The following is a 230,478-nucleotide window of genomic DNA, read 5'->3' on the forward strand; positions in this document are numbered from 1 at the left end:
GCACCAGAAGGTTCAAAATCATCCGGAATCGGCAGTGGCACGCCAGACTCGATAAATTCCTCTACATCACGGGCTGCTTTAACTTGATTGCACTCGTTGCAGGCGCATACGCAATTTACTGGCGTGGTGTGTCCACCTTTAGCCCGAGGAAGTAAATGATCAATCGTGTCGCCATAGCCACCGCAAAAAAAGCACGTATAACGGTCACGTTTAAGCACATATTGGCGGAATTCCTTGTTGCTATAAAGTCTGCGGACCGTGTACGGATTTACAATCACCGCCATGCGTTCTCTGACCAGAGTCATCGCCAAATCAAGCTCAATCTCCTGATGCCAGCGTCTCCCTTGGTCGGTTTTGCCTCTTAGTCGAATCATACCATTGCGATTAAGCCGCAACGCACGGGTATCCGCAGGCTTCAGCCTGCTAAGCAAATGACGAACCCGTTGCCGATGGCGCTCACGCGCTTTGTCCGTGACGGGCTTCCTACGGGGGCGTTGGGAATCATTAGAAGGCTGCGCGGACGCTTCCAGACCGTACGCAGTCGTACCTGCTTCGGAGCTATGCCGCTCCACAGGAGCAGCCAAGGGCTTCATTTCCTCATGGGAAGGAGCGGACGCAACCGCCCGTTCTTGCGGGACTAACCCCCGACAGGAACGACAAGGACCACGCCGGGAATAAGGCCCCGCCCGGCGACCGGTTCTGCGCTGAAAGTCTGTTAATGGTTTTATCTCCTGACAATACGTACATTTTTTCATCAGCGGTTCTCTCGCTTCATCCTTATTCTGCTGCGGATCTGTCACGTTCATCCCTCCTTCCCTTTCTTGTTCGAGCTTATGGTTTGCCCGAAATCCGAACTATAGCTAAGTTAGATTCATTTTACCGTTTTCACGTTTCCTTTTCTAGCCATCGAGTCGTTGCCATCACTCAAGGTATAACAAATTTTAATGATTTAGCATACGTTATATAGCGATCCATGTTCTTCATCAACATCATATTGACCATCAGACGTTTAGCCCCCCTCACTTGGTGGGTAACTTGTTATATATGAAGGAGGGACGCACATGAAAAGGAACCATACGATGATGCAATTTTTCGAGTGGAATGTCGCAGCTGACGGTTCTCACTGGAAAAAGCTTGCCCGCCTGGCACCGGAACTAAAAGCCAAAGGAATTGACGCGATATGGATTCCACCTGTCACCAAAGGTCAATCTCCTGAGGATACGGGTTACGGCGTCTATGACCTTTACGATCTGGGCGAATTTGACCAAAAAGGTGCAGTACGCACCAAATACGGAACCAGGGAAGATCTGCTGGAAGCTGTCGCATCCTGCGTTCGCCACGGCGTAGCCGTCTATGTCGATCTGGTCATGAACCATAAGGCTGGTGCAGATGAAACCGAAGTATTTAAGGTCGTCGAGGTCAACCCGGATAATCGTAATGAGGTCATTTCCGAGCCCTTTGATATCGAAGGCTGGACTAAATTTACATTCCCCGGCCGGCAAGGGAAGTATTCCACATTTCAATGGAACTTCGAACATTTTAACGGAACGGATTACGATGCAAGTCAGGACCGGACAGGAATCTATCGTATTTTAGGTAAAAATAAAAACTGGAGCGATAATGTAGATGATGAATTCGGCAATTATGATTATTTAATGTTCGCCAATATTGACTATAATCATCAGGATGTGCGTAAGGAAATGATCCGCTGGGGCAAGTGGCTGGTGGATACTCTACAATGCAACGGATTCCGTCTGGATGCAATCAAGCATATTAATCATGAATTTGTACGAGAGTTTGCTACAGAAATGATTAAAAAGCGTGGGCAGGATTTTTATATGGTAGGCGAGTTTTGGAAACCGGATCTGGAATCGTGTCAAAAGTTTCTGGATACCATCGATTATAAAATCGACCTGTTTGACGTATCCCTCCACTACAAACTACATAGCGCTTCCTTGGGTGGTAAGGATTTCGATTTAAGCACCATTTTCGAGGATACGCTGGTTCATACCCATCCCCTGAACTCGGTTACTTTTGTCGATAATCATGATTCCCAGCCGCATGAAGCGCTCGAATCCTGGGTGGAGGACTGGTTTAAGCCCAGTGCCTATGCACTCATCCTACTGCGCAAAGATGGTTATCCCTGCGTATTCTACGGGGATTACTATGGTATCCAGGGACAAACGCCTGTGAAAGGCAAGCAAGCTGAGCTAGACCCGCTCCTATATGCTCGGTACCACAAAGCTTATGGTGAGCAAAAAGATTATTTTGATGATCCCCATACGATTGGATGGGTTCGTCAGGGCATTCCTGAGCTGCACGGCTCTGGATGTGCTGTGGTGATCACCAACGCAAATGACGGAGAAAAGCGCATGTTCGTGGGTAAACAACATGCAGGAGAAAAATGGACCGATTTGACTGGGCATCACGATCATGCCGTGAAGATCGAACAGGATGGCTACGGTGTATTTCCCGTTCGTGCTGGCAGTGTATCGGTATGGGCACTTCCTACCGAGGAAGACAGCCTGGAAACAGAGGATACCGCGAACGCTTGATGTACATCAACTCAAAGAGGACAGGATGCAAGGAAGCGCCCTGTCCTCTTTGTATATGGAAAATCACTCCGTCACCTTGCTTTGGTTGGCCACAGCCTGTTTTTTTGCCTCAACATGACTCGGATCCCCAAGATAGAAGCGCCGTATAGGATCGATATGCTCATCCAGCTCATACACCAGTGGGATACCTGTCGGGATGTTCAAATCCAGCAGTGCAGTTTCGTCCAAATTCTCCATGTACTTGATCAAGGCTCGTAAAGTATTACCGTGTGCGGAAATGATAACCCGGTCCTTTTTGAGAATCAACGGCACGATCCGTTGCTTCCAAAACTCACCAACCCGATGCACAGTGTCTTCTAGGCTTTCCCCGAGCGGCAGCTCCTCCGGCTTAATATGGCGATAACGCTCTTCCCGATGTGGACTCCGTTCATCCTGCTCATCCAACATGGGTGGTCGCACCGTCAAACTACGTCGCCAAATATGAACCTGCTCCTCGCCGTATTGCACGGCGGAATCCAGCTTGCTGAGCCCCTGAAGAGCACCATAGTGGCGTTCATTCAGCTTCCATGACTTCTGCACGGGTATCCACAGATGATCCAGCTCATCCAAGATATGATACAACGTGCGGATAGAACGTTTTAGCACAGAAGCAAATGCCAAATCAAACGTATACCCAGCCTCCTTGAGGATACGTCCTGCCTCGATGGCCTCATGAGTTCCCTGTTCAGTCAGATCGACATCCGTCCAGCCTGTGAACAAGTTTTGTCGGTTATACACGCTTTCTCCATGCCTCACCAGCACCACTTGATACATATACCTCACTCCTCACCTATCTATCCTCTATGTTTTACCCAACTTCTATGTATTTAACGTAAAATGCATTTTTTAAACCGCCTTTTTCATACAAAAAAGGACGACATTCAGCCGCCCTTCTCTTCTCATCCTACTTAAACCATATGCAATAGTCGCAGATCTTAGTCCCTATTACTAAGCTTGGCTAACAGATCCAATATTCGTACATATAGCCACACTAACGTTACCAGCAATGCAAAAGCGCCATACCATTCCATATATTTGGGTGCACCTTGATCAGCTTGTTCCTCAATGAAATTAAAATCTACGAGCAGATTCAAAGCGGCAATGATGACGATAAATAAACTAATGCCAATACCCACCCAGCCCGTTTCATGGATATACGGAACATTCATACCGAAAAAATTCAAAATAAAATCAACCAACGTCACCAGAAAAATCGCCATCGTACATAGGACAACAAATGAGATAAAGCCACGTGTCACCTTGATGATTCGTTGTGTATACATAAAGAGCATCAAGAACAAGATACCCACAGTCAGCAAAATGGCATTAACTACAATTCCAGGGTACTCATACTCCATAAAAGCGGAAACGCCACCCAAAGCAAAGCCACTCAGAATCGCATATACAGGAGAAAGCAATGGAGCCGTTTTTGGAAAAAAGGATATCGCAAGTGCTACGCCTGCCATCCCAATAAAGCCTGCCGTCAGCAACGATAGCACTTCTACGGTTCCTTGGTAGGTCATATACCAGGTAATACTGCTAGAAACGATAAGTAGGACCAGCAGAAGTAACGTTTTGTTCACCGTTCCTCCGATGGTCATACGTTGTTCGCTAGCTTCTCTTTCATCTTCACGTAAAAAGATGTCATCACGTAAAACCGGATTGCTAAAGCTCATACAGGGTACTCCTTTTCGATGTGTTATTTACGATGTCATATGTATATATCGGCACAACCTGAAAAAAGTTTCAGAAAATTTCAAACAATAAAAAAACTCTAACCTTGCCTTTCGGCAAAGCTAGAGTTAGAGGGTCAAGTCGTTACAGATTAAAAATCAGCGGTAGCAATTTGGATAGTACCTGTTACTGCTCCAACTGGAGTCGCCTGAAGAGCAGCTACCAGCAGCAAAGCAACTTCTAACGTAAGGCTGTTGCCCGCTGGGATTACATAAGTGATCACAGGAGCATTGACGCGGGTAACCACAAGATCAACCGGATTGGCACCTGTATTATTCACAGTAATCGTAGCATTACTACCGCCTCTCAGGTTTTCAAAGAAGGACTTACCCACACCAGCAGCAAGATTGTAGAATTGCGAAGGTAAAAGAATCGCCATAGTCTTCACCTCCCTTGCGTTTGATAATGTATTCTATGCTCCCAATCTATCAACGTAACGTTAAGTGTCTCAGTAATAAGACACAATTTAAAAGACTTCTAGATTAACGTACTCTCTATATATTAAAAGGAGTTGCCCTCTCAGATCCTTTGCCTAATCTGCGGACAACCTGTCATTTTGAAAGGTTAAACCATTTTTTTCATATTATAAGCCTAATCATGATAAAATACGTACCATAATGAAAAAGACCCAAGGAGGATAACCACATGAAACAGGAACTGATTGACCGCCTGACTACATATGTTCAGGTGGATACCCAATCCGACGAAAGCAGCCACACTTGCCCCACCACACCTGGACAGCTCACATTGGGCAACCTCCTGGTAGACGAACTGAAATCCATCGGTATGACAGACGTAACCATTGATGGTCATGGTTATGTAATGGCAACCCTTCCCTCCAATACGGATAAAGAAGTGCCCGTCATTGGTTTTCTGGCACACCTTGATACGGCTACTGAGCTAACCGGCGCAGGAGTGAAGCCACAGTTGACGGAGAATTACGATGGAGGCGATATCACGCTGAATGCCTCGCTGGGTGTAGTACTTTCTCCACGTGAGTTTCCCGAATTGACTCAATATAAAGGCCATACCCTAATCACAACAGATGGTACCACCCTGCTCGGTGCAGACAACAAAGCTGGCATCGCAGAAATCATGACAGCAATCCACTATCTGATTGATCATCCAGAAATTCAACATGGCAAAATTCGCGTTGCTTTTACACCGGACGAAGAGATTGGAAGAGGACCTGAACGCTTTGATGTAGCCGCTTTTGGTGCTGAATATGCTTATACAGTAGACGGCGGACCGCTCGGAGAACTGGAGTATGAGAGCTTCAATGCCGCAGCTGCTCATATTACCATTCATGGTGTGAATGTACATCCTGGTACGGCTAAAAACAAAATGATCCACGCTGCCAAAATCGCTATGGAACTGCACAGTAGATTACCTGCGAATGAAGCCCCGGAATATACAGACGGGTATGATGGCTTCTATCATCTGTTGGAGTCTACAGGCACAGCAGAACAAGCCAAACTGTACTATATTATCCGCGATTTTGATCGCGAGAGCTTCGAAAACCGGAAAGCTTATTTGACAAATATCGTAAAAGAGCTCCAGGCTGCCTATGGAGATAACCGCATCACGCTGGAGCTGAGAGATCAGTATTACAACATGAAAGAGAAAATCGAGCCTGTCAAACATATCGTCGATATCGCACATGAAGCAATGACAAAGCTGAATATTGAGCCCATTATCAAGCCGATTCGTGGAGGCACAGACGGTTCACAGCTGTCTTACATGGGACTGCCTACACCGAATATTTTCACAGGTGGGGAGAACTATCACGGTAAGTATGAGTATGTGTCAGTGGACAACATGGTGCTTGCCACCAAGGTTATTGTGGAAATCGCACAATTGTTCGAGCAACGCGGCAAGTGAACCACTTTTACACACACTGACACGTTTAGATTAAATATGAAGGCATATCGTTTCGTAATGGAAACGATATGCCTTTTTTATTGAAGCTCTCATATCCCCTTTAAATTTTCGATACCTTTATAACTTTTATCCGTCTTCAGACCGACAATTATATAAGACTATAAAAAATATATTTAGTAAAGAAAGGTAGGCAGTCCACTTGAATACAATAGATGCATTAATTGTAGCCATTCCCTACATACAACAGGTTATGCGTGAGAAAGTAACCCTTGCTCTCTTCGACCGCACTCACGTTCTTGCTTACACCCAATCAGAGGGTATGGACCTCGGCTTTGAAACAGGCTCGGAGCTGCTGGAGGACTACAAAAATTTTGCCATGCTTAAAAATGGACATGAGGCCAGCTTGACCCACATTCCGGCTGAAGTCCTGGGATATCCTCTTGATATGATCAGTATTCCTGTGTTTGACGATAAAGGGGACGTCATCGCAGCGTTTGCCGCCTCCTATAATTTGACCAACAAAAATCAACTGGATCAAATCGTATCCGAAAACCTCTCCATTACCGAGCAACTCATTGAGATGGTGCAGCATGTAACAGCGCATTCGGAGGAGCTACAGGCTACCAGTGAACACATTTTGAAGAACACCCAAATTGCCGTACAAAACTCGGGTAAAATTAATCAGGTTGCTGTATTTATCAAGGAAATTTCCGATCAAACCAACCTGCTTGGATTGAATGCTGCGATCGAAGCCGCACGTGTCGGTGAAGCAGGAGCAGGCTTCGGTATCGTTGCTCAAGAAGTACGCAAGCTGTCCGTAGAGTCCAAAAAAGCGACGGTCGATATCGAGGGAGCCCTTAAGGATGTACAGAACTCCATTCGTCAGATGGAGCAGGAAATAGAGCAAATTGTTTCTTCTTCTCAAGAGCAGGCGACTCTGGTAGGCTCTTTCACCGAAGTCATGGAGCGTATGCAAAAGGCGAGCGAAACGATGCAACATCTGGCCGATAACCTGACTTCCTATATTGTAAAATAAATAACATCGTTTCTTGGCATGAGAAAGGGGAGCGCACTGATCCGCAAATGGCGAAAAAGTGCGCTCCCCTTATTTACACAATCCCTACTGGGTATGACGATCGAAGTCTGAAATCAAGCAGTAAAAGAAAAAACACCATGATTCGAAGGATGCACGGAGTCTAAATCTCCCAATGTATTTCCTATCGGAAGAGCAACACTAAGAAACGCTAAGACCATAGTTATCGAGCTTAATGCCTTTTTCATTATGAAGCCCCCTTAATAAAATGGTTTGGTATTGCTCTTGCTGGGACGGTGTTGCCAAATCTCGGTAAGTTTCGAATAGTGCAACCAATGTTCTAAAATCGGCATCGGCTTCTACCCCAATAGAGAATTGCAGAGAAACAAGGATATAATTCAAGGCAAAGATATACTGTTTCTTTTTCAAATAGTAAATAGCTAATTGGTTGACCAATTTTAAATAATATACGCGGTTGGCTCTATCTTCATAACCTTCAAATATCTCAATATCATCGGCAAACTCGTTCAGCAGTTCATCAATATCCCAATTGTTCAAGTTAGCTGCTTCAGTAATACTAACCAATCCTGGTAGTAGCTCCTCGTCATTGCTATGAAGAAACTGAACATATTCCGGTAAAAGTGCCTTCTTCCCCGAAAGTAAATCAATCATATATAAATTGGCCTTGGCGAGAAAACGGAATCTCTCTACTTCTTCGTGACCGCTTTGATCCAGCCCCATAAACCAGCCCATTTCGCTATACTTCATAATATAATCTCTGGCTTCCTCATACTGGCCTATATTCTGATAATAAATCGATTTCGCTAGATAACTGTAAGCATAATAAAACACCAGCGGGTGTTTGGTGTCCAATGTCTCATACTTGCCGTCCGCAGCATTTCTCAGTTGGGTGTGATACAGGCTTTCAGCCAACGAATGCAAATAATCCGCAACCTTGTTCGCTTCATCCCAATCATTATGCGTGTAGCTGATTCTAAATAACTCGCAAGCTTTATCAAGCGCGTGGCTGTCCGACAACAAATAAATAGCTCCCCTTTGATTCAGGACCTCTTCCACTAAACCCCGCCTCCCTATCCTGAAAATTACGGTCACCCCTAGCCTTGTGGCTATTCTTCAGGGTAGTTATGCTATTAGCCCCATTTTTACATGCCAGTATATTACAAATATAGTCAAAGCCTAACTTGAAGTCAATTTAATCATCGGTACATTCATATTTTTGCAATCTGACATGGATATGTATATTTACGAGTCACGAATAGAGGATTTTCATTATTGAAATAATGCTAAAGAAGACAAAAGATGGGCTCTCTTATGGGTGGTTTTTATGATCTATAGTATCGTCAGGGTAACTACGTTACGAATTAGTGCGTACTTTTCAACCGAATACTGGGGCCTTACAATCAAACCTGTGCACGAAAGCAAAGTATAGAGTACGACTCAACAAAGCATGTACCTGTTCATCCAAATACAAATTCACTTAAGGAGTGAAGTTAATAACATGGAACTTCAATTGGCTTTAGACTTGGTAGATATCCCACAAGGTATTGCATTGGTAAAAGAAGTGGAATCGTATATTGATATCGTAGAAATCGGTACGCCGATTGTCATCAATGAAGGACTTCACGCTGTAAAAGCAATGAAAGAAGCATTTCCCAATCTAAAAGTACTGGCTGACCTGAAAGTTATGGACGCAGGGGGCTATGAAGTGCTGAAAGCTTCCGAGGCTGGTGCCGATATTGTGACGATTTTGGCTGTAGCTGAAGATGCAACGATCAAAGGTGCTGTAGAAGAAGCTAAGAAACAAGGCGGCAAAAAAATCCTGGTGGACATGATCGGTGTTAAAAACCTGGAGCAACGTGCGAAAGAAATTGATGCTTTAGGCGTTGACTACATCTGTGTGCATACAGGCTACGATCTGCAAGCGGAAGGACAAAGTCCGTTCGAAGCATTGCAAACCGTCAAAAAAGTCGTAAAAAACTCCAAAACAGCCGTAGCTGGCGGCATCAAGCTGAGTACATTGGCTGAAGTGGTAAAAGCTCAACCGGATCTGGTTATCGTAGGCGGCGGTATCACTGGCGAAGACGACAAAAAGGCTGTAGCCTCGCAAATGCAGCAGCTCATTAAACAAGGTTAATCCCAATGGAGACCTCTCAATATTTATCCGAGGTAATCAAGGAGCTGCAATTCGTTCCACAGCTAATCAGCGATACCGAATCGGAACAGCTGATCCACTCCATCGCTGCTGCGAATAAGGTATTCGTAGCAGGAGCGGGGCGCTCAGGGTTCATGATTCGCTCGCTGGCCATGCGGCTGATGCATATGGGAATTCAAGCTTACGTCGTTGGGGAAACCGTAACCCCTGGTTTAAGCGAGGGTGATCTGCTGATTATCGGTTCAGGCTCTGGTGAAACCAAAAGCCTAGCCTCCATGGCAGACAAAGCGAAAAAACTCGGGGCCTCACTGGCGCTCCTTACCACCTCCCCCGAGTCCACCATCGGCAAACTGGCCGATATCATCGTTAAGCTGCCCGGCGCACCCAAGGACCCATCCAACAAGAATTACCAAACCATTCAGCCCATGGGCTCACTGTTTGAGCAAACCCTGCTGCTGTATGGCGATGCGTTGGTACTCAGAACGATGAAGCTGCGCAAGCTGACTTCCGAATCCATGTATGGTCAACACGCCAATTTGGAATAAAACTGCTTTTTCCTTTACGATAACAAAGCAGGCTGTCCCTACATGTCCGAGCATGTAAAGACAGCCTGCCTATTGTGTTTAAATGAAGTAAAATCTTAGTTTTCTACTCCTCTGTCTCAAATCATTTATTCATTACTCCCTACTGGCAGCGGCGGCACTTTGGATGGATCAACCAGCGCCCAATATGCATATTTGGCCTTTAACCGTTCATTGAACAGCAGCGGCTTATCCAGCCGGGCAATCGGGAATGTAGTAAGCCACGTATTGCCATCATCTGTCCCCCAAATCGTCACATTGCTGAGATGTTCCTGCTGTCTTGTAAACATATCGAACAGCGCCTGATAACGATGAGCCTGCCGGATCAGTAGAGCTTCAGGAATCGTTTCGTAGCGATCCGTATCATTAGAGTAGAGGCCCATATCCAGCTCTGTGATCTGATTATCCAGCCCGAGTGAAGCAAACTTTTCGATGGATTGCTCGATTTCGGCAATAGTAGGGAACTCCAGGCGGATATGCGATTGGTGACCTACGCCATCAATCGGTACACCTTTGGCAAGCAAATCACGCACCAGATTGTACAGAAAATCCCGTTTCTTCGGTTCATGGGTATTGTAATCGTTAATGAACAACCGCGCGTTTGGCCCCGCCACTTCCCTCGTGACACGGAACGCTTTTTCAATATAATCGGTTCCTGTAATCTGATACCACTTGCTACGGCGCATGCCGTCTGGCTGATCAGGATCAATGACCTCATTCACCACATCCCAATCGGTAATAACATTTTTATAACGAGCGGTAACAGCACGAATATGCGTCTCCAGGCGGTCCAGCAAAAGCTTTTTATTCTCAGCAGTCGGTGTCATCGGCTGTCCATTTTTGTCCTTAAACATCCAATCCCCGGTTTGGTTATGCCACACTAAGGTATGGAAACGAATTTCCAATCCGTGCTGTTTTGCAAATTGCACAATTTGGTCTGCTTCCTCCCAATGGAACTGCCCCTCGGATGGTTGCAAGGAGACAGGCTTCATCGCATTCCCTGCAACGACGCTGTTAAAATGCTTCTGTACCAGTTCCCCGTAAGCCCCTTCGGTCTGGAAAGCCTCAATCGCTGTGCCGATGCTGAACTGTCCCTGATATAATCCATGCAAAGAAGGTATGTCCTTCTCAATCGCCAGCGGCGGCACCAGGGACAATTCGAAATCATCCATATAAAAGGAAGACGTCCCTTCTGGCGATTCCAGGTACATAGAAACGGCATCTGTGTCATGTGCGAGCGTATACGTGCCAGCCAAATGCATCCATCCTCCTGTCGTAATCGCCGTATCGCCTACAATCGTTTCATATGCACTTTGTCCTTGGTAATCACGCTGTACGCTGAGCCTCACCTTGGCAGGCTGCTCACCCGGCGCCAGCTTCACCCAGGTGCTGACCGTATAACGGTTGCCCTTTTGCATCGTGGCCGTCACGTCCAGCTTGGGACCGGCATATGCCTTTTGTCTGCCTGTTGTCAGCAGACTGTATGAGCCGGTCCGTGCATCGGCATTCGAGACCTGCACAGTCTCGGCTCCTAAGCGGGATACCCAGCCTTGGGCTGTGCCATCTTCAAACCCAGATACAATCCCACTTGTAGGATTCGTTGGTGTTACTGATACCTGCCTAATTTCCACCTCATCCACATAGTAGGCCTGAGCGGGATTCGAGTTCTCCACATACAGCTTCAATGCATTCATCTCCCCGGTAAACGTATATCTCCCCTGAAGTTTAATCCACGAAGTATCTGCTGTTTCCGTCTGGGCTACAGTCTTCCATGCTGTAGTCCCCCCTGTCGGCTGCTGCTCCATCGTAAGCTTAATCACGCTTGGAATTGCCGCATTGCCGTCCAGTTTCACATACCCGCTAATTTCATACTCCACATCCGGCAGCAGCAGCGGCTTCACATCCAGCTCTGCTCCGTTCCAAGCCGCCGTACGAGCGGTTGCCTTCAGACTGTGCGTACCGCCATAGGCCGCTTCCGTGACGGATGCAATTTGGGTATAAGCTCCCCGGGGCTTCCAGCCTTCACTGTTTCCTTGCTCAAATCCATACGCTCCAATGATCTTCCCTGCCGATAGCACCTTGTCCGAAACCGACGGAGAATGTTCCATAGACGAAGCTGCCTTCGCTACAGACGTTCCCCACCATCCGATAGGTGATAACAACAGCACTCCAGCCAGTACCAGACAAAAAGGCATATACCAACATGACCGCACAGCAATCCCTCCTGCACTCAAATTTTTGAATTCATATTTGGCACTCTTGGATTATAGTTATCTGCGGATTGGAAACGGCTCTTAGAATGAATGTAAAATATTCACTATCCTTTGACGCCTCCCAAGGTCATACCCTTCACAAAATATTTTTGTAAAAACGGATAGACTAAAATGATAGGCACTGAAGCAACAATCGTCATCGTGGCACGAATAGAGGTAGGCGTAACCGCCTTTGCCAAATTTTCCGACCCTGCAAATTGGCTGGCATAGTCCTGAGCGTTAACGGACGTATTGGAATTTTGCAGAATTTTCATCAGCTCATATTGGAGAGTGCTCCATTGCTCATACGACGAATTGTACAAAAATACATCGAACCAGGAATTCCATTGCGAGACCGCCGTGAACAGGGATACCGTTGCCAGCACTGGCACACACAGCGGCAAAACAATGCGCATAAAAGTAGCAAACTCCCCAGCCCCATCAATACGCGCCGACTCCAAAATTCCCTCTGGCAATCCCTCAATAAAGGAGCGAATGACTATGACATTAAACACCCCGATCAAGCCCGGCACGATGTACACCCAAAAGGTTCCCAGCATCCCAAGCTCACGAATCAAGAGAAAATTGGGGATCAATCCACCGCTAAAATACATCGTTAAAATAAAAGCAATCGAAACAAATTTGCGCAGCACATATTCCGGTCGGCTGATCGTATACGCCACCATTGCGCAGCAAAACACTGAGGTCACTGTACCCGCGACCGTACGTAATACAGAAATCAACGTAGCATGAAAAATCGTCGCTTCCTTGAATACAAATTCATAATTACTCCACGTGAATTCACGCGGCCACAAATAAATCCCGCCCCGAATCGAGTCATTCGCTTCATTTAATGAAACCGCCAACGTATTTAAAAATGGATACAGCGTGAACACCATTAGGCATAGCATAAACACAACATTGCACGCATCAAAAATCCGATCCGAGGGCGCCCGAAATCGCCCGTGTATGGCCTTCCCTTTGCCCATGACTTCCTCTCCTTTCTAAAAAATAGCCTAGTCCTGCACTTAAATCCGATTGATTATTCTTAGAGTTTGTTGGTACTGTTACTTGGAACTATCATTTTGAGTGGTTATATCTAGTGGCAATTGGAGTGAATTATGTGGATTATTTTTGGGACTATAAGAAGTCGTGTTGTAGTTCGTTGGTAAGGTCTTGATGAGGTCCGCGAAGCGGCCTGTTAAAAATCCACTGACCTTCCCTGTAGAATGCATGGGCACGCCCTCTGCTACAACCCTCAGTTCTTAAAAAAGTGACTTTACGGCGGGGTAGTAGCGGAGCGGGCGGAATTGTTCTAAAGAAGCGGAGCGTTCACCTTTATTCCCGGATTTTAACCTATGTTTTTTATTCCAATAAGAAAATCCGGGGATAACAGTGATCGGAAGAACAATCCGCACGCGAAGCGACCTTCTCCCCCGTAACTCACTCTTTTTTAGAACAACCGCTCCTCCCCTAACCGCTTCGCAATATGATTGGCGCTAAACAACAGAATGAAGCTAACCACCGTTTTGAACATTCCAGCAGCAATGGAAAGCGAAAAGTTCCCCATCTGGATACCATATTTCAGGACGAAAATATCTAAGTTTTCCGAGTAATCCACGTTCATGCCGTTGCCCAGTAGATATTGCGGTTCAAAGCCTGATTCCAGCAGATTGCCAATGTTCATAATGAGCAGGATGATAAATACAGGCTTTAATCCCGGCAAGGTCACATGCCAAATCCGCTGAAACCGCCCTGCTCCGTCCATCTCGGCCGCTTCATACTGCGAGGGGTCAATCGTGGTCATCGCGGCCAAATAAATGATGGTATTCCAACCGACATTTTTCCATACCTCCGACGCTCCGAGAATCCCCCAAAAGTAGCTTCCCTCACCCAACCACAGAATAGGTTCCTTAATGAGTCCAAGCCACATCAGCACCTCATTGACAATGCCGCCGTCTGCTGATAGCGCCGTACTAATAATACTGGCCGCAACTACCCACGAAATAAAATGTGGCAAGTAGCTGATCGTCTGCACCACTCGCTTAAATACAATCTGACGAAGCTCATTCAGCAAAATTGCTAGTGTTATAGCGGTAACAAATCCCAGCACCAGATTAATAAAGCTCATCGCCAGCGTATTGCGCATCACCCGCAGAAAGTGTTCATCCTGAAATAGAAAACGGAAATGCTTCAATCCAACCCATTGCTGATCAAGCAGCTTGCGGGCAGGCTTAAAATCCTGGAAGGCAATCGTCCAGCCCCAAAGAGGTAAATATTTAAAAATAAGCAGCCAGATTAAAAAAGGGACGGACATCCATACGAGTGCACGCTGCTGATTCAGCTTGTGTATAAATCCCCTAAAGCCGGTTCGCCGTGAGAGCGGCAAATGGCCCGAGGAGGTCGTAACAGGTGGCGGTGACGTGTAGCTCATAGCTGCTTCCTCCTTTATTTTTTCCCGACCGTCTTGATTTTTTTGGCAACCTCCTTCGTGATCAGCTCCTCAAAGGCCTTCACATCCAGCTTGTTAAACTCGGTGGTGTATTCGTTCCAAATGGCATCAAATTGTTCCGGTGCAGACAATACCAAGCGCGGGAAATATTTGCGCTGCAGGTCTCCTTTCTTTTGCTGGAAAATCTGCGCAGGCGAGCCTTGATCAACCTGAATGCTCCAGGCTGGGAACCATGGACGCTCGTCAGGTGCGGAAAACATCTGCGAGAAGGACTCTACACCGTTCGCTTTAAGCAGCTTTTTATCACCTTCGGTATACGACATCCGCGCAACCTCAGCCTGCCGTCCGGGGCTAGCCGAGTTGCCGTCGGGCAAGGAAGAACCGTTACCGTACCGCGGCCAGCTGTATTCAAAATATTTGAACCCAAATGAGTCACGGAACGCATCCTCACCCGTCTTCTTAATTTGCTCCTTGGTCCGATAAAAGCGCCCATTTTTATCTACATCATAGGTTTCACCTTTGATCCCCCAGTTGGATAATACCTGGTTTTCGTCGGTCAGCAGATTGTTGAAAAATTTGATGATACGTACCGGGTCCTTGGCACTGACTGTAATTCCGATGCCTCGGTTATTAACAAATGACGACGGATCAAGATACTGATCCTTTATATTCCGGTCGTATACAACAGGCAGCCCTACATATTCCAGATCATCATTACCCGAACGCTTGGAAGCCTCCTGCAGGTTATTTAGAGACTGCCCTGCCTGCCAGCGATAATCGAAAAAGCCCAGCACCTTACCCGAGGTTAGCTTCGCCAAATATTGATCGTAATTGTCTACAAAGGAGGATTTATCGAATAGGCCCTCTGCGTTAAGCTGATTCAGTTCCTGGAGATACCGCTTTGTGATTTCCTCATCTCCATAATCCGTCGCCTGGTGTGTTTTCATATCAATAATCGTGCCGCCATCATTGGGATAGCCTGCCAGATGCATCGGCGCATTCGTAAGCGCATAAAACCTATCCTGCGTGGTTAACGCCAAGTACCCGGTTAATCCCTCGTCTGCATGCTTTTTCGCATAGTTCCGAATCAGAGCCAAGTACTCATCTAACGTTTTTATTTTTGGGTATCCCGCCTCCTTCAACACTCTACGCTGTATCCAAAAAGCTCCCTGCTCTATATTAGGAGCAGACAAATAATCACCGACCACTGCACTGAACGGCAGGAAATAGATATTCCCATCCTCCGCTTTCATCAGATTGTAGTACGGTCCATATACACGCTTGATATTTGGCCCATATTTATCGATCAAATCATTCAGGGGAATAAAAGCCCCGGCATCCAGCAGTTTATCAATCGTGCCATCAGGTACAATCACGTCTGGATAGTCATTACTGGCAATAAACGTGCCGATTTTCGTATTCGAATCCCCTACCAAATGCTCCAGCTTCCAGTTCACGCCGGTCTGATCTTCCAGTATTTTTCCGATCCGCGTTTCATTGGTATTAATGTCTCTTCCCGCCGTGGCATTAAAATACGTGAATGTGACCTTCTCCTTGCTATCTCCCGACGCAGGCTCCTTACCCGAGCTCCCTGAGCAAGCAGCGATCATAGATGCCATCATAACCATTACCAGACTGATGATTCCGAACCTTTTGCTTGTCATGCCAGACCTTCCCCTTTCGGCCTCTTTTGTCGATTGTGTGTGAATACCAAATTGTAAGCACTTTCATTTTATAAAATGCCGTTCATTTTGTTCACCTGTCAATCTATAGGTGTTACTTAGGAAACTATAGGTCCCGATCCGCAGGAATCATTATACGAATTTCTGTACCCTCGCCGGGTGCGCTGCGAATGACCAGCTTAAAGCGGTTGCCGTAGTAAAGTTTTAGACGATAGATGACATTTTGCAGACCTATACGCTCACCCATTTCTTCCTGCCTTTGCATGTAGCCATATAAGCGCTGCACCTGTTCCGCAGACATGCCCACCCCATCATCCCGAACCGTTAGCAGCAGTCGTTCTTCCTCATGCTCAAAAAGAATCTCAATGCGTCCCCCATGCTTTAGCGGCTCAATGCCGTGGATACTTGCATTTTCAACCAGCGTCAGTACGACCATTTTGGGAATCAAATTGTCCAGGTCTTCGGAGCGTGCCTGTACATCGTACTGTATTCGCTCACCAAAGCGATATTGTTGGATTTCCAGAAAACAACGGATCAACTCCAGCTCGTCCCGCAAAGTAACCCGATCCTTGTTCCACACCAGCGAATTGCGGAAAATCCGTGCCATATTATGAATAATGCGGGCTGTCTCATCCTCATGCTTCATCAGGCTTCGCATACGAATCGTCTCCAGCGCATTGAACAGAAAATGGGGGTTGATCTGGCTGTGAAGTGCATTCAACTGGGCGTGCCTACGCTGAATCTCCAGATTTTTTCGCTGAATATCGGCCATATAGACATCGTTAATCAGTCGTTTGATTCTCAGCGTCATCCGGTTAAATTCACCTGTGAGCTGTCCGATTTCATCACTCGACTCCATACCCGGAATGAGTTCAAAATGCTGATTTTTCACCTTCTTCACATGTTTCAGAATGCGATGAAGCCGCACGTTCAGCGAACGTGTAATCCAGATAATGATCAAGGTGGGCAGCAGCATATTTACACAGGTTAACAAGAGCGCAAAATTGCGAGGTTCCTGCATTTCATACAACACTTCATCTCTGGATACCGCAGCCACAATGCTCCAGCCGTTCAGATTATTCGTAAGCACATAATGAGTCTTGAATTCCATGGTGTCATTGGGTAGATTGAGGGTGCTATAGGCCACGCTCTTATGGTTTATATCAACCTTCGGGTCATTTGTATATTCGACTTCTCCCCGTTCGTTAAGCAGAAAGAGACTCCCCTGCAAGTTCAAGTTATTGAAAATCTCCCGAATGGATGACATTCGCAGCTCTATTTTCAGTATTTTTTCACGACCATTTTGGGAATAAAAATAGTTCATCCGTCGAATCAGGCTGAAGAGGTGTAGCTGCTCAGCGGTACTGTCGTCAGTACGGACAAATATAGGCTTGGACTGGCGTCCAGGCGGGATTTGGGTATACCAAGGGAAGCTTTTGACCCTCTCATCTATAAAGCTGATTCCCCCGGAATCCATTAGCGTTGGATTATCTGTATAGATCGTAATTCCACCCACGGATTGGTACACAGGACTGTAAGTATTGTTTAAGATACGACGTAAATAAGAGTCATAGACAGCAATATAATCAGCAGGGTGGGGATATGTTTCTTCCAACACCTCATTGAGTCGATAATCGGTATAAAAGATAGACGAGATTTCCATCGCATCTTCAAATTCCCGGTAAAATTCAATTTTAATTTGTTCCAGGGCGCGCGTAATATCCTGAATACGCTGTTCTTTCACATTTTGCGAGGTAACATGGTAAAAGATCAGATTGGTCAGCACGATAGGTGTAAAAACACAGAGGAAATAAAGCAGCAGCATTTTATCTCGCAGCCGTATATGATCCAGGATAGTTCTCAGCCTCTTCATTCGCCGGACCTCTCTGGCTCGTACCCAGCACTTAGGCTATTGCGGTATTCACTTGGCGTGACGTGCGCCAGCTTTTCAAACTGAGTCACAAAATAGTCTGAACTGCCGAAGCCCACTCGCTCCGCAATTTCATAAATACGCAGGTCCGTCTGCCGCAGCAGGCGTTTCGCCTCCTGAACGCGCAACTTCAGCAGGAATTCGTTAAAGTACACCCCGTATGTTTTTCTGAACAATTGACCGAGGTATACCGGATTCATGTAAAAGTGAGCCGCAATACTTTTCAGGCTTATATTCTCGGCAGCATGCTGCTCAATATAAGCACGGATGTGCTGGATTCCTCCCTGCTGACATTCCTTGCGCAGCGTCCCAATATATTTTCCACTTTCTTCGGCAAAGGCTGTAAACAATCGTTGGAGTTCACCCAACGACAGATTCATATCCTGCCAGTTTATCATCGGTTCCAGTGACTGAAGTGAGCGCTCATTTCCCTGCATGTTTTGAATGACCCGCACGATACTAAGAACGCATTGATGCAGACTCATTTTCATAGCCTCAGGAGCATAATACTCTTCCCGAAAGCTGCTAAATAAATAACCTATGGTCGCACGTAGCTCTTCCAATTGGAGCTCCTCCACCTGCTCTGTCAAGCTATCCAGTACGTTCTGACGAATGGTCCTATAGTGGAGGGATGGCATTTCATCCTGCAAATAGACAACAATACCGCTAGGGTCATGAATGTATTTATGAAGCACTGCTTCCTTTGCACTGGCATAGGACTGCTGGATATCCCGCAACCGATTCACAGGACTTCCCGCATAAACGAATACCCGAATTCCCAACTGGTTTTTTACTGACTCCATCCCCTCTATCTCCTGTTGTAGCGCTTTCATAAACAATTCTACTTTGGCTCCAAAACCCTCTAAAAAGAAGTCCGGTACGATAAGACCAACCCGGTTACGATGCTCATGGACATAGAGAGGGTACTTGCCGTCCATTAAACGATGAAGCGCTTGCTCTATAAGCTCCCTGAACTGGAAAAGCGATAGCATGACACCATCGTCACCGGAGCGCCAAGGATGCTGATCATTCAGCTCGACGAGTACATAGTACATACACGTGGCTTCTCCAAGTCGCAGCTGCTGCTCCCAATGTGTCACCACTGCATCATCCACTGGGTTCATCATCATCGTCTCTAACAGCCCGCCTGTAAGGTGGTGTTGATATCGCTGCGCGTTCTGTTGCTCACGGTGCAATCTTTCACTCAGCTTGCGCAGTGTAGCCGAAAAGTCATCATCATCAACCGGCTTGAGTATAAAATCATGCACTCCATAGCGGAGTGCCTGCTGTGCATAAGTAAAATCACTGTAACCACTCATGATAATAAAAGCAGGATGTTGGGTACTCCGTTCGAGTACGGATCGAATCAGCTCTAATCCATCCAGCACAGGCATACGAATATCGGTAATGATCAGATCCGGGTGAAGACGACTGATTAGCTCCAGCGCATCCTCACCATTATCAGCTTCTCCCACGATTTCGAAGCCACAGGTTTCCCAATCCACAAGTTGAATTAGCCCTTTGCGGGTGAATATTTCATCATCCACCACAATGGCTCGATGCAGCTTCATAACCTGCCTCCTCCTTTCGATGAAACGTTATTTTATTGGGGTTGACTACTTCGCGGGCCTTGTACGATATCCCAGCTGGAGAAATATGGCCTTTGCAACGTATTGTGGCACTTCGAGAGCAGTTTGTACAGACGAGATTTCATCATAAGGTCGCTCCAAAGCGTGAATGCCATTGCCTCCGGCTTCTTCTTCACCGAACGCAACCGTAGCCTGCTGTGACTTGTAGATGAACAGACATCCAGCGTTGTCACAGATACAGTCATCCAGCTCAGAGGGGAATGCATAGTCTATTTCGGGGTGTGGCTCTCCAATAAGAAAGCCGCTTGGTCATTTAAACCAAGCGGCTTTCTTATATTTGGATTGCGTTTTCTCTTCTTGTTATTTCTATACTTTATACATTTTGTGCGTAGCTTTCACTTGGCGTTTTGGTCAACACCACATGCAGGCTGGAGTTCGCTCCCGCACCACCACGATAGGAAAAATGCTCATCTCCGGTAATATGGATCATATCCCCTTGGACAACTTCCGTTTCTTCACCATTTACAGTTACAGTACCGCTTCCTTCAAGAACGAGCAAATATACATTCGCTCCTGGATGATTATGTGTTGGCAGTTCAGCATTAGGGGTGAAGTTGAGGATAAAAATAACATTGTCAGCTTCCTTATGCACAATTCGTTTTGTAAATGCAGCTTCTTTATATTCCTGAAATTGAATGAGGTTTGATTTTTTCATGTAGATCACTCTCCTGTTTGTAATTGGATTGGGCCTATATAGTCTTATTGTATTTGATTATTACGCTCGTCTTGTGATTGCGATCACAAACATAAATTTAAGTCATAAATACTTTGAAATATTCAAAAATTTGATTTCAATCATCTTTTTCACCATCACATCTAGCTAGAATTAAATTATGTTAGACAAACCAAAACAACAGGAGGTTATTCCTATGAAACCAGGATTTAAGCTGGCAAAGAATATATATTGGGTAGGAAAAATCGATAATCGTGAGGTACCCTTTCATCGGCTTACCCTATCTAAGGGTACAACCTATAATGCATACTTACTAAAAACCGGAAAACCAACCATTATAGATACCGTAGATATGGCGTTCGGTAGAGAATTTGCCGAAGCTGTAGCGGAATTGATCGACCCGTTGGATATTCAATATATAATCGTCAATCACACGGAACCGGATCACTCCGGCGGGTTGGCGGCCCTTGCTTCCAAGGCAGCAAACGCCACCATTGTCTGCACTGAGATTGCCGTTCCAGAAATTCAGCAGATGTACAAGCTCCAGCATCGGAACTTCCTCGTAATCAAGGATGGGGATCAACTGGATATTGGAGGCAAGACACTGCTATTTAAGGAAACACCTTACCTCCATACGGAGGAAACCATGATTACGTATTGCGTGGAAGATAAAATCTTGTTCCCTTGCGATATTTTCAGCACACACGTAGCTGTAGAGCATCTATTTGCCGATGAGGCCGGTTTTGATATTACCGAGGATTTTATCGGATACTACCAGGCTATTATTCATCCACATCGCAGATATGTGCGTACATTAATCGAAGCTGTATCTGACTTGGATATTGAGATGATTGCTCCTTCCCACGGCTTCGCGATCCGACATGATATTGCCAAATTTATTGATTTGTACGCATCGATGAGCACCGAAACCAAGGATGATAAAAAAGTAGCGATTGTTTATGCCACATTGAAGAACAATACCAAAAAAATGGCAAACATTCTGAGAGATTGCTTTTTGGAGAACCAAATCAAAGTGGAGCTATGGGATGTAGATAAGGCGGATGAAACCGAGATATTAAAAAGTATTGCCTCAGCGGATGCTGTTTTCGTCGGTAGCTCTACCAAATATGCTGACATGACAGGCAAATTGGAAGAGTTGCTGCAACAAATGCAAAAGATGAATCTGGAAGATAAGCTTGCTGCCGCCTTTGGTTCCTACGGCTGGAGCGGTGAAGCCATTGAGGTCGTACAGGATTACTTGAACGGTACTAATATGAAAGTCCAAAGCACTTCAGATGTAATCAAGTCAACGGGTATGACGCATGTGGAATTTCCGGTACGCATTCGCTTCTCTCCTACAGAAGATGAAAAAGTGAAAAAAATAAAAAATGCTGCTGAATTTGTCTCAGATCTGCTGCTTAGTGTTATTTAGCGCAGAAAGCTAGAGGAATAGGAGAGATGCCGAATGGATAACCAACATTACGTTATAATCGGAGGCGGCGTGGCCGCTATCAACGCGGCAAAAGCAATTAGAGATCATGATGAGTTAGCCGAAATTTCGATTTACGGGGAAGAATCCTCCCTTCCGTATAACAGAGTCAAGCTTTCCAAGGCGCTATTTACTGACTTGCATAGCGACAAAATCCTGATCAAAAAAGAAAAATGGTTTGCCAATCAGCGGATTAAGGTTTATTCCGGCACAAAGATCACCGCGATACACGCAGAGGACTGCACCATCGAAACAATAAATGGACAAACCGTTGCTTATGACAAGCTGTTGCTGTGTACAGGAGCCCATAACCGTAAGCTTGTGCTGGACGGGGCTTCACTAAGGAACGTTCACAACATTCGGTTTCGACAAGATGCAGACAGACTTAAAGCGGAATTGCGAGAGGGAGACCGGATATGTATCGTCGGGGGCGGTATTCAGGGTGTAGAAACCGCCTGGTCCTTCCAGCAAGCCGGATATGCCGTCACCATTCTGGAAGCTTCGCAACGGCTGATGCCCCGTCAGCTAGATGAAAAGGCATCCGCTATTTTGACCCGCCGAGTAATCGAACAGGGCACCCAGGTATGCCTTGGACAAGGCGTAAAGCGTATTACAGGCACGGAGCATGTAGAGGGCGTAGAACTGCAGGACGGCACTGTTATTCCCTGTGAACATGTCGTGTATTCTATCGGCATTGTACCTAATACGGAGCTTGCTCGCCAAATCGGTCTTGATATCAGACAAGGCATTCAGGTGAATGCGCAGATGGAGACCAGCTTCCCCAATATATACGCAGCAGGTGATGTAGCCGAGTTCCACAATAGAGTAGATGGATTATGGGAAAGTGCTATGGAGCAAGGGAAAATAGCAGGCACTAATATGGCGGGTGCCTCCGCAGCTTACCAGCGTCTCATTCCTGTCACCCTGTCCAACAGCTATGAATGCCCCTTGTTTTCCATTGGTCTGGTAGATGAACAGGAATGCGACACCAGCCTGACCTGTGGAAATCAAGGTTCTTATACACGTATGTTCATACAAAATGGCTCTATCTGTGGCGCGATTGGCTTCGGAGATGCTCTTGCTTCACTTCCATATAAAGCAGCCATTACCCAAGGACTCAGTCCGGACGCACCAGAGCTTACAAAAATTTTAGATGACAAGGAGAATTAACAATGAAAAAATATGTATGTCAGCCCTGTGGATACGTTTATGATCCTGCTATAGGTGACCCTGATGAAGACGTGATGCCAGGTACAGCGTTCGAAGACCTTCCAGAGGACTGGGTTTGTCCAGTCTGCGGTGAGGATCAAAGCCATTTTGCCCCTATAGATGATACAAAATAACAAGAACACACTATACTTTTTAGTTTCCGGTTGATGAATGGAGTGAATGAATGTGAATGAAATGTCCTGCCCCTGCCAGTGCGAACAGGAGCCCTGTGCCCGCAAAGTGCCTATCTTTTCCTCTTTGTCCTGCGAAGATTTGTGCAAGGTTAGCTCCATGATCCGGCATCGAAAATATCAGAAAGGCGAGGCCTTGATTGTCGAGGAACAGGCATCGGATACGCTGTACATTATTAAAAGCGGGCATGTCAAGCTGCTGAAGATGACACCTCAGGGGAAAGAGCAAATTCTACACATTCTGACTACTGGCGATTTTTTTGGTGAGTTGAACATATTTAATAACGACGAGCTGAGTAATTTTAGTGCGTACGCCTTAAAGGATACTGATATTTGTATGCTCACCAAGGATGATATGGAGGAGTTGATCCGCAACAATCCCGATATCTCTTTGAGGCTGCTTAAAACGATTACCAAACGCTTGGCACATACTGAAAACCTGGCTCAAAGTCTGGCTACCAAAGACCCGGAAATCCGTATTGCCTACATGATTCTCGAACTCGGACATAAATACGGCAAGCCAGACGGCTCCAATATTAAAATAAATCTCCCCCTCTCACGCGAGGAAATGGCTAATTATGTGGGTGTGACACGTGAAACCATCAGCCGCAAGTTCGGAAAATTTGAACAACTGGGGATTATTCATATCAAAGGTACACGAGAGATTACCATCTGCGATGTACAGAAACTGAACGAATATATGGATTGAGACACATAGATATCAGGTTACTCTGGCATGAGGACAAAAAAACCGCCCCTGCAAAAAAACAATAGAAACCGTAGGCCTGTTTTTGCGTAGTAATACAAAGTTTATGAGCCTGAAATCAAGCCAAGATTTCTGTTCTTCACGCTCTTTATAAAATAAGCAAAATGGAGAGGAATAGATATGGCGGATCACCAAACCGGCAAGGATATTTTTCGAGAATGTTGCTCTAGGATTGCTGCGGCCTGTGAGCCTTGCGGATTCAAATACTATAAATCCAGGAGAAGCATGGTGCTAATCTCGACGAGGTGCTTGAACAAGCCATCTTGACCGGATGGTTTTTGCCACAGTCGAATCCCATGGAGTTTTATGTGCTGGATGTGCTGGATGTGCTGGATCTGGTGGTTGATTTCGGATCGCCGGCACAGGTAACCGCATGTGCGCACCGATACATCCGCCATTTACCGGAGGAAATGCAGGACACATTCAGGAAAGAATATGAAGCCTACCAAAGGGATGAACAGGCTGCAAGCACGATAGCATTCCGCAAATTGATCCCTCTTATGGTGGAGAGAAACATTTCCTTACCCGCAGTGAAATGAACGGATATTGGCGCGCCGTATTGAGACTGTGCCTTCATCGCTGAAGATGGGCGATCACCTGTGTGGTGACCGCCCATCTCTCATTCTGCGGATAAAGAAGCTATATTGGTGGCCTTGGGAAGCGCAGCCTGATTTGTAGCCGGTCTGGAACAATCCCACACTATCTTGACCAAATATACAAACAACAGCACGTTTAGCAATGATGTCACACACAAAATAATACCGTAATGATCCTGAGAATTGGAGCTATAGAAAATATCAAAGGTGTTCAGGAAAATCGTAAGACTGAATCCACCCGCAAGCCACAAAAATCTGCGATCTCGCAAATACAGGTACGCCAGTACAGCTAACGCGGCCGCAGGGAACAGGTACCGTTCATGCATGCTGGAAGCGAAGGTAAATACACCTGCAATGAGTACCAGTGCAGCTGCTGCTGCGAACTGTGGTTTCCGACTGCGGATATACATCCACCATGTAAACAAAGTCACCAGCACAATGCAGATCATACCCCATGTATGGTAACTGAACAGGAACAGCGTTGTAGTGTCCTGCGTATAATTGCCACCAATGAGTGCGAAGAAGTTATACGCGTTCACCGAAGCATATGGATATTCGCCAACTGTCCCCTTGTATAAATCAAGCAGCCATAATGGCTCCTGCCCCCATGAAAATGGCAATATAACCAGAATGGTTGTCACAACGGCGCCGCCAATGGATAACAGCCAAGGCTGTATTTTGTGCTGTCTCAGCAGCTCGAAGAACAGAACCGGCCCATAAATAATGCCCTGTGGCTTCATCAATACCGCTATCGTAAACAGTACAGCGGACCAGCCAATTCGGTTTTCCACCAGCAGCACAATCATGCCTACAATCAGCATGGTAAAGAATGAATCTACCTGCCCCCAGAAGGTCGAATTGATAAATACAGCCGGGTTAAACACGTAGAATATAGCCAATCCGAGGCTCACTCCATAGCCGACTCGTTTGCTTGCCAACCGGTACAGCATGTACGCTGTCACGATATCCGCTAATATATTCGGAAGCCGCAGCAGTACGGTCATATAAGGACTGAAGGCATCCGTAGAGCCGATTTTACCGATCACATATAAAATATAAATATAGAACGGTGGATAGTCACTGGAACCATTCGTGTAAAAGCCTGACAAGCTATTCGCTGCTGTCGTAGCCCAGTTTCGGAATAGCATTAAGTCCATGTGACCCGAGATCCATGGGGCGATCGCCATTCTTAAAAAGAACCCTGCACCCAGCACAGTCCATAGCATCAGTCCCCGGTTACGTTCCCCGAGCTTCCATTCTTGAGCCCGAAAACGGTACGCAATAAACACGAACGCACCGAAGAACAAAGCGGCGAAAATCGCCATCGGAGTAGCATAAGCAGATGAAGAATTTCCATTCCTCCCACCACCCATACCACCGCCTGGACCGCCCATGCCCATTCCAGATCCGTTACCAGACATGCCACCCGGACCTCTGTTGTGCTGTCCGTCTCTAGCAATACCACTGCCGCCCGATGCAGACGTATCATTCCCGGCCGTTGTGCCTTTGTCACCTGATATCGGTGGATTCTTAGTAGTGGAGTTGGTCGTCTGACCTGTCGTCCCCTGATTCTTGCCGTCAGAGCTGTTCGTCGCATCCGTAGATGCTGAGGACGAATTCTGCTGGCCCTGTCCTACATTTCCTGTTCCACGGTTCCCCGCAGTCTGACCGTCAGAGGAACGTTGCCCCGGCCCTCCCATGCCTCCGCCTGGTCCTCCTCCAAACCCGCCGGATGGACCTTGCCTCACTGCCGCAGACTGAGACGCGGAACTACCTGAGTAACTCCATAACGACACGATACTAACGGCAGCACACAATATGAGACTAAATAGAAGTATATATTTCAGACCGTTCGCTTTCCAAACGTTCAAATCCGATGCACCTCTCTCTGTTTCTATTTTCCTCATATTGTATCTGCCTTAGCTTAGGACTTTGTGAGTTCTGGCTGAATGTTGGCTGAATACGTAATCATCGTCGCACTGAACATTGCTGCTCCAACTCCATAATCGCTTTTTCCAGCTGAGATTGTGGATGCTTCAGCATGTTGCCATGACCGGCTGCTAATAGAGACGGATTGTAAGACGCCAGTTTTTTGGCGCTTGCCAGCGAAATTTCCTTGTCCCAGGTAGCTAGTGCCGGAAAAGGAAACAGCGGCTTGAGCCTTCCCGCCACCGCAACACCGCCCCGAGTCTGGAAGGCATCACCTGCAATTAACGCACGGGTACGGGTATCCAAAAACCCCATCGAGCCTGGCGTATGTCCCGGTGCGCTGATTGCCAGCAGCGAACCCACGTTATCTCCATCCTCCAATAAAATGTCAGGTTGGGTAAGGATATTCTTTGGCACGCTGCCCCGAATAGGAGTGTCCGGTTCGCCTGCCTCCAACGATACATCACCCTTCAGCAGCCGAGCATCCCGTCTTGAAATGAATACTTGTGCCTCAGGATACTTTGCCTTCAGCTTATCCAACGCACCTACATGATCCCCATGCGCATGGGTAAGTACAATTCGTACAATCGTCTGCCCAATGCGCGCCGCAGCTTGTTCAATACCCTGAGCACTATATGGCAATCCGGCATCGATCAGGGTAAGCCCCTCTTTCTCCTCCACCAAATAACAGTTCACCGGGAACAGCCGGGGCATAAACGTCAATTGATACACATGCTGCACCTGAACGATACGCATTTTATCTCATCTCCTTTTCTTGATCAAAACTAATTATATTAGTATTATAATTAATATAATTAGTTTTAGGCAAATTTTTTAGTAATATGCCCATCGGAACGTTGGTTTTTTGGTCATATGTAGCGTTAAAGGAAAGGATTATACAAAGCAAAAAGCAGACCCGGAATCCTACCTCTGGGTCTGCCTTTATCCATATTATGCACATGTCTTTCAATTCATTAGCTCTACCGGATGGCCTCAGCAATAGGCGTACTGCCGGACACCAAATCAATCGCACGATGATACGTCTGTTTTTCCTCCAGTGCTGCTACCACCGTTGCCGCTACATCTTCACGTGAGATGGTATGGCTGGTAAGATCTTCACCAGTAGCAACCTTGCCAGTACCCTCATCATCTGTTAGCCCGCCGGGACGAAGAATCGTGTAATCCAGATTGCTCGCTTCCAGCAAGCGATCTGCATAATGCTTTGCCACGTAATACGGCTTAATCGATTCGGGCCACTGCTCCCGGTTCTCCGCATGTAGAGCGCTGACCATAATAAAGCGCCGGATACCCGCTTGCTCAGCGGCCTCCATCGCCTTGACTGCTCCATCAAGGTCGATAAGCAGCGTTTTATCCGCTCCTGTTTTGCCGCCGGAGCCTGCCGTGAACACGACAGCATCGCTGCCTTTTATAGCTGCAGCAATTTCATCAACTGTCCCTTCAAGGTCAGCTACTACCGTTTCTGCTCCCAAACGTTCAAGCGCTTCGGCCTGATCCGGTTTGCGAATCAACGCCTTTACGCGATGCAATTCATGTTGCCCCAGTAGGCGAACGAGATGTCTGCCTACTTTTCCATTGGCACCAATCACCAATACGTTCACTCTTATCCCTCCTGTATTCACGGTCTCTCATCTACTTTATACTGATATATTTTACCCTTTGAGTCCAGGACGCAATCATATGGGCTATATCAGATTGAACTCAGTTTTTTTCTGAATGCTCCACATCTCGCTTTTGCTGTAACACGCGAAGACCTGCCCAAAAGGTGTCCATCATCACTTCGATACTCCGATCCACATCCACAGGTAAACCAAAACCACCCTTTTGTTCAAGTGAGGCAAAACCATGCAGAAGACTACGGAATCCCCTCGCTGCATGAATGCAATCTGCTTCGTTGAAACCGTAGCCACTGGATAGCACGGTAATGACAAGTTCCGCTACGCGATCCGCTGCATGTCTCAGCTCGGTATCACTTCGGTCAGTTGCATACAGCATCGCTTCATACAAACCAGGTCGCTCGCGCGCATACTGCATATACGCTCTCCCCATAGCAGTCAGCGCATCTTCGCCTGCTCTGCCTACGGCTGCGCTCACCAATGCCTCCTCTAACTTTTCGAGGCTATGTAATGCTAGCACATGACGCAATCCGTTCAACCCGTCCACATGGTTGTACAAAGATGGAGGACGAATATGCAGCTTTTGCGCCAGCGTAGTGAGCGTGACATCTCCCATCCCACGTTCATTGGCAATATCCTCAGCAGCCTTCAGGATATCTTGTAGCTTTACTCCATGTCTAGGTGACATCATCCTGTCCCCTTTCGTTGAATTCCTATGTAAGGTGATTTTCATATGGATATACAGACTAAGTTCTTATTTTGTCTTAACTAATCCTGTTAGTTTATACAAAGAGGGTCCCGTTTGCAACAGTTCCATCCCCCGGATCTTTTTTTAGAAGAAGAGCCAGTAGGATATTACTGATATAATACAAAGAGATTATAGAGCGGATCTGGTATCTTTCCGATTCCCTGCAAAGGAGAGCTAGCTATATCTATGAAACCCCAGCCACTATCAGCTATTGAATTCAATCACGCCACCAAATATTTCACTGGATCGGGGCAGCAACGCGCTGTCCTGAACGGGATTACAGCAAAGGTTCCTCGCGGAAAAATCACGACACTGGTTGGCCCGTCAGGCTCTGGTAAAAGCACACTGCTTTCATTGTGCAATCTCTTGCTAACATCGGATGAAGGAGAAATCAGCGTCCTCGGCAAGCCTATAACCGAGTGGGAGATCCCTGAACTGAGACGAAAGGTAGCATTGGTTTTTCAAGATGCTCCCATGCTTCAGGGGACGGTCCTCTACAATCTCCAGACTGTAGAGCGGCTGCATGGTACGGTACTGGAAGATCCGGTTGGCCTGTTAGAGCGCGTAGGGCTTACCCGTGACCTGCTGGAACAGAAGGCGCAGGAGTTGTCCGGTGGACAAAGACAGCGCTTGGCCTTGGCACGGACGCTTGCGAACCGCCCGGATATTTTACTACTGGATGAGATTACTTCTGCACTGGACCCCGCCTCAGTCAAAGAGGTTGAGGAACTGCTGCTTCAAATGAACAAAGAAGAGGGAACAACAATGATCTGGATTACGCACCATATGGAACAAGCCCGCAGAGTAGGCCACGAAACATGGCTGATGATTAACGGAAGACTGGTAGAGCAAGCGGATACGGAGACATTTTTCAATAATCCACAGCATAGTGAAACCCGCAAATTTGTAGCAGGAGAATGGGTATGACGATTGTTGCCTTGATTCTCTCTCTTGGTTTTGTATTTATCGCCATCGTCATGTCCAAGTCCTTCAAACTCGGTTTGGACCGAGACATTATTATTGCCACGATCAGAGCATCCGTTCAGCTACTGGCGATTGGATATGTATTGCATTTGATTTTCGGGATGCAAAGCTACGGATTTATCGTATTATTCATTCTGCTCATGATCACTGTAGCTTCTCAAAATGTTGCACGCAAAGGACGGTTTATCCCTCGTCTCATGTGGAAGTCATTCCTGACGTTGCTGTGTGTGGAAATCGTTACACAGGCATTCCTGATTGGCCTGCATATCATTCCGGCGACAGCCCGGTACATGATTCCGATTAGCGGCATGATCATTGGCAGCTCCATGATTTTGTCCAGCCTGCTGGTATCACGGCTCAAGTCGGAAGTCCTGCTGCGCAAGCCTGAAATCATGCTCATTCTCGCACTGGGGGGAACCCCGAGACAAGCCATCTTCCCTATACTGAAGAATTGCATACGTTCCAGTATGATTCCAACCATTGAGGGGCAGAAAACACTCGGGCTTGTTCAGCTTCCCGGTATGATGACCGGACAAATCATTGCAGGTGCCAATCCGATTGTCGCCGTGCGTTTGCAATTGCTCATCGTATTCACTACCATGACCTCTGCCATTTTGACCAGCGTGCTGCTCAGCCTGTTCATTTATCCGACATTATTTACCCGCCAGCAACAACTGCGCACAGAGTCTTGGGAGGTCTGATAGAGACGGATACACCTAGTTATTTACCAGTAATTTTCCATATATCAAAATAAAATAAACATGTTTAATTCCTGACACGAAGGTTAATAGATACACGTAGACGCTTTACTAAAATTCGATGAGGAGTGATTGAACATGGCTAACAACAACCAAAATGGCAAAATGAGTCGCGAAGAGGCAGGACGTTTAGGTGGAGAAGCTACTGCTAAAAATCACGACAAAGAATTTTATCAAGAGATCGGCGAAAAGGGTGGCGAGGCCACATCCAAAAGTCATGGCAAGGACTTCTATCAGGAAATTGGTGAAAAAGGCGGAGAAGCCACTTCCAAAAACCATGGCAAGGAGTTCTATCAGGAAATCGGTCGCAAGGGCGGTGAAGCCCGTGGCAATTCGGACCAAAGTGATAGCGACGGGAAAATGAGCAGGGAAGAAGCAGGCCGCAAAGGCGGCGAAGCTCGCGCCCGTCAACGCAAAAATAACTAAAATAGATTAGGATACATTGTCGGTGCAGTTGCAATACAAAGGCACAGACTGCATAGAATGCGAAGTAAGTGAATGTTTATGTTATAAAAGCCTACCTGCCGGTGTTCCGGTAGGTAGGCTTTTTGTGTGAATAGTTACTTTTATCAAAAGGCCACTTTCAACATCCGATCATACGTCATACAATATACATATTCAGGTTAAATAACCATCTTACATATATTATTACAAATGAAAGAATGGAATAGTCAGATTCTTTTCTCTTGTCGTCTTACTTATTACGTGGATTATGGGGTGGTGCGCGAATGTTGATTACTTAGTCATACAGAGTGAGGCTTCTAACGGAGGTGAATATAAAGAATTACATTTTTCCTCAAGGTCTATAATCCCTCCGCTGGTTGTAGGAAAACAATATTATTTCGTGTCTGATCAAAGGTACTTTCAGCACCCATATATCCGTTATGTAGAGGAGTAAACTAGAACGAGACAAAAGTGTGCATGCAACTCAGGTCAAATATTCGTGCATCCTGGCTGCTAAGATGGAGTCGAAAGGAGGGAACCCCCGTGTACGAATGGAACGAAATGGTCCAGCTTATGATTGATTGGATTGATAATAATCTTACTTCAGCACCATCGTTGTTGAGAATGTCCGACCAGTTAGGCTATTCCCCTTACTACTGTACAAAACAGTTTCATTCTCTAACAGGAATGACGTTAAGGGATTATGTATGGATGCGCAGGATTAGTCGTGCAGCCCTTGAACTCCGGGACAGCAATGTCCGCATCCTCGATGTTGCCGTAAAGTACGGGTTTTCTTCACAGGAAGCTTTTACACGAGCATTTGTAAAAGCGTTCGAGGTAACTCCGGCTGTATACCGGAAGGAGCCCCGTCCTATTCCATTAGCCATTCGCGCCGAGGTATTCTCTCCTTATCATTACCATTTGAAGGAGCGGAATAAGATGGTTAAGGAGCATTTACAAGAAGCCGAAGTCAAAATTGAGCATATACCAGCACACAAATTTATTGGAATCTGGGATATCTCTTCTCGAAACTACGGCGATTTCTGGAGAAACGGCCATAATTGTGATGAAATTTGCGGAACCCTGGAAAGTATGTCTCACCTCAAGCTTCCCGGACAATTAGGTCAAACTGCAGGCTGGTTCTATCAGAATGGTCAGAAGGGCTATCTGTATGGAATACCGGTTGCTGCTGACTACAATGGAGAGATCCCAGCAGGTATGGAGTGCCGAAACATCCCCGAATCAGATTACCTGGTGTTTTTCCACCCGCCCTTCCATTATTTAAAAAACAATGGAGATGTTATGAGAGTGGTGGAGGAAAAAGCTTGGAGCTTTGACCCACGCAGTATGGGATATACATGGGATGAGGAAACGAAGCAGGATTATCAACGGCATTTCCCTGAGGGATACGGCTACGCAGTGTTACGCCCTGTAAAAGAAGTGTAGTAAAAAATCACCAGAAGCCGCCACGATCTCAGGATGCGGGTAATCGTCTCGCGGCTTCTCTTTTAAAAGGAATGGAGGTATAGGCTATGAAATCCTTTCGCTTTTGGCTGGTCCTAGTCTCTTGTATAGTTATTGCTGTAAATCTTACAGGGTACGACGACTATAATATACTATTGGCTATGATTAGCCCGTTGGTTTGGATGTATGAATCTTTTCAATTTGTGCGAAAAGCACATATCCCTATAGCCGTTGTATACTTTACTACGATAGGTTTCTGGTATCTCATTGGATACGTTGTCGATCGTTTGATTAGAAAATCAAAAAATTAAAATCAATTGAAATTATTTTCTAAATCATCATCTACCTTCTCAGGCTCGTACTCGACTGTTTTATAGTCAGGTGAAGAAGGAATCATATTGACCACAACATTCCTCATTTGTAGCTTGTACTTTCCTTCTTCAAAAGCAAGAATATGCTTGATAGGAGGTAACTCCATATCCTTATACTTCGTTTTCGAAGAAACAACAATCTTGGAAGGGTCAGAATCATCCACAGACATGATACGATAATCTATCGGTGTCCCTTGGGCTTTTAGAAAATTAAGTCGTGCCCTCTCTGTTTTAAAACGATAATCATCAGACAGTGAAAGCATCTTATCGTAGTCACGACTCATAGAAGCGTTCATATATTCTGAAAATGTAGAGACAGCAGCCTCTTTGGGCTTATCGGGAAGTTTATAAGGTTCCTTATCCCCTCCAAAACCAGTAGCAACTACGGTCAAAATCCCTCCAAGAACAATCAAACAAGCCAACTTCTTATGTAGCGCAATCTTCAATGAAGAAAATCTCCCTCGCTAAAATTCAACCATATATTTGCAACATATACAGAGTTGTCGCCTTTCATAATAAGTCAACTTTTACTTAGATGCGGCTTGATAATGTTTACATGTATAGTCTTATTTATTAGGGTACTATTTACAGTCGCGCCCATAACCTCTGAAACCCATCTGAGAGGCACCATCACACGATTGGGTGATACTGGCATAACAGGCGCACTAGGCATTATTGTTTCTTTATCATTTACATAAGCTACTTTACTGCCAATAGTCAGACGTACGATTTCGCCATGCTCAGAAAAGATTGTAACCTCCTGCTTCTCTCTATTCCAGCTTACACTTTCGCCCAAACTCTCGGATACAAATCGAATAGGGACATACGTTGTATTGGTTGCTCGTTCGATATAAGGATTTGCATCAGATGTGACTTCAACATTGTTTACTGTAAGGACAAGATTGTACAGATATTTAGGAAGTGCAGCATTTGCTTGATCTACGGTTACAAAGCAAATCACCGCAAATAGTATAGTATTAACTGCTCTTTTCAACATGTGATATCTCCTTTTTCAGGTAGAAACGAATTTATGAAACTCATTGAAACTTGAAATTCTACGGAATATGACTATGCAAATAGCTTGCATATCACAAGAATGTATACCTCAACTAAAAGCATACCACATTACCTAATTTCCCCCAATATTAGTTGTGGGCATGCGGGCCTGATTTTGCAGTATCTGTAGAATTTTATAATCCACTTGATCCATTCACTACATCTCCTTAAACACAAGATCTTAATTGATTTATAGAGTAAAAAGAAAACCAGTCCAACACATTGTAAGCGTGTATTGGACTGGTGGATGTGTACACGTTGGCTTCCAGACAAATTAGATCAGCGTATAACCGCCATCCGGGAATAGCACGCTTCCGGTGGTGAACTTGTTAGTCATCAGGTACAACACCGTATGTGCGATTTCCTCATTATACCCCACTCGCCGTAGCAAGGTTACTTCCTTGTATTCCTCAAAAGCCTGCGCCCGCTGCTCCCCCTCGGGGCCGTCCCGCCAGATCGTGCCGGGAGACACCACATTGACCCGTACTGGAGCTAACTCCACCGCCAACGCCTTGCCCAAACTTTCAATCGCCCCGTTAGCCGCTCCATATGTAGCACCAAATCCCATCGGCCGTTGACTGAAGGCTCCAGACATGAGAACGATTGAGCCATCCTTGGAGATATGCGGTACCGCATGCTTGGCAGCAAAATACTGCGGCCAGAATTTTCCCTCGAATGGAGTCTTCGCCTTTTCCGTATCTATGGTGATCGGACCACGTGTATAGCTCGCACCCGGAGTAAACAAATGATCGAATGCGCCGACCTTTTCAAAAAACGCCTGTACTTCCTCTTCCTTTTGATTGTTCAATTGAAAGGTCTCCACCGCTTCTGTAGGAATGACCTTCTTCGCCTGCTCCAGCTTTTCTGCAGAACGGCCAGCGATTACGATACTCGCTCCTTGCTTTGCTGCTTCTATGGCTGTTGCCAGCCCTATCCCTGCACTGCCGCCAATCACGACAACACGTTGATTATGTAAATTCATACTATTATCATCTCCTTTATAAGGATTGTATCATAACTATTTTATAAGCATATATATTTTTATTCGGGTGAACTTTCAAGGGCTATATTCTTGCGATAGGATGTCGGCGACTGACCGGACCAGCGTTTGAATTGCCTGCTAAAATGTGCAATATCCCCATAGCCGAGCAAATCAGCAATTTGCTGCACTGACCATTGCGGATCAGCCAGCAGCAGCTTGGCCTCATGCAAGACAAGCTCGGATAGATACACCCGCGGAGATACGCCAAAAACGCTACGGAATACACGATTACAATGAGATACGCTAATACCCAGTTCGGATGAAATACCCTCGATCCCATCCTGTTTTTCCAACGAGCCGGCCTGTCTATAAGGCTGATTGACCCTGCCCTGAAGACGACTTGCAATCTGATGGGCAAGCTCTGCCTGCACATATCCACGCCCTGGCAGATGAGCGGCTTCACTGGATACAGCCTCCCACAACGTTGCGAACAGTTCGAACACAGCAGATTGAATCCGCATACGCTTTGCCACTGAATCACCATCTATACCTTTGTCTTCAAGCGCAGAAAGACCGAGCAGCTTGCCTAGCGCTGGTCCCATCTGCTTCGCTACTGTGCCATCCGCTGGAAAAAGTACTTGCTCCAAACGACTCAGGAGCGAAAGAAACAATTTATCATCAATGTCGAAATGCATGCAAAAATACGTAAACCCCTCCCCGTTACTACGGCTGGAGTGGATAACTCCCGGGCGCAAGAGCATCAGATCCCCCTGTCGCTGAATATAGCTGCGACCATCCACAACCATGATCTGCTCTCCCGCAAGCACGATGTTAATTTCATATTGCGGATGTTCATGTGGCGGATAGCTCCACTCTCTTCCGACACTTCGTGTATGAATGGCAAACAGATTGACCGTAGTCCGCACATCGGGAAAGAAGAATTCCTCTCCGGCGACCGTAAGGTCTGGATCATGGGGTCGCTTTGGCAAACGTGGTGACGGCATGTTCTCCCTCCTGGCTTACATATATCGATATACTCCAGTATATCGTTTCCAGCGCGATTTGGATAAATAGTTGAGCGATTTGACAATGGTTCCTCGGCACATGTCATGCTAGGCTCTAATTGAAGTTAGTCAATGTTAAATTTTATCATGAAAGGGGTTTCAATATATGTCGAAAAATATATTTTATAACACGCAGCATGCACCTATCGGTTCATTCTCCAGCTTTACACTTGGGTTTAAGGGTAATCGCGGCGGACTCGGCCTGGAACTGGGCAAGCCTGCTGATGAAAATGTATACATCGGGCTGCAATCCAGGGATGGCGGATCGTATGAGGCGCTTCCCTTTTTTGCATCCATACAGGATGAAAGTACCCGCTATGATGTGGAGAAAAAGGATAAAAAAACGGAGCCTCTGCTCGTTGCCTTTGCCGATCAGGACATCACCCGTGAGCTAAAAGCAGGAACCGATACATGGCAGGCAGGCGATTTGACATTCCGGCTGTACTCCCCCGTTCGCCCGGTGCCCGAGCCGGGAATTGCGGGCATAGATGAGCTGCGGGCAGCGTTGGTTCCGGCTGTATTTGCCGAGCTGACGATCGATAATACACAGGGTGCTGCTGCACGGAGAGCCTTTTTCGGCTACCAGGGCAGTGACCCGTATAGCGGCATACGCATTATAGGAGAAGATCCACGCAGGGACGTTATGGATTCTCCTCAATTGGGGGAAAGACTCACAGGCATCGGTCAAGGACGAAGCACTGCTATTGTGACCAACAGCAGCGAAGCGGTACCTGCCAGCGGATTTGCGATGGAGAAGCTACTTGGGGAGACCATGGCTGATAACTTATCCTTTGGCTTAGGTGCAACGGGTGCGCTCCTGATGGACGTTCCCGCAGGGGAGAAGCGCACGTACGCCTTCGCTATATGCTTTTATCGCGGCGGCATTGTGACAACAGGCATTGAAGCATCTTATTACTACACCCGGCTGTTCAAGGACATCGAAGACGTGGGAAGCTATGCGTTGAAGCATTTTACCAACCTAACCGCAGCCTGTGTTCAGGCGAACGACTGGATCGAATCGGCGAGCTTGAGTCTGGATCAGGAATTTATGCTCGCACAGGCCATTCACAGCTATTACGGCAGCACTCAATTGCTCAGTCAGCAAGAGGATGGCGAACCGATCTGGATTGTGAACGAAGGCGAGTACCGAATGATGAATACACTCGATCTGACGGCAGACCAGCTTTATTATGAATTGATTTTGAATCCATGGACGGTGCGCAACGAGCTGGAGTGGTTTGTCCAAAGGTACAGCTATCGGGATGAAGTACGCTTCCCGGGGGAGGAACAGGCCTATCCCGGTGGGATCACGTTTACACATGATATGGGCGTGGCCAATGTGTTCTCCCGGCAAGGGTATTCCTGTTATGAGCTGGCAGGGATTGACGACTGCTTCTCTTACATGAGCCACGAGGAACTGGTGAACTGGCTTTGCTGCGCCACGGTATATATCGAGCAGACACAGGATCAGTCATTTACGACACGTATGCTGCCTGTCTTGTGCGACTGCTTTGAAAGCATGCTACGGCGGGATCATCCAGACCCGGCGCAACGAAACGGCTTAATGGGTCTAGACAGCTCAAGAACCCAGGGAGGGGCAGAAATTACGACTTACGATAGTCTGGATGTATCCCTGGGTCAATCCCGCAATAACATTTATTTAGGCAGCAAATGCTGGGCGGTATATGTTGCGCTGGAAAAGATATTTGCCTCAAAGGGGCTTAACTCCCTTTCACAGGAAGCTGGCTTACAGGCAGACAAATGCGCAGCTTCAATCACCACTCACATGACTGACAAGGGCTATATTCCTGCAGTCATTAAGGAAGGCAACGACTCGCAAATCATTCCTGCCATTGAAGGGCTGATCTTCCCCTATTTTACAGGATGTGAAGATGCGCTTAAGAGTGATGGGCGGTTCGGTGGATATATCCAGGCACTTCGACGCCATTTGCAAACCGTACTGGTACCAGGAGTTTGTCTATTTGAAGACGGAGGCTGGAAGCTATCCTCGACCAGTAACAACTCCTGGTTAAGCAAAATCTATCTGTCACAGTTTATTGCTCGTGAGCTACTGGAGCTGCCTTGGCAGGAAACGGGGCAGGCGGCTGACGCAGCCCATGTCTCATGGCTCCTCCATCCTGAAGAATCCTATTGGTGCTGGAGCGACCAAATGCTCTCCGGTATTGCCCACGGCAGCAAATATTACCCACGCGGGGTTACCGCTATTTTGTGGCTGTATGAAGGCAAAGGGAATCGGCTGACCCTCCCTCAGCATATGAGTCAAGATGAGAAGCAGCATGCCTGAGACGAACGAACCCTCACTCGTCCAAAGGAGGCCCAAATAATATGAGCAAGCGTATGGATATGCCCAAAGGGAGCGGCTATGACGCTTGGCTGCACTATCACCGCGACCAATTTGTAGAAAAGATGCCTGCTTGGTGCAGAGTCATCGTAGTTCATGAAACAGATGATGAAGTGCTTCAAACGGCTGCGAGTGAGCTTCGGCAAGGATTGGCTGCCATGTTCGGACAGCAGCCGAAGATAAGTACCGCTCCTGTCCATGTACCATTCGTTGCGCTGGGTACGTTCCAGGACCATCCATGTGTCGCAGAACGGTTTAGTGCAGAAGAACAGGCAGAAGTGAGCGCAGAAGGCTACCGAATTCGTGGAGTAGAAGTGCCGAAACTTGCAGATTCAACTGGGCAAGATCACGATGATATCAAAGGACAGTGCGTTACAGTCGCGGGTCAGACCTCCAAAGGAGTATTGTACGGAGTCTTTCATTTGCTGCGCTACCTGCAAGGAGGACTAGACGGCAATCTGAAGCCCACTGCCGGGGAATCATTGCACGCTCCCACTCTAGACCTGCTGTCTAATCCGGGTAACTCCATTCGCATGATCAACCACTGGGATAACATGGATGGTAGTGTTGAACGTGGATATGCCGGGGCATCTATTTTCTACAACCATAATACCTTTACTACAAATATGGAGCGCCTTCGAGACTATGCCCGTCTACTCGCTTCTGTAGGCATTCAGGCGTTATCCATTAACAATGTGAATGTCCATCAGGTAGAAACTGAGCTGATCACAGAGCGGTTTTTACCTGATGTAGCCAAAGTAGCAGCCGTATTTCGCGCCTATGGTATCCAAATCTACTTGAGCATTAACTATGCCAGCCCGATTCAGCTCGGTGGATTAACCACAGCCGATCCTCTGGATCCCGGTGTAGCTGAATGGTGGCAGACCAAAGCACAGGAGGTTTACGCAGCCGTTCCCGATCTGGGTGGTTTTGTGGTCAAGGCCGATTCTGAAAATCGGCCCGGTCCCTTCAGCTATGGGCGCCATCACGCCGATGGAGCCAACATGCTGGCGGATGCGCTACGGCCCTATGGCGGGCGTGTGATTTGGCGCTGCTTTGTCTACGACTGCAAACAGGACTGGCGTGACCGCAAGACGGATCGGGCTCGCGCGGCCTTTGACCATTTTAAACCACTGGATGGGCTGTTCCGGGAAAATGTCATTTTACAGATCAAAAATGGCCCGATGGATTTTCAAGTGCGGGAGCCTGTATCCCCCCTATTCGGCGCGCTGAAAGCCACTCAGGTACTGCTGGAATTTCAAATTGCGCAGGAGTATACCGGACAACAAAAACATCTATGTTATCTGGCTCCGCAATGGAAGGAAGTGCTCGATTTTGATACCTACTCACAGGGAAAAGGCTCCACCATCAAGCGTATCGTGAGTGGCGTTTTGCATAGCAACAGCGGTTCTGATTCTCCTCGCAGGGAGACTATGGTCCATGCAAACAGCGGTAGTTTCCAGGAGGAGCCAACACATCATGTTCCCAAGCACAACAACTTTGGAATAGCCGCTGTTTCCAATATTGGTGCAGACACCAATTGGACCGGGCATTTGCTCGCCCAGTCCAATCTTTACGGCTACGGCCGGTTGGCATGGAACCCGGATCTATCCGCAGATGAAATCGCAGATGAATGGGTTCGGCTGACATTTAACAATAAAGGTAAGGATGACGATGATACCGAGTTGATTTCTACCATTAAACAGATGCTACTCGATTCATGGAATATTTACGAATCTTACACCGCCCCCCTTGGGGTCGGTTGGATGGTCAGTCCCAATCACCACTATGGGCCGGATGTGGACGGGTACGAATATTCGATGTGGGGCACCTACCATTTTGCCGATTGCCAGGGGATCGGAGTAGATCGGACGACTGCAACTGGAACGGGCTATGCAGGACAATATTTTCCTCCTGTTGCCGGGATCTACGAGTCTACAGACACCTGTCCGGATGAACTGCTCTTATTCTTTCACCACGTCCCTTATACGCACATGCTCCATTCTGGACAAACGGTCATACAGCATATTTATGATACTCATTTTGAAGGTGCAGAACGTGCGGCCCATCTCCGAGACACATGGGTTAGCCTGCATGAGCAACTAAATGAAAGGGTGTATGAACAGGTGCTGGCGCGACTAGAGCATCAGGCTGAGCACGCCAAGGAATGGCGGGATCGAATCAATACGTATTTTTATCGCAAAAGTGGTATTCCCGACGAAAAAAATCGTCCTATCTATTAAGAAGGTTGTCTCATGCAATACTTGCATACACACTGGGGTTTTCTTTCCCTTATTTTATTGCGGGAATTTACTATCTATAAAAGACACGCGTCTTATTCAGACCTGTGTCTTTTTTTCTTGGTCTAATTTAAGCACACGGTTGCTAACGCAAAATGTCATATTTGTCCACCTTGAGTGTGCAATAAATTCTTCTTTTTATGCAACCGCTTGCTCTATACTATTTTTGTAGACGTTTACAAAATGTTGTCGAATTAGACTATGCTTTGGGGAGGATGATCGGTTTGACCTTGTATCGAAGTCTATGGAAAAAAGGGTGTATGCTTCTACTAAGCCTTGTGCTGTCTCTGACCGCCTTCATTGGCTCACCCTCTAATACGGCGAGCGCCGCGGTTGCAGATGATTTTCAGGCTTCCGTTATGGGACCACTGGCGAAAATCAACGACTGGGGTTCCTTCAAAAAGCAACTGCAAACGTTGAAAAACAATGGCGTGTATGCCATCACTACCGACGTCTGGTGGGGCTATGTGGAGAGCGCAGGAGATAACCAGTTCGATTGGAGCTACTACAAAACCTATGCAGATGCCGTGAAAGAAGCGGGACTGAAGTGGGTTCCTATTATCTCTACGCATAAGTGTGGAGGAAATGTGGGAGATGATTGCAACATCCCACTGCCAAGCTGGCTGTCAAGCAAGGGTAGTGCAGATGAAATGCAGTTCAAGGACGAAAGCGGCTATGCCAATAACGAAGCCCTTTCCCCATTGTGGAGCGGGACTGGCAAACAATATGACGAGTTGTATGCCTCATTCGCTCAAAACTTTGCCGGGTATAAAAGTATCATTCCCAAAATTTATTTAAGCGGCGGTCCTTCCGGGGAATTGCGCTATCCGTCCTACTACCCGGCAGCGGGCTGGAGTTACCCGGGACGGGGCAAGTTCCAAGCCTATACTGAAACAGCCAAAAATGCATTCCGTACAGCTATGAATGACAAGTACGGATCATTGGACAAGATTAATACTGCTTGGGGCACCAAGCTTACCAGCCTTAGCCAAATCAATCCACCGACCGACGGGGATGGATTTTACACGAACGGCGGGTATAATTCCGCGTATGGAAAGGATTTTCTGTCGTGGTACCAAAGTGTGCTTGAGAAGCATCTAGGTGTCATCGGAGCAGCTGCCCACAAGAACTTCGATTCTGTGTTTGGTGTCCGGATTGGGGCCAAAATTTCCGGTCTGCACTGGCAGATGAACAATCCTGCCATGCCGCACAGCACAGAACAAGCAGGTGGATATTATGATTACAACCGTCTCATTCAGAAGTTCAAGGATGCCGATCTAGACTTGACATTTACTTGCCTGGAGATGAGTGACAGTGGCACAGCACCGAATTATTCGTTGCCGTCCACCTTGGTTGATACCGTCTCCTCCATCGCGAATGCCAAGGGTGTTCGCCTGAATGGTGAAAATGCACTCCCGACAGGCGGCAGCGGATTCCAAAAAATCGAGGAGAAAATCACGAAGTTCGGTTATCACGGGTTTACGTTATTGCGCATCAACAATCTCGTCAACAATGACGGCTCACCAACCGGTGAGTTGAGTGGATTTAAACAATATATCATCAGCAAAGCCAAACCTGACAATAATGGCGGTACAGGCAACAAAGTAACGATATACTACAAAAAAGGCTTCAACTCGCCTTACATTCACTACCGCCCGGCTGGCGGAAGCTGGACTGCTGCGCCTGGTGTGAAAATGCAGGCTGCCGAAATTAGCGGCTATGCTAAAATTACCGTCGATATCGGTTCTGCCTCCCAATTGGAAGCCGCCTTTAACGACGGCAATAACAACTGGGACAGCAACAACACCAAAAACTACTCGTTCAGTACAGGCACTTCTACCTACACGCCTGGTAACAGCGGCAATGCAGGAACGATTACATCAGGCGCTCCAGCGGGCACGAATCCCGGGGATGGCGGCGGTACAGCTAACAAGGTAACGGTATACTACAAAAAAGGCTTCAACTCACCTTACATTCACTACCGTCCGACTGGCGGTAATTGGACTGCTGTGCCTGGCGTGAAAATGCAGGACGCCGAGATTAGCGGCTATGCTAAAATTACCGTCGATATCGGTTCTGCCTCCCAATTGGAAGCTGCTTTTAATGACGGCAATAACAACTGGGACAGCAACAACACTAAAAACTACCTTTTCAGCACTGGAACTTCTACCTACACACCCGGCTCTAACGGAGCCGCAGGAACCATCCGAACAGGGGCACCTTCAGGGAGTGTCCTCAGCGTAGTGACTTCCACCTACGCCACCGACCTCAACGAAGTTACAGGACCTATCCAAACAGAAAAACTTTCAGGTGTATCCTTAAACGTAAGCACTTCTACCTACGCACCCAACTCTAACGGAGTTGAAGTAACAGCTCAAACGGAGGCGCCTTCGGGCGTCTTCACCCCTATGGATCTGGGTACCCTCTCCAAGCCCACCTCCCTCAGCACAGACTGGAGCAAACAGAGCATTTATTTTATCATGACAGATCGTTTCAGCAACGGTGATCCATCCAACGATAACTACGATGGCTTCAATTCCAACAACAGTGATCAGCGCAAGTGGCATGGTGGCGATTTTCAAGGTATTATTAACAAACTCGACTACATTAAAAATATGGGGTTTACCGCGATCTGGATTACTCCAGTAACGATGCAAAAGAGTGAATACGCTTACCACGGCTATCATACGTATGATTTTTATGCAGTAGATGGGCATCTCGGAACAATGGACAAGCTCCAAGAGCTGGTTCGCAAGGCACATGACAAAAATATTGCTGTGATGCTGGACGTAGTTGTGAATCACACAGGTGATTTCCAACCCGGGAACGGGTTCGCCAAGGCTCCTTTTGACAAAGCAGACTGGTATCATCACAATGGTGACATTACAGGTGGGGACTACAACTCCAACAATCAATGGAAAATCGAAAATGGTGATGTAGCTGGACTGGATGACCTAAATCATGAAAACCCTGCTACCGCAAACGAGCTTAAAAACTGGATCAAATGGCTGCTTAATGAGACAGGCATCGACGGGCTGCGGGTGGATACCGCCAAGCATGTACCGAAGGGTTTTCTAAAGGATTTTGACCAAGCTGCCAATACCTTCACCATGGGTGAAATTTTCCATGGCGACCCTGCTTATGTGGGCGATTACACCCGGTATCTTGATGCTGCACTAGATTTTCCGATGTATTATACAATCAAGGACGTGTTCGGACACGATCAATCCATGAGAAAAATCAAGGATCGCTACTCCGATGATCGTTACTATCGCGATGCTCAGACCAACGGTGTATTTATCGACAATCATGATGTAAAACGTTTCCTGAATGACGCATCTGGCAAGCCGGGTGCTAACTATGACAAATGGCCACAGCTCAAGGCCGCTTTGGGCTTTACTCTGACATCTCGCGGGATTCCAATTATCTACCAAGGCACAGAGCAAGGCTATAGTGGCGGAGATGATCCCGCCAATCGGGAGAATATGAATTTCAACGCCAACCATGACCTGTATCAGTACATCGCTAAGCTGAACTATGTGCGCAACAACCACCCTGCTCTGCAAAACGGTAGCCAAAGGGAAAAATGGGTGGACGACTCCTTTTACAGTTTCCAGCGCTCTAAAAATGGCGACGAGGCCATTGTATTTATCAACAACTCCTGGAATAGCCAAACCCGCACAATTGGCAACTTCGATAATCTGTCCAACGGAACCCGCCTGACTAACCAGCTGAGCAACGACTCCGTTCAGATTAACAACGGCTCGATCACCGTAACTCTCGCTCCAAAGGAAGTTAAAGTTTTCACCAAGTAACAGTCACATTCAGTTACATTGATTATTCAGATGTGCTAAAATAAGTTATAGAAGGATATACTAAAAAAGAGCAAGGATGCTGGTAACATCCCTACTCTTGGCAACAGCCGCTTTGAAGAGCGGTCGGCTGAAAAGGGCTAGCTATTAGAAATAGACCGTGTTTCCCTCTCCAGGGCGGTCTATTTCTTTTTGTTTTGGTTCAGTGCAATAACAATCGTAACGATTAATCCAATCAACGCTATTAATAGCGTGCCGAACATCATCATTAATGTCAGAGCATCCTTAACCTCCACAGGCATCACCTCCCTTCCGGGAGACTTAGCCGACCGCCCACCTAAGCCATTCTGTTGTTACTGGAATTATAGCACGTAAATCCATCCTTTTGCGACAACGTTTTACAGCTTTATCAAACTAATCTCATGTGAACACTCATCGTCCTTTGTTGCTTACACATTCTACTTTGTCTCTATACGGATATAGCTTCTTAACGCCAATAAGAGCCCCAACACAAAAATGAAACAAATACTGATGACTCCTCCAGGGACATTCGTAAATGTTCTGCCCAGTGTGCCGTGCGGAGAAAACAATAGCGGCACGGTCCATGGATAAAAGGTATTTCCAGGTGTATTAACCAAAACAAAATTTAAACACATAACCGTACACATCCCCATAATGGCGGGCACAAATTTTCTCCAGCGAATGGCGAAGAACGTGATGATCGGGATGAGCATAGCGTGCATAAGAATCATTTTTGGCGAAGATCCCCAGCTGATATATAACGATTTCAAAGGTTAGCGGTCTGGTCGTAATTAACATACCCAACAGCGCAGATAGCCCAAATGCCAACAGAAGACTGACAGCGATGTACATATAAATAACAAGCAGCTTGCTGAAGTAAAGACGACTCCGACGAACCGGGCTTGTGAACAAGGCCATATGGGTCCTCTCTTGATACTCCCTCGCATAGATATAGCAAGTCAAAATATAGTAGCTCATATACCCAGTCAAAAAGTTAATAAGAATAACAACACTCATAAAGTAGTCATTCCAACCATCACGGTCAATGGAATATTTGGTACTTCCCGTATAACTATAGAATTCCAAAGCAATGGTTAATGCTAAAATAATAATGCTTAACCAAAGAATTTTAGTACCTTTCAGTTTCAAGCACTCTACTTTGAACAGGGCAAGCATAGTAAACCTCCTTTGAAAAATACTCTCCCTCTAATTTCTTCTTTGATATGCCCATAAGGATAAAAACAATCCAAGAAGAAAAGTTATGGATAAACTCAACCACGCTATGAGAGTATTGACGTATATGATCGCACTTCCTTCATTGGGAGACAAAAGATAGGGTACAATCCACGGATACCATTCACTTTTGTACATAAAATTCAAAAATATAACAGTACAAACTGCGAGTACAACCACCATAATGCTTTTCCAGCGTATAGCAAAAAAAGAGGCGACCGGGATGAGCATCGCATGCATCACGCACATTTTGGCAAATACCTGGATTTGATATACCCAGATAGCCATCGTTAAAGGCCGATTTGTAATGAACATGCCTAATACTGCAGACAGAAACAGAACGATAAATAGCGACACAATAATAAACCCATAAATAATGATCAATTTACTAAAATAAAATTTAGCCCTGGTGACAGGCGTGGTAAACATAAAGATGTGCGTGTTTTCCTGGTACTCTCTCGCAAAAATATGACCCGTTAAAATGTAATAACTGACAAATCCGGCTGCAACATTAACGAAAAGGACTATGCCTTCAAAATAGTAGGTCCAACCCCGTTTATCAATTGAATATCTATAAAAAATAGCGCTCAAAGCGAATTCCAGCAGTACAACAGCCAGCAATATAATATAGCTTAACAGGAAGGCTTTAGAGCCTTTAAGCTTAATAAGTTCTGCTCTAATCACGTCGCCCATCCTCTCCTGAAATGAGAGTCAGAAAGTACTCCTCTAGCGTCTGTTTTGAAGTGTGTATCTCATAGACGGAAAATTGATGATCTATTAACTGTTTATTTAACGCAGATGTATTTTCAATCGGACTATAAATTCTTAGTTGTTGTGGAGATAATACCTGAGATTGTAGCTGCTTCATGTGCTCTTGTAGAAATGTCTGTACTACTTCTGCATCGTCTACTTTTAGATCTGTATATTGTTCAAAACCTTCCTCCAACTGACTCAGTCGATCTTCCGCTAACAGTTTTCCATTATGTATAATCCCGATCTGTGTAGCTAACTGCTGAATTTCGCTCAAAATGTGGCTGGAGATAAGAATGGTTTTTCCTTCTTCCTCGCACAATCACTTCAATAGCTGACGAATTTCCCTAATTCCAGATGGGTCCAGTCCGTTCGTCGGCTCATCTAATATAAGCAACTCAGGGTCATGAACAAGCGCCCTTGCAATCCCTAATCTTTGCTTCATTCCTAGGGAAAAATCCTTAAACTTTTTTTTGCCTGTATGTTCTAATCCTACCGTGGTTAAGGTTTGTTCAATTCTCCTATCATCCTGCACTCCCATGTACGTACAGCAGATTCTCAGATTATCGCGTGCACTCAAGTTTTCATATAGACCGGGTGTTTCAATAATTGTGCCAATCTTGGAAAAGATGGACGGGTAGTTTTTCTCCAACCGCTCGCCAAATAAAAAAACCTCCCCACTTGTAGGCTCAATCAGCCTCATCAGCATGCGGATGGTCGTTGTTTTGCCAGCTCCATTTTCACCTAGAAAACCGTAGATGCTGCCCCGTTCTACATGTAAGGAAATATCGTCTACAGCTATCGACATCCCAAACTGTTTGCGGAGTTCCTTCGTTTCAATAACATACTGCATTTCTTTCATCCTCCTATACACACCAAATACAACTATTATACAGATTTATCTATCCACAAAATGTAAAACTAATCACTATTATTCATTTGCGATCATTATCCCCATAAATACAAAACAGGCACCCGACGAAGCGTACACTTCGTTGCAGGTGCCTGTTTATATATAAACAACGTGGGAATACTTAGGCCTCAGTAGCCACGTTGATATTGTTCAGGTACGGAGGGCTTTTCGCCGCGCAGCGCCACCGCTGCATGAATCGCCCAATAAGGGTCGCGCAGCAATCCGCGTCCTACAGCGACCAGATCGGCATCCTTATTGCCGATTACAGACTGCGCTAAGGCTGGGTCATCCAGTATGCCGACGGCGATTACTGGGATGTTCAGCGCCTCGCGGATTTGGCGAGCAAACGGCACTTGATAGCCCGGGTAGTTGCCTGGTTTTCTGGCTCCAGCCGGGCCTTCTCCGCCCGAGCTGACATGGATCATATCTACGCCTGCAGCCTGATATGCGCGGCTCAGTTCAATAGCATGATCCACATCGTATCCACCATCTACGTATTCCACCGCGCTGATGCGGAAGATTAACGGCATACCCGCAGGCATTTGCTTACGCACAGCCTGAACGACTTCTACGCCGAAACGGGATAAATCCTTACCATACTCGTCATCCCGTTTGTTCGTAACTGGCGAGTGGAATTGGTGAATCAGGTACCCGTGTGCACCGTGAAGCTCGATTGTATCCACGCCTGCTTGAACCGCCCGGCGGGCAGCGTCTCCGAATTTTTGTACCATACCACGGACTTCCTCTGTGGTCAGTGCGCGCGGCTGTTTATAATTTGCATCCGGGTATGCAATGGCCGAAGGAGCCACCGGCTCTGCTGCATCCTCAGCTTTACGGCCTGCATGAGCAATCTGAATGCCAACCTTGGCCCCGTGCGCATGAATACCGTCAACCAGCTTTTTATACGCCGGAATATGTTCATCTGACCAAAGCCCCAGATCGTAATCCGTAATCCGCCCATCCGCTTCCACGTCCGTCATTTCTATAATAATCAGACCCGTGCCTCCAATTGCCCGGCTTAGGTAGTGGACATGATGCCAATCATTCGGAATTCCGTCCTTGGCTGTCACCGAGTATTGGCACATTGGGGCCATGACCACACGATTTTTTAACTCCAAATCTTTGAGTGTGTACGGTGTAAACAACGAAGTCTTCAAAACGCTCATCTCCTTTTTATCTCTACCACATAACTAAAAATGCGTTCCAAATTACACGGTCTATTATAAGCATAATCGGCACAGTCCAAACGAAACAAAGAGATTCCCCCAACCGGGGTATCCCTTCGTATTTGCACCTTGCAGTCATTATGTATATCGTAAGATTGTAGATATATTGCACACAATCTATTATCCACAACTTAATAACTTTTTGCAAGTAAATATTTAAATATTATTAAATATTTTTTTGTCTACATTTTTCCCGGCTCTTAGCCATAACACAAAAAGACGCCCTTACGGGCGCCTCTGCAAAACCAATTTTATTGCGCTGAGCCTAATTGGACCCATGCCTTCTCAATCTCTGCAACCGCCTGATCCTTGTTCATGTTACCACTGATATAAGCCTGCATCAGCTCACCAAATTTTTGGTGAAATGTATCCAGCGAGTAGTTGACAGACAGATCACCGGACTTGGATGTTTTCAAAATGCTATCCATTTCCTTAGGCATTTCCAGATCAGGAAGCGGTGCATCCTTAATTGGAGGAATCACCTTCGCTACCTGGGAGAACCAGTTCTTACCGTACTCCGAAGTGTACAGCCAGTTGAAGAATTCAATCGTTTCTTTGGATACTTCGGAGTCCTTGTTGATACGTAGCGCCTGATCCGCACCGGTAATGATGACCGATTGGTCCGCTTTGTCACTCACCGGATATCCCATGATGCCAATCTTGAGATCAGGGTTAATTTTCTTGATCGCTTCCTCATCCCACGCACCTTTACCCGTCATAAATGCAGCTTTTCCAGATGCAAAATCACTTACTCCCGCATTGCTGTCCCGTTCCAGCGGCTTATCTGTGCCATGTTTTACTGTCAGATCAATGAAGCTAAAGAAGTTGTTGTAGAGCACTGGATAGTCCTTGATTTTTGCTTTACCTGCAATAAAATCATCAACGAGCTGCTTTGGCTCTACCCCGGCATCCTGCGCAGCAGCATCTACATAGTGTTGGAAGATATGCTTCCATACCCACCACTCTTTATATGCATTAGCAAATGGAGTAATGCCCTTCGCCTCTAGCTTGGTAACAGCATCCTGCATCTCGGCAATCGTCTTCGGCGGAGAGGTTATTCCAGCCTTGGTAAGCAAATCTTTATTGTAAATCAAAGCAAACAGGTTCCCCTTGACTGGTAATCCCAGCACTTTGCCGTCACTGGAACTCATATTGGCCCGGACGGCATCCGTCATGGCTGCTGCCAGCGGTTCATTGGTCAGATCAGCGCTATAATCAGCATAGGTGTCGATGTCACCTCCGGCCGTGGTCTGGAACACATCCGGTGTACTGCCTGAAGCTATTTTTGACTTGAGAATGGTGTTGTAGTCTGCCTGCATGATCTCCAGATTGATCTTTACATTAGGCTTGACCTTTTTATACTCCTCAATATACGCGTTAAAGGCATCGGTATACTCCGGTGAGGCTGTAAACATGTTTATTGTAACCGTTTTCAAATCATCTTTGCCGCCAGTGCTTTCTTTAGCCGCATCTGTGCCACCACTACTTCCACATCCGCTCAACAAACCGACCGTCAAAAGCAAACTGCCGGATAACGCCATCATCTTCTTTAACATGGATACTCCCCCATCTGTTTGTGATCAACGTTCATGCGCTCATTCTAAAAAATATTGCCTCATTTAAAAAGGCAGATTAGTGAAGCGTTAAGGGTAAAAAAGTGGTTTATTGCAGGCTCACGCGATACTCTGAAGGTGACACCTGATAATAATTGCGAAAAGCCTTGCTGAAATAGTTTTTATCCTTGTAACCGAGCATATCGGAAATTTCCTGAATTTTCAGGCTGGAATCACCCAGTAGCTCCTTCGCCTTGTCCATTCTGACCTTCTGTACATATTCGTGAATGCCGTAACCAAATTGCTGCTTGAACAACTTCATCAGATATTCCCGGCTCAAAAAATAGGTTTCGGCAAAAAACGAGATTTTGATATCTTCAAAATAGTATCGCTCGATGTATTTTTTGATCTCTGTAATATCAAAGGGTTGGTTACCCGCCTGTGCATGTTGGACCCCGGCAATGTAGAGCTCCAGTATCTGGTATAGTCTCTGGCTGTAGTCGGCAAAGCTCACAAAATCAGCAGATAGCTCGCCTTCAATCACACGACCCAATTCCCCCAAAGTTCCCTCCTGATTAGACGCAGACATAGGCGTACCCAACTCAATCGCTGCTTCTCTCAGTAAAAAATGAAACTCCCGCAGCAATCGATCCGCATCCTGTAAACGGAAAATAGGACCTGTTGCCAATTGTTTCAGTAGATCGCCCAGGAGTACCTTTGCTCGGTTGGCCTGACCGGTCTGAGCATCCTTTTGGATCGACAACAGCCGATCCGTCCATGGCATTTCCTCTGACGTCCCCATTTGCCGCGGTACCGTATGGAGAATAGATTCCCCTTCCAGCTTCAACACATCTGTATTGTGAATGAACCTCTTGGCATCCCTATACGCAGAAGCCAGCTCCACTACGTCTGAACAGAGCTTGCCCACTCCGGCTGCTACCACCATACTGAACAGCCCATGCAGGTTCGCAACCGCCTTCTGTGCCACTTGTGCCAGTAGGAGGGACATATGTTCTTCTTGTCCTGGGGCCAGGGTACAGATCGAAACGACCTCACGCTCTCTTCGCGGATGGGGGAAGCTAAAACAACGCAACCGTTCATCTGATGTCTGCGCTAATACATTAGTTACGGCAAAATCCATCAGATCGACATCGCCATGAAAACGAGTCCTACGAATCTCATCCCTGTTCAGCAGCCGCAGCACAATCACCCCAAAGCGGTTCCCTAGCTGATCCGCTCCGATTAGTGGAAGCAACGCCGTATTGGCCTGCCTTTTAAAGCTGCCATCCAAAATGGATACATACAGCTTCTCTTTCAGCTTCGGCAAAGACATATTTAGCGTAATGTTTTGGTTAATGAACTCGTCTTGGCTTTGCTTGCGGGTTTCCAGAATGTCCACCGCCTTGCGCAGTGCCTGATTCAGATCCTGGCGATTGATAGGTTTGAGCAGATAATCTACCACCCGTGATTGAATCGCTTGTCGCGTGAACTCAAAGTCGTTGTAGCCACTAATGACAATGGTCAGCAGATGAGGATATGCCTTTTCGATCACACGAAGAAATTCAATGCCGTTCATCTCCGGCATTTTCATATCCACCATCACCACATCGATAGGGTGCTGACCGAGCAGTTCCATCCCCAACCTTCCATTCGTCGCCTCATAAATATGTTCGATGCCCAGACGATCCCAGTCTCCAACAATACGAATGGCCTCTCGTAACGGTTCTTCATCGTCAATAATCAATACGTTATACATGGTCGACTCCTCCCCGGGGAATTTGCATTCTCATTTCCGTTCCCGTTTCATCCGTAAGTATGAATAATCCTGCCTGATCTCCATACAAAAGCTTCAACCGTGTGTTCAAATTCTTCAAGCCAATATGCTCGCTCTCCCGCTCTTCCCATTTTTCGTGGAACGAATCCAACACTATTTTCAGCTTGTCCTCTGAAATTCCAGGTCCGTTGTCCCTGACTGCAATTGTAGCGTCTGTAGCACCCGATTCGGCTGAAATGACGATCAGAATGTCACTTGATACTTTTTCTAGTGCATGCTTGATAGAGTTTTCTACCAACGTTTGCACGGATAATCTCGGAATTGGCAGCTCCATCAGCGTGTCCTCCCATACCACTTCGACCTGAAGTCTCGCCCCGAATCTTGCCTTTTGCAGACCTATATATCGTTCAATATGCTTGAGCTCCTCGCGGGCAGCTACGATATCCTTGCCGTTGATGGAATACCGCAAAGTTTGGGCCAATGCATCCACCATATCCGCCATATCGAACATCTTCCGCTTTAATGCCTGTGTAGATATGGCTTGTAAGGCATTGTACAGAAAATGAGGATTAATCTCAGCCTCCAGCGCCTTGAGTATGGCATTCTTTTCAACCAGCTTCATGCGATAGCGCTCATTAATAAGTTCTTCGGTTCTTTGGACCATTTCGTTAAAGTGCAGCGACAAATATGCAATCTCGTCATGTCCCTTCACAGGAGCCCTTGCCTCAAAATCTCCGGTGCTGAACCGTTTCATCTGGGTAGATAGCTTATGTAAAGGTCGGGTAATTGCGTTCGAGGTCAGGGTCACCAAAATAATAGACACACCTAAAAATAAAGCCCCGATGACATAACTCCAATTCCGTGTGGTCGTAGCTGCCTCATAAATTTGGCGATATGGAATCGGCTTGATGAGCTGCCACCCGTCCTTTTCACCTGCATCATACACGACTAAATACTCCTGGTTGCTGTTGCTGTCTGACCACGTTACTTGTCCGCTTCCTCCCTCTCCGATCTGGGCCAATACGCCAGAATCACGCATTCGTTCATACAGCGGAAGGCTGTTCACATAAAAGGGAACCCGCTTGGGGCTGATTAGCATCAGTTGATCCCCTTTACCCAGTGGAATATTCCGCATGATTTCATCTACGGCGCTCGTGTTGTAATAAAAGGACAACACTGCCTGCGGGTGACGGGATGCAATCGATCTCAGCACTCGATGGTAAGCCATAAAGCTGGCTTGTGGCGCCACATAGCCCATATCAGAGCGGGACTCCACAAAGGATTGAAAAGATTCGTTAGCAGTGCTAGCCATCGCCTCTTTATACCAGGGAAGCTTGGGAATATCCGTGTTTATTCCTTTGCGTACTGTAATATTGTACGTTTCCCTAGTCACCACGTAGTATTGATGCCGGTCCGCCACATACAGATAAATCGCTTCCAGATCATTGCGGGAATAGAACATGTTGCGCAAGTAATTTTCAATGACCATTCGTGCAGCGTAGTCCCGGTTCTCATTGGCAATCGCGTTCATGATATCGTTATAGCGAAGCTGTGGAAGGGCCAACTGCTGCATTCCCTCCAAGTAATCCTCCAAATTCTGATTGACCAGCAGCAGATTATTCGTCGTGCTGGCGATGCTATGATTGACCGACTCCTTTTCAATCATCTGATAGGAAATAATCGTGAGTGAGCCCACCACCAGAATAATCACCGAGGTAAAAAGCAGAATGAGCTTGTTCACTAATTTTTGCGTAATCCGCCTCCACATGGATCGAAGGATTGTTCCTACATGCCCTGACATCATGATAACCGCCCCTTTTGAAAGCGTACACATTTTTACCCTCAACTGTTTTCTTAAATCCATTGGTCCGGCCCTAGGGGCTATCCTATACTTTCATTATATCTTAAACAGCTTGGAGCGAAAGACCGGAAAATGCTGAGAAAAAGAGGTGCGTTATGCTGAAAAAAAGGGGAACATGGGGCGACAAGGGCAGTAAGCTGGAATTTGGTTTATTCACACTGCCCGTAATTTTGTGCATTACAATTGCATTTTATATTCCGTTTTTGATGACGATACGCTATTCCCTGACCAAGTGGAACGGCATATCCAAACATCCGAAATTCGTAGGTCTAGATAACTTCAAGCAAATCCTGCTCGGAGACGCTAACTTTGCACATGCAGCCTGGTTTACGATCAAATATGCCATTCTGTACATTGTATTGGTAAACGTGCTGGCCATTTTGCTGGCGCTCGTCCTCGACATGAAGCTCAAAAGCTCGGCCTGGCTGCGCGCGGCTTTCTTTATTCCTTATATCCTCAGCCTCGTCATTGTCGGCTTTATATGGAAATTCATCTTTATGCAAGGTTTTGAATCACTGGGGCACAGTACAGGCTGGGGCATCTTCCAGCTCAGTTGGCTAGGCGAGGAAGGGCTCGCGTTTATTTCCATTTTGGCGGTATCCATCTGGCAATCCATTGGCTTTTACATGGTCATTTATATTGCAGGCTTGCAATCTGTACCTGAGGATCTAAAAGAGGCTGCCATCGTGGATGGGGCAGGGCCGATTCGGAGATTTTTCAGTATTATTTTACCGATGCTCGCACCCTCGATTACGATCTCGGTCTTCATGGCACTCACCAACTCGATCAAGGTGTTCGACGTCATTTTATCGCTGACTGGCGGTGGGCCAGGAGGTACGACATACAGCATTGCGTATGATATTTACCGAGATACGTTCCAAAACAATCTGTATGGCTACGGAACAGCCAAAGCCTTGATTTTATTCGTTGCAGTGCTGGTCATTACGATTATTCAATTGTCTATTTTCAAACGCAGGGAGGTTGAAGCCTGATGCAACGCAGCCGTACGGGACGCATTTTGCTGGAAGCGGGCATGATTGTATTGTCGCTGTTATTTTTGTACCCGCTGTTTCTCGCCATTAACAATTCGTTCAAAAGCTTCGCTGAGGTCATGACCGACGTCATTGCGCTGCCTAAGCAGCTTTCGCTGGATAACTACGTATATGTATGGAAGTTCATTGACTATCCACGCTTATTTCTGAATAACACGATTATTACTGTGCTCGGGCTGGCAGGCATTGTGCTAATATCCTCCATCGCTGCCTATAAGCTGGCACGGACGAAAAGCAAGTGGAGCTCCGCCATTTACATGCTGTGCATTATGCCGATGCTGATCCCATTTCAGTCTATTATGCTGACCGTCTTGCGCCTGGCGAAAGACTTGAATTTGGCAGACAGCACTTGGGGGCTTGGCCTGCTGTACTGGGGGTTTGGAGCCCCGCTGGCAGTGTTTATCTATCACGGCTTCGTGAAAGGCATTCCGGTCGAGATTGACGAAAGCGCCAAGATCGACGGAGCCTCAGGCTTTCGGCTTTTCTTTTCCGTCATCTTTCCCTTGCTGAAATCGGTCACCGCTACTATTGTTATTATCGACGTGATGTGGATATGGAACGATTTTCTGCTTCCGCTGCTCATGGTTAACGGCTCACCCAGCACCAAAACGCTTACGCTGGCTGCCTATACCTTCGTTGGCCAATATACATCAGACTGGCAGTATGCCATGACCGCAATGGTAATGGCTGTGCTGCCCTCCATTATCGTATTTATCTTTCTGCAAAAATACATTGTTAAAGGCGTAGTGGCCGGGGCCGTCAAAGGCTGAGGCAACTACACCCCTACAGATGACCCACAGAGGACTTGCGTAAAGTTTACGCAAGTCCTTTTGACTGATTGGCTCCACCTTCCTTGACATTTTTCCACATAAATGATTTACTAATTTCATTATTCGTAATTATTACGATTAAGTTATCAAACAGAAAGTGCTGCTGCTTTCCTATCTCGCATTACAGTTACTACTGCACAGTCAACATTTTATGAAACTTTCGAAGGGATGAGTGATTACGTTGGCAAACGCTATGGAAAGAGATGAGAAAATACCGGTCACGGTACTAAGTGGTTACCTCGGTTCCGGCAAAACTACACTGCTGAACCATGTACTGAATAACCGGGAAGGCTTACGGGTAGCTGTCATCGTCAATGATATGAGTGAGGTTAATGTGGATGCTGATCTCGTTCGCGACGGTGGAGGATTATCCCGTGTGAATGAGAAGCTGGTGGAAATGTCCAACGGTTGTATCTGTTGTACCTTGCGCGAAGATTTATTAAAAGAGGTAGAGCGACTGGCGCTCGAAAAAAAGTTTGACTATATTCTTATTGAATCCACAGGTATAGGTGAGCCCATTCCAGTGGCCCAAACCTTTAGTTATGTAGATGAGCAAAATGGAATTGATTTGACCAAGCTGACCCGATTGGACACAATGGTCACTGTCGTGAACGCGCCAGAATTTTGGAAAGACTTCTACTCTAGAGACTCCCTTAAGGATCGTGGGCAGGAAGTGGCTGTGGAGGATGCACGTGGCATCGTTGATCTGCTCATAGAGCAGGTGGAATTTTGTGACGTGCTAATCATTAATAAATGCGATCTGGTATCCTTAGAGGAACTCGAACGATTGGAAAAGGTGCTGCGCAGCATTCAACCGAACGCCAAAATCATCCGTTCCGAATACGGCAGAGTGGACCCAAAGGAGATTTTAAACACGCATCGCTTTGATTTTGAAACTGCTAGTCAGGCGGCGGGTTGGATACAGGAAATGAACAAGGATGAACATGTACCGGAGACAGAGGAATATGGCATTGCTTCGTTTGTGTACAAGCGCAAAATCCCATTTCACCCTGAACGTTTGTTAAAATGGCTGGCTCAATGGCCTACTGAGGTTGTACGTTCCAAGGGATTAGTGTGGCTCGCCACGCAAAACCGTACTGCCTTTACATTCAGTCAGGCGGGTAGCTCCAAACAATTCGCACGCGCAGGACTATGGGTGTCTGCTTTGACTGAAGAAGAACGACAATACTATCTCGGTGAAAATTTTGAAAAAACACCCGATTGGGATGAGAAATATGGTGACCGGGTTACCAAACTCGTATTTATTGGTATCGATATGAACCGGGAAGAAATCGAGCGTAGCTTAGATGAGACACTGCTAACCCCTGAAGAATTGGAACAGGACTGGCGCAAGTTGCCTGACCCGTTTACGAAAAACATATAATGAGTTTGAAAAAGCGCCTAAAGTGAGCAACTACCTCCCATCTTAGGCGCTCTGGCCTTATTTATGCTTAACCCATTGCGCGTTATCGATCGGCCAAAAGATCACATCCGCACGTCCGACAATATCCTTGATGGCAACAAAACCAATTGCACGACTATCCCTACTATTATTGCGGTGGTCACCCATTACAAAAATATACCCATCAGGAACCTTGGAATCGGTTATGGTACCGTTTGGAAAGTCCACATTGTTATATAATTCTCCCTTGGCGTGAGCATCTTGGATAGCCTCTTGAATGTATGGCTCCTCTACTTTCTTACCATTCACATAAAGATGATCACCTTGATACTGAATCGTATCTCCAGCCACTCCAATCACACGCTTAATAAAGTCCTTTTGTTCCTTTTTTACATGAAATACAACAACCTCACTTGCCTTGGGGTCACGAAAATCGTAAATCACCTTATTCACGACCACTCGTTCATCTGTTTTGAAATTCGGTTCCATGGATGCTCCCTCAACAATAAATGGCGCAAATAACAGCCAACGTATAATGAACACGAGCACAATGGCAACAATAATTGCCTTAAGCCAATCGATCATCTCCTTGTTCATTCGCGGTCGCTTTTCCTGCAATGGTTCGGAAGTTGAACTTGTCAAATGCTTCCCGCTCTCCATGCGCTAAACCCACCTTTTCTCACAGTTTTATTCCTATTATATGTATAATGTTTAAGTATAATCAAATTTTCCCAGTCTAGCAAAACTGTATTTTTAGTTGAAACAAAAGTGTGAACTTTTTTTCACAATATTAAAAAAACAATAAAAAACTGTTGATGCAAACGTTAACATATATTACACTGTGCATATACTTCTTAGAGCGTTTTGGACTTATGATAGATCAATCTGTCCCCCCAGGAGGTGTCCTGTTTTTTTAATGGAAAGACAGCATGAGCGACTTTTATATGTGCTATCTTCTTTTAAAATATGAGCTCAGATAAGGAGGAATTTACATGTTTAAACGGAATGATCGTTCAAAAAACGGCTTTAACGCTCTAAGACTCGGTGTTTCTTTTGTTTTTGCTTCTTCTTGTCTTATTGGAACCGCTTACGCGGATATTCCATCCAACAACCTCCCCTCTACCACACTCACAGAGGAGGCAGTTAGTGCAACCGATTCAACAACTGTTTCCACCACGTTAGCGGCAGGCGATTTGTATGTGGCTCCAAATGGTAACGTGTCCAATCCGGGTACCATATCTAGTCCTACCACCCTCGAAGCAGCACTGACACAAATTGCTCCTGGCAAAACCATCTACCTGCGGGGTGGTAAATACGCCTACTCCTCAACGATTACAATTCAGCGTGGAAATAACGGCAATAACGGCTCACTCAAAGGATTAGTCGCTTACGGTAGTGAAAAACCCGTACTTGATTTCTCTGCTCAGGCCTTTGGTTCAGCTAATCGGGGACTTCAGCTTAACGGGGACTTCTGGCTGGTGAAAGGTCTTGAAGTCAAAGGTGCCGGAGATAACGGTATCTATATTGGCGGCAGCAATAACCGAATTGAAAACGTCGAGACCCACCACAATCGGGATACCGGGCTCCAACTCGGACGCTACTCCCCTAACGCTTCCACCAGTGAGTGGCCTGCAAACAATTTGATTTTGAATTCCTACTCTCACGATAACGCCGATCCCGATAATGGCGAGGATGCCGATGGCTTCGCGGCTAAACTGACTGTAGGATCAGGCAATGTGTTCGATAACTGCTTGGCAGCATACAACGTAGACGATGGCTGGGATCTGTACAGCAAAACGGAAACAGGCCCTATCGGTGCCGTAACCATTTTGAACAGTGTGGCCCATCACAACGGGCAAACCTCTGATGGAACGTCTACTGCGAACAGTGACGGCAACGGCTTTAAGCTGGGTGGAGACAAAATCAAGGTCAACCATATTGTAAAAAACAGTATTGCTTTCCAAAACAAAAAACACGGTTTCACCTACAATAGCAACCCTGGCACCATTACTTTGACCAACAATACTTCATGGGACAATGGACAAAGCAATTTCGCCTTTGATAAGGGTGAACACGTGTTCATTAACAATCTTTCTTTCGAGGGAACAGCAAGTGATAAAACAAGTGGTACGGATCAAGATAACTCTAACGTCTGGTGGAAAAACAAAAAAACGACGAATGCTAAAGGTCTCGCAGCCAGTGCAGACGACTTTGTTAGTCTCGTGCCTTCCATCACTCGAAGTACAGACGGTTCCATCCAGCTGGGTGATTTCCTTAAGCTGGCCAAAGGAAGCGATCTGATTGGCTCGGGTACTCCGAGCGGAAATATAGGGGCACGGTAAAAGCCCCACCTAATCAGGACGCCTGGCCCATCTACCAACCTAGACCATTCTGCATAATATAGCGACCGGTGATTGTCCTCATAACCAGACAAAATATGAGGTGAACAGATCATGGAACGAAAAATCACATTGAAACATACACTTGCCTATGGAAGCGGTAACATGCTGGGAAGTGGTGCACTTGCTATTAGCGGTGCATGGTTAATGTACTTTTATACAACCTTTTGCGGACTGTCTCCTGTTCAGGCCGCAGCCATTTTCTCTGTTGCCAGCATCATAGATGCGGTCAGCAATCCGATCATGGGCTTTATCAGCGATAACTTTCACCGAACCCGCTTAGGTCGTAAATTCGGCAGACGCCGTTTTTTCATCATGATGGGTATTCCGCTGATGCTCGTGTATCCGATGCTTTGGATAGATGGGTTGGGCTTCTGGTATTACCTGAGTACGTACGTGCTGTTTGAACTAGTGTACACCTCTGTCATGGTGCCGTATGAAGCACTAGCGTCCGAGATGACCCGGGACTTCGGTGCACGCTCCAGATTGACCGGATGGAAGGCCATGTTTGGTAAAATCGCCAATTTTGCCGCCGCTTTTATCCCTGGTCGCTTTATTGCTGCGTACGGCAAAGACTCTCCATTGCCTTTCTTGTATACCGGTCTTGTTTTTGCAGCAATCTTGCTGATTGCCATGGCATTCTTGTACAAAAACTCCTGGGAGCGTCCAAGTGAGGAACTACAAAAGGAACTGGAAGGTGAAGCTCCGCTTTCCTTTATAGATTCCATGAGAAAGTTGTTTGTCGATATTTCCTCTACTTTTCGGGTCAAGACGTTCCGTCATCATCTCGGGATGTACCTGGGCGGCTTTTCCGCTGAGTGGCTGTTTACTTCAGCTTTTACGTACTTTATTGTTTTCTCCTTGTTCCAAAGCTCTGAAATGGTATCCAATCTCAACAGCTTCAACTCTGTCATTCAACTGATTTCTACCTATTTCTTCATCCAATTCTGTGTGCGTAAAGGGTTTCGTATGCCTTTCATCGCCGCACTCGTCGTCGTTTGCTTTAGCGTAGCAGGTTATGGTCTGCTCTATCTCACAGGAGCCTCTAATACGATGATGTGGCTATATGTCATCACACTGTTCATGGGGCTTGGTACGGGTGGCGTCTACTACATTCCTTGGAATCAATACACGTTCCTTGCCGATGTGGATGAAGCGTTGACTGGTCGTCGCCGGGAAGGTATTTATGCGGGTATGATGACTTTTGCCGGAAAAATGGTGCGGGCTGTTGTCGTTTTCATTCTCGGCTGGGTGTTACAGCACTTTGGCTTTGTATCCGGAGCTGAGAGTCAGCCAGTCTCTGCTCAGCACGCTATCTTCTATGTACTCGTGGTGGGTACTATTGTTCTCGCAATCATCGGGATGATTGCTTCTGTCGTAATGAAGCTGGATATTGACAGCCACAAGAAGCTAATCGCCGAGATTGACCGCCTCAAAAACGGTGGCTCCATGAAATCAGCCAAGCCAGAGGCTCGAAAAGTGTTCGAACAACTAACAGGCTTCAGCTACGATCGGTGTTGGGGCAACAATAATGTGGGCTTTAAGAACAAACCCGTTGATCCTAAGACACACACTCCGTCTATGTAACAACAATAACATTACAGATTAAACTTTACTGAAGAGGTGACTGTATCATGGCAAATTCAACATCGCAACCAACAACAAATCCTACAAAAACAGATTCCTGGGCTGTACGTATGAGCGATTCCGTGATTAAACGGAGTCCGGAATTTTATGAAAAATGGGAATATGACCATGGCGTGATTTACAGAGGTTTGGAATGGGTTGGCGAATTGACAGGCGATCCCAAGTATATGGAATATATAAAAAAACATATGGATCACTTTGTTGATGAAAATGGTGTGATTCAGCGCTATAAAGTAGATGAGTATAATATTGACCATGTGAATAACGGCAAGCTGCTCTTCACTCTGTATCGTGCCACAGGCGATGAACGCTATAAAAAGGCAGCCTTCCAATTACGCAGTCAGCTGGAAAAACATCCACGCACAAGCGAGGGCGCATTCTGGCATAAGCAAATTTATCCGTATCAAATTTGGCTTGACGGCTTGTACATGGGTGCCCCGTTCTATGCTGAGTTTATTCGCGAATTCGGAGATCCGTCAGAGTTTGACGATGTGACCCTGCAATTCAAGCTATGCTACAAGCATACGCGTGATCCTGAAACGGGTCTGCTCTATCACGCTTGGGATGAGAAGCGGGAACAGCATTGGTGCAACCCGGAAACCGGCTGTTCCAAAAATTTCTGGGGCCGCTCAATGGGCTGGTTTGTCATGGCACTCGTCGACGTGCTGGACTACATTCCAGAAGATCATGCAGATCGTCCCGTCTTGATTGATATGCTGAGAGAAACACTGGAAGCCTTGCTGAAAGTGCGTGATAAAGAAAGCGGCGTCTTTTATCAGGTGCTCAACCTGGGCCATGTGAAAGGCAACTATCTGGAAGCATCTGCTTCCTGCATGATTCTATACGCTATGGCCAAAGGTGTTCGCAAAGGTTATCTGCCAGAGCATTATCGCCAAGAAGCAGAAATCATCCGTAAAGGTATTATTGATGAATTTATTACGATTACTGAAGAAGGACTTGTGAATCTGAACAAAACAGTACAAGTAAGCGGTCTAGGTGGTAAAGATCGCCGGGATGGTACCTTCGCTTACTATATCAGCGAGCCGATTATAACTAACGATCCCAAAGGTATCGGAGCTTTCATTCAGGCGATGGGTGAAGCAGAGCGCATCTAAATGATGCGGACTATGTACTTTTAAATAGCACAAAGGACGGTGGCGATGAGCCCCGTCCTTTTCTCATATATATCTTACTTCATAACCTTAAATTCATATCCCTGTTTCTTCAGATATTCTATAATTTGCGGCAATGCTTTGGCTGTTTCTTCTTTACCATAAGTGTCATGCATGAGTATGATCGCTTTTTCTCGGCCTTTGACTGACCTCATAAACTGATTAATTAGTGCGGGTGCTTTCTTGGATCTTCCCTCTGCATCCTTCGTTAATACATTCCAGTCCACCTGATGGTAATCCTTTTGAAGTAAAACCTTATCCAGAGCAGCCATTCCTTGTGGATCTCTTCTGTTCCATGTCATGTGCCCCCCGGGGAATCGGATCATTCTGGTGGAGAATTCTGGTCCCAGAATGCTTTTTAAAACCTGATTGTTCTTCTCGATCTCCTGCATAACATGATCCGTATTTACTCGTCTGTTCGGATATAAATACTTATAGTTATGTGAGTACGTATGGTTTCCTATCGCGTGACCCTCTTTGACAATTCTTTTGATAAGGTTCCGGGTATGCTCATTCTCATTGGCTTCTTTTCCTACAATAAAAAAGGTTGCCTTGACCTTTTGCTTTTTCAGAATGTCTAATATTTGGGGTGTGACCGTCACAGATGGACCGTCATCAAAGGATAAGTAGGCCACCTTTTTACCATCGGCTCCATCAGGCATCTTTCCTAGCATTTGCTGATTTAAATATTTTTCAACAAAGGCACCGTCTTCTACACCGGGATCATTTTTTGGAGAGGCTGCTTTATCGTTTGCCCCTGCGCTGGCTTTAACTTTGGATGAGTCCTTGGATACAGAATCTGTTTTTTTAGCAAGCTCCTGAGTCGGCGCATGTGGTTTGCTATCTGAGACCTTTATCGTAATAAAAGTAATGCAGCCTGCCACAAATAATACAATAGCAATCAGCATCAGCCTTCTTTTGTTCCTCTTCAAGCGGTGCTCTCTTGTTCTACTATGTGAATAACCCTTTTCCATTAGATTATGTACCTCCACCCTAAAATAAGAAAAACCACCGGAGCAGGGTGAAAGCGCACCTTACAACGAACATTGGAAAACCGGGAGGTTTGGCCGATGAAAGTTTAAGGTTGCACTTCAACCAGGGGACAGACAACCTACTCCCGGTGGTTTCTTATCTTGCATTTGCATAATTTATGAATATCATTGCGGTTCTGTTCATTAAGATTGCTTCGTTAGGGCCTGAGCCAGTAAAGACGCATAGGCTTTAGCGCCTTTAGGTTTTAAATGTACTCCATCATGCTCAAAATATGAGTTTTTACCGGAGCTTGCTGCATACCAGTCAATCATTGTAATTCGTGGGTCTTGGGATGCAGCTTCAGCAAGATGCTTGTTCACAATGCTCTCCCAAGGCCGAGGTACACGGGTATTCACAAGTATAATATGCTTTGTATCCTTCAGACTGGCGAGCAGATTGGATAGCTGGTCCTTGGTGAAAGCGCCGTTCGTACCCAGCTCAATAATAACCGTCTTGCCCAGCTGTCCGTTCTGTCTCAGTTGCTCCAGTACGGCAGGCGCTTCCGCCATTTGGCGGCCGATCCGTCCATCCACAACAGCCCCTGGGAAGGATTCCTGAATGTACGACTGTACATCGAGCATGACAGAGTCTCCAATGGCAGTCACACTAGAGCCATCGCCTGTCATAGGCTTAGCTTGTTGGGATGTGGTCGAAGGTTCCGTCTGCGTCGTAACGCCATCCGTAGTACCAGCCTTGACTGCCGTATTTTTAGGCGCCTGGGCTTGGGACGAAGCCTTGCTGTCCTTGACTCCTTGCGGCTTGGTGGCTGTAGGCTCCTTGGAAGCTACGGACACCGTTCCGTGAAGCGGCGACATCGCCTTTGCCTTGGCAATTGGCTGCTCATCACTAGATGCTGCCTGCAACGTTGCGTCAGGAGATACCACGTACAGGTGAACGGTACCCACACCAATACCTATACAAAGCATTGCTGTTGCGGTTGTAGAGATCCATCTCCACCGCATCTGCCGACGAACCGCTGAACGAATTCCTGCAATCCAGTGCCGGAATCCATCATGCCGAATCGGTTCCTCGATATATTTAAACGAGAGAGACGCCAGCAGTATGGTAGCCAGCAATTGTATAACGATACGCATCACATGCACACCATCGGTATCCACCTGAGGTGTCGTTAGCGTGATAACTGGAAAATGCCATAGATACAGTCCGTAGGAACGGGCGCCGATCCAGCGCAGCGGCTTGCGTCCAAGCAGGCGACCGAGATGGCTCACCGGGTGTGCCAATGCTGCAACCACAATAGCAGTGACCACCGCAATCCCCAGCAAGCCGCCGCGGTACAGAGCTGGGTCATATTCATTCGAGGCCCACGCCCAGTGGCATAGCAGCAGCAAGCTGATTGCACCGACGCCATCTAGAAGCAAGCGCGCCTTCGCCGAAGCATGCTCTTTCAGCTTGCCGCTTGGCCATACCAAGGCCAGCGCCGCACCAATCAGTAGAGCGAAGCCGCGTGTGTCCGTGCCATAATATACCCGGCTCGGATCGCTTCCCGGTACGTAAATCACGGCCATCAGGAGCGCGGATATTAACGCCAGACAAATCACCCATCCGGCCAGTACAATACGCTTGGGCATGTACTTCAGCCCAAGCGCCAGCAGTAAAGGCCACAGGATATAAAACTGTTCCTCCACCGCCAGCGACCACAGATGCCCAAGCGGAGAAGGAGGACCGAAACTTTCAAAATACGAAACCTGATGGAAAATAAACCACCAATTGCTCATATACACCAATGCGGCAGGTACATCTCCGCGCAAGGCCGTAAGCCGTGACGGATCGAAGAGCAACGAGCACAGGACAATGACAGCCACCACCGTCAGCATGGCAGGCAGCAACCTTCTGGCACGACGCACCCAGAAATCTTTCATTTTAAAACTATGATATGTATCCCACTGACTGACTAGAATATCTGTAATCAGATACCCCGACAACGTAAAAAACACGCCTACACCCAACAAACCACCCGGCAACCAATCCGGATTCAGATGATACACAATGACTGCGATGACCGCCAGCGCTCTTAAACCATCCAAACCTGGCATATAACGACGTTGTGACGACAACCGATTAGACTTCATTTCAGCCGCCGTCCTTCTTGCAAATTCAAGCTCCCTGTCTGTTTCAATGCTCTTCTGCCCTTTCCCTCTCCTGCACACCGTCTGTGCGATGCCCTGTAGCCTTTTCATTCATTATATAAAACTTCATAATCGTAATGATTTCATTGAAGTTAAAATTAATGACAATGTTTTTATTATATCATTCCTTTCCACAGTTAGGTAACCACTGATAGATATACAAAAAAAGGTATCTCTTCCCTTAGGAAGAAAATACCTTTTTTTTAATTCGTGTCTATTAAAATTTGATGATCCCTGAAGTATGAAGGAAGACCAACAACATCAGGATCGGTGCAACATACCGAAGGCCGAACAACCATACACGGAACCAGAAAGGCTTGAGATTGGCATGCTCGCCAGCAGTTTTCCAGTAGTACCCTGTGAATATAACTATCAGTAAGCCGCCCAATGGCAAGAAGATGTTGGACGCTGTGAAGTCAACAAAGTCAAAGAAGGATTTGTCGCCCACCTTTAACTCTGGAACCAATCCCATAGACAATGCAGAAGGAACACCCAGCAACAGACACAGGATCGATACGATGACAACCGAGCGTACCCGGCCCCAACGGAACCGCTCCATAACATAAGCTACGGGTACCTCCAGCAGGGATACCATAGAGCCTAATGCTGCAACCGCCAGCAATACGAAGAACAAACCGCCGAAGAAAGCTCCGAAAGGCATGGCAGAGAATGCAGCCGGTAAAGCAATAAAAACCAAAGACGGTCCTTGGGCAGGGTTAATACCAAAGGAGAAGGTTGTAGGGAAAATGATCATACCTGCGATAAATGCATAGATTAAATCCCCGCCACCCACTGCCAGCATAGCTCCCCCCAGCGATTGTCGACGATCTACATAAGCACCATATGTGACCATGATCCCCATCCCTAGTGAGAGGGAGAAGAAGGCATGTCCCAAAGCAACCAATGCAGATTCTATACTTAACTTAGAAAAGTCAGGATTCAAAAAGAAGGATACACCCGCACCAGAACCTGGCAGCATGAGAGCGTTAATCATCAGCACGAGCAACAGGATGACCTTAGCAGGAATCAAAATTTTATTGAACTTTTCAATTCCGTTCGATACCCCAAGGGTAACCACGACTGCTGTAAATGCAAAAACAATTAACAACCATACCAACGGTGCATAGCCGGAGGAAAATGAAGCAAACTGACCAGCAAAATCATTATTCGAAAACAGACTTCCGCTAAATGCCTCTACGGCATAATGCAGTGTCCATCCTCCTACAATGGCATAGAACGACAAAATAACAAACGGCACGATAACAAACATAATGCTCATCTTGCCCCAAATTGGATGTCCGCCTACTTTCACCATTGCAGAGGCAGCACTTCCTCGACCTGCACGACCAAGCGCAAGCTCTGCTAAAAGCACAGGCAAACCAACAAGCAACAAGCAGACAATAAACAACAAGAAAAATGCAGCTCCGCCATATTGTCCGGTAATATACGGAAATTTCCAGATGTTACCTAGTCCTGCCGCACTCCCGATCGCTGCCAAAATGAATCCAGCCGACGAGAAGCGTTCATTCTTATCAGACAGGTTATTCTGCCCCTTGCCCAAATTCATGGTATCCCCCTCATTCTCTCTACTTACGCATAAACTTGAGCATGCGTACATAAATAATTTTTTCTCATTATAGCGTAAGTAGGATGCGAGGTCATGCATAATTTTTCACTATTTCCGGATTTATTTTCATAATGTTCGGGATCTACACAATACAACAAAAAACTACATTTTTTCTTCAGTATCCTTCTTTATAATGGTCTCTCCCATACGATTGGATACTTTTTGGTAAATATACGAAATGGCCAGCAATACAACCCCAAAGGAGAAATAGGCTACAATCGTACTTCCCGACGTTAATAGGTGTAGATCGTACAATAGCAGCTTACCTGTAGCTAGCAGAGTCAAGCCCAACCCAAATCGGCGGATGTAGACCACTCGCTTGAGGAAGCCGTATACAATATACAAAATGGCCAACAGGAGATACACCAGACTGAACACAAGACCTGCGTCTCCCAGATGGAACTGAACTCCGAGAAAGGCGGTAATGATGCCCAACAAATATACACCCATAATGACCGGATATAGCTCATTACTTCTATAATGTCGCGTCATCAGTGCGTTTAGGAAGTCCTTGCTGCTGAAGAATACCAGTACATTAAAGGCTGCCAGTACAATTAACGCCACATAATCAGCAGCCGTATTCTGCGCATAATCCTCATGCAAGGTTGGAATCGCTACGGTTACCACCAATGCCAGCGCGTAGCCTATGACGTACAATGCCAAGCTATAATATTTAATCACCCGATCGTACAACAGCTTCACTTTAGGCAGGAAATAAGCTAACACCAGGGATACGCAGGTGAACAACAATACCTTGTACAAGGTGTAATGTGCAAACTCATCGGATACGACGATGTTATACCAATGCCCAGCTTCGTACAAAAGATAGAGGTACACGTTCACCAAAGCTACATACTTAAATCCTTGCATGATATGCATTTCGTACAAACGATTGTTTTTGAAAGCATTCGGACGACTATATTCAATCGCATAGAAGACAGTAACGATCAACATTCCCAGTGTAATGAGCGTATATTTGAGCCCAAAATAATCTGTCTCAAAGCCTGACAACAGATATATAGGGAAATCAATGAAAAAGAATGCGCCCAGACACAATCCTAGAATGCCCCATCCTGCACGCTCCAATTCTTTCAAGCGATAGCGATGTCCATACAATGTAAGAAGCACAGCCTCGATTAACCAGCCCATGGACAACCATCTGACTCCAAACTGGAACGGAATCATGAGAATGGCAAAGGTCAATGATGTCGTATAAAACAGTATTTTGGTTTGTTTCTCCTCTGGAATATATCGCCGAACCCATTGGCCCAAGCCCCCATACACCAAGCAAAAGACGAGTGCCAGTAATCCTTTGTAATCATCCAGACCTGCATCGCTGAACAGAGAATACAGAACGGAACAGCTCACAACTGTATTCAGAGCCAACAAGGAGAAATCCAGCCATGATAGTTTAGTTTTGAGTCGGAACGGCACCCACAGTGTCATCCCGAGATACATCGCAAATGTAATGATTGCATATAGCATGCTGGCTATATTGCTTTCTGATAACCACGCGAGTACAACCATTAATGGGGTATTGAGCAGAAAGCTGATATATTGCACGATGACCCACCGTTTGCGGAAGGATACAAGCAGGATCAGCAGGTTCAGCAGGAATAGATAGCCCATCGCGATATACACGGCGTTTCCTTCCAGCCCGTTTGCTGCCATATAGGAAAACAACGGGAGATATCCCCCTACTAAACCGAAGGAACATATCGTTCGAGACTCATATCTAAATGACAACAGCACAGCGGTCACCGTAACTAGAACGGACAAGCCTATGCCTGTATACATTCCTATGATTTCTAGCAAAAAGTAGCTATAAAATATGGACCCGTACAGTACAGAAATACCGCCGCCCAAAATACCGAGCGCAAAGGTCTGCTTCTGCTTGCGATACAACCACTCGCCGCCGCCCAGCATCAGCGCTCCTAGCAAAAAGAACGCAACGCCCTTCATATTCCCTGTAAACCAGTTTGAGTATGAGTATTTAAAAGCGGCTCCCACACCCAAGATAATGAGCAAAATCCCCAGCTTGTTAATCCAGTTCAATCCCAGCATCATTTCAAACTGATTCTGCTTCATGCGCTTCTGCATCGTTTCTTCGCTGATCTCTTCTTCCCCGAGCTGATGAAGCTCGTTTTCCGTCTGATGAAGCAATTTGCGCTCTGCTTCCTGAAACCGCCTGCGTTGCTCCATGATCCGGTCACGAATCTCCTCCGAGAACAGTCTCAGTCTAGCGACGATCTCATCCTGATCCTCTTTAAGCTCATGAGTGGTTTGCTGAATAAGCTGGTCCACCCGGTTTTTAGCCCCATATTCAATGGAAGTCAGCCGGTTTTCCCCTTCTGCGGTTCTGGAAGCAAAATAGGTCTCCAGCTTTTCCCGCGAAATGCGAATCATATTCGCCTTTTCACTCAACATCTGCTCCGTCAGCGCAGTACGCAGCTTTCCATTTTCCTGCTCAATATGTCGTACCCGCTCTTCCAAGTGAATGCAGCGAGCCTGATAATCCTCGAACTTTTTTCGCAGAACCTCGTTTTCCAAAATGATATCTGAAGCCTCGTAATCTGCGATTAATGTTTGATACTCCTTGAGCAGCTTGTTCTGTTCTTGGCGGATCGTATGTAAACGATCTTTAAAATCCTCCATGTTCCCCTCCATCGCTGTCGTTTTGGTAATCATTACATTTTACATGAAATTAAAATAGCATTATAGAGACTATAGCCCATTTTGAACGCTGAATTAAGGCTATTACTTAAATATTCTTCCAGTTTCATTATCACAGATGAAGTAGAATGGAAATACATAAGAAATAAAGCCTACCTTTCCCCTTCGCAAACATGAAATCGAAATTGAAAGGAGAAATATACATGTATTCAGTAAGTGGTACTATAGCTTTGATCGCAAGCATGTCCATGTTTTGGATTTTATACGTTCTAAGAGTCAGCCATTCTGTAGGTTACAATGATGCTTTTCACTTGTTTCCACTTATCTTAATCGCATTGTGTATTTATTTTTATTGGAAAGATCATGTTGAAAAAAGGAAGTAATCCAGTGTACTGACTCATGCCCTTGATTAACCTGCCAAAAATTCGTATACTTACAAAAAAGCAAACGACATTGTGCCTGTGAAGAGCATCCAACTCGGAGGCGTTTACGCCAAGGATTATACGTTAGTGTACGATATGGCGATATGTTCCTAAGTAGACCGGACCCGCCCGTTAAAGCGGAGCAAAGTGGATTGGAGAGTATGACTTCTGTCATGCTGTCCGGTCAATTTGGGTGGCACCGCGAGATCAAAGCGCTCCTCGTCCCATGTGGATGAGGGCGCTTTTTGTATTTTTATCCGAAAAGGAGTGCGGTGTCATGTTAGATATCAAGTGGATTAGAGAGCATCAAGAGCAGGTTCAGAGAGCGGCAGACGACAAAAGAATACAAGTATCGGTCGCAGAGCTGTTAACCCTGGATGATCGGAGAAAGCAGCTGCTTCGGGAAGTGGAGCAGCTTCGCCAGATGCGTAATCAGTGTAGTCAGGATATTGGGGCGCTAATTCAGGCCGGGAAAAATGAACAGGCGGATGAGGCTAAGCGGCAGGTCAAAGAAATTAACGGACGGCTAGATCTTCTGGAAGCCCCGCAACAGGAACTAGAGCAACAGTTTCAACAGCTCTTGCTTCTAATGCCTAATATCGTATCCCCGGATACGCCGCGAGGCCAGTCGGATCAAGATAATATAGAACTGGAACGGGTCGGAACGATACCTGACTTTGGATTTGAACCCAAGGATCATATGATGCTCGGCCAGCTTCACAACCTGATCGATGTGCCTCGCGGTGTCAAAACAGCCGGTACCCGTAACTATTATCTGACGGGAGCTGGGGTCGCGTTGCACCGGGCTGTACAGCAGCTTGCTGTTGATCTGCTGAGCGAACGAGGATTTCAGCTGCTGGACGTACCATTAATGGTACGCTCTGAGGCAATGCGCAGCACTGGCTTTTTCCCGCTTGGACTGGATCAGACGTACCGTATCGCTGGAGAAGATCAATGGCTTGTAGGCACCTCGGAAGTTCCGCTGGTCTCGTATTACAGCGGTGAGATTATGGACGTTACAGACCCGATTCGGCTGGCGGCGGTATCCGTATGCTTCCGCAACGAGGTTGGCTCGGCCGGAAGGGACGTGCACGGACTGTATCGTGTGCACCAGTTTGCCAAGGTGGAGCAGGTCATCATCTGCGAAGCGAGTCTGGAAGCTTCAGAGCAGATGTTTCAGGAGATTACGCGCAATGCGGAAGATCTGCTTCAACTGCTGGAGCTCCCCTACCGTAAGATGGCTGTCTGTACAGGCGACATGTCGCAAAAAACCTACAAGCAGGTGGACATTGAGACATGGATGCCTAGCAGACAGGCTTACGGCGAAACACACTCGTCGTCCCAGTTGCTTGATTTTCAGGCGCGTCGTTCCAACATCCGGTACCGTAATGCGGACGGCAAGCTACAATATTGTTACACACTTAACAATACAGCGGTCGCTTCGCCTCGGATCTTGATCCCGTTGCTAGAGCATCACCAACAGGAGGACGGTTCGATCCGCATTCCAGAAGCTTTACGCCAGTATATGCCGCAGCATATAGAATTTTTGCGTCCTCCCATGTCATGAAAATATGGGCACACTTTGAAGAAGCGTAGAGCCAATGAGTAGGATTTCCTCATAGTCATAAACACAAAAAAGACGAAGGACAACCATCCTTCGCCTTTTTTTAATGTCTCACTGCGCTTCTGCTTCCCATGCACTAGCAGGGCCAAAAAATTCATAGTGGATATCCGATGCAGGGATATTCCACTCTTTCAACTGGCCGTATACCGATTGCATGAATCCCACAGGGCCACAAAAATAATACTGAGCGTTACGTTCCGGTATCACGGATTGCAGCCAGGCCAGATCCAGATGTCCTTCCTTATGAAAGGCCTGAGCTAGACGATCCTGCTCGGTTGGTCTGCTGTAGCACCACCGAACAGCCGCCTGTGCATGTGTGGCGACTAGTTCTTCCACCTCATTACGCAGAGCATGGTTATCTCCGCTGACTGCTGCGTGGACAAAAGTGACGGGCCGATTCGGAGCAGTTTCCACCAGGGAAGCCAGCATGCTGACCATCGGGGTGAGCCCGACTCCACCACTGATTAATACAACAGGTCTGCGATCTGTCCGATCCAGGGTAAAGTCACCCGCCGGTGCAGATACCAATAGTACATCGCCCTCCTGCACGTGCTCATGCAGATACACAGATACCTTGCCCGCTGGACGAGACCCTACAGCATCCTCTCGTTTTACGGATATCCGGTAGTAAGGTTTTCCTGGTGCACTAGAAAGGCTATATTGACGGATATGAGTATTATGTTCACCCGGAATCTCCATCTTCAAGCTGATATATTGCCCAGGCTCGAATGCAGGCAGCACCTGTCCATCCTGCGGCACCAGGTAAAAGGACGTAATTCGCTCGCTTTCCTTAACCTTTTTCTGTACAACAAAGTTCTTAAAGTCTGACCAACCTCCCTGCTGCTGTTCAGCCTCCTTGTACATTTCAGCTTCCACATCTATAAATACATTCGCAATCACACCATAGGCTTCGGCCCATGCATTAATGATCTCATCCGTTGCTGCATCCCCCAGCACGTCTTTGATCGCAGCTAGCAGATATTTTCCGACGATCGGATAATGCTCTGGCTTAATCCCCAAACTACGATGCTTATGTGCAATCTGGCGTACCACCGGAAGAATTTCCTCCAGACGGTCAATGTGCTGTGCGGCCGCATATACAGCATTGGCCAGCGCCCCCTGTTGACGTCCTTGCTTCTGATTCGCATGATTAAATATATTGAGAAGCTCGGGATGGGCCTCAAACATCATCTGATAAAAACGCTTGGTGATTGTAGTTCCGTGTACCTCCAAAACAGGTACAGTCGATTTGATCGTTGCAATGGTTTGCTCACTTAGCATTGTTGTATCCCTCTTTTCTCCAAAATAATGATGAACAAAAGGCGTTACAACATAGCTCCCTTTTGTTAACCTTCAATTAAAGCAAGTATACCCACATAAAGTAACCGTTTATGTGATTCCAGTCACTTTAAATTTGAAATAATGTGAACGTGTCAATGACAAAACGCACAATTATATACATTCCTGGTGTAGATAATAGGACATCCACAAGTAGGCAAAGAGACGCTTCTTTTAACTCAGCCGACCAACATTCCCATTTTCATTCAGTACCGATTCCAATTTATGATTCTAAAGACTTCAATTTATTCCACTTGTAAACGCTTCCAATTAAGATAAAATCAAAGGTGAGGTGCCGGACAAGCCCTTCTGGCCCATCCTATCCGTGTTAAAGGAGGCAGATGATATCGTGAAGTGGATCAACAACAGCAAATGGTTAGCCCCATGGATTTGTATTATAATCGCAGTGGTCGGTGCAGGCCTTCAACCTGATGCAGTACATGCCAATACAACAGGCGTTACGCAAGCAACCTATGGGAGCGAGATGAACCCATCGCTGAATGGTTTGGACGCCGCTAATGCAGAACTGTCCTTGAGTGCAACAGCAAGCACAGCCATTACGAATGGAACGGATTGGAAGGACACCGCAGGAAACCCGATTCAGGCGAACAGCGGCAATATCCTAAAAGTAGGTTCCACTTATTATTGGTACGGCGAGCACGCTGAGAACTGGAAATTTGAAAAAGTGAACGTATATACCTCAACCGATCTGAAAAATTGGTCTTTCCGCAGTAGTATTCTCACCAAAGATTCCGCCCCTGAGTTGAATTCAAGCAAAATTGAGCGGCCTAAAGTCATTTACAACAAATCTACCGGAAAATATGTACTATGGGCACACTATGAAAATGGCACAGACTACTCACTCGGTCGCGTAGCTGTTGCTACCAGCGATACGCCTGACGGGAATTTCACCTATCAAGGCAGCTTCCGCCCGCTGAATTATGAGTCCCGTGATATGACGGTGTTTACGGATACCGACGGTAGCGGTTACCTCATTACAGCTTCACGTAAAAATGGCGGCGCCAACGATACGATGGCGATCTTCAAGCTGACAGCCGATTATACAGGCGTGCAGTCATTCGTTGGCTGGATTTTTGAAAATGGTTATCGTGAAGCGCCTGCTGTTGTGAAAAAGAACAACACCTACTACCTGTTCACCTCGCAGGCATCCGGCTGGTATCCGAATCAGGGTGCTTATGCAACCGCCAGCTCCATGACTGGAAGCTGGTCTGCTTTGTCGCCTTTCGGTGATCCGGCGGCTTACGGCTCGCAAATCCATTCCATCGCCACAATTACAGGCAGCGCAGGAACCAGCTACATCTATATGGGCGACCGCTGGAACCCGCTCAATCTGAGCGATCACAAATTCATCTGGTTGCCATTGACCCTGAATGACTCCAATAAAACGGCTACTCTAAACTGGTACAGTAGCTGGGATATGGATGCTGCTACAGGCACAGTCATCCTGCCATCCCTTGTGAATCACGCGCAAGGCAAAACAGCTACTGCCAGTTCAGCCGCATCTGCTTCCCCGGCTTCACTGGCGAACGATGGCAATCCCCAAACCTCATGGAAGGCTACATCTGCATCCTGGCCTGCTTGGTGGCAGGTGGATTTGGGCAGTACCAAGACGATTAACGAAGTGGATATTTCATGGTTTATGTACAAAGGATCTGAGGCATATTACAAGTATAAGATCGAATATAGTACGGATGGCGTTCATTATTCCACCATTGACCGTACGAGCAATACTGCATACGGCTTTACCAGTGACAAAGTTAATTTTCAAGCCCGTTACGTAAGAATTAATCTTGTAAATGCAGTGCTATTTAATAATCCGAACAACTGGTATACTCCGACGGTGCATGAAGTGAGATTGCTTGGCAATTAATTTGCTTCATTAAAAAGAACATGGCAGGAGAGTGCCCACATCAGTTAGGCCTTCTTCTGCCATGCTTGTGCTTTACCATCCGTTTCTTACTCACTGGCTCAACGCATCCGATTCACTGTGGTGAACACAAATTTATCATACCGATGGCGCGAGAATGAGTATTCAAATGGTATCCCCGTATCCAGATAACCCACTTGCTCAATTTCCAAGATTGGGTCATCTGCTGCACAATCCAGATGCTCCCGATCCAGTTCCGTCGACTTGGATGCCCGGATGGTACGATGTGAACCGACAATATTAAGGCCCAGCTCCTCCTTAATATGTTTGTACACCGAGCCATACAACACTTCCTCGGTAATACCGCTAATCAGCTTCGTTGGCATGTACGTGCGCTCGATAACATAGGGTTCGCCCTCCACAACACGCAGACGGATCACATGATATACAGGAGAATTGACGTCAATAAACAGATGAGTCGCTACTTCCTCGGATGGAAATTGAACGTCAAAGGCTATGATTTTACTTTTGATTTCTTTCCCGCGCAGTACGTTGGTCAGCCCCAGCATTTCATTTACAACGACATTAACCGGGCCATTGTAGACCGATTTAACGATAAAGGTTCCGTGTCCTCTTTTACGATTCAGCAGTCCGTCCATCACCAATGTGTCCAATGCCCTCTTAATCGTCATTCGACTTACACGAAACTCTTTTGCCAATGAGATCTCATCAGGGATGGGATCATCACTGCAGTAGGTCTTATTCATAATACGCTCTTTGACCTCTTGTGCAATCCGCTCGTATTTGTTCATCTGTCTACCACCTGTACTAAAAATTGTTTTATGTCAGCATTTTACCAAAATATCGGTAGCGCTGGTTTTTCTGTTCTGCAGGCGGGACGTTAAGGTATGACGGTATAGTAAGTATACCGAACATTATACTTTCTCACCAGCGGTATACAGCACAGCTTCCTTTCAGCAATGAAGAAAAAAAGGCGGTCCAAAGGACCACCCCCCACCTTACCTTAGAATCCGTTATTTTCGATCACTTGTTTGAACCAGTACCCACTCTGCTTAACGGATCTTTTACCCTCGTTCTGAAGATCCACGGATACAAAGCCGTAACGATTCTTATATGCGTTCGTCCAGGACCAGTTGTCCATAAACGTCCATAAGTGATAGCCTTTCACATTGGACCCTTCTGAGATAGCTCGTTGGACCCATTTGAGATGCTCACGGATAAAATCAATACGATAATCATCGCAGATCATACCCTGCTCATCTCTGAATTTTTCTTCACCTTGTACGCCCATTCCGTTTTCTGAAATGAAGCATTCAATGTTGCCGTAATTTTCTCTGACATTGGTCAGAATGTCGTAAATGCCCTTCTCATAAATCTCCCAGCCTCGCATCTCATTCATCTTACGACCAGGCATGGCATAATAATCGAAGAATCGTTCCGGCACAAAAGGTGCGTCTGGATTTGGGAGACTTTCGCGAGCCTTGACTCTGCGCGGCTGATAATAGTTAATCCCCAGCAGGTCTACAGTACCCTGGCGTATAATTTCCCGATCTCCATCTTCCATGCTCGGTACAAATCCCTCTTGGCGTAACAGCTCCACAAGCAAAGGGTTAAATTCTCCCGTCACAGATGGGTCTAAAAAGGAACGGTTAAAGAACGCGTCGCATATTTCAGCAGCCTGCACGTCTGCCGGATGCTGACTACGCGGATAGCTCGGCGTCAGGTTCAAAATAATACCGATTTTGCCCTTATAGCCGCCTTCTCTGTAAGCCTTAATGGCACTGGCGCTCGATAACAGGGTATGATATCCCACCTGTACAGCTTTACCGAAATCCACTTCATTGGGATAGTGGAAATCGTATAGATAGCCGCCTTCCACCGGGACAATTGGCTCGTTATGCGTAAACCATTTGGCTACACGATCCCCGAACAACTCAAAGCAAGTGTTCGCGTAATCCACGTAAGCTTCGACCGTCTCGCGGTTTACCCAGCCTCCTTTTTCCTGTAAAGCCATCGGCAAATCAAAATGATACAGATTCACAAACGGCTCAATGCCCACCTGGTGCAACTCTTCAATGACGGAATTATAAAATTGAACCGCCTGCTGGTTTATTTCACCTTTCCCTGCCGGAAACAGGCGTGACCAGGAGATAGAGAACCGGAAAGAGTTGTGGCCAAGCTCTTTCATGAGTGCAATATCTTCTTTATAACGGGTATAGAAACGGGATGTATCAGCAGGACCGACCCCGTCATAGAAACGGTTCGGCTCCTGCTCAAACCAATAATCCCAAATGTTCGGTCCTTTGCCGTCTCCCTCCACAGTTCCTTCTGTCTGGGTAGCCGAAGCTGAGGAACCCCACCAGAAGTCAGTCGGAAAACGGTATTGAATGGCTTGCTGCTCTATATCTTTCATTTCGGTATGATTCACAGCTCTACTCCTCTCTCTTTTGCAAAGAACAAGTCCACTACACTAGCAGCTCATTCATGTTACATTCCAACAGTTTGATCCTTACCTGCAACGGCTGCTTGTTTAAGCTCCTCTTCCTGCTCCTTACGAACGTTCATCCGATCAATAATTTTCAGGAACGGGAACCAGATGACAAAGACGACAGCCATATTAAACAACTGCAGTATGCCTCCCATTAGAGAACCCGTAGCCATCATTCCACTAAAGAACAACGGCATCGTCCAAGGAACCTGTATCCCGTTGGGCGGCGGTACAATCCCCGTAGTCATGGCAAAGTAAGTAATCAGCGTAACGATCATTGGAGAAATGACCCACGGAACAAAAATAAGCGGATTCATCACAATCGGCAGACCGAATATGACGGGTTCGTTGACATTAAACAGACCTGGTCCAAGGGCCAGCTTACTGACCTGCTTCAATTGCTTACTCTTCAGGAAGATCAGAATCGAAAGCACGACAGCCAATGTCATACCTGTACCACCGATACCTACTGTATAAATATCCACAAACTGCTTGGTGATAATATGCGGCAGTTCCGCTCCTTTGGAGTACGCTTCATAGTTTTCAAGTGCCAGTGTATTCCAGATTGGGTCCATAACTGAGTTGATAATAATCTGACCATGAAGCCCAAAGAACCATAAAAGCTGAACAAAGAAAATAGCAATTAATGTAGGTATAATACCACTGCCCAAATGCACCAGCGGTGCCTGTACGGCATGATAAATCAGATCATGCAGGTTATTGTGAAGGGTCAGTGTAACTACAACATTAATGATCAAAAATATGCCCAATGTGATACATGCCGGAAGCAAAGCGGCAAACGATTTGGCAACGGCTGGCGGAACACCTGGAGGCATTTTAATGACAAAATTTCGCTGTGTCACCCTCCGGTATATCTCAGCCGCGATAAAGGCGACGATCATACCAAGGAACATGCCTTTGGCACCAATCCGGTCCACCGGAATGACACCAGCAATCGTGGCACCGCTTTCTTGTGTCAGTACAAAAGGGGTGAGCATTAAGAAACTGGCCAACGCGATCATACCGCCGAATATGGGCTCGACCTTATAACTTCGAGATAGATAATAACCAATCCCGACGATGACAAATAAGGTCATAATATTCAGTGTGGCATTAGGCGCAATGTTCAGCAGACTGCTAAAAGTCGCATAATTGCCGTCGCCCATCCACCCTTTTAGAAACGGCAGATTAATAATAACTACAATAATGGAGCCAAAAACTGTTAATGGAAATGACAGCATGAATGCATCACGCAGTACAGTAAGATAGCGGTTGTTGTTCAGTTTACCGGCAATAGGTATCAGTATCCGGCTTAATTTTTCAAACAAAGCCTATTCCTCCCCGCGAAGTGACTTGCATCAATAGGGTTGCAAGCATTTCATGTCCCAAAATTCACAAATTTACAGGTCCAGCTATAAACTTCTGGATTTGAACAGCTCCAGCAGCTCTTGAACCAAATCCTTCATGGTAGCCGTGGACATCAAATGATCCTCGGCATGCATTAGAAGGAGCGAGAAGGGAGTTTGGGTTCCTCCCGCTTCCTTCTTAACCATTTGAAAATGGATATCATGCGCGGCACGTAAATCCTGCTTGGCTTGTTTGAGCAAATCGTCCGCACCTTCTACATTTTCATTTCTGTATTCAGTCAGCGCCTGAATCACTTTGCTGCGAGCGCTTCCACTATGCAAAATAAGTTGGAAACTAATTTGTTCTTCCGTCAGATCAGCTATATTAACTTTATCCATTTTTACGTTCCACCAGTTTCACAGCCTGTTCGTAGGCTTTCTTACCGTCAACCATTCCGTAGGCCATCATGTCAATCACTTCTACATGAATACCATATTGGGCTGCTTCCTTTTCCAGCTGTCCTTTAAGAAAACTCATTTGCGGGCCGATCAATACAGCGTCAGCCTTAGCCATGTCCTCTGCGGCTTGATCTTGACCTACTGCCCAAATTTCAGCCTCGTCTCCAATGGACTTAGCATAATCCTGCATCTTAGTAACCAGCAAACTTGTAGACATACCTGAGCTGCACGCCAGTAAAATTTTCTTCATGATTGTTCCTTCCCTTCAAGGTCTGATTGGATGATAACTACTAGAAAACGTTTACAGCGTAATTATAAATCCGCTTTTTGAATTTGTCTATACATTTAACATATATGTATAGACTTTTTTTAAAATGACACATTTTCTTCTTTTTTTTTTGAAAGTGAACTGATCCCTCATCTTTAATCTCTCAATAATAATCGATTTTCACTATAAGAGATTCTGCCAATGATATGTTATTCGATTCTGTAAATTGTTAACATGAGCTACGGAATAGGCTTGATAGCCCCTCCGTAGCCAAAGAATAGCTGAGGTCAGAAGAGATGAGTAGAGACGAGATGAACAAGCATCCTACATGAAAGTAGAGCTTTCACGCACTGAAAATTAGAAAAATTTTGAATATCAAGAAACATTCCTACATTTTTATCGTCTATATTATGGAAGGCCCTACGTATGAGGGCAGGATTCTTTGAAGCCCGAAGTTAAAAATCAACTCACAAAGGAGCTTATGCATGTTGAAAAAGTTAGGATTAGCTGCATTAATTTTGATTACTGGCATCTCTGTTATTGGAACAGGCTGGGCCGCACCCAGCATAACAACCATTGAAGTCTCTAAAACTGCTGTAGATTACAACATTGCTCGTCCTTCAAGCGATGGTGCTTTTCATGATGGCTTATTGGCTGCTGAAACATCTGCCGGAAACCTTGTGTATTACAATACCAAGGGACAAAAGGCTTTCTCTCTTCCCGCCGAGCTTAAACCTGTTGGTGATTTTCAAGAGCAGCGGGCTGTAGTCAAAAATACAAAAACCAATCTCTTTGGGTACATTAATACGAAAGGGACACTGGTCATTCCTTGCCAATACACCGAAGCCAATGTCTTTTCCGAAGGCAAGGCCAAGGTCACCATAGCAGACACCAAAGAAAATGCAATTATAGATCGAACGGGAAAAATCCTTTCTCATTTTAAAGAACATGTGGATTCAGAATATGTATTTACAGAAGGGCTGGCCCTTGCCTATGCCCCTAACACTGGGAAGATTGGTTTTGTGAATGCTTCCGGTAAGCTAGCGATTCCTTATCAACACAAATACAGCCGTAGTTTCTCGGATGGCTTGGCTATTGTTCAAAATAGCAAGGGACTATACGGTTATATCAATACGGCAGGAAAAGAAGTCATTCCACCTCAATACAAATCTGGCGGAGACTTCTCGGAAGGATTGGCTCCAGTACAAAATGCCAAGGGTAAATGGGGATTCATCAATAAACAGGGAAAAGTCGTGATTCCCTTTAAATTTACGGATGCACAGGATTTTAGCGAGGGCTTGGCCAGTGTGAAAAATGCGAAAAATGAGGTTGGGTTTATTGATAAAACCGGAACATTGGTCATTAAATATCAACAAAAATATGACGTTACATCTCCATTCAAGGAAGGCATTGCTTTAGTTGGTAAACAAGCAAACTCATCTGTCTCGAACGGAAAATTCGGTTACATCAATCGCCAAGGGCAACTGCTGACCAAGCTTGAATACAGATCGGAATCTTCTTCCTTCTCTAATGGTTATGCTGTTGCTTTTGTCAAGCCAGGCAAAGCCTTCATTGTTTCTAAACATTCTGCTTCAAAATAAAAAAATAACCCTGGAGGCAGATCGAATGGATCTGCTTCCAGGGTTATTTTGACTGCTAATATCTCAAAACCACTTAGTCGTGTGTATAGAATTTTACGCCAGGCAGATCAGCTGCCACCCAAGAGTAATTAATAGTATTACTGTTGTAATTTTTGGTTCCCGCCTGAGCGATCTGTACTTCCTTCAAGATCGTGATCGATGAACCCTTTGGTCTGACGACGACGACATGACCATGTCCGTCCGCTTTTTTGATCCCGATGGTTGGGTACCCGAGGTTTGCTCTTTTTTGAGCATCCTGAAAAGTTACGGAGTACCAGCCCGGCGTGTTGTTACCCAGTAAAGCATCAGCCATTTGATTGGCTAAGCCACTTGGCAAGGAAGCCGACATCGCAGCCATCACGTCTTGTGCAAAAATATTACATTTTGTTCCACCTACTGGCGAATACTTTTTGTTCGTTTCTACCTTAAAACCGTCGATTACAGATGCGTATGTGCTTGCACTTCTAGCCATTGAAAATTCCCCCTGAATATAAGTTGTAGAGGAAATGACGGAGTCGCTTGAACATCTGAATGGCTCCACATTCGATTGATATTAGCTTCAATTCCCTCTCAACTATTAGGGTGATTTCCGGCTTACTTTAACAACGCAATACCACAGAAAATGAACTATATTTTTTTAATTTCAATCGAAACCAGAGACTTTGCTCAAAATCAACTTAACAGCAGCCATAATGTGACCCTTATTGTTTAGTCATCACTTAGCTGAAGGCTTTCTTCACTGATTACAGTTGGAACGATAAGCTCAGGAGTAGTCGCAGGCTTAGCTGGTGTAAAATAGTCTGCAACCCCCACCATTATAGCAATGCCAATAAATAGCACGATCCAATTACGATTCTTTTGCATCATCTATACCTCTCATTCTTCACTGCGCCCATTCAACCACTTGAACCAGTGGAGCAAATGACTGAATCGGTATTCATGCTGGGAAGCATACGTCCATACCTCCGGCTCTTCACCAGGTTCCTTCCAGACGAGCATGGAAAAGTGACCTTCTTTCTCGCTTGCGACCGACAGCAGCGAAAGACGATCATCCCCGAATCGGTAAGGGGCCGATTCCACCCAGTAATTTCGCATATCGCTGATCCAGCTGCGAAAATGCTGTGTACCTGCGATCCGGAGCACTTCATCAGGAAGGAGCAGATGCTCATGGATGTCCTTCCAATCCCCTGCATATTGGTACCGCATTGCCAACATTGGACTGAGCGGTCTCACTTTCCCTAGAGCCAACGTAGGCATACAGGTGACGGGAACGACCGGGCCAATACGCTGGATAGCATAAGCATGGGCTTCCTCCTTACTCATTCCGTAGGATATAGCCTCCACGAGGAAATCGTTCCGTCTTACACCAAACTGATGCTGGTAGTGTGACATTTCATCCCGTAGCTCTAGTACCATACCTTGTAACGTATCTGTTCCGATCATTCCCAAACACCTCTCATTCCAAAATATAGGCGTGCAATTCCTGTTGCGCTCGATACTTAGCCCAATTGAATTCGGGCCAACTCGATTCTTCTCTCGTCATGCTCATCAAGCGGGCTTGTAAAAACTCATCCAGCGCTCCGTGTTCCTTACGGCTAAAATCAATCAGTAGTGGAATCGCGTCCGCTGATAGCTCACTCAAATATTCCTTGTCTATCACCGATGTTGTACGATACCGTTCGAGATTATTTTCAGCTATCCGTACATCAATACCCACATAATTCACGACGACATAGGCGATTAGAGCGAGTACAATATAATATTTCGCCAGCGGAAGCTGGCGGACATGAATACGCACGGCCGCAACGAGCAGCAGCAAGCCTAGAAAAATCATAAATGCGTGTACCAGATAACGGATATACGTATATCCGTATGCTTCTTCGTACATAACCAGCCGGGTATATCCCGAGTACAGCATCACACCCGAACAACCGACGAGTATGTACAGCAGGCCGCTGTTCAATGTTTGCACTATACCTGAGCCGAATTCAGTCCATTTCAATACACTGATCATCAGCACAAAATTGATACCTGTTACCATAACCAGCTCCCCGAATCCTCTTCTCGCATATTCAGCATACGAGGTTCCTTCTGGCAAAGCACCTTCCCATGCACCAAACAGATATCCGAACTGCAGCACGACGAACACAACATACACCAGGTTCATGACAATCAGCACTGTAGCGGTAATAACAGGATCAAACTTGATTGCGACCGGCTCGTGGTAAGGTACTGCTGCTGCTGACTGAGCCTCTCTTTCCGTATTCCGCGGAGCAGGCTGTACGAATCCCCACAAGTAACAGAAAAAACAGAAGGTAAAAAAGCAGGCCCAGATCAGCCGCGGCAAACCACTCCCAAAGGTCAATGTGCCAATCCATGCGGGTATGCCAGATAACAACTCTTCGAACACCCCATCTGCGGAAGCCAGCAGAGATATAATAATGAGTAGCAACGGCAAGGCAATAAGTAGACCGATTATCACTTTACCCAATACACGCTTACGCTCATCCTTTACATTCCGAAAGGCTGCCGTCTTAAACATTCGAAACGGAGTCACGATATGGCGAAAATTTTGATAAAACCAATGGCTTAGCGCCTGACCGATAATACCGATTTCTGACCAGCCATGCCTTTTTTCCCCGAACAGCAACACCATATGTACGCTAATCAGAGCAGATATAGCCAGGGCATTTAACACATAGAAGATCGGGTTATCGAACAGCACATATGTCAGTGCCAGCATCATAATGACCACAAACAGCAGACGTCCTATCCATGTAATGGGCTGGCAACGATCTCGATTAAAGGAATACATATACACGTAAAATACAATAACGAAAATAGGCATAGACACGCCCAGCCCATGTTCGAAGAACAGATATTGATGGACCAGCGCCAACACAATGGCGCCGGCAAAGGCGGACAACAACGACGCTTTCGGCAAAGACGATCCATTCACCTTGTCATGCATGGTAAATACCTCCACAACTATGCTTTATAACCCTTATTGTAGATGATAAAATAAGAAGATAAAGAGAAATTAATCAAAATAAAATTTCCTATTTTATAAAAGCAGTTGCGCTTTTACTCAAGCATAGGGGAAACGGAGCATTCCTGAATGAAACTTCACGCCCAATTTTTACGGCTTCACTCCCACGCAGCTGACGACAGGGACGAGAACCATACCATAGAGACTACGCTGGATGAGCTGGCGGCTATTTTTGACTGCACCCACCGCAATGCCTTGATGATCATTCAGAAAATGGAACAGCACGATTGGATACAATGGACTCCTCGCCGAGGCAGAGGCCGCCGCTCCAGTCTGCGCTTCCTTATTCAGCCGGAAGACATTGCTGTGCAATCCATGATGCAAGCCATAGACCGCCATGATATCAAACGCGCACTGGATGAAATCCGAGTTCATTCACGCTCCTCCACCATGCAGGAGCATTTACAGGGCTGGCTGCTGAATTATTTCGGGCATCACGCGGAGGTGCGCAGTGATCAGCAGCAGATCGACACGCTGCGTCTGCCCATTCGCCAGCAGCTCTATACGCTGGACCCGTTGTACTTGAACTGGCTCGCCGAGTCCTTCGTATCCAGTCATGTCTTTGACGGGCTGGCCCGCCGGGCGAACGAGAGCGGTGAGATTTTGCCGGGACTGGCGCACGCTTGGGAGGTGGACACTACTCGTACGCAGTGGACCTTTTTCCTGCGTAAAGAAGTGCTGTTTCATAACGGCAAAATACTGACCGCGGAAGACGTCGTCTATACCTTTGAGCGACTGAGTCGGGCGCCGGGAAGGAGACTTTACCATTTTATCGTCCGGCAAATTCAGCACGTTCAAGCGTTGAGTCCGACGATGGTACGCTTTGTACTAAAGGAGCCGAACGAGCTGTTTTTATCCTTCCTGTGTACCAGCCGGGCTGCCATTGTACCGCGTGAGCTTAATCAGGTGGGTGAAGCCGCCTTTGGCATTCGTCCTATCGGTACGGGGGCTTTCAAGGTCACGGAAATGAACGAAAGCTTGTGCTTACTTGAGGCTTTTGCGCCTTATTTTCAGGGTCGTGCTCATCTAGATCGGGTGGAAATCGTTCAACTCCCGTGGGCGACTAAGCTGGAATCGCCGGATATGGAAGATACCGCTTCTTCTTTTCACATTATCCATAATCCTATACTGGCAAGAGACACGGATACCGCATGGAGCCAGATTCACTCGGCGGCTTCGGTACGCAAATTTATCACATGTAACACACACAAGGATGGACCGCTGCGCAACCCGGAAATACGTGCTCGGATTGTAGCATGTCTGGATCATCGTCCCCTTCCTTCAGCAGTGGATTCATCTAACGCTAACGATTCATGCGAACCACTGGCGGCGTTACAAATTGCCACCATTCCCGAGTATAGAGCGGATGCAGAACGGGTCGCAGCTCAGCTCGAATCCTGTGGATATACGTGTAACATTGTGGCCGCATCCATGAATGAATTCAAAAGTTCATCTATTCGTATGGAGTCAGACTTAATCATCTTTTCTCTGTTTCGTGACCGTGATGAGCAATTGCGTCTGTTTGATCTGTATCTCAATGTATCCGGGCATGTGGAGCCGCATAGCCGTGTGGATATCGAAAGACTGCTGCGCGAAATTGCACGGGAAGCCGATCATACCGTTAGAGCACAGCAATTTGAACATATCGAAACTCGGCTCATGGATGAGCACCAGCTGCATATTTTATATGAAAAGCCCGTTCAGACGGCCTATCTTCCTACTGTTCGCGGCGTATCCTTTAACAGCCAAGGTTGGGTGGATCTTCGTCATGTCTGGTTTCCGCCTGCCCAACCTCCAACTCCTCACACTTGACGGCAAGGACGCTCCTTCAACCTTCAAATGCACTTGCAAATAAAAAAGGTATCCTCTTCATAAGAGAATACCTTTTTTAATGTTATCTAGACCCTCTAAGCCGATGGTTCAGGAGATGACAATGCCCATCCCCCCAGCCCATGACTGTGGACATCGCTAGGGTCTTCTATAGGAGGGGTGACGGGTGGAAAATTCAATAGGATAAAAACATTAAATGCGAGCAGAGAAAAAACGATCTTTTTTATCATAGATGTACTCTACCTCTCCAAGTAAGTTTTTATATTCCTCTTTGTCCTCAGAAGTGGCAGTATGCCGATACTTTTCAAATAGTCCTACACACTTGATGGTGACAGGATTACCATTCAGCACGACAGAATAGGAAAGGCTCTCAAGCAGGAATTTCATACCTTTGGAATAACGATGTTTGTTGAGATCGTAACAAGCCATCTCTGCCAAAAATCGTGCATAGAGATCTGCTGACATTTGCTCGGTATAGGTGCCTACCTTGGCATGCTGATCTGCAAATGCCACAATTTGTTTTTCAAAGTGCTGCAGTACATGATCTACATTAAAATCATAACGGTTGGCCGCTACCATTATCTTATGTAACCCCACCAGAATTTCGCCCTCATTTTTTTCCAAATAATTCACATACTGTGGAATCACATCCAGGCTACCGGACATCAACTGATACAAATACCTGTTGGCCTCAGCCCAGTTGCTACAAAGGGCCTTCAAATGCCGAGCTTCCTCCGTGTCCTCTTGCACCCAGCTCAAATCAGAGTATAGGGATACATATTCCAGTGCCTTCTGATAATCCCCGCGCTCATCCCACACCCCGGCACGGAGTACGTAAGAGTATACAATATACATAAACAAAGGGCCCTTAGGTTCCTTGCCACGCTCTGATTTTCTGGTATTTCCGTATTTTTGCTCGTATTGTACTTTGGCTTTTTGAGCCATTTTTTCAGCAAACCATTCTACTTTATCCCAACGCCGCAAGGAGGCATACGTATTAGCCAAATCTCTTAAGGCATCCAGTTGGTCTGCCTCACCCAATCGCTCTACAAAGCTTTCAAAATGTGTGGCTGCCCATAAATTTTCATCCTGATCATCGCCAACGGTAATCGTAAATAAACGGTATTGGCAGAGCGCCAGCCGCTCCGAATGTTGATACTTCTCACTTTCCGCGACATTTTTATAAATAATGGCCGCAGCCTCCAACCTACCTTCGCTGAATAATTCTTCCGCTGTCTCAAACAAAGCCGGGGCGTATATGAGATAGTCCATGATAAACTCCACGACTTGCTTAATACAATCGAGTTTGTTCAGCTCTGCACAGCGATGCAAAAAGGGCCGAACCCGTCGCCAATTCGGTGCCGTATTCCGTATAAATTCATCAATGTATAGCTCATAGAGGCTTCCTTCTTCAAGCCCCATACCTGCAGCAATCCGATCCAGCAGCAGCATCGCAATTGGCCGGTTACCGTTGATAATGGCACTGATTGTTCCTGCATTAATACCTGTGTTCTCCCCAAACTTACTAATCGTAATTCCTTCTCGTCTGATGTACTGCTCCAGCTCTGCGCGAATAGTGGTTGTTTCCTTCAAATCAGGCACCCCCAGGGATAACTTGCATGATTTCAATACAAAAAAAGAAAATTCCCGTGAATATTCCCTTAATTATACAAAAGAAAGCCCACTTAGCCAACTGCATAAGTACATTTATATCAAAAAATTCAATAATTCTCCGAATTGCCGTATACTACAGGAGGCGAGCTGAACAGCTACAACCAATCGGTCGCAGGAAAGGATACGACAAATGGACAACACTCCAACTATAGAACAACAAATTGCACAATGGATGGTCGCGCAAATCCGTGAAGTGGGCACTCTGAAACAAGAAGATGCCATTGCATATGTACGCTCTGAATACGGAGAGCAGTATGTGTTTATAAGCGAGCATGGTCATGTATCTTTGGAAAAAGAAATCAAAAAGGCATTTCGCAAACTACATGGTGGCCGAATCGCCTGGGATCGCGATGCATTCCTCTGGGCCTGGACTTAACAAGCAAAAGCATCTGCTATAGGCAGATGTTTTTTTGATGATTTAACCGTATATCCTCTGGAGTCGGCTAATTTCCTCCTTCACAAACTGTCGGAGTATTGCAGGCTCCACGATTTCAACCCGGCCGATCCAATCCATCGCATCGCGGCAGGCCGCTTCATAGCTATACATGTTGACGGTTAGAATGAAGTGATTGCCTTCCTGTACAGACTGGATGATTTCCATCCTTTTCGCTAGTATTCCAGCTTGCTTCTTAGTCGCTCGGACCAGAACAGGATAGTATTCTTTCTCTCTACAAAGCTGCTTAAACGCGCTTTCTTGCTTCATCCAATGATGTTCCAGCGAGAAATCCCCAGGAACCTCAAAGACTTCGGCAGACGGCTGAATTTCCATAATTCGCTCACACTTAAAAGTCCGAATCTCCTGCCCGACTTCACAAAAGGCTATAAGATACCAATCTCCTTTTTTCACCACCAGTCCATAGGGATGTACATGGCGAGAAGTGCAAGAGCCGTCAGCTTTCTCATATTGTATAGTTATTTTATAGGACCCCCATACTGCCGCTCTCACGGCTTCCAGACAAGGAATCGCTATACGTTCCGTCCACCACGGTGTATCATCAAAATAAAACCGAGCTTTGGCTTTTTGAATATCGGATTGATAGGGGGCCGGCATCGTCTGTTCCAGTTTGAGCAAAGTATTCTTTAACTTCAAACCCGATTCCGTGGACCCGCCCGTATAAATGCCCATCCCCGTTAAATACAACTGAATGACATCCCCGCCATTCAACTGCTTCAGGTTTGCCGTATAACCCTCCATTAAATAAATTCCGCCCTTCGGACCGGATGCGGTAACAATCGGAACTCCGGCTTCAGCCAGAAGGTCGATATCCCTGTAAATGGAGCGTACAGAGGTTTCCAGTGCCAACGCCAATTCCCTGGCCTTCATTCTCCCTCTAGATTCGATACATAATAAAATCGCGATTAAACGATGCAGTCTCACAATCATACCTCCACAATAGATGGTTAACCCGAAATGAAAAGATGATGCAAAGATTGTTGACACCCTGTTGGCAGCAATAGGTGTGTATCATAGAAGTAAGGGGGTGTAATGGATGATGAATATTGGAATTTTGGGGACGGGATTCGGCGCGTATCATGCCTCGCTGTTAAACAACCATCCCAAGGTAAACAGACTCATTGTATTTGGAAGGAACGAAACCAAGCTGCAAAAATTGAAAGAGGAGCTAAACGTAGAAGTCACACAAAATATAGAGGATATTCTGCTGGATCCGGACGTGGATATCGTCGATCTATGCCTGCCCTCCCACCTGCATAGGTCACATGCCATTGATGCGCTAAAGCACGGGAAGCATGTATTTTGTGAAACACCGGTTTGCTTTCATCTCGAAGACGCTCTTCTTATGCAACAAGCTGAGAAGCAATATGGCAAAAAAATTCTGGTTAACCAGTTCATTAAGTTTGATCCTGCCTATACCTATCTGTACGAGGCTTATCGCCAACAAAAATACGGAAAACTCATTTCCTTGTCCTTAAAAAGAGAAACCCCTCCCCTGTGGGGAGACCTTGGACTAAGTTCCATCCCTACGCAGTTCATGATTCATGAACTGGATCTATTCACCTGGCTATGGGGTCCATGTGATCCATATACAGTGTGGGGTACAGAGGTAGTCCATCCCGAACAGGCACAAGTTCGGGCTTATTTTCAGCATCGGGATACATTCACAGAAGTCATCGCTTCTTCCCATATGCCGAAAAGCTATCCTTTCACGGTGGCCTATGAAGCTTATTTTGAAAAAGCCAAGCTGGTATTTCATGAGAGTGACGAAAACGATCCCATACCCACCGCATTATTTGAGTATACCGCATCAGGACAGCAAAAAATCAACCTCGAATCCGCCAATCCATACGAAAAAAGTTGGGATCATGCACTTGATTGCTTTGGCGGACATGCGGAATGTCTGATTCCATTGGAGTCGGCCGTACAAGCACTGGAAATGGCCATTGAGATTAAAAACAGACTGGAGCAAGCTCGGCGTTAGCCGATAGTTAGCCCGTACCTTCGGAAATCAGCTTCCTATCAGGAAGCTGTATCCGCAGGCAGGGACACTTCGTCCGCGTAGTTCGTTGCCATAATCTTGGCTACCTCAGCCGGGTCAGTTGTCTGGCCCAACGCCCACATCATTTTCGTTACCAGCGCTTCTGTTGTCATGTCATACCCCGGAATAACACCCTTTTCCAGCACCTTCTGCCCTACCTCATAAATCGTCAGGTCCCCGCCCTCATAAGGACATTGAGTGGTAACAACAATACTCATACCGTCCTTCATCAGATCCTCAATTTTACTGATGAGGCTCCTTTCTTTAAAAGGCACGCCGCCCATGCCAAAGCCCTCAATGACGATACCTTTATAGCCCAAGCTCTGAATAGCATCAAAAATCGCCGGGTTTGTACCTGGAATCAGCCTGAGCAGAAATACTTCAGAAGCATACCTGTCATTGTATGGGTGACGAACGGTATCACGATTTGCAAATACGCCCTCCGTATAGACCACCTTGCCATTCTCCACGAGACCTATGTACGGATAGTTAATACTCTCAAAAGCATTATAGCTGCGTGTTCTGATCTTCGAGCTGCGGCTGCCGTTGATAATCTTGCCATTAAACACGACAAAAACCCCTGCTACCTCGCCACATGCGGTCAGGAATGAGTCAATTACATTTTTTTTGGAATCGCTGTGCTCCGCCAATATGGATACTTGTGACCCTGTCACAACGACGGGTTTGTCCACAGTCCCCAACATAAAGCTCAGGGCTGAAGCCGTATAAGCCATCGTATCCGTGCCATGGGCAATAACAATACCGTCGTATTGATCGAGCGAACGATGTACCATCCGGGCGATGGAAGCCCAATCCTCTGGTTGTGTATTGGTGCTATCAATGCTCATCAGATTGTAGGCATCAATCTCGCAAATTTCCTGGAGCTCTGGAATTTCAGCCAAAATATTTTCAGCCGATTGAGTTGGAGTCAGGCCGTTTTCCTGATAGGAGGAAGAAATTGTTCCTCCGGTATTAATGAACAGAACCTTTTTCATTTGCCAATGTTCCTTCCCGATTACAACTTCACTTTATTGTTCTTAGAATTTATCATGAATAAGGGTGATTAGCTACTTTGCTAAAGAAAAGAAATAATGAAGGATGGTGCATTCATGAATCTGGAGCAGCTAGCAACCGTCATCCCGTTGCTGGAGCATATCGAATACGGCAACACCTCTCAGACCCTGCATCCTGGCTCCGACAGCCATCTCCTGATTGTTGCGCTGCACGGACATGTCACTCTCTCAGCTAAAGACCAAGAGCCGGTTATTTTCACGCAGGGCTTTGCCTTTCATAATCAATATGGCGCTTGCAGCATTCAGGTCCCCAAAACCCGGGAAGCCGAATATATCGTGCTTACGTATCGTGTGCTGCAAGGCGAATCCACGGATTGGACGCTGCATGGTCCGTTGCGTACCTTGAGTGAATACAAAATCAAATATATGCTGGACGAGCTGCTACGAACAACAGCCCCAAGCATTCAGGATGAAGCTGGCGTGGAAAAGGCGGCCCGGCAATTTCGAAAAAGACTACTTCTGGAGCGCTTGCTATTCATTTATATCTATGAGACGCATATGGTGCAGGACAACCACAACTCATCGGTATCTATTGAACAATCCCTGTCTTATATCCATGAGCATTATATGCTCAAGCTGACCTTGCCGCTTCTGGCTGATCGGGCGGGCATGAGTGAAGGACATTACACGGTGTTGTTCAAAAAAGCCACTGGCGTGACCATGACCCAGTATTTACGTCATCTCCGTATCCAAAAAGCGAAGCAAATGTTCCAGCAGACCCGACTTCCAGCCAAGGAAGTCGCCCAACGGGTCGGATTTACGGATTATTTTCATTTTAGTCGTATTTTTAAAAAAGAAGTCGGCTGCTCCCCCACCCAGTTTGAAAGAATCTAATAATATAACATGTAACGTCTACAAATCAGACATGGTATAAAAGAGAGGTTGCCGCTAAAATTCAAATGAGAATAATTATTATTATCAGGAGGAAACAGGATGCATCATTGGTTTACACGTATATTGGGTCTCACCTTCACCTTACTGCTCGCTATTAGCTTGGCAGCTTGTAGTTCATCCTCCACGAATCAGACTGCGGCAAACGACAATTCGACGGGTTCCCAACCAGCGAACAGCTCATCTGACGGAGACCGTATCACCGTTCAGGACGCACTCGGAACTGTCACTTTACCAGGCAAGCCTGCACGTATTATTTCAATGGATTTCAGCTTTACGGACATGCTGGTGACTCTGGGTGTGCAGCCTATCGGAATTGCCGATGACGGTACGCCTGAGCTGTTCATGGATTCCGTGAAAAGTAAGCTGAAGGACTACACTTCCGTAGGCTCCCGTTATGAACCCAACATTGAACTGATCAGCTCATTGCAGCCTGATCTGATTATTGTGGATATTAATAAGCACAAAAATGCCCTAACTCAATTGAAAGGCATTGCCCCAGTGCTGGCACTGGACGATTTTCAGGCAGACTATGAGCATATGCTAAAAAACTACACGATCCTCGCTACGGCCGTAGGTAAAAGTGAAGAGGCTCAAAAACGCCTAAAAGAACATCAGGTCAAAATGGATGCAGCCAAAAAGAAGCTGAAGAACACCTCTTTGACCGTACTGCCTGCTGTCGTCAATCCTAAAGGCTTCTTCGCCCATTCGGACCATGCGTATACTGGCTCCATTGTGAAGCTATTAGGCTTTACCGATCCGGTACACAGCGACAAGGCATATCCCGAGCTGACGCTGGAGCAGTTGGTTGAAGCCAATCCACAGGTACTGTTCCTGATGCCGACAGACCCTGCAACGATCGTGAACCAGTGGGAAAGCAATCCCTTGTGGCAAAAAATAAACGCAGTTAAAAACAACCGTGTATTTACGGTAGAACGACGTAATTGGTCCTTGTCCCGCGGGATGCTGGGAAGTGAAAAAATAGCCGAGGACATCGTAAACAGCCTGGGAGAGAAGTAAAATGATCTATTCCATATCCTCAAAGAAGCAGAGCAGTTCGCGGTTTCTGCTCTTCCTGTTTTTAGTATCTTTGATTTTATTAATCCTGGGCTTGTTATTCAGCCTCAAATGGGGCCCCGCCTCTATATCGTGGGCTGAACTGTATCAGGCATTGACCTATCAGCGCAGCGACAAGGTACATCTGTACATTCAGACGCTGCGCCTGCCGCGCACCCTGACCGCCTGCATGGTCGGTATCCTGCTGGCGCTGGCGGGGCTATTGACCCAGCTCACCACACGAAATCCGCTGGCTTCACCACATGTATTTGGCATTAACGCTGGGGCTTCTCTCGCCGTGGTGCTGGGACTCGTCTTATCCGCACAGCTATCGGCAACATCCACGATGCTGATGGCCTTTGCTGGGGCAGCGGCAGGTGCATGGCTGGTCTGGTCGCTGGCTGGATTCGCAGACAAGCAGCCTGTTCGCTTGGCGCTGGCGGGCATCACCATTCATTTCATGCTGTCGTCACTAACAGAGGGCTTCATTATATTAAATCAGTACTCTACGGAGTCCATGATTTTCTGGCTGGCTGGCTCTGTCAGTCAGGCGGGCTGGACAGAGGTACGAATGATACTTCCTTTTTTCATTGCGAGCCTTGTGCTGCTCGTTATGCTGTTGCCAGCCCTGCGACTGCTGCTATTGGAGGATGAGATCGCAGCCGGACTAGGGCAGCGCGTCCCTCTTGTTCGAGCGCTGGCTCTGCTGCTGGTTATCGTAATGGCAGGCTCAGCCGTGGCGGTATGCGGACCGATCGGCTTTGTCTGTCTGATCGTACCCCACATCGCCCGGGCGCTGGTTGGAACACGTCTCTCGTTGCTCGTTCCGATGACAGCGCTTGGCGGAGGACTGCTGCTGGTGTATGCGGATCTCCTCAGCCGCATCATTTCTTTTCCGTTCGAATCGCCCGTGGGAATTGTAACCTCTGCTATCGGGGGGCCGTTTTTTATCTATCTGGCCCGTAAAAAAAGGAGGGGGACACGATGACCAGAACTTTCTATCTTGTGGCCGCCTTGCTTTTGCTGCTCCTGCTCGGCATCGTTTCGGTCAGTGTGGGAGCACTTCCTATTCCCTTGCGTGATGTCAGCTCGGCTCTGCTGGATACGCACAGCCGTTTTCATTTTATCGTATACGAGGTTCGCTTGCCCCGGACGTTGGTTGGACTGCTGGCAGGCATGGGACTAGCCGTGGCAGGAGCTATTCTGCAAAGTCTGTTTCGCAATCCGCTAGCCAGTCCTGACGTGATCGGCATTTCCAAAGGAGCCGGATTTGCAGCGGCGGCTGTGATTTTCCTGTTCCCCCAGTCTCCAGCCTATATCCTGCCCTTGGCGGCGTTTGGCGGAGCCGTGGGAACATTCCTGATTCTGCTGCTGCTCAGCCGTAGACTTACGCTGGCGCCAGCAGCTCTAGCTCTGGTCGGGGTCGCTATGGGGGCCATCCTCATGGCAGCCACGCAGTATCTCATCGTAACCCATCCGACCAATGTGAACACGGCTTTGCTCTGGATGTCAGGCAGCCTATGGGGCCGGAGCTGGCGGGAGGTCATCTCACTGCTGCCCTGGATCATTGTCTTGCTGCCCTTGGTCTGGGGCAGCTACCGAAAGCTGAATGTTTACCAGCTTGGCGATGAGACCATTACTTCCCTCGGGGTACATATGACTCGCCAGCGCCTGCTGCTTCTATTGCTTGCCGTTACACTGGCCGGAATTTCAGTCTCGGCGGTCGGCGCCATCGGCTTCATCGGACTGATGGCACCCCATATGGCTCGAAGATTTGTTGGCAGCCACAATCAGTGGCTGATTCCGCTGGCTGCCCTGCTGGGAGCGAATCTGATGCTGCTGGGCGACATCTTGGGCAGAATGCTCATTGTTCCACGTGAAATACCCGTCGGGATCATGACAGCACTTGTGGGCGCTCCTTATTTTGTGTATTTACTGCGGAAGGAACGCAGCAGAAGATCATTCTGATTCCCCGATACCCACAGGAAAAGACCTTTCATCCTACCTGAGGATTCTCCGGGTACATCCACTAGTAGCCTGATGCATCTATATATAGCACGCCAAAAAGCACGTCAGACATACGACAGGTTTCCCTTCTCCTGCGATAAGTCTAACGTGCTTTTTACTCTAAGTTCTACCCCTTTCCGCGTCACTTTACGGATTACGGTTGCTCCTGTAACGTTCTTTGCCCCAAAGCTTTGCCCAAAAATTGCCGTGTCCGTTCTTCCTTCGGATGATTGAAAAACTGCTCCACCGGTCCCTGTTCTACGATCGCACCATGCTCCATCAGCACGACCCGATCCGCTACATCCCTCGCAAAACCAAGCTCATGCGTGACAATAATCATCGTATTGCCTTCACTCGCCACCTTTTGAATCACGGACAGCACTTCATCCACCAGTTCAGGATCAAGCGAGGATGTCGGCTCATCGAACAACAGCACCTGCGGATTCAGCGCCAAAGCGCGGGCAATCGCAACACGCTGCTGCTGTCCACCCGAAAGCTGGGCAGGATAATAGGTCATACGATCCTTTAACCCGACCTTTTCCAAAATGCCTTCACTGATCTCCCTTGCCTGCTTGCGATCCATCTTTTTCACACTGGTCAGACCAACCATCACGTTGTGGAGTGCATTCAAATTTTTAAACAGCTGATATTGCTGAAATACCATTGCCGTTGCCATCCGCAGTCCGAGAACGTCCTTTTTTCCGGCCTTGGCTGCATCTACCTTCAGGCCATCAATTTCAATGGTACCGCTGGTCGGCTGTTCCAAAAAATTAATGCTGCGCAGCAGTGTGGACTTCCCCGATCCGCTTGGGCCCAGAATGACCACCACTTCTCCCTTACCTACTGTCAGGTCTATGCCCTTTAACACATGATGCTGCCCAAAATGCTTATCAATTTGATGAAGTTGAATCATGCCCTTACTCACTTCTTTCGTATATTCGGATACGCTTCTCCAGCACAACAAGCCCGCGCTCAATAATGATGCACACCAGCCAGTAGATCAAAGACACCGCAACATAGACCTCAAAAAAAGCCAACGCCCGCGCGCCCATAATTTTGGCCTGTCCCATCATATCGACGACACCAATCATAAAGATAAAAGACGTATCCTTCACTGTACTGATCAGCGTATTTCCCAGATTGGGCAAAGCCACCGTTAGCGCCTGCGGCAATACAATTTTAAGCATAATCTGTGTTTGGCTCATTCCGATGGAATTGGCCGCCTCAAACTGTCCCCGATCGACCGAATGAATCGCTGCCCGGAACGTCTCCGACAAATACCCCCCCAGGTTCAATGAAAATGAGAGCAACGCAAACAGCTCGGGTGGAATGACGTAGACATTGAATTGCTGCAAGAAGCCATATTCGCTCTGAAAATAATACAAAAACTTGGGTATTCCGTAATATACGAGAAACAGCTGCACAATGAGCGGTGTTCCCCGGATGTACGAGACATACAATGTAGACAAGGGTGCCAAGACAGGCACCTTGTATATCCGGATTAAGGCCGTAGCTAACCCGATGATCGCACCCAGCAGCATGGAGACAAACGCAATCCATAAGGTAACGGGGAGATACTCCACGATCTGGGGAAGGCTTTTCAGCATATAATCTAAATCAAACAGCTTTTCCATAGGAACCCCACTCTATTCTTTACATTGTGATTACTGAGGAATAAATTCTCCACCTGTCCACTGTTCAGACAATTTTTTCAGTGTTCCGTCCGCTTTAAGCTCTTTAATAATCGGGTCGATTTTAGCTTTCAGTTCTTCACCCTGCTTATCCTTCTTGAACACTAGATTGATGTTATCGCTTTGCACAGGCTCGCCCACAGCTTCCACCTGTAAGCCTTCCTTCTTGATCGTTGCTGCCGCCATCACTGGATCATTCACATAAGCGTCCACTCGGCCATTTTGCACATCTTGAAGGTTGTCGGACGAAGTGCCTGTATCATTATATTTTAAAATAATTTTGTTACCGTTCTTCGCATTATACTGCTCCAGCAACTGCGTATAGGAATCGCCTACCGAGGCGGCTACCTTCTTGCCCTCCAAATCCTTGAGAGAATGGATATCCGTTCTACCCTTTTTCACAATAATAACCGACTGAGCCGAGAAATAGGACTCATCCGAAAACAAATACTTCTTCTCACGCTCAGGATTTTTGGCAACTTCATCTGCGATGATCTGCACTTTATTCGCATCCAGCGCAAGGAATATCGCATCCCAGCCCGAAGGTACAAATTCAATCTTATAGCCGTCCAGCTTCTTATCGATCTCCTTGACTACTTCCACATCGTATCCGGTCAGCTCATTTTTATCATTCGTAAAGGCAAACGGCGGGTAGTCATTTTGTGTCCCCACATAGAGTACCTTATCCCCTGATGCCGCTTCCTTCGAGGAACAACCACTCAAGGCACCCGTTATTAACACAAGAGATAGCCCAATCGCTGCTACCCAAGCAGATTTCTTCATAAATGACATCCCCTTTTAAAATCCAAGTAATTTACTATGATTTTATATTATAACGAGTTATTCAAATAATACAACTAGCAAATTTCATTTTGATTATCTAACCAGATGCCGCACAAAAAAAGACCCTTGCGGGTCAGTTGTTATTCATGAAGCGGAAGGCGGTCTGCTGGATGCTCCGGCAAAATGGACGAAATTAAACATTGTACAGCCGGGTGAGCAGATTCAAAAATCTGATCTTTCTCAGCACAGTGCTCGACTAATTTCCCTTGTTCCATCACAGCAATGCCATCACAGACGGCGTAGGCCGCTCGAATATCATGTGTGATAAACAGATATGACAATCCAAATGAAGTTTTCAGCTCTTCCAACAGGGATAAAATGCGCATCTGATGAACCATATCCAGACTGCTGACGGACTCATCCAGTACGATCAGCTTGGGTCTGAGCGCAATCGCCCGTGCAATGTTAATCCGCTGTAATTGTCCGCCGCTGAATTGATGCGGATATTTATTCCGATCCTCCGGCTTAAGACCCACCCGCTCCAGCAGATTTTCTACCGTTCTTTTTTGTTCCTGCACTGATAACCGCTCGTAATTGTCCAAGGGCTCTCCGATAATCTGTCCGGCGGTCATGCGAGGGTTTACAGCAGAATAGCAGTCCTGGAATACAACCTGCATATCCCGTCGCAATCCCCTGCGTACTTGAGGACTTCCATTATAGATGTCCTGCCCCTGAAACAGCACCTGACCCTCCTGCGGCTTCTCCAGCCCCAGAATAACCTTGCCCAGCGTGCTCTTCCCCGCTCCACTGGTTCCAAGCAGTCCTAGGCAAAATCCGCTCTCTATGGTAAGCGACACATCAGTGAGCACAGGGAGACGTGATTCGGAGCGGCCCAGCCATTTGCGCTTTCTATAGCTATGAGTTACTTCCTTCACTTGCAGCACATGCATTTGCTCCCCTTTTGAAAGTATCCAACAGGCAACTCATCGCCCTACTGATTTATGCCCTGAAGGGACAACTTAGGCCTGGCCTGCAACAGCATTTTCGTATATTCATGCTGTGGATGGTCGAACAACTGAAACACCTCTGCCTGCTCAACAATACGCCCCCGCTGCATCACTGCCACTTCATCCGCCATTTGGGAGATGACACCCAGATCATGCGAGATCAGCAAAATAGACGTGTCATATTCCGTACGTAAGCGATCCAACTCTCTCAGCACCTGTAGCTGATTAACCACATCGAGTGCCGTCGTCGGTTCATCCGCAATAACCACTGCTGGCCGCAGGCACATGGAAATGGCGATCATGACCCGTTGCAGCATCCCGCCACTCAACTGAAACGAATAACACTTCATTAGCTTGGCTGGATTGGGCAGATTCATATTTTCCAGAGCCGCTATAGCAAGATCACGGGCCTGTCGTTTACTTAATCCGGTATGCGTGCGGATCGTTTCCATAAACTGATCCCCAATCGTATATACTGGCGTAAAAGCCCTCATCGGATTTTGCATAATAAAAGCAATTGCCTTGCCCCGAATGCGGCGCATCTCCTCGGCTGGCATTCCATTCAACTCACGTCCGTTCAGACGAACACTGCCTTCCACATCCATCGTCTGGCGATCCAGTAGCTGGAGCAGCGCGTTACAGGTTACTGTTTTACCGCTACCACTCTCGCCGACAAGACCCAGAACCCGCCCCTTTTTCAGTTCAAAATGGATAGGTTCCAGCAGAGATACCGCCCCTGCATCAGTTTTGAGCTTTACCTGCAAGCCACTGACCTCCAGCACCTGCGTCTTGGCTGTGTCCTCCATCGTTGTCCCCACTCCTGTTTTACTGACGTTTGGCAATTCCATATCGGTCGGACAACGCCTCTCCCAATATATTGAAGGCCATTACCACCAGCAGAATCATGATACCCGGATAAATCATTAATTCCGGATGACTGCGGATGTATCCCGTTCCCTCATGAATCATGGCTCCCCATTCAGGAGTCGGCGGCTGGATGCCTAGACCCAGGAATGACAACGCGGAGATATCCATGATCGCCCAGCCCATCTCCAGCGTACCAATGACCACAATCGGCCGCAGCACATTCGGAATGATGTGCCGCCGGATAATGGCCCCTGAGGAGGAGCCGCTAATCCTTGCGGCCGCTATAAAATTCTGCTCTTTCAGACTGACGACCATATTGCGGCACATTCGGGCATAGTACACCCACTGCACCAGCATCAAGGCAAACAGCACCTGCATGAGACCTGGCCCAAAAATACCAACAATGCCGAGCACAAGCACCAAGTTGGGAAACGCCATAATGCCTTCGCAAAACCGCATCAGTACACTATCGACCCAACCGCCCAAATAACCTGCAACTGATCCGATCACAACACCGATACTAAGCGAGGACAAGAAAATTAATGTCGCAAAGCCGAGCGAAATTCGCGCTCCATACAGCAGCCGGGATAGATTACACCGACCCAGATGGTCCGTTCCCAGCCAATACTCTTTTGAGGGGCCTTCCAGCCTATGCAGTAAATTGACTCTAACCGGATCATGAGGAGCTAGCCACGGAGCCAGCGCCATTATGATAAAAAGGGCTACCAGCACGACAGAGCAAACCACGATTACCTTTTGACCTTTGAACATTTTACGCAACCTTATCATCACTGCTCTGCTCGTCCCTTCGAAGAAATTCGGGGGTCCATATACAAGTGCACCAGATCAACGAGCAAATTGCATACGATGAACAGGCATGCCGCCAAAAACACATAGCATTGTATGACGGGAATATCCCGGTTAAAAATGGCTTCCACGAAATAACGGCCAAACCCAGGCCATGAAAACACCTGCTCCACAATAATCGTTCCAGTCAGCAACTTGCCCAGGTTCATGCCCATACTTGTTATTAGCGGAGTAATGGCCATTTTGAGTATGTGCCTGAGCATAATCACACGCTCGCGTATTCCTCTGGTTCTGGCATACTGGACATACGTTTCCTGAAGCTGTTCCAGCACACTGGAGCGCAACAGGCGCGTATATAAAGCAATCAGAACCAGCGACAGAGTCAACGTCGGCAACACCAGATGCTGCCACGTTCCCCGACCCTCTACAGGTAGCCAGTCCAATCGTACAGAGAAAAAGAAGATTAACAAATATCCCAGCCAGAACTGGGGAATAGATGCCCCGAAATACGAAATCCCTCGACTCAGTATGTCGATCCAGCCATTTTTACGCATCGCCGCCAACACACCCAGCGGAATGCTCACCACGATGGATAATGCCATGCTGCTTAAGGCCAGCTCAACAGTGGCAGGCAATCGAGCCTTCACCTCATCCCACACTGGCTTGTTGGTCAGATACGAACTACCAAAGTCCAACCGACTGATTCTTTGAAGTGTATGCATATACTGTGTCAGCAATGGCTGATCCAGCCCGAACTCATGCCTTTTCTGCTCCAGAATTTCCGGGGTAGGATAAATATGAGCAGCCGTCAAATAAGCTTCAGCCGGATCAACCGGTGAAATGTGAATGAGTGCAAAGGTAACAAGGGTGGCAAAGAGAACAATAGGAATGACCGCTACCATTCGCTTCCCGATATAGCTAATCATAGTTGTCCTCCTATCCTGTAAATTAACGTTACCTTCCCGTTTCAGTTACTTTCCAATTTCAATTCCCTCAAATGGATTTTCATCCCGATTAGCTGGGAATACAAAATTAGTAATCTTTTTCTGATACACTGCCGTCTTCTTAATATACGAAATAGGTACAATTGCAGATTGCTCCTGAAGTGTCTTCAGGATTGAGGCGTACAGCTCCTGACGCTTTGTTTCGTCTGTCGATGAAAGTGCTTCGTGTACTTGCTGATCCAGATCCTTCTTCATCGGAAGGGCGCTCAGCACCTCAGAAATTCCGAAGCTCTTCTTGGCAATAACATTAATAAAGGAATGCGGATCATAAGGCGCACCATAGTTGTACCAGAAATACAGATCAAACTGGTTGGATCTAAGCCGCTTGATTTGAACCGTCAGCTCCAGTCCGGTCAGATTCACTTTGACACCCAGCTCTCCCCATTCAGCCTGAATGGTTTCAGCCATCGCCTTTTGGATCGGATCGGTCTTATCGAAAATCAGCTCAAAATCCAGCTGTTGTCCGTCTTTCTCCCGTACTGTGCCGCCTGCGGGCAGCTTCCAGCCAGCCTCATCCAACAATGCTTTGGATTTTTCCACATCATAGCCTATTGGCTGTAAGTCGACATTCGTATACGGGTAGTTTTTGGATAAAACCGTATCCGCTGTTTCCTCGAGCCCCGAGGTTACGCCTTCCACCATCGCCTGCTTGTTAAATCCATGCTGGAGTGCCAGACGTACCCGAAGATCTGCCAGCTTGGGATTGGACGAATTGAGCAACAGGCTTCTTGTGCCGACAGGCTCGGACAGCGTGGTAACATACTGATTCGCGTCGCGAAGCTGTTTGAAAGCATCCAGGCTAATAACACCTTCTCCATAAATCAGATCCAGGTCGCCTTTTTCAAAGGCCATTACACGTGTTTCACCATCGGGAATAATTTTGACCGTAATTTTGTCCACCTTCGGTGCAGTACCCCAATAATTCGGGTTACGCTTAAAGGTTGCATACTCATCCTGCTTGTATTCATCCAGCATCCAAGGTCCTGTACCTACAGGTTTCTTAATTCCTTTGGACGTATCTCCATCATCCGGGAACCCGGCTTCACCCAAAAAACGGAACGGGCGAACGACAGACAGATCCTGAATAACTGGGTAGTATGGCTCTTTGAGCGTCATTCGGAACGTACTGTCATCTACAGCTTCAGTTTTATCGAGAACGCCTACTATACCAAGCCAGCTATGCGTTTTCTCATTTTTCATAATAGCGTCAAAGTTCTTTTTCACAATCGCCGCATTAAATAGCGTTCCATCGGAAAATTTCACACCTTTACGCAGCTTAAACGTATATGTCTTGCCGTCCTTGGATATGGTCCAGGATTCAGCCAAAGCAGGCTCTAGCTTGCCTCCTTGCTTGTAGCTGACTAACGGCTCATAAATCATGGATTGTGCAAATAGCTGGGAAGGGTTGTATACGTGAGGATTCATTGTACCAATGTCCCGTGGCCACGATAGCGTGATCGACTTTTCATTGGCAGCTCCGTTAGTAGAGGTGGATGCAGGTGTGTTCTCCTGCTTCGCGCAGCCCAGAATAACGGATAATAAGAGGAGCGTCACCAACATAAAGGTGGCAGTCTTGCGGTGTCGAACGGACATCAATGTATTTCCCCTTTTCTATATATGTGATAATGATTATCATAATCATATTTAGAATAGGTACCACATTATATTTTGTCAACAATATTCGACAAGCAAAGCTCTTATTTATTTTGAATTTGTATAATATTAAATTTATGGATTAATCCGCCAACGTTTGAAATAGAGTACGCGTGTATTCATGCTTCACTAGCTCTTCATCCCAATCCTCAAATATTTCCACGATCTCTCCCTGAACCATGACGGCAACACGATCACAGAACGTACGGGTGGATTGAAGATCATGGGTGATGAAAAGATAGGACAACTGACGTTCGAGCTGCATTCTTTTGAGCATGTTCAGCACGGAGGACTGGGTTGTCGTATCCAGATTGGCGACGGATTCATCGAACAGGATGATTTCTGGTTCAACGGCCAACGCCCGAGCAATGCACACCCGCTGTTTTTGTCCACCGCTTAGCTGCGCAGGGTATTTTTTCAGACTGTCAGCCTCTAACCCTACCGATTCCAGTAAGGAAAGGCAGATATCCAGTGCCCTTACTTTTCGCTCAGGAAAATAGTTGCAGATCGGCTCCATCAGAATATCTCGAATGGTCATACGGGGATGCAGTGAGGAGGCCGAGTCCTGCGCGACTAACTGGATTCGTTTGTACAGATGAATATCTTTCATCCTTCCGGTATGTATGGGCTGCTGATTCAGCCAGATTTCCCCCGAGGTCAACGACTCTAGCCCCAGGATACACTGTGCCAGCGTACTTTTGCCACTTCCGCTTTCTCCAACCAGTCCAAGGCATTCTCCCTGTCGTAATTCCAAGCTCACTTTCTTTATAGCCTGCTCACTGTGTTTCGTATTGAACCAGCCTTTTCTCCGTCTGCGGACAGGATAAGCTTTGGTGACGTTCTTCAATTCCAATATCACGGTTGCATCCTCCCTTCCGGGGTCATCTCCAATACTCGATCTGCTACGCGACTCATACCCTGACGATCATGTGAAATTAACAAAATAGTGAGCTCGAAATCCTCTCTCAACTGTAAAAGCAATGACAGAACCTTGTCGCGGTTGATCACATCCAGCGCTGTAGTGGGCTCGTCGGCAATAAAGAGGCGCGGGCCGGAGCTTAACATTGCAGCCAGCAGCACCCTTTGGCACATACCTCCGCTTAGTTCAAAAGGATATGATGACAGAATATACTCAGGATCGGCAAAACCGACCTTGCGGAGCAGAGAACACAAATAAGCTTCCTGCCCTGGAGTAGTGCGGCCTCCAGCCAGCTCCGTGACACGGTTCAGCATCTGTCGCATCCGTGACATTACGCCCTGTCGTCGATGGGTCTGCTGTGATGCAGTGTGGGACGGGGCAAGATCAGCCTGTCCCTGCTCCTTCTGGGCGTGCATTTGGCGCCGCCTGTGCAGTCTAAGCGTATCCGTCAGCTGGGCGCGGACGGTACGGATCGGATTCAGCCCGCTCAGCGATTGTTGAATGAGCAGGGCAATATCCTCACGGCGCAGTCTTTGCCAGCGCTGTTCATGGAATGGGATAATGTCTTCCCCGTTATAGTAGATGCACCCTTGCGTAACACCAACACTTGGGTCCAGCATACCCGCGATTGCGTGTGCGGTCAGGCTCTTGCCACATCCACTTGGTCCAGTCAGAGCCACAATTTCCCCTGGGTAGACGGAAAAGTTCACATCTCGCAGTAGCGGATTGCTCTCGCTTCCGCTTGCTCCTGCACCTGTACGACTAATCTCCAAATGTTCCACGTGTAACAACGGTTTTTGTACGTAAGCTCGCTCTATCGTATCCTTCCACCCTATGACTGGTCGTTTTCCCACTATTTCGCCGCCCCCTTTTCTGAAAAATGATCACCCAGAAGCTGGCAGGCAAGCACAAACAGCATAATCGCCAAACCCGGAAAGATCATAACATGCGGAGCCACCTGAAAATACGAGGTTGCATCATGCAGCATCACGCCCCACTCTGGCTTGGGCGGCTGTACACCCAATCCAAGAAAGGAGAGTCCAGCGATCATCAACACCACGTGTCCAATATCCCATACCGCATATACCAATAATTGCGGCCATACTTGTGGCAATACATAACGTCTTAGTATGCGCACGTGTGAATTGCCGGACAAACGGGCATACCGTACATAGTCCTCCTGGCAGGCTTTTTGAACCAAACTACGGATATAGCGGACATAGCCCGCCCACCGTACCGCAATAATCGCTAAGGTCATGTTGACGAAACCCGGCCCCAAAATACCCACAATCGCCACCGTTAAAATAATATCGGGAAAAGCCAGTACGCCATCGATTCCCCGCATAATCAGCTGATCCACGCGTCCTCGCACATAACCAATGAGCATGCCTGTGGGCAGACTAATACACAGCGTTGCTACCGTAATCGCACAAGCGATTAACACGCTTGTCCGAATTCCATAAATGAGCCGTGACAGCACATCCCGACCCAGATGATCCGTACCGAAAGGATATTTACGGCTGGGTGGTGCCAAACGGTTCAGAAGGTCCACATGCAGAGGATCATGCGGAGCGGCCCAGGGAGCCAGCAACCCAAGCAGCACGATCAGGCCAAACAGTGCGCCCCCTGCCAGCAAGCTTCCTCTAAAGGAAAGCCGTATCTTTTTCATTTTCAGCTTCCCCCTTAACGCAAACGCAGCCTTGGATCTATCACCGTCTGGACCACATCCACCAAACACTGAACACCTACAATTAAAAACGCGGCAAACATAACATATCCCTGAATCACCGGGTAATCCCGCTGCGTAATTGCATCTATAAAATACTTTCCTAACCCTGGCCATGAAAAAATGGTTTCTACGATGACGTTACCTGCCAGCATAAATGATAGATTCGTACCTAATAGCGTGATCATAGGCAGAACGGCATGTTTAAATATCTCAAAAAAGAGAATATGCATACGTGAAAAACCGCGAGCTCTCGCTGCCTTCACAAAATTCCGGTCACTCAGCTCCAGCATCTGAGCACGCAATACACGGGCTTGCACCGTTCCCAATCCTGCACCAAGCGTCAGCGCTGGGAGCACTAAATGTGTCCAGTCCTCCCTTCCCATGGATGGGAGCCAGCCCAAGCGAACGGAAAATAGATAGATCAGCAGAAACCCAAGCCAAAAAGAAGGAATTGACGATCCCAGCAAAGCGAACAGCCTGCCCAGACGATCTAGTGGACCGCTGACTTTTAGCGAGGCAGCCAGTCCCATCCCAAGCGTAAGCACCGCCATGACGGCAAAGCCCGCCAAAGCTAGCTCCACCGTAGCGGGCAGTCTGCTCCATAGTTCGTTTAGCACTGACTCCTTGGACACATACGAGGTTCCCCAATGTCCTGTGAACACATCCCTCAGCCAGTTCACATATTGAATATGAAGCGGCTCATTCAAGCCCAGTTCGTTTCGCAGCGCGGTTAGCGCCTCCCCAGAAGCAGGAACATTATGCGCGGTGAGCAAAATGAGAGCAGGGTCACCAGGGGCCAGCCTCATCAGTACAAAAGTCAGCGTAGATACAACGAATACAATGATGGGCAGCTGCGCCACACGTTCCAATATAAAACGAATCATAGGATACGTTGCTCGTTATTCCGCAATATCAGATTGCGCTGTAATGTAGTAATACTCGATCGGATGCGGTGTAAAGCCCTTTACTCCTTTTTTCACACCAAACACATTGTCAGGGTGCACAATGAACGACTGCGGTAAATCTGTATTGATGATATCCAGCGCTTGCAGTGTTACCGCATTACGCTGTGCGGTATCCTTCGCCAACTTCAGGCTGTGAAGAATATTCTCCAGCGGTTTGGAAGCATAACGGCTTACATTCGCTTCACTTGTAGAGGAGTAGAACATGTCCATAAAATACTGCGGCTCCCCTGTATGGGCCGTGAGCATGCTGTACATAGCAAAATCCCAATCATTTTTGGTCAATGCCTCGTCGATATTTTCCACCTTGCGAATCTTGACCTGGATTCCCTCATTCAGCAATTGGCTCTGAATCACCTCAGCCATGACGGATAGCTCCGGACGCTGTGGGAAGGTCAGCAGCGTAACCTCGAATGGCTTGCCCTGCTTGGTCCACGTACCTTGGGCATCCTTCTGCCAGCCATCCTTCGTCAACAACTGCTCCGCCGTTCCGTCCAATGCTTTGCGCTCAATCTTACCGAAGGGAAGAATGCTCGGAAACGGGCTGCTTGCTTCCGTACCGAAGCCTCTCATGACGGCGCTCACAATGGATGCGCGCGGAATCAGACTGTCCACCACCTTACGGTTGGTTGCATCCTTGAACACAGGTGATTCCATGTTGTACACAATCATATGGGTGCGCAAGGATGGAGCCGACAGCACTTGTAGCTTGTCGTTCTTTTTTAATACCTCTGCGTTATCTACCGGAATATCCGTCGCTACATCCACCTCACCAGATTGTAACGCCATCAGGCGCGAATTACCGTCCGTAATGAATTTCATCGTCGCTTCGGCCAATCGCGCCTTTTCGCCCCAGTATCCGTCATAACGCTCGACGACCAAGGATTGATCCTTGTTGAAGGCTTTGATTTTAAAAGCACCTGTCATTGCAGGGTAGCTTTGCTCATCTTTCATGGATGCCACATCCAGTACAATCGTTGACGGATCAGCCAAATTGGATACCAGCGCTGCATTCGGCTGGTTTGTCGTAATTTTCAGCGTCAGCGGACCAGTTACATCAATGGACTTCACATCCAGTAAATCCTTCGCCAGATGGCTTTTTTCGATTGAGCGCAGCAAAGATGCTTTTACACTTACTGCATCCATGCTCTTTCCATTATGAAACGTGACCTTATCCTGCACGCTGAACGACCACACATTAGGACTATCATGCTTCCACTCCTTGGCTAGCCAAGCTACAGGTTCCAGTTTTTCATTCAAACGAATGAGTGTCTCACCGGCACCGGAACGCATCACATCCCAGCTATTGTCTCCATGCGGATCGACGCCTGACGGTTTCCACGTATACGCCATCACCAGCTTTTTATCTGCTTGAGTCTGTTGTGCAGACGTGTTCTCACCCTTGCCCGAGCTATCCTCCGTCTTCGTGGCTGCGCCACATCCCGAAAGAGTCATAACTGCCATCAGCAGCAGCAATCCTGTACATATGAACCATGAACGCCTATTACGATTGCCTATCATCCCACATTTCCCCCTCTATCTTGTAAAATCGTATAAACCTAACGCAAAACGCGAAAAAGCATTCCCAACCACTTGATCAGCAGTCAGAAATGCTTTCATTATAAAATGTCAAAACTCACCTCAAAGCCAGCTCCAAAAACATAGAAGGGATCAGATCGGTTTCAGACATTCCGTATGCAGCACGCCTAACCACCTCCCCAGCATCCCGTGGGTCTGACAGTGATGTCAAAACAGGCAGGTCTCCTGACTCCAAGCGTATCTTTCAGGCCTTCCCGGTTCCTCACAGTTCCAGTGGCTTGTTCTGAAAGCTCCAGCAGTACCCTGCTGATGCCTGTATACAGTGGCGGGTCCGTGTCGGAATCTACCGAACTTCCCTTTTAAGTGAACACGCTCAACAACTATCTACATCGTCTCTACGAAACTTCGTATATAGAGTTGTCCGGCTCACACCTGTTTTCTTCCTTTATTCCTTTTTATTACGATTTAGGATTATCTTATTTTGTTGCTACTGGCTTGTCAACAAATGTTGCGTAATAATTTAAATTTGAATGATATAGTGTGAATCAAGACCAAGGCTATTCATTGCTTGCGCGCAATTGAAGGTATGTCTTAACGTTGCGTGCACACAATTCACGTGTTAAAATTAGGTATAGAGATAACCACCGTATCCGTATACTAAAAAGAGCCTTCGCCGCTCCAACGGCAAAGACTCTTAGGACTTGAAAGGCTGTGGATCACCACCACGGCGCGCTGCATAACTGAATGTTAATGCGAACGAAACCCACCGTTAGGGGCCAACCTAATTACGCGGTGGGTTTTCGCTTGTTCCGAAATTTCCGACGCAGCCAGCGATAAAGCTTACGAATACTAAACACCAGGCTTAGTAACGTAACCATCCAACGCAGCACATCATAGCACGACACAAGGTTGACCATCGGCTTCACCCCCTTTCGGGAAGCTGCGCCGTGATCCGAAAACATCCACCACTATCCAAAGTCCTTAAGGTAGATTATACCATGCCTCTTCCTACCACTCGAAAATCCAAACCCCGATCTTCATACAGAAAGAGGGTTTTATCAATAATTTCATGCTGCTTAATAAATAACTAGTTCTGGATAACCCCATGCCAAACAGCCGGAAAAGAGGCTACGCCCTCTCTCCGGCTGTTTTTGTTTATTTCCTATTCATCAAACCTTCTGTGGAACTTCTGAGACATTAACGCCTTTGACCGATTCACCCTGTTTTCTTGCCAAAACAATGTTCAAGACAATTGCCGTAATCGAGCCAGATACGATGCCGTTTTGCAGCAGCATTTTGGCAAAGCTCGGCAGTTGGTCGAACATTTGCGGCAGAACAGCTGAGCCTAGGCCCACGGCAATACTGCATGCTGCAATCAGCAGATTGCTTTCTTTCCGCAGATCCACTTCTGACAAAATAGACATGCCTGATGCAGCAACCGAGCCAAACATGACGATCATCGCCCCGCCCAGCACAGCGTTAGGAATCACTGTCGTCAAGGCAGCCAGCTTAGGCAGCAAACCGAGGACGACCATGATGCCGCCAGCAGCAAAAATAACGTTACGGGATTTGACGCGAGTCAGCGAGATTAAACCCACATTTTGGGAGAAGGCCGTGTAAGGGAACGCATTAAAAATACCGCCCAACATAATTGCAAGTCCTTCCGAACGAAGTCCATTGACGATTTGCTTTTGCTCCACTTTCTGATCAATCGCTTTACCTACTGCTAGATAAACCCCCGTAGACTCGACCATGCTCACAATATTGACGATAATCATCGTACATACTGCCATAATGCTAAACTCCGGCTTACCAAAATAAAACGGCTGCGCAATACTCACCCACGAAGCATCCGCTACGGGAGCAAAATGCACCATTCCCATCGCATAGGCGACTACAGTACCTGCGAACAGACCAATAAGAACGGAAATCGAGCGTAAAAAGCCCTTGGCTACTCGATTGACAAGCAGAATAACCAGTAGTGTAACCAGCGCCAGCAGCAAATTACGCGGCTGTCCAAAATCCGCGCTGCCCTGACCACCCGCTACATTGTTCATCGCCACCGGAATAAGGGATAGACCGATAATCGTAACGACCGAGCCGGTAACCACTGTTGGGAAAAAGCGTAACAGTTTGCCATACAACGGTGCCGCAAGCACCACAAATATACCGGACAAAATGATGGCACCGTACGCTGTCGCCAGATTTGATGTCGAAGCAATTGCGATAATGGGTCCTACTGCCGTAAACGTACAGCCCAAAATGACGGGAAGTCTACTACCGAAAAAGCGTGTGCCCATAATTTGTAATAACGTAGCAATCCCGCAAGTGAATAAATCAGCAGCCACTAGATAGGCCATCTGAGCTGGCGTCAGGTGCAGTGCTCCCCCTACAATTAGAGGGACAGCAATGGCTCCGGCGTACATCGCCATGACATGCTGGAAACCCAGCGCAAATAATTTTTGTTTACTTAACATCCCACATTCTCCTTAACGGGAGGAATTACCGTGCCAGCTTCCTCTATAAAATGGACTTCGCCCGGTGCCATGGAAGCGATACGCGCTAGAGAACGTACGGCAATACCTCTTTGCTCCAACAGTCCACGGCCTTCCTGAAAGCTCTTTTCAATTACGCAGCCAACTCCGGCCAGCTCTGCTCCTGCTTCCTTCACAATATCGGTAAGTCCGACCAAAGCTGCACCAGTTGCCAAAAAATCATCCACGATCAGCACATGGTCGCTGGCATCGAGATATTTTTGGGAAATGCTCACCTGATAGGTTTCCTGCCGAGTGAACGAATGAACCTCTGCGAAGTATACCTGTTCATTCAGCGTGATCGCCTTCTTTTTCTTCGCATAAATGAACGGTACTCCCAAAGCAATAGCAGTGGCCATAGCAAATTGAATACCACTAGCTTCAATAGTAAGCACCTTGGTAATTGGAGCACTGCCGAACAGACGTGCGAACTCCTTACCAATCTCCAATGCTAATGCTGTATCCACCTGATGGTTCAAAAATGAATCTACCTTTAACACCGTATCGGATAAAATTTGTCCCTCTTGACGAATACGTTCTTCCAAAGCTTTCATTATGCGAATATCGCTCCTCTGTACTTAAAATAGAATAAAACCTGCAAAAACCAAAAAAGGACAAGCTCCCTTGAGTCGTTTCTCAAGTGAAGCCTGTCCTTGGGGTCGTAATCCCTGACGGATTGGCGCACAAATAAAATGCCCGCATTCATCCGAAGCTGATGCGCTATCACTCATAGTCGGACGATTACAGTGGTCATCCGGTAGAAACTTTTGGGCCATATCCCCAATATTATACGAGTCATATGAAATTGATATCTTGTATACTACACCCTCTGGCGGGCGGTTTCAAGACTATTTTTCATACAAACAGCGGCATTTGGAGAACCTTCCACAATTTGAATATCGCAACAACACACCGATCCCTGTTTGAGGTATATATATAGTAGAAAGCAGATATTAAAAAACGAAAAACAATACAAAACAACATTTAAAATTAATTTCATTTTTAAATTCAAAAGAAAAACCAAAAATTATACTTCCGTTTATGTTGACTGCACAGACAAACGGAAGTAGTATGGAATTAGTTAAGAAACAAAAGGCAGTCTTTCAGGCTGCCGGGATTTCATCCATGCAAGGAGATTAGATATGAACAACTATCTTGCTGTTGATATTGGAGCTTCAAGCGGAAGACTCGTGAGTGCAACTCTACAAGGTGAACAAATTCACTTGCAAGAACTTCATCGTTTCAACAACTCCTTTACTGAGAGGAACGGGCACGATTACTGGAATATAGACAATTTATTTGATGAGATCATCCAGGGACTACAAAAAGCCAAACAAAACGGGATTGACTCCTGTACGCTCGGCATTGACACATGGGCTGTAGATTACGTGTTACTTAATAAGGAAGGTCATCGCATCCATGAGGTGTACGCATACCGCGATGCACGCACTCTACATGCCCCCGATAAGCTGCACCAGCTCATCAGCCGAGAAGAGGTATATGAGAAAACGGGCATCCAGGAACTAAACTTTAATACCCTATATCAACTGTTCGCCCATGATCGGGAACAACTCGCCCAAGCAGATAAAATATTGATGGTACCCGATTATCTGTACTATCGCCTGACAGGCATTATGGTCAATGAAATGACCAATGCATCCACGATGCAGCTTCTCAACGTGAACACCCGAGAGTTTGATGAGGACCTGCTCTCCCTGCTCCAGCTTCGGCGTAATCAATTTTCGGAGCTGGCTGAGCCTGGACGTGTTCTGGGCTCCATCTTGCCGGAGCTTGTTCGGAAATACGATCTTCCCGACTGTCAGCTCATCCTTGTGCCTACACACGATACCGCCTCAGCGGTTGCAGGTGTTCCATCATCGCGAGAGGAGTCTTGGGCTTATATCAGCAGCGGAACATGGTCGCTATTGGGTATGGAACGATCCCAACCCTTGAATACCAAGACAGCTATGCAGGCGAACTACACCAATGAATGGGGCGCTTACGGCACGTACCGTTTTTTGAAAAATATCATGGGCTTATGGATGATTCAGGAGGTTAGAAGAGAAGGTGGTTCTGCACATAGCTTTGCCGAATTGGCCCAATTGGCTTCAGCAGAGACACCGTTTGTCAGTCTCGTCCTCTGTAACCAGTCCTCTTTCTTAAATCCGGATAGTATGACCCTTGAGATTCAGAGGTTCTGTGAAAAAACCGGGCAGCCTGTCCCACGCACACCTGGCGCGCTCGCCCGCTGTATTTTTGACAGTCTTGCCTTAAGCTACCGGGATGCTTTACATGAGCTACAACATTTAACAGACGAAACGATTACCAGATTGCACATTGTCGGCGGAGGCGCTAACAACGAATTACTATGTCAGCTAACAGCCGACCTTTTAGAAATTGAGGTTCAGGCAGGACCTTCCGAATCGACGGCCATCGGCAATATTGTCGTGCAATTAATCAGCTCTGGTGCTCTTGGAGATCTGAAAGCTGCTGGCCGAACCATAGCCAATTCCTTCCCGACTCGGCTATATGAGCCGCAATCGGTGGAAGGCATGGGAGAGCTTCTGGATCGCTGGGAACGCCTCAAGATACAAGCAACACCCCCTATTCACATATCTCAATAAAGGAGTAAAGCCATGAACGAAGCCATTGAAGCGAGTTATAACGAAGCGAAAAAGCTGTATGCCCGCCACGGTATTCAGGTGGATGACGTTTTACGGAAGCTCTCACAAATCAAAATATCACTGCACTGCTGGCAGGGAGACGATGTGCAAGGATTCCTGTTCAAAGATAAACAGCTTAGCGGGGGAATTGCCGTAACAGGTAGCTACCCGGGCAGAGCAGGTACGCCAGATGAACTACGTCAGGACTTGGAAAAAGCCCTATCGCTCATCCCCGGTAAACACAAGGTTAATCTGCATGCGATCTATGCGGATACTACAGAACAAGTAGATTTGGATCAACTGGAGCCACGCCATTTTCAGAACTGGGTAGACTGGGCCAAACAGCAAGGGCTTGGACTTGATTTTAATCCGACCCTGTTCTCCCACCCCAAAGCGGAGGACGGCTTCACCCTAAGCCACAAGGACCCGGAAATTCGCGATTTCTGGATCACACACTGTAAGAAATCACGCAGAATTGCAGAATATTTTGGAAAGGAACTCGGTCAACCTTGTGTCACAAATCACTGGATGCCGGATGGTTACAAGGATACCCCGGTGGATCGCTTGGCTCCAAGAGAACGTCTGCGGGATGCTCTGGACGAGATTTTCAGCGAGGAAATTAGTGCAGATTACAACATCGATGCAGTTGAAAGTAAACTGTTCGGCATCGGTTCGGAAAGCTATGTCGTCGGCTCTCATGAGTTCTATATGGGTTACGCCCTGACACGGGGGAAATCTATCTGTCTCGATTCTGGTCACTTCCACCCGACAGAAGTCATTTCGAACAAACTGTCCTCTGTGCTGATGTTCACCGATCAATTATTGCTACACGTCAGCAGACCTGTTCGTTGGGATAGCGATCATGTCGTGACGATGGACGACGAATTGCTGGACATTGCCCGTGAGCTCGTTCGCGGTGAGCTGCTTTCCCGCACTCATATCGGCCTTGATTTCTTTGATGGCAGTATCAACCACGTGGCTGCATGGGTCATCGGAACACGCAACACCATCAAAGCGTTGCTTCGCGCCATGCTGGAGCCGATTGAGAAACTGAAAAAAGCCGAAGAGGAAAGAGACTTCACTACGCGACTTGCCCTGGTGGAAGAGTTTAAATCCTATCCGTTTGGGGCTGTATGGGATTACTATTGCGCTCAAAACGGCGTTCCCGTTCGTGAGGAATGGCTAACCGAGGCTAAAAACTATGAACAACGAGTCCTGCTGAAACGGTAACTACTGCACTGATCATTTTATATTCATATCATCCAAAGGGAGAGATCATCCATGACTACTGTGCTGGAGAATCAAAAAGAACGAAAATCAGGACTGGATATCCCATTTGTTCGCGAGATGGCGGAAATTACGCAAAACATGTGGAAATTCGGCTGGGATGAACGCAACGGAGGAAATGTAAGCTATATTCTGGATGAAGCCGAGGTTGCCAAATATATTGATATTCACAAAATCATTCGAACGATTAAACCTGCTTTCCCCGTGAATGAACTGGCAGGCAAATATTTTATCGTCACTGGATCAGGCAAGTACTTCAAAAATGTTATTGCCGATCCGGAAGCCAATTTAGGAGTCCTGCGTGTATCCCAAGATGGTGAGCAGCTAGAAATTTTGTGGGGCCTCGAGCATGACGCGGTTCCTACCAGCGAATTGCCGTCTCATTTTATGAGCCATATTGAGCGATTGAAGGTCGATCCTAACCATCGGGTTGTAATCCATAATCATGCCACCCATGTCATTGCCATGACCTTCATTCATAGTCTGGACGAAAACCAATTCACCAAAACGCTGTGGGAAATGTGTACCGAATGTATCGTAGTCTTTCCAGACGGTATCGGTGTAATCCCTTGGATGGTGCCAGGCTCCAGCGAAATCGGCCGTGAAACAGCGAAAAAAATGAAGGATCATCACGCTGTATTATGGCCTCATCACGGCATTTTCGGAACAGGTAGCTCCATTGATGAAGCGTTTGGCCTAATTGAAACGATTGAAAAAGCAGCGCAAATTTATATGCTGATTGCTAAGCATGATATCCAGCAACGGATTACAGATCAGGAGCTGTCGGATCTGGCTAAAGCCTTTAATGTTACTCCAAAAGAAGGAATCCTGAACGTATAAACACAGGCTAATCGTATAGCGCAGGACTCTATAAGGCTCCACGGCTCGTCTCAAACCAGCCATGGAGCCTTTACCGTTTTAATTTTATAACCCTAAATTCCAATGAATTAACTTGTAATTGTACTTTCCTTTATATACAATAAAATCAAAATTCCCTTATCTCCACCAAAGGAGAGGTGACAATGATGAGAAGAACAAAGAATGAAGATCACTTCGACATCGTGGAAGACCATTATTTCACAACAACCGAACTGGAAAAATCCAGTGCCATTTGGCCAGTCAGACTGGGTATGGATATTTCGAAGACAAGCTGTCATGTCGGCCCCAAGGCTGTCCCTTATTTTTATTTTATTTTTGTACTTGAAGGTCAAGCTGAGTTTATTTATAAGGAAAAGAAGTATCGTGTGCAAAAGTCTGATGTATTCTGTTTTTTTCCGCATCTTGCCCATGAATTTTACACCGACCAAGAGCACCCGTTACAAAAGGTATGGATTGCCTTTGAGGGACCGAAATCTCTGGCGTTGCTGGAGCGGATCGGGATTAACCCCTCTAAGCCATTTATAGCTAACGCAGTGAGCGAGGAAATCCTCGAACTGATCTCCAACCTATTTTCCATCGTCAACGACCACAACAGACAGGGCAGCGATCTGGCCCGCTTAATTACACTACATCAGATCTTCGAGGAGTTGTCCCGCAACACATCTGGTGCTCTGCGCAACTCTGTATGCTCTGATTATTGGCTCCAGCAGGGGAAGGATTACATCGAAATGCATTATTGTGACCGTGTTACAATTGAGCAAATTGCTGAGCATGTAGGTGTGGATCGTGCGCATTTTTCACGTAAATTCCATTCTACCTTCCTTATCTCCCCCGCCAAATATTTGCAAACCCTCAAGATTAACGAAGCGAAAAGATTGCTGGAACAGACCACTTACAATCTGTCGATCATCGCCCAATCTATCGGTTATACCGACATGTCCACCTTTTCCAAGGCATTTAAGAAAACAGCAGGAATCCCACCCCGAGAATATCGCTTCCGGCATCAGCCCCGGCAAGAGATCCGCACTGCCAACGCTTAGTTGGAATCCAGCAACGATACAGGAGAACCACCATCATACGGCGGCTCTCCCTTTTTTATGACCTGATCCTAATTTGTACTTGGTTCTGAGCGCTATCAACGCTATAATAGGCATCAAACCAACAGGAAAGGTACGTGAATTCCATGCTGCGATTTAATGCTATACGTACAGGTTATCTGCTGGGCATCTCACTGATACTGGCTGCGATTATTTATTTTTTCGCCTCCAATTGGGGCGGACTGGATCGGACAGCCAAAATTGTGCTAGCTATTGCGCTTATTGTTTTGTTCTATGGCTTGTCTTTTGTATTTGCACGTGTTCGTGCTGTTCCCGGGCAACAAGCTTTTCTGTCCAATATATTTCTGCTGGCTGGCTGTGTAGCCTTCGGCGTTTCCGTGGCGTTGCTCGGTCAAATTTACAACTCCCATGCAGACAGCTATGGATTGTTTCTCATTTGGTCAGTGCCGGCTTTACTGCTTAGCTGGATCACCCGCTATAATCCTTTTTATATGCTGTCTTATGTATTGATTCATTTGGGGGTATGGCTTTATTTTTATCCAACGATGCAAAGCGCGGCTTATAGCCAACTGGAATCGTTGTCCATTGCTGGAGTGTTCGCAATATTCAATCTGGTTCTATTTCTATTGACGTTCCTTCATCGTATACATTCTGCTCCACTACAATATATGAGCTTTACTGTTCTCCATATAGCTATGTTGGCGATGACCAACTCCTTTGCATTCGATGGGTATGGCCTGATCATGAATATACCGCATATCGCTGTGATTGCTTTAGGATTTTATATATTTATCAAGGTTCGGCTAAATAAAACGTTACTGACCTTAAATGCATTGGCGCTCTCGGCTTTTGCTGTCTTTAAATTTATAGAGCTGGCAGAGGCGTACTCTTCATCTCTATTCTTTGTTTTCGGTTTGATTTTTGTGGCACTGCTACTGACGGGTAACGTATGGTTTTTTCGTTATTTAAATCGTTTGGGAAAACCGTCCCCGGAGGCTGGAGAAATACCCAATGAGAACAAAGAAGATATCGCAAAATCCGATGCGCAGACAACTGATTCCGAAGACCGCAGTAGTGAATGGATCAGCAAAACCGTATCCCGTGTAATCAAAGTGGTTGGAGTATTGATTGGCAGTATATCCCTCATTGGACTGATTGTGATTAGCACAAACGTAAATCACACCGAATATGTACTGCTGAGTGTGTCTTTGCTGCTGATGATTACGATGATTGTCATACCGGAGTCCAAGCTGGAGTCTGTAGTCCGTTATACACTGCTGACCATCAGCTATATTACCGGTCTGGCGGCCATTCTATGGTCAGACCAGACGTTACTTTCAGTATTATTTCTGATCGTTTCCATCGCCGGGTGGTTTCGCTCCAAGGGGAAAAGGCAGCAATTTTTTGCCTATACTTTTGTAAACCTGAATATGGCGACTGTTTTATTAAAGCAGTATCAAGAATGGTATGGTTGGAACTGGACCTATGAATTCACCATCTTCGCCTTATTCGTGCTCAATGCCGTGTTATATGGGGTAAGCTACTTTGTGCTCAAGACAGAGTTAAAAGAACATCTTCGGGATAGTTCATTATTCTTTAGCTTATTGTTCCTGTTTTGGACGACGTTTTTCGAGGATGTCATTCCACACTCTTATATGTTCATTAATATTTTTTATTTTGTTATCGTTACATGGATGGTCTTTGCCTTTATTCGTCACAAACACAAATCGCAGGCCATTACGAGCGTCGTATTCTGGTTCATTTTTATCGGCTTCAAATACTATGATTTATTGTGGACGCTGCTGTATAAATCTTTTACACTGGTGCTGCTGGGGATCATTACACTCGGAATTACCTGGTGGTTCGATCGACGAATGGCTCATAGCGGCAAAGCAGCATTCGATGCCGATCACCGCAGCTTTAGCTTTATGCGCTTAAGCCCGTTACTCATTGCCATCGTCATCGTACTACAGCTGGGGATTATCGGCTATCAGACGGCGAGAAGTGAAACCCTGCTCGCCACAGGTGCCTCCGTTAAGCTCAAGCTGGCTCCTATAGATCCGCGTTCCCTGTTGCAGGGCGACTATGTGGCACTGAATTACGATATTTCTACCCCTCCTTCCAAGGACCCTCTTCAGGAGAAGGATTGGAACCGAGGCAAAGTTAAAGTCGTTCTCACACCAGATAGCCAAGGAGTATACATCTCTGATCGTCTATATCAAGATGGTGAAGTGCTTGCCAATCATGAAATCATTCTTAACGGACAATGGAATGGTTCTCGTATTCTGTACGGTATTGAGAATTATTTCATCCCTGAAGGAACCGGGCGTACTGTTGAACAGAACGCTCGTTACGCCTATATTCGAGTCAGCCGCAATGGAGATGCGTTGCTGGAACGTTTGGTGGAAGGCTGATCTGGATTGGCAAAGAGATAGAGAGGTAGAGAAATAGCGAACGAAGCGAGGCTTTAGAAATTCATTCTTTACAAAAAGCAGGCTGAACCAGGTTTCTCCATTACTGGAGTATAACTCGGTTCAGCCTGCTTGTTCTTTTGCGGCAATGGAGGAAAACTCCATGATAACCTTCCCTGAAAGTTTATCCTCGTTTATACCTCTCTCGACCATGCCACGATTTCTCTAATATCCTGTGGCTGAGTCCGACAACAGCCACCAATCATACGCGCTCCTGCTTCATACCACTGACGGGCACTCTGTCCGAACGTCTCTGTACAAGTATGGCCTTGCCATGTTTTGGTGACCGGGTCATATTCCTCCCCCAGATTGGGATATACCACCACCGGCTTATCCGTATGACTGTGTATTTCGTGAATAAGGGATGGAATGAATTTGGGCAACGTGCAATTGATCCCTACTGCAGCCACCTGCTCGTGATCATTCAGCCACTTTGCACATGCGGCGATAGACTCACCGTTACTGATATGCTGCTCATCCTTTGCACTAAAGCTGATCCAGGCATACGTGCCGGGGAATTCCTTCAGCAGCCAGGCGATGGCCCTGGCTTCAACCATGCAGGGTATCGTTTCACAAGCTAAAATGTCTGCTCCCGCCTCAATCAAAGCTTTCATGCGCGGCCTGTGAAACTCCATAAGCTGCTCCTCGCTCAGCTTGTAATCACCGCGATACTCTGATCCATCAGCGAGAAACGCCCCATAGGGTCCGACAGAGGCCGCAACCAGCGGCTTGGGACGAGTCTGCTGACTCGCAGTAGCCGTCACATCGGCCCAAAACTCATCTCGTGCCTGTACAGCAATCTGCACCGATGACTGAATAAGCTTCATTGCCTCATTTTTGCTCAGCCCGCGTTGAACATAGCCCTCCACAGTGGCCTGATAGCTCGCCGTAATCGCACAGTCTGCCCCAGCCTCAAAATAATCTCGATGTACACGCTTGATCGAATCTGGATGTTCATAGAGGATTTTGGCTGACCATAAGCTATCGTTCAGATCATGCCCATGACGTTCCAATTCAGTCGCCATTGCGCCGTCCAGCACGATCAGCTGAAATTTGTTCACTATACGTTGTATCGGATTCATGCGGCCCCTCCTGCTTGTCTAATCTATTTAACCCACTGACTAGGTTGGATTTAATTTTTTATATTATAGCATGTATGTTGATGAGCACCTTACATTTACATCCTGATGTGACGTATAAATTTTTTAAATTAGTTTCATAAGTTAAATTAATTAGATATTGTTCTTTTTTTCACAAAGTTTTTTTACTATAAAGGTGCAAACCAAACACTTTGGCCAAAAGATCAGGGAATTGCATTGTCACATTTTGCATCGACATTTATGTGAAAAAAGGTACAAGAGAGGGTTTTATCTATGTCTTTACTAGAAATGATTACAGCGACCTTAACAGATAACAGTATTGTCAGTTCTATCGCTTCTACCGTTTTTATTATCCTGCTCGGCTTCTTTTGCCGCAAGAAGGGGATTTTTACCGCAGCCGTAGGAAAGATGCTATCTAAGGTTGTTCTCACTGTGGCTCTACCAGCACTAGCCTTTAATTCTTTCATGCAGGATATCAATCCTACAATATTAAAACAAGGCATGAATGTTTTAATATGGGGGATTCTCATTTATATCATTCTCATCTTTATCTCCAAGCCGTTCTTCCTAAGCTACAACAAGGATAAGCAGGATGTTTTACGGGTACTAACCATTTTCGGTTCTACTACTTTTTTCGGAATTCCCATTGTCGGTGCCATTTACGGTCCTACCGGAGTGATGTACAGTTCCATTTTTAATATAGGCTACCGCATTTTCTTATATTCTTATGGCTATATCAAAATGAGCGGCTTAAAAATGGAGCTTAAAAATCTCAAAACTATGTTTTTGAATCCGATTGTTATTGCGACTTTTATAGGCTTGTTTGTTTGGTTATTCCAGGGTTATTTACCACAAATGAATGTGGCTACAGAGGATGGGACCATTCAGCAGTTTGCTTTTCTAAGAATTGATCAAACCGCTGTCTGGTTGTTCAAGCCCATGACCTACCTCGCCGGACTAGCTTCACCATTGGCCTGGTTATCGATTGGTTCAACTTTGGGTGAAATCAGCTTCAAGTCGGCAGCTACAGACAAGACATCATGGTATTACAGCCTTGTTAAAGTTTGGCTGGTACCTATTGTGAACATCGTTTTGCTGGCTTTGTTGACTATATCTCATATTCTGTCGGTCGATACTGTCGCTTTATCTACCATTGTCATTATGATGGCTACTCCTACAGCTACCGTAGCCGCAGCCTATGCCATCAGTTTTGATAAGGAAGCTGTACTAACTTCTAATGCATCGCTTCTATCAACTATTACTTCCGTCGTCATGATTCCGGTGTGGATTATTACGCTCAATGTCATCGATAAAATTGGAATTTTCTAAATCAGGGGGAAAACAACATGTTAAAAATCATCTGCTATGGTGCCCGTTCATATGAGAAGCCCTATTTCCATGAGCTTAATAAATATAACTTCCAGCTAACGCTGGTAGAAGAGCTGCTGACCTCCAGCAATGCAGAACTGGCCCAGCATCACGATGCTGTTTTGTTAAGAGGAAACTGTGCTGCCAATCGGGAAAATCTCGCAAAATTCAATCAGTACGGCATTCAATATATTTTCACCAGAACCGTCGGAATCAACCATATTGATTTGGATGCCTGCAGCGAATTTGGAATGAAGGTCGCACGTGTGCCATCCTACTCTCCGAATGCCATTGCAGAGCTTTCCTTAACGCTTGCTATGATGCTGCTCCGTCACACCGCTTATATGACTACCAAAAGCTCTTTCAAAAATTTTATTGTGGACGAGCATACGTTCAGCAAAGAGATTCACAATTGTAAAGTTGGGATTATCGGGGTCGGTCGCATCGGCCTGACGGAAGCCAAATTATTTAAAGGATTAGGAGCTTCTGTTATCGGCTATGATGTGTACCAATCGGAGGCTGCCAAGGCCGTCATTCCATTCACAACCTTGGATGAACTACTGGCAGAGAGTGATATCGTCAGTGTGCATGTTCCTTACCTGCCGGGACAGAACGACCAAATGATTAATGCCAGCTTTTTAGCAAAAATGAAAAAGGGAGCTATTCTCATCAACACCTCACGCGGGGAATTACAAGATAACCAAGCCATTCTGGATGCTTTGCTCAGCAATCATTTGGAAGGGTTCGGAACAGATGTCTTTCCTAAAGAGGAAGAACTATTTTTCAAAGCATTTGACCCATGGCAAATGCTCCCGGACCCAACGATCCAGAAGCTTGTGGAGCTGTATCCAAGAGTGTTGGTCACACCTCATGCCGGCTCGAATACCGTTACTGCGTTATCCAACATGATTGAAACCAGCTACGAAAACTTCCATGATATCATTACAACTCATTCTTCGGACAATCTGGTCCCACTTCCTGTTCTCGCTATGAAATAGGGTAGGAAGCTTGGCACACTCATTGGACAGTAAAGAACCGCTATCTCCAGATCATACTGGAAATGGCGGTTCTTTTATATCCGAATTGATCTGATAGAGCATTAGCGGCCTTCCAACTTTGTGGTATTCTATCGATTCAATCAGGAAGCCATCGTCTACCAGGAACTGAATATATTTTTTGACTGTAATACGGGACAAGTCCACTTCTCTGGCTAATGTTTCAACCGAAAAAGGTCCGTCCAGCTCTTGGATACTCTTCAGTATGGTAGTCATGGTCAATTTGGACAAGTTTTTAGACAGATTTTTCGATAGATTTGGGGATAGTTGTTTAGCAGGTTTTTTCTTTTCTACACCCATAGGCTCTTCTTTATTAAAATATTGATCAATGACAGCTTGATTAATTCCGTTCCCTTCCTCCATCACCGTGGCCAAACGCTGGATTTTCTCAACAGCCAGCTTAAAGCGTTCGAATGTAAAAGGCTTAATTAGATAGTCTGCCACTCCATAGAAAACAGCTTCCTTTACCGTTTGGATATCTTTTGCAGCCGTAATTAAAATAACCGAAGCATGGTACTGCTGCTCCTGCATATGGGATAACAAGGTTAATCCACTTTTCCCGGGTAAATAAACGTCCAGCAATACCAGATCAGGTGTGAACTTCTGGAGACAATCCTGTGCCTTCTGGACAGTATCTGCTTTACATACCACATCCAAGTTGTCCATACGCTCAATAAACTGTTGATTGAGCTCAGCAACCATAGGATCATCCTCAACAATGAGTACCTTCATTCACTCGTCACCTCCAATGTACAGGGCAACTCTACATAGATACTTGTTCCCAGACCAGGTTGGCTGTCAATCTCAATGATGCCCTGGTGATTGTCCACCATGGTTTTAACCAGATTCAAACCGTACCCCCTGTCCTCTCCTTTGGTTGAGAAGCCATGCTCGAATATTCTTTGTTGCATTTCAGAGTCAATTCCCATACCATTATCCTTCACTTTCAAAATGAACACATTTCCCTCACACTCATAATTCAATTTCAATTCAATTTTGCCGGGTTGCCTTTTTTGTAAAATGGAGTCTATCGCGTTGTCAAAAAAATTGCCCAATATGTGTATGACATCATGAACAATGTCCTGCATCTCTAGATTGGATACATTCGAGCTTTCTTCCAGTAACACTGAAATATTCTGCTCGCGTGCTTCGTTGATTTTCCCCATAATAAAACCTGCTAAAGCCGGAACCTTAATCCTCTCTGTTAGAAAGCCTACTTCATTTTGATACCGGTGATTTAGCTGCTGAATATACTGACTGACTTCTTCATATTTCCTCATCTCAATCAGTCCGGAGATCACGTGCATTTTGTTCATAAACTCATGCGTCTGTCCGCGAAGAGAGTTAATATAATATTTTGTGCCACTCAACTGATTGCTAAGATGAATCATCTCGGATTGGTCGCGCAGTGTAGCAACTGCCCCAAAAAACTCATTTTCTACATGTATAGGGGTTACTGTCGCAATGACTTCTATACCATTCACATAAAACGAGCGGTCCTTGATCTTCTTCTTACTATCAAACACTTTCTTGAAGAGCGCGTTATAAAAGTTGGTATCGATCTGCTCGCCAATCGGGGCTTTTCTGTCTTGATTCGCCAGTTGGTACTTAGCCTGAGCTTCCTTGTTCATAAGCATAATTTTCTTGTCAGCCGAAATGGCTATAATTCCTTCAGCGACCTCATTTTCAATAATTACTTTTTCACGTAATCGTGTTGCTATCTCTTGTGGTTCCAGACCAAATAAGATCGTTTTGATTTTTTGTGCCAGAATGATCGCGCCCAGAACTCCACTAAAGAGTCCCAGCATCAGTCCTCCAAAAATGGTATACTGCGCCTGCATCAAATCATGATTTAGCGTTCTCATGGTCAGTCCTACACATACAATGCCAATGACCTCTTTCTGTTGATTAAATATCGGCGTAAAATAACGGTAGCCTTGGCCTAAAACACCGATATTTTCAGAAAAATGTCCCTGACCGGATAGTGCTTTTCTGGCATCGTCCAAATCAGAGAATGGCTTGCCAATCATGGTTTCATTCGGATGGGAAAGCCGAATTAAATCGTGGTTCAGTATGACTACAAAATCCACATTAACGTTATGCATTACTCCAAGAGAATAGTCTTGGATCTGCTTCACAGGGACTCCCTGCTCAACATTACGAATAACATCGTTGTCACTGGCAACCACCTTGGCAATACCTGAAAGTTTTTCCTTCGTATTATCAAAATGCTTGTTAATCACGAAATTACGAATGAGAAGCAAGGATATAATCAAGGAAATAATAATAACTAAAACAACCAAAATAATAATCATGAATTGTAGCGAAACTTTGAATTGTCTTCTCGGTTTCAACTTACCTTTTAACCGCAACCGTATCACCCAGCTTCTTTATCAAGCTCTCCAATGGGAAGAAGAGCCTATCTTGCCCCTATAACCCCTTTTTATTCGACATAGTTTGACAAAATCCCTTCTTATTTTACAAGCTTTACGCGCCCCATTAGTGGATAACGCAGCCTTTATCTGAAATAAAACAATATGCTGAATAAGGAAAGGTCAATTCTCCATAATAAGGACGTATACCTGACGAAAGGGAGGATAACGGATGATTGACAATCTCGAGAGCAATTACGACTGCGCTCATGCAGGAGAAGACCTTCATCAACTCAAGCAGGAGCTCGCTACGCTTCAGGCCCAAGGTGCCAATGACCAGGCATCCAAGGAAGCCATTCATCGGCTGGAAAATCAAATTTCGTTCATCTTGAACAAATGCGATATTAACCATTAGTCAAGTCTGGCTGGTTCGGTAAAATAAAATACAAAACCGGCTTGCCTTAGAAGACAAGCCGGTTTTGTATGCTCAAGTTTATACACATATGAGTGCTAAATTTACAAAATTCCTCGTATCTCATCCAACGACTGCACCTTTTCCTGCTGCATCCATTGTTCTAGTCCATATACCAACTCAGCCCCTGCATGTAAATGGACAAAATTATACGTTCCCACCTGAATGGCGGCGGCCCCTGCCATGGTGAATTCAATAATGTCCTCCACAGAGCTGATCCCGCCCATCCCGATCACGGGAATCGATACCGCCTGCGCCACCTGGTGAACCATGCGCAAGGCAATCGGCTTGATTGCCGGTCCGGAAAGGCCTGCATACGTGTTGGCGAACACACTGCGGCGCCGACGTATATCTATTTTCATTGCAGAAAATGTATTGATCAGCGAAACCCCGTCGGCGCCTTCTTCCTCGCACATAACCGCCATCTGCGTGATGTTCTCTGCATTTGGAGACAGCTTGACAACTAGCGGAAGCGCCGTCACATTGCGCACCTGACGCACCACCTCCCGCGCTACCTCTGTCTGGATACCAAATTGCATTCCGCCCTGCTTCACATTGGGGCATGAAATGTTCAATTCCAGCATGTCAACGCCTCTGCGGTTCATTGTACGGCGTTTTTGCGCGTTTTCCGTAATCATAGCTACGGCGTGTACGTATTCCTCCAGATTGGAACCGCCCACATTGGCAATAACAGCCGTATTCCAGCGAGTCATGTCATCCAGTTCATCCTTTAAAAAAGCCGCCACACCCGGATTTTCCAATCCTACACTATTCAGCATACCGGATGCTGTCTCATGTATTCGTTGCCCCGTATTCCCCGCCTTCGGATGAAGGGTTAGTCCCTTGCCGACGATGCCGCCGAGTAGCTCAGGAGAATAGAATTCTGCATACTCACGCCCGAACCCAAACGTACCGGATGCCATGATAATCGGGTTTTTGAACGGTACACCTGCTATATTACATGCCATGGAGATCATCGAACTCCACCTCCTCCACCGGGAATACAGGCCCTTCCTTACATACCCTCCGATTGCCTCCACGGGTACGCATGGTGCAGCCCAAACATGCGCCAATACCACAGGCCATATGTCTTTCTGTTGAAATATATAAGCGGGACGCTGTACCCGCCGTTTTCAGCGCGAGTGCTTGCAACATCGGAGCTGGCCCGCAGGAAAACATATTCGCATAGCAAGCCGGATCGACCTGCTCGACGATGCTCCCCCCTACCTTGACCTCTACAGATGCTGCCGCAGCCTCGAACGCTTCAACCCCGAAGGCCTGCTGTGCAAACCCCAGATAAACGTCTGCATGCGGGTAATATTTTGCAGCCAATAACAATGGTGCTGTACCCATGCCACCGCCGATTAAAGCCAAACTGCCCTCAACCTGCGGAAACCCGTTTCCAAAGGGTCCTTCCAATTGAATCTCCTGACCAGGCTGTAATTGGGAAAATAGATGGGTCCCCTCTCCAACAACCCGGTACAAAAAGGAAATGCTCTCTTCCCCAATATCATAAATGCTGATGGGTCTGGGCAGCAGTGGGTAACCATTCCCGCTGCGCAGCATATAGAACTGACCCATCTTCCCCTTAAATTTCCCCTCTATCTTCATCACATAAATGCCCGGAACGAGCGCCACATTTGAAATTACGTTAGCCATATAACCCCTCCACTAACCACTCACTATAACGTAAAAGCAGCAACTATTACGTGACTATTTTCACATTTACAGTTGACGTTTTGTTCGATGGTTCATGTATACAAAAAGCGTACTCCTGTTAGAGAGTACGCTCGTATATTTTAACTAATAGCTTCGCGCTCCGCATTGCGGCTGCTATTCGCATCCTTGCGAATTTGCTTGCTGCGCAGCTGTCCGCAGGCCGCATCAATGTCGACTCCGTGCTCCAGCCGAACACTACAGCTAATACCTTGTTTTTTCAGAACATCATAGAAGCCAGTAATCGATTCCGACTCACTCCGCTGGTATTGACTATGCTCATCCACCGGATTGTATGGAATCAGGTTCACGTTCGCCAGATTGCGACGATGGCCCACCAGCTCAGCCAGTTCGAGCGCATGCTCCTTACCGTCATTAACATCCTTCAGCAAGATGTACTCCAGCGTAATCCGACGATTGGTTTTGTCCAAGTAATAATCAATTGCCTGCATGAGCTTCTCAATCGGGATCGCCCGGTTGATCTTCATTATGCGGGTACGAATCTCATTATTCGGAGCGTGGAGGGAGATCGCAAGATTGACGTGCAGATCGGAATCAGCAAATTCAATGATTTTATCGGCAAGGCCACTTGTGGACACGGTAATATGCCGCGGCCCAATCGCCAGCCCTTTGTGATCCTTAATGACCCGAATAAAATCGGACAGGTTCACAAAGTTATCAAACGGTTCGCCAATTCCCATTACCACAACGTGACTGACCCGGTCGCCCGGACGTTCCTGGTCCAGATACAGTTGCACCTTCATAATTTGTCCTACGATTTCACCACTGGAAAGGTCACGGCTCTTCTTCAACAGCCCACTTGCACAGAAGCTACATCCAATGTTGCATCCCACCTGTGTCGTCACACATACGGATAATCCAAACTTATGCCGCATTAATACCGTCTCAATCAAATTACCATCCTGCAAACGGAACAAAAACTTGACTGTCCCGTCTGCTGATTGTTGCTTCACGTGTTCTTCCAGGGTTTCAATAGAGAAGTTCTCTGCCAACAGGCGAGTACAATTCTCATGAACCTCTGTCATCGCCGCAAAATCAGTAATCCGTTTCCGATACAATGCGTCCCATACCTGCAATGCCCGAGATTTTTTATGTCCATGCTCCATGAGCCATGCTGTCAATTGGTCTAGCGTTAATCCATAAATGGATTCCTTTTTCATGTTCGATCCTCTTTTCAAACGTTAAAATTCGTATTTCTATATATAAACCCTAGCCATCACGACTCGTCTCAACTATCATTGCATCATAGCATGTTTGAGCGCTCTGCGCTATTCAAACACTTCTTGTATTGTCCCAAATTTTAATTATGAACACAAGGGGCAGGCTGATGATATCCTGTTCGACAAAAGCACGCAAAGACAGGATGACGGACACCGTGAATGATATGATTACAACCAAGGAAGGTGATGTAGTTGGAATGGTTGCTTCGGATCAAGAACGCACTCGATCTAATGGAAGAAAGAATGCAGCAGCCCCTCGATATTGATGAAATTGCAAAGGCGGCCTACTCGTCGCCCTTTCATTTTCAACGGATGTTTTATATGCTGACTGGCGTTACGGTAGCAGAATATGTGCGCAAACGTCGATTGACCCTGGCTGCTCAGGAATTGAGTCTTTCTACCACCAAAGTACTAGATGTTGCGTTCAAGTACGGATATGATTCCCCCGAATCTTTTTCTAAAGCGTTCCGAAAGGTACACGGTATTTCTCCCTCTGAGGCCAGAAACCCGGGAGTGAACCTGAAAGCCTTTCCACGCATCACCTTCCATCTATCACTGAAGGGAGATCAGGAAATGGATTATAAAATTGTAGAGAAGGCGGCCTTTACGGTCATTGGGAAGTCCATTCAAGTTACTACTAAGAACGGTGAAAACCTTCGGGAAATCCCAAAATTCTGGGATCAACTTAACGCAGATGGCACATCGGATCGCATTCATGCCTTGGGGACAGGCGATGATATCCTCGGTATATGTCTGGACATGAAGCACGGTGAGGAAACGTTTAGCTACCTTATCGCCGCAGAGGGCAATGAAGACGTAGCAGCCTCGAACGGATTAGAAGCCAGAACCATCCCGGCTGCAACCTGGGCCGTGTTTACATCCATCGGTCCTATGCCTCACTCGATCCAGAAGGTATGGCAAAGAATTTACCAGGAATGGTTCCCTGCCAGCAACTATGAGCACTCAGGCGGGCCTGAGCTAGAAGTATATACCATGGGAGATACTCATGCTGAGGAATACCGAAGTGAAGTATGGATTCCGATTACGAAAAAATAAACAAACGAACCGGCTGCCTATTGCAGTCGGTTTGATATCGTATGCTCACGACAATTGCCCAAGCTCCTGCTTTAACACAGAATATAGCCTTGAGCTTGCCAGCTTCAGCGGTGCCTCGTTTGCTTTACAAAGAAGACCAAAGGTCATATCGATCAAGCTGCCGCTTAATTGCCTCACTGCTGTTCCTGCCGGGACAGGATGGACTAGAATTTGGGGCACAAGGGCAATCCCTAATTCACATTCTACATAAGATTTTAGAGCCGTCATGCTGCCAATTTCCATCGTGTCTAACGTAGTTATTCCATATTCTTTCATGACCATTTCAAGTTTGCGCCGATAAGGACAGATGGATGACGTAATAAGTAGGCGATGCCCCTGTAAATCTGCGGGTCCAATGCACTCCTTTTCTGCAAGAGGGTGATGTTCAGGCATCAAAACTACAAAATTCTCCTTAAATAAGGGTTCAAAATATAGCTCTGTACCCAAATCGGGAGCAGAGCATAATGCGATGTCCACGTCCCCTTGGAGAATACGCTCGCTTAATGTAGGTGTATTTCCAAACTCAACAGAAACCCGAATGTGAGGGTAATGGTTTAAGAATCGTTTTAAAATTTCGGGCAGTCGGTAACTGGCGGTCGGTTCAGTCACTCCTATACGAATGTCACCTGCGGTTCCCCTTTGCAGGTTCTCCATATTTTCCTGCAGTTGCTCCATGTCTTTTACAATGGGCAAACTTTGCTCATAAAACATCCTGCCAGCTTCAGTTAACTTTATTTTCTTGCCCCGCTCAATTAGTTGAACTCCTAGATCGGATTCCAGCTTCTGTATTTGCATCGTCACAGTGGATTGCGCATAATTCAACGCTTCCGCCGCACGCATAAAACTCCCGTAATTCACAATCATCTGAAATGTTTTGAGTGCTTTAATATCCATTCTCCTACTCCCAAGTCGCTTGTTTAAATTCAGTTTTATTGAATTACAAGTTCAGTTAATTCAATTATACAAAATATAATACATCCTCTACAATGATCCATAACAGATTTTATTACTTTTCTCACACAACACTAACGAGTTGGCTAAGGAGCGGATATACATGGATTTACATCAAAAAGTAGCCCTAGTTACAGGCGGCGGTACAGGAATTGGGAGAGCGATATGTATAAAATTAGCAGATCGAAAGGCTACGGTAGTCGTAAACTATTCCCGTTCTAAAGACGATGCAGAGGAAACCGTACGTATGATACTTGAACAGGGAGGAAGTGCAATTGCATTACAGGCAGATGTTTCCCAAGATCGGGAAGTTCGGGATATGGTCGAGCAGATTGTTCAGCAATACGGCACGGTTGATGTACTGGTGAATAACGCCAGCATTACACATCATATTCCAATGGACGATCTAGAGGCCGTTACGGAAGAGGTGTGGAATGATCTCTTGGATGTCAATGTGAAAGGCATGTTTTACTGTGCTAGAGCCGTAGCTCCTTATATGAGGCATCGTCAACAAGGAGCTATCGTCAATCTGGGAAGTATAGCTGGACAAACAGGGCTAGGTTCCTCACTACCCTATGCAGTATCCAAAGCAGCCGTCCACGGGCTGACCAAATCGTTAGCACGATCCCTGGCCCCTGATATTCGAGTCAATTGCATCGTGCCAGGCGCGGTGGCGACAAGATGGTGGGCAGGTAGGGAAGAACAAATGAAACAATTGGCTCCTCATCTGCTGCTACAGCGCATTTCCACACCTGAGGATATTGCTAGCATGGTCTGCTCTGCTTTGGAACAGGAAGCCATGACAGGCCAGATCATTACGGTAGACAGCGGACAAACGCTATAAAGGTACTGAGCTTCTGGGTAAAAAACAAGCCGCCTTCTCAGACAGAAGGCGGCTGTTGAGCTATCGAATACCGTCGTTAACTACGTTTTTGCCTAATGGCATCCCCATACTTGTACCTTTCACGAATCTAACAAATAAATAGCGAACAAGCGGCCCTACAATGCAGAGCTGTAGAGGAAAAGCAAACGCAAAATTCTTAACAACTAAAGACAAGTAATTTTTAAATAATGAGCCTTCTGAAAGACTATTAAAAAAGTAAGCCGTCCCCAAACCATAAAGTGACATACAGAGAACCATGCCAATGACCATACAACATGAAAGGGATAGAATTACAAATAGCCTTTTGGATTTGTCGTACGGTAATGAGAAGGCTATTTTCTTTGCTACTGGACCGACAATACATAATTCCAATACGAAAGCAGTGATAAAACATAAAATAAATTGAAGAAGCATTGCCTTTAGAGACATGGTGCCAATCAAGCCATTTGTATATAGATTATACAATGTCATGAATACGACCATCCCCAAGCACATCATTAAACCAAAATAAAAATTTTCTTTCTTCGTTGTTGGCAATTCCATCATCCCTTCTTTTGCTTTGCTAATTATATAAATAGTCGAAACCCGAACATAAGTGAACATTTTGTGAACAATTCGATAGACACTCTCTTTTAGAACACAAAAAAGGCATCGTTCATCTCAACGATACCTTGCATGTTTCAGTTAAATCCTCAATGATCTGCTTTTAAATCTAAGCCAAATCTCTTCAGCTCAATAAAAATACCTTCCAGGCGCTTCCCTTTTTCCGTTAACGAATATTCAACCCGCGGGGGAACCTCCGGATAAACCTTTCTTTCTAATAGACCGTTGTCTTCGAGTTCCCTTAGGCGCAGAGAAAGCGTCTTGGGACTAATTCCTTTCATGGATTTCTGAAGCTGGCTGAATCTCAGTGTTCCTTCGATCAGAAGGTCACGAATAATTAAAAAAGTCCATTTGGTTCCGATTAAATCAAGCGTTTGGGCAATAGGGCACGGCTGGCCTGGTATTCCTTTCGTCAATTCAATAGGTTCTGGGACATGCATAGGAACTCCCTCCACAAAAAAATCTGCTAAACCCAATGGTATCACAATAGTTTCCTTTAGGAAACTATATGAATTAAATATCACTACTTCCATAAATGAATTTACTACATATACAATATCGTCGTAGCTAATAACGTTTTCTCTACTACGAGGAGGTGAAGAGTTGAAAAATATATTAATCATTAATGGTCACGAAAAATATGACTCTTCTGAAGAAATCTGAACCAATCATTGATGGACCATATGGTGCGTCTCTTAAGCGAAGAGAACAAAATTAAGACAACTTCTGTTCAGAATGGTTATACCATCAGCGAGGAACAGGAAAAATTTATTTGGGCGGATGTAGTCATTTACCAAACACCTATCTATTGGTTCAGTGTTCCTGGATTATTAAAAACCTATATGGATGAGGTCTATGCCTACGGTGTATTCTTTACGGGTTCTCGCACATATGGGGGCGGAGGTTTATTAACCAATAAGAAATATATGTTCTCAACGACCTGGAATGCTCCAGAAAAAGCCTTTAATGATCCAACTCAATTTTTTAAGGGCAATGGCCTAGAGGCAGCACTCCGTCATTTGCATTCTGCACATGCATTTCTCGGTATGGAGCCCTTAAAAAGCTTTGCATGCTACGACGTCATTAAAAACCCGAATATATCTCAGTTTATTACTGATCTCGCAGTTCATTTGAAAGACGTATTCCATGAGTAACAAATCCAGCTAAACTATAGGAGGGATTCATTTGCAAAACCAAAAGATTGTGATTATAGGTGGAAGTTCAGGTATTGGTTTAGAAACAGCTAAGCAAATCATTTCGTTAGGAGGAGAAGTGATTATTGCCAGCCGCTCTGAAGATAAATTGCACAAGGCCAAAGAGATGCTGGGCCCTCGTGCAACAATATATGTGCTGGACACGACAGATGAGCAGCAGGTAAAGTCTTTCTTCGAAAAAGTGGGCTCCTATGACCATCTTGTAGTGAGCGCGGCAGAAACATCAGGTGGATCATTCCTTCAATCGGAAACGACAGATGCCCGCAAACTATTCGAAAATAAGTTCTGGGGCCAGTATTATGCAGCTAAATATGGGTCTTCTCAACTCTCAACCCAGGGTTCCATTACCTTATTTTCAGGAGTGGTGGCATACAAACCGATGGTCGGGTCCTCAGCGCTTGGGGCTGTGAATGCAGCAGTTTCGAATCTTGGTCAGACTTTGGCGTTAGAGCTTGCTCCTATTCGCGTGAATGTCGTCTCCCCTGGCATTATTGATACACCTTCCCGCAGTAAAATGTCTGAAAACACGCGTAATCAATTCTATGGTACGGTGGCGAATAGGCTTCCTGTGAAACGAGTTGGACTTGCGGAGGATGTGGCACGAGGCGTACTTTATTTGATTGAAAATCAGTTTGTGACCGGGACAGTCCTCCATGTGGATGGCGGGCACATTTTAACATAAAAGCTTTGGCTAAGATCGATCAGTCATACAACAAAAGGAGGAGAACGCTCCCGCACCTCTGCTTGGGCGTTCTCCTCCTTATCTTATTCATAAATGATTTAAAACACTTTATCCTAATGATGATGAATACGACGTTTGTTTCTCAAAATGTTGCGAATCATCTTATGATTAGGGAGCTGCCTGAATAACATATGTCCGGGATGCGGATTGGCCTCGATAATCCAGATTTGGCCACTCTTCTCAACAGCAAGATCGATGCCCAGCTCGCGAACCGGATGATTTTTGTCAATCGTGTCGGCAATAATTCTAGAAAGCTCGATGATCTGGTCCAAAATCTCTTTCATTTTTGCTCTGTCATTTTTAAAAACCCTTAAAAGCACTTTGGATAACGGCGCCGCATGTCCTCCCTTCCGATAATTGGTAACCACTTTTCGGGGTGCAGCGACACGACCGGTTACCCCTGAGATAACCCATTCCGAGTTTGGCTTTTGCATATACACTCTAGCATCAAAAATCGAACCTTTGTACTTGGCTAACTTGAGTCCTTGCTGTACCAAATAACGACGATGAGGTCTTCGGTAGCTTCTAATTGCTCTTCTTACGGCGTGGGATCTAACGACTCTGCGACTGGAGCCGCAACGAACTTCATATCTCCTCCCTACCTTTTTCGCGCGTATGATGCCGGTTCCCCCACTCCCATAATTAGGCTTGATAAAGACTGTGCGATAGGTATCCAGCATCCGTAAAGTCCTTGCATTCGTAATCCAGCGGGTTTCGGGCAAGTGCGAGCGTAAAATGGGATGTTGTCGCATTTCCTTGTATTGAATCATCTTTCCAATGGGCACGAATATCCCTCGATTCTGTTGGGTTTTTGCACACACTACATGAATATGCATCTATATTCTATCTTGGTAACGGCGAATGCCACAGTTTGCTATGTAAGAAGCAAATCTCCTATTTCCTATGTCGAGCCTTCTTTGATTTCAAAAGATAGATGTACAATGTATCTTTACATGACGGGGTTATTGTAAATGCCTATAAAGTTGATTCCAATAATATATTAGACCAATAGCAATTCTGGATATACGATGTGTATAAAATAACGTGAGGAGGAATGTTAACGTGTCTGTTTATGATTTTCAAGCAACCTTAATCAACGGGAAACCGATTAAACTCTCAAACTATAGAGGTAAGGTTCTCCTTATTGTAAACACTGCCAGCATGTGTAGCTTCTCCAGTCAATTCGCTGATCTGCAAAAGCTCTATGAAAGACGGAGGGAACAAGGTTTTGAAATCCTTGCGTTTCCTTGTAACCAATTCAATGAAAAAGAGCCGGGTAGCAATTCGGAGGTTCAGACATTCTGCCAAAATAACCATGGATTAACCTTCCCACTATTTGAGAAGACGGATGTAAGAGGTTTATCTGCTCATCCTTTATTTCAATATCTGACCCAACAGTCACCTTTTCAAGGCTTTGATACCCAGACCAAAGACGGTCAATGGATGGATGATTTCTTACGGGATAAATATCCAGAAATATACGTCGGCGACGGTATCAAGTGGAATTTTTCCAAATTCCTGATTAACCGTGATGGCCATGTAAAAGGCAGATTTGAAGTAACAACAGCGCCCTGTGCTATTGATCCTGTCATCGAATCGCTATTGTAGTTTTTCTGGTCACTTCTTTGGATTCTTTTAAAAAAATGAGTATCAAATGACAAAAACGAATATTTGTCATTTGATACTCTTTGTGTTATCCTGACTTCAAGGAGGTGACTCGCACGGTAAGTCAGCCGTGTCTCTATGGAAAAATCCTCAGATATACTGACCAAGGAACAGATTCTTATCGCGACAGAAGACACACTTAGGCGATTTGGTGTAGCCAAAAGCTCCGTGACGGATGTTGCTAAAGTATTGGGAGTAAGTCATGGCACCATTTACCGACACTTTAAAAGTAAAGCCGAGCTTCTTGAAGGTGTGACCGAAAAATGGCTAAATGAAAAGATTATTGATCCATTGACGGAGATATGCCAGGATTCATCTGTGCTAGGAATACCGCACTTAAAACGATATATACAGACCTTGATTGAGCTTAAGCAGTATTATGCCCGCGATGACGAGGAAATGTTCGGGATGTATACCCGGGTCACCGAGCAAGCCGCGGATTTAATCGACCAGCATATCGCCCACATTGTGGATCAGCTCGCTGATATTATTGCGCGCGGGGGCATCACAGCGGATCAGCCGATCCAACTGGCGCGTACGCTTTTCTATGCCACAGCCCGTTTTCATCATCCCGCACATGCTTACGAATGGAAGAGTCCGGCGATTGATCGGGAGTTTTCAGATGTGTGGATGCTTTTAGAAAAAGGGATATCTTAAAAATATTTGGAAAGAAGGCTGAGCACATATGAAGCATTTGGATGGGAAAATAGCAATTATCACTGGCTCATCCAGGGGAATTGGACGTGCCATTGCTGAGCAGCTGGCTGATCTAGGTGCTGCTGTAGTTGTCAATTATGCCAACAGTCCGGATAGAGCTAAAGAAGTTGTAGCAGGCATTATTCAAAAAGGCGGAAAAGCCCTGGCTCTCCACGCTGATCTGAGCAAGATGAGCGATATTGAGGCCTTATTTACCAATACGATTGCTGAATTCGGCAAAGTAGATATTCTGGTTAACAATGCCGGGCTGATGATTACCAAACCTCTGGCTGAGGTGACCGAAGCTGATTTTGACCAACAATTCGCGCTGAATGTAAAAGGTACCTTCTTTGCCTGTCAGCAAGCGATGAAATACATGGAGAACTACGGAAGAATCGTGAATCTGTCCACGTCCGTGATCGGACAAATGTTTCCGGCTTATAGCGTGTATGCGGGAACGAAAGGCGCGGTGGAGCAATTTACCCGTCAGCTAGCCAAAGAGTTCGGAAGCAGACAAATTACGATCAATGCCGTGGCTCCCGGCCCTGTCAACACAGAGCTTTTTCAAGCAGGAAAAACAGAGCAGCAGATCGAAGGCATGAAGAAAATGAATGCTATGGGTCGTCTCGGTGAACCGGAAGATATCGCTGATGTGATTGAGTTTCTGGTCAGCGCTAAATCGCAGTGGGTTACCGGACAGACCATCCGCGTCAATGGCGGGTTCATCTAAAAGCTGGAATACATGAAATGGAGGCTATACACGTTCATGATATTACACAAAGGCGAGACCTTATTTCGACAAGGGGAAACTGGCCCTTTATATCACTTAAAAAGCGGCCTGTTAAAAATTATCCGAGTCCATGAAGACGGCTCGCAAATTTTAGTTAATGTAATTGTGCCCGATGAAATCATCCCGCACCACTCCCTCATCAGCCCCAATCCCTATTATGGTACCGCGATGGCGCTGGTCACCTCAGAGATTGAGGTTCTGTCGCAAAAAGAATGGTACCTGAAGCTGGAGCAAGACCCGGCTCAATGTCGAGCCATCGCTTTGCAGCTACAGGATAAGCTACGCATGATGCAGCAACGAATTGACCAGCTCACAGAGGTATCGCCTGCCGAGAAGCTTCGGAAGCTTCAACGCTGGTTTCACTCCTACATCGCACCCGCTACGTTAACAGACGTATTGACGCAGGAGGAAATCGGACAGTTCATCGGGCTACGCCGGGAGACGATCAACCGGCTATTGCGTGCTTCAGGCGCTCCATCTGCAAAAGATGGTGACGATAATGCATCTCGATGAGTCTAAACCACTCTCCCGCATTCAACGCGCCAAATCCGGGATGAGGAGAAGTAGACGACCCTGTTGATTTCTCAACGGTTGGCTCAATCTCTCTCATTTTACGGATCACCACGTTTAATCCTTCTGCAATCTCTTCTTTGCTCGTCGGTTGGGGGGGAGTATACTGCGGAGATGGTGGGACTTGAATACGTATGGGTGGATAGCTTCCCAAGTTAAATGCGGTTGTGCCCGCCTCCGTTTTAGTCCCTTTTTCTCCATTAGACTGTAGACAAAGATCTATATTCCTAAGATGCATATAAAGAGCAGAGTTCACCAAATGAAGATACATTTGTCCAAGCGACCATTGTCCCTCCTGCGGTGTGTACTGCAATTGCTCCAGGCTAAAGCTGTCCAATTCAAGAATATAGTGCTGTGCCGTCTCTTCAAAACGCTGTAATGTTTCGCTTGTATTCATATAGTAGATGCCCCTCTCTATCAAAGTAGCTTTACTATACAAGAATGCTACTGACAGCATTATGTCAGTAGCATTTCAACATTTTTTCCACTTCTGTCCGGACACGCTCGCGAAGCGATTCAGGCTCCAGCACTACCACATCTGCACCCCAACCAAGTATCCATGATAGTAATTCCTCTGGGTGTCTAACACGGAAAAATACATGGATTCCATCCTCACGCTCCTCCATGGACTCCATGTAAAAATGGTTCGCTTCCTTCACTTTATCTACAATATCCGAACGGACTTGTATGTGAACATTTATGTGGCGGTCATCGGATTGCTTGTAATCCTGCAAATTAAAATCAATAGGCAACTGATAACTGTCCTCCAGCATGATCAGATCGTTCATACGCGACAAACGGAAATGGCGCAGCTGTTGCCGCAATTCGCATTGTCCAATCAAAACCCACGAACCATGAAGTAGTACCAGACCATAAGGAGCGACCACACGTACGCTTTGGCGATTCCCGTCAGCCTCTGGCATTTTTTTGGAGTAACCAAACCGAACCTTCTGTTTAGCCAATACAGCGATGCGCAGCGTTTCCAAATAGGCTTTCTCTGTATGGTTTGTTCCTTTACCCACCGCCAGCAGTCTGATAGTCGTTCGCACCTGGGCAACTTCCCTGCGAACGCTCTCTGGTAAAATAGCTTCGATTTTTCTGCGTGAAGTTTGCGCCTTCATGCCATAGTCTGTATCAAATTTTTGTTCGACAAAATCTGTTCCGATTAGCAGCGCTACAGCCTCTTCTACAGTAAAGCTTACAGGAGGCAGGAAGTATCCCTCCATCAAAGAATATCCAATACCCGGTGCTCCTACAATCGGTACGCCCGATTCGCTGAGAGCCTGAATATCCCGATAGATCGTTCTCACACTCGTTTCGAAAATCGCCGCTAAATCCTCGGCCCGTATAATATCCTTACGTTGTAACTCTAGCAAGATAGCCAGCAAGCGGTCGGTTTTGTTCATACTATATCGCCCCGTCCTTGAGAGGATCTAAATGCACGAATTTAAAAGAGCAATAAGGGCAGTGCACGACTGCGGCTTATTGCTCTTTTTTTATAAGACGTAGTTGCTTCTTTACTTAAAAAACACTTTTTCAACGTTATATTTAGCCTTTTGCGAATTGATGATGTAGGTTTCATAAATTTCACGATCTACCGCATCTTCCACAATACAGACCTCAATAATCGCCACTTCGTTCCGATTAGCCTTGATCGGCGATACGTTATCTTCAAAATGCTTTTTGATTCTGGGTCTTAACTTCCTTGCTTTACCAACGAACAGTAATTCCTCCTGTGCATTGTAGAACATAAAGATACCAGCCTTATCTCTAGGAATCAGGTGGAAATCTGTAAATCCATAAATATGGCTGAGCTCAGGGTTAACCTGTTTGGTAATTGTGATATCCGGAGTTGGAATCGTTATATTAATCACTATGTCACTTCCTCATTCTATATAGGTGTAAATATTACCACAAAGATGAAGGTAACACCATTCCATAAATTCTTGCCCCATTACTAACAGATCGGGAGGAATTTTATGATTTCCCTACTATGCGGAGTAGGTTGGTTTCCGTTACAATATGTCAGTGTGATTCTGGCATCGGCAGATTGACACGTACTTAAATATTATTGGAGGCTTCTATTTTTTCATGCAAAATGAATCTCATTCTAACGTAAAAATCATAACGGCCGATCCGAGCGCGATCGGCCTGTTTGGCTTGGCCATTGTAACGCTTGTAGCTTCATCCCAAAAGCTTGGTCTCACCGAGGGCTTGAGCTTTATTATTCCTTGGGCTATCTTCCTGGGTGCCTTTGCACAGCTGTTTGCCTGCATTCAGGATGCAAAGCATAACAACACCTTTGGCATGACGGCATTTGGCGCTTACGCCTTCTTCTGGTTAGCCGTAGCTAGTAGCTGGATGATTAAAATGGGCGTATTCGGCTCAGAGCTGGCATCAGCGGTGGATGGTAGGCAGCTCGGCGTTGCCTTTGCCGGCTATCTCATCTTTACGCTCTTCATGACCATTGGAGCCATGGAGACGCACAAGGTTCTATTTTTTATTTTTGTGTTGATTGATTTTCTGTTCCTCGGCCTTAGCTTCGATGCATTCGGCATTGCCCCAGAGGTGTTCCACACCATCGCTGCTTATGCTGAAATGGGCATTGGTCTACTCTCGCTGTACGGTACAGGAGCTGCTGTTCTGAATGCACATTTTGGCCGTACATTCCTGCCTGTAGGACGTCCTTTCGGCATCTTCAAACCACGTCCTTAGCTGCATATGTATGCCCCCCAAAGCCACCTTTCGCGCCGATCCGCGTTAAGACAGCTTTGGGGATATAAGGCTGGAATTACTCGGCTTGCTACTAGATGCTGCTTATTAAAGTTAACTTGAAGTCAAGTGCTGCCTTGGATCGCTGTATCTGAACTAAACTGCCAAGTATAATATTGGTATAATAACAAAGTGAAAGGGGATGATATCGTTGAGAAAACGGCTGAACAATGGAGTTAATTGCACGCCGACTAAAGGCTGTCCGGTGGAAGTAACCTTGAGCATTATCGGCGGAAAGTGGAAAGGAATCATTCTGTACGAATTGCTGGGTGGAACTAAGCGGTTTCAAGAACTGCGGCGGGCACTTCCCACGGTCACTCAAAAAATGCTGACCCTCCAACTACGAGAGTTAGAAGCAGACAATCTCATTCACCGTGAAGTTCATCACCTTGTTCCGCCTAAAGTGGAATACTCGCTAACCCCGCTCGGAGCTTCGCTTGAGTCAATACTCACCCAAATGAAGGCTTGGGGAGAACGGTTTCAGGCCGAGCATCATCTCTCCGACTTTTCAAACCTGAAATAACGAACCGGTGTAATAAATGAAACTGAGGATAAAAAAAGTGCCTAATTTACAATCTCCGCGTGTCGGATTAAGCTAAAGATGCTCGCCGGCGAAATCCTAGGACGTATGATCACCGTCCGACATACAGAGGAGAATGGATATGAGCGCATATGTTATCGTAGATATAAAAGTAGAGGAAGAAGCTGTTTTCAAACAATACGCAGAGCTAGCAGATGCGCTGCTGCAGGAAGTTCCGGGATTCCGCAACCTTACGCTAGATCCACAGCCCGAGACACTGGAAGGCACATGGAAGCCGTCAATAGTCGTAGTTCACGAATTCCCGACTTACGAGGCTGCCAAGCAGTTCTATTATTCCGATGACTACGCGCCCTTAATTAAGCTGCGTCAATCAGGAACTCAAGCTAACGTTATTCTGGTTAACGGAAGAGCATAAACTTCTGTTCTGCTACTTTTCATATACTAGGACAATTCGCACTCGAATTAGGTAACTAGCTTGTTTTATTTCATACTCATTAAATAAAACAAACTCCTACGTCCTATTAAGAACGTAGGAGTTTGTAATACAACGTAAAGAATGTAACCGCAACCAATATATCAACCGCCTCCGCCAGCATCTTGTTCTCCTCCACATGAAGGTAACACCATTCCATAAAATTACAGAGTGTCCCCTGCGACAGGCTTCATCGTTTTTTCCGCCATTCTGTCGAGTGTCCAGACTAGTACCCCCATGGCAAGAGTGGCGATGACCGCTATAATTACTGTTCCGCCTACATGTAGCAACAGCACGGGAACCCACAGCAGTCCAAGTATACGATGGATGGTTCGCATCCACTTGTTACGTACTTTATTAATATAGAAGCCGTACCCGGAGATTGCCAGTATAATAGCAAAGGCTGCTAGGCCGGAGTAGGTTTTGTGATCTTGAAATTTGGTAATCAGGAAATAGACGCCATGAACGGCAATAAGAATCAAGGTCGCCCAACCCAGCAGTTTATGCAAGGAGTGAAACAACTTTCCGGCCTTTCGAACCAACATTGACGGCGATCTCAGTTTCTTCTTAAACCAGAACCAACAGAAAGAGGCCGCCCCAAGAAAAACGGAGATCGTGCCCAAGGTATTAAATATTTCCCCGTTTCCCCCACCACCTTTTCCGCCGGGACGTCCGCCCATGTGCCCTGGTACACTGCCGCCTCCCGGAGGTCGCATGCCAGGCTTGCCGCCGGAAACCGAGGACATGTAGTAATAGTAGATTACGAGTAGAGCCGCTACCGTAACTGCGATGATTGCCGGAATCCAAACCGTCTTTTTCATCTTTGTTTTCATTGTTATGCATCCTCCCCGGGAAAATTGCCTTGATTGTACCCGGTCAAGCTGAAAACAAGATGAAAGCTGGCTGAAAGTATCCCTTTTTTGGGTATATAAAATCATACAATGATAACAATGTATACAATAATTGTAATCAAAGGGGTGCTTGTGAAAATGAAACAAGACGAGTGTCGTACGACCTTCCCGCAATTTCCAGAATCGTATTGGTTAGCTTCAACTGACGTCCCCAATTTCCCCAAGCTTAATGAAGATATTCAGGTGGATGTTGCTATTGTAGGTGCGGGGATCACCGGTATTACCACTGCTTATTTACTTTCTAAAAAAGGACTAAACGTCGCAGTCGTTGACGCAGGGCGGATACTTCATGGAACAACGGGCCATACCACCGCCAAAATTACCGCACAACATGATTTGATCTATAGCGAGTTCCTCTCACATTTTGGTAAAGAGAAAACCCAACTCTATTATGAAGCTAACCGCGATGCTCTTGAATTCATCAGACAAACGGTAGAAGAGTATCATATCGATTGTCAATTCACAGAAGAAGATGCCTATGTTTATACATGTGCGGATACGCATGTGGAAAAAATCAACGACGAATATAAAGCTTACAAGGAACTTGGCATCCCGGGAAGTTATGTCGAACAAACGCCTCTGCCCTTTTCAACTAAAGCAGCTATTATGATGGAAAACCAAGCTCAGTTTAATCCGATTCCTTTCTTAAGGTATCTAGCCAATCAAGTCATCCGGCAAGGCGGGAAGATTTATGAACAGACCACCGTTGTGGGTGTGGATAAAGGAACCCCCTCTATTATTAATACAAGCGACGGGCACAAGATTACCTGCAACTATGTCGTATCCTCCTCTCATTTTCCGTTCAATGATCCAAACAGTCTTTATTTTGCGCGATTGCATGCCGAGCGGTCTTATGTACTAGCGGTCAAGACGGACAAAACCTATCCGGGTGGTATGTACCTAAGTGCGGAAACCCCCAAACGTTCGCTTCGCTCTGTACTAATAAACGGTGAACCGATGGTCATCGTCGGTGGCGAAGGCCACAAAACGGGTCAAGGAATCTGCACATTTCAATACTATGAAGCTTTAGAAAAGTTCGCAGAGCAAACATTTGGATTAAAGGAAATTGTCTATCGCTGGTCGGCCCAGGACCTGTACTCGTTAGACAAGCTCCCTTATATTGGGCAGGAACTATCCGATGTTTCCAACATCCTCGTTGCTACGGGTTATAGAAAATGGGGGATGACCACAAGTGTCGCGGCGGCTTTATTAAATACGAATCTGATTACCAGAAGGGAAAGCCCGTATCAGGATCTTTTCTCCCCTTCAAGATTTCATGCAGACCCTGACATTAAAACATTTGTAACACAAAATGCGAATGTGGCGAAGCACTTGATTGCCGGTAAGCTGGAAATCAGCTATAAAAAAGCCGAAGAACTCCAGCAAGACGAAGGGGCAGTCGTCCGGGTAAACGGCAAAAGAGCGGGCGCCTATCGAGACCCACAAGGAGCTTTGCACCTGGTGGACACTACGTGCACCCATATGGGCTGTGAAGTTGACTGGAACGAGGCCGAAAGAACATGGGATTGCCCATGTCATGGCTCACGCTTTTCATATCAAGGCGAAGTAATTGAAGGACCCGCTAAAAAAGCACTTGGCAAGGTTGAAGCCGAATAGCACGATCCTTTCGGAATAAACCTAGTTATGGCTGGACAACATACCTTCTAGAATCATAAAAGAAAGGTGAGCCTATGATAAGCCAACAGCCTACATTAGCGGCGCATGAGTCCCTAGAGATCCATGAAGTGCTTAACTTCAAAACGTTATGTTTAGCAAAGTCCAAATTAATGCAGGGCTTAGTATTCGATCAAGAGCTAAAGGATTTAATGGAAAAAGATGTTCAGCAATCTATTCAGGCTATTGCCGATTTGCAAGCAATCTATGCTAAAGCACCGTTTCAAGCGCCTGTTCCTGACTTCCGCCCCACACCAATTTTAAATTGAGGTGAATGATGTGACACCTAACCAGACCCAGTCCGCTAAAATGGATTATGTGGACCCAAAAAACTCATTAAATATGCCGGAAATGGCAGACACGACACTTGCAATGGATTTTCTGGTTCGCGTCAAGGAAGGGGTTCGGAACACAGCAATAGCTTTGACAGAAACTGTCTCTAGCGATGCCAGAACCCTATTGCGCAATCAACTGCATCAAGGCATTGCGCTCCATCAGGAAGTTACCGATCTTATGGTACGAAAAAAATGGTTTCATCCCTATGATCTGCAAAAGCAATATCAATTGGATCAACTGTCAGCCAATAAGACGGTGGACATTAGCAAGATGAAACTGTTCCCAGACGATACCTCTCGAAAAGGTATGTTTGATCGCACGCCGGACGAACATATGGGAGGAAACCGGGCATGAAAGCAGTGACCTACCAAGGTATCAAAAACGTTGTGGTTAAAGATGTTCCGGACCCGAGTATTCAAAAAGCCGATGATGCGATTATCAGACTGACAACAACCGCTATTTGTGGTTCAGATCTGCATCTCATTCATGGAATGATTCCGAATCTACAAGAAGATTATGTAATTGGGCATGAGCCGATGGGGGTTGTAGAAGAAGTCGGCAGCGGCGTAACCAAATTGAAAAAGGGAGACCGCGTGATCATTCCGTTCAACATCGCGTGCGGTGAATGCTTTTATTGTAAAAACCAATTGGAAAGCCAATGTGATCATTCGAATGAGCATGGAGAAATGGGCGCTTTCTTTGGCTATTCCGGAACAACTGGGGGATATCCAGGTGGACAAGCTGAATATTTGCGTGTACCTTTTGCCAACTTCACTCACTTCAAAATTCCGGAGAGTTGTGAACATCCTGACGAGAAGCTTTGCCTGATTGCTGATGCCATGACGACTGCATTCTGGAGTGTCGATAACGCCGGAGTGAAGGACGGGGATACGGTCATTGTTATAGGCTGCGGGCCGGTAGGTCTGTTGGCGCAGAAATTCGCCTGGTTCAAAGGGGCAAAACGAGTCATTGCGGCAGACTATCTCGATTATCGTCTGCAACACGCGAAGCGCACCAATCACGTGGAGATCGTGAATGTGGAATCGCAAGAAAACGTCGGCAACTACCTCAAGGAAATAACCAAAGGAGGCGCGGACGTAGTTATTGACTGCTCCGGCATGAGCGGCAAAATGTCTCCGCTGGAGTCCTTGGCTTCCGGGCTTAAGCTTCACGGTGGAGCTTTAGGAGGGCTGGTCATAGCTACACAGGCTGTCCGCAAAGGCGGCACCATTCAAGTTACCGGGGTATACGGCGGTCGATATAACGGTTTTCCTCTGGGAGACATTTTTCAGCGAAATGTTAATTTGCGTACTGGACAGGCTCCTGTGATTCACTATATGCCTTATATGTATGAGCTGATCGATACGGGGAAGGTTGACCCTGGGGACGTTGTCACACACGTTATTCCGCTAAGCGATGCCAAACGGGGGTATGAAATTTTCGATACCAGACAAGACAATTGCATCAAAGTTGTACTTAAACCTTAACCATATATTGGACTGGAGGCAAATGTCGTATGGTGTATGGCCTGCACGAAACACTTGAAGTCCATGAATTGTCAGCATTCAAAACAGTGTGCCTTACCAAATCTAAAACCATGCAAGCCTTGATCTCTGATCCGGTTCTCAAAGCTATATTGCAAAAGGACGTTGACCTAACAACACGCCAATTGCAAGAGTTGGGTAACATTTTAAATCAAGCCTCGTCATCACAGGAGGTAAAACAATGAACATACTCTTGGAGCATTTGACCGGACTAAATATTTTAACCGACCAAGTGATTGCTGCCGATTTCTTAAACACCGCCAAAAGTGGTGTGAGAAATTACGCTATGGCTGTAACGGAAGCGGGAACTCCAGAAATTAAGGCTATGCTTATAAAACAACTGGATGAAGCTATTGATATGCATGAGCAAATTTCAACGTATATGATCGAACGCGGCTGGTATCACCCATGGAACGTAAACGAGCAGCTGTCGATGGATCTGCAAAATATCAATACCGCATTGCAAGCTCCTGTTTTGTAAAAGGATGCCTTCGGCATTATACGAAGCACGTTCTTGCATATATATAAAGCCCCCAAAGCCGTCCGTCGCGCTGATTGGCGTTAAAGACGACTTTGGGGGTTATTTCGTGGTCTTATTCCGCTTGCCAATTTGGCATCCGCTCTGCCGGGTAACGAAGGCCCGCTGCCATTCCTTTGGGGATAATGGCGTTAATAGTCTCCATTTCCTCTGCGGACAAGCCCACATTCACTGCTCCTGCATTTTCCTCTAAATACGTGACCCGTTTGGTGCCGGGAATCGGTACAATTCCCTCTTGTGCAAGCAGCCAGGCCAAAGCAAGCTGAGAAGGCTTGACTCCTTTTTGAGCCGCAAGATCCTTAACATGCTGCACGAGATCCAGATTCTTCTGAAAATTCTCAGGCTGAAAACGCGGCACCGTGCGACGGAAATCATCTTCTGCAAAATCATCAAACTTCTGAATTTGCCCACTCAAAAAGCCGCGGCCCAGTGGACTGTAGGCCACAAATTCGATGCCCAGCTCCTTACATGTGGGTATAACCTCATCTTCCGCTTCCCGGCTCCATAAGGAGTATTCTGTTTGCAACGCTGTAATCGGGTGTACCTTGTGAGCACGTCTGATCAGTGCAGGAGACGCTTCGGATAGCCCCAGATAGCGGACTTTTCCCGCTTGAACCAGATCACTCATCGCCCCTACTGTTTCTTCAATAGGCACATTCGGGTCAACACGGTGCTGATAGTACAAATCAATGACATCTACACCCAATCTTTGCAGGCTGCGATCACATGCCTGTTTTACATATTCAGGACGACCGCTGACACCCAGGAATCCCCCATCCTCTCCGCGCATAATGGAGAATTTGGTAGCCAACACTACCTCATCCCGGTAGCTGCGCAGGACTTGACTGATCAGTTTTTCATTTTTCCCCACACCGTACACATCGGCTGTATCCCAGAAGTTGATCCCCAACTCCAACGCACGATGAAGCGTTTTGATCGATTCCTGATCATCCAACTCACCATAATACTCGGACATTCCCATGCAGCCCAGACCCAGTGCAGATACTTGAAGCTCGCTGTTACCCAGTTGTTTCTTTTTCAATTCTATCACTCCCAAATTGTCAGAATAGTTACGTATTTCCTAATCACCACGTCACACCCAGTATGTTACTACTTAAAGTTAACTTTAAGTCAAGTGGTTTCTTGTATATGATGTTTCAAATTTTTTTAGAAAAATTTGATTTCCGGGTTGTAAAAGACAGCTGTAAATTTCCTATATATATGAGAAACGAATTATCGCGCGAGATTCTGTTTCAAAATCATCTAATTGGAGGTTTCCCATGCCAGCAAACTACTCTTACACCAAAACGTCTGATGGTTTCCATGTGATCATTACGCCAGCTTCGAATATCCAAAATAAAAATATTCGAAGCCGGATCACACAGCAAACCGATTACGGGATTAATGGGGGCTTCTTTTACCCTATCAGCACCACAAAACCGCCGACTCAAGGTTTATCCATTGCGGTGACACCTAATAACACTCACGATATTAAGGCAAATGCCAAAGAGAATAGTCGAGGTACTGCATTTATTTTTACGGAAAGCAACAAAACAAAAATAGGGATTACCCGTACTTCAAGTGTGGCGGATCTCAAAAAACAAATGGGAACGGCCATTAAGTACAAATCCATTATTAGCGGCGGTAGTCTATCATTGAAGAATGAGGAAGAAGTATGGCTCAAGGAGCTGAAAGAGATTGAAAATTTCGATCTGAACGGAACCTTGCGATACACCGAATCCATCGGACGGACAGGCTTGGGCTTCAAAGTCGTCAATAACATTTGGCAGGTCTACCTGGTTGTTCATGAAAATGCGACGCTGAAACAACTTCGCAACTATTTTATCAAGCAGGATTGCTTCGAAGCCATTCTTCTGGATGGTGGAGGCTCGTCCGGCATTCAGGTCAAAAATTCTGCAGGCACTATGGTCAAATATGAGCAAACACGTTATATCTACAACATGGTGAAACTTATTAACATCACCTAAGCCTTATGACGTGCTTCCATAGGAGTAAGGAGGCCTTACTGGCCTCCTCTACAAATCATCCAGCACGACCACTTCCAATGCTAGGAAAACAGGTGTTGCAGGGTACACATAGGAGACTTCAATGGATTGCCCCACCTGTAATTCTGCCGGACGGATTAATTGCCTCCGCTGACCATCCATCTGCTTATAAATATGTGTATCTGGGATAGATATATAGACTGATTGGATAGGTTTTTCCGCTGGATCATCACTTTGGGGTAGTTCTCTAGCAAATTGAACAGGCCGTTCAAATCGGATCAAATAGTCCATGGTAGGGGCTGCTAAGGGTTGTTCTACTTCTTTTTTAATCCTTTCAATACTTTCGATCTTGGCACGCCCTGTATATACTGTTGTACTTTCCAGATGATCCAAGTCAAAAATAGATCGAACCACCGCTCCATTAGATTTGTTAACCGGCGTAGCCGATTCTTTTGTAGAACATGCAGGCAGTAAAGCTGCCGCAAGCAAGGCAAAAACAAGAGCAGAAGCTCTATTTTTCATAAGTGATCCTCCCGAATCTGGTTTAAAGAATATATTCATTATTACGACGCAAACAGGAACAATTTGGTTGCTTTAATCTGTATTTATCTATTACATTCTGAAAGGTGTGCAATTATATGTTAAAAAAACTCGGTTTAGCAGTCCTCACTGCATCAACACTTCTAGTAGGAAGCTCTATTACGGCAAGCGCTGATTCTACTGTAAATTACGATCATTTGCTCTCGGCAGGGACCACTAACGCTTTTCTGGCCATGGAAGATGGATCTTCATTTTACGCAACGGGAAGTAACGGCAATGGCAAGCTCGGTGTAGGCAATGGCGGAGGGAATAATAAAACAAGTCCGATGCAAGCAGATGTATCTGACATCGCTATGATTGATGCTGGTGATTTGCACTCAACCTTGCTCAAAAAAGACGGAACGATCTGGTCTTGGGGTTTTGCAAGTTACGGCGAGCTAGGGACCGGGAACAAGCGGGATACAGCAAGAGTCCCTGTGAAAAACAAATATATTGATCATGTTAAGGAAGTGAGAGCGGGAGGTCAATTTACGCTTGCCCTCAAAAACGACGGCACGGTGTGGGCTTATGGAGAAAATAATTTTGGACAACTGGGCATTGGCACAAAAGGGGCTTCCGCCTTTTCCGTTAAGCCTGTTCAGGTACAAGGCTTAGAAGATATTGTAGCCATTGACGCTGGTGATAGCTTTGGCGCCGCTCTGGACAAAAACAATCAGTTATGGGTATGGGGACGTGGCTTTGATGGCGCTCTGGGACAGGATGATAAAGAAAACCAGCTTACCCCTGTTCAATACCGAATTGATGATATCAAAAACTTTACCGCTGGAGCTGACCGCATTTATGTGTTAACGAATAGCGGAGAAGTATACGCTTCCGGTAGCAATACTTCGGGTAAGCTGGGGGATGGAACCTCTACCTTTAGAAGATCCCCCGTATTGATTAATATTTCCGATGTAAATAGACTGAAAGCAGGCAAAACCCAAACTTTCGCACTGAAAAATGACGGAACCCTTTGGGGGTGGGGAACCAATAATGAAGGACAAGTAGGTGATGGGACTGATGTGTTTTCGATTAAAGTCCCGACTCAGGTTGTAGATGAGATGAATACGCCTCTAACCGATGTAGTCGCTTTCAGTGCAGCAGGCAACCATTCGCATGCTTTGACAGCCGATGGAACAGTCTGGTCCTGGGGATTTAACAGAAATGGTGAACTGGGCATTGGCAATACCAAGCAACAAAATGCAGCCACTAAAACCAATTTCCCTAATCCATTTTCGAAATAAATAATATTTTTAGTATATTGTTCAAGAAATACGCATAGTCTCTTATGATTATCGAATCCAAAAGAGCAACAAGTAGCAGTTCATCAACTCTACTTGTTGCTTTTTATGTTCACATTTATGAGCTTGAGCTTCTTAATTACATCCACACTATTGTTATGTATGAACAGAAGCGCTTCGCGGCTTCTGAAAGACGGCGAGAAAATTCATTTACAGAGCTAAGGCCTCTTCCGTGATCTTTTTAATATCAATGGATGAAGGCGTTTCTTCCTTAACCATATCCGGCAGGATATTTTCCAAAAAATACTCAACGCATTTCAAATTAATATTTTTGATTTTTACTAGCGCATTGCGATACATCACGATAAATTCCTTTTCGGTATTCCCCCGCTGAAGTTCGGCAAACGCTTCATACACCTGATCCATTTTATCCGCTACTTCTAAAATTAAGCCTTCAACAGAATCATCTTTACCTTCTCTTAGCTGCTTGCGGAAAATGGCTTTAAAATCCTCGGGAATATTCTCTTCTATAAAATACTCAATCATACCCTCTTCGACTTGCTGGATTAATAACCGTAGTTCCTTGGAGGAATGCTTAACAGGCGTTTTAATGTCTCCAATAAAAATCTCGCCGTAATCGTGACTGCTGGTAATCTCGTATAGCTTTTTCCAATCAATATTGAGGCCGTTTCTCTCTTCGATATCAGCCAGGGTTTTGGCATATTGTACTACTTTCCAGGAATGAGCCGATACACTATGTTCCTCGAATTTAAACTTGCCTGGACAACGAATAATTCTCTCCAACTCATTTAGCGATCGAAAATAGGTGTGAATTCCCATCAATACATCCATCCTTTAACGGTATGAAATAGTAGATATAAACCAACTATAAACCTCAACTATTAACAGCAGATTATCGCAATATCAAGTTGATTCTTTCACATATAGCACATAAACAAATTTTGCTATACACTTTATATAAAAAAGTTAAAAGTGGTGAAATCGTTGTTTAAAATCTTGCTGATTGAAGATGATGAAACTTTGTTCCATGAAATAAAGGACAGGTTAACTCAATGGGCCTATGATGTGTACGGCATCCGGGATTTTAGTAAAGTCATTCAAGAATTCACAACGATAAAGCCCGATCTGGTCGTGATTGATATTCAATTGCCGAAATTTGATGGTTTTCATTGGTGTCGAATGATTCGATCCCACTCTAACGTCCCGATTATCTTCTTATCATCGCGGGATCACCCTACAGATATAGTAATGTCAATGCAGCTTGGAGCGGATGATTTTATCCAAAAACCCTTCCATTTTGATGTACTGATTGCAAAATTACAAGCGACACTTCGCCGTGTATATAATTACAATACCGAACCTGTTTCCCTGAAAACATGGCGTGGAGCGACGGTCGATTATGAAAAAAATGTAGTAGCCAATGAGGCTGGCTCCATCGAATTAACCAAGAACGAGATTTTTATTTTGAAGCTGCTGATTGAACAAAAAAATAAAATTGTCACACGAGAGGAATTAATTAAAAGCCTCTGGGATGATGAACGTTTTGTCAGCGACAATACCCTGACCGTCAACTTGAACCGCCTGCGTAAAAAATTGGACGAGTTGGATTTGGGCTGTTTCATTGAAACAAAAGTGGGGCAAGGCTACATGGCTACAGAAGAGGCACCTGCCTATGATTAAAAAATACCTTACAGAGAGGCGGAGCTGGATTCTACTTTTTGTATGCCAACAAATGCTGATCCTTCTCATTGCTTATGTGGATACGGCCATCCCGTTAATGCCGATCCTGTATGTCGTTTTCTTATCTATGTTGGTTTTCCTGGTTTTTTTAATCGTTCGCTATCCCAAGGAAACCAAGTTCTATAGGGCCTTGGAAGAATGGGAGGGGCCTCTCCAATTAACCGGAATGGGCGAACCTGAAAGTCCATTTGAGCGAATCATTGAACACAAAATTGTCCATCAGACCGAACGACTACAACAGATGATCTCGCAAAATCAATTGACTCTGGAACACGAAAAGGATGAACTGTTATCATGGATTCATGAGGTGAAAACACCTTTAACCGCTATGCATTTGATGATTGAGCGACTGGATGACAAATCTCTTAAGGCTCAGCTAACTTATGAATGGCTGCGAATTCATTTACTGCTGGACCAACAGTTGCACCAGAAGCGCATATCTTTTATTGAAAACGATTTGTACGTCGAGCAAGTAGATTTAAAATCTCTGGTTTTTAAAGAGATCAAAGCATTACAGTCATGGTGCATCCAAAAAGGGATCGGTTTTGACATCCGACTTGAGCACATAGAAGTGCTAAGTGATGCCAAATGGCTAGCTTTTATCATCAGACAGCTCTTAACCAATGCCATCAAATATAGCGATGCCAGTGATATTATCATTCACAGCTATGAACATAAGGATCGAATACAGCTTGAGGTTCAAGACTTTGGGCGTGGGATTGATCCGAAGGATATACCTCGTATTTTCGAGAAAGGTTTTACATCCACGACCCAACATTCCGATCATACTTCAACAGGCATGGGGTTATATTTAACGAAAAAGGCAGCGCAGTCCTTGCTCATACATATAGATGTGCACTCCAAACCGAACACGGGTACTACCTTCACTTTAATTTTCCCCAAACGAAATGATTTCGTAAGTATGATGAGCATGTGACAGAGATGTCACATGCTTTTATGTATTGTTCGCCCAATCAAGGGAAAAGCATCGGCACGATTTTTATAATAAGGCTACAAGAACAATAAGGAGTGCATCGAAGTGAATATTTTAGAAGCCCATAAGATTCACAAAAGCTATGGTAATAAGCTAAATATGCAGGAGGTTTTGAAGGGAATAGATATCGTTATTGAGGAAGGTGAATTTGTCAGTATTATGGGAGCCTCCGGTTCAGGTAAAACCACTCTGCTAAATGTCCTTTCCTCCATTGATAAAGTAAGCCACGGTTCCATTAAGATCAATGATATCGAAATGACGAAAATGAAAGAAAAGCAACTGGCTGAATTCCGCAAACAGCATTTAGGCTTTATTTTTCAAGAGTATAATCTGCTGGATACGCTCACCGTGAAGGAGAATATCCTTTTGCCCCTATCTATCACCAAAACGCCTAAAAAAGAGGCCAACCGAAGATTTCAGGAGGTGGCTACAGAGCTGGGGATTTATGAGCTCAAGGACAAGTATCCCAATGAAATTTCGGGTGGACAGAAACAGCGTACATCTGCGGCTAGAGCGTTTATTCATGAGCCTACGATTATTTTTGCCGATGAACCTACGGGTGCGCTTGATTCGAAGTCGGCTTCTGATCTATTAAACAAGCTGGGTCAGCTGAACCAAAAGCGCAAAGCAACTATTATTATGGTCACGCATGATCCTGTTGCAGCCAGCCATTGCAGCCGAGTCATTTTTATGAAGGATGGGCAAATGTATACGCAGCTTCATAAAGGCGTGCAGGAAAGGCAAAGCTTCTTCCAGGATATCATGAAAACCCAAGCAGTCTTAGGCGGGGTCCAATATGAACATTAATCTGCTCATTCTAAAGAATTTGAAAAAAAACCTGAAAAATTATTACCTTTATGTTTTTGCTCTCATTTTCAGTGTTGCGCTCTATTTCGCCTTTGTCACATTACAATACGATCCCTCCATGGACGAAGTGAAGGGCTCTGTTAAAGGCGCAGCTTCTATACGGGCAGCATCCGTCTTACTGGTCGCTATTGTATGCATTTTCCTTTTGTATGCTAATAATATTTTTATAAAAAGACGCAGTAAAGAAATTGGCCTATTTCAACTGATCGGAATGACAAAAAGTAAAATTTTTCGCATTCTAAGTGCTGAAAACTTAATTTTATACTTCGGTTCTCTTTTCGTTGGAATTGGGGTTGGATTTTCTTTTTCCAAATTAGTGATCATGATTTTATTTAAGACGACGGGCGTCGAGGCTATTGCCACTCTATATTTCTCGAACCAAGCACTGACTCAAACACTCATCGTTTTTGTTGTCATCTACTTGCTGATTATGGTCATGAATTACTCTTTTATCAAAAGACAAAGTATTTTGTCTTTGTTCCGAGTGACCTCAACCACCGAAGGGAAAATCAAGAAAATAACGACCTTTGAGATGATTATCGGGATCATTGGCGTCTCACTCATCGCGTTAGGTTACTATGTTTCCTCCAGATTATTTGGTGGAGACTTTACATCCCTAAATGAGCTATTTATGGCAATGGTGTTTATTTTGGGCTCTGTCATCATCGGAACATTTCTCTTTTATAAAGGGTCCATCCGCTTTATTTCCAATATCATCAGAAAAAGTAAAGGCGGCTACTTAAACATTCATGAGGTGCTGTCCCTCTCATCCATTATGTTCCGCATGAAATCCAATGCTTTGTTGTTAACCATTATTACGACAGTATCGGCACTTGCTATCGGTTTACTATCCTTAAGCTATATCGCCTATTATTCTGCGGATCAAGCAGCTGAGGATAATGTACCTTCCCATTTTGCCATGACGAATGTGCCGGATGCGGAGAAATTCAAAGCGTTACTTCATGAGCATGATATACAGTATCGAGAAAAGAAAATTGAAGTGATTCAAGTCAGTGTGAAGACAGCGCAAATTATGGAGACTCCTATGGAACAATTAAATAAGGGTGCGGATTTCACGACACTGCCTGTCGTAAGCGACCGATCTGTGGAGGATACGGATGTATCTCCAGGCCAAACGGTTTTAACGGGCTATAATGATATGTTACAGAAATTCATGTCCTTGAAAGACTTTGGACCCTTGGATTTGAAGGGGAAAACAGAAGTCATACCTCAACAATATGTGGGTCTAAAAAAGGATTATGTGATTCCCTACTATTTTGCAGCTGGGGGAGTACCCACTGTCATTGTAGACGAAACCATTTTTGAGCGGTTAAAGAAAGATGTAAATCCAGAGATCCAAAAGAAGTCATCCTTATATATTGGAATTGATATGCTAAACTCAGCGCAGATTGAAGAAGCCGATCGCCTCTTTGCAGCTGCCAATTTTAATGATCAACAAACATCACAGCTTGAAATGAGCAGTAATCAGAAGAGAAATATGGGAGTGATCATGTTTGTCGTTGGCTTTTTGGGACTCACCTTTCTCATTACATCAGGCTGCATCCTTTATTTTAAGCAAATGGATGAGAGCGAAGACGAAAAGGCCAATTATACTGTATTGAGAAAGTTAGGCTTCACCCAAAGTGACCTGCTGCGAGGCATTAAAATAAAACAACTCTTTAACTTCGGCATTCCGTTAGTGATCGGCCTATCACACAGCTATTTCGCCGTCCAATCCGGCTGGTTCTTGTTTGGGACCGAAGTTTGGATGCCTATGATCATCGTGATGGTACTGTACACAGCCTTATATTCCATCTTTGGAGTGCTATCCATTCTGTATTATAAAAAGGTCATTAAATCAGCATTATAACTGGCAAAAAATCAAAAAATGCCCTCAGCACAGGTGCCGGGGGCTTTTCCAAATATTTGAGCATTTTTGTTCCTGCGTGTACAATAAAATAACTATCATCGTAACCCCAAGGGGGGGGGGAGCTTATTTTATTATTAATCATCAATGGCATCGGCATCATAGCGAATATTATACTGGGTTCCTTTATAGGCGTGGCTATTTTTATGGGAATCGTTTTTTTTCTGATTGGCTTGCCTGAGTTTAAAAAATCGCCAAAACTTACGAAAAAGGCCAAAAAAGATATCATCTACATTATGTCAACACTATTAACTCTTCTTATATTCGTAGTTATTGTTTCTTGGAATATTCATACTTCAGGTGACCTGTTTCTTGAAGGTCCGCTAACACCGCAAATGAAGCTTCACTGGGGGCAAAAGGTATTGATACTAGGGTTACTGGAGGGCCTATGGGCTGTTATCACCCTAAAATGGCTGTTGCCCATCTTTTTTGATCCCCTGGATCTCAGCAAGAAGCAAATCCTTGTTTTAGTGAGCGGAATTGCATTTAGTGTGGTTTCAGGCATCTATGCCATGCTTGATGCCAGTTAAAAAGTCTCGCCCTTCTCTGTTACGGACAGGAAGAGTGAGACTTTGTTATTGATGGCTTCCCTCTAGGGAGACTCGTGTGAATGCTTAGCGCAAAGGCTCAAACCCTTCTGTTTGCTTCAGAATCTGCTCAATTTCCGCGCAGGTCTCCGGTTGCAAAGTCACCTCGACTGCTTTCACATTTTCTTCGATTTGTGCCGGTTTAGTAGCCCCAATCAGTGCAGCGCTGATCCCCGGTTCTCTCAGAATCCAGGCAAGCGCGAGTTGTGACAAGGTGATACCCAAGTCCTTCGCCAGCTGATCCAGCTCCTGAACGCAGTTTAGAACAGTATCGTTCATATAACTGCTGATGACATTATTGACAGAGGCATCAGCCCCGCGGCTACCCGTCGGTATAGGCTGTCCCGGCTTGTATTTACCTGTGAGGACGCCTTGGGCCAGAGGTGAAAATACAATTTGGCCGATGCCTACCTGACCGGATACGGGAAGTACCTCATGCTCGATATAACGCTCGAACATATTATAGATCGGCTGATTGGCAATCAGCGGGCGCAGATTCAGCCGTTTTCCAATACCATAGGCATCCGTGAGCTGGGCAGCACTCCATTCACTAACCGCAGCATACAGGATCTTGCCTTGAGCTTGAAGATCATCAAGCGCCCGCAGTGTCTCTTCCAACGGAGTGTCTGGATCATAACGATGGCAGAAGTACATGTCGATATAATCTGTGCCGAGGCGCTTCAAACTCGCCTCACATTGCTCCATAATGTGCTTGCGTGACAGCCCTCTGTCATTGGGACCAGAATCCATAGGAAAGAAAACCTTGGTAGAAAGTACATAGCTCTCTCTTCGATAAGGCTTCAAAGCGGCTCCCATAGCCTTCTCGCCTTCTCCACGGTTATACGCGTTCGCGGTATCAAAGAAATTGATTCCAAGTTCAAAGGCTTTGGCAATACAGGTATGAGCTGCTTCCTGCTCGGCGGCTGTACCGTACGTTAACCAGCTCCCCAGTCCGATTTCGCTAATTTTAAGACCGCTATTGCCTACATTTCTATATCTCATATCTACTCCTTCTTTCCTAAGAAGCTCGCATTTTTATATATTTTAGCATGTAAACCCTTTCATTAAAACAAATAATAAAGGACTCATGGAGTTACATGAAGGACATCTACCACCCTGACTGCTAGGGTGGTAGATACCGTAGTCTCATAATCTCAAATCATGTCTACTTGCTTCCTACAGGAAAAAGCGCATCATATGCAGGACAAGGCAGTTTGTCGAGAAACTCCTGAAGCTGCTTCGGTTTATTTTTGTAAATATCCTTTAGGGACGTTCCGTTATAAATATTACCGATGACCACAGGATGACAAAGTTCACAGATTAGAATATCCCCGTTCCCGTGAAGATGAAGCTGCTTCTTACCATCAACACAGTTGGAAAAATATACACCTGGCTCTTCCTTGAAGCCCAGCTCCTGAGCAAAACGGTCCATACAGGTGAAATACAGCACGGTATCGTCTTTTTTATGAGCGATCAGGTCATGAACGGAACGGACAAGTGCTTCCTTGGTGGAGATCGCGTTCCAATTCGTATGATCCATCACAATGCTGTTTTGGATTTCGTGGATGCGCACACCGAGTTCGTATACTTTTTCACTGATTGCTGGCATATTGTTCTGTGTCTCTGCAAATAGCAAAGTTTCCAGCACCGTTTCCAACTTGGCTTCGGTACACAACCGAATATTTTGAACGATTTTCTCATACATGCGAGGGTGAACATGATAATACTGTGCATATTTATCGGCATCCGTAAAGTTGAAGGAGATATGAATGTTGGAAAGCCCCGCGTCACGCAGCTTCTCAATTCGTTCAGGGCTGAGCAAGCTGGCATTGGTATTGAGCTGGGTAGCGATTCCTTTGCTCGAACAGTGAGCCACAATATCCAGACAGTCCTCATACTTCAAGGTCACTTCTCCCCCGGACAGTCGCACACGTTTTAACGTTGGAATATCATCAATGATACTTTTGACCTCTTTACTGCTAATGCATTGTCCGTCGTTCCGCTGATATGCGCAGCAGTAATCACACTTGAAGTTGCAATTAGAGGTGACCCCGACTTCCAGTCCCTCTAGCTCATAAATGCCCGGCTTCTCCAGCTCAAGTGCTTTATATTTATTCTCTATACTCACTTTCTTATTGTCCTCCCGATCTCAGGCTTGTGTCTTGAATTCCCTTGAGATTATACAGAATGGGAGCGGTTTGTAGATATGACATTGGTAACGGTGAGCTTACTTTACCGGAGTAAGAAATTCTTTATCTATATACTTATAAGTCTCAAATAAACCTTGAGAGCCATAAGGCACATCTAATTCATGTCCATTTAAAGTAATATAGGATTGCCCTGTTACAGCTAACTCCTGATGAAAGGGATCTATCTTTTTAATGTTTTCTACATTTGTAAATGAAAAAACCCATATCTCAGCATTCGTAGCTAAGTCACCCGCTGCAATGACTAATTCGTTGGTTCCATCATGATCAAAATCGTAAACGCTCGCTTGAAACCTATAGCCTGCTTTCAATTCACCAAACTCGTCAAAGGCTTCCGATTCTCCAGTTGAAGACAAGTCGAGTGGCCAACCTGTAGACTCGGAAGGGAATACCACCAATGTTTTCACTCCGTTAGGATGATCCATCCCTAATACGAGTTCAGCCTTAGTTGCCCCCATTTGAAGGGGTAACTCCACATCAGGTTGGCCTGACGTCCAATCTGCATGAACTAACGAATTTCCCTCTTCTGAACGTATTATAGCTTTTTCTTTAGATACGACCACTTTCATAGATTGGCCTGCATCAGTTGCATCTTCCTTCTTCTCTTCAGAATTTATCGGTTGCTCGGAGGACATATTTTTGGAGATTGAGGCTTTTGAAAATGAATCCGTATTCTTCTCTTGATGGGTTCCACATGCTGTCACAATCAGCAATAAAAACAAAAACATTATAGACGATGTTTTTCTCATAAATTTCAAAACCCGTTCCTTCCTCATTTGTTCTTATATTCCATAAACAATGGTGCTATGTAATTTCCATAGATAATAATAACATATATTGAATAGTGCTCTTGAATCCGACACATCTCCTACAATTGTGATCAATATGTGAACTGGGCATAGTTCTCCTTTCCAAATCCATACTGAATATATCTGTTGGTAATGGAGGCGGAAGATCGTGGACAAAAGGATGAATCTGCTTATGTTCAGCGGCGATTATGATAAAGCTATGGCTGGACTGATTTTGGCCAATACAGCTCGGGAGCTGGATGTCGAGGTTACGATGTTTTTTGCATTCTGGGGATTATCATTGGTTCGTGATCCCGATAAAATGACGCTTGAGGACAAGACCATTTACGAGAAACTTATGGATCTGGTGACTCCCAAGGGGCCTGAAGCTTTACCGCTATCCCATATGAATTTTAGCGGTCTGGGCAAGCTGATGCTGACGGAAATGCTGGAAGACAATGAGGCACCGAAGCTGATCCATTTCCTGAAAGGAGCCCGGAAGAAAAACGTCAAATTTTATGCCTGCAAGCTATCGGTGGATATTATGGGTTTTAAACCGGAAGAATTCATCCCTGAACTGGAAATTATCGAGGCAAAAACGTATCTAAAAGATGCGCTTGAGTCGGATATGCAGCTTTTTATCTAATATATCCTCATGCCTTATCCTGCTATTGGATGAGGCTTTTTATTTTGACTAAATGATGACATTCGCCTATTTTTTTTAACCTATTCCAGCCTCCCTACGTACCCTAAGAAGATAGAACGACTTGGGAGGCGCCGTATGCTCATGGCTCGAATCGGAAGTAGTAACTGTAGGTATCAGCCTTCTAACGAGGCTTATTTCCAAAAGTATCGCGAAAATACAATCGGTTATCACCAGACCTTTGAATCTCCATATGGGCTTAAAAAGCTGATTTATGCGGATTGGGCAGCCAGCGGTCGTCTGTATGGCCCCATCGAGTCGAAAATAGTTCATGAATTAGGTCCATTTGTGGCGAACACGCATACGGAGTCTAATTTGACAGGTACTCTAATGACCCAAGCCTATGAAAAAGCAAAACAAATCATTAAGAACCACATTCATGCCAATGAACATGATATCATTCTATTCGCCGGGTCCGGGATGACAGGTGCGGTGAATAAGCTTCAGCGACTATTAGGATTGAAAATACATGAAAAATTAAAGCCCCTCTACCCCATCGCTAAAAAAGACCGTCCCGTTATTTTTGTTACACACATGGAGCATCATTCCAATCATATTTCCTGGGCAGAAACCATTGGAGACGTTGTGTGTCTTCCTCCAGGTCCTGGAGGAATGGTCGATCCAGCTCATCTCGAACGACTGCTGCTTCAATTTCAGCATCGCCCGATCAAGATTGGCGCTTTTACCGCCTGCTCCAATGTTACAGGGTTTGAAGTGCCGATTCACCAGCTATCCCGCAAAATGCATGAACATGGCGGCGTATGTTTCGTTGATTTTTCGGCAAGCGCACCTTATGCGGAGATCGACATGCACCCTACAGATCCCCTTGAGAAACTGGACGGAATTGTATTTTCCCCTCACAAATTCCTTGGTGGCCCCGGTACAAGCGGCGTTCTCATTATGGATTCGCGGCTGTGCCTCCATTGTGCTCCCGATCAACCCGGGGGCGGTACGGTGAGTTGGACCAATCCTTGGGGTGGATACGAGTATAAAGATAGTATTGAAGCACGCGAGGATGGAGGGACCCCTCCTTTTCTACAGGCTGTTCGAACCGCGCTCTGTATTCAGCTGAAGGAACAAATGGGATACAGCCGCATGTTGGAGCGTAAAAAGGAGCTGACCTCATTATTGCTAAAAGGCTTGGGCACCATACCAGGTCTGCATATTTTGGGAGGAAACAGCCAAGATCGGCTGGGAATCGTTTCTTTCGTTGTCGGTCATATTCACTATAACCTGATTGTAAAACTACTAAATGATCGATTTGGCATTCAGGTCCGAGGCGGCTGTTCATGTGCAGGCCCCTATGGACATTATTTGCTGGGCATCGACCAGCAAGCATCTAAGCAAATGACAGACCTGATTCATGAGGGAGACTTATCTCGAAAGCCGGGCTGGGTGCGTCTGTCGCTTCATCCCATGATGACCAATCAGGAAGTCTCCTATATTGTCTCTTCCATACGGGCTATCATGGAAAACATCATAACCTGGCAAAAAGATTATACCTATCAACCGGAATCAAACGAATGGCGATCTATGAATGAACATCACAAAATAGACATCAGCAAATGGTTCAACTTTAGCAATTAAAAGACTCTTGTCCGTTTCCTTCTTTCAAAATACTCATAAGCTACACTGTAAGATTACTATATGAGGAAAGAAGGGGCGACAATGGGTGTCAATTTTCGCAACAGCACCAATGCGGCTATCTTTCTAGTTTTTGCCTATCCGGACTTCAGCTGTACTCCTGTTAACTACTCTAAAGCAGGCTGGTTTCGTGTGAACCCCGGTCAAACGATTCAAGTATGGAGCGGCTTCGCCGGAGGTAATACGTTTTTCTATTATGCCGAGGACGACTTTGGACGTACATGGCGAGGTTCATACTTCACTCAAGTTCCTGAAAATGCCTTCGATTGGTGCTGGGATACAGGCTGTACCACTTGTAGAAACGTGGGACTGCGGAGAATTGCGGTTAGCCCGTTCGTCTTGAACTATACTATCGACTTTATAACAAGCAGCAGTCAAAGAAAACCTGCATCAACCACACTCCGCATGACGCTGCCTTCCAAAGCAACTCAAGAGAAACCTATCTTGCGCAGAGTTCCTGCAAAACCTAAGAGACTAAAACAAGGAAAGCCTCTCCTGCAAAGACGCATCACGCATAAAAAACGGACCAAATAAACAATGATCTGATCGGCCCCACCTGTACAGATTATTTAGAACCAAAAAAGGAGCGACCTCCTCACATGGTCTGCTCCTTTATCTTTCTCGATACTGAGGTCAATCCGCCTATTTGTTCTCGGATTCCCACTTGGATATCTCTTCACGCACCCGTGGCGCTACTTCTGTTCCCAATAATTCAATAGCTCTCATGACATCATCATGCGGCATCGTGCCGACGGGCACATGCAATAGAAACCGTGTAATGCCTACCTGTTTACGGAGGTGAATGATTTTCTTGGCTACCGTATCAGGATCGCCCACATATAATGCTCCTTCAAAGCTGCGCGCGGCATCGAAGCTGGAACGAGTATAAGGACCCCAACCACGTTCACGCCCAAGCACATTCATGCTCTGCTGAGTGGAAGGGAAAAACTTATCCGCTGCAAGCTCGGTAGTCTCCGCGATAAAACCATGCGAGTGGGATGCAACTGGAAGCAGCGATGTATCATGACCTGCATGTTTAGCTGCCTTTTTGTACAACTCCACCAATGGTGCAAACTGCATAGGGCTGCCTCCAATAATGGCAAGCACCAACGGCAATCCAAGCAAGCCCGCACGAACCACTGATTCCTGATTGCCTCCACTCCCAATCCATACAGGCAAAGGATTTTGCACCGGACGCGGGTACACGCCCAAATTGTTGATTGCGGACCGATGTCCGCCTTTCCAGGTCACTTTTTCGGATTCACGTATTTTCAATAACAGCTCCAGCTTTTCATCAAACAACTCATCGTAGTTATCCAGGTCATATCCAAACAATGGGAACGATTCTATAAAAGAACCTCGGCCTGCCATAATCTCAGCTCGTCCATTCGAAATACCGTCCAGCGTAGCAAAGTCCTGAAACACACGCACCGGATCATCCGATGAAAGCACCGTAACCGCACTAGTTAGGCGAATTCGTTGGGTTTGTGCCGCAGCAGCAGCCAGTATAACAGCCGGAGCAGATGCTGCATAATCTTTACGATGATGCTCTCCCACGCCGTACACATCCAGTCCTACCTGATCAGCAAGTACAATTTCCTCGACCACTTCACGTATCCGTTGTGCGTGACTGATGACCTCACCGGTTTGGGGATCCGGTGTTGTTTCTACAAACGTGCTTATACCTATCTCCACTTATGCTACCCCCTATTGTATGTTTCACTTTTATTCGGCTGCTTCCAAAGTAAATCATTTTAAAAACCGATATCTTTATATTGAACCTTTTTCACATCTTTTTCAAGCTCTCCTTTTCTAAGTCTGAAAATCAGGCGAGAGAAGTGCCGAGATCCACGCAGGAAAAGCAGTCTCTTTGTCGAATTTATGGTATGGAATAAATAAGATTTCCATCCCCACACCATGAAAACAACAAGGAGGCACATACATTATGGCTTTTGTCATTAATAATTTAAAGGATAACAGCAATGTTGCCATCACTGACCAATTAGGTGGATTTACGGTACTGGAATACATAACAGATTTGAGTTGCACCTCGGTTGCAGCTGCAAAAGACAATTACTATATGAGCAAAAGTAACATGCGCCGCAAGCAGCTCATGATCGAAATCAATAATAGTGAGATTATGATGAGGGCAGGTGCCATGCAATATACTGTAGGCAGCATGGAAATGACTACCGGTGTAAAAGGCGTCGGAGGCTTAATGCGAAACCTGGTATCCGGTGCTGTAACGGGGACAGGTGCTATTAAACCGCATTATAAAGGCACGGGGACCATTATGCTGGAGCCTACCTACCAATATATTTGGCTCATTGATGTGGATAATGATGACATTGCCATCGAAGACGGATTGTTTTTAGCTTGCGACACCACGCTGGACATATCCGTCGTTGCACGCAGTAATCTTTCTTCTGCTGCACTGGGCGGAGAAGGGTTATTTAATTTAAGCGCCCGTGGAAAAGGAGTGCTGGCACTTCAAGCGCCGATCCCTTCTGATGAAGCGGTCGTTATAGAATTGCAAAATGATGTGCTCAAGGTGGATGGCAACTTTGCCCTTATGTGGTCCAACACCCTACAGTTCACCGTCGAAAAATCGGGAAAAACCAAAATGGGCTCGGCCGCTTCCGGCGAAGGGCTGGTTAATGTATACAGGGGAACCGGAACTGTATGGCTAGCACCACTATGACATCTATGTGGGCATGAGCATTGGAAGCCCAATGATGCCAAATGCTAGTAAAAAAGGATAAGCCTCGGCTTCTCCTTTTTTTAATCCTCATGGAACTGAATAGTTTCTCTGCTGTACACTTTAATTCTTTTTGACAAACTCCGATTTTAGCTTCATTGCTCCAAAACCATCGATTTTGCAATCAATATTGTGATCGCCTTCCACCAAACGGATATTTTTTACTTTGGTGCCGATTTTCAAGACGGAAGAGCTTCCCTTCACTTTAAGGTCTTTAATGACCGTTACAGAGTCACCATCCTTTAGAATGTTACCATTCGCATCTTTGACGACTTTTACATCTTCACTGCTTACAGATTCTGACTCGGCAGACCACTCATGAGCGCATTCCGGGCAAATGAACAGACTGCGGTCCTCATAGGTGTACTCTGAATTACACTCAGGACAGTTTGGCAAATTAGACATGGTATTATGTACTCCATTCATATATTATTTCTATTCCAAGCCTACCTTGGAGTTCCCTACAAGTATATTGGATAATCAGTCGCGGTTCCACTTATGAATGTAACTAAACAGATGCTAACCTTCCTAGGTAGCATCCGTTTTTGACAGTACGGTTATTATGCTTGAATTTGCTTGACTAGTTCACTAATCCCTTGGTTAAGCGGTGTAAGGGGACGCTTCAACAGCTTCTCTAAATCGTTGCTTGCGACATCCAAGGCTCCTTCGCGAATCGCCTGTTGAATGCCTACCACAATAGGGATGGCACCTTCCGGTACTCCCGCACCGAGCATAATCTCGGCATACGCAGCATCGTCCACTTGCTGTACAGGAACGTCTTTACCTAGGACCTCGGCAAGTATGGCTGCCAACTCTTCTTGGGTAATCGGCTTACCGGAGAGCTCGTATATGGTATTCTCATGCCCTTCGCCAGACAACACGGCTGCAGCCGCTTCCGCGTAATCAGCACGGGTTGCCCAACCTACTTTACCGGACCCTGCCGAGGTTAGCCATGGAGCTCCCGCGAGTACGGATTGGATCGTGCCTGCTTCATTCTCAAGATACCAATTATTACGCAAGAAGGAATAAGGAATACCCGACTCACGTATGAACTCCTCCGTAATACGATGTACAGGTGCAAGGAATAGAGTGCTGTCAGCGGCATTGGCAGCACTGGTATACGCGATGAAGCCCACTCCCGCACGCACAGCAGCATCAACAGCCGCTTTATGCTGACGAATTCTAGTATCATTATCTCCGTCTGCGGATATAATCAACAGTCGGTCTACACCAGCAAATGCCTGATCCAGCGTTTCCGGCTTATCAAAATCGCCATGACGAACGTCAACGCCACGATTACGTAACCCCTCGGCTTTTTCCGGATTTCTTACGCTAACAATAAGATCTTGTGCCGGAACGGATGCAAGCAATGTATCTACCACAATGGCCCCCAGCTGCCCCGTTGCTCCTGTTAATGCGATTTTCATACGAAATCCTCCATTCATATTTTTATTTACTTTTATATAGTAACTAAAAATATGATACATGTCTAATTTAGAGTCTAAAGGTATGCTTTACGGGTAAGGGTTGGTAACCCTGGTAACCCAGACCTTCCACAAAGAGAGGAATATGTATATGAAGAAAGCTATGGTCATTGTAAATCCCTCTTCCGGCAAAGAGGAGTCCCTCCAACATGTCAGAAACGTAGAAGAAATTCTACGTGAGCAAGGATACGCTGTTACAGTCGAAGAGACGGCACGAGAACTTGATGCCACCCGTTTTTGCGTCACTGCTTGTCAGGAAACTTATGATCTAGTCGTTTCCCTCGGTGGAGATGGCACGCTCCACGAAACCATTAATGGTTTCATGGATCAAGACCATCGTCCAAAACTGGGGGTCATCCCTCTTGGGACGGTCAATGATTTTGCCCGTGCCTTACAAATTCCGCTAAATCCCGAACTGGCGATCCGTACACTCACTTCTGCTCGCGTGAAAGCCGTAGATATGGGCCTCTTAAACGGTCGAATGTTTGCAAATGTTGTTGCCACTGGCTCGCTTGCCGAATCGCTATCCGCTGTGTCGTCAGACGATAAATCCATGTTTGGCACATTTGCCTACATTAAAGAAGGTATGAAAGAACTGATCAACCATCCTGCCCATCCGCTTATCGTTCGCTATGATGACAAGACTTGGGAAGGCGAATCCCCACTCTTTCTTGCTGCTTTAACCAACTCAGTTGGCGGATTTGAGAAACTGGTGCCCGGGGCAGCTGTTGATGATGGCCTGCTTCACTGCTTTATTTTCAAAAACCTCAATATATTGAATACGGTGACAGCCAGTATATCCTTATTTTTAGGCAACTTGAAGGATCATAAAGACGTCGTTTACTTTACCGCAAAGCATGTAAGTGTCAGCTCCGCAGAATCGGTCAGTACGAATGTAGATGGTGAGGAAGGACCGTCTTTGCCTATTGAGGTTCGTATTCTACCGCGTCATATCGAGGTGATTGTGCCTGAGGAGTCTGAGTAATACGGTGCTTATCCTCAGGCTTGAGGCTCATACTCGCTCAATTTTCCTTCGTAGATCAAATGGAATCGGTCACTTTGCCGAAAATCGTCTGGTGTGATAAGGGCAGGCAACTTGTTCCATATTTTTATGCCGGATCGCTGTAAAATTTCCGCGACGAATTGCGAACAAAAATAAGAATTACTGAACTCGACGGGTTCTTTGAGTGCAACGCCAATCAAGCCCAGTAAGTTATACATATATTTTTGTCGGCTTCGGATAAAAACGTGTAGAACTCTCTTCATTTTTTCGACTTCGCGATTGGTTACTTGAAGCTCGTAGATAACACATGTTGTATTCGGAAATCTGCTGTATGTACCTGTCTTAATATCCTCTTTCACGAAACCACCATCCAGAGGGTTACTGGGGGTCTTTCTCCCGAAGCTGTATAACTCCGAAAGTTCTCGGTCGAAGGAAATGGAGGCGTGATTGTATGGCGCTCTTGTATAGCTTTTAATAACTCTCGTAAGAAACGTTCCCGTATTCGTAAGCAAGATAAAAACGGACTGATCAGCTACCATTTACGAAATTTCCCCTTATCAAGTTTGAATTATTCCTTCATAATAACATAGGACCCCCTTCATGGAATCCTATTTTGCTATAAGTTGGTGAGTCGCAATGGACAGTTCGTTATTCACGTTAACCCTCATTTGTATAGCCTTATTAATCATCCATCTGATTTATATAGTGGTAGCCAAAACACAGCCAAACAAAGACTATGCAGCTATTGGGCTTCGCATCAAGACCTGGTGGGGCATGTTCTTTATCTTTTGCCTGGCAACACTTTTCAATCCGATCGTTTCACTGCTTTCCTTGATGGTGCTTACTTTCTTTGCGTTAAAAGAATACTTCTCCATGATTAGATCTAGAAAAGCTGACCGCAGGTTATTTTTATGGGCATACTTGGCGATTCCTGTACAGTTTTATTGGATTTATATCGGGTGGTATGGAATGTTTATTGTCTTTATCCCTATCTATGTGTTCTTGCTGCTGCCGCTCCCTCGATTGATCAATAAAGGAACCGTTGGTTTCTTGCGCAGTGTCAGCTCGACTCAATGGGGACTCATGCTGATGGTTTTTGGACTGAGTCACCTGGCATATTTTCAGTTTGCTACGCCGCAATACGGAGCGAAACTTGTACTTTTTCTAGTGGTACTGACACAACTCAATGATGTCGCACATTATCTGGCATCGCTCTATTTCGGCAAGCGGAAAATCGTCCCGACATCCAATCCCAATATCACTTGGGAAGGCTTTGCATTCGCTTTTCCCGTAACCATAGCGGCTTCCTATCTAATCTATCCGTACCTGACGCCGTTTGATCTGAAATTTGGGATTATTTTCGGCATGTTGATTAGCTTGAGCGGTTTCTTCGGGAGCTTAACGGTTTCCGTGCTGAAGCGAGATTTATTAATCGGTGATGATGATAAGTTCGATGCTTTGAAAAAAAGCTACTTAAGCCGGGTGGATAGCTTGACCTACACCTCGCCCGTCTTTTTTCACGTAATTCGTTATTTTTTCGACTTTATGTAGCAATTGTCTCCCCTGCACTCCGCTTCTCACCGTTTTCATTTTAGTGAGCCGGGGTAAGTACTACTGTACCGCAAGCAGTCCTTATCCTAGAAAACAATCTTGAGGAGGCGTTAGAAATGGCAGAGCACAATCATGTTGTAAATAAGGAAGGCGAAGTGGCACTGAACAAAGTAGATGACGCGTTAAATCGGATAGACGACAGCAAAAAGGATGACATTTTGGGCAGCTTTGATTCATTCAAAAGTTATTTGAGCGACAAAATTGAAATGGCTCAAAAAATCGGCTTGAATGAAGAAGTGATGGCAAAAGCAGCTGAGAAGATCGCAGGCTATCTGGCAGCCAAGGAAGAACCGCGCAATAGCGAGGAGAAGCTTCTTCAGGAATTGTGGAAGGTAGGGGACAAAGAGCAGCAGCACGCGCTTGCTCATATGCTCGTACGCGTGGCTCAATCCTCGTAGAAATATTTAATTGATGAAGAATAATATTTTACTATAAAAGAGCAGTCTATCCTTAAATGAGGATAGACTGCTTTTGCGTTTACTATCGTTGCAGCGCGTTCCGTTAGGGATTACAATATGTTCTGCTTAGCGTATGGAATTAATGTACCTGGGACAACAATTCATATGCATCTTCCTTGGTAGTAACCGCCTGAAGTGCTTCTCTGAAATGATCGTCCATCAGCTTACGAGACAGCATTTGCAGCACCTTCAGATGTGCATTGTCCTTGCTATTACGCGGAACAGCAATCATGAAGATTAGTTTCGCTTCACTGCCGTCCAAGCTTTTCCAGTCCACTCCGCTCCGCTTCAATCCAAAGACCACGCTTGGCTTCAGTACAGCTTCCGATTTACCGTGAGGGATGGCAATATTCATTCCAATGCCTGTGGAGCTTTCCTTCTCTCGGTCCAATATGGCCTGTTTAAAACCACTGGCAGAACTTACGGCTCCATTTCTCTCAAGTGTTCCGATCATTTCATCAATCACGGCATCCTGTGTCGTTCCTTCCAGATCCAGATCAATCAGATCCATCGTTACAATATCTGTCAACTTCTCCATGTGAATGGCTTGCGAAGATACGGCTGGATCGTTATTTGCAGTTGCTACAGCTGATGACTCGGCGGCAGTCGTAGTCATCATAGATTGTTCCGTTACTGCGGCAGAATCTCCAGATGTCTCTTCTCCAGCAACAGCTGGATTTGCAGTTGCAATATCTCTTTTCAGCAGACTCACCAGGATGACCGACACAGCTGCGCCGACAATAACGGCAATGAAGAACATCAATACATTGTCCACTGCACCAAGGACGGCTACGATCGGTCCACCATGAGCTACTTTATCCCCTACATTTCCCAACATCGCAATGACTGAACCGACCATAGACCCTGCCATGATACTAGGAATAACACGCAATGGATCTTGTGCAGCGAAGGGAATCGCTCCTTCAGTAATACCGAATAGTCCCATCGTGAATGTCGCCTTTCCAGCCTCGCGTTCTGCTGGTGCAAATTTACGCTTGTTGATCATTGCTGCAAGTCCCATTCCAATCGGTGGAATACAAATCGCAACGGCGATCGGTCCCATAATTTCGTAATTCCCTTCACCAATCATGGCCGAGCCAAATAAAAATGCGACTTTATTGACTGGACCACCCATATCAAAGGAGATCATCGCACCTAAAATCAGTGCCAATAAAATTGAACTTGTACCTTGCATACCTGCAAGCCAACCCGTTAAAGCTTCAAACAATTGTGCGACTGGAGAACCGATGATAAAGACAAAGATTAATCCTACAATTAAAGATGACAACACAGGGATAATAATAATAGGCATGATCGGCTGTAACGCTCGCCCAACCTTCATTTTCCGAATACCCAGTGCAACATAACCTGCCAGGAAACCAGCGATAATTCCGCCGATAAATCCGGCTCCCGCCTCACTTCCATAAAAACTGCCGTTCGCAGCAATGAATCCGCCAACCATACCCGGTGCAAGCCCCGGTCTATCTGCAATACTCATCGCGATGAACCCAGCGAGGATGGGTATCATAAAGGTAAATGAAGCCGAACCGATATCCTGAACCGTCTTCCAAAATGAACCGTCCGGTATAACTAGACCGCCTGGTGTCTTCTCACCGCCAATCGTCAACGCAATGGCAATGAGCAATCCTCCAATGACGATAAAGGGTACCATATAAGATACACCATTCATCAAGTGGCGGTAGATAGGATTTTGCTTCGGTTTATTCTCCTGTGAGCTAGCTTCGGAGGTACGTGACTCTGCCTGGTACACAGGCACATTCCCCTTCATCACCCGCTGGATCAATTCTTCCGGACGGCGAATCCCATCCTGTACTCCAACGACCAGCAGTTTCTTGCCGACGAAGCGGTCTTTGACCACCGTCTTATCCGCTGCAATAATAATGCCATCCGCTTCACGGATCTCCTGCTCAGTTAGTTGATTTTCTACTCCAATGGAGCCTTGTGTCTCGACCTTCATCTCGATACCCAGCTTGGCTGCTGCCTTTTGCAAATTCTCAGCTGCCATATACGTATGTGCAATTCCGTTAGGACATGAGGTAATCGCTAATATCTTCATAGTCATTCCCCTTCTCTCTGGTGTTTCCGCTTACATTGATAGTATAACCGCCTTTTTTGCTGTTATCGGGCGAACTTTTTACCGGAACTTTCGGAAAAATAGAATAATACGGACAAAAAAACAGGACTTATCTATAAGTCCTGCTCCAAAGCATGGCTTTTAATTTAGTTTATCCCTTTAGCTTCCCTAATAGTCTCATCGCATCGGTCTCCTTGGATAAAGCATGAACTAGAGCTGGCTGCTCACTGATTAGGGACAACTCCTTAAATAACTGCCGCATTTCTTCCCGCCCATCCTGTTTTACCGCAAGCAAGAACACAAGCTCCACTTTCTCGGTTCCCCAAGTAAGTGGCTTCTTTAAAGTAGCGACTACAATGGCGGACTGCCTTATCCACTCTGAGCCGCCATGCGGGATGGCTATGCCTCCCCCGATCGTCGTAGCCGACATTTTCTCTCGCGCCAATACGCTGTCCACATAACCTGTTTCCACATATCCTTTGTCCTCCAGTATTTGCGCCAGCTTGGAAATCAATTGTTCGGGACGCTGCACTTCTTGCTGGGGAAAGACTAAAAAAGGGGTTGTGTACTTAAAAAATACAGATTCATCTGCGACTCTAGGTTCCGGCTCATCCATTCGTCTGATCACTTGCTCCAGTTGACGCTCATCCTTGGCATCTAGCAATGGAGAGACGAGAATATGCGGAACACTAAGCTCTGGAAGATCCACGGTTGTAATGATCAGATCCAACTCCCGGGTTGCCAGATAGTCCTGGACTTCTGCCTTCGAAAGAGTTGTCTCCACATGTACAGCCGGAAACTTACGTTCCACCTTTGTGCGCAATAGCTGGGACATACCAATGCCCATGTGACACACGATAATGGCCCTCTGAGGATGACTTTCTTTCTGGTGAAGTCGCTCCACAGAAGCCTGAAAATGTAGCGTTAAATACGCCGCTTCCTCCTCGGGGAACGATAACCGAACCAAATTCCCTACCTCTTCCAGCGTAATAATAACCCGGTCGAACATGTAAGGGTACATCTTCTTGATCTCAGTCAGCATAGGATTAGACACCGTCAACCCATATTGAAGCCGATTCAGGGTCGTATATAAATGGACTTTCAACCCTTTCAGCAACATCTTATCCTTGGAAAAGTCAATCATATTCAGCTCCGACATCCGCCGGACTAACTGCTCAATCAGTTTAGGCAAAAGCGGATGGCTGTCTGCCAGATCGCTGTGTTTCCCCTTGCTATCCTCCTGCTGATAACGAAACTTTCCGCCCAGCAAATGCAGGGTTAGATAGGCCGTTTCTTCCTTGGAAAAAGGTACGGAAAACAGCTTTTGCAGCTGCCGTAAAAACGCAGTAGCCCATGTAAACTCAACCTTCTCCTGCAAAAAGGCAATGTCTTGTTCGGAGAGAGAAATGGGCTGTCCCAGCTTGGTTCGTTTGACCATTAAGAGAATATGGAGCATGAGACCCTCAAAGGCTTCATCCGTAAAGCTGAGTTCATGATGCTTTTGAAATACTTTTAATTCATGATGGATGGTGGCAATCTCGTGTGGCTCAAACTGCTTGCGCATCATCTGTCCCGTCAACTCAGGACTATCAATCAGCTGATTCATCCGCGCCAAAGCGATCCGCTTGTTTTTCTCAGTGCCTTGAATGGTCAAGCCTACGCGCTGCTTGGTAATCAAGGCAAGATCAAAGCTGTGCAGCCAGTCATCAATCTTTTCCATATCTCTACGGATCACCGTCTTGTTCACATAATACTGAGAGGCCAGATCTTGTATCGTTACAGGCTTGGCATCCATCAAGAGCCGATAGGCGAGATGCAGCACCCTCTCCTCATCCGATTCATGCTGGGCTGTACTATCGCCTGCATACAGCCGGTGAAATAAATCAGCCTGCTCCGCTTCACTGATCTCCAAATAAATGCCACGTCCCGGTCTTCTCACCAGATTGGCATTGGAGTGCTTGACTAGATATTCTTCAATTACTTTTAGATCGTTTCGAATCGTCTTTTCTGAGCAATCCGTTTGATCGGCCAGATCCTGCACTAACCACAGTCGGTTCGATTCAGTTAACAACTTGCGGAAAATTTCTACTTGCCTTTTGTTCATTCCAATCTCCTATCTTCCAACAATAAAGAATGTCCAGGCATACCGGGTTATATTTTGTTAGCCTTATATTAGCTTATCGATATACTCATTGTAACCCTACAGCAACATACGGAGTGTATAATAAGACAATCCCAATATACTGGATTTTCAGGAGGAAGAACAGTGATCACCTATTTGAGATGCAGTGAAGTCAGCATGGAGCACATTTTCCAGGCATTTTCGCTCGGATTCTCAGACTATTCCATTCGCCTGACCATGGAACAAGACGATTTCGCGGCACGTTTTTTCGGTCCAGAGGGTAATTCACGGAGCCACTCTTTCCTTGCCATGGATGAAGATCAGCCAATTGGCTTGATTCTAGGCGGTATCCGGCAGTTTGACGGGTATAAGACCATGCGTTGCGGCACGCTATGCATCGGTCCAGCTTACCGTGGCCAGGGTATTAGCAACAGGTTGCTCGAATTGCATAAACAAACGGCCATCTCCGAGAACTGTCAGCAGCTATGGCTCGAAGTCATTACGGATAATGATCGGGCTGTCCAGTTCTATAAAAAGCACGGCTATGAGGTATGCTATACGCTAAAATACTACAACGGTACTGTCCCATCAATCTCTCCCGCTCCCTCATCACCGTACATGTTTAAGAAACTAACATTTGATGATGTCGCAGATTTTCGTACAACTCTTACCGACTGTCACATCCATTGGCAAAGTGACACACCTTATTACGCTAACAGCACACAGGAAGTTTTTCTCGGCATCTATGCGGTGAATCAAACCCGAGTCGGTATGATTGCTATGAGTGCTCAAGGTAAAATCAACTTTCTTTGGGTCGATCCCAAACATCGAAACCAAGGCCTTGGACGTACCCTACTTCATAAAGCGGCAGAAACCCAAAAGGTCGAGAAGGTATATATCTGCCTGTCCGACAATCACTCTCTTGAAGGCTTTATCCAAAAAACAGGCTTCTCGAAGGACCCTATTGAGCAATATGAAATGTGTATACCCCTTGATCCAACTACTTCTCTCATTTCTGAGAACGATTGATATATTCTGATTTAACGAGTGCGCACATGCAAAGATCATCATATTTCCCGGATGTAAATTCATACTGGGACAGGATTCCTTCCTGCCGAAAGCCTGCTTTTTCAAGCAAACGCAAGGATTGTGTATTCTCCGGCTCTACTAGCGCCTGAATGCGGTTCAACGGTAGGGTATGAAACCCATAGTTGATTACAGCTGCAAGTACCTCTGACATTAACCCTTTGCCCCAATAGGCTCTGGACAATTCATAACCCATTTCTGCTCGGTGATGACGTTGATCCCAGTTATGAAATCCGCAAGAACCGATGATTTTACCTTCCTTCGTTTGAAGAGCCCAGCGGATTCCCTGATCTGTCTCAAAAATCCGATCATACCAACGGATCTCATCCAGTGCCTCCTGTTCAGACTCAAATGGGCTCAGCCCGTAAAACTTCATCACCTGCTCATCTGAAAAGTATTCCAACATATCCTTGCTGTCCGTCGCTACCATTTTTCGTAATACAAGACGTTCGGTTGTTATAACCGGAAACTCACGTTTCATATTCTCACCGCCTTCTCCGTTGTTCACTTTCGCAAGCTTTTCCTTGCATACCTACGCCGCTAAGTTCAATATTCGATGATCATTACTTGCTTCTTCCAATTATAAAGTAAATGAAAGAATACCTCTAAAGGGATATTTATAATTAGTTCTTTGTTTATAGAATGTTTTCCTAATCATGGATGATAAAAAGACCGTTATATAAGGAGTGTGTTTTTAAATTATGGATTATTAAAATGAGGTGTACGATTTGGAAGACCAGCACATACCACAGAATTCACAAGTAGCAGTAAGAGAGAAGTACATTCGGCATGGGCAAAACTATGGGGAAACAAACAGAATGGCCGAAATATCAAAAACCTACGGTTCGTCTATTTTGTTTAGACGTTGGGGAGCAACCCTTTTTGATTTTATATTTTTTATAATCGGGTATATTTGTTTCTTTATCTCAGTCATTCAGATAACAGACAGATGGTTGTTGCCCTTAGCGATTGCTTCCCGTTGCATTCTGATTATAGCTTTCTTCTGCTATTATTTGCTCTTGGAAGGTTACACAGGCTATACGCTTGGCAAATTCGTTTTTCGTATTAAGGTGGTTACCGGAGAAGGAAGACCTCCTGGTTTTCTTAAATCACTCATTCGTACGCTGCTCAGGTTAATAGACACCAATCCATTGCTAATGGGTTCACTACCTGCTGGTATCAGCGTGTTAGTAACTGCCTCTAGACAACGAATTGGTGATTTAGCTGCAGGTACATATGTGGTAAAGGTGCGGGACTTGGAGCCGATTAGCAAAAAGACAATGAGACGGTCGCTCTTCATATTTATTACCGCAATGGTGATCTTGGGAGCCTCGTTTGTAAATGCTATTTTTGTACTGGCAAACAGTTACAAGTCCAGTGAAGCTCCGGTAAGCAAGCAGGAGCAGAGCTTTGTAAGTAGAGATGGACATTTTCAGATTTCTGCCCCATTAGACTGGTCGACAGACCCGGACCGGGAAGGAAAAGCAGATATTGCGATATTCAATCCCTACATTGAAAAGTCTGTTATCGTACGATCCAATTCGAAGGAGAAATTGGGTAATGTAACGCGCCAGTACTACACAAAGAAAATTCAAAACAACATGACCAAAGAGTTTAACCTCTCTACAGTAGGACCTTCATCCAACACTACGATTCAAGGATATCCTGCCACTCAGTTCACGATTAAAGGACAGAAGGATATAAACCATTATCTCACCCATGTAGCTATTATTGAGACTGAAAATAATTTCTATCAGATCATCGGGTATACGCCTGCATCAAAATATAGCCGTTTAAAGAAAGAAATTCATGATATTACCTATAGCTTTCGTGAGGTTCGACCTTAGACAGCGTGACGGACCAGGACGAATAATGAAAGAATAAGACGCAAAAGACAGGTGCTCCTTGGAGCCCTGTTTTTTCGCATACAACTACTCTTGATATCTATGATAAAATAGGCTGACATGTTCGGCGCCCTGTTTTATTATATTGTTCAGATGCACAACAATTTGAAAGCCCTTTCAATTAATGTGATGCAGTAAAACACCTTACATCACTAGATAAAGGAGGAATCCTGATCTGTTTCCGCTCTCCGAAAGACAAGCCCAAGACATCGTAGACAAAATGATGAAGGATATTCCATACAATATCAATATTATGAATGAACGAGGCATCATCATTGGCAGCGGCGAGAGTGAACGAATCGGAACCATTCACCAAGGGGCTGTTCAGGCGCTCGAAACCGGGAAAATGATTGAAGTGTGGCAGGACGGACATTACGAGAAAAAAGGAACCAATGAACCGATTGTCATTCATCATGAGCTAGTTGGTGTCATTGGTATTTCAGGCAATCCTGACGAAGTTCGTCCTTTTTGCAATATTGTTAAAACTACGGTGTCTCTCCTGATTGAACAGCGTATTTCCTTGGAGCACTTGGCCCATGAGGCCAACCGCAAAAAATCTGTACTGGAAATGCTGTTAAATCATCAGGGAGCCTATACCCAAAAAATAAAAAAAGAAGCTGCTCAATATCACATTGATTTGCTTCTCAAAACTTCGGCCGTATATGTAAAGCATCTTCCTTCCGATCCTGCTCATTTCGCCGAATTATCCAATATATTCATGCAGCATCCATCCTTTCGTATGGAGGAAGACAGTTATCTCATCCTGATGCAAAATCAGGAACCAACGACCAAGCTACTGGAACCACTTGTACGCAGCCATCCTGATGTGCTGATTGCCATCAGCAGACAAGAGCACAGCATTGCGGATGTTTATATGCAAGCCAAGTCCGCTATGAATGTTGTACTAGCTCTGCGTCCACCTGTGCAGATTGTCTCTTTTGCAGAAGTCGAATTCTTGGTCAAATTAAGCCAAACCAACCTGACTAACACAATCCACCTGGTCAGCAAGCTGGAAGATACCGTGGATTTGCTGGATACGCTGCGGAGCTTTATTAATCATAATGGCAGTGTCTCCTTTACCGCAGATGAATTAAACATTCACCGAAATACACTGCAATACCGCTTGAAGCGCATCCATACCTTAACTGGCAAAGATCCCCGGAATCTCCTTCAGCTTATTGAACTTACGCACGGCTTATTGGCGCTGCATCAATGAACTGCTGTATCACGCCAGATCATGCTGCGATTATATCCTATTTTCGCTCGCCGTCACTCCCGAATTTTTCTGCCAATCTCCATTGGCTAATGAAAACCGGGATTACAGGCGAGCGCTCGTATTCCATTGTAATTATATTATGCCGTTTTATGTTCCTCGCTTATCATCTGTTCATTACTCACTGATTTGAAGCACTCTTGCGATATTCTCGCATGTGCGCTCTACGTTTTGCGGCCCTTCGGCCAGCAGCTTACCCAGCTCCGAGGCTCCCGGCACGATGCCAAACACCGCATCTATTCCTTCCTTGTATAGCGTGTCGATCCCTTCCCCGATATAACCTGCAACCGCAATGACCTTTTTGCCTGATTGTTTGGCTGCCTGAGCTACTCCATACGGAGTTTTACCGAATTTGGTCTGAAAATCAATGCCGCCTTCTCCCGTCAATACGATATCAGCCGTGGCGAGCTTCTGTTTTAAATCGGTGTATTCAATCACGATTTCAATGCCCTTTTGCAGCGCCGCCTGAGTAAAAATCAATAAACCGGCGCCCAATCCGCCTGCTGCACCCGCGCCTGGAAGATCGCGCACATCCTTGCCCAGCTGCTGCTTCACCACATCCGCATAATGGGCAAGATTAGCATCCAGTTGCTGCACCATTTCCGGGGTTGCTCCTTTTTGTGGGCCGAATACACGAGATGCCCCATGCTCCCCACATAACGGATTTGTCACATCACAGGCTACAATCAATTGCACCTGCTGCAAGCGGTCATCCAGTGATGAAATATCAATACTGTCCAGCTCGCCCAAACTGCCGCCGCCGCGTGGAAGAGTATTGCCTGCCGCATCCAGAAATCTAGCCCCCAGCGCTTCCGCCATACCTGTACCGCCATCATTCGTCGCACTTCCGCCAATGCCGATGATAATTTTTCGAATTCCCTGGTTCAGACACTCACGTATTAACTCACCCGTACCATAGGTTGTTGTCTTTAACGGGTTTTTATTGTCCTTATTAACCAGATGGATTCCACTGGCCGATGCCATTTCGATTGCCGCAGTGGTGCCGTCTCCCAGCAAGCCATATGCCGCTTTTACAGGTTCTCCAAGCGGTCCTGTCACCTCCATGTAACGAAGCTGCCCGCCTGTCGCATCCACCAGTGACTGCACTGTTCCTTCACCACCGTCTGCCATCGGAACGTGGACATAATGGGCTGTCGGATAGACCTTGCGCAATCCTTTCTCCATTGCGATGCACACTTCCTTTGCCGTCATGCTTTCTTTAAAAGAATCCGGTGCCAGTACAAATGTTTTCTCTCTCATTTTGTCACCCCATCGTGAATATTAAAGTATGAATCCATACAATATGGTTGCTACAATCGCCATAGTTCCGCCCACAATAGCTTCATAAGGGATTAATCCCATCCGTTGCTTAATGCTCATTTTCATGCTGTCTGCCGTAACGTGGAAATAGTTTCCCTGTGGTAAGGAATCAATGACGGTAGCTCCTGTATGCACCATCACAGCGGCAGCTAACGGGGCTGTCCCCATGTTCAGAATGGCTTCCCCAAACGAGCCAGTCGCCAAAATAACGCCAGTTGAAGTCGATGCTGTGGCGGCCGCCATCAGAATCCCTGCAAGCGGTGCCAAAAATGTGCCAGAAACTCCCGAAGCTTCAATCAAGCCAACTACCTGAGCAGATAAATTAGACGCAGAGATCAAACCCGCAATCCCACCTGCACCGATCAAGATGAGCACGGTTGCCGTCATTTTATTCAAACCGGAAGCCGAATATTTCAGGATATTGCGCCCTTGTCCCATGGCCAGCATACCTACAATCCCGGCGATCGGCAAAATGTACATCGCGTCGACCTTGAAGTTCGACAGTGCTTCAATGCCAGAGAAGGAACCAATCGGGTTAATCATCAGCAAAATAACGGCTACCACCGGGGCTACAATTGCCCGTCCCAATGCTGGGTACTTCGACGTATCGACATCACTATCCATAATATCCTGTTCGGATACCTTCACGCCCTTGTTTTTCAACATAGACGCCACCAGAACAGTCATAATTAATCCGCATATCGCAGGCACCACACCCGCCAACATAACGTGGCTTAAATCCAGATTAAACCCACGCGCCGCCGCAATCGTATTGGGATTCGGAGAAATAATGTTCCCCGCCTTTCCGCCTCCAGACAAGGCCAGCAGAAGAGCCAGCTTGGAAATCCCCATTTTGTTCCCAACCGACAAGGCAATAGGTGCCACAATGAGCACGGCTACGGGAATAAATACGCCTACAGCTGTAATAATCATCGTCGCTAACGCTAGTGCAAGGATCGCTTTACTGCCGCCAAACTTCTTTACAATGGCCTGTGCAATTGTCTCCGCTGCCCCAGACTCCATCATCACGCCTGCCAATACACCTGCCGCGAGCACACGAATGACCGTCCCCATCACGCTCTGCGTACCACTAATTAGCACGCTGATCGTCTGCTCCAGATTGGCTCCGCCCAATAAAGCGCCTACAATAGCTCCCAAAAATAAAGCGTAAACCGGATTCAGCTTTCTTAATATCAAAATAATTGCAATAGCCAGCCCTGCTAGAGCTCCTATCCAACTGATCGTTAACCCTTCCATCTGTCTAACCCCCCGGGCAATTTTTGATTACGCTTTCATTATATCGATTGCAACGTGTGAATTATATTGAAGAACAGACGAAATTGATTGTGCATTTGCACAAAAAGGCCCGAACAGGCTTACAAAATCAATTTAATGAATACGCTTGCAAATTTAAAATTTTAGATTATAATACTTGTATACAAGTATACTTGATTAATGAGAAGGTGAATTTATGGTTCTGTCCAGTGAATTCCTATATCCCTCCAAATGGCTTCTCAAAGCCTCTGCTGGGGATCGTGTAACATCCGAGCTTAGAATGCGTATTATTTCCGGCTCAATTGAAAGCGGTACCATACTATCTGAAAATAAATTAGCTGCTGATTTTGCTGTAAGTCGCTCACCCATTCGTGAAGCGTTAAAAATATTGGCTTCTGAAAATATAATCCGACTCGAAAGAATGGGTGCGGTCGTTATTGGTCTATCAGAGAAAGAAATAGAAGAAATTTATGATGTTCGTCTACTTATAGAATCCTTCGTATTTGAACGTCTTATAAAGATGGACACTCATGATTTAGCAAAGGAACTTAGTAAAATACTCGAAATGATGAAAGTCGCAGTCAAATATAGTGATGCCGATGAGTTTTCATATCAAGATGTCTTGTTCCATGAAACGATTATTCGTGCAGTTAATCATTCATACATTCTGATGATCTGGAATAACCTAAAGCCCGTGATGGAAAGCCTCATTCTGTTGTCGATGCGTATGCGTTTCAATGAAAAGTATGAAGACTTTACACGGATTGTATCAAATCATGAACTTTATATTGAAGCAATCCAGGCAAAAGATAGAGACCTTATGATTAAGTCTTTACATGAAAACTTTGATGATGTTCAAGGTAAAGTAGAAGACTTATGGATGTCCCAACAACTGCTGTCCAAAGGAGTCGTGCCACAAAATGACTAACTACATGTTAGGTATAGATATCGGAACCACCAGTACGAAAGCCGTTTTATTCAGTGAAAAAGGCGAAGTTATCCAACAAGAAAATATCGGGTACCCGCTTTATACACCAGATATAGCGACAGCTGAACAAAATCCTGAGGAGATTTTTCAAGCAGTCCTACAAGCGACTTCGAATATCATGAAACATCACTCACAAAAAAAACTATCGTTTGTTTCATTTAGCAGTGCCATGCACAGTGTCATTGCCATGGATGAACATGATCAACCACTTACGCCTTGTATCACTTGGGCAGATAATCGCAGTGAAGCGTGGGCACATCAAATAAAAGAGGAGTTGAACGGCCAAGAGGTCTACAGACGAACAGGAACACCCATTCACCCCATGTCACCCTTAACTAAAATAGCTTGGATTGTGAATGATCTTCCTGAAATCGCCATCAAAGTTAAAAAATATATCGGAATTAAAGAATACATTTTCAAAAAACTCTTTGATTTATATGTTGTTGATTATTCCCTGGCTTCAGCCATGGGCATGATGAATCTCGAAAAGCTGGATTGGGACGAAGAAGCATTAAAAATTGCGAGTATAACCCCTTCTCAATTGTCTGAGCTTGTACCCACAACCAAAATATTTACCGACTGCAATTCAGATTTAGCAAAAGAGATGGGGATCGATCCACAAACACCATTTGTCATTGGGGCCAGCGATGGAGTTCTCTCTAATCTAGGTGTCAATGCGATACGAAAAGGCGAAGTTGCCGTCACCATTGGGACAAGCGGTGCCATTCGAACCATCATAGACAAGCCGCAAACAGATGAAAAGGGAAGAATATTTTGTTATGCCTTAACGGAAAAGCACTGGGTCATTGGCGGACCGGTAAACAATGGCGGGATGGTTCTTCGCTGGATTCGTGACGAGCTTGCCTCATCAGAAGTAGAAACAGCGAAACGACTAGGAATTGATCCATATGATGTGTTAACCAAAATTGCTGAACGCGTAAGACCCGGGTCTGATGGATTGTTATTCCATCCCTACCTAGCTGGTGAACGTGCTCCCTTATGGAATCCAGACGTACGTGGCTCATTCTTCGGTTTAACGATGTCGCATAAGAAAGAACATATGATTCGCGCAGCCTTAGAAGGAGTCATTTACAATTTATACACCGTATTTTTGGCCCTAACCGAATGCATGGATGGTCCCGTGACCCGAATCCAAGCTACAGGAGGCTTTGCAAGGTCAGATGTTTGGCGGCAAATGATGTCTGATATATTCGCATCTGAAGTCGTTGTTCCAGAAAGCTACGAAAGTTCTTGTCTAGGAGCTTGTATTTTAGGCTTGTATGCCACTGGAAAAATCCAATCATTTGAAGTGGTTTCTGAAATGATTGGCAGTACCAACAAACATGCACCCAAAGAAGAAGCAACCAAGGAATATAGGAAGTTGCTACCGATTTTCATTAACCTATCCAGAGTATTGGAAGAAGATTATACACGGATTGCTCATTACCAAAGAGGCTTAATTAAACACTAAAAGGATAAATACAGGGGGTAATTACAATGCCATTAGTCGTTGTAGGGATTGGAATTTTAGCATTACTCGTTTTAATCATGGGCTTCAAATTAAACACCTTCATTTCCTTAATCATTGTATCGTTCGGTGTAGCCTTAGCCCTTGGAATGCCATTAGAGGAAATTGTTAAAACCATTGAAGCTGGATTGGGCGGAACATTGGGTCACTTAGCGTTAATCTTTGGACTCGGAGCGATGTTAGGGAAGTTGATCGCGGATTCTGGTGGTGCCCAAAGAATTGCCATGACCCTCGTTGACAAATTTGGTGAAAAAAATATTCAATGGGCGGTCGTAGCTGCTTCATTCATTATCGGGATTGCGTTATTTTTTGAAGTAGGATTAGTATTGTTAATTCCAATTGTATTTGCCATTTCAAAAGAATTAAAGGTTTCTATCTTATATCTCGGTATTCCGATGGTCGCTGCTTTATCCGTAACACACGGTTTCTTACCTCCACATCCGGGACCGACTGTTATTGCTGGTGAATATGGCGCGAATCTGGGTGAAGTTTTACTCTATGGCTTCATTATTGCTGTTCCAACTGTTATTTTGGCTGGCCCTGTATTTACGAAGCTTGCCAAAAAACTCGTACCTGCCTCATTTACGAAAACCGGTAATATTGCCTCTTTAGGAGAACAAAAAGTATTTAAGTCTGAGGAAACTCCTGGATTCGGAATCAGTGTATTTACGGCAATGCTTCCTGTCATCTTAATGTCGATTGCTACGATTATTACTTTGCTTCAAAAAACAATGGGGTTTGAAGATAATAGTTTACTGGCCGCGATCCGATTTATTGGTGATGCATCCACTTCCATGTTGATTTCCTTACTGGTTGCCGTCTACACCATGGGAATCGCAAGAAAAATTCCAATCAAAGATGTAATGGCATCTTGTACAACGGCTATTACTCATATTGGAATGATGCTCTTGATCATTGGGGGAGGCGGTGCCTTCAAACAAGTACTGATTAATGGCGGCGTAGGTGACTATGTAGCCGATTTATTCAATGGAACTACATTATCACCAATTCTGCTAGCCTGGATCATCGCTGCAATCTTACGTATTTCCCTGGGTTCTGCAACTGTTGCAGCTTTAACAACCGCTGGTTTAGTGATTCCGATGTTAGGACAATCCGACGTTAATCTTGCTTTAGTCGTGCTTGCCACGGGAGCGGGTAGCTTAATAGCTTCCCATGTTAACGATGCCGGGTTCTGGATGTTTAAAGAGTATTTTGGTTTAAGCATGAAAGAAACCTTTGCCACATGGACATTGCTTGAAACCATCATTTCTGTAGCCGGATTAGGATTCATCTTAATACTAAGTTTATTCGTATAAACCATGATTTCCGGGCGGTAGATTTCCCACTTATCATTCTTAGAATCTTCTAAGTCGATAAGTGAGGAACTACCGCCTATTTACGAACTGGAGTGATATCACCTTATTTCACTTTTGAACGATTGAACTGGTTGCTTCTGTTGTTCCTTTTGCCTCACCATGTCCTGCACCAAATAGGTTCAATACCACCACGCCAATAACAATTAAAGCAATCCCTACGATACTTCCTGTGTTGATTTTCTCCTTCCAGATCAATACTGAAATCACCGTTGTAGCAACAGCCCCCACCCCTGACCAGATGGCATAGGTCATATTAAGAGGAAGTGTCTTGAGGGTTAGTGAAATAAAGAAGAAAGAGATTACAAACGCGACAATCGTGAATAGAGTCGGATACAGTCTCGTAAAACCTTCTGAAGCTTTTAGCATTGAAGTACCAATAAGCTCACTAGCAATAGAGATTGCCAAGAAAAAATAAGCCATCATTCATTCTCCTTTATATATGTCTTTAATTCTTCTATAATTTTTTGCTTCAATTCTTCATTGGGAAGAGCGAGTCCGAACATTTCGGCAAACCACAAACCGTCTATAGCTAATCGGACGATCGTAGAACGGACCGGGTCCAATTCGTCGTTTTCGATTTTATTTTGGATATTCGCATACTCATCCTGAAGCAGCTTGAGCATGTGAGGGTTCGTAAATTGTGCTGCCGAGAGAGCGGTATACAGGTCACTTGCATCCTGATCCCCGGAAAATGACGTATTCATATAAGCGCGAGTCCATCTACCTTGGGAATGTGTATCGTTTTCTGCCCTTTCATTAAATTCGGCGATAAAGCTGGTCGATAGCTGTTCAACCATTCCCAGAATCAATTCATCTTTATTCGGAAAATGGTAAAGCAATCCTCCCTTACTTACTCCCGCTTTCTTAGCCACCGCTTCTAACGTTAATTTTTCTACTCCTTCTTCTTGTACAATTATAGAAGCCGCTTTAAGGATTAATTCTCTTTTTAATGTTTTTTTAGTTGTGTTCATTCTGATCACCGCCCATTTAACTATACCGTCCGGACGGTTTTATTTCAATCAAAAGATACGTTTAAGCTAAATAAAAAGAAGCCTTGGGCGTGTAACATTTCAGCCAAGACTTCTTCAAATAAACAACTACCCAGCCCGGATATTTAGCAAAAGTCCGCATCTGTTGGGTTTTAAGTGCCACCTATAGCTTATCTCTTCAGATACTGTCTCAGCCATTGGAGCGCAGGGCGTTCCGTGCCGTTAGAGTTCAGCAGATGTGTACCATCTTTCCAAGTTTGTCCTTGGATATACCCCCAAAGCGTAACTCCCTTCACTGAGGGGTTTTGCCAAAGGACTGGAAACTTCTCTTTGTATCTGGCAAGTTGGGTGTTATCATCCCCAGTTATATCCAGTTCCGACACATAGATCGGCAACCCGGTCGCCGACAGCTTATTTAGTACAGTATTCATCGTGTTGACTGAGACGTTGTCCATACTGAAATGGTGGCATTGAATGCCAATACCGTCAATCAGGCCTCTACTCTTGAGCTGATTAATAATATTGACATATTGGTCGGCTAAAGAAGGGTCGTTGATAATACCATAATCATTTATATGCAGTTTGGCATTCGGGAAAGCTTGTCTAGCCTGTTGAAACGACCATATGACCCAATCCCATCCGGTCGACCCGTCACCACCAATGGCATTGCGGTAGGACGGCTTCTGATGCAACGGCTCATTCACCACATCTACAAACGCCGCATTCGGATAGCGCTGACCTGCTGCTTTAATCCACTGAGTCACTTCCGCTTTCTGATCAGCAGCCGACAGTCCTTTAACCCATCCTGGCTCCTGGGCACCCCATACCAACGTATGGAACTTGAACGGGAAACCATTGCTACGGGCATAATTGTAGGCGGTATCCGCCTGCGACCAGTTCATGTTGTTACGACTGCCTTCAACCGATTCCCACTTAGTCGAGTTCTCCGGCGTCACTTGATTCCAGTATGTCCCGTAACTAGGAGGGACACTGCCCGCAATGATATTCCCCAGAAATTTGCTTCCATTTGCCAGGCCAGCATCAGCCTGGTTGACCAGAACAGATGATAACAACACACCCGCCAACGCCAAACTGCTCACCAGCTTGCCCACTTTAGTTCTTAACATAAAATCTCCTCCTCACACGTATAATTTGATAATACTCTTCCTCAATAATTTAAGCGCTTACATTTCCAATTATAAGAATGAATAGTTGTTTTCTGCTACATGTGAAAGTATAGATTTTACCCGAAAAATCTTACATCATTGCAGAACAGCCACAACACGAATCCCAAACAACTCTGAAACGATAACAAAAGGCTGCTGCGAAAAGTGATATACTCCCTTCACAGTAGTAGGATTTATTATTCAACCTGTCTATCTTCTTGGGAGCATATCACCTGAAGACCGCTCCTTAATTATTTAAGGATTAAGCGCTCTTGCAATCGCGTCTACATAACTTTGGCTGGCGCGTTGACTTACTTCTGCTTGAGGAACCATCCCTTCAAAATTGTGGAATGTGCCGGGATACAGATGAAATTCGACGTCAACGCCCGCTTGGGCAAGGCGTGCCACATATTCGATCGTCTCATCTCGGAATAGATCGAGCTGCCCTACGCACGTGTAGGTCGGCGGCAGACCAGCCAAGCTTTCTGCTCTCGACGGCACCGCATATGGGGAAACCTCGCTATCTTCGGTACGATTACCCAAGTACATGTTCCAGGCCGTCAAGTTGTTCTTCCGGCTCCATGGTGCATTATCGGCCGTAATTTCATGACTTGATGCCGTAACATTGCGGTCGTCGATCATCGGATATAGCGGCATTTGGAAGATAAGGGCTGGTCCGCCTTTGTCACGAGCCATTAAAGCAAGTGCTGCGGTTAGACCGCCACCCCCGCTTGCACCAGCAATTGCGACCCGGTCCAAGTCGATGCCCAGCAGCTCAGCTTCATCGGTCATCCACGTCAAAGCGGCATAACAGTCATCGATGGCAGCTGGGTAGGGGTGCTCGGGAGAAAGTCGATAATCGACCGATACGACGACGCAATTAGCCGCCTGCACGAAGCGTTCGCACAAAGCATCGTCCATATCAGGATGCCCCATTACATAGCCTCCCCCGTGAATCCACAGCATGGCCGGAAGCTTAACATCAGTTCGCTGGGCAGGTTCGTAGATTTTGACTAATATCTCGCCTGCAACGCTCGGAATCATCCGGCTTGTCGTGCGTACGTGTTCCGACTGCTCAATAGGCGGACTCGACAAATAACTTCTGCTCAGTTCTAAATTCTCCTCCAGTTGGAAACCGGGGAATTGTGCAATTACTGACCTTAGTTCTGGTAATAAACGATTTTCAAAATCCATGCGAATCACTCCTATGTCAGGTTATTTTATAGTCTTTTTTCCGTCTCCGCTTCCCACTTGGCTATTTCCTTCCGCACTCGGGGTGCTACCTCTGTTCCAAGTAGCTCAATGGCTCTCATCACCTCGGCATGCGGCATCGTGCTTAACGGAACATACAGCATAAAGCGTGTAACACCTACATGCTTGCGAAGATGAATGATCTTCTGGGCAACCGTCTCGGGATCGCCAACATACAGCGCACCTTCAAAGCTGCGCGCGGCATCGTAGCTGGAACGATCATAATGCGCCCAGCCTCGCTCCCTACCCAATCTATTCATACCTGCCATCGTAGAAGGGAAATATGTATCTGCCGCTTGCTCATTATTCTCTCCGACAAATCCTATCGAGTGCGACCCAACCCTAAGCTGCGATTCATCATGACCAGCGTGCGCTGCTGCTTTCTTATAAAGCTGGACAAGCGGTGCAAAATTTATCGGGTTTCCTCCAATGATCGCCAGCATCAAGGGCAGTCCTAACAGACCTGCACGAATAGCAGAATCCTGCCTTCCCCCGCTGCCTACCCATATTGGTAAAGGGTTCTGAACTGGCCGTGGATACACGCCCAAATTGTTAATGGCTGGCCGATGACCGCCCTTCCAGATTACCTTTTCGGACTCCCGTATTTTAAGGAGAAGTTCCAAATGTTGTTCAAACAGCTCATCATAGTCATCCAAGTCATAGCCGAACAGAGGAAAAGATTCAATAAAAGAACCCCGACCCGCCATAATCTCGGCACGTCCATTTGAAATACCATCCAGCGTAGCAAAGTCTTGAAAAACGCGCACCGGATCAGCTGAAGAAAGCACCGTCACTGCACTGGTTAGCCGAATCCGTTGTGTCTGCGCTGCAGCCGCGGACAGCACCATTGCTGGTGAAGATGCCGAATAATCCTTTCGATGATGCTCACCTACACCAAACACATCAAGTCCCACTTGATCAGCAAGGATAATTTCCTCGACAACTTCACGCAACCGCTGTGCGTGACTTATCACTTCGCCTGTCTGAGCATCAGGCTTTGTCTCTACAAACGAGGTAATACCTATCTCCATGGTCTATCTCTCCCGTTCTAATAGCTTTCTTTGTATGCCAATTGAATAACAATAAAATATCATACCAACTGGTATGTTATTTTCCCCAGTAAATATAACTCACAAAAAAGAATACTGTCAACAATCATAGTAAATTCACTTTGATTATTCTTTCATATTCACCTCCTCTTTTCGGGAAAGACCAACCCTCATTTGACAATTTTAAGGACTAATTATAAGATAATAACGTACCAATTGGTAATCAAATGAATGTCACTGAACATTATAATCAGATACATGGAGCCATTAAGAATAAAATCATTAGTAACGAGAGGTATTGTTATGGGACGAATCCGCGAATTTGACGAAGAGAAAGTTTTAGATGCAGCTATGCAAATATTTTGGGAAAAGGGATATGAAGCCACCTCATTAAGTGATTTAACTTCCAGAATGGAAATTCAACGCCCCAGTATATATTCCACTTTTGGGGGCAAAAAAGAATTGTTCGAAGCCGCGCTACGCAAATACACGATGTCCCGTGCTTCTCTGATCCGAACCAAACTTCAAAGCATTCCATCTGTAAAAGAAGCATTTCGTACCTTTTTTGAGGGTGTGGTTGAAGAGGAGTATGCGGAAAATCCTAGAAAAGGATGCTTTTGCATTAATACAATGGTTGAACTTGCGCCCCATGATGAGAAGTTTGAAATTCTTACAAGGGAGCATCAAATGTACCTAGCAGTCATTTTTCAAGAAACCATTGAACGAGGGATACAATCAGGTGAGCTTGAGATCGGACTAGATGCGAAGGCTGTATCACAGGCATTAGTTGTATCGTTAATTGGTCTGACCGTCATGATAAAGTCTCGTCCAGAGCGATCATTTATTGATAATACAATAGAAGTGACACTGACACTGCTTAAGTAATTTGGAATGGATTCATCTTAGCGGATAGCAATCTCTATACGACAGTTTAAAGGGCACCCAGTCGGGTGCCCTTTGTGTGTAACACATGTTTTCACATATGCCGAGATAAAACATGCGTTACAATTGCGGATAAGTATGGAGGTTTTATTAATGTCCGCGATGTTTTTCCTTCGCTTTTTTCTCCTTTAATTCCCTTATCCGTGCCTTCATAGATTCCCTTTGCTGTTTAGAGTAGGTATGTTTCTCCAACTTGCGCTTCTCATACTCTAACTTTAAAGCCTCTTGTGCGTTGGAAGAGACTCCCTTCCGCCTTAATTCATACGCTGCCTGCCTTGCTAGCCGCTTCGGATTGACCTTCTTCGTTTCAGACCACTTTATAGCCACCTCTTGTGAAAGCCGACTAACAAGTTCCCACATTTCCTCACGGATAAAATGGAGAATTTCTTCGTCTTTAGGCTCTGTCCCAAATACCTGGCTGCCTTCAATTTCCCTTGGTCCTGCTCCTCCACGACTCCAACCCAATACTGTCCATCATGATAAATCGTAAGCTTCATTTGAATCCCCCTCATTTTAAATCGAAACGATGGACATCCCGAGGGGGGAAGGTTACTGACATGGCACTCTTGCTAATATAGAGTCGTCCATGCGTCTGGACTACCAACCAGACTGTGTTTTTTCGTCTCAGAAAAAGTATAGTTGCCTTACTGGAAAACAGCAAGTTAATCGCTGATATGTATTAGAGTGTAGCTGGAATAGAGTATACTGGTTGAGTATAAGTTCGATACACGATGACATGATATATGTAATGGTACTTAAATACAGCGCAGAAGAGGTTGAGAATGAGTCAAAAGCATTTTGCAGATTACCCATTAAGTGAAGAAATTGTGAGGGCTCTGAATAGCCTGGGCTATGAGACGCCAACAGAAATTCAAACGGAGGTTATTCCCGTTGCCCTTGAGAAGAAGGATCTTGTGGCCAAATCGCAAACAGGCAGCGGCAAAACAGCAGCATATGGTATTCCACTGTGTGAGCTAGTAGATTGGAATGAGAATAAACCCCAAGCTTTAATCCTGACACCAACCCGTGAACTCGCATTACAGGTTACTGAAGACATCACGAATATTGGACGCTTTAAGCGGATAAAAGCAACGGCTCTTTATGGGAAACATCCTTTTCATATACAAAAGGCCGAGCTAAAACAAAGAACACATGTGGCTGTAGGTACGCCCGGACGTGTACTAGATCATATTGAACGAGGCACGCTATCCTTAAATCGAATTGCCTATCTCGTGATTGATGAAGCTGACGAGATGCTGAATATGGGCTTTATCGAGCAGGTTCAGTCGATTATTCAGGCACTGCCTAATGACCGGGTTACGATGTTGTTTTCCGCTACTTTTCCCGAAGATGTAGCCAAACTATCACGTAAATATATGAACGATCCTGTGGAAATTGAGATTAAGGCGACAGGTGTAACCACAGCCACGATTGATCACTCTCTTATTCAGGTGCGGGAGGCGGACAAGCTGGCTCTGCTACAGGATCTGCTCATTGTTGAGAACCCTGACAGCTGCATCATTTTCTGTCGTACGCAGGAGCATGTAGATACACTATTCAGAGCATTGGCTGACCTCGAATATCCATGTGATCGCATCCATGGCGGCATGGAGCAAGATGAGCGATTTGAGGTAATGAACGCATTCAGAAGGGGTCAATTCCGTTACTTAATCGCAACGGATGTAGCCGCCAGAGGGATTGATATCACGAATATCACCCATGTCATCAACTACGATATTCCCCTTGAAAAAGAAAGCTATGTTCATCGTACAGGCCGTACAGGACGTGCTGGCAAAACAGGGAAAGCCATTACTCTAATCACTCCTAAAGATAGCAAAAGATTAGCTGATATTGAAGCATATATTGGATTTGCAATTCCGCAAATAAAGGCTCCCTCAGAAGAGGCTGTTGATCTTCACAGAGGAGATTTTGAGCGGAAACTACATGTAAAAACTGTACTCAAAAACGACAAGCGTGAGCAATTAAACCAACAAATTATGAAGCTCAATTTTAACGGCGGTAAGAAGAAAAAACTTAGAGCTGTCGACTTTGTGGGTACCATCGCTAAGCTTGACGGGGTAACGGCAGATGATATCGGCATCATTACGATTCTGGATAATGTGACAGATGTTGAGATTCTGAATGGCAAGGGCCCACTTGTGCTTGAAATAATGAAGAATACAACCGTAAAGGGCAAGCTGTTAAAGGTACGCAAAGGGCATAAGTAAAAGGTACGCTGCATAAAAAGAGTGAGGCCATCCCGTCCAGAACAGCCGAAGGTTTTCGTAAGCTATACAGGCGGGATGGTCGAGTTCATCTCTTGCTCCTCTAATTCATCCTTCCATTTACCGATATTATAAATGACTTTGAATTTCTCTTTTAACTGAGTAACACCTTCAACTGGCACATAGCTGTCCAATTCCATATGGAAGTCCGAAACATCTTTTTTTGGTTATACATCTCTTTTAAAATATCAATGATTGTGGAAAGTATAGATTTAAATGATAATTTACAATTATCTTCGTCCTCGTCGAGTATACATAGATTTTCTACCCCACTAAAAAAGGAATTTCCTTTAAAATATAGCTTGTTACAGGTCATATGGACCTGCATCAATGGTTCGTATATTTGCCAATCTGCCTCCAGCATAGCGGTTTCGAGCGATACACGTGCTCCATTAATGTAATAATAATCTCGATAAAAACACATTGAACAAGAGGCCTTCATTATTTTAATTTTTGAATCTACAGCAGGATACCCTAATACAAATCCTTCAGCTAATAATTTCTTGGAAAAGTAATCTGACGATTTTACGAATAATTGGTATCCAAGCTCCTTACCTTCCTCATCATCTTTATGACAGCAATAATGAATAATATCTTCATTCACTTGTTTATTTTCATATCGAATCCCATTCCAGCCTCTAAACGATCAATATGAATTTCGACTCCTGCAAAGAGGTCATTCAAACTTGTTATTCTGGAATGATTGCCTTTAAAATTTATATTCAAGTCAGCAGTACATTCTCTATAGAGTATACAGGTGTCTTTGATATCCAGTTTAATGTCTTGTCTTTTCATAAAATCAGCGATTCTCTTGAGGTGCAAGTAATCCGTTCCTATAAAAATTATTTGGAATATCTTAATTTCATTTTACCATTCCCTCACTTCCACAATATACCTTTAACTCTATAAAACTAACTACGTGGGTGATAATTGTTCTGCTTTATCGTATTCTCTTAAAAAGTTGATAGCACACTTAAAAAAATTTTAGACAAGGTGTCCCTTTTGGTCATCTTCGTTTGTTATACAGATATAGTTTGCTTTTTGATCAGAGGGGGTGCCTAAATCCTTGAATGAGGACATCGAATACAGAATCAAACGAGTTCAAGCCGGCGAAATCCAGGATTACGCCTACATTGTAAAGGAGTATCAGCGTCAGATTTTTGTATACTGCTGGAGGCTATTAGGAAGTGAGCAGGAGGCAGAAGAGGCTGTGCAGGATATGTTCGTCAATGCTTTTGAGAAAATCAGCAGGTACAAGCCGACAGTGGGCTTCTCCTCCTGGCTGTATAAAATGGCCTATCATCACTGCCTGAACCTAATTCGCAGGAAGAATCTACAACGCAAATTTAAACTTACCCTGTTCACCTCAGCTGACATGACTTCAGACAGTGCAGCGCAGGTTATGGAACGTCAGCTTTTCAGTGAACCGCTGAGCCGAGCGTTGGACCAACTGAACGCGGAGGAGCGTAACCTGCTGGTGCTGCGCATTTTTGAAGAAAAAACGTTTGGAGAAATCGGGGAAATCATGAACAAAAGCGAGGATGCTATCAAGAAAAAATACGGCAGGACAAAAACAAAGCTCAAAAAAATAATGGAGCCCCTAAAGGAGGACCAAAAATGCGTGAGTTACAAGACAGAATTCAAAAACAAAGCCTGAAATACACCGATCTGCAAGACAGGGGGTTCAAAAACATGGACAAGCTAACCGAGCCAGAGAACGCTTTGAAAATTCAGGCTTTTGACGTCTCTGACAAAGTGATGGAACAGGTCTACCAAAAGGAGATGCCCAAAAAGGGAAATATCAGAGAAATCCATTTCCAGCCTCGCTTGACTGTCCCCATCATGATTTTGCTTTTTGTAGTAGGGGCCTCTGTGACCGGATACGCAGCTTCACAATATCTTGAGTTCCGCAACAGTAAGGGCGCCGTTGTATTAAATACCGCCAAAACACCTACCGAAACGGACGCCTCCAAAACGTATACCTCCACCTACGAACGGTGGAACGAAGAGGTGAAGCGCCGTTTGCAACCAGGAGAATATGCTGCTTATTACGTCAAAGACGATTCCATGAATCAAAACAACCTATCTAATCCGGCCCTGTTTGCGTACAAACCGGCTGAACTTTCAAGTTTCAACAGCTTACAAGATGAAATCAAGCGGACTGAGGCTCCTTTATTCAACAACCCTACTCACCTACCGGATGGCTACAAGTTTGAATTTGGATACGTCTATCCAGTCGCTGCATATCCTGGAATGATGGATAAAAAGGAATATCGCGCTTTAACCGATCAACTGATGCAACAGGCCAAAGCTGCACCGGAGGGTGAAAATCTGTTTATTCAAAAGCTAAGCTGGGACAAGTCAGACTCCTCCTTTGCCCGGTATGCGAGAGAAAACGACTATGTAAACATTACCGTCACCAAATACACTCCTGAAGTCACGAAGACGACCATCATGCAAAATGAACAGGATTCGGCTGAGCAAGTGACAATCAAAGGAACCAAGGTCTATTACATCAGGGCAAGTGAAGCAAGCAAGCCCTTGGAAGCAGGAAAAAACCGACTGGGATGGCTCGATGAAAAAAGACATTTACACTACAACATATCCGATAACCAAGACAGCCCGCTGACCAAAGAAGATTTGGTTAAAATAGCCGAAGATTTGCTTAATGGTTCACCACAATAGCTGCAATGGTAAGATTTAAAAAGAGACTGCCCTTCGCCAAGGGTAGTCTCTTTTTAAAGAATAGTCCCTATACCATTTCCTCACAAACCACTACCGCATACACCATAACCTTTTTACCTCGACTAACTCCTGATCGTTGAACTTCATTCTGTATACATCTGGTTTGGATGTGTGTAGTAGAAAATCCATGTCGTACTGCTTGTCATAATACCCCATCATTAAAGTCATAACTGCCCCATGAGTGCCTAATGCAACTTTCTGTCCTCGATAGGTTTTTAACAATTCTTTTAGAACTGCTATACTTCGGTTCTGACAAATCCTATTAGACTCTCCTCCCTGTAAGGCAAAGTTTGGATCAGAAAATGACTTATCTAATAAAGGGAATAATTCCTCATCGGGCATTCGGTGGTCTTCATTCAAAAAGATCCTTTCTTTAAGATCCTCGAATACCAAAACTTCTTGTCCTGAAACCTCCCATTGGTTATAATTCTAGAGCAAATCCTTTGGTATGACCAATCCAGTCTGCACTCACCATACACGAACTGATAATTGCTGTTACAATGTCATATATTATCTTTTTCTTTCATGCATAACGCTTTACCACGGAAGCTGATCATCCATGTAATAGAATCCGCCTGTTGGACCATCCTCTGGCAGGGTCGCCAGTCGGACCGCCGTTTTTGCTCCATCCTCCACCGACAGTTCCGCCTTTTCCCCACCCATCTGCGTTTTGACCAAGCCGGGGTGTACGGAGTTAACCTTCAGATGCGTCCCACTGTTTTTTTGCGCCCAGTAGGCCGTCAGCATATTCAAAGCTGCTTTAGATGCGGCATAAGCCGGGGTAGCAAGCCGCTGCACCCGTTCATTGGAAAGTTGGAACTGAATCGAGCCTATAGCGCTGCTTTGGTTGACGATTCTGCCTGCTTTGCTCTTTAGCAGTAACGGCAACAGTGCTTCTGTAATCAAATAGGGTGCGAATGTGTTCACCTCAAAAGTATCTCTGAAAGCATCCCCGTCATAACCCGCTTTTTCTGCCAAAATGCCTGCATTGTTGACCAAAATGTCCAGCCAACCGTAAGTCTTCTCAATGAATTGCGCCAATTCCGCGATATGTGCAGAATTCGTCACCTCCAGCTTCACGCCGACTGCCTGAATGCCATCTTGCAATAGCCCGGCCGCTGCTTCATCTGCTGCTGTTTTCGTACGCGCAGCAACCAATACCGTTATCCCTTGCCGCCCCAATTGTCTGGCAATCTCCAGTCCGATTCCTTTGCTTGCTCCGGTAATTAACGCGATTTTGTTTGTCATGATTTATTTCCTCCTCATTTTTATAAAATTGAGAATGATCGTTCTAATAACATGAAAAAAATTTGTTTTCGTGTATCGTCTATGTCTCTAAAATACGTAGATTTAACTCGGCTATCCGTTGCAGCTTTTCTTTCGGAACGGAAGTCCGCACCATCACCCTCAGTCCCGCTAAGGCATTTTGCAGATACTCAGCCAATTCCTTCGCTTCGTACTGCTGTGTGAATTCGCCGTTTTGCTGTCCCCACGTTACGATTTCTGCAAGCAGCTCCTCCGATTTTGCAAAGGCCTTCGTCGCTATCGCATCAATCTCCTCATCCCGAACCGCTAATTCGACAGCCGAATTCACGAACATGCAACCGGGCGGTACGTCCTCTTCACCATTAATGATAAAGTCGAAAATGAACTGAAGTGCCTGCTTAGCCGTCTGGGATTGCTTGATCCCTGCCGCCCATCTACCACTAACTCGCTCTCCGAATCGGTCCATCACTTTGAGAAACAGGGTGTGCTTGTCGGTAAAAGTATCATAGATACTTCTTCGATGGATCCCCATGTGCTCGACAAGATCATTCATCGAGGTTTTCTCATACCCCTGCTCCCAGAACAGCCTCATAGCTTTTTCCAGAACAACGTTTTCCTCAAATTCTTTGCTCCTGGCCATCGTAGCTACCCCCTGACCACTTAGAATAGGTTTGGATTAATTTGCATGACCTTTTGGAAACGATCGTTCTACATTGGTCGCTGATATGTCTTTCTTCTCTGTCTGGCTTTATCCTAACATATCGGGAACGATCGGTAAAGAATTACTTTTCCCCCTTTATAGCCCGCTCCATGATTACTGTAATCACTATAGCAAACACCAATAAACACAGAAGGATTCCAAAGTTTCGCACTCGTAAGCAAGCATTTTAGCGGTGGGAACTCCCCACCGCTTCACGTTGTTGCTTATGCGACTGAATACGTATTGTAAGATTACTTTGTATTTTATTAAAATATTTGGATGATCGAGTTACTAGCCATGTAAAATTAACGATGCAACGGTTCTTTTTCGCCCAGACCCAGCACCTCTGTAGTGGTATTGTGGATCTGTTGGTAAAGCTCTGAGTTTTCCGCTAACGACAATCCATAAGAAGGAATCATCTCTTTTATTTTTGGTTCCCATTTTTCCATATGTTGTGGGAAGCATTTCTCTAATACCTCCAGCATAACGTGAACAGCAGTAGAAGCCCCCGGAGAAGCACCGAGCAATGCAGCCACCGAGCCGTCAGCGGAACTAACCACTTCCGTACCAAATTGAAGGGTTCCTTTACCGCCCTCTGTATCTTTGATCACCTGCACACGCTGACCTGCTACCACGATATCCCAGTCCTCAATTTTGGCGTTGGGAATAAACTCGCGTAATTCCTCCAGGCGCTTTTCATTCGATAACATCACTTGCTGAATCAGGTATTTGGTCAATGCCATCTCTTTTGCCCCTGCCGCCAACATCGTGATGAGGTTATTGGGTTTTACGGAACCAATCAGGTCCAGATTTGAACCCGTTTTCAGGAACTTTGGTGAGAAGCCGGCAAACGGTCCAAACAGCAGCGCTTTTTGGTTACCGATGTATCTAGTATCCAGATGCGGGACAGACATAGGAGGAGCACCGACCTTCGCTTTACCGTATACTTTTGCATGATGCTGGGCGACCACTTTAGAATTGTTACATACCATAAATAGTCCACTTACCGGGAATCCCCCGATATATTTGGACTCAGGAATGCCAGTTCTTTGGAGTAAAGGTAGACTTCCGCCACCACCACCGATAAAAACGAATTTGGCAGTATGATATTCGATTTTTCCGTTATCCAGATTATGCACTTTGACTTTCCACGAGCCATCGCTCGCACGTTTAATATCCTTTACACTATGCTTGTATTTAATCTCGACGTTTTTGCTTTTTAAATGGTCAAACAACATGCGTGTTAAAGCACCAAAGTTGACATCTGTTCCAGAGTCGATTTTGGTTGCCGCAATCGGTTCATTCAATGTACGACCTTCCATAATTAGCGGAATCCATTCCTTCAGCTTTTCAGGGTCATCGGAAAATTCCATGCCTTGAAATAGCGAAACACTTGAAAGCGCTTTAAAGCGCTTTCTTAAAAAAGATACGTTTTTTTCACCCATTACCAAACTCATATGGGGTATGGGCCTGATAAAGTCCTGTGGATTACGAATCAAATTACTGTTGACAAGAAAAGACCAAAACTGTCTTGAGAGCTGAAACTGTTCGTTGATATTAACCGCTTTACGAATATCTACAGATCCGTCCGCTTTTTCGGATGTGTAGTTCAGCTCGCACAGTGCAGCATGACCCGTGCCTGCATTATTCCATTCGTTAGAGCTTTCTTCTCCTGCACTTGCCAGTTTCTCAAACACTTTAATTTCCCATTCCGGTGCTAACTCTTTCAGCAATGATCCCAGAGTCGCGCTCATGACTCCGGCACCAATTAAGATAACGTCTGTATTTTTCTGAATACTATTCATAAAAACCTTCCTTATCTCTTATATTTGCAAAAAAGAGCAGGCCCTCCTGCTTAACTGACTCAAGAAGCAAGGCTCCACTCAGGAACATACCTTTTCTATCTCCATTATAACTTAAATATAATCATTTAAAAATTATATCTACTTTTATCTGATAATTATAAATCATTTCTGCTAAAAAGTGAGAATTTTCTTGCGAAAATAAAAATTGAACTCAGCTTTTTATAAGAAACATAGCTGATTTTGTTACTCTCGTGGAATACAGCTTCCCAATAATTAAATCAACAGTTTATGTATATGAATAACCAGGAATTGTTATGTAGGATTTCAAGAATTAATGCGCGATCCATCTTGGGACTGTACGCAAACTGTACAATGCATAGAAATCAAGTAAAATAAGGGACATAAGGCGAAGATCCCCCATGACCTGGGCTATTGTTGGAATATTTTCTTTTGTCAGGGAAGAACGGTTTTCGGACTGAAATGCTAAAGAAGCAGAATCTGTAATGATTCTGCAAACCTTGTAGGAATGGGGACTAGAGTGCTATGAGGAAAATAGTAGTTAGTGGGAATACGTACTTGTGGAGTTATAAAACAGTCAGAGATATTTACTGTAGATCCAAGTTGACTATTATTTCTGAAAATAGAGATATAAAATTTATAATTCAGTTTACTACTAAAGATACAATTGTCACCGGTAGCCCTTTGAATGAGGGATTACGGGTGATGAAAGAGGGTAAACAATATTCTATTAATCTGAACCAACCTAAGTATGTTGCTGAAGTGTTGCAGTATATACTTGATATGGAGTTAGATGTGACAGTGAAGAAAGTGCATGAGCTAAATGGTAATGAATTGTTGGTTAGTATGGGGTATCAGGATGTGACTGGACTTTTGATATGAACTAAGCCTGTTCCACATTCTAAATCAAGCAAAAGGCCTTCCCCGAAGGAATGGCCTATTTGTTATGGAAAGACACCTCATTTTTCATGCCTCACTCTTAGTCACTTTATAGAGAACTTGCTGTTATTTAGGATAAGTTACGTATACACCAACTGCTTTCCCTCTGAATCCCAACGCCATGCCAAATCACCTTGCAGCCATAAACCACCATAGCACTCGTCTATTCCCTTTATCTTCACCCAGTCATGTACTCCCTCCACTGTATTCCTCCCTACTTCCGATAATGCAACAACGCATTGGTCAAAGGATGGGGTTGTTTTCTTTTGATGATCAGAAAATGAGTGGCGACCTTGAATCTCCAATAGTGCATGTGGTTGCTCCGACATATTCCTCAAACGATACCAAAATTCCAAATCACCCATGCCCAGACCACTTAGCTGGTTCCCGATCTGCTTAAACAGCGCTTGCGGAGTATTTACTCCTTGCTGGATGAGTTCTAAGGTTGTCTGTTCTACGATGCCCAGCCCATTCATGGTAGAAGGTAGACGAGATAGGTGCAGTTCAAGTGCCGCATGAGTAAAAGGCAGAGCAGATGTGTCTTCGTGCAAAATGTCAATATGCCGCACTATATCCGGGGAGGCGTATGCTTCCCAGATTTTTTTGCCCGTCTCAAGCTCCTGCTGACCAATCTGCTGCCACGTGCCTGACAATTTTTCTAATTGCTTCATTGTAAGCTGTCCCAAGCCCCTAAACGGATCAATACCTGGGTAGTTGCCGATACACAGCAAGCTCAGTTTGGTTTGGCCTAGGGTTTGCGTTGAAAACCAGTGCAACAAGTAGCTTAGCATCAGCTGGTCGAACAAGTCGTGCTCAAACCATAGCACGACTTCGTCGTACTTATGAAAGTTATGCAGAGTCTGCTCCTGAGCCTTGCAATTGGATACATAGTCTTCTGCCGGAATCCCAAGAGTTCTCTCCAAATATTCCACTCTAGCTACTCTAGATGAGGGCTCGCCCATTTCAAGGAAAACCGGACCTACCGGATACACTTCTCTCCAGACCAGGATATCTCCGCGAATGTTCCCTTTCCTCAGCTTGTCACCAACATGGTCACCGTTGACTATATGTAGCACCGATTCTCCTCCTTCGTAAATATCGTTAAACATGGATACAAAGTCGCTGACAAGCAGCGAGGCTCTCAGCTTATTGCGGGCATCGAACAATCGTTTTTTCAGCACGGATGGAGATACACATAGATAGCTTGATATTTCACCGATTGAATACCCTTGAAAATAGTACAGCTGAACCGCCAGTTTTAACTTGTCAGATAAACCCTCGACGGATTGATGAAGCTTTTGGTGCCATTCCCTTCTTTCAGCGATAAGCTCCACATCAAATTTCTCTACATCCATGACTATAGTTTCGTCCAACGGCATCATCGTCGGCTTCTTGCGGCGCAGAAGACGATGACATTGGCGTTCGACAATGATCTTGAACCATCCAGGGAACGCCTCTGCTTCCTGTAATTTATGGAGATTGGCAAAAGCCTCAGCGAACGCCTCCTGAACTGTATCCTCAACCAGACCCCAATCCCCCAACCTCGTATATGCTACTGAAAAAGCCATCCCACTGAAATGCTGTACAATTTGCTCCCATGCGATTTGATCGCCTAGCCCGGCTTCCTCAATCCAACGCTGCACCTCTTGCACCTCCTCTGTATGTAAATTCTATATATAAGTGCCGGTATGGCTGCAAATGGTTACTTTGTCTAATTAAACTATCGTTTCCCGAGATTATAAATACTTCATCATGATGTTCGAAATAGTCCGCTGTTGATTTTCCCAGTCATAACTGGAGTTATCCAGTATAAAGGATTGAAAAGGAAGTTGCTCAATAATGTGCAATTCTAGCTCTCGTCGATGCTCAAGGAACTGTATATATCCATCGTACCCGTGCAACCCCTTATTCTTTCCATAATCCTGCTCCGTATGGTACCAAATCACAAAATCTAGCCACTCTTGAGGCCTCATCGTTTTCACTCGCTCAATCGTCTCACGGACACTAGGTTGCTTCAAATAAAACAAAATTGGAATAAGGTCCTGAATTTGCTCCGCAATCTGTAATACGTGCTGAACAAATCGATCATTTCCAGCATCATGTCGAGCGAGTAATGCACACCCTGGGTTCTGTAAAAAACAGCATTCGAGTATGACCAGCTTATCCTTTTCTCGCTGATTCTTAGCAAAAGAACTCCAACGTTGAACCATCAACTCGCAATATTTTTCTACAGGTATTCCATCGTAGATTTCATAGCGCCGGATTTCCTCATACAAACTAGAAGGAATTTCATTTTGAGCTGATTGCTGCGCAAGCGCGTATGCGATTAATGAGTCGTTACCGCTTAGCGATACAAATGGATCAATATCATGAAATACATCGGCATAGCTAGACCGGAGCCTATCAAGTTCCTCATTCGGCACACATGCAACCGATTCATAATCAGCGGGATGTCGTAAGTTCCCTTCTAAAAATAGCTCCGATTCTATTCGATGCGTGTTTAAGGTGTCCTGTATATATTGGGATAATGTAGATTTTCCAGAGCCAGGTATCCCTTCAACCATAACCAATTTTGCTGCCGCAGATGGTAAATTCGCCATAGTATCACATCCTCATGAATTAAAAATCCTCTGAGAAACAATAAAAAGCATTGGGTCCTGAGGACTGACCCAATGCTGTTATAGATGATCTATAATTATTTAATAATTACGTATTCCAGGTTAACCAGTTTTGCATAAGCAACAATTTGGTCTGTAGTTAGATTCAAGGAAACTACAGTATGGTGACCACCACCGTTTTCAATCCACGCTTTAACTCCATCTTGGAAGTTTGGCTTCACATTCCACAGTACACGAGCCACTGGAAGTTTGGGAGCAGGAACTGTTGGTTCAAATGCAGTAACCTCATTGATCAGCAGTTTATAATGTGTGCCAAAGTCAGCCATGGAAACAACCACACCGTCTCCTGCCTTACCGTCAAACACCAGACGGGCTGGGTCTTCACGATCGCCGATACCTAACGGAGAAACGATAATTTTAGGCTTGTTGCTTGCCAACGTTGGATCAACTTCAAGCATATGCGATTGAAGGATCGATTCCTGACCAGCTGCTAATTCATAGGTGTAGTCTTCCATAAAGCCAGTGGATTGATTATGGCTCATGACTTTAAGCAGACGATCGAGCGCTGCAGTCTTCCAGTCTCCTTCACCAGCGAAGCCGTATCCTTGTGCCATCAAACGTTGAACGGCAAGACCAGGAAGCTGTTTCATACCGTAGAGATCTTCAAAGTTTGTAGTGAAGGCAGTATAACCACCATCATCCAGGAATCGTTTAATAGCAATTTCATAGCTTGCTTGCACTCTTACGCTGGATTCCCAAGCTTCCTTGCTGTAAGTACCATAATCAAATTCATAGAGTTTGGAATATTCCGCGAATAAAGCATCAATTTCTTCTTCCTTCACAGCATTGACGTACTGAACAAGGTCGCCAATTCCGAAGTAGTCAACGGTCCATCCAAATTGGATTTGGGCTTCGACCTTATCCCCTTCCGTAACACCAACGTTACGCATGTTGTCGCCAAAACGGGCAACTTTGATATTGAAGCTTTCGTTATAAGCAACCGCTACATCCATCCACTCAGCGATTTGCTTTTGCACTTCCGCGCGTTCCCAATACCCTACAACCACTTTATTCTGTTTTTTCAAACGGGCATTGATAAATCCATATTCACGGTCACCATGAGCTGCCTGGTTGAGGTTCATAAAGTCCATGTCAATTGTAGCCCAAGGAATGCTTTCATTATACTGAGTAGCCAAATGAAGCAGCGGTTTTTGCAACAATTTAGTACCGCGAATCCACATTTTTGCAGGTGAGAAAGTATGCATCCAAGTGATGACACCAGCAACCTCATCACGATAGTTGACTTCTTTCATGAGGCTGGTGATTTTGTCTGCACTAACTGCCAGATCCTGCAATACGAGCGGATAAGGCAACACACCGCTTTTATTTAAGGCATCGGTCATTTCTTGTGCGTGTGCTTTCACTTCTGCTAATGCTTCTTCCCCATACAGATGTTGTGAACCTACGACAAACCAGAACTGTTTTGTACCTACTGTTGACATAACATTCATCCTCTTTTCTTCGTTTGTTAGTTTAGTTGGTCTTATTTTTGCCCGTAGTAAGCGTCTTTCCCATGTTTGCGCAAATAGTGTTTATCTAGAATACGCTGCGGCAATTCTTCAGCAAAATGATTCAATTCCCGTGCGAATAGGTTCATTTTCGAAACTTCTTCCAATACGACGCTATTCATAACTGCGGATTTCGCATCTTTTCCCCAAGTGAAGGGAGCATGACCCTTAAGCAGGACACCTGGCACTGCTAAAATATCCAACCCACGCTGCTCAAAAGTTTCGATAATGACACGGCCTGTTTCGGCTTCGTAACCACGATCAATCTCGTCTTGTGTCAAGAAACGAGCGCAAGGAACAGAACCATAGAAGGTGTCTGCATGAGTAGTCCCCATTACAGGTACATCCAGGCCGGCTTGAGCCCAAACGGTCGCCCAGGTCGAATGCGTGTGTACAATACCGCCGATTTCTGCGTAGTGCTTGTAAAGTACGGCATGAGTCGGTGTATCCGATGAAGGTCTCATCTCTCCTTCAACAACATTGCCGTCAAAATCAACAACTACCATATCGCTAGGTTTCATCGTGTCATAGCTAACACCACTCGGTTTGATAACGAATAAGCTGCGCTCACGATCAACAGCACTTACGTTACCCCAGGTGTATTTCACGAGTCCATGTTTAGGCAAATCCAGATTGGCTTGAAATACTTCTTCTTTCAGCTGCTCTAACACGTCAATTCCTCCAGTTTTCCACTAGATTATCTACAGCAGCCTGCTCAATCGCCAGGCCTTGTGTGTAGCGTTCCAAGAATGTTTCGAATCCCTTAACATCGGAACCGTCGGGATGAATTTCTTGTCCCTCAACATCTCTGAATACTTTTTGGTCGAGGAATTCTTCCAGACTTTCTTGCTGATCCTTGTTCATCATGTAAGAAGCCAGAATAGCCATACCCCACGCTCCGCCTTCTCCAGCTGTTGCCATCACGGATACCGGAACATCCATAGCTGCCGCGACAATTTTTTGTCCAACGATAGGGGTTTTGAATAAACCGCCGTGAGCCAGAATGCTGTCAATTGCGACATTTTCTTTCTTCGTCAAAATATCCATCCCGATTTTCAAAGCAGCAAATGCAGTGAACAGATGAGTGCGCATGAAATTGGCCAAATTGAAACGGCTCTCAGGGGAGCGGACAAACAATGGCCGGCCTTTCTCTATTCCGGTGATGTTTTCTCCTGACAAATAGCCGTAGCTAAGTAAGCCGCCGCCATCTGGATCTGCTTCCAGGGCCTTATTCAGCAACACGCTGAATAATTGATTCGGGTCCGCCTTTTGCCCCATGGCCTCATAGAACTCACGGAACAAGCCCAGCCAAGCATTGAGATCACTTGAGCAGTTGTTGGCATGAACCATTCCGACCGGATTACCATTCGGTGTGGTCACCAGATCAATTTCCGGATATACCGCCGAAAGATCCTTCTCTAATACGATCATGGCAAAAACTGAGGTTCCCACAGACACGTTGCCAGTACGTTTTCTCACACTATTCGTAGCGACCATTCCTGTTCCCGCATCACCTTCTGGAGGACAAAGCGGAATACCTGATTGCAAATCTCCGGATTTATCTAAGATTTTGGCTCCCGATGCGGTTAGTACACCTGCCTGCTCGCCTGAGATATGAACTTTAGGAATAATGTCTTGTAATTTCCAATCGTAGCCTTTGGCTGCAATGAGTTCATCAAATTGCTTAACCATCGACTCGTTATAATCATGTGTAGTCTCATCAATTGGGAAGATCCCCGAAGCGTCTCCGATGCCAATGGCTTTGTTGCCAGTCAGCAGCCAGTGAATATATCCAGCCAACGTCGTAATAAAATCAATATGAGGAACATGTTGTTCTTCGTTCAATATCGCTTGATACAAGTGAGCAATACTCCATCGCTCAGGAATGTTGAATTGGAATTTATCAGTTAAAGCTTTTGCTGCAGCACCGGTCGTCGCATTCCGCCAAGTCCGGAACGGAACAAGTAATTCACCTTTGCTGTCAAAAGCCATATAGCCGTGCATCATTGCAGAGAATCCTATAGAACCAACCGTATGAAGGGTGATTCCGTATTTTTGTTCAACCTCTTGTTTCATTTCACGATAAGCCTCTTGTAGACCTGTAATAATGCTCTCTAAGTTGTACGTCCAATATCCATCTACCAAGAGGTTTTCCCACTCATAGCTTCCAGATGCGATTGTTTCAAAACGATGATCAATCAGCACTGCCTTGATACGTGTGGATCCAAATTCGATACCAAGTGAGGTTTCTCCCTTAGTAATCGCTTGTTTAATGTCTTGATCCATGCTCACGTTACTCCTCTCTCTGAACAACTGTTATAATCGCAATAATTGAAAGAAGGCGCTTTCTTTTGTTTACAGCCTTAGTATATTTTTTGTGCGTACATTTGTCAACACAAAACCATAGTTATACTTACAAATAATTTGACGAACCGAGTGTTTTTCTATTTTAACTTTAGTATTTATACAGATAGGACAATAGATTATACTAAACTCATAATTATGCTAAAATATGTACATACAAATATTATAGATACATTAATTAGTATTAGAACAACTTGGAAAGAAGGAATAAAGTGAAACCAAAGTATCAGGTCATCCTTGAGGATATAAAAAGCAACATTCTTTCAGGGGCATACAGCGTAGGAGAACAAATTCCAACGGAATTCGCTTTGCAGGATAAGTATAAAGTTAGTCGCCAGACGGTTCGAAAGGCTATTTTGGAACTATCTAACGAAGGTTTTTTAAGAAGTGAAAAAGGATCTGGCACCTATGTCAGCAACCAATTTCGGTCAAAAACCGGTGGCAATTCCAGCAATAAAACCATCGGAGTCATCACAACCTACATCTCTGATTACATCTTTCCCTCTATTATTCGCGGGATTGAAGCCAGATTGAACGAAGATAATTATTCATTACTATTAGCCAGTACCAATAATGATGTCGCACAGGAAAAGAAAGCTTTGGAGATGATGCTGTCCTTTGGTGTCGATGGTTTGATCATTGAGCCTACGAAGAGCAATCTATATAATCCCAATATCGCTTACTATCTGACGTTCAAGGAACAGGATGTTCCATTCATCATGATTAATGCCTATTATGAAGAGTTGGAGGTTCCTTACTTCTGTCTCGATGACGTACAATCCAGCTATCTGGCAACCAAAGAATTGATCGCTAACGGACACACACAGATTGGCATCATTGCCAAAATGGACGATTTACAAGGGAAGTATCGAATGAAGGGTTATATCAAAGCGCTTGGAGAAGCCAAATTACGCTTTCACCCCGAGCAAGTGCTCTCATTCTATACAGAAACGAAGCAGGATCTGTCCACCAATTTGAAGAAATTCTTGACCGAACAAAGAGACGATTTAACCGCAATTGTCTGCTATAACGACGAGGTCGGACTAGAAGTTGTACATGTATGCAGACAACTTGGTATATCCGTTCCCGAAGATTTGTCCATTATTGGCCAAGACAATTCCTATATTTCCAAAAATGCAAACATCAAACTAACAACATTGACACACCCACAGGAACAAATGGGCCGTGATGCCGCCGACTGGGTTATTAAGAAACTACAAGGGAAGAAGGATCTAAGCAACCAAACCTATTATCAGCCCGTGTTAATTGAAGGAGAGACGGTAAAGAAGAAATTGAAGTGAAGGGGTTCATAGCCCCTTTAAACCTAGTGCCTAATTGTCATATGACACTTTGGAGTGATTTGGTATGGTGGGTGACGAAATGTAACTTGTTGGTATGACAAATCCTTTGCCATACTTGGTTTTGCCGGACGATAAGGCAAAAATACATTTCAAGGAGAAACCATTCATGGAAAAAATGATTTACACCATTCTCGCGGTTCTACTATTATCTACTACGATAACTACCGCATGTATGGCACCCAACGGCGCGTCAGTTGCCGCACCCGTTAACATACCAGTTGCATCTGAAAAGGCTAGCTTGGAGGGGCCGCGAGATGCCAAGGAACTAGAGGCTTTTGCAGATGGTGTTTTTGCGGACAAGATGAAAAAGTTTAATACCGTTGGTTCTAATTTTGTGGTCGTCGCAGGTGGGAAAGTGATGCTAAGCAAAGGTTACGGTTATGCCGACAAGAGCAAAAAAATTCCTGTGGATAAAAATACCATTTTTCAAATCGGCTCTGTTACAAAGTCATTCACTGCATTGGCAGCTATGCAGTTGGTCGATAAGGGGAAAATGGATTTAAAACGTGATATCCAAGAGTATTTAGGAGGAATAAAGGTTCCGAATAAAACAGGAAAAAAACTGACGATGTTTGATCTACTTACATATTCAAGTGGATTTGATGAACCAGATATTCTCATGGAAATGCATCCAGAGTTCGCGGACAAATATTTTCCAATGAAGAAGTACATTGCATCAAATATGCCAACTGTTGTCAGGCCTCCAGGAGAAGCGTACACTTATGACAATTTTGGTTTCATGCTAGCGGGATATGCAGTAGCAAACGTAACGGGCATGTCGTATTCCAAATATATGGAAAAGAATATTTTCAAACCGTTAGGCATGAAATCGACGAGCGTGCGGTTTACCCCCCAATTGTTAAGCAGAATGGCTGCTCACTATGGACCAACAGGCGAACTGATAGCCTTGGACGGATTTAAACCAACGGAAAAACCTGAAGGCGGTATCGTTTCAACAGCAGATGACATGGCGAAGTACCTCATTATGCACCTGAACAAGGGCAAGTACAAAGGTAAAGAAGTGGTGAGTCAAAAGAGCATACAGCAAATGCACACATACCAACTATTCCCCGACAAGGAGTTCCCGGTTACAACAATTGGATTCGAAGGCTACTTCAAAGAGAAGATGAATAATCAGCATGTGATTCTAAAAGGAGGAAATGTTACAGGCCATTCTTCCTTGATTGTTATTCTGCCTGAGAAGAATACAGCGATGTACATGTCCTACAATAACGACTCCCTGATGAGTCTTGACGTGTATGAAGAATTTATGAATCATTATTATCCGAGAAAATCAGAGGTTCCAAAGTCAACCTACGCGACATTAAGTGAGCAGCAGGCCCAAGACTACGTGGGATTATACCAAAACACGCGTATCGCTGCCTTAAGGACGAAGGTTTCATATTCGGACGGGAAACTAATAATGGAGACAGGAACATCAGGCAAACATACACTAAAAATGATTCACCCTTTATTATTTGAAGATGAATCAGGTAATAAATTGACGTTTAATAAAAATGAAGCAGGCCATATTGCATATTTGTATTACATGCAGCTCCCAGACCTCGTTGCTTATGCGCAAAAAATAAACATTGATTCACCATTTTCTGATGTACCTGCGAATAGTAAATATATTTCATATATAAACAACCTTAATGCTTTGGAAGTCATGAGCGGAAAGTCAGCCAACCTCTTCGATCCGAAAGGAACGATGACTCAGAGAGAATTCTCAGAAGTGCTACTGCGCGCCCACGGGTGGTATAAACAACCTTTCATGATTGAACCGAATAAGAAGCAGATGATGGCCGGACTACGTAATTATCAGCCTAATTCTCCTATCACTAGACAAATGGCGGCGGTAATGATCCAGAACCTGAAACAGGTTGAGCCTGGGATTAAGGTTAAATTGAGTGGAGAAACGGATGCTTGGGCAGTTAAAGCAGTCACAGCTCTTGTTTCCCAGGGTATCATGGACCCGAATACCAAGATCAATGTAGACGGCTCCATAGACTTCCGCTCCAAACAGCTTTTGAAGCGTCAAGAAGCCAGTGCCTTGTTGGATCAAGCATTTAATTACTATACGTTGCCAATCAGTCACTAATTCAAAAGATTAAATAGAAAAAGGTAAAACAATAATCCTTAAAAGTATTCGTATGGTGAGTCTTTGTCAATACCAAGCAGGATCACCGCGGAAGCTGGCATCAGCAACGATGATAAAAAACATCAGGAGTAAATCATGTGTAACTCAAGCAAAAGTAATTTAAAAATAGACGTTTCGCCATACGAAAAATCCAATCTAAAAAACAGTTTACAGCAAATATTCAATACGATAGTGCCTTTCTTCCTGCTCTGGTACCTTGCCTACAAAAGTCTTGCGATTTCCTACTGTCTTACTCTGGCAATAACGGTCCTAGCTTCAGGATTTGTAGTCCGGATCTTTATCATTTTTCATGATTGCTGTCATCAATCCTTCTTTAAGAATCGGTTGGCCAATGAGATCTTAGGCACGATAACAGGTGTCCTGACTTTCTTTCCTTATCATCAATGGCAGAAAAGCCACTCAATCCATCATGCCACTAGTGGTAATTTGAATAAAAGGGGATAGGGGATATATGGATCCTTACGGTATCGGAATATGTATCTGCGTCAGCCTGGAAACGGATGATGTACCGTCTCTACCGGAATCCACTTGTTATGTTCGGGGTTGGTCCAATCTATATCTTCCTTATCAAGAACAGGTTTAACAGGAAGAAGGCCAAACGGAGAGAGATCTATAACACGTATATAACGAATCTGGTCATCGTTGCCTTATCCACCTTGCTCATCTTCACCGTGGGCTATCAGGCGTTCCTACTCGTTCAGGGACCGATATTCATACTTTCGGGGAGTATCGGTATTTGGCTCTTCTATGTGCAGCATCAGTTTGAGGATACGTATTTCGAGCAGAAAGAACAATGGGATTACGTGAAAGCAGCCGTGGAGGGAAGTTCCTATTATAAGCTACCAAAAGTGCTGCAGTGGCTGACAGGTAATATCGGATTTCACCATGTGCACCATCTGAGTCCGAGAATTCCGAACTATTATTTGGAAAAGGCTCATGACAACACGCCACCTCTCCAGAAGGTAAATATGATTACGATTACTTCCAGCCTACCGGCAATTCGATTCAGGCTCTGGGATGAACGTAACAAGAAATTTGTAAGTTTCAAAGAGATTAGTTATTTGCTTTAATCTAATATTTTGTTGTTAACAGAGAATTTGGTATGGTCTCATATAATTAATTCTTACGCTATTCAAGAAGTTGTCTGAAAAGTGGATTTTCTACCATAAGGGACAGTACTTACTTCAGGATTAACGAAAAAAAGCGCGAGTGCGGGGGACTCTCCCAGTGACTCGCGCTTTTTGGTTCATCTCGCCCATTGAGTATGTTATGGGCAAGCGAAAGCTACCCGATAAGGACTTTATATAGGAAAATGGATATATTTACGGACGACTTCAAGAAGCTGACGGGTCAAGATTAATATTCTCCTTTAATTACAAAAAAAGAACCCCGAATTGTTCCAGCTAGCTTTGACTTCTGTCTAGCAAACTTAAACTTTCCTTCTAACTCCTTGGGTACCTCCATCCCCTCAGAAAGCTTAAAACCAACGGCCCGCTTCTTAGTGTCATCAACCGTATACATGACGTTGACCGCAAGACCATCCTCATAAAAGACGTAAGCAAATTTAATATTTTCTACTTGAAAACGTGATGTTTCTAAAGGTTTGGCCGCAAACACAATATCACGCTCTTTCAGAATTCGGTTCACATAATCAAGAGTCTCCTGACTTTCACTAGCTGACACAACCGTAAATTCATGCTTGTATTTGTTCATAAAGTAACGGGCTTCATTAGCACGCAAACCAGCAAGCGCCTCTACTACAGGTGAAGACTCTAAGCCAGCTGTAGACATATTATTAAAATCAACGATATAGGACATTTCCATCTCTCCTTTTATCTCATTATGCCCCAAAAAACTTGCCGCTACTTATGTTACGGTTCTGCGTCCACAACTTGCTGGTACACTCCTCCGCCGTTGTCACGTAGAAACCTTATCTCTTGACATTTTATGGAGAACACTGTATATATTCAAAGCCAATACGAAAGACAGGAAGGGAGGATCTGCATGCACAGAGTGATCAAAATCAAATTTACGCTCTTTTACGGTGAAATGCCTGAAGCAAAATGTTATGGGTACTTGGAGTTGAATCAGGATGGCAATATGATCGCGCTCTACAATAGGTACGGTGAGGAAATAGACATGTATGGCGGACATGAATTTGTTAGGATAAGGACACTTGGCAAATTTGATGACCAAGACCGTGATAATTTTTATTCTTTGTTAGAAAGTGATGGTGTAGGATAATCTGCACGATAGGCTGACGATTCCGATGCCAAGGCACTACGAAAAGTCAGCCTTTTTGATTTTATTTGCCTTATAGAGTTGACCGGCATGTTATCATAATCCCCTAATCTAGCGCTTTTGTTTGGATTTCTTCGTTTGGAGCGCTCTGATAAATCTGGATCAGTGCATTCTCATCACCCGGCATTCGACTGCCAAACCACCCGATATCATAATCCAGAATAATTTCATCCAGCCAGCGCTCATACCAATCCAGAAAGCTGCCTTCATAGACAAAGAAAAAAGGATGATCGGGATGAAAATCGGAGGTGTACACAATTCTCCCCCTATATTTCCCTTCAAGTACGAGATACATGTCGTATTCGCAGCCTTGGGTACCTATGCACAACATGCCGCCCAACACCTTATTACAGGTGTCGTCATATTCCTCATCGGGAATGTCCTCGTCCCTGGTCAGGGGCTCAATCAGATGGTTCCATTCCTCTTTGGTCATCCCGGGATGCAGAACGGATTTTGCAAGGAGCACCTGGCGCTCGGTGTAGGAAGTTGCCTTTCCAAGTGAATAAATTCCATAGTAGGGTCCGGCGCCTCCATTGCCGATTTTCATTAAAAACAGCGCGTAAGGCTCAGGAAGTGTGACCTGATTGAGGGTTTGCCAGTCCTCTAGCTCTTTTGCTGTAAGCTTCTCTTTAACCCTATATTGATGTGAGGATGCTCCAAACACCGAGAAGTCCGCGTCTTTGCGCATGGCTTGACTCAGTTTGTTTTTTATTCGATCCAGTTGCGTTTCTTTCTTCCTAAACCACATATTTGAACTCTCCTGTTGACCATAGCCAGGTTTCCTTGTTTGCTTATCCAGCAATTTTATTGTTTTTTCTATGGGTCGTACCTCTTTAAAATGATATGTATCTAGAGTACCACAGGAAAAATCCATATGAATGGAATCTATATGTGGATTAGACTATAATCACCTTGTTATTCATGTAAGCCACTCCTCATTTCTCGGAAATTAACGACATAATTATTTAATTAAACTCATTAAACGCAGTTCATTTTAAACAACATAGAGTGAGGGAGAAAATAATGAAAAGCCAATTAAAAAATATTACGGTCGACGGTTATGCCTTCGTTTATTGGTATTCAGGCGGGTCTCGCTTCATCCTAAACCTATCTCCCAAAGAGAATAAAAACATCAAAATCACGCTCATCTTTCAGGCCATTCCTCCTGAAGAAGAGCCTCATACTTTTTGGTCCTTTTATGACATTTCAGCACAAAATAATAACATGGAAACTGTCCTCCATCTGGGTAAACCCAAGCATATCGCTGAAATTATCTCTTACTTGATGGCAAAACGACAAGAGCTTTGGGTTCAGGGGGAGCCCCACATTCTGGATAATGCCTGGGATTTACTAAAGGAAATGGGCTATTCCGAGTTCAAACCGATTTGGATTAGACAGTGGTAGTGATAAAGGTTTGTGGACTAGCCCCCTTTGACCTGACCACTCAAAGGGGGCTTAAAGTCCACAGGGGTACGATTATTCGTTATTCGGCGTAGTCGGACTAGCCGAGGGCATCAAGCCTTTAACAGCGCCGAGAAACGGGCGAATAGACTTGATCATGCCGTAGCCCATCTTCACAACCGGGACAAATTTCTGGATCATACCGAACAGTCGCAAGCCGCCGCCTAGCATACCGCCAAGCCCTCCTGCGCCTGCAGTGGAGCCGCCAAGGCCGCCTAACAGCGAGCCCATCATCGGCAGGAATGCCGACACCTTGGCGTCCGGCTCGCGAGAGCGCGAACGGCTAGACGGTTTACGTGCACCGCTTTTCCGGTTGCCGAGACGGACGCCCGGGGCATGCGAACTGGCTCTGCGTTTGAGAGGTCGGGAGTCTTGTTTCCTGGAAGGAGCACGCGGGGGAGCCCCAGCACTGGAAAGTACCAACCCGCCGCGATTAACGTCGGTGATGTAGCCGACATAAGTCTCTCCGCTGTGCAGGGTGACACAGACCGGACGGCCTTGAAACTTCTTAGCCCGTGCACGCATCTCTTTCGATTGTGCCATGGAAGTTCACCTCGCTCACTGATTATAATTCAGTTTACGCCAGGGGCGGGCTTCCTGCTTGTGCGAATGGGGCATACGCACGCCAAAAATCGCCTGACGTGCTCGTTAGCCCCACGCCAAATCAAGAGAATTGCCAAAAACCTGCTACTGGATGGTGTATCTCAGTCGCCCCCATTTTGGCAAAAACATATAGTGATCCAAAACCAAAAGGATAATTGTAATCCTCCTGAAGTAACGTTTCGGGGTAACCATCTTCATCTACCTGCAATAAAAAGGAAAAGGACTCCTCTTTCAGCTTCGTAAAATAATAGTCTTCATTTTGAATAAGTCTCGGGTTTCCACCTATTTTGACCAAAAAAGGCTGATCCATCGACTTTTCGTCATGGCTTAATTCCCCATCTGAAATTGCATGCTTTACAAGCCCTGGGTTAGTAAACATATCTTTGACACTTTCAGTTGAAGTGGGATGCTCAATCACCTTGACCGAGCAATTAGGATAAATGTTGTTTTCTAAATACTCCTCATAGTCTTCAGGGATGAAGATCGAAATCATGCTCTCCGGTTTAAAGGGATGGACGAGGCTCAAGTAAAAAACATATTTTTGGTTATCTTCGTGGATGAGATCCGATTGATTATCAAAAAATTCGGGCGCATTCCCGCCGATCCAGCCCGCACTATGCTCGTTCGATAGGATTGACCCCGCATAATAAAGAATACATTCCGTTCTCTCAGCTAAAATATTCATTTGATATTCATTAGGCATTTTACAACTCTCCCTCAAGAAATGAGAAACCCCTTACTCCGCTGCTTCCACCAGCCATGCTTGCATAGCTGGAGACTCTGCCCGATTCAAACGCAGGGCGATTTCGGTATTGATCTCATCTGGCGGCATGTTCTCGACGAGGACACATACAGACTCTCGCGGTTGATTCAAGGCAAACACGCCTTCATCATCGAGCATTTTCATCGCCAGCTCCATGGCCTTCAGCCTCGAATCAAATTCACGATTCCATTCATCAGCTTCAAGCTCCGCAATGGAAGGACGCTCCATAAATAATTGTTTAACATCATCGAAGTCCTCATCCTCGTAACAACAATAGGGTGAATCGGCTTCTGCCGCCAGCGCCTGTATTTCATGCGTCGGTTCCATGACAATCGCCCCTTAGCCCTATAAAATATATATCTTATTTCCATTATAAAAATTGTTCGTCCTAAATCTACCTACTTTTCGCCTGAATCCTGGAAATGTGTGCGATTCACTCCCTCGCTATGCTGAAAAGGACCACCTTCCAGCCATCCATGTTCATTAGATTCATTTAACTTAATAAATATAGGAGATGAAAATAAAGGCCAATCTAAAACTAATTGTTATGCAAGGAGCTCAGCACATGACGTATGGAGAAATTCTATGTCGTACGGCAACGTCCTTCGTTGCTCTACTCGTTTTGACGCGTCTGTTCGTAAAAAGCAAGTCGGACATCTAACGTTTTTTTTCAATTATGTAACCTTCTCCACCACTTCCGAGATTATCGTCAACAGACAACTCACGCTGCTGTAAGAAATATCTAGCTTGATCTTATGGTCCCTCTTGGCAGGCATTCATCATCGCATTGACCGGTTTGCACTCCGTCAAAGCTCTGATATTCTCGATGGCCAGCCTACGATTCTCATCAAAAAACCGGGAGTACCTATTAGTGATGACCATATCCAAGAATGGTTTTGCCAGCTGTTGAGCGGCGAAACGGATGTGTACGGGTACCACACCAAAGTACCAGCTCTTTAAGGCAAAAGCGAACTCTCGTTACTGATTCGGTGATAGCTACAGTGAAAGAGTAGCTGGAACAAGATGAGCGCATGCTGGCCAAGCAGCGACTTACGGCAAAACGAATTTACGATCATTTAGTCTAGGAGTACGGTTTACCGGAGAAGATCGACCATTCGTCGGTTGATGCGAAAGCTGAAGGTAAAGCTACCGGAAGCTATGCACTATTGGAATTTTTGCCGGGCGCGTTTGCCTAATTTGACTGGGGGGACGGCGTGCGAGGGATTCCTATATGCGACAGCAAGTACTTGTTCCAAAAAATAGCCGACGCCTTTGGATTTTCTTCTCCAAGCCGGTGTACTCGATAAACAAATCGACACCCATCTTCAGTTGGGCATCCGGGAAGGACAAGAGTCCGGCTCACAATCCGCCCGCTACTCCACACCGGGCGTCGTGGCAATGTCTGTCTTCGTAGAGGAAAGTTCAAAAAAGTCGTACCATACCCTAAAAGACTTCTTTAGTTGGTACAAGGATGGGGTTTTTTTACCCTATAAAGGGAATCAGAAACTCCTGTAAAACCCGCTTTTCCAGATTGCTCTTGACCTCTGCTTTAGATGGGATATTATTTAAGTAATGTCTAGCAACTTCATCCGTAAATTCCTGATTCCGAATATATCAAATCTCTTGGCTTTTATTTTGTTTTAATGGGGTTAATTCATTAATTCTACCTGTTTTGATGTGTTCGATTCAGAGGCCCTTTTATATAGCTGGATCCAAATACGACATAATAATCAGAATGAAGGGCAGGGGAAAGTGTAGTCAAATCCAACATATTTAAATCGCCGTTTTTTATTACGAACTGACTAACATTTTTGGATGTGCACTTTAATCTCCAAAGACCTGTCTTTCTGCAGCAATTGCATTCCCTGAATATTCCTGAATAAATCCTCTTTTTTTGGAAAAAGCCATTTACTCTTCCTGGAAAAATTGTGTTACATTCCTGGATCGCAAATACTTCATCAGAATTGCTGGCTAATGACTCATCTAAAGAGATATGACCTGGTTGATTACTCGTAAAAGAAGTTATTTTCAGAATCCATTCAACTCTATCTGTTTGACAATATTGGAATGATCTTCTCTCGGATACTCAAACTTTGAATAAAATCCGTCTTTCATATTCGATCTAAAACCTAATTGGACTTTTAATTCTTTCAAAACATCGATTGTATCCTCATTATATGAATTGCATGGATGTGACATTACATATGGCTTAGTGCCTATAATTCTTGTCAGCTCAGCCATATTAGTTTGATACTCTTGTATTTGTTCAATTTTACTGAGAGATGCAGTTGAAGTAGGATGTGTATGAGTGTGTAAGCCCACAATGTGCCCTTTGGTATTTAGCATTCTTACATCCTTTTCATTCATCCAGAGTAAATCCTTCAACGAACTCAACTCAACATTATAATCTTTTAACATTTGTTCCATTACTTTATTAAAACGGTCAGGCTTTAGCACGCAATCTCGCAAATATCGAAAAGTTCTATCATTTTCCGTATAAAAAGGGAAATCACTTAAATACCTATTAGGTACAAATCCACTCAATGCTGCAATAATTTCATTTTTATATTCGGTTTGGTTCAGATAATTAAAGAAGGAATGATAAAAATTATCAATATCTTCGAAGTATTTAAACCTAAAATACCTAAAGACCTCTAATTTTTCAATTATCCCTATTAGTGGAGATGTATACACAAACCAAAAAGCTGTTATATTTAAACTCTCCAGGACAGGGAAGGCTATATCAAATTGGCATTTCAAATTGTCATCAAAGGTGATGCATATTTCATTATTTCGCAATTGATTTTTCTGTGCTCGATAAAACCACTCCGCTGCTGACAAAATCGTTTTATCCTTTTGCAAAAAGCATATCATTTGTTCAAATTTTTCTGCAGATATTGAGCCTTGTCCTCTTATATGCATTCCATCATCATGGAAATGATGAAACATGATCCCATGAGGTTTCATCGTCTTCTCCCTTTTATTTTGACTTCACTTAATGTTCCATTCTAGTTCCATCACTTACTCAATTAGGTCTGTCCTGGTCTGAATCACCCTTTGTGAAATAAATGTTGTTATTCAAAAAATTTAGGCTTCTCACTTTTTTACCGTAAAAAGAGATTAGTGCATTTAAATTTACTACTGATAAATCTACAGGTTGAAACCTGGATGGTAAAACTAATCTATCCTCATCCGAGATAAACTCCTTCTTAAACCCAACTAAATCTAGTCCGAAGTTAAACATGTCTGTAGTACAATAAAAATCTGCGAAAATAACCCCTTCTTTTGTTCCGATTTCTACAATTTTATTAGCAAGTGCAATGGAAGCATCTTGGTTTTTTGAGATAAATTCAACAATACGCAAAGCTTTAGCGGTATTATTTGCTATGTTTTCAACCCTTGCAATTAATAATCCCTCATAGTCTCCAACTTTATTTTGGACGGTATATACTAAATATTTAAACGTCGGGTGTTTTAAATACCTCCATCTAAGAAATTCATAATTGCGGGATACACTAATTGTCCTAGGAGCGATATTTGTATAGTAAAAATGGTTCCATTTATTCTTATCCAACTCTTGATTAACTATTTTTTCTCCATGCTGTGATACCTTTTGTACGGTATAATAATTTCTTAAATGATGCTCATTGCCTTCCAGCAAGACCTCAGCAGTTTTTTCCTTATTAAAAATCCCAACCATCCTGCGAAGTGAATCTATAGGTTGCATGACCATATCTTTTGTAATAGTAGCTGGCGATATACGCACTGAAAATTTACTAAGCCCTATTCCAAAACTACAGAATACGGGAAATAGCTCAAAAGGTTTTTCATATAACAGCAGACCAGCCATAGTGTTTCGATATTCTTCTAATACTATAGAATTTACTACATTAGAAGCCAACTCTGTTTTTCCCTGTACGTTGAACTCATATAGCATTAGGCCCCCTAACCCAATAATCTTGCCGTTTTCCCAAATACCTATAGCACCATAATTATCCGTACCAATATATTTTTCATGCATCGGATTATCGTAAAACATGAAATCCAGTAGAGCTTTATCCCGACTTAATATATGTCCTTTCTTCCAAATCTCATCTATTGCCTTCATGTATATATCGGCCTCTTCTTTTCTAAACAGCCTAATCTCCATAATTTCACCCTTTACTTTTTCAATATGTAAAAAATACAATTTAATCCAAATTATAATGTAAATACATAAACCAGAAATTGATTTATATTAATCAAAAGGGCTCTCTGACTGCTAAAATGATCAGTCGTAAGCCCTTTTACTTTGCGGTACCTAGATTTTTGTATTTTAGACATAACAGCCATTGGTTTAATAAGTAACTCAGTGAGATGTTGCTCCAGCATCAATAATAAAGTCCGTCCCAGTAATATGTTCTGAAGTTTTTGAAAGTAAATATGCAATTGCATTTGCAACACTTTCGGAAGGAATATATCCTGCGTATTGTTTTTCTAGTTGTTTGATTCTTGCTTCTTCACCAACAAGAGTTGTATACTCCTCAAGCAGCGCGGTTTCAACAAAAGAAGCGCACACTGTATTTACACGTATTTTCTTATCGGCTAGCTCCACAGCCATCGACTTTACGGCACTATTTAATGCCCCTTTTGATGCACTATATGCTATTTTTGTTTTACCACCTTGAAAAGAAGCAGTGGATGACATCACAACTATACTTGAGTTTGGATTAAAGTTCCCTTTTTTTGCGAACAATCTAGATAACTCGATGAATGCATACACATTTATTACAAATATATCATTTAAAAATTTATTAGTTGTCATATTTAGCGGGCGCATTGGAGCAATTCCTGCACAATGAACCAAACCATCAAGAGCCCCTGTTTCTGAAATCAAGTTCTTCATAAAGCTCTCAATTCCGTTAATATCATAAAGATCAAATTTAAAAAGAAGGTGGTTGTCCCCTTCCATTTGATCCAATGTTTGGTTTAGTTTTTGTTCATTTCTAGCTATCATAATAACTTGAGCCCCGAGCCGGCTTAATTGAATACAGGTAGCTCTTCCAATACCGGAAGATCCACCTGTAACTAAAACCTTCTTGCCACTTAGATCCATAGGATTAATCAACCGCAATTCCTCCGTCTTCGAAATAATCTTCGGTTTCGATAATTGGCAAGCAGTTTTCTGCTAATACATCAAAATAATTAGTCCCCCAAGAAAGACCTATTCCAAAACCGGGCGCCAGAATTTTTTTATTTCCCTGTTCTTTGCCCCCATAAGCATCGCAAATTGTTATTGGTATTGAAGATACACTTGTGTTTCCATATCTGTCCATAGATACCCCGAGCTTATCAAGTGGGATATTTGCTTTTTTAGCAATATGCTTGAGCATAAATACATTTGCCTGATGGGGTGCAAACAGGTCGTAGTCATTATGGGATATATTATGTTCGGCCATAAAACTCTTTAACATGCTGGGCACTTCGGTGATGGTAAAATCGAATACCTCTGTCCCATTCATGTATAAATCGTAGTCAGAACGAACAATACCTTCACCAAACTCTCTGCGTTCACGAATGCCTTCTGGATTGCGGCAAGCACCGGTTGGCCAAATAATCGATTTATATCCGGTACCATCGGTATGATAGCAGTAAGGTATGTGCGATGCTTCATCATACTCAAGAGCTGTGGCAAACCCAGAATCACCAAATAGCATAGCAGCGGACTTGTCCAGAGGCGATATACCTTTCGTTGATGTATCTCCTCCCAAGAAAAGAACACGCTTTGTATCTCCGGTTTGCATCAATGACCCGGCAATATATACACCATATACGAAACCGGAACAGCCTAAATTGACGTCAAATGCAATACAGTCTTTTTTCAGGCCTAATCGTCCGTGCAAAACACATGCTGTAGCTGGAGCTGTATAATCAGGACTTTGTGTTACAAAAATTAGACCATCAATGCTGTCAATATCCCATTTCAAATGATTCATAAGATCCTGTGCCGCTACAAAAGCTAAGTCAGAAGCAGTTTGTTTTTCTGATGCTACGTGACGTTGTTTGACACCAGTCATTTTGACAAATTTCGAAATACTTTCTTCTCCAAATGACTCATTGCTTTCCGATGCTTTTACTACAGTTTTAGGCACTGCACATGCAACACCTCGTATTGCGACATTTCTCAAGATACCCTTTGGCATGTATGTCGCCTCATTCCATAAAGTCTATGATGTCCTGTACTGTTTTAAATTCCTTAATCATGGCCCCGGTTAATCTCTTTTCGAAATGTTCATCAACAAGAGCAATTAATGAAATTGCCGCAACTGAATCCCAAGCTTCTATAGAATCAAGGCTTGCTGTCACCTCTAATGACCCATCTTCAAGCTCTAACATATCCTCTAACAAGTTTAATTTTGTTTGTAATTCCATATTCAATTCCTCCTATATAAAAAGTCTATAGTTACCATACAATGATGGTTGAACCCCACGATAATCCTACACCAAAACCTACAAGAAGGATGGTGTCACCTCTTTTGATGCGCCCCTCCTTCTCTGCCAGACAAAGTGCAATTGGTATCGTTGATGATACTGTATTACCCGTATCAATCATGTTAATAAAAAATTTTTCTTCAGGAATGTTGCACTTTTTTCTTAAGTGATTTAACATATAGCCGTTTGCCTGATGGAACACAAAAAAATCGATATCATTATAATTTAGATTATTTTTCTTTAGCACATTATCTATAGATTTCGGAACAACATCTATTGTAAAATTGAATATTTCTGGTCCGTTCATGTACAGGTTATCATCTTGAGTGATTTTTTCTGCCCCTCTTGATCTTATTCCACTTGACGGCACTATCAACTGTTCTGCGCCGCTTCCATCAGTGCCTAAGTCAAATTCTTTTATTTGCGAGGCCCCATTACAAGAAATTAAAGCTGCAGCTGCTCCATCTCCAAAAATGGTTACGACACTTTTTTCCTTTGGATCGATATATTTTGAATAGGTCTCTGAAGTAATTAACAGTATATTCTTTGCAATATTCGTATTTATTAATGACTTAGCCACAGCCAAGCCATATATAAAAGCTGAACAACCCAAATTAATATCAAAAGCACCAGCGGATTTTGGAATCTCTAATCGGTCTTGCAGTATACAAGCTGTTGTTGGAACATTATAATCTGGACTCTGTGTAAAAAGGATTATAAAATCTATATCCTTGGGTTCAATTGAATGGTTCTCAAATAATTTCTTGGCAGCACAGTATGCAAGGTCAGATACATACTCATCGTCATTTGCAATGTGCCTATTTACTATGCCTGTTTTATTAAAAATTTTCTCTTCTGTCCAACCCGGAAAAGCTTCTGCAAGATCTGAGTTTGAGAGAATCTTTTGAGGAAGATAATATTCAATTGCTTTTATACCTATATTCATTCCAAGTCCTCCTCAGAAGTTGCCTAAAACCGCCTATTATAAAGATTTTTTTCTCTACACTTTAATATCGACAATTATCGATAAAATTTTTAGATCTAATGATAAAATTCTCAGACCTATTCTAATATTGTAAAATTATGATGGTTATATTTTACGACGGTTCAATGAGCTAAGAAGATTACTGCCCGATATCACTCAAAGGATGCTCACGCTCCATCTGCGCGAATTGGAGGAGGAAGAGATCGTTAAACAAGTCGTTTATCCGCAAATCCCGCCGAAAGTGGAATACTCTATTACCGGATACGGCATGAGCCTGTCTCCAATTTTGGAAACCTTACATCAATGGGGAGTGGCCCATATCTAGCGAAAGCAGCTCATAAAAGAGAAAAATGAATAAACAGAAACGGACTAGCGTTCGACATTACGCTAGCCCGTTTCATTTTGCAACGAATCTTTTGACTTCTTTAATGTCTTTAATGTCTTTAAGGGCAAAAACAGGAAGGGTATATAATGGATTAGTTTCGTGAAACTTGCCTGAGTGTACCTGTATTATATACATTGAAGAGATACGAAAAATAAGGGGTCATGGACCACCTTACCAGGACTGGCGTGATACCATCCCTCGTATTACAGTGCCGACTTTATATGTATCTGGCAATGTTGGATATATCACAAACGCTGACTCCAGTGCATGGGTAGTTAATGCAATCAAAGGCTGTCAATGGGCAAGATTCGGTGAGAAGGAGTACGGCACTCTCAACCTGATGATAAATGCTTATGAGAGATTTAATATTCCTAAGTACCGAAAATTAATTCCATCTATAAATGTACTGAGAAGCGCTTCGCTTGCCTTAAAAAGAAGGCTCAACTACAGAGCCTTCTTTTTAAATGCAGCCGGATTCAGATGAGACCTGTACTCATTTATCCGCAAGCCCCGCCGGAAGTGGAATACTCTGAGCAAAACGAAACACATTATGAGGATCGTACTTTCGTTTCACCTGCTTCAATCTACTAAAGTTCCCGCCATAATACGCCTTGGGCCCGTTCTTAATCTGCAGATCGGGAAAATTCACATAATCCCCTTTAACAAAGGGACGCAACGCTTTACGGAACCTTTCCACCCACTGAATATTCCGCTCCTGCTCCCCATTGTTTCTCCAGCGGGCTGACAGTTCGTAAATTGTCTCAGCCTTCCGATGAGGATAGGCCGTTGCAGTAGGCGATACTCGACTTACCGCGCTTCCTGCACCACCTAAGCTCTGACTCCACACGCTAGAATGCCTGTTGGGTGCTTTGGCTAAAAAGTCACGTATAATTCGTACTCCTTCAGGCGGTAAAGGTTGGAACCCGTAGGCCCCAGTTATTTTAAACTTTGGTTCCAAATTCAGGTCCGATTCGGCAAAAAAATGGGTTGCTTCAATAAAAGGTACTGTCTTCACCATCACCTTCACCGGGGTGCCTGCTCGCAAGAGCGGTCTAATCAATCGACGCAGCTCCTCTGCACCGCCAAGCAATTGCCCGGTAGATACAATGGTTCCCACCTGCTTGGCAGCCACCTCAATGGTTGAGGTTAAGCGGTTTGTGGCCGATGGGGCCCAGCGTTGCCAAGCCGGTAATACCTTCTCAAGATCGCTCCATTTCCACGTAATACTGTATATAGAAACCTTCGAAATCGGTCTAACTCGAAATATAAACTCGGTAGCAACACCAAAGTTCCCTCCCCCTCCGCCTCGCGATGCCCACAATAGATCGGAATGTTTCTTGCTGTTTGCCACAATCGTCTTTGACCCATACCGCCCCGAAGCTACGACCATCTTCACTTGTTTCAGGTTATCGCACGTAAGTCCATATTTGCGGGAGAGAAGTCCAATGCCTCCTCCCAGGGTGAGCCCAGCTGTGCCTACGTCGGGCGCAGTCCCCGCCGGAATTGCCACACGCTTATTCCACAGCTTCTTATACACACGGGCAAGTGGATTTCCCGTTTGGACAATGGCCTCTCTATTTTTGCGATCAACCTTAACCTTATTCATCTCGCTCACATCGATAATAATACCGCCATTTACAGTTGAGAAGCCTTCATAGCTATGTCGTCCGCTGCGCACTCGCAGCCGTATGCCTCGCTCACGAGCCCATTTGACTGCGTTGATCACATCCTGAGTTCGTTGGCAAAAAACAATGACCCTTGGAAATTTGGAAAAGCGCCTATTGAACTCCATTCTGGCCGTATTGTATGACGGATTACTCGGAAGTACGATCCTTCCGGTTAATCGTGTACTTTTCTTTTGCAACTTTTGTGCCATTTACTTTACACCATCCCCGCTCATGACATAAGCCTTTCTCATCAGCTTATTTCTATGTAGGGACACCTGTCCTAGTAACGGCAACTGCACAGTTTATATTGTAAAAGTAGCACAGTATTAGATTTACTACTCACGATAATTTCTTAGTTGCTTAGTTTCCTAATAAAGATCATTCAAGGTTCTAATTCAAGGTGCATCTTGGCTTCCGCCTCATCCCATGGCACCGAGTAACCCGCCCCCTTGGCGCAAAAGATGGAGGAGGATGTATACAGTGGGTCCGCCCCTTTGCGGTAGCCCATCCGTCCTATGACTTCCTCCGTATTATGACAGCGATCGTAGCCGCTAAACACGCAGCGGATACTGCCTCGTCCATGCGTAAAGGATGCAAATTCGGCACTGTAGTTCATGAAAGTCGATACAGGCACCCTGCCTGTGACCACCGCTTGCGTTCCGGTTGTCTGCGGCGGATTAAAAGTACCTGAAGCACGCTGAATATCGGACAGCACCCTGCCCATTTCATCGATAGCGACCTTGATTTTGAAATCGTAATAGGGCTCCAGCAGCACATTGTCCGCCTTCTCCAGCCCCTGCCGCAGTGCTCGAAAGGCAGCCTCACGAAAATCACCACCATGGGTATGTTCTTTATGCGCGCGGCCCCTCAGCAGCGTAATGTTCACGTCGGTGACCGGCATTCCGGTCAGCAGTCCGTGATGCTCCCGTTCATAGAGATGATTCCGAATCAGATTCTGATAGCTGACATTCAGTTCATCGGCATGACATCTGCTATCGAACATGATGCCGCTGCCCCTTTCTCCCGGTTCAATCAGCAGATGCACTTCCGCATAATGCCTGAGCGGTTCAAAGTGGCCGTACCCTTTTACAGCCGATTGAATCGTTTCCTTATACAAGATTTCCGGTTGTCCAAAAGAGATAGCCAAGCCAAACCGCTCTCTAACAAGCTGCTCCAGCACTTCCAGTTGAATCAATCCCATGACGCGGATAGAAATCTCCTGCAATTTCTCATCCCAAACGACGTTTAGAGACGGCTCCTCCGCCTCCAGTGTGCGAAAAGCACCGAGCACCTTCTGTACATGTATCGAATTGTCGAATAATACCTTAGATTGTAACGTCGGCTCCGAATCGTAAGTTAACTTGTCTGATATCGACCCAAGGCCTTGCCCAGCTTCGGTGGCGGACAAGCCGGCAACCGCAAACAAATCGCCGGCTTCCACTTGTTCCACCGGCTGCGATTTAAGGCCGTTAAACATGAAGAGCCGCGTAACTTTTTCGTCATATTGAACGCCGCCACTTTCATAACTAAGCTGTTCTCTCACCTTCAGCTGACCACCCAGCGCCTTAATGAACGTGAGTCTCACTCCGCCTGCATCGTGCCGAATTTTATAAACCCGCCCCTGGAACGAAGCATTCTCGTCATAAGTGCTTGTCGTCAGCAGATGCAGCTGATCCAGAAATTCAACGACGCCTGTATCCTGAAGCGCAGAGCCGTAAGCACAGGGGAAGAGAAGACCTGCCACTATCATCCTCTGCAAGGCCTTCAGCCAGAAGCCGGAATCCTCTCTCCCCTCCAGGAATGCTTCCAGCAAGGCTTCGTCTCGCTCCGCCATGGCCTCCCGCAGCGGCTCGCCGACTATGCCGTCAGCCAAGCTCTGTGTAATGCAGCATACTTCCCCCGTCAACTGCTGTTGGATGTCTGCCTCGGTTCTGCCTACATCCGCGCCGATCCGATCCGTTTTGTTGATAAAGAAGAACGTCGGAATCCGATGTTTGCGCAGCAGCTGCCAGACCGTCTCCGTATGGCCCTGGACACCTTCAACTGCGCTTACAATCAGGATGGCATAATCAATGACCTGAATCGCCCGCTCCATCTCTGGAGAGAAATCGACGTGTCCGGGCGTGTCTATTAAATAATAACTGTCTCCTTTATATTCCATTACCGCCTGATCTGCGAACACCGTAATGCCCCTTGCCCGCTCGATGTCGTGGCTGTCCAGAAACGCATCCTTATGATCCACCCGCCCACGCGACCGGATACTGTTCGTATGGTACAGCAGCTGTTCCGCAAAAGTTGTCTTACCTGCATCCACATGGGCGAACAGGCCAATCGTTAGTCGCTTCATAGAACCCCACTTTCAACGCTTCTTGTTGATACTGCTCATTTTATTAAAGCATAGAAATCGGGAGAGTGGGTAGGAACACTCCAATTAAATCGGAGAAGATTGGGGGCTTATCTGAATGTGATGAGTGATACCGAATTACCTCCTTATCCGGCTGATTAGTAACCATTCTGTGATGCGAAAAAGCGTTCAATCATTTGCTTCGTTTCGTTTGGACTTCTCAATTGAACTGCCTTTCCGTATTCATTAAAGGTAAAATGCCCCCTAAATGCTTCTGGCATATCCTGATACTGTTTCTCGACTTGTTGAAGTTTTTTTCAAAGCAGGGATATCCGTATTTTTTAATCAGTAGAGGCAGCCCAAAGGCAGATCTCAATAACTCATATTCTTGGTAATTATAGGGGGTAGTCTCGGGCCTCTTTATCAAGATCTTAAGGAAATGCTGCATGACCTTTTCGATCTCTTCTTCTGACGCATAATGTGCTAATCCATGGATCGCGAGCAGCCTCATATCCAAATATCGTTCTTTTTTATAGGCTTTCTGAAAGAAATCCTTCAGTTCCAAATTTCTGCACCGGATTAAACCATACAGAATCTTATTTCGTAGGGCAATATTCTTCATTTTAAAATACAACTGCTCTATCAAACCTACTTCATCTGTTGTTAAAAGCTCATAGGCTAGATCATTTATTGTGCAGATAAACTTAGGATCATTTTCGCGAAGGGAGGCAGTCGTTAGGTACTTAATCGATTCCTTGTGAAGCTGTTGATTATCATTAGGCATCTCTATCATCCTTTCTTCTAAACCATATCAAGCCATTTAAAATAATACATGCCACGCATGGCCCCTTTGAAAATAGTACTCACATAAAAGGGTTTAGGTTTGGCATGCCCCCAATGTATCATTTCTATCCTCCAAATCCCCACCATTACTTATTATACGGTTCACCGTATCATCGCTAAGGCGATTTCCTATTAACATAGACATCCCTATTAAATCTGACAGACAATAAAATTCCCTCATTTATGATAAAGATCTGCATATCATCCTTATAACAAAAAAACAAGGACGCCTATTGAGGTGCCCTTGCTTCCATTCAGATATGAAAAATAAGTGTCCCTTACTGTAATAATGCTGGATATTAAGATAGGCCTTCCTTGAAATCAATACAAGGAATAATATTTTTTTTCAACCTGAATCTGCCCGACAAGTCCAATGCATTTTTTAGAACACGATCAAGTTCAACTCTCCAAGAAAAAACAGTTAAAGTTTTATATCGAAAGCACTAACGAATGATTTTTAATTAAAAATGTCTTTAATTTATCGGTAGTTTCTTTTCGCTCGAATAGTTTGCGGTCTTCAAATTCTAAAGCCTCTTCTTCAATCATCATTTTTATTGCTTCTATTGATTTAATGATTAACGTGTTAGTTGCATATTCGTCTTTTATTTTTCTCAATATACTCAATGTCAATTTCTGAATATCACTAGAGTTTAACTTATGGCTAAATTTATTGTCTTCAATTAAAATATACTTAATAGTCATTAAGATATGCCATTTCATTCTTGTGAACTCTTTATATTCTTTATTTCTTCTAAAAAAAGTTTCTACTCTGTAAAATAATATAGAACTAACAAAATAAGGTTCTAGTTTATCACCTTCTTTAAATATTTCATCCTTCACTTTTCTAGCAACTGTTCCGTAATGACCCGATACGCCGTGTGGATTATCTAAAAACATCGAAGTAACTGTTTTAATCTGTTTAGGTATATTAATAATTTTGGTTTGTGTTATATCTTTATTCCTATACTGATTAGAACGTCTTTCATAATATAGTTGTAGATCTTTGAAAACAACGTGCTGCGATTTATAAAATTCCTCTAACATCTTGTGAAAGTTGTTTAGAGCATCCAATTGCTCGGGCTTAAGACCTGTCTGACTATTTGTAGATTTAACTATTTCATTTTTTGTATTTTCATCCTCTGTTGCAATAATTTTTAGGGGAATAGAAATATTTTTTTGTTCTAAATAATTATACGTCTCGAATATGACATTACTGGTTTGACAACCATTAACAATTTGATAGTTATGTAATGTGAATTTCTCACCTACAGGTTTAATCTCATCGGCGACAATCGTAATACCATTATTTAATATCCCAAACAATTGTGCGTTCGTACTTTTAAGACAAGCATGCATATTCTTATTTACATCATTATTATCTATTCCTAAATAGTCTCTAATATTATCATCGAATACATTCTTCACTCCGTTAGTTTCGCTATCTAATAATAAGTTCATATATTCCTGTACTTCCACTAGTCCAAAATAAGCTGATTTGATTTCGGAACCCTCATATGGGAAAGTTACATTTTTAGGGAACTTAAAAGTTGCCTCTAAGTCAGAATCTATTTTACGATACAGCTTTTGAATTTCTTTTACACCAAGTGGTATAAATTTCACATCATCTGATAAGTATCCACTTTCCAAGAGCTCATTTTTACCATGGTGTATTGTTTCGTTTAAGTCAGAACTCATTTGTGTAGTTGGAGAAGTCGTTGCATAATACATAGTACACTTAGGATTTTCTTTTCTAAATAAATTAGAATTAGCATATATAATATTCCTAAGTTCCCAATATTTTGATAATTCAGGAATTGTACATTCTTCGTTACATACAAACTGTTTAATATTCCTAAAGAAATAAGATACTTGGGCATCATTAAACTTTTCAGAAGTTTTTGATTGTACAAATATAAATTCAACGGACAGTATTTGTTTCTCTTCTACTAGAACATTTATATCTTCTTCATTTAAAACTATTTTATTGTTAACTATTATAGCAATACCATCGATTGCCTTAGCAGTTCCGGTATCCAATTCTTGGAAGTTTCTTTCCGAGTCTACTACATGATTATTTAATACACAATAATTAACAAAATCCTCAAATAATAAATCCTCTTCTTTCTCTTCTAACTCATATTTCCCTTTAAAATCTCTTAGAAATCCTTTTATTATTGGATTTTTCATATCTTTACCTCTTTTGTAAGTTTATTTTTGAATATTATAGCATAAAAATTATCAGTCAAAATAAAGAAAATCATATCTTGATAATGAGCAGCTTTAATACATTTCGCCCCATTTGTGATATAGTTTCAGCTCGTTTGTTGCTTCGGCAACGAGAAAAAGAGCAGGATTACGCCCTGCTCCAATAATTAATGTTGCTAAATAAACTTATCTATGATTTTAAAAATTACAGTTGCAAATACTGCAACCCAAAACCCTTTTGTACCTATAATACGTAAAGCTCTGCGAATACACATAATAGCAAATAAAACAAGCGGTTTTTGCATTTCTCACCCTCCTCATATGTCGGTATGGCAGAGGGTAAGGTTATTACAAGAGGGGAAGATTGTTACATAAAATGGTCCTTATTCTCACTTTTAATAACCTCAACGGTTTCTTTACATTTCAACGACCCAAATGGTCCTTATTCTCACTTTTAATAACCTCAACAGTTTCTTTACATTTCAACGACCCAAATGGTCCTTATTCTCACTTTTAATAACCTCAACGGTTTCTTTACATTTCAACGACCCAAATGGTCCTTATTCTCACTTTTAATAACCTCAACGGTTTCTTTACATTTCAACGACCCAAATGGTCCTTATTCTCACTTTTAATAACCTCAACAGTTTCTTTACATTTCAACGACCCAAATGGTCCTTATTCTCACTTTTAATAACCTCAACGGTTTCTTTACATTTCAACGACCCAAATGGTCCTTATTCTCACTTTTAATAACCTCAACGGTTTCTTTACATTTCAACGACCCAAA

General features: G+C 45.1%; 209 protein-coding genes, 7 pseudogenes and 2 riboswitches (1 of these 218 cut by a window edge). Of the genes and pseudogenes, 91 read left to right on the forward strand and 125 right to left on the reverse strand.

What is annotated here, in order from left to right; all coding sequences use genetic code 11:
* Window positions 1-800: the 5' portion of an HNH endonuclease gene (locus MMB75_RS13590; protein WP_103042622.1), read on the reverse strand. 34 nt of this gene lie to the left of the window's left edge; the window shows 800 of its 834 coding nt (coding positions 1-800); its start codon is at window positions 798-800; its stop codon lies off the left edge, out of view.
* Between the two features lie 261 nt (window positions 801-1,061).
* Here MMB75_RS13590 and MMB75_RS13595 point away from each other — a divergent pair, with 261 nt between their 5' ends.
* Entirely contained in the window at window positions 1,062-2,555 is a 1,494-nt protein-coding gene (locus tag MMB75_RS13595) for an alpha-amylase (protein ID WP_017426143.1), read from the forward strand.
* 63 nt (window positions 2,556-2,618) lie between these two features.
* Here the strand turns inward: MMB75_RS13595 and gpmA are convergent, their stop codons facing one another.
* From gpmA to MMB75_RS13610, 3 genes are all read right to left on the reverse strand, one after another.
* Complete coding sequence (gene gpmA / locus MMB75_RS13600; protein WP_016822688.1) at window positions 2,619-3,368, reverse strand: 2,3-diphosphoglycerate-dependent phosphoglycerate mutase; 750 nt, start codon at window positions 3,366-3,368, stop codon at window positions 2,619-2,621.
* 161 nt (window positions 3,369-3,529) lie between these two features.
* Window positions 3,530-4,270: a Bax inhibitor-1/YccA family protein gene (locus MMB75_RS13605; RefSeq protein WP_019688938.1), complete on the reverse strand. Its 741-nt coding sequence runs from the start codon at window positions 4,268-4,270 to the stop codon at window positions 3,530-3,532.
* 149 nt (window positions 4,271-4,419) lie between these two features.
* Window positions 4,420-4,707, reverse strand: coding sequence for a hypothetical protein (locus MMB75_RS13610; protein WP_019688939.1), 288 nt, complete (start codon window positions 4,705-4,707; stop codon window positions 4,420-4,422).
* A gap of 266 nt (window positions 4,708-4,973) precedes the next feature.
* Here MMB75_RS13610 and pepT point away from each other — a divergent pair, with 266 nt between their 5' ends.
* Both pepT and MMB75_RS13620 read left to right on the forward strand, forming a co-directional pair.
* Window positions 4,974-6,209, forward strand: a complete 1,236-nt coding sequence (gene pepT, locus MMB75_RS13615; protein ID WP_016822686.1) for a peptidase T — start codon at window positions 4,974-4,976, stop codon at window positions 6,207-6,209.
* A 199-nt stretch (window positions 6,210-6,408) separates the two neighbouring features.
* Window positions 6,409-7,245 (forward strand): methyl-accepting chemotaxis protein, encoded by an 837-nt coding sequence (locus tag MMB75_RS13620; protein ID WP_016822685.1) that lies wholly within the window; start codon window positions 6,409-6,411, stop codon window positions 7,243-7,245.
* 198 nt (window positions 7,246-7,443) lie between these two features.
* On the opposite strand, the gene MMB75_RS13625 is transcribed toward MMB75_RS13620, so the two are convergent.
* A complete protein-coding gene (locus MMB75_RS13625) occupies window positions 7,444-8,319 on the reverse strand; it encodes a hypothetical protein (RefSeq protein WP_019688940.1) in 876 nt (291 codons plus the stop codon).
* 442 nt (window positions 8,320-8,761) lie between these two features.
* Between MMB75_RS13625 and hxlA the strand changes: the two genes are divergently transcribed.
* Both hxlA and hxlB read left to right on the forward strand, forming a co-directional pair.
* Complete coding sequence (gene hxlA / locus MMB75_RS13630) at window positions 8,762-9,397, forward strand: 3-hexulose-6-phosphate synthase (protein WP_013312540.1); 636 nt, start codon at window positions 8,762-8,764, stop codon at window positions 9,395-9,397.
* A 5-nt stretch (window positions 9,398-9,402) separates the two neighbouring features.
* A complete protein-coding gene (gene hxlB / locus MMB75_RS13635; protein WP_016822682.1) occupies window positions 9,403-9,960 on the forward strand; it encodes a 6-phospho-3-hexuloisomerase in 558 nt (185 codons plus the stop codon).
* 125 nt (window positions 9,961-10,085) lie between these two features.
* On the opposite strand, the gene MMB75_RS13640 is transcribed toward hxlB, so the two are convergent.
* The 7 genes from MMB75_RS13640 to MMB75_RS13670 form a co-directional block, all read right to left on the reverse strand.
* On the reverse strand, window positions 10,086-12,191 hold the full coding sequence (locus MMB75_RS13640) for an endo-1,4-beta-xylanase (protein WP_019688941.1): 2,106 nt from the start codon (window positions 12,189-12,191) through the stop codon (window positions 10,086-10,088).
* A gap of 122 nt (window positions 12,192-12,313) precedes the next feature.
* Window positions 12,314-13,237: a carbohydrate ABC transporter permease gene (locus tag MMB75_RS13645; RefSeq protein WP_016822680.1), complete on the reverse strand. Its 924-nt coding sequence runs from the start codon at window positions 13,235-13,237 to the stop codon at window positions 12,314-12,316.
* Window positions 13,238-13,701: 464 nt separating this feature from the next.
* Window positions 13,702-14,682: an ABC transporter permease gene (locus tag MMB75_RS13650; protein ID WP_016822679.1), complete on the reverse strand. Its 981-nt coding sequence runs from the start codon at window positions 14,680-14,682 to the stop codon at window positions 13,702-13,704.
* 14 nt (window positions 14,683-14,696) lie between these two features.
* Entirely contained in the window at window positions 14,697-16,364 is a 1,668-nt protein-coding gene (locus MMB75_RS13655) for an ABC transporter substrate-binding protein (protein ID WP_045244722.1), read from the reverse strand.
* A gap of 124 nt (window positions 16,365-16,488) precedes the next feature.
* On the reverse strand, window positions 16,489-18,255 hold the full coding sequence (locus MMB75_RS13660) for a sensor histidine kinase (RefSeq protein WP_257126444.1): 1,767 nt from the start codon (window positions 18,253-18,255) through the stop codon (window positions 16,489-16,491).
* Entirely contained in the window at window positions 18,252-19,883 is a 1,632-nt protein-coding gene (locus tag MMB75_RS13665; RefSeq protein ID WP_257126445.1) for a response regulator transcription factor, read from the reverse strand. The genes MMB75_RS13660 and MMB75_RS13665 overlap by 4 nt, the downstream gene beginning before the upstream one ends.
* A gap of 391 nt (window positions 19,884-20,274) precedes the next feature.
* Window positions 20,275-20,616 (reverse strand): cupin domain-containing protein, encoded by a 342-nt coding sequence (locus tag MMB75_RS13670; RefSeq protein ID WP_031462453.1) that lies wholly within the window; start codon window positions 20,614-20,616, stop codon window positions 20,275-20,277.
* A 214-nt stretch (window positions 20,617-20,830) separates the two neighbouring features.
* Here MMB75_RS13670 and MMB75_RS13675 point away from each other — a divergent pair, with 214 nt between their 5' ends.
* From MMB75_RS13675 to MMB75_RS13695, 5 genes are all read left to right on the forward strand, one after another.
* A complete protein-coding gene (locus MMB75_RS13675) occupies window positions 20,831-22,066 on the forward strand; it encodes an FprA family A-type flavoprotein (RefSeq protein WP_257126446.1) in 1,236 nt (411 codons plus the stop codon).
* A gap of 33 nt (window positions 22,067-22,099) precedes the next feature.
* Entirely contained in the window at window positions 22,100-23,293 is a 1,194-nt protein-coding gene (locus tag MMB75_RS13680) for an NAD(P)/FAD-dependent oxidoreductase (protein WP_257126447.1), read from the forward strand.
* Between the two features lie 2 nt (window positions 23,294-23,295).
* The gene (gene rd / locus MMB75_RS13685; protein ID WP_016822672.1) at window positions 23,296-23,466 is read left to right on the forward strand and encodes a rubredoxin; all 171 of its coding nucleotides are present in this window, start codon (window positions 23,296-23,298) and stop codon (window positions 23,464-23,466) included.
* Window positions 23,467-23,527: 61 nt separating this feature from the next.
* On the forward strand, window positions 23,528-24,232 hold the full coding sequence (locus MMB75_RS13690; RefSeq protein ID WP_044786998.1) for a Crp/Fnr family transcriptional regulator: 705 nt from the start codon (window positions 23,528-23,530) through the stop codon (window positions 24,230-24,232).
* Between the two features lie 320 nt (window positions 24,233-24,552).
* Window positions 24,553-24,828, forward strand: a complete 276-nt coding sequence (locus tag MMB75_RS13695) for a ChaB family protein (RefSeq protein ID WP_230681890.1) — start codon at window positions 24,553-24,555, stop codon at window positions 24,826-24,828.
* Between the two features lie 80 nt (window positions 24,829-24,908).
* Here MMB75_RS13695 and MMB75_RS13700 read toward each other — a convergent pair whose 3' ends face one another.
* From MMB75_RS13700 to MMB75_RS13715, 4 genes are all read right to left on the reverse strand, one after another.
* Window positions 24,909-26,585, reverse strand: a complete 1,677-nt coding sequence (locus MMB75_RS13700) for a glycosyltransferase 87 family protein (RefSeq protein WP_277508311.1) — start codon at window positions 26,583-26,585, stop codon at window positions 24,909-24,911.
* A gap of 268 nt (window positions 26,586-26,853) precedes the next feature.
* Window positions 26,854-27,570 carry an MBL fold metallo-hydrolase gene (locus MMB75_RS13705; protein ID WP_257126448.1) on the reverse strand — a complete coding sequence of 239 codons (717 nt, stop codon included), beginning with the start codon at window positions 27,568-27,570 and terminating at the stop codon, window positions 26,854-26,856.
* Window positions 27,571-27,794: 224 nt separating this feature from the next.
* Entirely contained in the window at window positions 27,795-28,433 is a 639-nt protein-coding gene (locus MMB75_RS13710) for an SDR family oxidoreductase (RefSeq protein WP_016822668.1), read from the reverse strand.
* Window positions 28,434-28,533: 100 nt separating this feature from the next.
* Window positions 28,534-29,136, reverse strand: a complete 603-nt coding sequence (locus tag MMB75_RS13715; RefSeq protein ID WP_257126449.1) for a TetR/AcrR family transcriptional regulator — start codon at window positions 29,134-29,136, stop codon at window positions 28,534-28,536.
* A gap of 246 nt (window positions 29,137-29,382) precedes the next feature.
* Here MMB75_RS13715 and MMB75_RS13720 point away from each other — a divergent pair, with 246 nt between their 5' ends.
* The 4 genes from MMB75_RS13720 to MMB75_RS13735 all read left to right on the forward strand — a co-directional run bounded on the left by MMB75_RS13720 (window position 29,383) and on the right by MMB75_RS13735 (window position 32,828).
* Window positions 29,383-30,123, forward strand: a complete 741-nt coding sequence (locus MMB75_RS13720) for an ABC transporter ATP-binding protein (RefSeq protein ID WP_257126450.1) — start codon at window positions 29,383-29,385, stop codon at window positions 30,121-30,123.
* Window positions 30,120-30,881, forward strand: coding sequence for an ABC transporter permease (locus tag MMB75_RS13725; RefSeq protein WP_016822665.1), 762 nt, complete (start codon window positions 30,120-30,122; stop codon window positions 30,879-30,881). The genes MMB75_RS13720 and MMB75_RS13725 overlap by 4 nt, the downstream gene beginning before the upstream one ends.
* A 135-nt stretch (window positions 30,882-31,016) precedes the next feature.
* On the forward strand, window positions 31,017-31,364 hold the full coding sequence (locus MMB75_RS13730; RefSeq protein ID WP_013373683.1) for a KGG domain-containing protein: 348 nt from the start codon (window positions 31,017-31,019) through the stop codon (window positions 31,362-31,364).
* Between the two features lie 561 nt (window positions 31,365-31,925).
* The gene (locus MMB75_RS13735) at window positions 31,926-32,828 is read left to right on the forward strand and encodes an AraC family transcriptional regulator (protein WP_045244729.1); all 903 of its coding nucleotides are present in this window, start codon (window positions 31,926-31,928) and stop codon (window positions 32,826-32,828) included.
* A 331-nt stretch (window positions 32,829-33,159) separates the two neighbouring features.
* On the opposite strand, the gene MMB75_RS13740 is transcribed toward MMB75_RS13735, so the two are convergent.
* From MMB75_RS13740 to MMB75_RS13755, 5 genes are all read right to left on the reverse strand, one after another.
* Entirely contained in the window at window positions 33,160-33,663 is a 504-nt protein-coding gene (locus MMB75_RS13740; protein ID WP_045244730.1) for a hypothetical protein, read from the reverse strand.
* A 74-nt stretch (window positions 33,664-33,737) separates the two neighbouring features.
* Window positions 33,738-34,214 (reverse strand): copper amine oxidase N-terminal domain-containing protein, encoded by a 477-nt coding sequence (locus MMB75_RS13745; RefSeq protein ID WP_045244731.1) that lies wholly within the window; start codon window positions 34,212-34,214, stop codon window positions 33,738-33,740.
* 132 nt (window positions 34,215-34,346) lie between these two features.
* Window positions 34,347-34,427, reverse strand: coding sequence for an AsnC family protein (locus tag MMB75_RS26255; RefSeq protein WP_080942692.1), 81 nt, complete (start codon window positions 34,425-34,427; stop codon window positions 34,347-34,349).
* A 120-nt stretch (window positions 34,428-34,547) separates the two neighbouring features.
* The gene (locus MMB75_RS13750) at window positions 34,548-35,255 is read right to left on the reverse strand and encodes an SDR family oxidoreductase (protein ID WP_016822656.1); all 708 of its coding nucleotides are present in this window, start codon (window positions 35,253-35,255) and stop codon (window positions 34,548-34,550) included.
* A 59-nt stretch (window positions 35,256-35,314) separates the two neighbouring features.
* Window positions 35,315-36,259: an AraC family transcriptional regulator gene (locus MMB75_RS13755; RefSeq protein WP_019688955.1), complete on the reverse strand. Its 945-nt coding sequence runs from the start codon at window positions 36,257-36,259 to the stop codon at window positions 35,315-35,317.
* Between the two features lie 166 nt (window positions 36,260-36,425).
* Here MMB75_RS13755 and MMB75_RS13760 point away from each other — a divergent pair, with 166 nt between their 5' ends.
* From MMB75_RS13760 to MMB75_RS13770, 3 genes are all read left to right on the forward strand, one after another.
* The gene (locus tag MMB75_RS13760; RefSeq protein WP_045244734.1) at window positions 36,426-38,624 is read left to right on the forward strand and encodes a glycoside hydrolase family 52 protein; all 2,199 of its coding nucleotides are present in this window, start codon (window positions 36,426-36,428) and stop codon (window positions 38,622-38,624) included.
* A 41-nt stretch (window positions 38,625-38,665) separates the two neighbouring features.
* Window positions 38,666-40,924: an alpha-glucuronidase family glycosyl hydrolase gene (locus tag MMB75_RS13765; RefSeq protein WP_045244735.1), complete on the forward strand. Its 2,259-nt coding sequence runs from the start codon at window positions 38,666-38,668 to the stop codon at window positions 40,922-40,924.
* Window positions 40,925-41,205: 281 nt separating this feature from the next.
* Window positions 41,206-44,796: a family 14 glycosylhydrolase gene (locus tag MMB75_RS13770; RefSeq protein WP_257126457.1), complete on the forward strand. Its 3,591-nt coding sequence runs from the start codon at window positions 41,206-41,208 to the stop codon at window positions 44,794-44,796.
* A gap of 179 nt (window positions 44,797-44,975) precedes the next feature.
* Here the strand turns inward: MMB75_RS13770 and MMB75_RS13775 are convergent, their stop codons facing one another.
* From MMB75_RS13775 to MMB75_RS13810, 8 genes and pseudogenes are all read right to left on the reverse strand, one after another.
* On the reverse strand, window positions 44,976-45,089 hold the full coding sequence (locus MMB75_RS13775; RefSeq protein WP_016822651.1) for a putative holin-like toxin: 114 nt from the start codon (window positions 45,087-45,089) through the stop codon (window positions 44,976-44,978).
* A 334-nt stretch (window positions 45,090-45,423) separates the two neighbouring features.
* Window positions 45,424-45,990, reverse strand: a complete 567-nt coding sequence (locus tag MMB75_RS13780) for an ABC transporter permease (protein ID WP_230681891.1) — start codon at window positions 45,988-45,990, stop codon at window positions 45,424-45,426.
* A gap of 30 nt (window positions 45,991-46,020) precedes the next feature.
* Complete coding sequence (locus MMB75_RS13785; protein WP_044786981.1) at window positions 46,021-46,740, reverse strand: ABC transporter permease; 720 nt, start codon at window positions 46,738-46,740, stop codon at window positions 46,021-46,023.
* Window positions 46,724-47,650 (reverse strand): annotated as a pseudogene (locus MMB75_RS13790) (ABC transporter ATP-binding protein). Before MMB75_RS13790 ends, MMB75_RS13785 begins: the two are co-directional and overlap by 17 nt.
* Before the next feature lie 188 nt (window positions 47,651-47,838).
* Window positions 47,839-48,867, reverse strand: a complete 1,029-nt coding sequence (locus tag MMB75_RS13795; protein WP_016822649.1) for an NADH:flavin oxidoreductase/NADH oxidase — start codon at window positions 48,865-48,867, stop codon at window positions 47,839-47,841.
* Window positions 48,868-49,187: 320 nt separating this feature from the next.
* Window positions 49,188-50,492 (reverse strand): ABC transporter substrate-binding protein, encoded by a 1,305-nt coding sequence (locus MMB75_RS13800; protein ID WP_016822648.1) that lies wholly within the window; start codon window positions 50,490-50,492, stop codon window positions 49,188-49,190.
* A 106-nt stretch (window positions 50,493-50,598) separates the two neighbouring features.
* Window positions 50,599-52,245 (reverse strand): response regulator, encoded by a 1,647-nt coding sequence (locus tag MMB75_RS13805; protein ID WP_045244736.1) that lies wholly within the window; start codon window positions 52,243-52,245, stop codon window positions 50,599-50,601.
* Entirely contained in the window at window positions 52,238-54,097 is a 1,860-nt protein-coding gene (locus tag MMB75_RS13810; protein ID WP_045244737.1) for a cache domain-containing sensor histidine kinase, read from the reverse strand. Before MMB75_RS13810 ends, MMB75_RS13805 begins: the two co-directional genes overlap by 8 nt.
* 122 nt (window positions 54,098-54,219) lie before the next feature.
* On the opposite strand from MMB75_RS13810, the gene MMB75_RS13815 reads away from it, so the two are divergent.
* From MMB75_RS13815 to MMB75_RS13825, 3 genes are all read left to right on the forward strand, one after another.
* Window positions 54,220-55,116, forward strand: a complete 897-nt coding sequence (locus MMB75_RS13815; RefSeq protein ID WP_016822645.1) for a carbohydrate ABC transporter permease — start codon at window positions 54,220-54,222, stop codon at window positions 55,114-55,116.
* A complete protein-coding gene (locus MMB75_RS13820; RefSeq protein ID WP_013373701.1) occupies window positions 55,116-55,946 on the forward strand; it encodes a carbohydrate ABC transporter permease in 831 nt (276 codons plus the stop codon). Before MMB75_RS13815 ends, MMB75_RS13820 begins: the two co-directional genes overlap by 1 nt.
* A gap of 253 nt (window positions 55,947-56,199) precedes the next feature.
* Window positions 56,200-57,390, forward strand: a complete 1,191-nt coding sequence (locus MMB75_RS13825; RefSeq protein WP_045244821.1) for a GTP-binding protein — start codon at window positions 56,200-56,202, stop codon at window positions 57,388-57,390.
* Between the two features lie 57 nt (window positions 57,391-57,447).
* Here MMB75_RS13825 and lepB read toward each other — a convergent pair whose 3' ends face one another.
* Window positions 57,448-58,068, reverse strand: coding sequence for a signal peptidase I (gene lepB, locus MMB75_RS13830; protein WP_016822643.1), 621 nt, complete (start codon window positions 58,066-58,068; stop codon window positions 57,448-57,450).
* A 332-nt stretch (window positions 58,069-58,400) separates the two neighbouring features.
* Between lepB and MMB75_RS13835 the strand changes: the two genes are divergently transcribed.
* The 3 genes from MMB75_RS13835 to MMB75_RS13845 all read left to right on the forward strand — a co-directional run bounded on the left by MMB75_RS13835 (window position 58,401) and on the right by MMB75_RS13845 (window position 62,569).
* Window positions 58,401-59,750, forward strand: coding sequence for a right-handed parallel beta-helix repeat-containing protein (locus MMB75_RS13835; RefSeq protein ID WP_019688971.1), 1,350 nt, complete (start codon window positions 58,401-58,403; stop codon window positions 59,748-59,750).
* Between the two features lie 111 nt (window positions 59,751-59,861).
* Entirely contained in the window at window positions 59,862-61,394 is a 1,533-nt protein-coding gene (locus MMB75_RS13840; protein ID WP_019688972.1) for an MFS transporter, read from the forward strand.
* 47 nt (window positions 61,395-61,441) lie between these two features.
* Window positions 61,442-62,569 (forward strand): glycoside hydrolase family 88/105 protein, encoded by a 1,128-nt coding sequence (locus tag MMB75_RS13845; RefSeq protein WP_016822640.1) that lies wholly within the window; start codon window positions 61,442-61,444, stop codon window positions 62,567-62,569.
* Between the two features lie 74 nt (window positions 62,570-62,643).
* On the opposite strand, the gene MMB75_RS13850 is transcribed toward MMB75_RS13845, so the two are convergent.
* The 4 genes from MMB75_RS13850 to MMB75_RS13865 form a co-directional block, all read right to left on the reverse strand.
* The gene (locus MMB75_RS13850; RefSeq protein ID WP_257126461.1) at window positions 62,644-63,600 is read right to left on the reverse strand and encodes a polysaccharide deacetylase family protein; all 957 of its coding nucleotides are present in this window, start codon (window positions 63,598-63,600) and stop codon (window positions 62,644-62,646) included.
* A 201-nt stretch (window positions 63,601-63,801) separates the two neighbouring features.
* Window positions 63,802-65,748, reverse strand: coding sequence for an acyltransferase family protein (locus tag MMB75_RS13855; RefSeq protein WP_456320231.1), 1,947 nt, complete (start codon window positions 65,746-65,748; stop codon window positions 63,802-63,804).
* Window positions 65,749-66,022: 274 nt separating this feature from the next.
* Complete coding sequence (locus MMB75_RS13860) at window positions 66,023-67,372, reverse strand: sodium-dependent transporter (RefSeq protein ID WP_016822637.1); 1,350 nt, start codon at window positions 67,370-67,372, stop codon at window positions 66,023-66,025.
* 162 nt (window positions 67,373-67,534) lie between these two features.
* Window positions 67,535-70,087 (reverse strand): DUF2339 domain-containing protein, encoded by a 2,553-nt coding sequence (locus MMB75_RS13865; RefSeq protein ID WP_277508061.1) that lies wholly within the window; start codon window positions 70,085-70,087, stop codon window positions 67,535-67,537.
* Between the two features lie 717 nt (window positions 70,088-70,804).
* Between MMB75_RS13865 and serS the strand changes: the two genes are divergently transcribed.
* Window positions 70,805-72,094, forward strand: coding sequence for a serine--tRNA ligase (serS, locus tag MMB75_RS13870; RefSeq protein WP_019688976.1), 1,290 nt, complete (start codon window positions 70,805-70,807; stop codon window positions 72,092-72,094).
* Between the two features lie 108 nt (window positions 72,095-72,202).
* Here the strand turns inward: serS and hmpA are convergent, their stop codons facing one another.
* The gene (gene hmpA / locus MMB75_RS13875) at window positions 72,203-73,432 is read right to left on the reverse strand and encodes an NO-inducible flavohemoprotein (RefSeq protein ID WP_019688977.1); all 1,230 of its coding nucleotides are present in this window, start codon (window positions 73,430-73,432) and stop codon (window positions 72,203-72,205) included.
* 406 nt (window positions 73,433-73,838) lie between these two features.
* On the opposite strand from hmpA, the gene MMB75_RS13880 reads away from it, so the two are divergent.
* Window positions 73,839-75,380 (forward strand): family 43 glycosylhydrolase, encoded by a 1,542-nt coding sequence (locus MMB75_RS13880; RefSeq protein WP_019688978.1) that lies wholly within the window; start codon window positions 73,839-73,841, stop codon window positions 75,378-75,380.
* Between the two features lie 98 nt (window positions 75,381-75,478).
* Here MMB75_RS13880 and MMB75_RS13885 read toward each other — a convergent pair whose 3' ends face one another.
* The 5 genes from MMB75_RS13885 to MMB75_RS13905 form a co-directional block, all read right to left on the reverse strand.
* Window positions 75,479-76,189, reverse strand: a complete 711-nt coding sequence (locus MMB75_RS13885) for a GntR family transcriptional regulator (protein ID WP_016822631.1) — start codon at window positions 76,187-76,189, stop codon at window positions 75,479-75,481.
* A gap of 212 nt (window positions 76,190-76,401) precedes the next feature.
* A complete protein-coding gene (locus MMB75_RS13890; protein ID WP_026065363.1) occupies window positions 76,402-77,811 on the reverse strand; it encodes a glycoside hydrolase family 1 protein in 1,410 nt (469 codons plus the stop codon).
* Between the two features lie 74 nt (window positions 77,812-77,885).
* Window positions 77,886-79,214: a PTS cellobiose transporter subunit IIC gene (gene celB / locus MMB75_RS13895; RefSeq protein WP_016822629.1), complete on the reverse strand. Its 1,329-nt coding sequence runs from the start codon at window positions 79,212-79,214 to the stop codon at window positions 77,886-77,888.
* Between the two features lie 84 nt (window positions 79,215-79,298).
* On the reverse strand, window positions 79,299-79,631 hold the full coding sequence (locus tag MMB75_RS13900; RefSeq protein ID WP_016822628.1) for a PTS sugar transporter subunit IIA: 333 nt from the start codon (window positions 79,629-79,631) through the stop codon (window positions 79,299-79,301).
* Entirely contained in the window at window positions 79,624-79,941 is a 318-nt protein-coding gene (locus tag MMB75_RS13905) for a PTS sugar transporter subunit IIB (RefSeq protein ID WP_013312603.1), read from the reverse strand. Before MMB75_RS13905 ends, MMB75_RS13900 begins: the two co-directional genes overlap by 8 nt.
* A 503-nt stretch (window positions 79,942-80,444) precedes the next feature.
* Here MMB75_RS13905 and MMB75_RS13910 point away from each other — a divergent pair.
* On the forward strand, window positions 80,445-81,560 hold the full coding sequence (locus tag MMB75_RS13910; RefSeq protein ID WP_016822627.1) for a WG repeat-containing protein: 1,116 nt from the start codon (window positions 80,445-80,447) through the stop codon (window positions 81,558-81,560).
* A 73-nt stretch (window positions 81,561-81,633) separates the two neighbouring features.
* Here the strand turns inward: MMB75_RS13910 and MMB75_RS13915 are convergent, their stop codons facing one another.
* From MMB75_RS13915 to MMB75_RS13930, 4 genes are all read right to left on the reverse strand, one after another.
* A complete protein-coding gene (locus tag MMB75_RS13915; protein ID WP_016822626.1) occupies window positions 81,634-82,071 on the reverse strand; it encodes a hypothetical protein in 438 nt (145 codons plus the stop codon).
* Between the two features lie 236 nt (window positions 82,072-82,307).
* A complete protein-coding gene (locus tag MMB75_RS13920; protein WP_154654554.1) occupies window positions 82,308-82,466 on the reverse strand; it encodes a hypothetical protein in 159 nt (52 codons plus the stop codon).
* Between the two features lie 9 nt (window positions 82,467-82,475).
* Window positions 82,476-83,042, reverse strand: a complete 567-nt coding sequence (locus MMB75_RS13925) for a hypothetical protein (RefSeq protein WP_016822624.1) — start codon at window positions 83,040-83,042, stop codon at window positions 82,476-82,478.
* A gap of 13 nt (window positions 83,043-83,055) precedes the next feature.
* Window positions 83,056-84,570 (reverse strand): DUF4153 domain-containing protein, encoded by a 1,515-nt coding sequence (locus MMB75_RS13930; RefSeq protein ID WP_016822623.1) that lies wholly within the window; start codon window positions 84,568-84,570, stop codon window positions 83,056-83,058.
* A gap of 147 nt (window positions 84,571-84,717) precedes the next feature.
* On the opposite strand from MMB75_RS13930, the gene MMB75_RS13935 reads away from it, so the two are divergent.
* Window positions 84,718-86,460 carry an ABC transporter substrate-binding protein gene (locus MMB75_RS13935; protein ID WP_025366168.1) on the forward strand — a complete coding sequence of 581 codons (1,743 nt, stop codon included), beginning with the start codon at window positions 84,718-84,720 and terminating at the stop codon, window positions 86,458-86,460.
* 210 nt (window positions 86,461-86,670) lie between these two features.
* On the opposite strand, the gene MMB75_RS13940 is transcribed toward MMB75_RS13935, so the two are convergent.
* Entirely contained in the window at window positions 86,671-88,071 is a 1,401-nt protein-coding gene (locus MMB75_RS13940) for a helix-turn-helix domain-containing protein (protein ID WP_045244738.1), read from the reverse strand.
* Between the two features lie 211 nt (window positions 88,072-88,282).
* On the opposite strand from MMB75_RS13940, the gene MMB75_RS13945 reads away from it, so the two are divergent.
* Window positions 88,283-88,528 (forward strand): DUF6953 family protein, encoded by a 246-nt coding sequence (locus tag MMB75_RS13945; RefSeq protein ID WP_013373729.1) that lies wholly within the window; start codon window positions 88,283-88,285, stop codon window positions 88,526-88,528.
* Between the two features lie 42 nt (window positions 88,529-88,570).
* Here MMB75_RS13945 and MMB75_RS13950 read toward each other — a convergent pair whose 3' ends face one another.
* A complete protein-coding gene (locus MMB75_RS13950; RefSeq protein ID WP_031462479.1) occupies window positions 88,571-89,530 on the reverse strand; it encodes a helix-turn-helix transcriptional regulator in 960 nt (319 codons plus the stop codon).
* Window positions 89,531-89,642: 112 nt separating this feature from the next.
* Here MMB75_RS13950 and MMB75_RS13955 point away from each other — a divergent pair, with 112 nt between their 5' ends.
* On the forward strand, window positions 89,643-90,590 hold the full coding sequence (locus MMB75_RS13955; RefSeq protein ID WP_045244740.1) for a Gfo/Idh/MocA family protein: 948 nt from the start codon (window positions 89,643-89,645) through the stop codon (window positions 90,588-90,590).
* 38 nt (window positions 90,591-90,628) lie between these two features.
* Here the strand turns inward: MMB75_RS13955 and MMB75_RS13960 are convergent, their stop codons facing one another.
* Entirely contained in the window at window positions 90,629-91,642 is a 1,014-nt protein-coding gene (locus MMB75_RS13960) for an asparaginase (protein WP_045244741.1), read from the reverse strand.
* Window positions 91,643-91,756: 114 nt separating this feature from the next.
* Between MMB75_RS13960 and MMB75_RS13965 the strand changes: the two genes are divergently transcribed.
* The 4 genes from MMB75_RS13965 (at window position 91,757) to MMB75_RS13980 (ending at window position 95,635) form a co-directional block, all read left to right on the forward strand.
* On the forward strand, window positions 91,757-92,554 hold the full coding sequence (locus MMB75_RS13965) for a helix-turn-helix domain-containing protein (RefSeq protein WP_045244742.1): 798 nt from the start codon (window positions 91,757-91,759) through the stop codon (window positions 92,552-92,554).
* A 99-nt stretch (window positions 92,555-92,653) separates the two neighbouring features.
* On the forward strand, window positions 92,654-93,631 hold the full coding sequence (locus tag MMB75_RS13970; protein ID WP_045244743.1) for an ABC transporter substrate-binding protein: 978 nt from the start codon (window positions 92,654-92,656) through the stop codon (window positions 93,629-93,631).
* A 1-nt stretch (window position 93,632) separates the two neighbouring features.
* Window positions 93,633-94,655, forward strand: coding sequence for a FecCD family ABC transporter permease (locus MMB75_RS13975; protein ID WP_277508109.1), 1,023 nt, complete (start codon window positions 93,633-93,635; stop codon window positions 94,653-94,655).
* Complete coding sequence (locus MMB75_RS13980) at window positions 94,652-95,635, forward strand: FecCD family ABC transporter permease (protein ID WP_045244745.1); 984 nt, start codon at window positions 94,652-94,654, stop codon at window positions 95,633-95,635. Before MMB75_RS13975 ends, MMB75_RS13980 begins: the two co-directional genes overlap by 4 nt.
* Before the next feature lie 193 nt (window positions 95,636-95,828).
* On the opposite strand, the gene MMB75_RS13985 is transcribed toward MMB75_RS13980, so the two are convergent.
* From MMB75_RS13985 to MMB75_RS14060, 16 genes are all read right to left on the reverse strand, one after another.
* A complete protein-coding gene (locus MMB75_RS13985) occupies window positions 95,829-96,587 on the reverse strand; it encodes an amino acid ABC transporter ATP-binding protein (protein WP_045244746.1) in 759 nt (252 codons plus the stop codon).
* Between the two features lie 4 nt (window positions 96,588-96,591).
* Window positions 96,592-97,308, reverse strand: a complete 717-nt coding sequence (locus MMB75_RS13990) for an amino acid ABC transporter permease (protein ID WP_016822612.1) — start codon at window positions 97,306-97,308, stop codon at window positions 96,592-96,594.
* 30 nt (window positions 97,309-97,338) lie between these two features.
* Window positions 97,339-98,148, reverse strand: a complete 810-nt coding sequence (locus tag MMB75_RS13995; protein WP_016822611.1) for a transporter substrate-binding domain-containing protein — start codon at window positions 98,146-98,148, stop codon at window positions 97,339-97,341.
* A gap of 140 nt (window positions 98,149-98,288) precedes the next feature.
* Window positions 98,289-99,098, reverse strand: coding sequence for a nickel import ATP-binding protein NikE (nikE, locus tag MMB75_RS14000; protein WP_045244747.1), 810 nt, complete (start codon window positions 99,096-99,098; stop codon window positions 98,289-98,291).
* Between the two features lie 41 nt (window positions 99,099-99,139).
* Window positions 99,140-99,961: an ABC transporter ATP-binding protein gene (locus MMB75_RS14005; protein WP_045244748.1), complete on the reverse strand. Its 822-nt coding sequence runs from the start codon at window positions 99,959-99,961 to the stop codon at window positions 99,140-99,142.
* Window positions 99,962-99,980: 19 nt separating this feature from the next.
* Entirely contained in the window at window positions 99,981-100,811 is an 831-nt protein-coding gene (gene nikC, locus MMB75_RS14010) for a nickel ABC transporter permease subunit NikC (RefSeq protein WP_045244749.1), read from the reverse strand.
* A complete protein-coding gene (gene nikB / locus MMB75_RS14015) occupies window positions 100,811-101,755 on the reverse strand; it encodes a nickel ABC transporter permease subunit NikB (RefSeq protein WP_016822607.1) in 945 nt (314 codons plus the stop codon). The genes nikC (MMB75_RS14010) and nikB (MMB75_RS14015) overlap by 1 nt, the downstream gene beginning before the upstream one ends.
* Before the next feature lie 45 nt (window positions 101,756-101,800).
* Window positions 101,801-103,426 (reverse strand): nickel ABC transporter substrate-binding protein, encoded by a 1,626-nt coding sequence (gene nikA / locus MMB75_RS14020; protein ID WP_045244750.1) that lies wholly within the window; start codon window positions 103,424-103,426, stop codon window positions 101,801-101,803.
* 142 nt (window positions 103,427-103,568) lie between these two features.
* Complete coding sequence (locus MMB75_RS14025; protein ID WP_045244751.1) at window positions 103,569-104,345, reverse strand: ABC transporter ATP-binding protein; 777 nt, start codon at window positions 104,343-104,345, stop codon at window positions 103,569-103,571.
* A complete protein-coding gene (locus tag MMB75_RS14030; protein WP_031462488.1) occupies window positions 104,342-105,259 on the reverse strand; it encodes an ATP-binding cassette domain-containing protein in 918 nt (305 codons plus the stop codon). Before MMB75_RS14030 ends, MMB75_RS14025 begins: the two co-directional genes overlap by 4 nt.
* Window positions 105,259-106,074: a nickel transporter permease gene (gene nikC / locus MMB75_RS14035; protein WP_031462489.1), complete on the reverse strand. Its 816-nt coding sequence runs from the start codon at window positions 106,072-106,074 to the stop codon at window positions 105,259-105,261. The genes MMB75_RS14030 and nikC (MMB75_RS14035) overlap by 1 nt, the downstream gene beginning before the upstream one ends.
* Window positions 106,075-106,088: 14 nt before the next feature.
* A complete protein-coding gene (gene nikB / locus MMB75_RS14040) occupies window positions 106,089-107,018 on the reverse strand; it encodes a nickel ABC transporter permease (RefSeq protein ID WP_025366176.1) in 930 nt (309 codons plus the stop codon).
* Between the two features lie 15 nt (window positions 107,019-107,033).
* Complete coding sequence (locus MMB75_RS14045) at window positions 107,034-108,617, reverse strand: ABC transporter substrate-binding protein (protein WP_039276467.1); 1,584 nt, start codon at window positions 108,615-108,617, stop codon at window positions 107,034-107,036.
* A 216-nt stretch (window positions 108,618-108,833) separates the two neighbouring features.
* Window positions 108,834-109,038, reverse strand: a riboswitch (cobalamin riboswitch).
* 382 nt (window positions 109,039-109,420) lie between these two features.
* Window positions 109,421-109,552: a hypothetical protein gene (locus tag MMB75_RS14050; protein WP_016822600.1), complete on the reverse strand. Its 132-nt coding sequence runs from the start codon at window positions 109,550-109,552 to the stop codon at window positions 109,421-109,423.
* Window positions 109,553-109,804: 252 nt separating this feature from the next.
* Entirely contained in the window at window positions 109,805-111,112 is a 1,308-nt protein-coding gene (locus MMB75_RS14055) for a nucleobase:cation symporter-2 family protein (protein WP_016822599.1), read from the reverse strand.
* The gene (locus MMB75_RS14060; protein ID WP_016822598.1) at window positions 111,106-111,723 is read right to left on the reverse strand and encodes a xanthine phosphoribosyltransferase; all 618 of its coding nucleotides are present in this window, start codon (window positions 111,721-111,723) and stop codon (window positions 111,106-111,108) included. Before MMB75_RS14060 ends, MMB75_RS14055 begins: the two co-directional genes overlap by 7 nt.
* 156 nt (window positions 111,724-111,879) lie before the next feature.
* Window positions 111,880-111,983: riboswitch (purine riboswitch) on the reverse strand.
* A gap of 328 nt (window positions 111,984-112,311) precedes the next feature.
* On the opposite strand from MMB75_RS14060, the gene rhaB reads away from it, so the two are divergent.
* From rhaB to MMB75_RS14085, 5 genes are all read left to right on the forward strand, one after another.
* Window positions 112,312-113,793 carry a rhamnulokinase gene (gene rhaB / locus MMB75_RS14065; protein WP_039276469.1) on the forward strand — a complete coding sequence of 494 codons (1,482 nt, stop codon included), beginning with the start codon at window positions 112,312-112,314 and terminating at the stop codon, window positions 113,791-113,793.
* Between the two features lie 12 nt (window positions 113,794-113,805).
* On the forward strand, window positions 113,806-115,062 hold the full coding sequence (rhaA, locus tag MMB75_RS14070) for an L-rhamnose isomerase (RefSeq protein ID WP_045244752.1): 1,257 nt from the start codon (window positions 113,806-113,808) through the stop codon (window positions 115,060-115,062).
* Window positions 115,063-115,113: 51 nt separating this feature from the next.
* Window positions 115,114-115,959 (forward strand): rhamnulose-1-phosphate aldolase, encoded by an 846-nt coding sequence (rhaD, locus tag MMB75_RS14075; RefSeq protein WP_044786660.1) that lies wholly within the window; start codon window positions 115,114-115,116, stop codon window positions 115,957-115,959.
* A 182-nt stretch (window positions 115,960-116,141) separates the two neighbouring features.
* Window positions 116,142-117,038, forward strand: coding sequence for an AraC family transcriptional regulator (locus MMB75_RS14080; protein WP_016822594.1), 897 nt, complete (start codon window positions 116,142-116,144; stop codon window positions 117,036-117,038).
* A gap of 143 nt (window positions 117,039-117,181) precedes the next feature.
* Complete coding sequence (locus tag MMB75_RS14085; RefSeq protein WP_186290468.1) at window positions 117,182-119,470, forward strand: GDYXXLXY domain-containing protein; 2,289 nt, start codon at window positions 117,182-117,184, stop codon at window positions 119,468-119,470.
* A 191-nt stretch (window positions 119,471-119,661) separates the two neighbouring features.
* Here the strand turns inward: MMB75_RS14085 and mmuM are convergent, their stop codons facing one another.
* Window positions 119,662-120,609 (reverse strand): homocysteine S-methyltransferase, encoded by a 948-nt coding sequence (gene mmuM / locus MMB75_RS14090; RefSeq protein WP_277508139.1) that lies wholly within the window; start codon window positions 120,607-120,609, stop codon window positions 119,662-119,664.
* Between the two features lie 291 nt (window positions 120,610-120,900).
* Here mmuM and MMB75_RS14095 point away from each other — a divergent pair, with 291 nt between their 5' ends.
* Together MMB75_RS14095 and MMB75_RS14100 are read left to right on the forward strand one after the other, a co-directional pair.
* Entirely contained in the window at window positions 120,901-121,956 is a 1,056-nt protein-coding gene (locus tag MMB75_RS14095; RefSeq protein ID WP_277508141.1) for an AEC family transporter, read from the forward strand.
* A gap of 17 nt (window positions 121,957-121,973) precedes the next feature.
* Window positions 121,974-122,993 (forward strand): 2-hydroxyacid dehydrogenase, encoded by a 1,020-nt coding sequence (locus MMB75_RS14100; protein ID WP_090737666.1) that lies wholly within the window; start codon window positions 121,974-121,976, stop codon window positions 122,991-122,993.
* Window positions 122,994-123,044: 51 nt separating this feature from the next.
* Here the strand turns inward: MMB75_RS14100 and MMB75_RS14105 are convergent, their stop codons facing one another.
* Window positions 123,045-123,782 carry a response regulator gene (locus MMB75_RS14105; protein WP_040102539.1) on the reverse strand — a complete coding sequence of 246 codons (738 nt, stop codon included), beginning with the start codon at window positions 123,780-123,782 and terminating at the stop codon, window positions 123,045-123,047.
* Entirely contained in the window at window positions 123,779-125,404 is a 1,626-nt protein-coding gene (locus MMB75_RS14110; protein WP_025675733.1) for an ATP-binding protein, read from the reverse strand. Before MMB75_RS14110 ends, MMB75_RS14105 begins: the two co-directional genes overlap by 4 nt.
* Window positions 125,405-125,654: 250 nt before the next feature.
* Between MMB75_RS14110 and MMB75_RS14115 the strand changes: the two genes are divergently transcribed.
* On the forward strand, window positions 125,655-125,837 hold the full coding sequence (locus tag MMB75_RS14115; RefSeq protein ID WP_013373763.1) for a hypothetical protein: 183 nt from the start codon (window positions 125,655-125,657) through the stop codon (window positions 125,835-125,837).
* A 101-nt stretch (window positions 125,838-125,938) separates the two neighbouring features.
* Here the strand turns inward: MMB75_RS14115 and MMB75_RS14120 are convergent, their stop codons facing one another.
* The 3 genes from MMB75_RS14120 to rlmN form a co-directional block, all read right to left on the reverse strand.
* Entirely contained in the window at window positions 125,939-126,871 is a 933-nt protein-coding gene (locus MMB75_RS14120) for a dihydroorotate dehydrogenase (RefSeq protein ID WP_064962799.1), read from the reverse strand.
* Window positions 126,852-127,553, reverse strand: a complete 702-nt coding sequence (locus MMB75_RS14125; RefSeq protein WP_277508150.1) for a dihydroorotate dehydrogenase electron transfer subunit — start codon at window positions 127,551-127,553, stop codon at window positions 126,852-126,854. Before MMB75_RS14125 ends, MMB75_RS14120 begins: the two co-directional genes overlap by 20 nt.
* Before the next feature lie 140 nt (window positions 127,554-127,693).
* Complete coding sequence (gene rlmN, locus MMB75_RS14130; RefSeq protein WP_058830965.1) at window positions 127,694-128,791, reverse strand: dual-specificity RNA methyltransferase RlmN; 1,098 nt, start codon at window positions 128,789-128,791, stop codon at window positions 127,694-127,696.
* Window positions 128,792-129,043: 252 nt separating this feature from the next.
* Here rlmN and MMB75_RS14135 point away from each other — a divergent pair, with 252 nt between their 5' ends.
* Window positions 129,044-129,907, forward strand: coding sequence for an AraC family transcriptional regulator (locus MMB75_RS14135; RefSeq protein WP_064962801.1), 864 nt, complete (start codon window positions 129,044-129,046; stop codon window positions 129,905-129,907).
* A 45-nt stretch (window positions 129,908-129,952) separates the two neighbouring features.
* Here MMB75_RS14135 and MMB75_RS14140 read toward each other — a convergent pair whose 3' ends face one another.
* Window positions 129,953-130,840, reverse strand: a complete 888-nt coding sequence (locus MMB75_RS14140; RefSeq protein WP_064962802.1) for a LysR family transcriptional regulator — start codon at window positions 130,838-130,840, stop codon at window positions 129,953-129,955.
* A gap of 160 nt (window positions 130,841-131,000) precedes the next feature.
* Between MMB75_RS14140 and MMB75_RS14145 the strand changes: the two genes are divergently transcribed.
* Window positions 131,001-131,741, forward strand: a complete 741-nt coding sequence (locus tag MMB75_RS14145; protein WP_277508157.1) for an SDR family NAD(P)-dependent oxidoreductase — start codon at window positions 131,001-131,003, stop codon at window positions 131,739-131,741.
* A 60-nt stretch (window positions 131,742-131,801) separates the two neighbouring features.
* Here MMB75_RS14145 and MMB75_RS14150 read toward each other — a convergent pair whose 3' ends face one another.
* Window positions 131,802-132,317, reverse strand: coding sequence for a DUF2798 domain-containing protein (locus MMB75_RS14150; protein ID WP_025675731.1), 516 nt, complete (start codon window positions 132,315-132,317; stop codon window positions 131,802-131,804).
* 155 nt (window positions 132,318-132,472) lie between these two features.
* The gene (locus MMB75_RS14155; RefSeq protein ID WP_064962804.1) at window positions 132,473-132,823 is read right to left on the reverse strand and encodes a winged helix-turn-helix transcriptional regulator; all 351 of its coding nucleotides are present in this window, start codon (window positions 132,821-132,823) and stop codon (window positions 132,473-132,475) included.
* 163 nt (window positions 132,824-132,986) lie between these two features.
* Here MMB75_RS14155 and MMB75_RS14160 point away from each other — a divergent pair.
* Both MMB75_RS14160 and MMB75_RS14165 read left to right on the forward strand, forming a co-directional pair.
* A pseudogene (locus tag MMB75_RS14160) lies at window positions 132,987-133,537 on the forward strand (NAD(P)H-dependent oxidoreductase).
* Between the two features lie 31 nt (window positions 133,538-133,568).
* On the forward strand, window positions 133,569-134,279 hold the full coding sequence (locus MMB75_RS14165) for an SDR family oxidoreductase (RefSeq protein WP_064962806.1): 711 nt from the start codon (window positions 133,569-133,571) through the stop codon (window positions 134,277-134,279).
* A 113-nt stretch (window positions 134,280-134,392) separates the two neighbouring features.
* Here MMB75_RS14165 and MMB75_RS14170 read toward each other — a convergent pair whose 3' ends face one another.
* Window positions 134,393-135,124 carry a YheC/YheD family protein gene (locus MMB75_RS14170; protein ID WP_231124554.1) on the reverse strand — a complete coding sequence of 244 codons (732 nt, stop codon included), beginning with the start codon at window positions 135,122-135,124 and terminating at the stop codon, window positions 134,393-134,395.
* A 277-nt stretch (window positions 135,125-135,401) separates the two neighbouring features.
* On the opposite strand from MMB75_RS14170, the gene MMB75_RS14175 reads away from it, so the two are divergent.
* The 4 genes from MMB75_RS14175 to MMB75_RS14190 all read left to right on the forward strand — a co-directional run bounded on the left by MMB75_RS14175 (window position 135,402) and on the right by MMB75_RS14190 (window position 138,003).
* The gene (locus tag MMB75_RS14175; protein WP_277508165.1) at window positions 135,402-135,947 is read left to right on the forward strand and encodes a glutathione peroxidase; all 546 of its coding nucleotides are present in this window, start codon (window positions 135,402-135,404) and stop codon (window positions 135,945-135,947) included.
* Window positions 135,948-136,082: 135 nt separating this feature from the next.
* Window positions 136,083-136,661, forward strand: coding sequence for a TetR/AcrR family transcriptional regulator (locus MMB75_RS14180; protein ID WP_277508167.1), 579 nt, complete (start codon window positions 136,083-136,085; stop codon window positions 136,659-136,661).
* Window positions 136,662-136,689: 28 nt separating this feature from the next.
* Entirely contained in the window at window positions 136,690-137,430 is a 741-nt protein-coding gene (locus MMB75_RS14185; RefSeq protein WP_277508169.1) for an SDR family oxidoreductase, read from the forward strand.
* Window positions 137,431-137,466: 36 nt separating this feature from the next.
* Complete coding sequence (locus MMB75_RS14190; protein ID WP_277508171.1) at window positions 137,467-138,003, forward strand: Crp/Fnr family transcriptional regulator; 537 nt, start codon at window positions 137,467-137,469, stop codon at window positions 138,001-138,003.
* On the opposite strand, the gene MMB75_RS14195 is transcribed toward MMB75_RS14190, so the two are convergent.
* From MMB75_RS14195 to MMB75_RS14205, 3 genes are all read right to left on the reverse strand, one after another.
* Window positions 137,936-138,457 carry a DinB family protein gene (locus MMB75_RS14195; protein WP_277508173.1) on the reverse strand — a complete coding sequence of 174 codons (522 nt, stop codon included), beginning with the start codon at window positions 138,455-138,457 and terminating at the stop codon, window positions 137,936-137,938. The two genes, MMB75_RS14190 and MMB75_RS14195, sit on opposite strands and share 68 nt — an antisense overlap.
* 64 nt (window positions 138,458-138,521) lie before the next feature.
* Window positions 138,522-139,466, reverse strand: a complete 945-nt coding sequence (locus MMB75_RS14200; RefSeq protein ID WP_064962811.1) for a helix-turn-helix transcriptional regulator — start codon at window positions 139,464-139,466, stop codon at window positions 138,522-138,524.
* A gap of 111 nt (window positions 139,467-139,577) precedes the next feature.
* Entirely contained in the window at window positions 139,578-139,934 is a 357-nt protein-coding gene (locus MMB75_RS14205; RefSeq protein WP_016822573.1) for a nucleotide excision repair endonuclease, read from the reverse strand.
* 217 nt (window positions 139,935-140,151) lie between these two features.
* On the opposite strand from MMB75_RS14205, the gene MMB75_RS14210 reads away from it, so the two are divergent.
* From MMB75_RS14210 to MMB75_RS14220, 3 genes are all read left to right on the forward strand, one after another.
* Window positions 140,152-140,775 (forward strand): acetate uptake transporter, encoded by a 624-nt coding sequence (locus MMB75_RS14210; RefSeq protein WP_013373781.1) that lies wholly within the window; start codon window positions 140,152-140,154, stop codon window positions 140,773-140,775.
* A gap of 208 nt (window positions 140,776-140,983) precedes the next feature.
* Window positions 140,984-141,355, forward strand: a complete 372-nt coding sequence (locus MMB75_RS14215; RefSeq protein ID WP_277508179.1) for a winged helix-turn-helix transcriptional regulator — start codon at window positions 140,984-140,986, stop codon at window positions 141,353-141,355.
* A 139-nt stretch (window positions 141,356-141,494) separates the two neighbouring features.
* Window positions 141,495-141,788 carry a DUF1330 domain-containing protein gene (locus MMB75_RS14220; protein ID WP_013373783.1) on the forward strand — a complete coding sequence of 98 codons (294 nt, stop codon included), beginning with the start codon at window positions 141,495-141,497 and terminating at the stop codon, window positions 141,786-141,788.
* 221 nt (window positions 141,789-142,009) lie between these two features.
* Here the strand turns inward: MMB75_RS14220 and MMB75_RS14225 are convergent, their stop codons facing one another.
* Entirely contained in the window at window positions 142,010-142,678 is a 669-nt protein-coding gene (locus MMB75_RS14225) for a hypothetical protein (protein ID WP_064962813.1), read from the reverse strand.
* A gap of 156 nt (window positions 142,679-142,834) precedes the next feature.
* Here MMB75_RS14225 and MMB75_RS14230 point away from each other — a divergent pair, with 156 nt between their 5' ends.
* The 6 genes from MMB75_RS14230 (at window position 142,835) to MMB75_RS14255 (ending at window position 146,791) form a co-directional block, all read left to right on the forward strand.
* Entirely contained in the window at window positions 142,835-144,373 is a 1,539-nt protein-coding gene (locus MMB75_RS14230; protein ID WP_277508183.1) for an FAD-dependent oxidoreductase, read from the forward strand.
* Between the two features lie 74 nt (window positions 144,374-144,447).
* Window positions 144,448-144,699: a hypothetical protein gene (locus MMB75_RS14235; protein WP_016324904.1), complete on the forward strand. Its 252-nt coding sequence runs from the start codon at window positions 144,448-144,450 to the stop codon at window positions 144,697-144,699.
* Between the two features lie 40 nt (window positions 144,700-144,739).
* The gene (locus MMB75_RS14240) at window positions 144,740-145,120 is read left to right on the forward strand and encodes a spore coat protein (protein ID WP_064962865.1); all 381 of its coding nucleotides are present in this window, start codon (window positions 144,740-144,742) and stop codon (window positions 145,118-145,120) included.
* Complete coding sequence (locus MMB75_RS14245) at window positions 145,117-146,253, forward strand: zinc-dependent alcohol dehydrogenase (protein ID WP_064962815.1); 1,137 nt, start codon at window positions 145,117-145,119, stop codon at window positions 146,251-146,253. Before MMB75_RS14240 ends, MMB75_RS14245 begins: the two co-directional genes overlap by 4 nt.
* Window positions 146,254-146,282: 29 nt before the next feature.
* The gene (locus MMB75_RS14250) at window positions 146,283-146,495 is read left to right on the forward strand and encodes a hypothetical protein (RefSeq protein WP_013373789.1); all 213 of its coding nucleotides are present in this window, start codon (window positions 146,283-146,285) and stop codon (window positions 146,493-146,495) included.
* Window positions 146,492-146,791, forward strand: a complete 300-nt coding sequence (locus MMB75_RS14255) for a spore coat protein (RefSeq protein ID WP_129550253.1) — start codon at window positions 146,492-146,494, stop codon at window positions 146,789-146,791. Before MMB75_RS14250 ends, MMB75_RS14255 begins: the two co-directional genes overlap by 4 nt.
* Window positions 146,792-146,903: 112 nt before the next feature.
* On the opposite strand, the gene MMB75_RS14260 is transcribed toward MMB75_RS14255, so the two are convergent.
* A complete protein-coding gene (locus MMB75_RS14260; RefSeq protein ID WP_025675726.1) occupies window positions 146,904-147,890 on the reverse strand; it encodes an aldo/keto reductase in 987 nt (328 codons plus the stop codon).
* Between the two features lie 238 nt (window positions 147,891-148,128).
* Between MMB75_RS14260 and MMB75_RS14265 the strand changes: the two genes are divergently transcribed.
* Window positions 148,129-148,836: a phosphodiester glycosidase family protein gene (locus MMB75_RS14265; RefSeq protein ID WP_025675725.1), complete on the forward strand. Its 708-nt coding sequence runs from the start codon at window positions 148,129-148,131 to the stop codon at window positions 148,834-148,836.
* A gap of 48 nt (window positions 148,837-148,884) precedes the next feature.
* On the opposite strand, the gene MMB75_RS14270 is transcribed toward MMB75_RS14265, so the two are convergent.
* Window positions 148,885-149,376, reverse strand: a complete 492-nt coding sequence (locus MMB75_RS14270) for a hypothetical protein (protein ID WP_277508195.1) — start codon at window positions 149,374-149,376, stop codon at window positions 148,885-148,887.
* A 116-nt stretch (window positions 149,377-149,492) separates the two neighbouring features.
* Between MMB75_RS14270 and MMB75_RS14275 the strand changes: the two genes are divergently transcribed.
* The gene (locus MMB75_RS14275) at window positions 149,493-150,677 is read left to right on the forward strand and encodes an RCC1 domain-containing protein (RefSeq protein WP_045244756.1); all 1,185 of its coding nucleotides are present in this window, start codon (window positions 149,493-149,495) and stop codon (window positions 150,675-150,677) included.
* 207 nt (window positions 150,678-150,884) lie between these two features.
* On the opposite strand, the gene MMB75_RS14280 is transcribed toward MMB75_RS14275, so the two are convergent.
* Window positions 150,885-151,514, reverse strand: coding sequence for a YfbR-like 5'-deoxynucleotidase (locus MMB75_RS14280; protein WP_019689016.1), 630 nt, complete (start codon window positions 151,512-151,514; stop codon window positions 150,885-150,887).
* 165 nt (window positions 151,515-151,679) lie between these two features.
* Here MMB75_RS14280 and MMB75_RS14285 point away from each other — a divergent pair, with 165 nt between their 5' ends.
* From MMB75_RS14285 to MMB75_RS14305, 5 genes are all read left to right on the forward strand, one after another.
* On the forward strand, window positions 151,680-152,375 hold the full coding sequence (locus MMB75_RS14285) for a response regulator transcription factor (RefSeq protein ID WP_016822550.1): 696 nt from the start codon (window positions 151,680-151,682) through the stop codon (window positions 152,373-152,375).
* Complete coding sequence (locus MMB75_RS14290; RefSeq protein WP_045244757.1) at window positions 152,368-153,372, forward strand: sensor histidine kinase; 1,005 nt, start codon at window positions 152,368-152,370, stop codon at window positions 153,370-153,372. Before MMB75_RS14285 ends, MMB75_RS14290 begins: the two co-directional genes overlap by 8 nt.
* A gap of 102 nt (window positions 153,373-153,474) precedes the next feature.
* Window positions 153,475-154,236, forward strand: a complete 762-nt coding sequence (locus tag MMB75_RS14295) for an ABC transporter ATP-binding protein (protein WP_025366200.1) — start codon at window positions 153,475-153,477, stop codon at window positions 154,234-154,236.
* A complete protein-coding gene (locus tag MMB75_RS14300; protein ID WP_045244758.1) occupies window positions 154,226-156,166 on the forward strand; it encodes an ABC transporter permease in 1,941 nt (646 codons plus the stop codon). Before MMB75_RS14295 ends, MMB75_RS14300 begins: the two co-directional genes overlap by 11 nt.
* 203 nt (window positions 156,167-156,369) lie before the next feature.
* Window positions 156,370-156,753 carry a hypothetical protein gene (locus MMB75_RS14305; RefSeq protein WP_277375998.1) on the forward strand — a complete coding sequence of 128 codons (384 nt, stop codon included), beginning with the start codon at window positions 156,370-156,372 and terminating at the stop codon, window positions 156,751-156,753.
* Between the two features lie 84 nt (window positions 156,754-156,837).
* Here MMB75_RS14305 and MMB75_RS14310 read toward each other — a convergent pair whose 3' ends face one another.
* The 3 genes from MMB75_RS14310 to MMB75_RS14320 all read right to left on the reverse strand — a co-directional run bounded on the left by MMB75_RS14310 (window position 156,838) and on the right by MMB75_RS14320 (window position 159,775).
* Window positions 156,838-157,812, reverse strand: a complete 975-nt coding sequence (locus MMB75_RS14310; RefSeq protein WP_016822544.1) for an aldo/keto reductase family protein — start codon at window positions 157,810-157,812, stop codon at window positions 156,838-156,840.
* 163 nt (window positions 157,813-157,975) lie between these two features.
* Window positions 157,976-158,938: a radical SAM protein gene (locus MMB75_RS14315; RefSeq protein WP_123797831.1), complete on the reverse strand. Its 963-nt coding sequence runs from the start codon at window positions 158,936-158,938 to the stop codon at window positions 157,976-157,978.
* 99 nt (window positions 158,939-159,037) lie between these two features.
* Complete coding sequence (locus tag MMB75_RS14320; protein ID WP_123797832.1) at window positions 159,038-159,775, reverse strand: hypothetical protein; 738 nt, start codon at window positions 159,773-159,775, stop codon at window positions 159,038-159,040.
* 199 nt (window positions 159,776-159,974) lie between these two features.
* On the opposite strand from MMB75_RS14320, the gene MMB75_RS14325 reads away from it, so the two are divergent.
* From MMB75_RS14325 to MMB75_RS14335, 3 genes are all read left to right on the forward strand, one after another.
* Window positions 159,975-160,451, forward strand: coding sequence for a DsrE/DsrF/DrsH-like family protein (locus tag MMB75_RS14325; RefSeq protein ID WP_016822540.1), 477 nt, complete (start codon window positions 159,975-159,977; stop codon window positions 160,449-160,451).
* A gap of 135 nt (window positions 160,452-160,586) precedes the next feature.
* The gene (locus MMB75_RS14330; RefSeq protein WP_123797833.1) at window positions 160,587-162,095 is read left to right on the forward strand and encodes an aminotransferase class V-fold PLP-dependent enzyme; all 1,509 of its coding nucleotides are present in this window, start codon (window positions 160,587-160,589) and stop codon (window positions 162,093-162,095) included.
* 81 nt (window positions 162,096-162,176) lie between these two features.
* Window positions 162,177-162,686 carry a DUF1036 domain-containing protein gene (locus MMB75_RS14335; protein ID WP_016822538.1) on the forward strand — a complete coding sequence of 170 codons (510 nt, stop codon included), beginning with the start codon at window positions 162,177-162,179 and terminating at the stop codon, window positions 162,684-162,686.
* A 108-nt stretch (window positions 162,687-162,794) separates the two neighbouring features.
* Here the strand turns inward: MMB75_RS14335 and MMB75_RS14340 are convergent, their stop codons facing one another.
* Entirely contained in the window at window positions 162,795-163,847 is a 1,053-nt protein-coding gene (locus tag MMB75_RS14340) for an LLM class flavin-dependent oxidoreductase (protein ID WP_090889133.1), read from the reverse strand.
* Window positions 163,848-164,097: 250 nt separating this feature from the next.
* On the opposite strand from MMB75_RS14340, the gene MMB75_RS14345 reads away from it, so the two are divergent.
* Window positions 164,098-164,853, forward strand: coding sequence for an AIM24 family protein (locus MMB75_RS14345; protein ID WP_016822536.1), 756 nt, complete (start codon window positions 164,098-164,100; stop codon window positions 164,851-164,853).
* Between the two features lie 120 nt (window positions 164,854-164,973).
* On the opposite strand, the gene MMB75_RS14350 is transcribed toward MMB75_RS14345, so the two are convergent.
* Complete coding sequence (locus MMB75_RS14350) at window positions 164,974-165,315, reverse strand: zinc ribbon domain-containing protein YjdM (RefSeq protein ID WP_025366208.1); 342 nt, start codon at window positions 165,313-165,315, stop codon at window positions 164,974-164,976.
* A 155-nt stretch (window positions 165,316-165,470) separates the two neighbouring features.
* Complete coding sequence (locus tag MMB75_RS14355) at window positions 165,471-166,337, reverse strand: SDR family oxidoreductase (protein WP_090889139.1); 867 nt, start codon at window positions 166,335-166,337, stop codon at window positions 165,471-165,473.
* A 148-nt stretch (window positions 166,338-166,485) separates the two neighbouring features.
* On the opposite strand from MMB75_RS14355, the gene MMB75_RS14360 reads away from it, so the two are divergent.
* On the forward strand, window positions 166,486-167,379 hold the full coding sequence (locus tag MMB75_RS14360) for a diacylglycerol/lipid kinase family protein (RefSeq protein WP_123797834.1): 894 nt from the start codon (window positions 166,486-166,488) through the stop codon (window positions 167,377-167,379).
* A 14-nt stretch (window positions 167,380-167,393) separates the two neighbouring features.
* Here the strand turns inward: MMB75_RS14360 and MMB75_RS14365 are convergent, their stop codons facing one another.
* Window positions 167,394-167,936 (reverse strand): hypothetical protein, encoded by a 543-nt coding sequence (locus MMB75_RS14365; RefSeq protein ID WP_016822532.1) that lies wholly within the window; start codon window positions 167,934-167,936, stop codon window positions 167,394-167,396.
* 97 nt (window positions 167,937-168,033) lie between these two features.
* Between MMB75_RS14365 and MMB75_RS14370 the strand changes: the two genes are divergently transcribed.
* Window positions 168,034-168,948: a phosphatidate cytidylyltransferase gene (locus MMB75_RS14370; RefSeq protein ID WP_045244764.1), complete on the forward strand. Its 915-nt coding sequence runs from the start codon at window positions 168,034-168,036 to the stop codon at window positions 168,946-168,948.
* 116 nt (window positions 168,949-169,064) lie between these two features.
* Entirely contained in the window at window positions 169,065-169,406 is a 342-nt protein-coding gene (locus MMB75_RS14375; protein WP_013373818.1) for a DUF3243 domain-containing protein, read from the forward strand.
* A 139-nt stretch (window positions 169,407-169,545) separates the two neighbouring features.
* On the opposite strand, the gene MMB75_RS14380 is transcribed toward MMB75_RS14375, so the two are convergent.
* Window positions 169,546-171,543 (reverse strand): PTS fructose transporter subunit IIABC, encoded by a 1,998-nt coding sequence (locus MMB75_RS14380; protein ID WP_277508221.1) that lies wholly within the window; start codon window positions 171,541-171,543, stop codon window positions 169,546-169,548.
* A 169-nt stretch (window positions 171,544-171,712) separates the two neighbouring features.
* Window positions 171,713-173,665: a BglG family transcription antiterminator gene (locus tag MMB75_RS14385; protein WP_045244766.1), complete on the reverse strand. Its 1,953-nt coding sequence runs from the start codon at window positions 173,663-173,665 to the stop codon at window positions 171,713-171,715.
* A 162-nt stretch (window positions 173,666-173,827) separates the two neighbouring features.
* On the opposite strand from MMB75_RS14385, the gene MMB75_RS14390 reads away from it, so the two are divergent.
* Window positions 173,828-174,712: a GNAT family N-acetyltransferase gene (locus MMB75_RS14390; RefSeq protein ID WP_277508226.1), complete on the forward strand. Its 885-nt coding sequence runs from the start codon at window positions 173,828-173,830 to the stop codon at window positions 174,710-174,712.
* On the opposite strand, the gene MMB75_RS14395 is transcribed toward MMB75_RS14390, so the two are convergent.
* Window positions 174,693-175,250 carry a GNAT family N-acetyltransferase gene (locus MMB75_RS14395; RefSeq protein WP_277376004.1) on the reverse strand — a complete coding sequence of 186 codons (558 nt, stop codon included), beginning with the start codon at window positions 175,248-175,250 and terminating at the stop codon, window positions 174,693-174,695. The two genes, MMB75_RS14390 and MMB75_RS14395, sit on opposite strands and share 20 nt — an antisense overlap.
* A 247-nt stretch (window positions 175,251-175,497) precedes the next feature.
* Here MMB75_RS14395 and MMB75_RS14400 point away from each other — a divergent pair, with 247 nt between their 5' ends.
* Both MMB75_RS14400 and MMB75_RS14405 read left to right on the forward strand, forming a co-directional pair.
* Window positions 175,498-176,616 carry an RDD family protein gene (locus MMB75_RS14400; RefSeq protein WP_338150173.1) on the forward strand — a complete coding sequence of 373 codons (1,119 nt, stop codon included), beginning with the start codon at window positions 175,498-175,500 and terminating at the stop codon, window positions 176,614-176,616.
* Window positions 176,617-176,893: 277 nt separating this feature from the next.
* Window positions 176,894-177,889 (forward strand): CdaR family transcriptional regulator, encoded by a 996-nt coding sequence (locus MMB75_RS14405; protein WP_019689033.1) that lies wholly within the window; start codon window positions 176,894-176,896, stop codon window positions 177,887-177,889.
* 174 nt (window positions 177,890-178,063) lie between these two features.
* Here MMB75_RS14405 and MMB75_RS14410 read toward each other — a convergent pair whose 3' ends face one another.
* Both MMB75_RS14410 and MMB75_RS14415 read right to left on the reverse strand, forming a co-directional pair.
* Window positions 178,064-179,206: a glycerate kinase family protein gene (locus MMB75_RS14410; RefSeq protein WP_039276484.1), complete on the reverse strand. Its 1,143-nt coding sequence runs from the start codon at window positions 179,204-179,206 to the stop codon at window positions 178,064-178,066.
* A gap of 21 nt (window positions 179,207-179,227) precedes the next feature.
* A complete protein-coding gene (locus tag MMB75_RS14415; protein ID WP_045244771.1) occupies window positions 179,228-180,523 on the reverse strand; it encodes a GntP family permease in 1,296 nt (431 codons plus the stop codon).
* Window positions 180,524-180,737: 214 nt separating this feature from the next.
* Here MMB75_RS14415 and MMB75_RS14420 point away from each other — a divergent pair, with 214 nt between their 5' ends.
* From MMB75_RS14420 to MMB75_RS14430, 3 genes are read left to right on the forward strand one after another with little or no spacing between them, the layout of a single operon-like run.
* A complete protein-coding gene (locus MMB75_RS14420) occupies window positions 180,738-181,469 on the forward strand; it encodes a GntR family transcriptional regulator (protein ID WP_016822521.1) in 732 nt (243 codons plus the stop codon).
* On the forward strand, window positions 181,462-183,000 hold the full coding sequence (gene gntK / locus MMB75_RS14425) for a gluconokinase (protein ID WP_045244772.1): 1,539 nt from the start codon (window positions 181,462-181,464) through the stop codon (window positions 182,998-183,000). The genes MMB75_RS14420 and gntK overlap by 8 nt, the downstream gene beginning before the upstream one ends.
* 26 nt (window positions 183,001-183,026) lie before the next feature.
* A complete protein-coding gene (locus MMB75_RS14430; protein ID WP_031462501.1) occupies window positions 183,027-184,373 on the forward strand; it encodes a GntP family permease in 1,347 nt (448 codons plus the stop codon).
* A 108-nt stretch (window positions 184,374-184,481) separates the two neighbouring features.
* On the opposite strand, the gene MMB75_RS14435 is transcribed toward MMB75_RS14430, so the two are convergent.
* The 5 genes from MMB75_RS14435 to MMB75_RS14455 form a co-directional block, all read right to left on the reverse strand.
* Window positions 184,482-184,853, reverse strand: coding sequence for a DMT family transporter (locus tag MMB75_RS14435; protein WP_016822518.1), 372 nt, complete (start codon window positions 184,851-184,853; stop codon window positions 184,482-184,484).
* Window positions 184,853-185,404 carry a TetR/AcrR family transcriptional regulator gene (locus tag MMB75_RS14440; RefSeq protein WP_016822517.1) on the reverse strand — a complete coding sequence of 184 codons (552 nt, stop codon included), beginning with the start codon at window positions 185,402-185,404 and terminating at the stop codon, window positions 184,853-184,855. Before MMB75_RS14440 ends, MMB75_RS14435 begins: the two co-directional genes overlap by 1 nt.
* Window positions 185,405-185,592: 188 nt before the next feature.
* The gene (locus MMB75_RS14445) at window positions 185,593-186,549 is read right to left on the reverse strand and encodes an endo-1,4-beta-xylanase (protein WP_013373834.1); all 957 of its coding nucleotides are present in this window, start codon (window positions 186,547-186,549) and stop codon (window positions 185,593-185,595) included.
* Between the two features lie 294 nt (window positions 186,550-186,843).
* Complete coding sequence (locus MMB75_RS14450; protein ID WP_045244773.1) at window positions 186,844-187,782, reverse strand: alpha/beta hydrolase; 939 nt, start codon at window positions 187,780-187,782, stop codon at window positions 186,844-186,846.
* 26 nt (window positions 187,783-187,808) lie between these two features.
* The gene (locus MMB75_RS14455) at window positions 187,809-188,870 is read right to left on the reverse strand and encodes an LLM class flavin-dependent oxidoreductase (RefSeq protein WP_019689040.1); all 1,062 of its coding nucleotides are present in this window, start codon (window positions 188,868-188,870) and stop codon (window positions 187,809-187,811) included.
* Window positions 188,871-189,191: 321 nt separating this feature from the next.
* Between MMB75_RS14455 and MMB75_RS14460 the strand changes: the two genes are divergently transcribed.
* Window positions 189,192-189,773 (forward strand): TetR/AcrR family transcriptional regulator, encoded by a 582-nt coding sequence (locus MMB75_RS14460; protein ID WP_016324915.1) that lies wholly within the window; start codon window positions 189,192-189,194, stop codon window positions 189,771-189,773.
* A 147-nt stretch (window positions 189,774-189,920) separates the two neighbouring features.
* Here MMB75_RS14460 and MMB75_RS14465 read toward each other — a convergent pair.
* Window positions 189,921-190,327: pseudogene (locus MMB75_RS14465) on the reverse strand (YjdF family protein).
* Window positions 190,328-190,612: 285 nt separating this feature from the next.
* Here MMB75_RS14465 and MMB75_RS14470 point away from each other — a divergent pair.
* Window positions 190,613-192,058, forward strand: coding sequence for a DEAD/DEAH box helicase (locus MMB75_RS14470; protein ID WP_045244775.1), 1,446 nt, complete (start codon window positions 190,613-190,615; stop codon window positions 192,056-192,058).
* 62 nt (window positions 192,059-192,120) lie between these two features.
* Here the strand turns inward: MMB75_RS14470 and MMB75_RS14475 are convergent, their stop codons facing one another.
* A complete protein-coding gene (locus tag MMB75_RS14475) occupies window positions 192,121-192,255 on the reverse strand; it encodes a hypothetical protein (RefSeq protein ID WP_277508244.1) in 135 nt (44 codons plus the stop codon).
* A 460-nt stretch (window positions 192,256-192,715) separates the two neighbouring features.
* Window positions 192,716-192,910, reverse strand: coding sequence for a hypothetical protein (locus MMB75_RS14480; protein ID WP_230681895.1), 195 nt, complete (start codon window positions 192,908-192,910; stop codon window positions 192,716-192,718).
* 271 nt (window positions 192,911-193,181) lie between these two features.
* Between MMB75_RS14480 and MMB75_RS14485 the strand changes: the two genes are divergently transcribed.
* Both MMB75_RS14485 and MMB75_RS14490 read left to right on the forward strand, forming a co-directional pair.
* Window positions 193,182-193,772 (forward strand): RNA polymerase sigma factor, encoded by a 591-nt coding sequence (locus MMB75_RS14485; RefSeq protein ID WP_045244776.1) that lies wholly within the window; start codon window positions 193,182-193,184, stop codon window positions 193,770-193,772.
* On the forward strand, window positions 193,733-194,800 hold the full coding sequence (locus MMB75_RS14490; RefSeq protein ID WP_045244777.1) for a DUF4367 domain-containing protein: 1,068 nt from the start codon (window positions 193,733-193,735) through the stop codon (window positions 194,798-194,800). The genes MMB75_RS14485 and MMB75_RS14490 overlap by 40 nt, the downstream gene beginning before the upstream one ends.
* Before the next feature lie 90 nt (window positions 194,801-194,890).
* On the opposite strand, the pseudogene MMB75_RS14495 reads toward MMB75_RS14490, so the two are convergent.
* From MMB75_RS14495 to MMB75_RS14510, 4 genes and pseudogenes are all read right to left on the reverse strand, one after another.
* A pseudogene (locus tag MMB75_RS14495) lies at window positions 194,891-195,265 on the reverse strand (histidine phosphatase family protein); the annotation flags it as partial.
* Between the two features lie 132 nt (window positions 195,266-195,397).
* The gene (locus MMB75_RS14500) at window positions 195,398-196,108 is read right to left on the reverse strand and encodes an SDR family oxidoreductase (protein ID WP_045244778.1); all 711 of its coding nucleotides are present in this window, start codon (window positions 196,106-196,108) and stop codon (window positions 195,398-195,400) included.
* A 79-nt stretch (window positions 196,109-196,187) separates the two neighbouring features.
* Window positions 196,188-196,766, reverse strand: a complete 579-nt coding sequence (locus tag MMB75_RS14505) for a TetR/AcrR family transcriptional regulator (RefSeq protein ID WP_045244779.1) — start codon at window positions 196,764-196,766, stop codon at window positions 196,188-196,190.
* Window positions 196,767-197,131: 365 nt separating this feature from the next.
* Complete coding sequence (locus MMB75_RS14510) at window positions 197,132-198,631, reverse strand: malate:quinone oxidoreductase (RefSeq protein ID WP_045244780.1); 1,500 nt, start codon at window positions 198,629-198,631, stop codon at window positions 197,132-197,134.
* Between the two features lie 543 nt (window positions 198,632-199,174).
* Between MMB75_RS14510 and MMB75_RS14515 the strand changes: the two genes are divergently transcribed.
* Window positions 199,175-199,531 (forward strand): hypothetical protein, encoded by a 357-nt coding sequence (locus MMB75_RS14515; RefSeq protein ID WP_031462511.1) that lies wholly within the window; start codon window positions 199,175-199,177, stop codon window positions 199,529-199,531.
* Window positions 199,532-199,668: 137 nt separating this feature from the next.
* Here the strand turns inward: MMB75_RS14515 and MMB75_RS14520 are convergent, their stop codons facing one another.
* From MMB75_RS14520 to MMB75_RS14540, 5 genes are all read right to left on the reverse strand, one after another.
* Entirely contained in the window at window positions 199,669-201,231 is a 1,563-nt protein-coding gene (locus MMB75_RS14520) for a sigma-70 family RNA polymerase sigma factor (RefSeq protein ID WP_045244781.1), read from the reverse strand.
* A gap of 93 nt (window positions 201,232-201,324) precedes the next feature.
* Entirely contained in the window at window positions 201,325-202,188 is an 864-nt protein-coding gene (locus MMB75_RS14525; protein ID WP_045244782.1) for a P-loop NTPase family protein, read from the reverse strand.
* Between the two features lie 95 nt (window positions 202,189-202,283).
* Window positions 202,284-203,708 (reverse strand): L-arabinose isomerase, encoded by a 1,425-nt coding sequence (araA, locus tag MMB75_RS14530; RefSeq protein ID WP_045244783.1) that lies wholly within the window; start codon window positions 203,706-203,708, stop codon window positions 202,284-202,286.
* Between the two features lie 41 nt (window positions 203,709-203,749).
* Entirely contained in the window at window positions 203,750-204,445 is a 696-nt protein-coding gene (locus tag MMB75_RS14535) for an L-ribulose-5-phosphate 4-epimerase (protein WP_031462514.1), read from the reverse strand.
* A gap of 1 nt (window position 204,446) precedes the next feature.
* Window positions 204,447-206,060, reverse strand: a complete 1,614-nt coding sequence (locus MMB75_RS14540; RefSeq protein ID WP_031462515.1) for a xylulokinase — start codon at window positions 206,058-206,060, stop codon at window positions 204,447-204,449.
* A gap of 290 nt (window positions 206,061-206,350) precedes the next feature.
* Between MMB75_RS14540 and MMB75_RS14545 the strand changes: the two genes are divergently transcribed.
* The 3 genes and pseudogenes from MMB75_RS14545 to desA all read left to right on the forward strand — a co-directional run bounded on the left by MMB75_RS14545 (window position 206,351) and on the right by desA (window position 210,730).
* Window positions 206,351-207,439, forward strand: a complete 1,089-nt coding sequence (locus tag MMB75_RS14545; RefSeq protein WP_016822495.1) for a GntR family transcriptional regulator — start codon at window positions 206,351-206,353, stop codon at window positions 207,437-207,439.
* A gap of 166 nt (window positions 207,440-207,605) precedes the next feature.
* Window positions 207,606-209,600, forward strand: a complete 1,995-nt coding sequence (locus MMB75_RS14550) for a serine hydrolase domain-containing protein (RefSeq protein ID WP_045244784.1) — start codon at window positions 207,606-207,608, stop codon at window positions 209,598-209,600.
* Between the two features lie 135 nt (window positions 209,601-209,735).
* A pseudogene (gene desA / locus MMB75_RS14555) lies at window positions 209,736-210,730 on the forward strand (Delta(5) desaturase DesA).
* A 286-nt stretch (window positions 210,731-211,016) separates the two neighbouring features.
* Here the strand turns inward: desA and MMB75_RS14560 are convergent.
* Window positions 211,017-211,478 (reverse strand): hypothetical protein, encoded by a 462-nt coding sequence (locus tag MMB75_RS14560; RefSeq protein WP_045244785.1) that lies wholly within the window; start codon window positions 211,476-211,478, stop codon window positions 211,017-211,019.
* Window positions 211,479-211,664: 186 nt separating this feature from the next.
* Between MMB75_RS14560 and MMB75_RS14565 the strand changes: the two genes are divergently transcribed.
* Window positions 211,665-211,904 (forward strand): hypothetical protein, encoded by a 240-nt coding sequence (locus tag MMB75_RS14565; protein ID WP_045244786.1) that lies wholly within the window; start codon window positions 211,665-211,667, stop codon window positions 211,902-211,904.
* Window positions 211,905-212,010: 106 nt separating this feature from the next.
* On the opposite strand, the pseudogene MMB75_RS14570 reads toward MMB75_RS14565, so the two are convergent.
* Window positions 212,011-212,709, reverse strand: a pseudogene (locus MMB75_RS14570) (SMI1/KNR4 family protein); the annotation flags it as partial.
* Between the two features lie 275 nt (window positions 212,710-212,984).
* Here MMB75_RS14570 and MMB75_RS14575 point away from each other — a divergent pair.
* Window positions 212,985-213,365 carry a hypothetical protein gene (locus tag MMB75_RS14575; protein WP_045244787.1) on the forward strand — a complete coding sequence of 127 codons (381 nt, stop codon included), beginning with the start codon at window positions 212,985-212,987 and terminating at the stop codon, window positions 213,363-213,365.
* Between the two features lie 72 nt (window positions 213,366-213,437).
* On the opposite strand, the gene MMB75_RS14580 is transcribed toward MMB75_RS14575, so the two are convergent.
* From MMB75_RS14580 to MMB75_RS14590, 3 genes are all read right to left on the reverse strand, one after another.
* Complete coding sequence (locus tag MMB75_RS14580; protein ID WP_045244788.1) at window positions 213,438-213,965, reverse strand: hypothetical protein; 528 nt, start codon at window positions 213,963-213,965, stop codon at window positions 213,438-213,440.
* A 121-nt stretch (window positions 213,966-214,086) separates the two neighbouring features.
* Window positions 214,087-214,728, reverse strand: coding sequence for a hypothetical protein (locus MMB75_RS14585; RefSeq protein WP_045244789.1), 642 nt, complete (start codon window positions 214,726-214,728; stop codon window positions 214,087-214,089).
* A gap of 33 nt (window positions 214,729-214,761) precedes the next feature.
* Window positions 214,762-215,115 carry a DUF4303 domain-containing protein gene (locus tag MMB75_RS14590; protein ID WP_080942696.1) on the reverse strand — a complete coding sequence of 118 codons (354 nt, stop codon included), beginning with the start codon at window positions 215,113-215,115 and terminating at the stop codon, window positions 214,762-214,764.
* Between the two features lie 258 nt (window positions 215,116-215,373).
* Here MMB75_RS14590 and MMB75_RS14595 point away from each other — a divergent pair, with 258 nt between their 5' ends.
* Complete coding sequence (locus MMB75_RS14595) at window positions 215,374-215,523, forward strand: hypothetical protein (RefSeq protein WP_228552558.1); 150 nt, start codon at window positions 215,374-215,376, stop codon at window positions 215,521-215,523.
* A 12-nt stretch (window positions 215,524-215,535) separates the two neighbouring features.
* Complete coding sequence (locus tag MMB75_RS14600) at window positions 215,536-215,748, forward strand: hypothetical protein (protein WP_045244790.1); 213 nt, start codon at window positions 215,536-215,538, stop codon at window positions 215,746-215,748.
* Window positions 215,749-216,816: 1,068 nt separating this feature from the next.
* Here MMB75_RS14600 and MMB75_RS14605 read toward each other — a convergent pair.
* The 6 genes from MMB75_RS14605 to MMB75_RS14630 form a co-directional block, all read right to left on the reverse strand.
* Window positions 216,817-217,755 carry a polysaccharide deacetylase family protein gene (locus MMB75_RS14605; protein WP_045244791.1) on the reverse strand — a complete coding sequence of 313 codons (939 nt, stop codon included), beginning with the start codon at window positions 217,753-217,755 and terminating at the stop codon, window positions 216,817-216,819.
* 58 nt (window positions 217,756-217,813) lie between these two features.
* Window positions 217,814-218,896: a hypothetical protein gene (locus tag MMB75_RS14610; RefSeq protein ID WP_143069138.1), complete on the reverse strand. Its 1,083-nt coding sequence runs from the start codon at window positions 218,894-218,896 to the stop codon at window positions 217,814-217,816.
* Between the two features lie 240 nt (window positions 218,897-219,136).
* Window positions 219,137-219,895 (reverse strand): SDR family NAD(P)-dependent oxidoreductase, encoded by a 759-nt coding sequence (locus MMB75_RS14615; protein ID WP_052679233.1) that lies wholly within the window; start codon window positions 219,893-219,895, stop codon window positions 219,137-219,139.
* Window positions 219,888-220,970 (reverse strand): 3-oxoacyl-ACP synthase III family protein, encoded by a 1,083-nt coding sequence (locus tag MMB75_RS14620; RefSeq protein WP_045244793.1) that lies wholly within the window; start codon window positions 220,968-220,970, stop codon window positions 219,888-219,890. Before MMB75_RS14620 ends, MMB75_RS14615 begins: the two co-directional genes overlap by 8 nt.
* Window positions 220,971-220,980: 10 nt before the next feature.
* Window positions 220,981-221,199 carry an acyl carrier protein gene (locus tag MMB75_RS14625; protein ID WP_045244794.1) on the reverse strand — a complete coding sequence of 73 codons (219 nt, stop codon included), beginning with the start codon at window positions 221,197-221,199 and terminating at the stop codon, window positions 220,981-220,983.
* A gap of 31 nt (window positions 221,200-221,230) precedes the next feature.
* Entirely contained in the window at window positions 221,231-222,205 is a 975-nt protein-coding gene (locus MMB75_RS14630; protein WP_045244795.1) for a 3-oxoacyl-ACP synthase III family protein, read from the reverse strand.
* Between the two features lie 157 nt (window positions 222,206-222,362).
* Between MMB75_RS14630 and MMB75_RS14635 the strand changes: the two are divergent.
* Window positions 222,363-222,569, forward strand: a pseudogene (locus tag MMB75_RS14635) (winged helix-turn-helix transcriptional regulator); the annotation flags it as partial.
* Between the two features lie 553 nt (window positions 222,570-223,122).
* On the opposite strand, the gene MMB75_RS14640 reads toward MMB75_RS14635, so the two are convergent.
* From MMB75_RS14640 to MMB75_RS14660, 5 genes are all read right to left on the reverse strand, one after another.
* Window positions 223,123-224,505, reverse strand: coding sequence for an FAD-binding oxidoreductase (locus MMB75_RS14640; protein ID WP_045244796.1), 1,383 nt, complete (start codon window positions 224,503-224,505; stop codon window positions 223,123-223,125).
* A 173-nt stretch (window positions 224,506-224,678) separates the two neighbouring features.
* On the reverse strand, window positions 224,679-226,643 hold the full coding sequence (locus tag MMB75_RS14645) for an elongation factor G (RefSeq protein WP_045244797.1): 1,965 nt from the start codon (window positions 226,641-226,643) through the stop codon (window positions 224,679-224,681).
* A 217-nt stretch (window positions 226,644-226,860) separates the two neighbouring features.
* Window positions 226,861-227,424: a hypothetical protein gene (locus MMB75_RS14650; protein WP_230681896.1), complete on the reverse strand. Its 564-nt coding sequence runs from the start codon at window positions 227,422-227,424 to the stop codon at window positions 226,861-226,863.
* A gap of 488 nt (window positions 227,425-227,912) precedes the next feature.
* A complete protein-coding gene (locus MMB75_RS14655; RefSeq protein WP_052679234.1) occupies window positions 227,913-229,670 on the reverse strand; it encodes an AIPR family protein in 1,758 nt (585 codons plus the stop codon).
* A gap of 194 nt (window positions 229,671-229,864) precedes the next feature.
* Window positions 229,865-229,993 carry a hypothetical protein gene (locus MMB75_RS14660; protein ID WP_260846418.1) on the reverse strand — a complete coding sequence of 43 codons (129 nt, stop codon included), beginning with the start codon at window positions 229,991-229,993 and terminating at the stop codon, window positions 229,865-229,867.
* Between the last annotated feature and the right edge of the window lie 485 nt (window positions 229,994-230,478).

Source organism: Paenibacillus sp. P2(2022), assembly GCF_029522175.1.
Lineage (GTDB): Bacteria > Bacillota > Bacilli > Paenibacillales > Paenibacillaceae > Paenibacillus > Paenibacillus polymyxa.

Excerpts from the sequence above, each read along its gene's own strand:
- MMB75_RS14370 (WP_045244764.1), top strand. The coding sequence starts at position 168,034 with ATGGACAGTTCGTTATTCACGTTAACCCTCATTTGTATAGCCTTATTA.
- MMB75_RS13965 (WP_045244742.1), top strand. The coding sequence starts at position 91,757 with ATGAATCTGGAGCAGCTAGCAACCGTCATCCCGTTGCTGGAGCATATC.
- nikE (WP_045244747.1), bottom strand. The coding sequence starts at position 99,098 with ATGCATGTGCTGCAAGTGAAGGAAGTAACTCATAGCTATAGAAAGCGC.
- MMB75_RS14510 (WP_045244780.1), bottom strand. The coding sequence starts at position 198,631 with ATGAATAGTATTCAGAAAAATACAGACGTTATCTTAATTGGTGCCGGA.
- MMB75_RS13605 (WP_019688938.1), bottom strand. The coding sequence starts at position 4,270 with ATGAGCTTTAGCAATCCGGTTTTACGTGATGACATCTTTTTACGTGAA.
- nikC (WP_031462489.1), bottom strand. The coding sequence starts at position 106,074 with ATGAAAAAGATACGGCTTTCCTTTAGAGGAAGCTTGCTGGCAGGGGGC.
- MMB75_RS13675 (WP_257126446.1), top strand. The coding sequence starts at position 20,831 with ATGAAACCAGGATTTAAGCTGGCAAAGAATATATATTGGGTAGGAAAA.
- MMB75_RS14650 (WP_230681896.1), bottom strand. The coding sequence starts at position 227,424 with ATGCCTAATGATAATCAACAGCTTCACAAGGAATCGATTAAGTACCTA.
- MMB75_RS14240 (WP_064962865.1), top strand. The coding sequence starts at position 144,740 with ATGGATTATGTGGACCCAAAAAACTCATTAAATATGCCGGAAATGGCA.
- MMB75_RS14350 (WP_025366208.1), bottom strand. The coding sequence starts at position 165,315 with ATGTCTAATTTGCCAAACTGTCCTGAGTGTAATTCAGAGTACACCTAT.
- MMB75_RS14540 (WP_031462515.1), bottom strand. The coding sequence starts at position 206,060 with ATGGATCAAGACATTAAACAAGCGATTACTAAGGGAGAAACCTCACTT.
- MMB75_RS14455 (WP_019689040.1), bottom strand. The coding sequence starts at position 188,870 with ATGGAGATAGGTATTACCTCGTTTGTAGAGACAAAGCCTGATGCTCAG.
- MMB75_RS14440 (WP_016822517.1), bottom strand. The coding sequence starts at position 185,404 with ATGAACACAACTAAAAAAACATTAAAAAGAGAATTAATCCTTAAAGCG.
- MMB75_RS14280 (WP_019689016.1), bottom strand. The coding sequence starts at position 151,514 with ATGGGAATTCACACCTATTTTCGATCGCTAAATGAGTTGGAGAGAATT.
- MMB75_RS13655 (WP_045244722.1), bottom strand. The coding sequence starts at position 16,364 with ATGACAAGCAAAAGGTTCGGAATCATCAGTCTGGTAATGGTTATGATG.
- MMB75_RS14100 (WP_090737666.1), top strand. The coding sequence starts at position 121,974 with ATGTTAAAAATCATCTGCTATGGTGCCCGTTCATATGAGAAGCCCTAT.
- MMB75_RS14605 (WP_045244791.1), bottom strand. The coding sequence starts at position 217,755 with ATGAAACCTCATGGGATCATGTTTCATCATTTCCATGATGATGGAATG.
- MMB75_RS13670 (WP_031462453.1), bottom strand. The coding sequence starts at position 20,616 with ATGAAAAAATCAAACCTCATTCAATTTCAGGAATATAAAGAAGCTGCA.
- araA (WP_045244783.1), bottom strand. The coding sequence starts at position 203,708 with ATGTCAACAGTAGGTACAAAACAGTTCTGGTTTGTCGTAGGTTCACAA.
- MMB75_RS14145 (WP_277508157.1), top strand. The coding sequence starts at position 131,001 with ATGGATTTACATCAAAAAGTAGCCCTAGTTACAGGCGGCGGTACAGGA.
- MMB75_RS14255 (WP_129550253.1), top strand. The coding sequence starts at position 146,492 with ATGAACATACTCTTGGAGCATTTGACCGGACTAAATATTTTAACCGAC.
- MMB75_RS13800 (WP_016822648.1), bottom strand. The coding sequence starts at position 50,492 with ATGTTAAAGAAGATGATGGCGTTATCCGGCAGTTTGCTTTTGACGGTC.
- MMB75_RS14290 (WP_045244757.1), top strand. The coding sequence starts at position 152,368 with ATGATTAAAAAATACCTTACAGAGAGGCGGAGCTGGATTCTACTTTTT.
- MMB75_RS13835 (WP_019688971.1), top strand. The coding sequence starts at position 58,401 with ATGTTTAAACGGAATGATCGTTCAAAAAACGGCTTTAACGCTCTAAGA.
- MMB75_RS14360 (WP_123797834.1), top strand. The coding sequence starts at position 166,486 with ATGAAGAAAGCTATGGTCATTGTAAATCCCTCTTCCGGCAAAGAGGAG.
- MMB75_RS14420 (WP_016822521.1), top strand. The coding sequence starts at position 180,738 with ATGGTTCTGTCCAGTGAATTCCTATATCCCTCCAAATGGCTTCTCAAA.
- MMB75_RS14085 (WP_186290468.1), top strand. The coding sequence starts at position 117,182 with ATGCTGCGATTTAATGCTATACGTACAGGTTATCTGCTGGGCATCTCA.
- serS (WP_019688976.1), top strand. The coding sequence starts at position 70,805 with ATGTTAGATATCAAGTGGATTAGAGAGCATCAAGAGCAGGTTCAGAGA.
- MMB75_RS14560 (WP_045244785.1), bottom strand. The coding sequence starts at position 211,478 with ATGTCCTATATCGTTGATTTTAATAATATGTCTACAGCTGGCTTAGAG.
- pepT (WP_016822686.1), top strand. The coding sequence starts at position 4,974 with ATGAAACAGGAACTGATTGACCGCCTGACTACATATGTTCAGGTGGAT.
- MMB75_RS14625 (WP_045244794.1), bottom strand. The coding sequence starts at position 221,199 with ATGGAATTACAAACAAAATTAAACTTGTTAGAGGATATGTTAGAGCTT.
- gntK (WP_045244772.1), top strand. The coding sequence starts at position 181,462 with ATGACTAACTACATGTTAGGTATAGATATCGGAACCACCAGTACGAAA.
- MMB75_RS14305 (WP_277375998.1), top strand. The coding sequence starts at position 156,370 with ATGGGAATCGTTTTTTTTCTGATTGGCTTGCCTGAGTTTAAAAAATCG.
- MMB75_RS13610 (WP_019688939.1), bottom strand. The coding sequence starts at position 4,707 with ATGGCGATTCTTTTACCTTCGCAATTCTACAATCTTGCTGCTGGTGTG.
- MMB75_RS14640 (WP_045244796.1), bottom strand. The coding sequence starts at position 224,505 with ATGGCACAAAAGTTGCAAAAGAAAAGTACACGATTAACCGGAAGGATC.
- MMB75_RS14270 (WP_277508195.1), bottom strand. The coding sequence starts at position 149,376 with ATGAAAAATAGAGCTTCTGCTCTTGTTTTTGCCTTGCTTGCGGCAGCT.
- nikA (WP_045244750.1), bottom strand. The coding sequence starts at position 103,426 with ATGTCCGTTCGACACCGCAAGACTGCCACCTTTATGTTGGTGACGCTC.
- MMB75_RS13860 (WP_016822637.1), bottom strand. The coding sequence starts at position 67,372 with ATGAATTTGGGCAAGGGGCAGAATAACCTGTCTGATAAGAATGAACGC.
- MMB75_RS13910 (WP_016822627.1), top strand. The coding sequence starts at position 80,445 with ATGTTGAAAAAGTTAGGATTAGCTGCATTAATTTTGATTACTGGCATC.
- MMB75_RS13595 (WP_017426143.1), top strand. The coding sequence starts at position 1,062 with ATGAAAAGGAACCATACGATGATGCAATTTTTCGAGTGGAATGTCGCA.
- hxlB (WP_016822682.1), top strand. The coding sequence starts at position 9,403 with ATGGAGACCTCTCAATATTTATCCGAGGTAATCAAGGAGCTGCAATTC.
- rhaA (WP_045244752.1), top strand. The coding sequence starts at position 113,806 with ATGAACGAAGCCATTGAAGCGAGTTATAACGAAGCGAAAAAGCTGTAT.
- MMB75_RS14230 (WP_277508183.1), top strand. The coding sequence starts at position 142,835 with ATGAAACAAGACGAGTGTCGTACGACCTTCCCGCAATTTCCAGAATCG.
- MMB75_RS14430 (WP_031462501.1), top strand. The coding sequence starts at position 183,027 with ATGCCATTAGTCGTTGTAGGGATTGGAATTTTAGCATTACTCGTTTTA.
- MMB75_RS13900 (WP_016822628.1), bottom strand. The coding sequence starts at position 79,631 with ATGGATAAAGTTAATATAGCTGATCTGACGGAAGAACAAATTAGTTTC.
- mmuM (WP_277508139.1), bottom strand. The coding sequence starts at position 120,609 with ATGAATCCGATACAACGTATAGTGAACAAATTTCAGCTGATCGTGCTG.
- hxlA (WP_013312540.1), top strand. The coding sequence starts at position 8,762 with ATGGAACTTCAATTGGCTTTAGACTTGGTAGATATCCCACAAGGTATT.
- MMB75_RS14140 (WP_064962802.1), bottom strand. The coding sequence starts at position 130,840 with ATGGATATTAAAGCACTCAAAACATTTCAGATGATTGTGAATTACGGG.
- nikC (WP_045244749.1), bottom strand. The coding sequence starts at position 100,811 with ATGATAAGGTTGCGTAAAATGTTCAAAGGTCAAAAGGTAATCGTGGTT.
- MMB75_RS14415 (WP_045244771.1), bottom strand. The coding sequence starts at position 180,523 with ATGGAAGGGTTAACGATCAGTTGGATAGGAGCTCTAGCAGGGCTGGCT.
- MMB75_RS14235 (WP_016324904.1), top strand. The coding sequence starts at position 144,448 with ATGATAAGCCAACAGCCTACATTAGCGGCGCATGAGTCCCTAGAGATC.
- MMB75_RS14380 (WP_277508221.1), bottom strand. The coding sequence starts at position 171,543 with ATGAAGATATTAGCGATTACCTCATGTCCTAACGGAATTGCACATACG.
- MMB75_RS14190 (WP_277508171.1), top strand. The coding sequence starts at position 137,467 with ATGATATTACACAAAGGCGAGACCTTATTTCGACAAGGGGAAACTGGC.
- MMB75_RS13765 (WP_045244735.1), top strand. The coding sequence starts at position 38,666 with ATGAGCAAGCGTATGGATATGCCCAAAGGGAGCGGCTATGACGCTTGG.
- rhaD (WP_044786660.1), top strand. The coding sequence starts at position 115,114 with ATGACTACTGTGCTGGAGAATCAAAAAGAACGAAAATCAGGACTGGAT.
- MMB75_RS14620 (WP_045244793.1), bottom strand. The coding sequence starts at position 220,970 with ATGCCAAAGGGTATCTTGAGAAATGTCGCAATACGAGGTGTTGCATGT.
- MMB75_RS13905 (WP_013312603.1), bottom strand. The coding sequence starts at position 79,941 with ATGAAGAAAATTTTACTGGCGTGCAGCTCAGGTATGTCTACAAGTTTG.
- MMB75_RS14045 (WP_039276467.1), bottom strand. The coding sequence starts at position 108,617 with ATGATAGGCAATCGTAATAGGCGTTCATGGTTCATATGTACAGGATTG.
- MMB75_RS14365 (WP_016822532.1), bottom strand. The coding sequence starts at position 167,936 with ATGGTAGCTGATCAGTCCGTTTTTATCTTGCTTACGAATACGGGAACG.
- MMB75_RS14515 (WP_031462511.1), top strand. The coding sequence starts at position 199,175 with ATGAGGAAAATAGTAGTTAGTGGGAATACGTACTTGTGGAGTTATAAA.
- MMB75_RS13850 (WP_257126461.1), bottom strand. The coding sequence starts at position 63,600 with ATGGAAAAGGGTTATTCACATAGTAGAACAAGAGAGCACCGCTTGAAG.
- MMB75_RS14500 (WP_045244778.1), bottom strand. The coding sequence starts at position 196,108 with ATGACAAACAAAATCGCGTTAATTACCGGAGCAAGCAAAGGAATCGGA.
- MMB75_RS13920 (WP_154654554.1), bottom strand. The coding sequence starts at position 82,466 with ATGATGCAAAAGAATCGTAATTGGATCGTGCTATTTATTGGCATTGCT.
- MMB75_RS13730 (WP_013373683.1), top strand. The coding sequence starts at position 31,017 with ATGGCTAACAACAACCAAAATGGCAAAATGAGTCGCGAAGAGGCAGGA.
- MMB75_RS13935 (WP_025366168.1), top strand. The coding sequence starts at position 84,718 with ATGAAACTTCACGCCCAATTTTTACGGCTTCACTCCCACGCAGCTGAC.
- MMB75_RS13785 (WP_044786981.1), bottom strand. The coding sequence starts at position 46,740 with ATGGGCGACGTGATTAGAGCAGAACTTATTAAGCTTAAAGGCTCTAAA.
- MMB75_RS13975 (WP_277508109.1), top strand. The coding sequence starts at position 93,633 with ATGATCTATTCCATATCCTCAAAGAAGCAGAGCAGTTCGCGGTTTCTG.
- MMB75_RS13640 (WP_019688941.1), bottom strand. The coding sequence starts at position 12,191 with ATGCCTTTTTGTCTGGTACTGGCTGGAGTGCTGTTGTTATCACCTATC.
- MMB75_RS14330 (WP_123797833.1), top strand. The coding sequence starts at position 160,587 with ATGCTCATGGCTCGAATCGGAAGTAGTAACTGTAGGTATCAGCCTTCT.
- MMB75_RS13840 (WP_019688972.1), top strand. The coding sequence starts at position 59,862 with ATGGAACGAAAAATCACATTGAAACATACACTTGCCTATGGAAGCGGT.
- MMB75_RS13970 (WP_045244743.1), top strand. The coding sequence starts at position 92,654 with ATGCATCATTGGTTTACACGTATATTGGGTCTCACCTTCACCTTACTG.
- MMB75_RS14410 (WP_039276484.1), bottom strand. The coding sequence starts at position 179,206 with ATGAGAGAGAAAACATTTGTACTGGCACCGGATTCTTTTAAAGAAAGC.
- hmpA (WP_019688977.1), bottom strand. The coding sequence starts at position 73,432 with ATGCTAAGTGAGCAAACCATTGCAACGATCAAATCGACTGTACCTGTT.
- MMB75_RS14095 (WP_277508141.1), top strand. The coding sequence starts at position 120,901 with ATGTCTTTACTAGAAATGATTACAGCGACCTTAACAGATAACAGTATT.
- MMB75_RS13645 (WP_016822680.1), bottom strand. The coding sequence starts at position 13,237 with ATGGGCAAAGGGAAGGCCATACACGGGCGATTTCGGGCGCCCTCGGAT.
- MMB75_RS14460 (WP_016324915.1), top strand. The coding sequence starts at position 189,192 with ATGGGACGAATCCGCGAATTTGACGAAGAGAAAGTTTTAGATGCAGCT.
- MMB75_RS13945 (WP_013373729.1), top strand. The coding sequence starts at position 88,283 with ATGGACAACACTCCAACTATAGAACAACAAATTGCACAATGGATGGTC.
- MMB75_RS14655 (WP_052679234.1), bottom strand. The coding sequence starts at position 229,670 with ATGAAAAATCCAATAATAAAAGGATTTCTAAGAGATTTTAAAGGGAAA.
- rlmN (WP_058830965.1), bottom strand. The coding sequence starts at position 128,791 with ATGAAAAAGGAATCCATTTATGGATTAACGCTAGACCAATTGACAGCA.
- MMB75_RS13985 (WP_045244746.1), bottom strand. The coding sequence starts at position 96,587 with ATGATTCAACTTCATCAAATTGATAAGCATTTTGGGCAGCATCATGTG.
- MMB75_RS14565 (WP_045244786.1), top strand. The coding sequence starts at position 211,665 with ATGCACAGAGTGATCAAAATCAAATTTACGCTCTTTTACGGTGAAATG.
- MMB75_RS14115 (WP_013373763.1), top strand. The coding sequence starts at position 125,655 with ATGATTGACAATCTCGAGAGCAATTACGACTGCGCTCATGCAGGAGAA.
- MMB75_RS13955 (WP_045244740.1), top strand. The coding sequence starts at position 89,643 with ATGATGAATATTGGAATTTTGGGGACGGGATTCGGCGCGTATCATGCC.
- MMB75_RS13825 (WP_045244821.1), top strand. The coding sequence starts at position 56,200 with ATGGAAAGAGATGAGAAAATACCGGTCACGGTACTAAGTGGTTACCTC.
- gpmA (WP_016822688.1), bottom strand. The coding sequence starts at position 3,368 with ATGTATCAAGTGGTGCTGGTGAGGCATGGAGAAAGCGTGTATAACCGA.
- MMB75_RS13705 (WP_257126448.1), bottom strand. The coding sequence starts at position 27,570 with ATGCGTATCGTTCAGGTGCAGCATGTGTATCAATTGACGTTTATGCCC.
- MMB75_RS14445 (WP_013373834.1), bottom strand. The coding sequence starts at position 186,549 with ATGTTAAGAACTAAAGTGGGCAAGCTGGTGAGCAGTTTGGCGTTGGCG.
- MMB75_RS14185 (WP_277508169.1), top strand. The coding sequence starts at position 136,690 with ATGAAGCATTTGGATGGGAAAATAGCAATTATCACTGGCTCATCCAGG.
- nikB (WP_025366176.1), bottom strand. The coding sequence starts at position 107,018 with ATGATTCGTTTTATATTGGAACGTGTGGCGCAGCTGCCCATCATTGTA.
- MMB75_RS14345 (WP_016822536.1), top strand. The coding sequence starts at position 164,098 with ATGGCTTTTGTCATTAATAATTTAAAGGATAACAGCAATGTTGCCATC.
- MMB75_RS14355 (WP_090889139.1), bottom strand. The coding sequence starts at position 166,337 with ATGAAAATCGCATTAACAGGAGCAACGGGGCAGCTGGGGGCCATTGTG.
- MMB75_RS13690 (WP_044786998.1), top strand. The coding sequence starts at position 23,528 with ATGTCCTGCCCCTGCCAGTGCGAACAGGAGCCCTGTGCCCGCAAAGTG.
- MMB75_RS14480 (WP_230681895.1), bottom strand. The coding sequence starts at position 192,910 with ATGAAAAGACAAGACATTAAACTGGATATCAAAGACACCTGTATACTC.
- MMB75_RS13930 (WP_016822623.1), bottom strand. The coding sequence starts at position 84,570 with ATGCATGACAAGGTGAATGGATCGTCTTTGCCGAAAGCGTCGTTGTTG.
- MMB75_RS13845 (WP_016822640.1), top strand. The coding sequence starts at position 61,442 with ATGGCAAATTCAACATCGCAACCAACAACAAATCCTACAAAAACAGAT.
- MMB75_RS14005 (WP_045244748.1), bottom strand. The coding sequence starts at position 99,961 with ATGGAGGACACAGCCAAGACGCAGGTGCTGGAGGTCAGTGGCTTGCAG.
- MMB75_RS14575 (WP_045244787.1), top strand. The coding sequence starts at position 212,985 with ATGAAAAGCCAATTAAAAAATATTACGGTCGACGGTTATGCCTTCGTT.
- MMB75_RS14055 (WP_016822599.1), bottom strand. The coding sequence starts at position 111,112 with ATGTTAAGTAAACAAAAATTATTTGCGCTGGGTTTCCAGCATGTCATG.
- MMB75_RS14645 (WP_045244797.1), bottom strand. The coding sequence starts at position 226,643 with ATGAAGCGACTAACGATTGGCCTGTTCGCCCATGTGGATGCAGGTAAG.
- MMB75_RS14310 (WP_016822544.1), bottom strand. The coding sequence starts at position 157,812 with ATGAGATATAGAAATGTAGGCAATAGCGGTCTTAAAATTAGCGAAATC.
- nikB (WP_016822607.1), bottom strand. The coding sequence starts at position 101,755 with ATGATTAGCTATATCGGGAAGCGAATGGTAGCGGTCATTCCTATTGTT.
- MMB75_RS13890 (WP_026065363.1), bottom strand. The coding sequence starts at position 77,811 with ATGAAAGATATAGAGCAGCAAGCCATTCAATACCGTTTTCCGACTGAC.
- MMB75_RS13780 (WP_230681891.1), bottom strand. The coding sequence starts at position 45,990 with ATGCTTGCCCTGTTCAAAGTAGAGTGCTTGAAACTGAAAGGTACTAAA.
- MMB75_RS13990 (WP_016822612.1), bottom strand. The coding sequence starts at position 97,308 with ATGGAAAAGCTGTTTGATTTAGATTATATGCTGAAAAGCCTTCCCCAG.
- MMB75_RS14245 (WP_064962815.1), top strand. The coding sequence starts at position 145,117 with ATGAAAGCAGTGACCTACCAAGGTATCAAAAACGTTGTGGTTAAAGAT.
- MMB75_RS13750 (WP_016822656.1), bottom strand. The coding sequence starts at position 35,255 with ATGAATTTACATAATCAACGTGTTGTCGTGATTGGCGGCAGTGCAGGG.
- MMB75_RS14080 (WP_016822594.1), top strand. The coding sequence starts at position 116,142 with ATGATGAGAAGAACAAAGAATGAAGATCACTTCGACATCGTGGAAGAC.
- MMB75_RS13660 (WP_257126444.1), bottom strand. The coding sequence starts at position 18,255 with ATGAAGAGGCTGAGAACTATCCTGGATCATATACGGCTGCGAGATAAA.
- MMB75_RS14155 (WP_064962804.1), bottom strand. The coding sequence starts at position 132,823 with ATGCATGTCCCAGAACCTATTGAATTGACGAAAGGAATACCAGGCCAG.
- MMB75_RS14105 (WP_040102539.1), bottom strand. The coding sequence starts at position 123,782 with ATGAAGGTACTCATTGTTGAGGATGATCCTATGGTTGCTGAGCTCAAT.
- MMB75_RS13855 (WP_456320231.1), bottom strand. The coding sequence starts at position 65,748 with ATGAAGTCTAATCGGTTGTCGTCACAACGTCGTTATATGCCAGGTTTG.
- MMB75_RS14050 (WP_016822600.1), bottom strand. The coding sequence starts at position 109,552 with ATGGTCAACCTTGTGTCGTGCTATGATGTGCTGCGTTGGATGGTTACG.
- MMB75_RS14210 (WP_013373781.1), top strand. The coding sequence starts at position 140,152 with ATGCAAAATGAATCTCATTCTAACGTAAAAATCATAACGGCCGATCCG.
- MMB75_RS14335 (WP_016822538.1), top strand. The coding sequence starts at position 162,177 with ATGGGTGTCAATTTTCGCAACAGCACCAATGCGGCTATCTTTCTAGTT.
- MMB75_RS14275 (WP_045244756.1), top strand. The coding sequence starts at position 149,493 with ATGTTAAAAAAACTCGGTTTAGCAGTCCTCACTGCATCAACACTTCTA.
- MMB75_RS14265 (WP_025675725.1), top strand. The coding sequence starts at position 148,129 with ATGCCAGCAAACTACTCTTACACCAAAACGTCTGATGGTTTCCATGTG.
- MMB75_RS14300 (WP_045244758.1), top strand. The coding sequence starts at position 154,226 with ATGAACATTAATCTGCTCATTCTAAAGAATTTGAAAAAAAACCTGAAA.
- MMB75_RS14490 (WP_045244777.1), top strand. The coding sequence starts at position 193,733 with ATGCGTGAGTTACAAGACAGAATTCAAAAACAAAGCCTGAAATACACC.
- MMB75_RS14180 (WP_277508167.1), top strand. The coding sequence starts at position 136,083 with ATGGAAAAATCCTCAGATATACTGACCAAGGAACAGATTCTTATCGCG.
- MMB75_RS14590 (WP_080942696.1), bottom strand. The coding sequence starts at position 215,115 with ATGGAACCGACGCATGAAATACAGGCGCTGGCGGCAGAAGCCGATTCA.
- MMB75_RS14375 (WP_013373818.1), top strand. The coding sequence starts at position 169,065 with ATGGCAGAGCACAATCATGTTGTAAATAAGGAAGGCGAAGTGGCACTG.
- MMB75_RS14630 (WP_045244795.1), bottom strand. The coding sequence starts at position 222,205 with ATGAATATAGGTATAAAAGCAATTGAATATTATCTTCCTCAAAAGATT.
- MMB75_RS13665 (WP_257126445.1), bottom strand. The coding sequence starts at position 19,883 with ATGAAGCTGCATCGAGCCATTGTGGTGGATGATGAAATATTCACCCGC.
- MMB75_RS13650 (WP_016822679.1), bottom strand. The coding sequence starts at position 14,682 with ATGAGCTACACGTCACCGCCACCTGTTACGACCTCCTCGGGCCATTTG.
- MMB75_RS13755 (WP_019688955.1), bottom strand. The coding sequence starts at position 36,259 with ATGCCGTCACCACGTTTGCCAAAGCGACCCCATGATCCAGACCTTACG.
- MMB75_RS14250 (WP_013373789.1), top strand. The coding sequence starts at position 146,283 with ATGGTGTATGGCCTGCACGAAACACTTGAAGTCCATGAATTGTCAGCA.
- MMB75_RS13680 (WP_257126447.1), top strand. The coding sequence starts at position 22,100 with ATGGATAACCAACATTACGTTATAATCGGAGGCGGCGTGGCCGCTATC.
- MMB75_RS13960 (WP_045244741.1), bottom strand. The coding sequence starts at position 91,642 with ATGAAAAAGGTTCTGTTCATTAATACCGGAGGAACAATTTCTTCCTCC.
- MMB75_RS14220 (WP_013373783.1), top strand. The coding sequence starts at position 141,495 with ATGAGCGCATATGTTATCGTAGATATAAAAGTAGAGGAAGAAGCTGTT.
- MMB75_RS13760 (WP_045244734.1), top strand. The coding sequence starts at position 36,426 with ATGTCGAAAAATATATTTTATAACACGCAGCATGCACCTATCGGTTCA.
- MMB75_RS14550 (WP_045244784.1), top strand. The coding sequence starts at position 207,606 with ATGGAAAAAATGATTTACACCATTCTCGCGGTTCTACTATTATCTACT.
- MMB75_RS13865 (WP_277508061.1), bottom strand. The coding sequence starts at position 70,087 with ATGGAGGATTTTAAAGATCGTTTACATACGATCCGCCAAGAACAGAAC.
- MMB75_RS14595 (WP_228552558.1), top strand. The coding sequence starts at position 215,374 with ATGTCGTACGGCAACGTCCTTCGTTGCTCTACTCGTTTTGACGCGTCT.
- rd (WP_016822672.1), top strand. The coding sequence starts at position 23,296 with ATGAAAAAATATGTATGTCAGCCCTGTGGATACGTTTATGATCCTGCT.
- MMB75_RS14580 (WP_045244788.1), bottom strand. The coding sequence starts at position 213,965 with ATGGCACAATCGAAAGAGATGCGTGCACGGGCTAAGAAGTTTCAAGGC.
- MMB75_RS14660 (WP_260846418.1), bottom strand. The coding sequence starts at position 229,993 with ATGCAAAAACCGCTTGTTTTATTTGCTATTATGTGTATTCGCAGAGCT.
- MMB75_RS13885 (WP_016822631.1), bottom strand. The coding sequence starts at position 76,189 with ATGAACAAATACGAGCGGATTGCACAAGAGGTCAAAGAGCGTATTATG.
- MMB75_RS14435 (WP_016822518.1), bottom strand. The coding sequence starts at position 184,853 with ATGGCTTATTTTTTCTTGGCAATCTCTATTGCTAGTGAGCTTATTGGT.
- MMB75_RS13810 (WP_045244737.1), bottom strand. The coding sequence starts at position 54,097 with ATGTGTACGCTTTCAAAAGGGGCGGTTATCATGATGTCAGGGCATGTA.
- MMB75_RS13820 (WP_013373701.1), top strand. The coding sequence starts at position 55,116 with ATGCAACGCAGCCGTACGGGACGCATTTTGCTGGAAGCGGGCATGATT.
- MMB75_RS14120 (WP_064962799.1), bottom strand. The coding sequence starts at position 126,871 with ATGATCTCCATGGCATGTAATATAGCAGGTGTACCGTTCAAAAACCCG.
- MMB75_RS14060 (WP_016822598.1), bottom strand. The coding sequence starts at position 111,723 with ATGAAAGCTTTGGAAGAACGTATTCGTCAAGAGGGACAAATTTTATCC.
- MMB75_RS13745 (WP_045244731.1), bottom strand. The coding sequence starts at position 34,214 with ATGTTGAAAAGAGCAGTTAATACTATACTATTTGCGGTGATTTGCTTT.
- MMB75_RS14475 (WP_277508244.1), bottom strand. The coding sequence starts at position 192,255 with ATGGAATTGGACAGCTATGTGCCAGTTGAAGGTGTTACTCAGTTAAAA.
- MMB75_RS14225 (WP_064962813.1), bottom strand. The coding sequence starts at position 142,678 with ATGAAAACAAAGATGAAAAAGACGGTTTGGATTCCGGCAATCATCGCA.
- MMB75_RS26255 (WP_080942692.1), bottom strand. The coding sequence starts at position 34,427 with ATGGATCAAGTGGATTATAAAATTCTACAGATACTGCAAAATCAGGCC.
- MMB75_RS13995 (WP_016822611.1), bottom strand. The coding sequence starts at position 98,148 with ATGAAGAAATCTGCTTGGGTAGCAGCGATTGGGCTATCTCTTGTGTTA.
- MMB75_RS14385 (WP_045244766.1), bottom strand. The coding sequence starts at position 173,665 with ATGAACAAAAGGCAAGTAGAAATTTTCCGCAAGTTGTTAACTGAATCG.
- MMB75_RS14610 (WP_143069138.1), bottom strand. The coding sequence starts at position 218,896 with ATGAAGGCAATAGATGAGATTTGGAAGAAAGGACATATATTAAGTCGG.
- MMB75_RS14450 (WP_045244773.1), bottom strand. The coding sequence starts at position 187,782 with ATGGATTTTGAAAATCGTTTATTACCAGAACTAAGGTCAGTAATTGCA.
- rhaB (WP_039276469.1), top strand. The coding sequence starts at position 112,312 with ATGAACAACTATCTTGCTGTTGATATTGGAGCTTCAAGCGGAAGACTC.
- MMB75_RS13700 (WP_277508311.1), bottom strand. The coding sequence starts at position 26,585 with ATGGGAGGGCCGGGGCAACGTTCCTCTGACGGTCAGACTGCGGGGAAC.
- MMB75_RS13715 (WP_257126449.1), bottom strand. The coding sequence starts at position 29,136 with ATGTCACCTAGACATGGAGTAAAGCTACAAGATATCCTGAAGGCTGCT.
- MMB75_RS13925 (WP_016822624.1), bottom strand. The coding sequence starts at position 83,042 with ATGATCGGAACAGATACGTTACAAGGTATGGTACTAGAGCTACGGGAT.
- MMB75_RS13725 (WP_016822665.1), top strand. The coding sequence starts at position 30,120 with ATGACGATTGTTGCCTTGATTCTCTCTCTTGGTTTTGTATTTATCGCC.
- MMB75_RS14525 (WP_045244782.1), bottom strand. The coding sequence starts at position 202,188 with ATGGCGAATTTACCATCTGCGGCAGCAAAATTGGTTATGGTTGAAGGG.
- MMB75_RS14470 (WP_045244775.1), top strand. The coding sequence starts at position 190,613 with ATGAGTCAAAAGCATTTTGCAGATTACCCATTAAGTGAAGAAATTGTG.
- MMB75_RS14505 (WP_045244779.1), bottom strand. The coding sequence starts at position 196,766 with ATGGCCAGGAGCAAAGAATTTGAGGAAAACGTTGTTCTGGAAAAAGCT.
- lepB (WP_016822643.1), bottom strand. The coding sequence starts at position 58,068 with ATGGAGAGCGGGAAGCATTTGACAAGTTCAACTTCCGAACCATTGCAG.
- MMB75_RS14125 (WP_277508150.1), bottom strand. The coding sequence starts at position 127,553 with ATGGCTAACGTAATTTCAAATGTGGCGCTCGTTCCGGGCATTTATGTG.
- MMB75_RS13980 (WP_045244745.1), top strand. The coding sequence starts at position 94,652 with ATGACCAGAACTTTCTATCTTGTGGCCGCCTTGCTTTTGCTGCTCCTG.
- MMB75_RS13915 (WP_016822626.1), bottom strand. The coding sequence starts at position 82,071 with ATGGCTAGAAGTGCAAGCACATACGCATCTGTAATCGACGGTTTTAAG.
- MMB75_RS13720 (WP_257126450.1), top strand. The coding sequence starts at position 29,383 with ATGAAACCCCAGCCACTATCAGCTATTGAATTCAATCACGCCACCAAA.
- MMB75_RS14585 (WP_045244789.1), bottom strand. The coding sequence starts at position 214,728 with ATGCCTAATGAATATCAAATGAATATTTTAGCTGAGAGAACGGAATGT.
- MMB75_RS14200 (WP_064962811.1), bottom strand. The coding sequence starts at position 139,466 with ATGAACAAAACCGACCGCTTGCTGGCTATCTTGCTAGAGTTACAACGT.
- MMB75_RS14195 (WP_277508173.1), bottom strand. The coding sequence starts at position 138,457 with ATGAATACAAGCGAAACATTACAGCGTTTTGAAGAGACGGCACAGCAC.
- MMB75_RS13815 (WP_016822645.1), top strand. The coding sequence starts at position 54,220 with ATGCTGAAAAAAAGGGGAACATGGGGCGACAAGGGCAGTAAGCTGGAA.
- MMB75_RS14395 (WP_277376004.1), bottom strand. The coding sequence starts at position 175,250 with ATGAAACGTGAGTTTCCGGTTATAACAACCGAACGTCTTGTATTACGA.
- MMB75_RS14405 (WP_019689033.1), top strand. The coding sequence starts at position 176,894 with ATGATGAAGGATATTCCATACAATATCAATATTATGAATGAACGAGGC.
- MMB75_RS13805 (WP_045244736.1), bottom strand. The coding sequence starts at position 52,245 with ATGTATAACGTATTGATTATTGACGATGAAGAACCGTTACGAGAGGCC.